This window comes from Lysinibacillus sp. GW823-FHT06C08 (genome assembly GCF_058795135.1).
The window spans coordinates 167,359-398,044 of the sequence record NZ_JBXAHN010000002.1; the positions used below are offsets into that span (position 1 = coordinate 167,359).

Sequence of the window (230,686 nt, forward strand, 5' to 3'; positions counted from 1 at the left end):
TATACTATAGAATGTGCCGTAAATAATCAATGGGGGCGATGAAACGGTGTCTTAACTGGGATACAACGTTTTATCTCCAAGATTCTATATGTGCGTAAGGTGGCAGTTACATAATTACGCCAGAAGCCAGACAAGTCACCATCATTTAAAAGAATTCAAGCCCACCTATAAAAAATATATCTTTCACGAAATTGAAATGGGACATAATGAATTTTCGGTACGATCAGGTATGGCGAAAAATTTTTATAGCATGCTTAAATCGGATGTCGGACGTTTGTTATGAACAACTCAATGTCTGATTTTTCCACTCATACGTGGAATCTGTATCCAAATTTATAGTGAGAAATACATCTAGCTGACGTAGATTGAGCCGTGCTTAGTTTAAACTTTATTTATCTCTTAAAAAATGAAGATGTTTGATAGGAAAGGTACGGAAACCACCTTTGTCATTATGGTGGAAAAGAGTGGATAGCTGAAATCGAAGGGGCTGTGAAACGAAAATAACTAGAAGTGGGTCATGGATTTATTCATGTTTTATTATATCTGATTGACATAAGGAGGATTTAAATGAAAAGTTTAGCAGGGACACTATCATTATGTTTTTCATTTACGTTATTCATCTATTTGTTTGGCATAAAAATGGAGCATTCCGTCAAATATGATGCAGGACTCTTTTTCCTCCCCATTATTTTACTAGGGCTTTCACTCTTTTTCTTTATTTCAGATTACAAAATAAATAGTAAAAGTTAAGGGAGGAGGGTCAATGTATTTGCTTAGGGGATGACACTATACTATTCAGTAAAGCGTTAATTGGATGAAGACTTCGAAGCTAAAAGCTGAATAAACTTTTTTAGTAAGCATCCTCTTATGATAATTTGGATGCTTGTTAATATGTATCTAACTGGAGGGCTAAACAATAGTAAAGGGTAAAGTATGAGCCCTCTGTTAGCACAGTAAATAACTAATTCTATTTCTTCAAATCAGAGGCTAACATGCCGTACACAATGCTATCGGTCCATTCATTTTTATTCCAAAAATCTTGTGTGAAATGGGCTTCTTTTCTCATGCCTATTCGTTCACATAATTTTTGTGAAGCAATATTCCGTGCATCCAGTTTAGCTTGTAGACGATGTACGTTAAAAACATCAAATAATTGAACTACTAAACTACTTACTGCTTCGGTTGCCAAACCTTTCCCAGCCACTTCATTAGAAAAGCTATATCCAATTTCAACAGTGTCTTTCATATCTGTATACCATACAGACAAATCACCAATGACTTTATTCTTATAGACAACTGCCAGACTTAACATTGACTCTTGAGAGAGTAAATCATTCGCTAGTTTCTTATTGAATTTTTCCTCCATATTTTCATGAGTCCATTGATTATGTAATAGGAACTTACAAGTATCTTCATTATTATAAATAGCAAATACATCCTGTAAATCGGTATTCTTAAAAGGTCTAATCATTAATCTTTCTGTTGTGAATTCCAAGTTAGTTCGCCTCCCTTTCATTCATTCTACAAAATTAACTAAAAACATACAATGTTCAGGTGCTTAATAGAAAACCTTACATACTAGTGAAAAAATTGACCCTGTGCCTTGCGATGTTTACTGAAAGTTTGAGGGTGGACTCATATAATTAAATATGCTCCTCTCGTTACACCAAAATCGAAAAAGCATGTCTTTGTACATTCACACAAAACCTTGCTATAATAAGGTTTGCGAATACATATGAAAGAGGGTAAAAGCATGAACGCTTATGATGAATATATGAAGCAGGTTGTGAAACCGATGCGTGAGGAGCTAGTGGGAGCTGGGTTTACGGAGCTGACGACGGCTGATGCGGTAAATGAATTTATGGCAGAGACGAAGGGGACTTCGTTAGTAGTCATTAACTCGGTGTGTGGCTGTGCGGCAGGGCTTGCTCGTCCAGCAGCGCGTGAGGCGATTGCGGCAGTGAAGCCGGATCATCTTGTGACAGTGTTTGCGGGGCAGGACCCAGAGGCGACTGCAGCGATGCGCGGTTATTTTGATGAAGTACCACCAAGCTCACCTTCCATGGCGATTTTAAAGGATGGAGAATTGGCTTACTTTATTCCACGTGAACAAATTGAAGGCTTCCCTGTGGAGCAAATTGTTTCCCATTTAACTGGCGTGTTAGAACAAACATGCGAGCAATAAATACGATTGTAACAACAGCGGGCAGACCAGACGATGAATCGATGGCGCTCGCTGCTTTTGCGTGTCAAACATTAGGGGCTGCATTTGAGCCGAGGAAAAAGCGCTCTGTTCGGAAGATGTCACAGGCGTTTCAGGCAAATATTATAGTGGCGGGGAAAAATCGCTATGATTATTATGCTTTTGGGGCAGAGGAGCCGTTTTTCTTCCATCCTAATTCTGCAGCATTTCGCTTAAAACGGATTGCTCGAGGTGAGGCAGAGCCATTTTTAGAAGCCGCACAGCTACAGCTAGGAGATACAGTGCTGGATTGTACGCTTGGACTAGCGGCCGATGCGATGTTAGCCGCTTATACTGTTGGGGAAAAGGGGCGCATTGTAGGCCTAGAAGCAAATCCAAATGTCGCCTTTATTGTCGGGCAGGGAATGCAAAATTATGATACAACAGAGCTACCGTTAACGGCTTGTATGCGACAAATTAAGGTCGTTCAGTCCGAGGCAGTTCGTTATTTAAAAACATTGCCAGCGAATGCGTTTGATGTCGTTTATATGGATCCAATGTTCGAGGAAACTATTGAAGAGTCCAATAATTTCGAGGCATTGCGCTTAGCGGGTGAGCATGTTACTTTAACCGATGAATGGGTGCAAGAAGCGAAGAGGGTCGCGAAAAAGCGTGTAGTGCTGAAGGCTCATTTTAGATCAGAATGGTTTACGAAGTATCATTTTCAGCAATATGAGCGAGTGACAGCTAAGTTTCATTATGGTGTTCTCGAAGTATAGGGGCTTGTTTTAAGACAGGCCTCTATTTAATTATAGGGAAATAATAAGGAGGCTCCAAATCCATATGACGAATAGCGAAATTAGAACCCCTTTTGAACTAGATTTATTAGCCAAAGCACAATCATTGAAAGCTACAAAACCTCCGAGTCCGTGGGAGCATGAAACGATAATTTCTGCCAATGGTGTACTAGCCTGTGGATGGGATCAAGATGAAAATATCATTCTCATAAGTGGGTCGGGCTATAGTATCACTGAACCGATAACGGGTCTTTGTCTTCATCGTGAACGAGATGCGGAATGGACGGAGGACTGTGTCAGTGAGGACCGCTTAACCTTTCACTATCCGTTATCAAAGAAACCTACCTCCATTTTTGGCTTGGAAGCGGGGGATGGGATACATGTGACATTAGATGGCTGGCAGGTTGAAGTCATTTACCCATGGTGGCCACGGGCAACAGTAGTCCTCGATTATCTATTTACACCCCGTTATAGCTATTTAAGTAATGCTACAGCTATTGATATACAGCGTTTGGATGGTGCTATAAAATGTGGATTTTCTCCTTCTGGTAAACATTTAATGATGATGGGATCAGGTGGTGCCTTAATCTATTCGAGAAAAGAATGACATTCCATTTGGTAACTCTATTTATTTTTGAACGATAATTTGGTTGGTGTTTGAGAGATTTTATAATTAGTGCTTTACATTTTTAATGTAGAGTGCTATAATTAAAGATGTGCTATTTTAGGTGGCATATTTCAGTAATCTGGCATTCTGCTTTTTGTTTTTGTAGATACTTATTCACACTGGCGCATGCTTTGGGGCTGCAAGGACGCAAAAGATGGTAGGGTTTGCGTTGCTTAAGTTAGAGAGCACACAGTGGAATTTTACCGCGGTGATGAAACAACTATTGTTTCAAGATAATATTCCCCAGATGATTGGGTTGAGACTTTTACAATTTACGAAAATGTTACCTATAAATACTAAAGGGGTAGTTTCGCATGAGCGAGGCTGCCCCTTGTCTAATTGTTGGACGCTGTCGCATGAGTTGCTGGCAGTTTTTTTGTTGCCAAAATTATGCTGGTATACATTACCGTTTACTATGCTAGTAAAATAAGTAATAATAAAAGCAAGAATTTTAGTAAAAGTCTAAATTCTATAGTTAAAAATCTGAAAAATCAAAAAGGTGAGGGAAGTTTATGGAGAAAATCAATACAATAACAGCAGATGTAATTACGCAATTAACAAAAATAGCAGAAATGAAGAAAGTAAGCATTGAGCAACTAGTAGCATTTTATTGTCAGGAAAGACTTCTCTACCGTTTATCAATATCATCCCATTATGATCAATTTTACATAGAAGGGGATCTTTTCTTCTTTACATTAGCTGAAGGAGTAGGGATGCCACCGAATGAACTAACACTCACAGCACGAAAAAGCGCGTATCAACACGACATAGTCCAACAGGCATTTACAGAAATTTGTTCGTTCGAAATACAGGAGGACGGCGTTCAATTTTTAGAAAATGACATCGAAAGTATAATAACGGATACGAGTATTCAATTAAAAATACCAGCAACATTGGACACAATCACTACATACATAGAAGTTAAAATAACCTTTATAGAAAATCGAATAGCACCAACGACCTATACTTTCCCGTCGATGCTAGACTTGAAGCCAGCGGAGCTCTCTACCTCTTCAGTCGAATTTGTAGTTGCCCAAGCCTTGCTTGACATTTTCCAATATCCCTCTATGACTTCAAAAATAGTAGAAGATATTGAGAGGGTATTACAAACACAAAACATAGAGGGTCGTAAATTACAGGCTTATCTTGAGGAATTGTCTGACCAACGTCACCTGACATGGGAGTCAACGCCTATACTAGAAAAAGGAATTGTTAAACAATTTTTCAACCCAATATATGAAGTCCTATTGGCAGATGAAGAGTTTTTTAAACAGTGGAATGGTACGGAGCAAGCTTGGCAATAACGATAGAAACCCTGCGAACAATAAAAAGTTCGCGGGGTTTTTCATAAAATGATTTCGTATAACTGGAAAAGGGAGATGATCAAAACGCATTTTGCTGGGGAGCAGTCGTTGCGCTATCTTATCGCTAGTTGTACAAAAGACGTGCATAGAGCACTTTCAATAAATTATGTGTAAAAATCATTAAAAAGAGCTTTTTGCCATGAGAAAATATATGAATCTGTACTAAGTCCCGCTTGAAAAACTACTATAGAAATATGATAATTTGTCGGTAGCATCAGGAAAAATTTCAGGTGCTACCTTTTTTATAGGTTCGCGGATGACTATTCTCGTAGGTTTCTTGTTTTGAGAGTAGTTGAAGTGGTCGTGTGAATGAAGCATTTTAGGGTTTTAAGTTACGGATTATTACTGACAGTCCGCTTTACATTAGATGCTATACAAAAATCTATTAATTTTGAATGTTAATTTGCTAATCATTAACATTATTCAGTATTACTCTTTTTTTTTCTATAGTATAGTGAAAATGTATGTATTTCTATAATGATACATAGAGAAAAGCGGCAAATCACGTAAAGGAGGGCGTTTATATTTGAAAAAAATAAGTAACATCTTCATGATTTTATTATTATTTAGTTTATCTTGGGTGGATATATCTGCCAATGCAAATGATACAAACGATGATGATTTTGTTGTGACACCTATTGATTCGGATGTCATGATAACTGACTATACAGGACAAGCGGAAGATATAGTCATTCCAGAAACAATTAATGGTCTTCGATCTGCATCGGCTGCTGATACGCTTGACCAAACATCCGGAGCGGGGGACCCGGGTGGAATCTTTCGAGCGCACGGAAAAGGTCAAAGCTTTACGGCAGGCTTGTCCGGTTATTTGAATAAAATTGATCTGTATATGGTAGATTACGGAAGCTCAGGTATTGTTTTTACACTTAGTATTTATGATGGTGAAAGTGTTTCCGGAGCTGCTTTGGCAACTGCGACATTTAGGAGCATTGATATCCCTTACAATCCAGGGGGCTGGGTGAGCGTATTTTTCGATCAGCCTACGCAGGTACAAGCGGGACAGCAATATACGATGCTGTTAACTTCCTCAATCGGCGATACGCCGCAAACGGCTTGGAAGGTTTATACTTCCAACGTATATGGAGGGGGACAAGCCTATACGGAAAACAATTGGACAAATTATGACTTCGGCTTTAACACCTATGTCGGACAATCACCAAGGGATTATACAACTACGCTCGCAGTGTCTCCTTTGAATGGTACATACGGCCAAACGGTAGTTATTTCGGCAATGCTGACAACACCTGATGGGCCTATCGTAGGAAAGAGAATTAATGTCTCCATTAATGGAAGTTCCATAGGTTTTATTACAACCAATTCAGCAGGTATTGGTTCCGGCTCCTATTCACTTAGACAAGCTGCGGGAAGCTATGAATTGAAAGTATCGACAGAAGCTTCGTATCCTTACCCTGCGGCAGAACAGACAACAACACTTACGGTCAACAAAGCCCCGCTTACTGTAACGCCTAACAATGTGACTAGACAATATGGAACAACTAATAACAATTTCACACTGAACTATAACGGCCTGATGGCATGGGACACAGCTGCTTCGATCGGGCAACCAGTGTATTCGACAGCAGCTGTTACTTCAAGCCCAATCGGCATTTATAATATAACAGCCAGTGGTTTGGCATCAACGAAGTACACAATCACTTATTCGCCAGGAACTTTAACTGTAATACCAGCGTCTTTAACCGTCATGGTTGCCAATCAATCCCGGGCATATGGACAAAGCAATCCGTCTTTGAGTGGTTCAATTACTGGAATTGTGAATGGAGATGAAATTCTAGCGTCCTATTCGACAGCAGCAACCGAATCAAGCCCAGTGGGATCGTATACAATCATTCCGTCCTTAGCTGATCCCGAAGGCAAGCTGAATAATTACCAAGTTGTTATTGAGGAGGGAGTGCTAACAGTTAAGAAAGCTGAGCTTCATGTTGCATCGGATTCGATATCACGCTGGGCAGGTAAAGCAAATCCTCCATTCACTGGCAATCTTACAGGCGCAGTTGCCGATGACTCCATTACGGCAAAGTATGATTCACTAGCGAGGGAAGATAGCGCTGAAGGTGTTTATGATATTACTGCACAGCTTCTTGATCCATTGAACCGTTTATCCAATTACGAGGTTATAAAAGACTTAGGCCAGCTAACCGTTTATGCTGCTCCAAAGCCAGTGTTCGCCATAGGAGAAACGTCCAATGCAGTGAAGTCAAATGTTGGGTTACCAAGTGCAGATGATGCAGGGCGTCCGATTCGCTGGACGTCTTCGGACAACAGCTTACTTAATGCAACAACAGGAGCCGTGCAGCGGCCGGCTTACCCAGCTGGCGACTCAGCCATAACGCTAGAGGCAGAGGTTGATGCGAATCAGACAACTTATAAAATCCGATATAACCTAACGATTTTAGCTACCGATATGATGGATAAAGAGGCAGTGGCTCGAGACATAAAGCTACTTGCGATTGGTTACACAGCTGGTGATGACGAAAAGCACGTACGAAATCGGTTGAGTCTTCCAGCTACAGGGAAGAATGGTTCTTCCATTACATGGACTTCTAGTCGGGCAGAACTGATTAATCCTGCTGACGGTTCAGTTTCTCAGCCATCATCTGGAAACCAAACAGTTACCCTCACAGCTACGGTAACAAAAGGGCTGGAATCAGAGAGTCGACAGTTTCATTTGATTGTTTTAAGGAATAATACAAATGTTGAGGAGCCGAAAGAACCTATTAAAGAACCAATTAAGGAACCTACTAAGGAATCTGAACAGCTACAATCGGAATTTTACATTGATTTCATTGACCAAAATAATCAAAAGGAAAGAATCAATCTTACCCAGTCTCAAGTGAAATCTGGCTTTATTGAGCTCGATAAGAAGACAGCAAAGGGATATTTCGAGGTGAGCGGAGAAACGGCACACAAATTACTCAAGTTGAATCCTTCGTTTGCGATTCAAATAACAGCGGCTGGTGGGATAATGAAACTGCCTGTCTCTGAATTGATTGCTTCTGCAAAGAACCAATTTGTAGGGAAAAATAGCGATAAAATCAACTTTTCAATTTTCGTTGGAGAGACGGAAGCTCCAGTTAATTTATTAAATGATCTAAAATCTCGAGGTGCAAAATTATTGTCTGGCCCTATTCAATTTGAAATTATTATGAGTATTGGAGACGAAGCCGGTATTGCTATCAAACAATTAGGTAGTAAGGTTGAAAGACGCATTGTCGTTTCCGAGAACCCTACAGATACGATTGTAACGGTATGGAACGAGCAGCTTAAGCAACTGAAATATGTTCCGGTCCGTTATGAAAACATCGGAGGTCAAGTCTATGCGTTGCTTCCCGTCAGCAGTGATGGCTTGTACTTAAATATTGGTAACCAACAAACTTTTGCTGATATGAAAAGACATTGGGCCAAAAAAGAAGCGGAAAAGTTGGCTTCAATGCTTATCTTTGAAGGAAAAGGACAGGGAATCTTTGACCCGAATGCCCACTTAACGCGTGCGGAGACAGCAGCACTATTGGTCAGGGCAATAGGCATCCCAGAGCCGGCGCATCCTGCAGCATTATCTGATATTTCTGGTCAATGGTATGTAGAGGAGGTTTCCTCTGCAATAGAAGCCGGATTTGTGAATGGGTATGAGGACGGTAGTTTCCGACCGAATGAATATGTTTCAAGGGAAGAACTTGCGGTCATCCTTTCGAGAGTACTTGAATATGGTAGCAGCACTCCTTCAAATGCTTCTGTAAACTATTCGATATCTCTCAATGATTCAAAAGAAGTATCCAATTGGGCTACTGAGGCAGTGCAAAAAATCATTTCCAACGGTATTATGATAGGTGATAATGAAGGTGATTTTAAACCACATCAAACTGCAACCCGTGCTGAAATGGCAATAATAATGAACCGTCTTCTTAACAAGCTAGGATATATGTAAACACGCCGTTGGAGCGTCATTTAACAGTTGTCAATTATACTTAGTAAGACATTTGAACATAAGTAGATTTGGTTTAAAAGAGCATCATTCCTGAAAAAGAATGATGCTCTTTAATTTTGAATGAGAATATTTGAGTCTTATAGGCAACTCTTTTTTCTTTATCGAATTATCAGTGCAGGGTGATTGATTTGGTGTTAAATTACATTTCTTGAAACTCATTTCATCCAGATTCGTTCTATAAAATGGATCATAAAAAAGGATAAACCATATATTTTTGGGAATTTCATTGAAATACCTACTCTAATATATTGTTCCTGCTAAATAATACATGAGGTGAGTGATTAGTGGCATTTGTTAAGGGGAAAACGACGTTTATTTATATGGTGAGGCACGGTGAATCTCCGTATGAGGGAATTGACCGAACAAGAGGGTTAACTGTGAACGGCCAATTAAGTGCTCAAAGTATAGCTGATGTGTTAAGGGGTGAGGGAATTGATACTATAATATCCAGTCCATATACTCGGTCCATTTTAACTGTTGAGCCATTAGCTAAACAACTGAGTCAAGAAGTTATCGTTTGTGAAGAATTAAAAGAGCGAATTTTTTCATCAGAAGAAAAGCGATTACCTGATAATGAGTTATTTCCGCTATTAGAGAAATCCTTCTTGGACCCCAATTTAGCATTAGAGGGTGGAGAATCGAATAACGAGTGTCAAAAAAGAGCTGTTAAAGTTTTAAAAGAGCTATTAAATACCTATGAGGGGCAAAAAGTAGTAATAGGAACTCACGCATTAGTCATGACCTTGATGATGGGATACTATCATGAAGCGTACAATTTAGATTTTTTGCTACAAACAACCAAGCCCGATATATACAAAATGGAATTTAACCGACAGGAATTAGTAGGGGTGAAGAGGCTCTAAGAATGTAGTAAGGACGGTTAATACATGTTTCCTTAGGTAATGGACCAAATTAGATGAAGCAAAAAAAAGTCGGTATCCTGAGCGCACAGGAAACTGACTTTTTTATGTGCTGGAATAATCTACTGTTGCCAAATGAAAACAAATCGAAAACTTTATAAAAAATGTTTAAGGTGTTTTTCTAGTTCTTCTATTGAATGAATAGAGAATTTTTTATTTTTATAATGTATAAGGCCCTCATTGATGCACTGACTGATTGAACGATTTAAGCTTCTAATGGGGGCACAGACCTCTCTTGATAAAATTTGCTTTGTAAGATGACCTAAATCACCGATTTTATAATGATTATGTATGCTTAATAAAATACGGTCTTTAACAGTTAGTAATGATAATTTTGCTGTAGTATCTGAGCTTAATGTTAACTTGGAGGCAAGTTGTTTCACGATATAAACATTAAAATTAAAATCGATTTTCATCCATTCATACACCTTTGTTTTATGGATAGCTATCGTTTCACAATTTTGTTTCGCGATTACACCGAGTGTTTTCATCTTTTCATTAAAAATTTCTATTTCCCCAAAACAACTATATGCATCATAAATATAAAGCGACAGCATCGCTCCCTCATAGCTTTGTCTATACACTTCTGCCGTTCCTGTAGTTAGGATATAAAGATAATTATTTTGTTCATGTGGGTGAATGATAGGGCTGCCTTTTGTATGTTTTCTATAAATAAATTCTTTCTTAATAGGCGCTGGTGCATCATTCACAATAGCTTGAAAATCCATATATTCACCATCTTTTTAGTTTTGGTCATTTGACCTTTTTTCATTATAGATGGAATTATATAATCAGAGCAAATATGAATGGGAGGTCTTGTTATGAGGAAATTAATTATTGATACAGATACTGGAAGTGATGATGCAGTAGCCTTAATGATGGCATTAAAATCAACTAATCTAAAAGTAGAGGCGATCACCACTGTTTGTGGCAATGTCCCGATTGAATTAGCGACAAAAAATGCACTAATGACCATTGAGGTCGCGAATGGTCAAAAGCCACCGCTTTATGTTGGAGCAGCCAAGCCACTTATGCGGGATTTAGTTACAGCTGTGAATGTTCATGGTGAAGATGGAATGGGCGATTGTCATTTAATACATCCCACACTTTTGCCAGAAAGCAAGCATGCCGTCGATGCGATCCTTGAATTGATTGAAAATAACCCTGGTGAAATCGAAATTGTAACGATTGGTCCCGTTACAAATATTGCCCTTGCTATATTGAAAGCACCAGAGACAATGAAAAAGGTCAAGCATATTTACACAATGGGTACTTCTGGCTTTGGCCCTGGAAATACTACACCTGTTGCTGAATTTAATGTGTATGTAGATGCAGAGGCCTATAGTATTATGCTCAATTCTGGTATACCTACTACCATCATTGGATTTGATGTATGTTTAGGCGAAGCAGCATGGAATAAGGAAGATATGGATGTATTACTGGCAAGCGGTAAAGAAGAGGCTGTGTTCTCTGTTCAATGTAACCGTTCCTTGCTTGCGTATAATTTAGAAAGAAGTAATGAACATATTGTTGATTTACCAGATGCCGTTGCAATGGGTGTTGTATTATGGAATGAAATCGTTGTGGAGGACAAATTATGCTATTGCTATGTGTGTACGACAGAAGCTGCTGCCTATGGTCAAGTAATCTTAAATGACGGTAGTAAACTTGCCATTTCGGATGGATTTGCCGGGCACACGCCTAATGCCACAGTTTGTAAGACTATTGACAATGCATTATTCAAGAAACGTCTAATAGAATTATTGATAAGTTAATTGAATGGGGTGGGTAGATGAAATTTTTGAATTTCGGATCATTAAATATTGATAAGGTTTATACATTACCTCACTTTGTGAAAGAAGGTGAAACATTATCTTCGGACAGCTTTGAACAATATCCCGGTGGAAAAGGATTAAACCAATCCATAGCTCTTTCAAAATCGGGCGCTCAAGTGTTTCATGCAGGTAAAATTGGAAAAGATGGTCTATTTCTCAAACAAAAATTAACCGCAGAAGGAATTAATGTTGAGGGAATAGTTGAGGATGGTTTAATTACAGGGCATGCCATTATCCAAGTGACGCCGACAGGTGAGAATTGTATCTTCCTTTATGGTGGAGCGAATAAAGAAATAACGGTCGAACAAATTGATCAAGTGCTAGAGGACTTCAATGCGGATGATTTCCTCGTTCTTCAAAACGAAATAAACAGTCTAGATTATCTAATCAATGCGGCATATAGGAAGGGTTTAACCATTGCGTTAAATCCTTCTCCAATAAGTGATACGATGAAGGATTTAGACCTTTCGAAAATTGATTTTTTACTACTAAATGAGATCGAGGGACAAGCCATTAGTGGAGAAACATCACCTAACAAAATACTCGATCATTTACTATCAAACAATAGTAATTTAAAAATTGTGTTGACCTTAGGTACAAATGGCGTCGTGTATAGAGACAAAATTCAAGAACACAAGCAAGAAATCTATAAAGTCAAAGTGAAGGATACGACGGCAGCAGGGGATACTTTTTTAGGCTATTTCCTTAGTATGATTTCTCAAAAAGCAGACATTACATCCGCACTAAATATAGCCTCAAAGGCTGCTTCCCTTGCAGTATCTAGAAAAGGTTCCTCTTCCTCTATCCCGCTTTTGGCAGAGGTACTTGGTAAAGATGCCTAATAGATAGGAAAATTGCCGATATTTCATCATGGCTATGACTCCGTTCTTTTTGGGTTCTTTTTACAAACTTTTACGTTGTTTAGCTGATTCACAAAACAGGGCGCAATGCATGGACAGACTGCTAATAAATCTATCTCATAAAACATAGTAAAGGGTGTGTAGTGAACAACATTACACACCCTCATCATTTCAAGACCTCAAATAGCTACTTTCCGTATTTTCTATCCTACATTTAAAAATATAGTATAGTTATGTAAAAAGCCTAACTGATCGAAGGGACTGGAATGAATGAACTTACTAGAAGTTGGAGTAAAAATAAAGCAGATGCGAAAGAAAAATAAAATGTCTCAGGATGATTTAGCTTCGCAGATCAATTTAACGAAAAGTCATATTTCAAAAATAGAAAATGGCAAAGCGACACCAAGCCTGGTGACATTGTCCAAAATTGCGGAAATATTTGATGTGCCTATGGCTTGGTTTGTTATCCAGGATCAATTTGATGGCATTTCTATTGTTTCGAAAAAAGAGCGCAATGAGACGGTTGAAACGAATCAGCTCGGTTATCAATACGAGCTGTTAGCGAATAAGAGCTATATGAGCAATATCAATCCTTCAATTGTCACTGTACATAATGGGGCAGAAAATTTAGCCCTTTATACACATGAAAATGATGAATTCATTTACATCATTTCAGGTAGTATCATCTTGAAATACGATAATAAGTTTTACCATTTAGAAGAAGGTGACTCGGCGTATTTTTCAGGAAAAAAAGAACATATCTTTATTAACAACTCTTCGGAAAACTCAAAAGTATTAACAATTTATGTGGAGGATTAAATCTATCTTTTAAACGTAAATATGATCGAAAATACAATTTTCTTGTTTACAATACTATTCAGACAATTTACAATTGGTGTAATGCTATTCAACTTAGTTGAATTGTATTACACTTTTTATATTTTTGGGGGTATGGGGATGACTTCACGAATTAAAGGATTTTATTTACTTTCAGTGGAAGAGCGAGTTAAGTTAATCGCTGAAAAATCAAAGTTAACAAACGAGGAAGTTGAAGCTTTAAACAGTGGAATTTCATTAGAGCTTGCAGATGCAATGGTTGAAAATGTTATTGGACACATTTCAATTCCTTTAGGGGTAGCAGCCAATTTTAAAGTAAATGGTAAAGAGGTATTTATTCCAATGGCTACGGAAGAACCGTCTGTGATTGCTGCAGCTAGTAATGCTGCACGTGCAGCATATGAGTTAGGCGGAATTTTTACTTCCAGCTCAGGAACAGTTATGCGCGGACAGATTCAAGTATTAAATATTGATGACCCTCATGCAGCAAGGGCGAAAATTTTTGAACATAAAGATGAAATCATCGAACACTGTAATGCAAAAGATCCGACGTTAGTAAAGCTGGGCGGCGGAGTAAAGGATGTAGAGGTGCACTTAATCGACACAGCAAAAGAAACAATGGTTGTTGTGCATTTAATCGTAGATACGAAGGATGCGATGGGGGCAAATGCTGTAAATACGATGGCAGAATCTGTGTCACCATTAATCGAACGGATTACAAATGGACGAGTTGTGCTCAGAATAATTTCAAATTTAGCAGATAAGCGTATTGTTCGTGCTCGTGGTGAATTCTCGACAGAAATGCTCGGGGGGATAGCGATCGCGAAAAATATTGTAAGTGCTTACGAATTTGCAGATTCTGATCCGTACCGTGCTGCTACACATAATAAAGGAGTTATGAATGGTATTACTGCTGCAGTATTAGCATCGGGTAACGATACACGTGCTGTTGAGGCAGGCGCTCATGCCTATGCTGCCCGTTCTGGCAGATATCGTTCTTTAACGACTTGGGAGCTGAATAAAGCAGGCAATCTTGTTGGTACATTGGAATTACCGTTAGCTGTTGGTATTGTGGGAGGGGCTACAAAGACTCATCCTGTTGCAAAAGCCGCGCTAAAAATTATGGATGTGCAATCTGCAGAGGAACTAGCCAGCTATATTGCCGCGGTAGGATTAGTAGAAAACCTAGCGAGCTTACGAGCACTTTCCGCAGAAGGTATTCAATCAGGTCATATGCGTCTGCATGCCAAAAACTTGGCTGTAATGGCTGGAGCAACAGGCGATATTATTGACCGTGTTGTGCAGCAGGCAGTTGAAGAGAAAGATTTCCGTTATGATCGTGTTTTAGAGATTACAAATTCTCTGCGAGGTGAGTAACTTGGCGAATACTCCATTTAATGAGCAAAAAAATGTAGATGAAAAAAAGTTTATCGAAATTCTAGGTGACACGGTTTCTGGTAATCAGTTAATCATTTCAATTATTTTAAGCGTTGCAGCCAGCTTTTTGGGCTATCAATTAGGCCAGTGGGTATTTCCGAAGTTTGCAGACCCTCAAATGATTAACTCCTACTCACTATTAACAGGAATTGCAGGTATTCTAATAGTTGTCGTTATCAATACCATTCTATTTAAACCAAAGCGTATTTTAGTAGAGGATGAAACATCTAGTCATTCTTTAAAGGAAGCGTTTGAAGATTTACAAATTGATATCGATGAGGAAATACGCTTAATTGAGGAAGACCCTGTGACAAAAAAAGAGCTCGAGGAATTTGGTATTCTTTCTAGCTTACAAGGCTTGAAGGGAGCGGATAAAAAATGAGTATATATTTAATTGCTCTGCTATTTGCTCTTCTAGGTGCAGCTATCTTCACTGTCATTGGTCTTATCTCAGGTACAGATGAAACTGCAATTATGGTACCCATTACATTGCTAGTTATTTTACTGGGAGCGCCTCCTGAAGGTGTGTTCGCATTCTTCATGGCGGGGGTGTTAGCTAAGCATTTAACACATGCTGTACCAACTGCGTTATTAGGTATTCCTGGTGACACAACGGCTGTACCGTTAATCGACCATGCAAATACATTACGCCGTTTAGGCATGCCGCATGTTGCACTACGTAAAATGATTTCAGGCGGTGTCATCGGTGCATTTATCGCCTTACCAACTGCCGTCCTATTAGGTCAGTTTTTAGGTCAATTTGCCGACTTCTTTAAATCTTCGTCAGGCATTATTTTTACACTTGCCGCTATTTTAATCGCGTTCTTTTCAAAAGGGAAATGGGCAAGTCTTTTAATCATTATTCCATTTGCGTTTTTCATTAAGGCTCTAGATAGCGTTAGCTTTGCAATGCTTGATAAACATTTAAGTATTACATTCTTTTTAGGGATCGCCATTGGGCCAATGTTTAGTAATATTCTAATGGCAGCATCTCCTGTTGCTAAAAATGATTTAACGCGCAGTAAGCAAAATCAATATAATCTTGCACCTGAAACGAAATCATGGAAAGGATATTTTCCGAATCCATTTAAAATTTTATCGAAAAGACAGACGATTTTCACGAGCATTACAACGTTTCTTTCTTCCTTAACATTTGTCTTTAGTCCTGTAGGGATGACGTCTTTAATGGGAGAAATTGTAGGCTCTCGCACAAAAGGTGCCTATAAAAAATCAACAACGAGTCTTACTGTCATGAATGGAGTAACGGAATCGACATATATCGCTGAAGCTATTATTCCATTAATTGCATTCGGTATTCCGTTAAGCCCAGTAGCACTTGGACCAGCATCACCTTTATTTAATGCACCACCGATTTTTACTGTGGATCCGGTAAACAACCTACACACATTAATGTCTTCATGGGACTTTTTCATTTTCGGGTTAATTGGTATTAGTGTGGCGGCTTTAATTGCTTATCCGTTTGCGATGAATTATGCACGTAAAGCGTCTGTATTAGTATTAAAATATATTAGCCAGGAAGCAATCGTAGCCATGTTCATAGGATTAGCATTCTTGCTTGCCTATAACGAGGCACAATTGTTAGGGGTAGTTCTAACATTTACAGTCGCAACGGTTGGTGGTTTATTAAATCGTATTTTAGGTGTAGGTGCCGGCGTGCAATTCATGGTATTCTACGCATCAAGCTGGATTATGCTGCAGCTATTCGGCATTTAGTTAAAGGAGGTGTATCTTTATGACTTTACCAAAAAAAGTGGAAATAAGAGAGGTCGGCCCGCGTGACGGCTTACAAAATGAGAATTTATTTATTCCTACTGATTTGAAAGTACAATGGATTAACTTAATCAGTGAAACAGGTGTCCGCCATATCGAAGTATCCTCGTTCGTTAGTCCAAAATGGATACCAGCCTTGGCCGATCATCATGAAGTGTTCGAGAAAATCACACGTAATGAAAAAATAACGTATGCAGCGCTTGTCCCTAACTTAAAAGGGATAGAAGGGGCCATTCAACAAAAAGTTGATGAAATTGCATTATTTATTTCTGCCTCTGAGGAGCATAATCAAAGTAATTTGAATGCTTCCATAGACCAATCTTTGCATAACCTAAAGGCTGTAGCTGAAGCAGCAAATCGTGAAGGTATAGCGTTAAGAGGCTATATTTCAACTGTATTTGGCAGTCCGTTTGGGGACGAGGTAAAAATTCAAACCGTCAAGAGAATAATTGATGCCTATATAGAAATGGGCGTTTCTGAGATTTCGCTGGGCGATACAATCGGTGTAGCAGACCCTGTACAGGTGAAGGCTATTTTAACAGAGCTGCTCACGCAATACGACAGTAATCTGTTTGCCCTTCATTTTCATGATACGTATGGCCGCGCTTTAGCCAATATATTTACTGCTCTTGAACTCGGAATCACTAAATACGACAGTGCTATTGGTGGCTTGGGTGGGTGCCCTTATGCCCCAGGTGCAAGCGGCAATGTCTCAACGAATGATTTAGTGAATTTCCTACATCGCTTAGGCATTCAAACAACTATTGATGAAGACAAATTATTTACCGCAACTCAATTTTTACAACAGGCAATGAACAGACAGCCTGATAGTAAAGTTTATAAAGTGCAAAGTAAATAGGAAAGAGAATATGGGAATCAATCAGCGCCCCCAATTGTTAGTTATATGCTAATAGTTGGGGGCGCTGTTTTTTAGGAAGAATCTAAAATACGAACATAACGACAAAGAAGCTATTTTGAACCATATTTACAGACAACCATTTTAAACTAAGCGTTCTAAATTTTGATAATCGTTTACGTAGTGAAAAAGTAAAGATTTTAGATTGACAACATAAAAAAATGTATTTACAATTATCTAGACCGTTCGTTATAATTTTGAAGGAGGCAAGATATATGTCTAGTAAAGAAACATCCCGAGAGAAAATCTTAGAAGCAGCAACCTTGCTTTTTCATTTGAAAGGTTATCACGCTACGGGGTTAAGTGAAATACTTAAAGAGAGCGGAGCGCCTAAAGGTTCGTTATATTATCATTTCCCTAATGGTAAGGAGCAATTAGCAATTGAAGCGATTAATTTATCTGCAAAGACGATTTCAACAGCTATCAAAGAAAATTTAGCCGTTTACGATGACCCAGTCGAAGCATTTCAATATCATATCGGAAATATTGCTGAACATTTTAGAGACATAGAACGCAAAACACAATTTAAAAACGTCCCACTCGGATTGCTCGCGATGGAAACCGTATTTGTCAATGAGAATCTACGACAGGCTTGTGAAGAAACCTTTACAATGTGGGAAAATCTTTATTACGATAAATTAAGAATAAGTGGCTATAACGAAGATCGCGCGTATTTAATTAGTGAAACAATTAGTGCCTTAATTGAAGGGGGCGTTACGTTATGTTTTACAAAAAAATCGTGTGAGCCATTACATCATGTTAACAAGATGATCCCTTTACTACTGTCCCAGTAAAAAGGGACTTATTCATCGTAAATTTATATAGACCGGTCTAATTATTGCTAGGGAAGAAAGGAAGTAATTTATGTCTTCATCCAATCAAGTTGTACCAGTACGTAGCCCTAAAGGTATGGCTTTTGTACTAATGTTTGCTGCATTTATCGGGCTATTTAGTGAGACGGCCTTGAATATGGCACTGACTAACATTATGTCAGATTTTAGTGTGTCAGCAGCGACTGCCCAGTGGCTTACGACGGGCTATCTATTAACAATTGGTATTCTCGTACCTGTTTCATCACTACTCATTCAATGGTTTACAACAAAACAACTAGTAGTCGGTTCGTTAATCTTCTCTATTGTAGGAACCATTTTAGCTGCAGCAGCACCTAGTTTTGCAGTTTTACTAGTTGGTCGTATCGTTCAAGCTCTTGGAACGGGAATTATTTTACCATTAATGATGAATGTAATTTTACTAATTTTTCCGATCTATAAACGTGGAGCTGTGATGGGATTAATGGGACTTGTCATTACAACAGCACCTGCAGTTGGTCCTGTTTTAGCTGGTCTTATTGTTGATTCGTTGAATTGGGCTTATATTTTCTGGATTAGTCTTATCTTTTATGTAGCTTTAGTAATTATCGGGCTTAAACAGATTGATAACGTATCAACTATTACAAAACCTGCGATTGATTTGTTTTCTGTCCTGTTATCCACGCTTGGATTTGGCGGTTTAATGTATAGTTTAAGTAATATTGCGGAGAAATCATTTAACTCTGTTTCGGTATATATGCCTTTTATTGTAGGTGCGGTATCCATTATATTATTTAGTATTCGTCAAATGAAAATGAAACAACCAATGATTAACTTGAGAGTGTTTAAATTTCCTATGTTTACATTAGGAACGCTGTTATTATTCAGCGGCATGCTCCTCATATTATCATCAGCCATTCTATTACCAATGTATCTTAAAGCATCTTTACTATTTAGTGCCACAGTAGCTGGGATGATTCTTTTACCTGGTAGTGCAATGAATGCTTTTTGTTCTCCTTTTGTAGGAAAGTTATTTGATAAATATGGCGCAAAGAAATTTTTGCCACTTGGGTATCTTTTAGCGGTTATTTCAAGCTTACTTTTTGTCTTTACGATTTCTGTAGATACACCAATTTGGCAAGTAATTTTGGCACATACCATCTTTTTCATCGGTGTTTCAATGATTATTATGCCTGCGCAAACAAATGGATTAAACCAATTACCACGCAAATTATATGGTGATGGAGCCGCAGTCATGAGTACATTACAACAAATTGCTGGTGGTATCGGAACAGCGTTGGCAATTACATTATTGGTAAATGGCCAAACATTGCATATGGAGAAATTTCCAAACGCTACACCAGGTGAATTAATGGCGGAAGGAACAAAGCATGCGTACATCTTTATCGTTGGCCTTTCAATCATCGGACTTATTTTATCATTCTTTGTGAAGCGAGTGCATGTGGAAAAAGATTAAGTAGTTTTTACAAAGCAAATTTAAAATTGTTTCCTAAATCAAAGCTTGGGCCGACACTAAAAAGTCACGGACGCTGGTATATCAACGTTTCGTGATTTTTCTAATGGACATTGTTTAAACAGTTTTTTATACAAAGGTATATAAACATAGCTACAATAATACTTTTCAAGATTTTGCTGAAAAAACTATATGCTATCTGAATAAAACGTGTATCAATAGTCAATCTATTTACGTAAATTTGCATTTTTAATCGTTCCTAAACTTTCAGGGGCATTAGGATCTACAATAATGGGGCGGATTGTGGAGCAACACAGGTAGAAAATAATCAAACTTTTTTATAAAAGCCTAACTTAAAACTGCTAAAGAAAAATCTCTTTTGATCAAACTTTTTTCAAAAGGGATTCTTCTTTTTTATTATTAAATAAGGGATTGTGCAAGTTGTTTTTGTTAACTTTATTTCAAAGCAATACCTCTTTATATTCTTAAAATGATATTTATGCTGATGAAACAGAAGTCTTCTCTTTAGGCTTTATATTAACAAGCACAATACTAAGTACGACTATGATCATTCCTACGAAAAGATTAATTGTAACTGCTTCATGTAGAAAGAAAGAACTCACTAAAATAGAGATAACAGGGATTAAAAAAGTATATGTTGATACTTTGCTTGCCTCCCCGGAACTAACTAATGTAAAGAAAGCAAGCCAACCAAATGCAATTACAAATATAGAAATAAATAATAAGGATAGAGTAAACTGTATGTTCCATGATATAGAAGACCAACTTTCCGTTCCCGTTCCTAACGCAAGTAGGAACAGTCCCCCAATTATAATATGAAGTGTAGTTAGCCAAGTTCCATCAACTTTTTGAGCTGTTCTTTTCATAAACACTGTACCGAACGCCCAACTAACAGCAGTACATAAAGCAAGAAGAACGCCGATAATCGAAATATGTCCTGCTAATCCTCCTAAACAAATGACACCCACACCTGCAAAACCTAAAATTAACCCAGCAAATTTAAGAAAATGCATGGATTCCCCAAGCCAAATCCATGAGAATATACCCATTAAAACTGGTTGGAGATAAACAATTGATGTAAAAAGTCCTGCAGGTAAGTAATTTAAACCAACTGTTTGTAGACCGTAAAATAAAATAATATTGAAGAATGCTGATACAAAGTAAATAGGCCATGTTTCTTTAAAACGAAGCATTTTATATCTTGGAATAGCAATTATAAGTAAGATAAGTCCCCCTATAAATAATCGCAGTCCAGAAAATAATAGGGGAGATGAATAATTTAAGGAAAATTTAGCCAGTGGCCAATGTATCCCCCATATGATGACTAGAAAAGTAAGAAGAAAAAAGTTTTTCACTTTTATATGGTTGTTCATTTAACATAACGCCTCCTTGGTATGATTACATCATTTATGATACTATACTTATATAGTATAAATAAAATCAATTATTTTAATAGGAGGTATAAGTATTTACTTATGATGACGATATCACAATTACAGGTGTTAGCTACAGCAATAGACACGGGGAGTTTTACAAAAGCAGCGCATACTTTACATATGACTCAGCCAGCTGTTAGTCATGCCATATTGAGTTTAGAAGCAGAATTAGGAGTTACCATACTGTTGAGGGATCGAAAAAAGGGATTAATTCTAACAGATGTAGGAGAACGTATATTATTCCATATTAAGGAAGTGTTGAATCATGTAGACAAAATTGAGCAGGAAGTAGCTGCGGAAAAGGGATTTGAGGTTGGAACTATACGAATTGGAAGCTTTTCGAGTGCTTCTAAGTTTTTGACTAAAATCATAAAGATTTTTCAACAAAAATATCCTTCTTTAAAGATTGTCATTTACGAAGGCACTTTAGATGAAATCGAAACATGGCTATCTACTAGAGTCATCGATGTAGGATTCATCACCCTTCCCAGAAAAGAGATGGATGTTATACCAATTGCCACGGACAAGATGGTTGTCGTTTTATCAAAGACTCACCCGTTGTCCGATAAAGAATTTATTCATATTAATGATTTGGATAATAAACCAATCATATTATGCGGAGGAGGATTTGAACTACCAATTATCAGTATATTTAAAAAGAGTAAAGTCAAGTTAAAGGCGGAATTTACTGTTTCCCATATAAATACAATGTTGGAGATGATCCAAGAAGGACTAGGAATAGCAATCGTTCATAAGCTTACCATAGTGCATTTACCAGATGACCTTTGCATAAAAAATTTAGAACCTAAATATAGCAGAGAAATTGCTCTAGCAGTACCCTCAATTAAAAAGGCTTCTATTTCAGTAAAGTTGTTAATTGATGAGATGCAAAATTTAGTTGAAACTTTTGATGAGTAAAGTCAATTATAAGGTTAGGGTACCGCCACATTGCTATCAAGCTATCAAAACAAAATACTCCCTAAAATGAAATAATACGCTATTCTTTCTGTAGAATCATTGGAAAGGATGAACCGACCTCCAATTGTTAGACAATAACTAACATTTAGGGGGCAGATTTTATATCGTTAAATTTACACTAGAAGATAAAAATTAATGTTATCGAATTTTATTTATTAGGAACGGAAACTTATGAAAGAATTGACGATCATAGCCGTCAATTCTTGCATCTCAACTAATGGAATAACGAGATTCTTTTTTCTTCTTTTAACTTTTTAAATTCTTCGTTCATAGCTTTAAAACAGTCGCAGAAGAAGCAGGGATAACAACAGCTATCCTTTACAACAAGTTACTATAAAACCTAAAGAGGGGACTTCCGTTTCAAAGGCTTTATTTTTAAATTAAAATATCATTTTATATGACGTGTATTGCAAGATAGCAGTTAGAAATTACCGAAAAATGCCTAAGGGGAAGGAGATTTTGGAAATGATTTGTGTCATTACAGGATTAGGAAGAAAGTTGTTTGCAGAACGGGCAAAGGAAGGATAATAAGCAAGTGAAAAAATACAATCATATTGTATGAGAAAAACCAAAAACTATGTTGCAATATCAATACTTAGTACGAGATTCCAACATTGATTGTTTTTTTGGTTCATTTGATATCATTTAGTTCTCTCTGGCATGAATCAAATGAACCTTTTTTAACATTTATAATTAATTTCATTTTCAATTTTTAATTCAAAACAAGATTGATTGTTCTAATCTGTTTATTTGATTGTCCTCGTTTTGTTCCTACTACCATGTAAGAAATGTTTCTTCAAATTTTGTGGAAGTTCAACTATAAAGAATAGCCAATCATTTCACAATACTGAGTGTGAATAAGTCTCCCATACATATTTCTTACCTTAATTGTACAAAAAATAGGTTATGCAAAAAGTTTGATGAGTATACGATGATCATTGAAAATGTATATTCGGTATTAATAATTCATTAACCCTTTAAATTCTTCTACAGTTAAAGGTTTAGTATTTTTAATACATTTAACTAAAAATCAATAATAAATACTTGTTCTTCTGTTTGAAGAATTTGAGAAATTTTTCTACCTTGTAAAAGTAAGCTTTGATTATCAAGGCTCCAATAGAGTTCATAGGGTGTTAACCCTTGATAAATGGTTTCTACATTGAGTATATTTTTACCTTGAAATCTTCCTATATAAACATTATCTTCATCACTCAGAGAATAGGCGATTTTCTTTTGATCATTTGAAAATTCATATATACTTACTTTTTCTAATAAGATGGCAAGATCACCATTACGGCTATCATATTCGTATAATGTTTCATCTTTACCAAGGAATACAAATTGATAATTATTTAACCAAGTAGTTTTACTTCCATTTGTTTGATGTGTGTACTTAGTTTCTATTTTATTACTGTTTATCGTCACGAAAATAAGACTACTATCATTAGAAGGTTTAGATGGCGGAATTATAGTAAATAACAAATTTTTTCCATCATCTGAGATATTTACCCCTACGAAAGTTCCCTTATCTTTGAGTTCAACTAATTCGTATGTTTGAAGGCTGTTTAAAACTATATCAAATACACCAATAGTTGTTGGTTCATCAATCATTGAGCTAGAGCTAAGAAAACATAGAAATCTGCTGTTGTTAGACCAAGCTATATCTTGGAGGTAGATATTCTGGTTAGACTTAAGTGGTATCTCAATTTTTTCTTTTCCATCTTTTACAGAGATAAGCTTTAATGAAGGACCATATGATGACAATCTAGTTTGAGCAATCATTTTACCATCTGGTGACATATATAAGTTAAAAATGTTGTTATTCATTTTCTGCAAAACTTCAGGTTTTTCATATGGGGAAGATAATCGTTGTAGATGAGATAATCCCTCTTCTTTAAAGATTCCAATGACTGATTTATTATCAGACCAACCCAGTAATTTACTAGCCGGTGGAAGACGATAAATGGATTTAACTTTAAAAGATTTATTCATCTGATCCATGGGAGGCTGCTCCGAATTGTCTGAAATTATAATGGTTTCTGTACGCTTTCCTATATTACAACCTGTCATAATTAAGGTAAGGGAAAATAGTACGGCTGACCAATGTAACCAATGTTTTTTCTTCATAATAAATTTTCATCCTTCATGTATATCATTTCTACATATACTATGGTATTTTGATTTTCATTAAAGATACGTATAATCCCTTTATGATCCTCTACAATAGATTTTGCAATACTTAGACCTAATCCTACACTTCCTTCCTCTGCTTTTTCTTGATTTATTGAAAAAAAGGGTTGAAATAGGTTGGTGAATTGTTCCTGTTCAATGTGATTACTAGGATTCATGAATTTTAAAATTATTTTTTCTTTTACAAGTTCTGCACTAATATTTATTTGTGAAAAAGGTGAACTGTATTTTATAGCATTATCTAATAGGTTAATAAAAAGTTGGCGAATTCGATTGTCATCACCATAAACATACAAATCCTCTTGAATGTCGCTATTTATACTTTTTTTGTAACGTTCAGCTCGAAACGACATAGAATCACAAACATCTTTTAAAATTTCACTAGTATCTACTTTTTCGAATGGATATTCTCTCGTTGTGCCTTTAGATATTTCAAGAAGTTTAACTACCATATTGTGGAGTCTCCGACTTTCCTCAATAATGTGTTTCATACCTTTTTTAAAAAAACTTCTATCAGATTCTCCTTTTTGCTCTATAATTTCTGCATATCCGAGAATGGAAGTAAGAGGAGTTTTAAGCTCATGAGTAATATTGTCAAAAAATAGCTTTTCCTTCTTGTTTAACTCTTTTAAACGATCACGGTCACTTTCTATTGTAGATATTTGACTATTAATTCGTTTGATCATATCATTGAAATTCATTGCCAATTCACCTATTTCATCTTTTCTTTTAAAATGAATATTAACATTAAGATTTCCTTTTTTAACCTGATTAGATGCATGTGTTAATTCAACGAGGGGAATAGTGATATGTCTTGAAAGAATATATGAAAAAAGAAATGCTACAGTAAAAATAACCACGGCTATATAAAAAATAATATCTAAAATCCTTTTACTTTGATTATAAAGAAGGCTAAAATCTTTCGAAAAACGTAAAATTCCAACCTCTGATCCATCAATTACAACAGGGTAAGAGAAAAGAACCTTGGCTTTATTTTGATAGTAGGAGATATGATAAGCAGTTTTTCCCTTAATAGCTTGTTGAAGATCAGTATCTATTTTTTCTAAAAAGGATTTTTTATCAGAAGAATATAATAACGAACCATCTAAACTATAAACACTTACATTACTACCTGTAGAAAAGTTTAAGTCGTGTACCATTTCTTCTGCCATTTCACCAAAATAAAGCTTGTTATTTTTATAATGATTAATTAAAAAAGATTGGCGAACATACACATTACTGTTTTTTTTTAACTCAACTAAATCAGAAGTTATAATCTTCTCGTTATTAGTCCAAGTTACTTCTTTTACAGTGTAATTAAGTACTAGAAAAGATAAAAAAAAGATGGCGAAAAAACCAAAAATAAATTTTGCTTTAATAGTTCTTAGCATCCTTTACTTCACCTGCTTTTCAAATTTATAGCCAATTCCAAATACTGTGGTAATAATGTCTCCTGCATCAAGTTTTTTTCTAAGACGCTGAATATGAGTATCAACAGTACGTGTATCACCAACAAAATCATACCCCCATACCAAATCGAGCAACTCTGATCGAGTAAAGATTTTACCCTTTTGTCCTATTAGAGTCATTAATAAATCATATTCCTTGGGAGTAAGCTCTATATTTATATCATCTTTTATTACCAGCCTTTCTTCTGGTAGAATTAAAATATTTTTAAATCTAATATCTTGGCTTTTTTCTTGCTTTTCCAAGCTATTCGTTTGATCTAATCTTCTAAAAATTGTTCTAATCCTAGCAACTACCTCACGCAAATCAAACGGCTTTGTGATATAGTCATCTGCTCCATATTCTAGCCCAATTACTTTATCGGTAATATCAGATTTAGCAGTTATCATCAAAATGGGAATATTGTAAGTGGTTGTTACTTGTTTACAAATATCCAACCCGCTACAATCGGGAAGCATCCAGTCAAGTAAAAGTAGATTAGGCTTGTATATTGCTATTGCACTTAATCCAGAAGATCCTGTTGTTTCAATGCGTGTATGAAAACCTTCCATCATTAAACCATATGACAGCAAATCAGCAATTGGTTCGTCATCTTCTATTATGAGAATTTTAGTTTTGTCCATGTAAATGTCCACCTTTTTTTATATCTATTTAAGTATAGTCCCATATCAAATTTAGTATTATCCAGTGTCTAGATGATACAAGAAGCTTTCAAAGAAAGCCAATACAAAGTTGTTTTGTGACATTTTGTTTACATATTGATTAATCTTTAGAGACAATTGAGAGTTATATTTGGCTATGGTTATAGCCCCAATATGGAAAAGGAGGAATGTTTATTGTTAATCGAAAATGAAACTCCTGATGGTTCTAAAAGGAGCTCAGGTGGTCTCGGTCGTTTGGTCGCTCTTGATGTTGCGCGTGGATTGGCAGTCTTAGGAATGTATGTGCAACACTTTGCTTTGAATGAAAAGAATGCAGCAATCGTTTCAGGAAATACAACTTTACTATTTGTACTTTGTGGTGGTATTTCTTATTCTCTCATGGCACAGGGAATGAGGGATAAAGGTATAGAAAAAACTGCTTTTAGGTCACGCATGCTAGCACGGGCGGTTTTTATCGATCTTATTGGGTATACTCTCATTATGTTAAATACACCGTTTGGGGTGATATTACCCGCTTATGCAGCGCTTTTTGTACTTGCTTTACCCCTGGTGTATCGTTCGACTCGTGTGCTTGTTACAACAGCAATTTGTTTAATCTTGTTAGGACCACCAGTAATGGTACTTGGAGGAAGTTTGTTTTCTGAAGCTTTTCTTCTGTATGATATTGCCGGGGGTCCAATGTCAGCTTTAGCACTTTCCTCTGTTTTTGTGGCAGGAATGGCTATTGGTCGTCTTGATCTTACTAGTACACATACTGCTCTTTCATTGGCAGGTAGTGGTTCAATTATGCTTATAATTAGTATTATGTTGTCTAAATTTGTACTTCCTGATTTAAGTCAAACCTTTGAAAATTGGCTTATAAGTGTTCAAGGGGTAAACAGTATTGAACTAGACCCGTACGCAATCTGGCCATATAATGTGGAACCACCAATGTGGCACAGTCTACTTTTAACAAGTTCACATAGTGCATCCTCTTTCCAGACGTTGATGGGTCTTGGGGCAGCATTTTTTGCTCTTGGAATAGTTTGTATCATATCCAAAAAAATTTCTAAATTAGTGATTCCTTTCGCCTTAGTTGGACGTATGGCGTTGACGATGTATGCAATTCAGTTTGTTGTGGTATGGGGTATTCAACTAGCTGGCGGTAATTTTAGTCTAGGTGAAATACCATTTGGAGACATGTTAATCGTTATAATAGCATTGGTGGTAGGGTGGTTATTATCTTGCCTTCCTAAAGGTCCACTAGAGGCATCCTTGCGACATTTTGATAGTTTTTTTACCCTACGCAATCAAACCGAAAGGTGCATTAGCAATCACTTGAAAGAAAAAATATAGTATTTATTGCCACAAATAAAGGTTTATTAAAAGGTATAGCAATATACATGAAATAGAAATTAAAAATACACCTCAAAAAAAATCATACATTTAAAATAAAGCGATGGGACAGTCTTTTTAAACAAGACTGTCCCATCGCTTTTAATATAAAAACTCGATAAATAAAAAACAAACTAAATCTATGTAATACATTTCATCACAAAATTCTTTGTACGACAAATTTTAGTGTGTTCGTATGATACCACAAAATTTTAAACTTCCATTTTAGTTTCACATATATCAAATTTAGCTTTTTTATTGTTGTGACAATTTGTTTACAAGTATGTTAAACTTCTGCGATATTCAAACCTTATATTAAAGATGTGGCGTTTGAATGAGAGCAAAAAGGATTTTGATGCCACTGTTCAACCTTCAATAAATAGAGTAAGGACTGAAGTAACAACATGAATAAAATCCAAAATCAAAAAAATAAACACTATATGCCAGGTCTTGATGGTCTTAGAGCTATATCAGTTCTTGCAGTCATAGCATATCATTTAAACCTTAAGTGGGCACAAGGAGGTCTCCTTGGGGTAGGGATTTTTTTTGTTATCTCTGGTTATCTCATTACTGATCAAATTATCAACGAGTGGAAAGGGAAACAAAGATTTAATCTGCTAAATTTCTGGATACGAAGATTTAGGAGGCTCCTTCCAGCTATGCTATGGATGCTATTCTGTGTAGGAACATGGCTTTTAATATTTGATTTAGATAGATTACTTTCATTAAAGGGTCATTTTGTATCAGCTTTATTTTATGTGAATAATTGGTGGTTAATTTTTAACAAAGTTTCTTATTTTGAAAGTTTCGGTCCTCCTTCACCTATTGGACATTTGTGGTCTCTCTCCATAGAAGAACAATTTTACTTTATTTGGCCACTTTTTCTAGTTATCGGATTAACAATAGTTAAACGCAGAAGCGATCTTATCAAATGGATTTTAATAGCTGCAGCTTTATCAGCTATATCAATGGGATGGATTTATGAACCTGGCACTGATCCAAGTAGAGTTTACTATGGTACTGATACTAGAGCATTTGGCTTACTTATTGGTGCAACTCTGGCTTTTATTTGGCCAAGTAAACAATTAAAACAAAGAGATCAAGTTCCATATCAAGCACGACTAATTTTAGACGTAATAGGAGTAGTAAGTTTATTAATAACTCTCATATTAATGGTTTGTACCAACAAATTTAATGAATCACTTTATCCATGGGGATTTGTATTTTTAAGTTTTATTACTGCAATTTTAGTTGCGGTCCTTGCACATCCTGCAAGCATTATTGGAACAATGTTGGGATGTAAACCTTTACGCTGGATAGGGGTTAGGTCATATAGCTTATACTTATGGCATTTTCCAATCATTATTTTATCAAATACAACCAACAAAGAATTTAGTATTACACACATCACAATTCAACTAGTTTTTAGCTTTATTTTGGCATCTTTATCTTACAAGTATATAGAGGAACCCTTTAGGCGAAGAAATTCTAAAGAAAATCCACGTAGCAAATGGCGCTTAAGAAGATATTATATGCGTGCGATATACTTGGCAAGCATTCTTTATAGCTTATTTTTTCTTATTATATTTAGAGTGTATATCACCCAAATTGAATCTAAAGCCACGGCTAATGAAGAGGAAATACTTTATGTAGAGGAAAAAATTGACACTAAGGAAGAAAAGAATGTTTCAAAAAATTTTGTTTATCAGGATGGGGCTGGGATTACAGTCATAGGGGATTCGGTTATTGTTGGTGTTGCTCCTTATCTGGAAGAGTTACTTCCGGGAATCTTGATTGATGGAAAAGTTAGTCGTCAAATGAGTCAAGTGGAAGAAATTATCAAACAGCTACAAACAGAAGGGAGATTAGGCGAAAAGATTATTATTGAGCTGGGAACAAATGGTCCCTTTAATTCAAATCAATTACGTAATTTACTTTCATCACTTCATGATAAGCAAGTTTTTATTGTAAATACACGTGTCCCTAAAGATTGGCAGGATAATGTGAACAAAGTGATTTCAGAGGTTGCTATTGAGTTCCAAAACACGACTATTATCGATTGGTATGCAGCTAGTGAAGGAAAAGAAAATTATTTTTATGAGGATGGAGTGCATTTGAAACCAAAAGGTGCTGAATACTATGCTTCTATAATACTAGAAGCAGTTAAGGAAAATATTTAGGAGAGTTTTTAAATTATATTCACATTAAGAGAGGAAAGTATTATGTATAAATTAAAAGAGAAGAAACAAACAAAAGGTAAAAAGAAACTAATCCTTGTACTAGCACTATTGCTCATTTCCATTGGCATTGTTAGTTATGGTATGAATAAAACCGTTCCGACAAATAAATCCATAGAAGAAGTAAAAGCAACTCACATTGAGGAGATTCATGACAAGGTGGAAGTGGAGGGGAAGACGGAAGTTTCAAAAAATGTTAATACTCAAGATGTGACAGGGGTTACTGTTATTGGGGATTCGGTCATTGTTGGTGTCGCTCCTTATTTAGAAGAGTTACTTCCAGGAATCTTAGTTGATGGAAAAGTTGGTCGTCAAATGATACAGGGGGAAGAAACTATTAAACAGCTACAAACAGAAGGGAAATTAGGTGGGAAAATTGTTATAGAGCTTGGGACAAATGGCCCCTTTACTTCAAACCAATTACGTAATTTACTTTCCTTACTTAGCGATAAGCAAATTTACCTTATAAATACACGTGTCCCTAAAGAATGGGAGGAAACTGTAAACAATACGATTTCAGAGGTTGCTCCTGAGTTTAAAAACGCAACTATTATTGATTGGTATGCAGCTAGTGAAGGAAAAGAAAATTACTTTTATCAGGATGGAGTACATTTGAAACCAGAAGGTGCTGAATTCTATGCTTCTTTGATTCTAGAAACAATAAATGAAAATAATTAATGATGTATGTTTTCAAAGATTACTTACACTAAGTAAATAGTAAGGACAGTGAAGTATATGTATAAATTAAAAGAGAAGAAAAAATTGAATATCAGAAAGATAATAATACTTGTGCTAACTCTATTTATTATTTTTGCTGGTTTAGTTAGTTATGGGATCTATAGAACTGTAGCACAATCAGTTGACCATATTTATAAACCTTTGAATAAAGACAAGGATAATGATAAACAACAGCAAAATAAAACTAATATAGAAAATTTAAAACCCCTCTCATTTTTACTACTAGGGGTGGATGAGCGACCAAATGATGTTGGTCGTTCTGATTCTATGATAGTAGTTACTGTTAATCCTAAATCAGAAATATCAACAATGGTAAGCATTCCACGTGATACGAGAGTTTATAATCCTATGAAAAATTCTTATAGTAAAATAAATGCGGCTTATGCTTATGGTGGAGTGGAAGGGACAGTCCAGGCTGTTGAACAATTTTTAAATATTCCTATTGACTATTACATTAAGGTTAATATGGAAGGTTTTAGGGATATTGTTGATGCGGTTGGTGGAGTGACAGTAAATAATAAATTTGCTTTCACTCTTGAAGATGTGTTTATACCTGAGGGAAAACAACAAATAAATGGTCATGTTGCTCTTAAATATGTTCGAATGCGGAAAGAAGATCCTCTTGGAGATTTCGGTAGGCAAACAAGGCAAAGAGAAGTGATAAGTAAAATTATTGAAAAGGGTACTGAATTTTCTTCATTGGTAAAATATCCGAAAATATTAAAAATATTAGAAAAAAATGTACAAACAAACTTAAAACTAGAACAACTAATTGATATTCAAAAAGCATATAAATCTGCTGCTCAAATAATAAAGCAAATAGAGATCAAGGGTGAGGGAAAGACAATAGATGGTATTTGGTACTACATTGTAAATGATGATACAAGGTTAGAGATTTCAGATGAGTTAATGTAAAATATTTGAAGTGGCATATAAAAACAACGTGTAAATATCTCAACAACTACTTTAGAAGTGAGACAAAATGTGTAAAAAAAGAATCTTCTACCGAAAACGGATTTGGAGAAAAAAGCTCTAGAATCTGGAGAAATCCCCAAAAAAGATTGGTGCCGAACTTGCTAATGTTATTTAAAAATCTTTAGAAGATGCGTAAAAGATAGGTTGGTATAAGTTATGACTGAAGAGAAGAAAGAGGCTAAAAAACATCAAATTGATTATAACGTTATATATGTGCACGTCTACTCAACAGGTGAACAGTTAATATGTAGTTTTGATAAGCCCCATCCAACAATGGAACGACCAACGTTCAAGCAAGCTATGCGTGTAACACCTAATTACGTTGCATTTGCTGAAGAAGGCGATACACTTATATTTTCAGATATGACTATTATAATCAAAGAAAATTTGAAAAACGAAGGATTGGATGAAGACTTTCTTGATACATTAACAACAGCTGGGGATGCCTTTAAAGAATGGCGTAGACTGTTAAATAGGTTGGAGAGTAAAGAACGTTTACAATTCCTAAAAATGGTTTACAATGAAGGCTTTAAGAATTGTAAATAAAACAATGAAAAGATAAAGGTAAAAGAAAGAGAAGCGCAAACAACGGGAGTGTACTCACACTCCCAAAAAACTTTGTTTTTGATTTGGTAGGTGATTTCTACGAACTTTACAAATATTTAGCCTAGAAAAATATGCAGCTATATTAGTTGTCGCTTTGCTCTCCAAATTATTAATATTCTAAAAAAATATTTGAAGATGATGCTTTTGTAGAAAGAGTACATTCAGATATCGAGCCAATGTATTTTGCGTTAATATACATTGTAAAGAAAAATGAAAAACCCCAACAAAAGACTGCGTATAACAGGCTTTTGAGGGCTTTGTAGGGTACATATTACAAAATAAAAAAAATTAGTCCGTGAAACATTAAATAAATGGCAAAAATATTGATTTATCAACGTTTACACGGACTTTTACATTAATTAGCCCCACTGCTAGCCCCAGTTCCGCATTCCAAACTTCTACTGAAAACTTCCACTGCTTGTTCTTCTAACTCTTTCATTACATGGAAACCAGCTTTTAAAATCGTATCTCTAAATATTTTATGAATGGCCATGCAATAGGTTATTGAATTTATTTATAAATACAAATAACTGAATGTCAAGTTTGCCATGTTTCAATAAAATTTGTTTACACCATACTTGGTATTTTTTTAATAGATCAATTACAAGATCATCCACCTAAATTCTTCGATAACTATTTTTAGTTTTCGGGGTACGCGTACCAATATCATCACGTGTACGTTCTATTGTAATTATATTATTTAACCTCGTATAATTGAGTGTCGTCTATACTCTCATACGATAATTTTCCGCTAAAAAGTACTGTAGTTTGGTTTGAAAAATGAATTTAATAATATTCTTCTTGAACTAACAGTTAAAGGGATACAGAGTCCTCTTTCTGATTTTTAAATAAAAAGTATTTGACAAATAAAATATATTTATGATATTATTAAAAAATTTGATAATAAACAATTTATATGTTAAGGTTAAGAAGATTACCATATTGGAGGTGGATTATTTGTTCGAAATTGGCGATAACATTGTTTATCCAATGCACGGAGTAGGTATAATTAAAGCTATAGAAGAAAAGGAAATCTCAGGGGAAAAGCAACAGTATTATGTCATAAAAATGTTAATCGGTAATATGCAAATCATGATTCCTACAGGTAAAATATTGAGTTCTAGTATACGCCCTGTTACTGACATAATTGCATTAAAACACATCATAAACATTTTTCAACATGGAGAATCAGATAGATTACTGCCTTGGAAACAAAGGTATAAAGTGAACACGGACAAAATAAATACGGGTAAAATACAAGAATGTACTGAAGTTGTACGTGATTTAATTCGTATGAAGAAAGAACAAGGACTTAATTCAAGCGAAAAAAAAATGTTAGATAACGCATATGAATTTTTGATTAGTGAACTAGTATTAATTAAAGGGATTACTGTAAATCAAATAAAAAGTTTCTGTTAAGGTTAATTTAAGATAATGTATTACGTTTTGCGTAAATATTCTGAATTTTTAGGGAATATGTTTATTATTAAAAGTAAATCATTTTAAAGACATTCAACTTCTCCCACTCACCTTTAGAGCATTAACCTCTTTTGTTCTACAATTTCATCAATTTTTATTATTTAAATTTCTTTTACGAAGGTTTGAAGTTTTAAAAAATAACTTTATAAAATAGTCACCTGATTTTTGCAATCCTGATTCACACTGGCACGGACAAGGAGCCATAAGGATGAAAGAGAGGTAGGGGTTTCATTGTTTTAGGTATACAATATATTATTTAAGTCATTTTTTCTAGAAGAAAAAACAATCAATCTCACCTCTATACTTTAAGAATTTTTTACATCTACATAGACGGTCAGTGGATTTTTCTATGTATTTACATTTTATTTAAAAAATATTCTTCTTAAAAAGAATTATTTTTGTTCGATGTAAAGGATTTGTAACTTTTCATCTTGATGATCACTGAGAGCATGGATAGTATTACATTGTGTGTGTTTACATACTAGGAGGCAAAACAAATGGAAAAAGGTAATGTAAAATGGTTTAATGGCGAAAAAGGCTTCGGATTCATCGAACGTGAAGGTGGAGACGACGTATTCGTTCATTTCTCAGCGATTCAAGCGAAGGTTACAAAACCTTAAAAGAAGGTCAAGCAGTGACTTTTGATGTGGAGGAAGGTCAACGTGGACCTCAAGCTTCAAACGTACGTACAGCTGCTTAATTTTACAAAACAGGGAAGGCAGGCTCTTTTATGAGAGTCTGCTTCTTTCTAGAAACACTATTTACTCAATTAAAAGGCAATTAGAATTGGATGTAGATTTGAAAAAAAGTCATGACGTTAATAAATAGTTTTAAGTAAAATCCTGTGTTGGTATGCAGGATTTTTTATTGTTCCACAAACTGGCCATTTAATTTAACAATACCTTTAAAGGAAAATGGATATTTATGTTAAAATGTAGATAAGAATATGAAGCTATTAAATTTAGAGATGGGGCGGCATATGAATAGCCAATTTTATTTTATCAATGCTTTTACAAAAGAAAAATTTAAGGGAAATCCTGCAGCAATAGTTTTCTTAAGAGAGAAAAGATCAGAAGAGTGGATGAAATACTTAGCAAAAGAACTCAATCAACCTATTACAGCTTTTATTTCAAAGGAAAATGGAAATAACTATCAACTTAGATGGTTCACACCGACTAAAGAGATTGATTTATGTGGGCATGGTACATTAGGAGCTGCTCATATTTTATGGAGTGAGGGTTTTTCTTCATCAGAGTCAACAATTAACTTTTATACTCAATCAGGACTTCTTCAAACTGAGCTATTTGAACAACAAATAATTCTAAAGTTTAATTTAAAAGAATCAACTCAAACAGAAGTGACTGAGAAATTAAAACGTGTTATTGATTTCCACATAAAAGATGCTGCTTGGGCAGAAGATCGGTACATTTTAGAACTGGAAAACCATGATATGGTTCATAACGTAATGCCTAATTTGGATGCAATTCGAGAACTAGAGGGTCCAGGTATAATTATTACTAGTCGTGGATTAGATAAGTATGACTTTGTATCAAGGTATTTTGCTCCAAAGATAGGAATTAACGAAGATTACGTTACAGGCTCTGCACACTGCGCATTAGCTTCATATTGGAGTGGTCTCTTAAATAAGAAAGAATTTACAGCATATCAGGATTCAGAGCGCGGGGGTGAAATAAAACTAAAGATAAAAGGAGAAAAAGTTGAGTTAATTGGGGACTGTGTAACTTTACTGAAAGGACATTTATATAATTAGCTATTCTTCCGTAATAGGGCGCGTTTATTTAAGAACGCGTCTTTTTCTTTTAAAGGACCCTATTGTTGCAGATATAAAAAGAGGCTGACATTACATCAACCTCTTTTTAATGATTTTTAGGATGCAGCGATTACTTCGCAAGATATATCAAAAAGCGAATGAAGAACTTTGATATCCTATATTTAAAGGAGGTGCCTTCGTTGTATAACCATGAAATTATAATTAAGAAAATTATTTTGTATGTGGAAGAAAACCTACATGAACCACTTACCTTGGAAAATATTGCAGCACAATCAAATTTTTCAAAGTATCACTTTCATCGAATATTCCAATCCACGATTGGCATGACAGTAACTGAATATATTCGGTTAAGGGAGATATTACAATAGCATATAAAGAAACACCCAAATCATTAGAGCTTACAGCGAACAGTGAATCATCCGACATAAGTGTAAATTTAGAAGGTTATCAGAAAGAAAAACATACAGATAAATTAAAAAAAGGAAAGATTGGAGAAGCCTCAAACAAATTAGAATTAATTAGCAAAGAAGGTGTAATAACTATAAAATAAAAACTTACAATCTGTGTGGTTAATAAATAATGTTAAGACGAGAACTTGAACAACAGGGACCACATTTATCTACTGGGATTGATATTAGTGAGAGCCATTCTATCTGTCGTTATATAAAAAAACAATTGCAATTGCTGAATTAAGAAGTTGGAAAAAAAACAATAAAAGGAAGTTCAGGCATTTGAATTCAAATAATATAAAGTAAGGGCCAGATTGTTGAGGAACGTTTTCAATAAAATTGGATTTTATTGTTGATTTATAGAGTAAGATTATGAAGTTTCTCATTTAAACTAACGGCGCAGAATAGTTGAAGAAGAACGACTTTTTGTTATTGATATATACTTAAGTATCTAGGTAGCAGCAGTAAATGTTGCTACCTTTTTTATTCTTTGGAGATTCATAAATAATAATCTGTAACGTAGTAAAAGAAGAATATTTGAATGGTTATATTTTAATTTGTGGTAGAAAAACTTTTTAAGTTAGTAGTACGTCAAAATCAATAGAGTGCGCTTATAATGAATTTTTTACCTTAAGGAGAGGTTGTAAAAGATGAATAAAACAGATTTAGGAACAAACATCGCAGATTTTGTGATGCAGAATAAAGAGAAGTACTACAGACTGGCTTACCAGTATGTGCAAAATAGGGACGATGCACTTGTCGGGCGCGTTTCTGTAACAAGAATTAGCGCTCGTTTTAATTAAAGGGCCAGATTGTGGAGGAGGTAATCTCGCATTAATAGTGGTGAACCGTACCATAAGTAAGTGCGTTTTTTGAAAAATAGAGACAGCACACTTGGTGGAGCAGTATTTTACTGCTGCGGTAAAATAAATATAAAGGGCGTAGAAGTTTTTTTGAAACCATAATAAATTACATCCAACACTTTAATGTACTGTTCTTGACATATCTTGAAACGAAAATCAAAATGATTATCATAACTGATTAAATTGTAATAGCATAGGAAGGAGCAATCTAATGGACTGGGTAGATAGTATTCGTTACATGGTTTTATTATGAATATAGGTGAACAAATTCAATTGTGGAATCAAGTTGTCATTCGTGTACTGGACGTTCGAATTAAACGAATAGGGCGAGGCGATGTGATTTATGATTATGTAACACCAGCAAGCATGTTTATGTTTGTTGCAAATGGACATGCTGAACTGTGGGTAAATGATGAAGTGTGGCTATCCGAAAGGTTTCATTTACTACATATTGGTAAGGGGCAGCGGCTAACGGTTCAAACTACTGATTTTCTTGATCTCTATATGATTTTATATAATGCTTCTTTACCTGCTTCCGCATTGCGAGAGTTTCATATGATGATGCAAACAGACAATCCATTTATGAAAAGCTGGGCAGTGTCCCCCTCCGAACCACTTTTTATGTTGGAGATGCTAGAATCTATGTTTGCAGACTGGCAACAAATTAACAATAAACAGGTAGACAAAGAGAATAATCTAAAGAATGACCACGAATTGATGAGACTGAAGGCCAAAGGGGATTTCATCCGTTTCGTACATGCAGCGTTACAGGAGCGGATGGAGCATGTACATGCCCCATCGCTAACCGAACAAGTTGTCCGCTATATCGCAAAAAATTATTGTGGCATGATTTCCATGGAGCAGCTGGCCCAGCAAATGAATTACACTCCGCAATACATTTCGAGGAAATTCAAAGAACAGATGGGATGCAGTCCACTTGATTATACGATACGCTTACGTATAGACTTAGCGCGAAGGTTACTGTGTGATACCGAAGCGACACTACAGGAAGTAGCTGCTTATGTTGGTTATCCTGACACGATCTATTTTAACCGTATGTTTAAGAAGCAAACAGGTATAACACCAGGGGAATACCGCAAGCAATATCAGGATATAGGTTCAAAAGATACAATGAATTGGACAAAATTGTCCATTGTTGCTCCACATCCAGCAATGTATCATTTAATTGATAGTGATATTCATTATCAATTAAAGCTAGATGGAGGAAATGATATGGCAATTAGAAAGAAAAATCTGTTAGCAATGGCGCTATTGTGTCTAACTATGGTCACATCGGGATGTGGGACATCATCAGAAGGGGCAAACAAAAATAGTGACTCAACTGAATCGAATCAAAGTAAGTCTGAAGTACCTGCCAACATCCAAATGCGAACAATGACAACGGCACTCGGAGATGTGAAAGTGCCTGCCCAACCACAACGTGTAGCGGCACCTGCCTATTTAGGAACCGTGTTGGCACTTGACGTCCAACCAGTTGCATCTGTTTCTTTTTTAATGGATAGTCCATACATAGAAGGGATGCTTGACGGTGTGACAGATGTGGGAGATTCGCTAGAAGCACTGGTTCAATTGAAACCAGATTTAATCATTACCCAACTGAATCAAGAAGAAGCAGTAGAAAAATATTCGCTGATTGCGCCAACTGTGGCTATGCCTTACAATAGCTTTGAAACGATTCAGGAGGAAATACGTTATTTTGGTGATTTATTAGATAAAAAGGATGTCGCTGAAAAATGGATTACCAATTTTGAAAGTCACACAAATAAATTACGTGAAGAAGTTCAACATGTACTTAATGAGGGAGAAACAGTGTCTGTCATGCAGGAATACGATGGAAAAGTATTCTTATTTGGACCGAAATCTGGGCGTGGCGGTCGAATTATGTATGAAATATTAGGTGCAACTCCACCTTCATCTGTGCCAGAACACATGCTAGCAGAATCATTTTATGAGTTTTCGTTAGAAATGCTTCCTGAGTATACAGGTGATTATTTGGTTTTAACAACTAAATCGACGTTAGAGGAACTGCAGGCTGATCCGATTTGGGGTAACTTACCTGCAATTCGAGATGGAAAAGTATACTTGTGGAACGAAAGTCAGTCATGGTTTCGAGACCCGATTGCTGTAGAAGGGCAAATAGACAACTTAGCTAAATGGATTATTGAAGCTACCAAAACAAAATAAAAGTGTAGCTAAAGAACGTCTGTGATATATAAATATCAAACATTTAGAAAAGAGACATTTTCGATTTTGGAAATGTCTCTTTTATCATGTCTTTTCAAAATATAATGTAGATACCCCTATAGTCCAAATGACAAATCATATCTATTTAATAAGTGAAGGATTGTATAAGAGTTCAATGAAACAGTATTTAGAATCAACACCTTTAAAACGATTTATCCAATGTTTTAAACGTGAATGTAGTCCGTTCACAATAAAAATTGGTTTAAAAAAGCAAAAAAAATTTATTAAACGAGAAAATTGTTAGTATTTATACTACCTAAAATTGATATAGAAATACATGAGAAAACGCTATTAATAATAAAAAATAGTTATTCAACAATCGGGCGCGTTTGTTGAACAACATAGCTGAAAAATGATTATTCCAAATTTACACCGAGTACTATTACCAGGCGTAGAAATTGTATTTACATCAGACTTTGACAAATTTGCAATATATGCTTTATCATATCGCCCTAATATGGTGCGATATTTGTCTTTCTAATGTCTATAACATCTCAAATTTGATAGAATTACGAGAGTTTTGTACTGTATGATGGTGAAGAGGTGAGTACACATGTGGAAGAAGCTAACGAGTTGGATCTGTATAGTACTATCAATTTCGATTGATTACTTCAGTTAAAAAGAGCAAAGTTTTTCCTCATTCTTTTTCATCTAATTCTCTGTTTCTTCCCAAAGAAAAAGTATTTTTTTATATTGATGCTATAATTTTTCTCCATATCTTGTTAATTTTACTCCCTTTGAATTTCTGATAAACAGTTCTTGGTGATAATGTGATTCAATCTTTTTTATTTTTGCAGTCATATTGGATTGAAGGTGATTTAGTTCAATTGAAGCTCCTGAAATGCTTCTTAACTCCGCCACCATAACAAATGCTTTCATGTTTTCTATAACCACTTTGAGTTAATACGTATTACTAAATTAAAAAATTTTGCTTACACGCCGCTAAGAATTATTAATAATATTAGCCCCAACTTTGTACATTATTTTGCGTTAATATGCATTGTAAAGAAAAATGAAAAACCCCAAAAGACTGCATATAACAGGCTTCTGAGGGCTTAATAAAGTGCTTATTACAAAATAAAAAAATTAGTCCGTGAAACATAAAGATGATAAGTAACCTAACATTAATAAAAGTCCAATACCCATTACGATGCTCATGCTTTGTACCTCCTTTAAAAAACCGACACATTATTCATAAATATTGTACAATGAATTATAGAAATATGAAACCTTTTAATGGCGAGAACGTATATAATAATAGGAGAATTACCAATTTGTACATAAAGAGTAGGTGATACTGAATGAAAACGTGGGTTAAAAAAAGTATTGTCATAATGGTTGCGTTTTTAACATTTGGTTTAATTACGCCAACGCATGAAATATGGGAAGCATTCGATCAAAATCCTTCGAATCGTGCATCTATCGGTCCTGCATCGGGGACAAGCACAGCTCTAGCTGCTGAACCTGATTATAGTAGTGACGAGCAGGTTCATATCCAAGAGGAAGAAATTGATTATAATGCCTTGCTTATGGATGCAGCGAGAGAGCAATCATACATAAAGTTTGGTACTAAAATTGGTCCTAAAATTAGCCATGAATTTGACAACATCATCTTCCCAAAAATGGAGGAGGCGATTGCCATGACTGTCGCTAGTTTGGACGAGCAATCCTTAGCATCTTTAACCATCTCTGAAAAGCCAAGTGGTAATTATGGTGAGAAAATTTTCAATGTAATCAATAACGATACAGGATCAGATGTCATCCGCTTCCATGTACGTACTGAAAAAAGACCTCAGGAAGGCTATTATTACAACTTCCACTATCACAGCGTCGAGGACGACTTCATGGCACACTATAATCTAGGCGATATTTACTGGGAAAAAAACACACCACCGAAGTGGTTGTCATAAAAAACGTAAAACACTCGTTTATATAGCGAGTGTTTTTTTGTAGGGAAACGTTGATATATCAATGTTTGTTGTGGTTCGTTAAGTAATAAGTAATAAGTAATATGAAAGGGTGAGAGGGGTGTTAGGGAATAGTACGTACCCCAAATTGTACCCTAAAATCATCTGTTCGATGGTCGAATTGAGATGAATAATAATCAAGCCGAAAATGCGATTCGTCGCAAGAACTGGCTTTTTTCTGTTAGTGAAGCCGGTGCTAAAGCAAATGCCATCTGTTTGAGTTAAGCAGAAACAGCCAAAACAAACGGCATTGATTTCTATCGGTACCTTGTGAAGCTATTAACGGAGCTACCAAATTTATCGATTCAACAACAGCCAGAGACCTTACAAGATTACATGCCTTGGTCGAAAAATATCTAACCCACATGTTTAAAATAGCCCAGCTATCTGAAAAAAACTCAGATAGCTGGCTATACGTCGTGCGTAGAAGGTGCGCTAATTTTTGTATTTCAGGCTTACGCTTTATCAGCAACTAGCATTAAGCGTATTAAGGATAACATTGTAAAACAGATGATGGAGTGATGCAGGGGCTTCGTGCCTTATATGAATTTATTGCCACAATCTTTGGATTGTGGCAATAAGCAATAAATAAGGATTTCTAAACCTAGCAAATTAATAATCAATTCTAATCAGGGTTTTTACTGTTCGTCCTCAAATACCTGTTTTATATTTATAATTATTTTTTTCTTTTTCAAAAATAGAAGTATTATGTTCATATTTTTTGGGATTAGATAACTTTTCAAGCTCTTGTATCAACATATCCTCTAAATCTATGGACTCTTTCATGTTTTCTGAGGTTTGTTTAACCTCCTTAACAAGTAATCTAACTAATTTTTGTCCATTCGATTTCACAAGATATGTCCGTATATAACCATCTTCATATCTGGTTTCAAATTTAGGTTTGATATTTTTCTCGTTTTCGTCTTTGTCTTTATGTATATTTTTAATTCCAAATAAATCTAAGAGACTTTCATTTTTTATATTTTTATTTACCTCTGTTTTCAAATAATTTAATGTATTACTGGCTTGAATTTGCATTAATAATTCTCCTTAATTACAAAATATTTTAAGTCAAACACTTTAGTTAAATTTGAAATAGGTTTAATTTAGCATTTTTTATACTTTATTATAACCTTTATAGTTAATAAATGGGGGTTTTTGAAAATTCATTCAGTATTTTTAATATCAGTTTGCTGATGCACAAACATTATAGCATTAATAACTACAATATAATTCTTACAAAAGTAATAGATGTTACATTCGTTATAGATTAGGTACTCAAAAATTTATCTTGTAAAATGGGAGGCAAGATGGTGCGATAAGGTTTTCCTCTCTTGGTATTTATAAAAACCTAAATATTAGGAAAAGACAGACCGACATTGATGATAATATTAATAAATAAGGCTAACAATAGAGCCACATCAAATCACTTTGAAAGTTTTTAATCAAGGTGGTTTAGGGTAAATGTTACTGATGGAGGCGTAAGAGGGTAGAACTGGTTCTTCTGCAGCTAACGAAGCAGTATACTTCCATGAGGAGAAATGTATATGGGAACTTATATTAGTTCCCAACGTTTTAAAATTAAAGAGAAAGTGTAGGTACTTGAGATTTAAGTGTGATATTTAGAATGTGGTGAAAAAGTAGGAAGATAGTACCGCCTAATCTTTAACGGGTGTTAGTTAAAGATCAATGTGTAGACTGAATATTGTTAAAAGCGGTATTGAGTAATTAGATAGCGTAGTTTTCTTCAATGCAAATGATGGGAGAAATGATATGGAAAACGACTGGGACAAAGCTATAGGTTCTCTTTCTAAAATAAAAGTTTTTTCAAATCCAAATAACGAGCCGGTAACCATATGTGGTGAAGCTAATGATTTGAAATGTATAGGTGTTGGTACAGATGCAGCTGTTTTTCAGTCTCTTTCTGTGCCGGCTTATGCATTTAAAATATATGCCAAAGACAAAGTACACAAAGTAAAAGTTGAAGCAACGGTTTATCAAGTATTAGAAGAATCACCTTACTTTTCAACATGTTTTGCTGCATACAACGAATACCTGGTTTTAAGCTACGAAGAAGGAAAAACGCTCTTTGACTGCATTCTTCAGGGTATTCACATTCCAAAACAGGTTATAAATGAAGTGGAGGAAGCAAGAGAATATGTTCGGAAGAAGGGACTTAACCCTCGTGATATTCATTTGAAAAATATTTTACTACAAAATGGAAGGGCAAAAATAATTGATGTCTCTGAATACACACTACAAGGTAATGATCATCGATGGGAGCATTTAAAAAAAGGATATGAGCAATACTATCATTTAATAGATGGAAATTCTGTGCCGTTTTGGTTAGTAGAAACGATTCGAAAGTGGTATAACCAGCGTGGAAAGAATACTTCATTTGAAGAGTTTGCAAAAAATATTTTAAAACTTATGTTAAAAAATAAATGAAATTATGAGTAATTTAATAACAAGAAGGGGCTAACCTCTTAAGAGATTATTTCATATTGGTCAGTAACGCTACTCACACACCGAGTAGCGTATTTTTAATAGTAAAAGGGTGAGAGTATGTCAATTTACTACTGCTATGTTTGTGTCTCTTCAAAGAGCAAATGCCCTCTTTTTTCAAGAAATCTATCTTGTAAAATACAAACCTATAGTATAAAAAACTGCTAAAGGAACTACTAGCAATGTCATTACTTAATTTAAGATTGCAAAATTGTCTATTTTTTACAAAAGGTTCTTTTGATGTAACTTAGTATGATTCCCTCAAAGCTTCTTTAACTTCTTTGATAGTATTTCCTTATTAAGATTATTACGATATACTGCACTTTCCAATCCTTCTTTAGCTTAGAGAAAAGTTGATGAGGCATCTGATATATACCAACCAAAGAATCCAGTACTCAAATAAATTTGAGACTGGGTTTTTTTAAAATATTTGACCAAGGCTTGATGCCCTTTTCTCTAGTATTTCTAAATTTCTACTTATAGGCTCAATGAAGATATTAAAAATAGCTGCAAACTCAGATGTTTTTGCGGCTTTTTGCTTTTTTATAAGACTTTAGTTCGGTAATGTTTTATATCTTGCAAAAAGATGCATACTTCGTTTTCTATACTCTATGCTACCAAATTATAAATTTTTACATATAAATATAGGTATTTTGTGGAATATTAATGTTTTGTAAATTTAATAAATTGGTGTAAAGATATTTCAGAATGGATTGAAAAACAGCAAAAAGACGATTAATATTGCAATTGTAAGCAAATGGTGTGCAAAGAGTTAAAAAAGTTAAATGCAAAAAAGTAGTAGATTAATAGGGAAGAAGAGTGATTTAATGGGAACTTTTTTTAATCCAGTGAAAATAAATATTGGGGAATTAAAGGTTTTAAAGCGAGTAATTGAAGAAATGCCCCAAAAGGTAACAAAAGTGCTTTTACTTACTCGTGGGGGGAATTTTAATAACTCGCCAGAAAGAGCTGAACTGAGAAACTGTCTACAGCATTATGAAATGCAGCAAGTAGATATTGAAATTTCCAATCCTACTGTAGATGATCTATTCTCGTTGTTCAATCAGACAAAAGAATTAGATTTTGATTGTATCGTAGGCATTGGAGGGGGAAGTGTATTAGATTTATCCAAATCATTAGTTGCGATTAAAGGAATGCAAATTGAAAACCATCAACAGCTGTTGACAATTATTGAGAAAAAATACTACAAGAATAACGAACAGACCATACCTTGGATTGGAATTCCTACTACTTCTGGAACTGGCTCTGAGCTAACATGCTGGGCAACAATTTGGTATGAAAAGCTAGGAATTAAACTATCAATTGATAACCCATCATTATATGCCTATGCAGCAATTTTTGATCATACACTAACAACTTCATTACCAGTTAGTATTACTGTTTCGACAACTTTGGACGCTTTATGTCATGCAACAGAGGCCTATTGGTCAAATAAATCGAATGATATTTCTAGAGTTTATGCAAAAGAGGCCATTAAGCGAATTATGCAATACTTAGAACTCCTAATTCAAGTACCAAGTAATTTAGAATATCGACGTGAAATTGCTTTAGCAAGTATGTTTGCAGGCTTGGCCTTTAGTAATACACGTACAACAGCTTGCCATTCCATTTCTTACCCATTAACGATGGAGCTTGGGATTTCACATGGTGTGGCAGCAAGCTTAACATTAGCAAAAGTGTTAGCTATTAATTATGAGAGTATCCCTGAAAAACAACAACTACTAGAAGCATTTGGTCATCGTTCTTTTAATGAAATACAGCAATGGATAGAAAACGTGCAAGAAAGAGCGGGTTTTGCTACAAGACTTGTGCAATACAAAGGAACACATGAAAGTATCAATCGCATTGTAGAAAATGCGTTTACAAAAGGTCGTATGGATAATAATCCGGTCCCATTAACAGAAGCGGATGTAAAAAATATTTTAATCTCAATTTATGAATAGGAAGGTAGAGAACAATGAAGAAAACACTATTAATGTCATCAGTTTTAGCACTATCAATCGCTTTAGCAGCATGCTCTGGACAAACATCAGAAGGTAAGGTAGATGACAAAATCGACATTGTTTGGTATCCAAATGAATCAGGCTCTGATTTAAAAGCATCACGTGATGAAATAGGCGAATTAATTGAGAAAGCAACAGGTAAGGAAGTGAAACATCACTTAACGACAGACTATGCTATTGCGATTGAAACAATTGCAAATGGCAATGCAGATATGGGTTTTATGGGTTCAAACAGCTATATTGAAGCAAAGAAAAAAAATGATGCTGTTATTCCGTTAGCAGTACAATCTGGCGCATCTGGAACATTAGATGATGCAATTTATTATAGCTGGTTAGCTGTAGATGTAAATGAGCAGGATGCATTCAAAAAGGATGATGAATTTTCATTAGATACAGTTGAAGGGAAATCGATTTCATTTGTATCTAATAGCTCAACATCAGGGTTTAAAGTACCTTCCTCAACAATCATTAAGCATTTCTCAGAAACGGGTAAATACGCAGACTTATCTGAGGAAAGCATCATGACAGGTGCTGGTGGATTATTTGAGCAAGTATTATTTGGTAACTCTCACCAGGGATCAGCGGTGAACTTGTTAAAAGATGATGTAGATATAGCTGCATTTTGTGATACATGCGTAGAAGAATATGTGGACCTTAAAGACGGAGAAGCAAACACACTGGGTGCTGTTTACACAGTAAAAGAAAATGCAGCAGAGCCATTTAACACAGTTGCAGGTAAAGATTTTGCTTTAATGAATGTAACTCCTGTATTAAACGAACCATTCGTTGCGAATTTAGAAACTATGGGTCAGGAAGATTTTGATACAATTCAAGCCTTGTTTACTTCGGATGAATTTTCAAATAACAAGAAGATTTTTGGTTCAGAGGATAGTGAGACTGCAACATTATTCACAAAAGAAGATAATGAGGGTTTCCTTAAAGTTGAGGATGCATGGTTTAACCCGATTCGTGAATTAACAAAATAATTAGCGACATTAAAAAGCGAGGATATTCGAGATGATACCATTATTGCAGGTTAATAAAGTAGAGAAGTTTTATAACGAAGAAACAAAAGTGTTAAAGGATATTAGCTTTGAAGTTTATCCAGGTGAGTTTATTTCCATTATTGGTCCTTCGGGTGCAGGAAAATCAACGTTACTACGCTGTATTAATCGAATGGTGAATTTTAATCAAGGAACAATCCTATTTGATGAACAAAATATCGGTCAACTAAATAAAAAGGAGCTACGAAAAGTACGCACTAAAATCGGCATGATTTTTCAGCATTATAATTTAGTTCCACGTCTTACTGTATTAGAAAATGTACTGCATGGTCGTTTTGGTTATAAAACAACTTTGCAGGGAATTTTTAATCGCTATACGCAGAAGGAAAAGGAGCGTGCCTTCTTTCTCTTAGAAAAGCTTGGCATTGAGGAGCATGCTTATAAACGTTGTGACCAATTAAGTGGGGGACAGCAGCAACGAGTCGGAATTTGTCGAGCGCTTATACAGGAGCCTTCACTAATATTATGTGATGAACCAATTGCCTCGTTAGATCCGAACTCTTCAAAAATCATTATGGATTACTTGAAGATGATTTCCTCTGAGCTAGGAATTGCTGTAGTCGTTAATCTACATCAGGTGGAGGTAGCGCAGCATTATTCGGACCGTATCATTGGCTTAAACAAAGGCAATATTGTCTTCAATAATCGCAGTGCTGCACTGACGAACTTGGAAATCCAAAATATTTATAGTTCGAACATGCAAGATTTAATCATGATATAAGGAGATCTAACATGATTGACAACAAACTGAAACGTAGTAACTGGCATATATGGTTTTTTCTAATCACTATTGTGTTATTTACCTATGGCTCTGCTGCCATCACTCAATTCAATGTTGTAGAAGGCATGATTACCTTGCCAGATGCTCTGTTGTGGATGTTATCGAATTTATTTGTAACAGGTGAGTCATTAGAAAAATTACCGACTATACTTGCATCATTATTTGAAACGATATTTATGTCTATTGCTGCTACTGTATTTGGGGCAATCATAGCACTATTTTTTGGGTTATTTGGCTCTTCTAAAACGATGATTAATAAACCGTTAATGCTATTTTCTCGGTTTGTAGCATCGCTTTCGCGAAATATTCCAGTTGTTGTCTGGGCGCTTGTATTATTATTATCGTTTGGACAAAATTCGGTGACAGGTTTTTTAGCTTTATTTGTCGGCTCAACAGGCTTCCTAACACGTGCATTTATCGAGTCTATCGATGAAGCAGGTGATAAGTCTATTGAAGGCTTACAAGCAACTGGAGCAACATATTTCCAAATAGTCTTTAAGGGCGTATTGCCACAGTGTTTACCACAGGTTATTAGCTGGATCTTATTTATGATTGAAACAAACATTCGTAATGCAACACTGATAGGCATTTTAACTGGTACTGGCATCGGCTATGTGTTTGATATTTATTATAAAATGCTGAACTACAATGTAATATCACTCATTACACTTTGTATCGTAGTAGCCGTTATTGTTATTGATGTGTGTTCCAATCATGTGCGAAAGGTGATTTTATAAATGGTACAGGCTATGGAAAATAATCCGCCTCGCAAAAGGCATATTCCGTTAAGGAAATATTCACGAGCAGATATTTATATCCGTGTGATGCTACTAGTATTTACGCTATCAACAATTTTTGCGTTCTTCATATTTAACTATAAAGGGCTAGAGCTAAAAACAGCGATTGTTGATACGTTAAGCAATATTAAAGTAATGATTTTAGAACCTGGGCTTTCGCATTTTAGTTGGGGAGAAGCATTTTACCAGATTGGCATCACAGTTGGTCTTGCTTTTTTATCAACAATTATAGGAGCAGTGATTGCATTAGGATTAGCTTTAATGGCAGCTACGAATTTATCAAATGAATGGTTGTCAAAAATTGTACGAATGGTCATGGCATTTATTCGTGCGGTACCCACCGTTCTATGGGTATTGATTTTTGCAATTTCTGCTGGATTAGGGAGTGAAGCCGCGGTATTAGGTATGCTACTGCATTCTGTAGCTTATTTAGTAAAGGCATTTTCTGAGGCTTTTGAGGAAATGGATTCAGGAATAATTGAGGCTTTACGTGCTAGTGGGGCAAAATGGTGGCACATCATTATTCATGCAGTCATTCCTACGACATTTACCTATTTACTATCATGGGTATTTTTACGCTTTGAGATTAATTTTGGCGTAGCAGTTGCAATGGGTGCAGCGGCTGGTGCAGGTGGCATTGGGTTTGAATTATTTATGGCATCAAGCTTCTATTTTGATTTGCGTGAGGCAGGGATGATTACATACTTTATTTTAATCATCGCGATTCTATTAGAAATTACGTCAACACAATTAAAAAAACGTTTCTTCCCAGTGAAGGCTTAATAGGGAAGACTGTTTGGAGGACATAATATGAAAGCGATTGAAGGAATTATTTTGGATTGGGCAGGAACAACTGTGGACTTTGGCTGTATGGCACCGGTCAATGTTTTTGTAGAAATTTTCGAGGATGCAGGTATTAAAGTCACGATTGATGAAGCAAGAAAACCGATGGGAATGCTTAAAATCGATCATATCCGTACGATGCTTCAAATGCCAAGAATTGAACAGCTTTGGCAGGAGGTACACGGAAGACCCTTTACTGAACAGGATGTAAAGAAGCTTTATGTAAAATTTGAAGAGAGCTTAATGAAAACGTTGGCTACCTTTACAGATCCGATTGATCACGTAATAGATGCTGTTACGCAATTGCGTAGTAGAGGGCTAAAAATTGGTTCGACAACAGGTTATACACAAATGATGATGGATGTCGTTGTAACAAATGCTAAGGCAAAAGGCTATAGTCCAGATTTTTATATTACACCTGATGCAACTAACTCTTTAGGAAGACCATATCCATACATGATCTATCGTAATATGGAGCAGCTCCAATTACAGACTGTACAACAAGTTATTAAAATTGGTGACACAATTTCAGATATAAGTGAAGCATTAAATGCAGGGGTTTGGGCTGTTGGTGTAGTGATTGGAAGTTCTGAAATGGGCTTAAGCCAGGAAGAGTATGAAGCATTGACTCCTGAGCAAAAGGAACAAATCATAGAAACGACCGCCCAAAAATTTAAAGACCTAGGGGCGCATTATACAATTCGTACAATGAATGAGCTACCTGAGTTAATCGATAAAATTAATGAGCGCTTAAATAGTTAAAAAAATAACACAAAGATAGCTGGGCATACGTATATTTTTTCTTCATTCAGTTTCCTATCATGTTCAAATGTTAGAATGTGTCTAACATTTGGAGTGAGTTAACAATTGTGCATGGAGCTTTTCAATAACACATTAAACGTTTCATGTTTATTTATGTATGGATTTGAAAGGACCAAGGCTTGATCGACAATCCGCAACTATATGAAGTAAGATAATCTAGTAACGTGCAAGTTAATAAGCGCAGGGATGAGTATTACATCCTTTGCGCTTTACTTTTTTCTGCTTCCTTTAGAGTTTTAATTTGGAGAAATAATTCTTATATTATGACTACTATAGACTTCTATTGTTTTAGATGAAATGGAACTATCGGAAACAATGAGATCAATTTCATTTAAAGGACAGATGTTTATATAAGAAGAAGTCTCAAATTTTGTTGAATCAGCCACAACAATTTTATGATTTGATCGAGAAAGGATAGCTTTAATGACATCTACTTCGTGGATTCTAAAATCTGTTAAGCCGTTTTTTAAGGATAACCCATTAACTGTAATAAACGCAGTATCAATATTAAAATTTGAGAGAATTTCTTCGCATTGTTTCCCGTATAAAGTATATTCATCTGGGTTATAGAAACCACCAGAAAGAATGACCTTGAAATTTTTATTCGCTCCTAAAATACTTAGAATACGAATATCGTTTGTAATTATGGTTAAACGATGGAATTTTTCTACTAGAACCTTGGCGATTTCAATGGTAGTTGTTCCACCATTTAATGCTATTGCCTGTCCCTCTTCAATTAGTTCAGCTGCTACAGATGCTACCTCTTGTTTCTTTTCTAAATTTTCTACTTCCCTTTCAACAAATAATTTATTAAGTACATTGTTATTATTTTGTTTCAAAATGGCTCCACCATGTACTCGTTTAATGGTGCCTTTTTTTTCAAGAGTTTCTAAATCCCGTCGAACTGTGTCTATAGATACATTTAATAATGTCGCAAGTTCAGTAGCTTTTACAGCTTTCTGTTGTTTTAAATATATTTCTATTTTTTGATGTCTATGTTCTTGTAACAATTTTATACCCTCCCTTATTCTTGCAATAAATAACTGCTCTTATCTCTAATTTAAATATTATCATTTATTTCAAAAATGCAAAATACAGCAAAAGAGAAAATTTGTACAAAGTAATTATTCCGTGTTTTCTATGTGAATAAAGTTAATGTTATGTAAAGAAAGTGCTAGTTAGATTGTAAAACAGCAAAAAACAGATTATTCTTGCACTATAAAGCAAAAATAACAACAAAGGAGGTGAGGAATTAGGGTGTAATCAAAATTTGATTAGTAAGATTTATACTTTTCTGCAAACCAATGATGGAAATAATTTATGGGCTACACAAACTTTTTTAAAAGAAAGGAAGTTTTTCGTGAATAAGTCAAAAGCGGTATTATCTTCTACTTTAGCATTATTAATGTTAGGTCAAAGCTCAGTATTAGCAGAATCTCAAATCGCTGAGAGGGAACCACTTACTCAGCTACTTGTTGAAACAAGTAAATTAGAAGGGCTATTCTTTGACACTGCAAAGAAAAACTCAGTGCAGTTAAATAAAGTATTGGAAAATGTTCCATCAACTTATGAGATGACTGTGAAATTTGTGCCAAATCTAAATCAGCGTCAAATATTGTTTGGAAATTTTAAATCAGGAAACAAAACTGCATATAATATTGAAATAACAGCGGATAATCAACTTAGATATTATGAAATAAATCAATTTGGAACTATTGATAAAAAAACAGTAGAAGCAAATATTACAACAGGTGAATGGACACATCTTGCTATAATTAGAGACGTTTCGAATAAAAAAATAGTCTTTATTCAAGATGGAAAAGAAATAGCTTCGTTTGATAACGTAGATTTAGTGGAAGATCTTGCTTTTGAAAATTATCATAGTATCGGTAAAGATACTAGGGATCAGTATCACCCGAATGCTGAAATAAAAGAAGTTCGTTTATGGGACGATGTTCGTACGTTGGAAGAGATTAAAGATAACGTTGATGTAGACATTAAAGGTAATGAAGAAGGGTTAACGCATACTTGGATGTTAGATGATTCCGCATATGATAGTCCTAATGTCTATGATAAAGCTGGAAAAATTGATGGAGTGGCATTTGGGTTCCAAAAAGAGTCTGTAATAGAAATACCAGAAGAGAGTGCTTATAAAGGAACAGGTATTGATTTTTCAAAGGGTGACTTGGAGATTGCAGCAGACGAACCTATTACAGAAGCTCCTCGTACAGTTGAAGCATGGGTGAAAATTCCAGCAGATACGCCAAAAGAAAAACGTGTAGGGAATATCATAGGAAACTATTACCACGAATACTATAAAGACAAATCCAGATTCAATTTTGAAATTACTAGCAACGGTAATCCAAGAATTTATTGGCAAGCTCATACCGCTCATACACTTGATTATTCAACAAATGTGAATGTCAATTTAGGTGATTGGGTACATGTTGCCATGGTATTGGATGACAAGCAGAGTATTGGAACGACATATATAAACGGGAAAAAAATTAACGAACAATCTATTAATGTACCTATTCCAAGTATTCCTCCTAGAGAAGAACTAAAAATCGGCTCGGATTATAGAGGTTACACAGCTGATGGTAAGCCTGAATATAATTTTAATGGTGAAATAGCTGATGTTCGGTTATGGTCAACTGCTAGAACTTCCGAAGAAATTAAAGCAAATTATAATAAAGCTTTAGAAGGAAACGAAGAAGGATTAATCAGTAATTGGAAGTTGGATGATGGAAAAGAGGGAGTGTATCCAGATCGTTCAAAGAAGAAGAACCATGCTCATGAGTATGATAATGAGGTTAGCAACTGGATTGATCCTGATTTTGCAAAGGGGGACTACTCAATTGCTGTAATTCCTGACACACAGTATTTTGTTGAACATTTCCCAAGTGAATTTAAAGAATATATGAATTGGTTTAAAGACAATAAAGACAATTTAAATTTAGAACTTGTGATGCAAGTAGGGGATTTAGTTAATAACCCTGGTAGTATAAAAGAGTGGCAAACGGTTCAGGAAGGCATGTCATATTTAGATGATGTTGTGCCTTATGTTTTTGTACCAGGAAATCATGATTACAACGATCAGTATAAACGTTCTACAACTAATTTCAACCAGTACTTCTCCTTTGATAAATATTCAAAAGCTCCTACATTTGGTGGTGCTTTTGAAAAAGGAAAGATGGAAAATACATATTCTTTCTTCGATATATATGGAGTAGAGTATATGGTGATTAATTTAGAATATGGCCCACGAGATGAAGTGCTAGAATGGGCTAACCAATTAGCAAAAAATAATGGAGAAAAAAAAATTATTGTAAACACTCACTCTTACTTATATCACAATGGAGAACATCATTCGCTTGATCATATGGATAACCCAGGAAGATACATTTCTGATGCCAATAATGGAGATCAAGTATGGGATAAGTTTGTAAGGATGCATAAAAATATTTTTCTAGTAACGGCTGGACATATTGGTAGCGAGGATTTAGTTGTGAGAGAAGATATTGGTGATCATGGTAACTCCATTAAACAAATATTAGTTGATGCACAGTTTATGAAGCCTTATGATCTAGGGATGATAATGCTTATGACCTTCAAAGAGGGAAGCAACGATGTAGAAGTAAACTGGTATTCAGTTAAGAAGGATAAGCTATTCCGTGCCGACAACCAATTTACTATAGATTTAAACGTTTATGATGATGAAATGCCAAACCAATTTATTGGCGATGTAAATGGTGACAATGTCATAGATATTAAAGATGCTTTTTTCTTGAGAAATCATATCAATAAGCCTGGTAAGGGCCCAGAAAAAGCAGATATTAATAAAGATGGAGCCATAGATGTTAAAGATATGAAAATAATTGTAGAAAATTACTTAAGGGTAAATAAAAAAATAGAAAATGCACCAATTCCAAAAGAGAAGCATGGAGGACAAACGCTTGAAGATATTCTTGAGGATTTGGATATGAAGGATTTATTAAACTAAAATATATTTATTAGGCCGGGACATATCTGGTCAAAACGTCACAAAGCGCGAGAGAAATCAATTTTAGAAACGTTGATTTCTCGCGCTTATCTGATGTGAAATTTTTTAGTTTTTCTTTGATAATATACTTATGTCCGAGCCTTATTATTGGATAGTTTTATGTAGCAGGCGGGGTACGGTTAATGATTAAGTACTATAGCCCTACTCAAAAATGTTCCGGTGCTAATTCGTTATTGCGTCAGAGAAGACATTCTCTACTAAAAAATTTTGTATGTACTGCCATAATTCATAAGCACCTGAAAAAGACTTCATTGTATAAAGATAAGATATTATAAACAATATATTAACATATTAGTAAAGTCATATTTACAAAAAATAGTATAATAATTTTGTGTTAAATACAATAAAAAAGTTGATTTGAGAAAAGTAAATGAATAGAGGTTGCTTTATGTCCGTTTTAAGTGAAATAAGAAAAAGAATTATTTTACAATTGTTAGATCGACATGGAAAAGTGAAATCTGCTGAATTGTCTGACACACTAAACGTTTCTACAGAAACGATACGCCGATATATATTAGAACTTGATAAACAAAATAAATTAAAAAAAGTTTATGGTGGTGCTATCAAAGTATCTCACTCATCTTTACAGGAACCAACAATGTTTGAAAGAAATATTATAAATATTGAAGAGAAGAAAAGAATTGCTTATCAAGCTGCAAGATTTGTTCAAACAGGTGATGTCATACTAATTGATGAAGGAAGCACAACCCTTCATTTAGTAAATTTTTTAAGGCATGTTGAAAATTTAACGATTATTACTAACTCTTTTTCCATAGTGGAAAAATTAATTATCGCAAGAAATAATAAACTGTTTAATGGTGAAGTTATTTTTATTGGTGGGATAGTGAACGCGCAACATTTTAGAACAAGCGGCTTAATATCAGAAGAAATTTTAAAAAATTTATCTGTCAATAAAGCATTTGTTTCTGTGGATGCTATAAACTCCAAGTCGGTATTAACTTGCTTTGACAAAGAAAAAGCGCAATTAACAAAACTCATGATAATGCAAGCCAATGAAACGTATGTATTGATAGATGAATCTAAAATAGGCAGAACGTGTACATTTAAAGTAACTAGTTTGGAGCGAGTAGAGTATGTTGTTTCCAACAGCACATACCCAGACGACTGGCATCCATTTGTCATAAAACAAATGGTTCAATGGATAACTTGTTAATTATGGGAACCACTAATCTGATTCTATATTAGGATGAGTGGTTATTTTAATAATTAAGTTGTTTATTTTTAGTTTGATACAAATGTGAATAGATTCTTTTTCTTTGTTAATATTTTTAAATACATAAAATGCTTTGGAAACACCAATAATTATAAGTGATAAAGTTACAAACGGAAACAAAGAAATCGTTGTTATGAACTCTGGAGGAGGAGCAAAAGGCAATTATGTTGTGCTTTCTACAAAAGGTGATAAGTATACAAGCGTAAACGAAGGAACTGTTATTCAGGGACTAGAAGGAGTTACTGGAGAGGCAATAATAAGCAATGATTTATTGAAAGATATGGAGGACGGAAAAGCATTGTACCTTCATAAAGAGTAGGTATTTATATTTATAGATATTGACCATCCACTGATTTTCCTATAAGAAAAGACAGTGGATGGGACATTATTATGATTCATTTTAAGTATGATATATTAATTACTATAAATAAAATCATTATTAAAAGCCTCCAATTGTATAGAGGTTTTTTTTATGCATTTTACCTTATCGTCTATATCATGTTATTAAACGTTTTTAATATCGCTATCTACGTCTTTGTTTTTTAATCTTCTGAACTTAGCTACGAATAGCAGTAATAATGGTAATAAAATAGCAAAAACGGCTATAGCTAGTGGCCAAGTCTGCTGGTTGTATTGATCAGAATGAATGATATTCGCATGAACAATTTGAGAAAGAGCTATGGAAATCATTCCAAGTGGAAGGATTAACGGTCTATGCTCCTTTAGTTTAAGTATGTGACTTAATCCAATTAAAGAAGCATAAAAATACATAAAAGCTCTTACAAATATTGTAACCATCCATATAAAAGCCATAATAATTTCAACGCGTTGTAAAAAGTTTCCTACAGAAACTCTTTGCGCTAATGTATAACTCGGAAATGTTCTTAAAGTAGTATTAGTTACACCTAATACTAATATAGATAAAGCTATAAAAGCTGTTATAATAAATCCTCCAACTATTATTCCAATGTAAAAGCCCTTTTTCCCAGATTCAAGATTATTAATAGCAGAAGGAAAAATCATTAATAGAACAATTAATGGAAATGAAAACAAGCCCATGAAATGTAACACACTATATATTAATGGCGGAATGGATACTTCAAAAACTGGTTGTACATTTTTAATATCTATTTGGGGAGAAACAAAGAACAGGAAAATAATAAAAACAAACAAGAAAATCGGAAACAGTATTTCTAAAGTACGCGCAAAAACTTCTATACCTTGATATGCTGCAAATAGAATAATAAAACTAAAAAGTATAGAAAATACAACCGGCGGCGTTTCCGGCATCACTTCTGTTTGTAAAAAATTACCAATAAAGTATAGTAGCTCACCTGATGACAGAAGTGTTAACAGCACGAATGCTAAAGATATAATTTTTCCTATAAAGCTCCCCAAAAATTTTTCAGTTACTTCTGTAAGAGAAAGATTCATCATTTTATTGGATAAAGTGATATAAAGCTTTATTAAAAGTAAGCTTAATATTGTACCTATGGTGGCTACAATCCAAGCATCCTGCTTTACTTCCAGCGCTAGGCTTGCGGGAATAATTAATATTCCTGTCCCAACTGTGAAGAAAATAACAAGTATTGTGAATTGACGTGAACTTATCAACTGTTTTTCCATATAAATGCCTCTTATAAGTTATTTTTATTTAACAATGTTTCTTTTAGCAAGTTACTGATTGGTTGGAAAATATACATGATAGGCTCCAATGGGCTGATAATTAGAGCATTAAAAACTACAGCAATATTTAAGAATGTCCCCATGAATAACAAAATAGAGAATGTCCAAATTAATTTAGTGCCACCTTTTTTTAATTTTGGAAGTTCAATAACAACAATAACAATTGAAATTATTAATATGCCTAAGGTGATAAACATAGTCAATTTTACTCCTTTAATTTTGAGTTTTGCAAAGTTCCTAACCCCCGTGTATAGACATTAACCTTAACATTTACTTCTACCTCAGGATAAATGGTTTGCCAGTCGTCTTTAATTTTTCTCCATTCTGTAGGATTAGCACGATGAATCGCTTCTCCAAAGCCAAGTACATCTGCCTGATAATTTTCTTGAAATATATTCAGCACTTGATTAGTATTTTTTTTAATGTGTTTTTCAGTTTGATTATTAATCCAATCGATCGTTTTTATGTCTGTTAAATCAATATCACATTTCACCTCAGCAACATTTTGAACAATATCAATGTTAATGTTTATAGTCGGTTTGCCGTCCTTAAAAATTCCTTTTGTTTTCGTTTTAGATTGAGTAATTTCGGTTGTTAGCTCTCCATCTGAAGGACAGGAGATAATTTCAATTGTTGATTTAATATTATCGTTTAAATAACTAAAACTTTTACTGTTATATTCATCGATGTAGCCTAATAATTTATCCTCTTTAAAAATGGCGAGGCCCGTAAACTTTAGTTTTACTGGCGTTTCAATTCTTTCAACATTTGTTTGGTCAATTCCTAAAGTTTTATCCCCTAGAACTTCAATTGCTGATAAAACAAAATACTGATCATTTACTCCTAAATCTGTCACTAAATCTTCAACATCGACTTCTAAAGTAGAGCCCCATGCATCTTGCGTGATTTTAAGAGAATTTAACATCCTACTTGCAGGTATTTTTTCTATGGGAGTTAATACATTTAAGACATCCTTTGCAGTTGCTTGCTGAGAGACAATTATAGTAAAGTCATTTCGAATCTCCTGATCTCTTGCTAGAAAATCAACAGAATCTCGTATACCTTTGTCTGCTAATTCTTCTCCAACAACAACTAGCTGTAAATGGGCAAAATATAGTTTTCTTGGAGATAAAGCTAATATTTTTCTAACTGCTTCAAATACAGTTTTTCCTTCGGCATGATAAGTAACTACTGGTGCTTGTCCATTAGCCGATTTTAAAGAGACTTGACTAGGATCAATTACTTGTACCGAAATGGCATATTCACCATCAATAAAGTCTATACCTAGCGCAGCGACAAGAGCTAAATCATTTAATTCACGTTTACTCCAACAACCACTAAGAATTAAAATTAGAAAAATCAATGAAAGAACGATTAAGTTTTTCTTCATAATGTAACCTCATTTAACAGTTAATTATTACTAATTTTTACGCCCTCTAACATTATTAATTTGACTGATCAATCGTGGACGTGTGAGTAAGGAACGTCGTGGAAAAATAATGAGCGCATCTTTTTGATCTTTTGGTATTAAAGGTGCAAATGGGCTCATGTATGGAACACCAAAAGAACGCAAACTACATAGATGGATAATCAAAAGCATAATTCCTACAAAAACTCCAAACAGTCCAAACATAGCTGCTAACACCATTAATGGGAAACGTAAAATACGGATAGAATTGGATAGACCATAGGCTGGGAAAAGAAAACTACAAATGGCTGTCAAAGCAACAATAATAACCATTGCTGCTGATACAATACCTGCCTCAACGGCTGCTTGGCCAATGATTAGTGTTCCGACTATAGAGATTGCGGATCCAATCATTCTAGGCATCCTTAATCCTGCTTCCCTTAACACTTCAAATGCAATTTCCATAATTAAAGCCTCTACAAATGCAGGGAAAGGAACACCTTCTCGCTGTGCATATATACTGATAAGTAGGCGTGTTGGAATCATTTCTTGATGAAAAGTCGTTAGAGAAATATAGAGAGAAGGGGCAACCAAGGCAAGGCTGATACCTAAAAACCGAATAAGTCGAATAAATGAACTGACAAAAGCGCTTTGATAATAATCTTCTGCAGATTGTAAAAAAGAAGTGAATAAAGCAGGTACGATTAAAACAAAAGGTGTACCATCTACTAAAATAGCAATTTTACCTTCAAGCAATTCTCCAGCTATAACATCTGGACGCTCGGAATTATAAACAGTAGGAAATATAGTAAACTTTGAATCTTGAATTAATTGTTCAATATAACCACTCTCCAGAATGCCATCTATGTCAATTCTATCTAATCTTTTGAGCACTTCCTTCACTATTTTTTCATTTGCAATACCATTTATATACATAATGGCTATTTCCGTTTGGGTAACTTCACCAATAACTCTTGTTTTTATCCAAAGATTAGGACTTTTTATTTTGCGTCTAATTAAAGCTGTATTGGTTCGTAATGTCTCGGTAAATGATTCTCTGGGCCCTCTAATAACAGCTTCTGTTACCGGTTCTGTGATAGATCTATCTTTAGAGCTTTTTGTACTTGTAGAGATGCCTATAGCAAGTCCCTCTAATAATAAAACGGTTTCTCCACTTAAAATAGCGTTAAACAATGAAGGGAAATCTGAAACATTTTTTATACTCCCTACAGTTAAGCAATATGTTTTTAATCGATCTACAATTTCTTGTGAAGTAGTATCTGATGTTACCTCAAAATCAGAGATAATAGATTCTAATATAAAGTCAGTAATCGAGGTATTATCAGCAAGACCATCTGTATAAATAATAGCTATTGGTACTTCTATAGGTTTACCAATCAAAAATTCACGGATAATAATATCATTGCTGTTACCGATTGAGTTTTTAATAGTTTTGATATTTTTCGGGAGAGATGTAGAAAGTGACGTAATGGTTTTATTTTTTAAGAGATTATCGATTTCTGAATTGCTCACTACAATGTCCTCCTTTAGTTTTCTATTTAATAGAATATGCAATAGATAGTGAGTTTATACTAGATTTAATGAAGAGAGGAAGAGTTTAATAGAATTATGTATTTATTTTTTGATAGAAATAAAAAAGCAGTCAACAAAACTCGTTGACTGTTTAAAAACTTTAGCTGCTTAAAATAGTAGGTTTATCAAATGAAACAATATCAATTATATGGTCTAAACACACAATCTGATAATGGAATAGCTCCTTGTAGGAATATATATCGAGAGCTATAGTCCCTTTACTTATGAAATCTAAATAAGTTGATTTTGTAAAAAGACGTACTGAGTTACCCAAGAAATTATCTTCTTGATTTACAAAATGAAAAGATTCGTCAAAAACAGAGTAGGCTACATATGTATCGAATTCTAAATGTATGACCGGCAATGTCTTATCAATTTCAATAGGATGGACATCATTAAATGTATTTTCATCAAAACTTACATCCTCGCCTTTTGAACTAATGGAAGCTCTATTAATAGAAATTCTTAAAGAGTTTGTCCCTGGCTCTACTATATTATCTAAAAACAAATAACCTTTCCATTGCATTAAATCTTCATAGTACAAAAAAATCACCCTTCCAAATTAACAATGAGGTTATGGTCATTTTATAGGTAGAATATTAAAATGTCAATTTAAAATAAGTTGAATAGAAATAAAAATTTATTGTTTATCAATAAAAAAAGATTGATTTAGAATATATTTCGGGTTTATAATTGTTACAGCAAGTTGTAGGAAGAAGCAGTGGAAGAATCAAAACTTTTTACATTAAAATATTTAGAATGGAGGAAAAAAGTTATGAAAAAATATATTTTTGCATCAACACCAATTATATTAGGAGTACTTAGTTTTTTAATCTTTATGATGAAAGGGAGTAATGTAGCACCTGATGGTACATTAGAAGAACCATTCTTTCTTATTCCAATAGGATTTTTATTGTTATTTATTGGATTTATATGTGTAGTAGGGGTAGCATTAATTTCGGTTATTAAAAAAACACAATACGTTAAATAATAATATATAAAACAACCAGGTCTGATGTGACCTGGTTGTTTTATATATTTACATATTTATTTTACTCAAAGAAAATATTATTTTTTCAAATTATACTGCTCTCCCCAATCTCTCATAAGTTTTATTATTGGTTCAAGTGTACGACCGAATTCAGTTAGCGAATATTCTACTTTGGGTGGTACTTCTTTAAAGATTTCTCTATGGATTATACCATCCTTCTCTAATTCACGGAGTTGTAACGTTAACATTCTTTGAGTAATATCGGGCATCAAACGTCTAAATTCATTGAAACGCTTCGTTCCTGACATAAGGTGATATAAAATAACACCTTTCCATTTACCACCAATTACCGCAAGTGTTGCTTCAACAGGACATCCATAGGCATCAGGACAAGCTGAATAAGGGTTGATTTGATTACTATCTGTCATTAAAATACCTCCAGATTAATTAGTATAAAAATTGATACTATACAACAAAAATGTGCGTACTTACATTAAATATATCATCGTATTATTATAGCTGACATAAGGAAATAAAAAATGAAGGAAAAAGGAGCAATTTTAATTATGGAAAAAATGAAAGCTGTAGGTTTACATCAATACTTACCTGTTGATCAACCAGAGAGTTTATTAGATTTACAAATTGCAAAGCCAAGTGTTAAAGATAGAGATTTATTAATTAAAGTAAAGGCAGTTTCAGTGAATCCAGTAGATTATAAAGTAAGAACTCCGAAAGAAAAGTTTGAGGACACTCCTAAAATTTTAGGGTGGGATGTGGCAGGCATTGTTGTAGAGTCTGGTCCATTATGTACATTGTTTAAACCAGGTGATGAGGTATATTATGCAGGCGATATAACACGTCAAGGTTGTAATAGTGAATTTCATCTTGTCGATGAGAGGATTGTAGGTCATAAGCCAAAGTCATTAAATTTTGCAGAATCTGCCGCATTACCATTGACTTCAATTACTGCGTATGAGGCCATATTTGATAGAATGAAAGTTAGTAGTTTATCAAATGAAAATAAAAATAAAACAATTTTAATTATTGGTGCAGCTGGTGGGGTAGGTTCTATTGCAATCCAACTAGCTAAATGGGCTGGGCTAACGGTTATAGGTACAGCTTCTAGACAAGAGTCACGTGTTTGGGCTACTGACCTAGGTGCAGACTATATCATAAATCACTATGAGGAATTTATTCCGCAGCTTAAAATAATAGGTTTTGAAGCAGTTGATTATATTCTATGTTTGAATTCGACACAAGAATATTGGGCCAATATGGCCGAGGCTATCGCTCCACAAGGAACAATTTGTTCTATTGTAGAAACAGATGAGCCAATTAATTTGACATTACTTAAAAATAAAAGCGTAACATTTGTGTGGGAGTTTATGTTTACACGATCTATGTATCAGACTGAAGATATGAATGAACAACATAAATTATTAAATAGAATAGCTATTTTAGTTGATAGTAATATTTTAAAAACCACAATATCTGAAATTCTATATCCAATTAATGCAGATAATTTAAGAAAAGCTCACGCTATTCTTGAGAATGGAAAAACTATTGGGAAAATTGTGCTTGAGGGTTTTAAATAAGACATTGTGACTGCCTTTGTTTTTCACCTCCATTGGCAGTATTTTATTCGTGTGATAAATAGAGTGAAGGGCAGAGTAGGCTAACAATCGACTAAATTTGATCGTCATTATTGATGTTTTATTTAAAAGGATTGGTTGCAAGGTTAAAATTAATTTATAAAAGGGCTAAGATTTTTCGCATTTTAAACATTAGATAATGTTCATGTTTGGAATCTAAAACATGCCTTTGATTCAAAGTAATGTTCGGAGATGAGAAAAAGCTGCAACGTCCTCGCACGTTACAGCTTAGATATAGATGTTAATTATTCATATCTTTAAGGCCTATGCTGTGTTCATTTGGCATCTCTGGCATAACTGGTACTGGGAATCCTTCAGGTGGAGGAGTCACATTTAGATCTCCACCATTTCTACTTGGAGTTTGTCCTTGGAATATTTCACCGATACGAGTTGGATCTAATGCGTTTCTTTGCCTCTAAAATTAGAGCTTTGGAAAAAGTATTGCATCATGGTTCTCATTTCCCCATAATGACCACCTAGTATTTCTTGCATGACACGTGCTGCTTGTGGATCTGGTATGTCAGGTTTAATAATGTTAATTAATTCTTCTTTGTAATCATACATTTTAATTCCTCGATTCGGGGAAATTGGCTTTATTTTTCAGGGTAATCTACATGCAATGGTGGTGGTACAAGCCAACCTTTATTTTTGTTGAGACGCAGTAGTTTAGCACCGATAAGAGCTTTTGCAGTATGGAATTGGCCATACATTAAAGCAATATCCTCTCGAGTGGAAGTGCCCATTGCCTGACTACATGCAACTAATCCAGCAGCTAGGTCTACTGACAGTGCAGCACTAATTTCTGGATCATTAAATTTAGCACCAGGAGGGATATCTTCCATTCTTGCTACAGGTCGTTCAGGTGAAGCAGGTGGTAAAGCAACACCATTCGTTTTTAGAATTTTTTCTAATTGTTTTACTTCATTCCTACATGTTTCGATGATATCTTCAATAATTTTTTTAAGATCTTCATCCCCAGCGTGATTATAAAACGTTTGATAGCCCGAAATCATACCATAGTCTGCAATTAAACTTAACCAGACACTAAATACTTCACCATAATGCAATGGTTCATCTTTTGGATTTCCACCAAGAATACCCATAATAACACTTCCTTTTCTTGTTTTTCGCCATTAAAAGCAAGGTTAGTATGGATGAAATAATAATTACCATTCAATTTTTAATAAAATATTTAAGGGTTTGAGGTAATAAAATGAACTAAAAAGGACCAACTTCTATACAGAAAGTGATCAAGTAATTAAGTAAATGTTAGGAGCAACAATACCTAGATTTATATTATGTATCCAAAGCTGACTATGATAGGCGGTTACTTTATCAAAAAAGTCACAGCAAGTGAAATCTCTGCAGTTCCTTTAACGGATTTAAGTATGACTTCCTCAGCCGTTATCTTGATAGAAATAGACATAACTCTTATGCGTTGGTAATGTAGAGAAAGATATAAGTAGTGATATGGTTTACTTACTTGAAACTAATTGTGCAGTGAATCAAAATGAAGAGACTAATATAAAGCTTTGCAATAGCGGTAACAAGTAGGCAGGTGATAAATTGGTATTCGTAGTATTAGATAAGGAGTAAAACTATGAATGAATTTAATGAAATATTAACATATGTAAATGAATTACTTTATGAACCTAATCAATTAATTATAAAAAACATCCGAGAGGAAACTCAAAATTCTGAGTACGGGGCTGGGATATTTCAGTTGAATTCTAAATCTGTTAGATTTAGAGTCGCAAAAATAACACCTACCAAGGTAGGCCAATTTGTTTCCTTTTGGGAAAAGGATGAAGCTAATAAAAACCAAGCATTCTCATATGATAATGCCACTGATTTACTAGTAATAAACACTTTTAATAATAGTGGTGATTTTGGCCAATTTGTTTTTCCAAAAGAAGTTCTTTTAAAACAAAAGATCCTTAAAAACGTTAATTCAAAGGGAAAAATGGCTATTAGAGTTTATCCTAGTTGGGATACTCCTACTAGCAAACAAGCAATAGCAACTAAAAAATGGCAATCACCATATTTTGTTAAAATAGACGCTAGTACTAGTTTTCCAAACCATGAGCTATTAAAATTATACTCCTTCTAAAATTAGATATCTTTAACTGTGTCATTCAAATATTTACTATACATTTCGAGTTCATATATAGCTTATTCAACAATCGGGTGCGTTTATTTAGGAACGCGTTTTTTTAGTGCCAAATTGTGGAGGAACGCAGTCTAAAGTCATTAAATGCAGCATTAAACTATTCGTATAGATTACTTCTATTACCTATAAGAACGAGCTTTTTTAAAAACTCACTTTACAAAGTATATTAAAAGTGTAAAATTACACTTAATACAACTTATGTATATTTACAATAAAACATAAGATAAATGGAGTGGGATGATGAAGAAGACGATTGTTTTAGGTATATTTGTTGTTAGTTTATCGGTAAATTTTTATATGTTCGGGAAATGGCTTTTTTTGGATCTATGGTACGAGCCAACTGAGGAAGAACAAATTTTTTTAAATCAAATGGCTCAGTTAACAGTTGAGAGCGAGGATTACCAACATATAGCGAAATATTCGAACGTCATTGCCCTTGCACCTTATATAAACAAAAGTACAGGTGGACATTTTCCATTCAATATGGAGATTGAGGTTAAAACCACTAAAAAAACATTTATTTTTACATGTGAGGATGCTACTTGTTCGAAGATGCACATGGGAGGGGAATACCTCACTACTTATACAGATGAAGATTTACTACTGCCCTTTAAAATATCAAATTAAAGTAAAGTCTAAAGTCTCGAATGCTTTTAAAGTATTCGAGGCTACTTGTGTTTATCATTTTCCGACAGAAGAATCCTCCTTCCCAGTCTTCAACAAACGGGCGAGGTTGTTGAACAACATTGATAGAAAATGAACCAAACTCTCTAATTAAATTCTTAATAAACATCAATCTTTGAATTCGAAGTTATGATATCATCCACGAGTGTTTCTAATGGCGATAAAGATGCTAAAGCCTGTTATTAATTGGTAATGGGCTTTTTAAATGTACAGTCCAATAAGCGTAAAATCACATTTTATTGCTATTAAATTTTTTAATGACAGTTGCTAAAATGGCGAGCATCAAAACGATGACACTATTGATCAATAAAAAGTACCCTATTTGCATGCCATAAAACAACGCAAAAGGATCGCGAATAACCATTATCGCTAAAGTCCCACCAATTGCACCAAAGAAGACTGCTAGTAGTAATAGTATGAACGCGGAAACATAAAGATTATTCTTTTTTCTGTACGCTATAAACGCAATCATATTCGCAATAATGATAAACAAGACCATAAGTATTATGAAAAACCTATCCATATGACGCCCTCCTTCATAAACAAACACACCATTAATACGATTGTTGAACTATTCTGCACCGATGGTTGAAAGATAAGCCTTCTTTTAACTTCGGAAGCAGGATTTTCCATTTTACATCTATTTACTTAAATACGCTTACAATGAGTATAAGTTCCATTATAAAACAATTCACCTATCTAAAAAGGATGGACATGGCTAATGACGACGCAGTGTTACAAAGGCGTATCAAGATTTTTATCTACAGCAGAAAATGACGTGGTACTACGCTATGTTAATATTGCTCTTCAAGCACAAGTAGAAAATTATTAAAGCCCAGGCACTGCATTAATTTTGAGCCTGGGCTATTTGTGTATTTTCTTAAAAAGTTGACCATTCTATTATGGATAGGAGTGAAACAATGAACGATATAGGCTACTTACAAATAGCTATTGAAACAATTATAACTTTTTTTGTCCTTCTGGCTCTTACACGTCTTTTAGGAAAAAAACAATTAAGTCATTTAACTTTTTTTAATTATGTAACAGGAATAACAATAGGGTCCATGGCTGCAAATATGGTTATTCTTAGTACAAAAGATTACACAAAGGATTTACTTAGCCTAGTAATTTGGTGTTTACTTACTATAATTATTAGTTATATAAGTCTTAAGTCAGGGAAAATTAGAGTAATCCTTGATGGTCAACCTACAATTATTATAAAACATGGAAAGATAGACAGAAAAGCATTAAAAAGAACAGGTGTGAATATCGATGACCTAACGATGCTGATTAGGCAAAATCAAATCTTTTCAATAACAGAAATTGATTTCGCCATACTAGAACCCGATGGTAGACTTAGTATTCTCAAAAAGCCTGAATATCAAGGGACACAAAAAAGTGACTTAAACATATATCCTTCGCCACCCACTTATTTACCGATTGAAATAATTACGGATGGAAAATTATTACCTAAAAATTTATTAGAAGTTGGTAAAAGTAGAGATTGGTTAAAAAATGAATTAAGCAGGGCCCATATAAAAGAGATAGAAGAAGTATTTTATGCTGAGATTCAATCTGATGGAAGCTTATTTATACAAAAATTCTAAACAAAAGTAACCAGTCACTCAATGGAGTACCTGGTTATTTTTTTGAAGCTCACGCAGCAGCCAGTAAAAAAACAATCGAAGGCTAGCTACGAAAGTAATAAAATATAGCTATTTTTATTGACCTTCCCCTTACAGGAAACATTATATTTAAAGTAATTGATTAAAGGAGGTGATGATTATGCTTTCAATTGGTGAGTTCTCGAAAATATCACATCTTACGTTGAAGACACTTCGATACTATGATGAAATTGAGCTTTTAAAGCCTGCTTCCATAGACAGTCAAAATAACTATCGCTACTATCATCTTTCCCAATTAAAAACGGCTCTATTGATTACGCGATTAAAAAACTATTTATTTTCGCTTGAAGAAATCAAAGATATTTTAGCAAATTTGGAAGATACGGACTTTTTAAACGCTAAAATGCAAACCAAGCAAGAAAAATTAACAAAACATATAACTGATTATTGTTCGCTATTAAAGAAATTAGAGCTTGATATTCAACGCTTAAATAAAGCGGAACATATCATGGGTTACTTAGATAAAATAGAGATTAAACTTATGAATCACTTGACCTTTCATATATTATCTCAACGAAAACAAATGAATACCGCTGATTTTCTATTACACTTTAATGAATTATTGAGTAGAGCTTTGTTTGCAAATTTAGCACCTATTGCGAAACCACTTGCCATTTTTCATAGCGCAGAATATGTACCAGAAAAATATGATGTAGAAATAGCAATTCCCTTGGCAGAGGCCACACATGAAACAAAAGTGTTTAACCCCGGTCTTTGCGCAATGGCAACGCTTACTGGCTCTTATGATGAATTACCGTCTATTCATACAAAGCTACATATGTGGATTAAAGATAATCACTATAATCTGAATGGTGCGCCGTTTGAAGTTTATCAAACGAATCCATATAGTACATCGGAGGAAAATAATATTGTAGAAGTATATTTTCCTATCCAATAAGAAGTTGAAGGAGTGTAATACAATGTATGGCATTAACCAGCCAACGATAAAAGAAAAAATCTTGATTGTAGTTGCTGAAATAATCTATCTGGTCATTGCATATTATTTACTTTTCATTACTTATGACAAATCAGGCATTGCACTAGGGCTTTTTATTGCTTTGATTATTACAGCTTTACGATTAACGGCTATGATGTTTATTTGGTTGACTAGAGGCATAGCATGGCAAGAAGCTATTATGAACAGTATGGCTTTTGGGATCTATTATTTAGGCTTCCCAATCTTAATGATTACTAGTAATCAAGATCCAAATGTAGTTGTCCTTATTTTAGGTTGGGTATTATTTGTAGGAGGAAGTATGCTAAACACCGTTTCAGAGTTGTTAAGAAAGCCTTTTAAAGACAATCCTGATAATCAAGGAATGCTATATACTGGAGGATTATTTAAATATGCAATTCATATTAATTATCTAGGGGATTGCCTCTGGGTATTAGGTTTAGCGCTCATCTCTAACAATATTTATAGTTTACTTATACCACTTGGTCTAATTTTAGTATTTGTATTTGGATATATTCCTAAATCCGACGATTATTTACAGAGCAAGTATGGAGAACAATTTACAGTATATAAATTGAAAACAAAAAAGTTAATTCCGTTTATCTGGTAAATCCAAAACAAGCGTTTCAAACAGAGCAAGATCACCCTTTAACTTGGGACATTTGCCTATTTTTATTCTATAAAAAATAATTACTAATACGTACCATTAACGGGTTTTGCTTGTTGCTTCGCATATTTGGATTAGCTAGTTCTTCGTCTTACAAAGATAAAAAAGCTGCGGCTTTTAATAAACGCCACAGCTAATAAAAAGTGCGTGCGAGGCACCAATATCAATGTATGCAATGGAATGTTACTTATTACTTTTAATCATTTTAGCTAGGATGAGATGTTTTAAAAGAAAGGAATTAAGAAGAAATGAACTTGTCATAATAAAAAACAAAAGCCACTTTAAATCTCTTCAGCTTCTTTAGTAGAGAAAAACAATATGGAGTTCATTTTATACTTCAAAAAGCTTACTGAACAATAACTTTGAGGGAGAACTTTATAAAAAAGAATATAAATACAACCGGCAAAGGCTGCCGGTTGTGGATGATGAGTAAATTTACTTTGTATTGTTTTCGTTTGAAAATCGACCTGACGCAAATTTTTTGTTAGTTTCAGCTTGTTGAATTTGCTGTCTGATTTCATTAACATCCGTCTCATTTCCGAATTCTTGGCTCATCGAATTCGTTGAACCAGAAGCTTGCATTTTCTTAGCTTCAGCTTGTTGGATTTGTTGTTTAATTTGATTTACATCAGTTTCATTTCCAAATTCCTGGCTCATGGCATTTGGAGTTTTTGAGTTAAAGTTTTGATTGTTGTTCGCCATTATAAATCACCTCCTGTAATTAGTGTGTACAGAAGGTGTATTTATATCCGTTTTTTTCTAAAGCTTATACGTTTAAAGGTTTCGACTTAATCAGCAGCTTGGCTTGAAGAGGCAGAAACAAATTAATAATTTAAATAGCAGCAGTAACAAATATTGTAGCTAGCCTAATAGAAATGACCAGCAAAGCCAATTTAGTCATGCTGGTCATTTTAAGTTACGTCGTTAATTATAGGTCTTAAGCCTGAAAGGGGATAAGTCTATCATTGTATTTACGAACATAGTATACTACGATATTCTATTTATAGAAAATATTTCTTTTTTCTAAGAAATATTTTCTTAAAATCTATTACTTCACTAAGGAGGAAATTTTTTTCATGAAAAATAAATTATCCGGGGTGTTAGCTGCTACTTTAGCGTTAACGATAAGCCTACCAACAGGGGCTATGGCAGTTTCTGACAATCAGACTACGGTTGTAGTGAGCCAAGAAGTTGCTAACCATAAACTGAAAAAAATTGCAGCAGAGAAGGCAAATCTACTCACGCAGTCCTATGAGACGACTAGTGTGCAGTATGCGCTAATTGATAATGGTAAAGTTATTTTGTCGGGTCAAGCAGGCAAGAACGATATGGAAGGAAAACAGCCGCTGACTAAAAATACCCTTTACGGGATTGGTTCAGTTAGTAAAATCTATACAACGGCGGCTGTGATGAAATTGGTCGACGAAGGAAAAGTTGATTTAGATGTTCCAGTCGTTCATTATGTTCCTGATTTTCAGATGAAAGACGAGCGTTACAAACGCATTACGCCACGTATGCTGCTGAACCACTCCTCCGGCTTGCAAGGTACTGGGTACGGTAATAGCTTTTTATTTGATGATAATGATACGTATGCCCATGATAATTTGTTGCGACAATTGTCCAACCAGAGCTTAAAAGCGGACCCTGGTGCATTCTCGGTATACTGCAACGACGGCTTTACGTTGGCTGAGATTATGGTGGAAAAAGTAAGTGGAATGAGCTTTACCGAATTTATACATCAGCAGTTTACGGAACCCTTAAAGCTCAATCATACGAAAACACCGCAGAACACAGGGAAAAATGACAAGTTTGCTGGACTTTATTTTCCAACATACGAAGGGCAGCTTCCTGCTGAATCGGTGAATGTGATTGGAACGGGAGGAATCTCATCCACAGCAGAAGATATGGTGCGTTTTTCACAAATATTTATGGGACATGAAAAAGGAATTCTCTCTGATAAGGCAGTCAAGGCAATGGAGCAAGAGGAATATAAAAAAGGAATGTGGCCAGGAGATGGAGATAATATTATCAACTATGGTCTTGGCTGGGATAGTGTGAAACTATATCCATTCAGTGAATACGGGATAAAGGGCTTGGCTAAAGGTGGAGATACAGGACTACAACATGCTTCATTGGTCGTACTTCCTGAGCAGAAGATGGCAGTGGCTGTGTTGTCATCTGGCGGTAGTAGCTCTACAAATCAACTGATGGCGACAGAAATACTGCTCGCTGCGCTTAAAGAAAAAGGCGTAATAAAGGATATCAAGCCGAACAAATCCTTTGGCAAGCCGGTCAAGGCCAAGATGCCTGAAGATATAGCAAAGAAAGCGGGTTTTTACGGCAATAGTTTCAGTCATTTCAACATAGAAATTACGAAGAATGGAGAACTACTCTTACCCGGTAATTCAGAAGAAAAATATGTCTATACTGCAGATGGAAGCTTCATTCATGAGACAGGCACTTCCAAGCTCTACTTCATTAAAGAAAAGAATGACCGAACATATTTAGTGGAGAGCTCATTTATTTCGTTACCGGGTTTAGGGCAAGTAGCGGTTACTCAATATTTAGCCGAGAAACTAGAAGACAATATGCTATCGAAGGAAACGACTGTCGCATGGGCACAAAGGGAAGGGGTTAAGTATTATCTCGTAAACGAAAAATATAGTTCTGCGCTATATCTCTTACCAATGATGCTGACAACACAAATTAATCGTAATGAAGATCTAGATGGCTATTGGAATGGCAGAAAAATTACAGGTCCAAACACGGCTGCGCATCAGCTTCAGATCCCTGTATCGGCAGGTCGTGATACGTCGGAAGCTCGTTTCTATACAGAAGGTGGTAATGAATATATGGAGATGGGCGGATTGTTATACGTAAGTGGGTCCAACGTAAAATCACTTGATGCAGATCAAACATCCAAAGTGAAGTTACAAGCAAGTGGGCATGCAAAATGGTTTACGATCCCGCAAGCGGCAGCAGGGAAAACGATGACAGTGTCATTACCAGCAAAAAGTTCGTTCGCAGTGTATGATGAGGAAGGACTATACGTCAATTTTACTGTTGTGAGCGGCAATAACAAAGTAAAGCTGCCGAAGAACGGAACGGTTGTATTTGCGGGTGCACCGAACTCGGAGTTTACAATCACGTTGAACTAGTTCTAATACAATCTGATGGGTATTCTGAATATACATGTAAACCACTGCCCACATGATAACATTCTTATTTTATGCCATGAAATAGATAGAAGATAAGAATTAATACACACAAAATCACTCATTTGAAAAATAATGAGTGATTTTCATTTTATTCTTATATTAATAGTGAAAAGATACAACTACTGAACTTCATTTTCTAATATTCCATAGAAGCATCCTACACATTGCAAGATATGGTCAATTGATTTTGGGAGGGAAGTAAATTAAAAAATTGAGCCATTTCCATAATAGGAAATGGCATAATGGGCAATTAGAATAAGGGTACAAAATGGGATACGCGAAGCTAAACCATATGGCTTAACACTATTATTTATATGATTTTTTTTCTGTGTTTTTTAGTTAATTGTCTTTAAATAAAAATTATATGGTCTCCATTGTATTGTAAATTTACAGGACCACCTTCTAATTTAGGAAGTGGTCAAGATGAAAGAAAAAATTAGGAGAGCCTAGTATCTGGGAATAGGATGTTCTAAGTGTTATTTATGTATCAAAAGTTTTGTGATAGAAGCGTTCAACTCAGATAGACGTTCTAGAAATAAGAGCTGTAGCGGTACACACGCTACAGCTCGTTGGTTGTATTAACAGTCTTTTTCTCTTTTTAAGAAAGTTGCGCCGACAATGATCAAAAGAATAAATAGAACAACAATTAGGGCAAATGTTGAGCCATTATTAGATCCGCCGCCATAATAGCCACCATTTTCTATGCCGCCTACATTTCCACAGTATCCCATAATATATCCCTCCTTTCTACAATACATAGTATGTTAGCGGTAGACAAGGATTGGGGTGTTAACCTATCAATTATAGGGCTACATAAAGTATATTTTTGTTAGACGAGACAATAAAAAAAGCCATTTGGAATAGGAGCGATCATTAGATTTAATTAGGGTATGTGTGATCAGGTTAGCTTTACCTTACTATTAATAAATGTGATAACTAATCATGATAATAGTTAAAGCATTTCAGAAACTACTGGAGCAAATTTGAAGAGGATATATACTGGATAAAGCCCCTTCAGATAGTTTGAAGGGACTCTCCTATACGATTTGTGTATGACGATAGTACTAAAATAGTTATTTGTATTTTTTAGCTAGAGATTCGCTAACAATTGCTCCAATGATCGTCATAAAAAATGGTGCAATTTGAAAGAATAGAGAATCCTTTAGGAACACAATATTTAAATCAAATAACTTATTTCCTATGACAATGAATATCTTAGCTAGTATGAATAAGAATCCAATGATTAAAAGAATATCAAAAAATAACTTCCATCTTGGATAGACTAATTTTTGGCTATCTTTGATGAGTTTCTCTTTCTAAGAATGATCCTCCTTTACTAATTCATCAAGCGTAATATCAAAAATGTCACTTAACTTAATTAACAATTCAATACTAGGATAACTTTCTCCACGTTCCCATTTGGAGATAGAATGTCTACTAATATTAAGTTTTTCTCCAAAGAAATGGGGTGAGTATGATGACGAAAATTTCCTATAGTGGTTTGAAATATGGAAAAAGTGATGTGGAAATAAAAATATTGGTGGATATACAAAATGATTGGTTAGAGATATCGCATACCAAGGAAGTCTCTCAAGTGATGAACAAAACAACAGGTGAATATATCATAGTCGATCGAAATACCTTGAAACTTGAGATAGTTTAAGCTTTCAATGAAGCTTGCAAAGAGGTAAAGGTCTTAATTAATATTAAAGGGTTTATAAGTGGTAATTATATCCATATCATCTTTTGTATTGTATAATAAAAGTACACTATTTAAAAGGTGATGGTCATTTTGCTAACAATCTTACAAATTGTTTTTTCAATCCTAGTAGTCTCATTTTCAACTTACGGAATTATCACAGGTGATTATCGGTTAAAGTTCTTAATGATATTGTTCTTAGGTGTTTTGCTTTTAATTTTAGGATTGAAAGAATTTCAAAAAGAGAGAAAAATTAATGGCTGGCTCTATATTGGGGTATTTTTATTTTTAGTATTTGTGTCCATTACTAGTATCTTTTAATAAACAGGAGGTATAAAGTTACCTCCATTTTTTAAGCTTTCACCTTTGGGTGGAGGCATTTTCTTTTGCTTTGATAACGACATCAAACAGCCAACATGCAACAGATTGAGAGTGGAGAGTTTGGTGTGGTTATGAGTGGGCTTGGTAGAATAATATTCCAATTCGGTAATTCTTGCATTATGATAATGTATGGGGGCTGTAGGTTTCCTCGCCATCATGGATAACAATGGAGGGTTTAAATGACACCAGAGCATATTGTTAAGAAATTTTTTGAAGAAGTACGTTCAGGAAAAAATCCAGATTATGCAACTGAATTAATGGCAGACCAAGTATTGGCACACCAAGTTATTTCAGAAGAAGAAATAACGGTTGTAAGAACGCCAAAGGATTATGCTGAACATGTAAAAGAAATGATAGACGCATATGGCGATTTTTCATTAGAAATACAAGAATTCATAATACAAGATCAGAAAGTATATGTACGTTGGAAACAAGCTGGTACACATGTTGGAGAGGTTGATGGATATCAGCCAACTAATCTTCCGGTTATTGAAATAGCTAGCGCGATTTATAGAATAGAAAATGAAAAAATAGTAGAATACTGGATACAAATTGATCGAGCTGGTATTGAAAACCAACTCAAACGCAATACGAATAATTAACATCCTTGAAGTGACCCCTAAAAGTTAGACACGCTTCATTGTTTAATAGGGGGGTAATTTCAATCATACGTTTCACTGGCTCCTTCCAAAATTACATATTTGGCTCTTTTAATAGGTGCAATCAACCTTTTATAATCAAATTACATGGTGAAAGGGAAACTGTAAACAAATTAAGACGATCGTTATTTTTTATTTCACAATGATTGTAAAGAGGAGGGGTTTATATGTTTATTCCAAAGTATTATAAAATAACAGATATGAAAGAAATACAAGAATTTATTAAAATGAATTCATTTGCGACAATTGTGGCGATAAGTAAGGGGAGGCCCATAGCGTCCCATATTCCATTACTGCTTAATCAAGATCAGGATGACTATTACCTAACAGGTCACTTAGCTTACGGCAATCCGTTATGGAAAACTTTTGAGGAGACGGATCAACTATTAACTATATTTAATGGTCCACATGCTTATATTTCTTCGTCTTGGTATGAACAAGAAAATGTACCCACTTGGAATTATCAAGCCGTTCATATTTATGGGAAAGCAAGTATTATGGAAGGTACGGAATTAGAACAGGATTTATCAAAATTACTAGAAAAATATGAGAAATTCCGAGAAAACCCTGTCCTGTGGGAAAAGCTATCTCCTGAAATGTTACAAAAAGAAATAAAAGGAATAAAAGGATTTAAAATAAAAGTAGAAGAGGTTCAGGCTGCCTATAAATTAAGTCAAAATCGGAATAGTACGGATTACGCCAATATTATTAAAGAGCTTTATCAAGAAGACGATCCATATGCTTCTGCAGTAGCTGAGGCAATGAAGAAAAACAGAAATGACTAAAACAAAAGGCAGAAACGAGGTGTTAGGAACGTTTCTGCCTTTTGATGAAATTGAAGAAAGAGAAGATTAAAAATGAAAAATGAGTTGTCCTATAATAGAACAGCTAGTAACTAGTAAAATTATTTAGCAGATTTAAAAAGTGCTTTCCTTTTTTGTATACAAATCTTTCCCACTTAGCTAACAGCCCATTTCCATTCTCGCCATTTTCTAAAGCTAACGCGTGATTTTTATGGAAATCTTTTACTCGATGATGATGTTCTTTTTGCCATTGGTGTAAAGGACGATGATTCATTTTCTAACCTCCTTTTAGTGATTTAAGTATATGGCGAAAAGAGATTAATGAAAAGTAATCTGTACCTTTTAGGAAAAGCAAAAATAATTTGTTAACTTATTTCAATCGAGAAAAGAATTTAGCGGTCCATGATATTTCTCCTTATTCATTTCGTAGATTTAAAAGTTACAATACCATTAGTTCTTTTAGGCAATAATTTTATGGATAAAGAAATTGGGTTATTAAAATTAATTCATTCAGTAAGTTTTTTCTAGATCAGAGAGGTAGAAAAATAGGTATAGTAACTTTTGGTACTTTGATAGCTTTTGCACTTGTTTCACTTGGGATGGTTTGCTCGCCAGGACCGAATATGATGTATCTCATTTCTCGTTCTATTACACAAGGACGGATGGCAGGATTCATATCATTATTAGGTATAATGCTAGGTTTCATCATTTACATTATTGCCACAATGTTTGGACTTACAGTGCTGTTCATTACGGTTCCATTTTTATATGAATTGGTGAAATGGTCAGGAGCCGTGTATTTATTATGGCTCGCTTGGAATTCGATAAAACCTGGCGCAACATCTATACTTGAACCTCGGACAGTTTCTATAGAACCATCAAGGAAACTATTTTTAATGGGACTTATGACGAATTTGCTAAATCCCAAGATTGCCATTTTGTATGTATCACTATTACCTCAATTTGAAGATCCAGCAAAGGGTTCTTTACTGATTCAGGGAGGAATATTGGGCCTAACACAAATCACCGTGAGTTTTATAGTCAATCTCATTATTGTTTTGGTAGCTAGTAGAGTTGCTAAATTATTGGGCACACGTCCTACATGGTTAAAAGTTCAACGATGGTTCATGGCAAGTGTTTTGACATGTCTTGCTGCTAATCTTGTATTTGATCGTAGATAAAGTTTGATTAGTATATAACTAGCTCTTTATGAAATGAAAGATTCTGGTGTAGTGGGCGTTGTATATACAAATGGGCTAAAATTTGCATTCCTACAACGGCATTTTGTTCGACTATTCGAAAAGGCATATAGAGGGAGATTAATGTTAGTCGGAAAAGGTCGTATACAAGAAGCGTATTCTTAGAATTAATAAGAATCATTGTTATTTTTATAGTTTTTGGATGTCTTATGTGGGGAGCGGTACAACTCATTTATTCCACTTTACAAACAAATATGGATCATGATATTGGCTGGTTCCCAGGGATAGCAATATACATAATTTTATTCATTCTGTATCGTAATAAGTTACAATTCTCAGGCTTTTATGAAGGCCCCAATCAAAAAACATTACCCAAAAAAGTAACTCTTGTATTAATGGCTTGCTCTCTATTACTATTCATACTACCAACCATCATACAATAAACTTGAGAACTTAGTGGCAACAGGATCAGGGCTCGTTTTTAGAGTCCTGGTCTTTTTTTATTCTCTAATTTTGCCGTACTTCATTTCCATAAACCTAGCGTGAAGTATGAAATCCTATTGTTGTTGGACTGAGGAAAAAGAGAAATGAAAATTAAAAAAAGGGTCAATTTTCGGGGCGACCCTTTTATGGTAAACATAAAAAAGGCTGTTATGATTATTTTACCTCGAAGAAGGAAGGCTATTTGGAGACTATTAATTATTGCCCGACATTTATGTTGAACAAAGCTAGCGCCTAGTGCCGACAATAATTAAAAGTATGAATAGGACAACGATTAGTGCGAATGATAAATTATCGTGTTTGTCATAGTTTGTACCCATTATAAATCCCTCCTTTCTATCATCTAGAATATGTAAAGTTATAGATAGGAGAGATGCTATTCATCTAATCAAACCTTTCTTTTGAAAAATTTAATATGAATTTTTCAAAAGAAAGGTCCTATTTATTTCATGCAAATAGAAGATTGCTGAAATCAGTCGCTTAGTGCTGTAATATGAATCGATAATGTCAGTTCCTGCGCTTACCCGGGAAATTTTTTTCTTATTTCCTAGGCGAGTAACCCAATTGATTAGGGAAATATAAATCATGGCAGCATATGAAATAACAGCGGATGAACGGATTACCGAGGAAATAAGGCTGTACAGGGAGCGTCATTTGGTAGTGAAATGATTGCTAGCATATAGAGAACATTTAAAAAAGCGGAAATAAACGTGATCTATTATATAATGGCTGCTTTTACAAATGCGAAGTTTGATGGAGGCCAGTCGGCTTAATAAATAAACATAATCCAAGAGTGGTAGTAGGTGGACATGTAATTATACGGTAAAAGGTCAGCTCACGGCTCTAAAGATATGAATTATGTTTTAAAAACAGGATACAATTTGTGTTAAAATGATAAAAAATTAAGGGGTGATTCATTTGATCAACTATCCATTTTTAAAAGATGACATGACCATTGGAGTTACAGCACCTTCCTCTGGTGTACCCGTTGAACTTCATGATTTATTGAAAACAGCATGTATTCGTATGGAAAATAAGGGGTTTAGAGTCATTTGTGGAGAAACTGCTTGGACTCAGGATAAGGCAAAATCTGCCTCTGCTATTAAGCGTGCCGAAGAATTTCATCACATGATGGCTAATGATGATATCGATATTATTATTCCTCCATGGGGTGGAGAGCTCCTTATTGAAATACTTGAATATATTGATTTCTCCAATATTCAGCCAAAATGGGTATTAGGGTACTCAGATGTTAGTCTATTATTGTTGGCAATTACATTAACAACGGGTATCGCTACTGCACATGGAACGAACTTAGTAGATTTAAGAGGAGAGTATTTTGATGATACAACCGCCATGTGGCAATCAGTTTTATCCTTAAAAAAGGGCGAGTCCATCGTACAGCATTCGTCAGACCACTATCAAAAAGAATGGCAGTTCGATAGCCCCTCGCCTTATGTTTTTAATTTTACGGAAAAAACGAAATGGCAATCTACATCAGTGGAGAGGGTGAAAATTCAAGGGCGTTTACTTGGTGGATGTATAGATACTATCAGACATTTGATTGGAACGAAATTCGGTGATGTTCAAAGCTTTCAAGAAACGCATATTCAAGGAGAATCTATTATATGGTACTTGGAAAACTGCGAATTATCCACGACTGATCTACGCAGATCCCTTGTACAAATGAAATTAGCTGGATGGTTTAATAATTGTTCAGGTATTCTATTTGGTAGAAGTGCTGCGAATACATCCGTTGGAAACTATACAATTGAAGATGTATATCAAGAACTTTCTGAGGAGCTACAAATTCCTATTATCTATGACATTGATTGTGGGCATGTGCCACCACAAATCACTTTTATAAACGGAGCATATGCAGAATTAGAATCATATAACAGTAAAGGGACTATTGTGCAACACTTTATATAAGTATTTCCCAATGTAAAAACACCCTCTAAAAGATTTAGAGGGTGGGTATTTGTATGGTTATGCGATTAGATGGAATTTCGATAAGCTTTTTGTGTGGTGAAGTACTTAGATTTTGATAAAATATTTTGGAGATTATGTTGCGCTAATGGTCCTAATTTATTACTATTAGAGCCCAACAAACCATCCTTAGCCGCATTTTTAAGTGTGTCAATTTGTTTAGTTGTGAGTTTAGAGGTTTTGCTGCTTTCAATAATTTTATTCACATTATCGATTCTCTGTTGTTTCTCTTTAGAAGTACGGTTAATGTCGTTACTGTTTTGGTTGTTTTGTTTTTGTTGTGTGAGACCTTGTTTATAAGATCGACGAGTCATTAAATATTGCATAGTTGATGAGTTTCTCGATGTTATCATAAAAAGTTTCCACCTTCCTAATTTTTTTAGTTTTTACCATACATATCCTATTATCGTCCAAAACTCTCTTTACATTAGCTTCAAAATTAAATTATGGAGAAGATGAACATGAAAATTAACTTAGCACAGATGAATTTAAAAACTTTACCTGATTTTAATGTATCCCAAATAAAGGGAATAAAGGATTTGAATCTATTTGATAACGATTTGAGGGAAATACCTACAGAAATCTTTCAAATGACGAGTATAGAAATACTGAATATTTCAGTCAATAAAATTAACAATTTGCCAGCAGAAATCACGAACTTAAAGAATCTGAGAATGTTAGATGCAGGGCATAATCATATTGACCTCATTCCTCCTGAAATTGGTCATTTAGTGAATATGGAGGACTATTTGTATTTTCATCATAATCAATTGCAATCGATTCCTCCCGAAATCGGCCAGCTTACAAAAGTAAGATATTTAAACTTAAGTGATAATTTGTTGAGTGGACTACCAGAGGAAATAGGGAATTTAAATAAACTGGTAGAACTGCGAATAATGAATAATCGATTAACGGAGTTACCAGAAAGTTTGTGTAGATTAACGAATTTAAGAGAATTACATTTGAAAAAAAATAGCATGACTAGTCTGCCTGAAAAAATCGGAGAACTAGCATTATTACGGGTTTTAGAGTTAGAAGACAATCAATTACAGGAAGTACCTGATTCATTACATACATGTATAAAATTAAGGCGGTTAAATCTCAGACAAAATAAATTGAAAACATTGCCAGCATCGATGGGTCATTTGAAAAATCTACTAGAATTAGATCTACGAAGTAATGATTTAAAGGAATTACCGGAATCATTATTGGCAATGGAAAGCTTAGATCGACTAGATTTAAGGTGGAATCATGAATTAAAAATCCCGAGCTGGTTAGATGAATTAGAGGCAAGAGGCTGTATCGTATATTTGTAGAATTAGAACAGTTGAGTATGCTTTGACCATATAAGTAAAGTTCGAAAAGCACGTGAATAGTACTAGCTAATCGTTTTTATCGTAAATAAAAAGGTCTTCCACAATCAAAGGTGGAGGGCTAATTTTATGCAATTGTCTAAGGATATCCAGTATGGTTAAAAGTTCTTTACCTTGATCAAATGTTCTTGATAAATTGTAGTTTCAAAATTACGATGAGACAGTAGTAATAAGTGTTAAGAATGATTTTTGAGATATATTCAAGGACGTCCTTTAGGCAATAAAAAAGGTTAGGAGATTTGATATGAGCAAAATAATAGATATCTCGCACCATCAAGGTGATATTGACTGGTCTCAAGCGTGTAATGATGTTGATTTGGCTATCATTCGCATTCAATATGGGACTAGCACGATTGATCGAAAATACCTTCTAAATATTGAAGGTAGTACCAAGTACAAAATACCCTTTGGCGTTTATATATATGTAACCTATAAAAATGCAGCAGAAGCTTATGCGCTAGTATTGAAAACATTGTGCAAGGTACACAGGCGTTTATTGATTATATAAAAAATAAGGGTGTAAAAGTTGGATTATATACGGGACACCATTTTTACAAGCCTTATCGGATGGATACGATTAAAAATTATGATTTTCTATGGATACCACGATACAGTGGCGCAAGTGGTCCAGGGAAAAAGCCCAATTTTGCATGTGATGTATGGCAATACACGGATAAAGGGGTAGTACAAGGCATTAAAGGGAGTGTGGATCTCAATTTCCTAAATGGTCATAAACCATTATCATGGTTTACTGCTGCTAATGACCATAAAAAGGAACTAAAATTTACACAATATGAAGAATTAAAAAATGAAAATAATCAATTAAAACAGGAACTGGCCGACATCAAAAGATTATTAGCTGGAAAAGCAGAATTGATTTCAACTATGGCTGTAGCCACAATCCATAAGGAAGATTGGGCATGGGTCATTGAAGAGGGGATTATTAAAGGAGATGGCAAAAACCTGAATCCTAAAGGCACCTTAACGCGTGAGCAAATGGCGACCATGCTAAAACGTTACCATGATCAGAATAACAAAGACCAGAACCGTTAGATGTTATAATATACCACGTTTTATTTATACAAAGAAAAAGGATAGAAGAGCATGAAGAAATTCGCCTTAACTATCCTCTTTTTTGTGCAAAAGTATCTTTCTTTCAGACAATAAGGATTTATGTAACGGATAATATAGTATTGTAGTTTTATAAAAATGTTTGTTCATTTAAAACAAAAATTGATCATTTACAATAAAGTATGATTAAACATCCTGTGTTGATATGCAGGATTTTTTTGTTCAACAAATGGGCCACTTAATTGAATAACGCTTCTAAATTAAAAATACGATTTTATGTTAATCTTGATTTGAGTTTGTGAAACAGTGTACTTAAGCTAACGGGGCAGGATAGTTGAATAAGGATGATGATATAATTAAGGGGGAATTTACTTTATTTTATAATTTATGAGGTGGAAAATGGACTCTTTAGAATTAAACAAATCTAAATATATTGTCTCTAATATCAAAAACATTTTGCATAAAAAGCTTATACTTGATAAACCGTTAACTAAAGATGAGGTAAAAAAAATAAACCTAGTTAATCCCACTGTATACCAAAATGAGAAGTATCTCATTCAAGAACGGTGGTTTTATAGTATTAATATCGGAGAATGGGAAGATGTGGAGATTTTTATTCAAGGGAATAATGAAAATCCCGATGTGGAAATTATCGAAATGGCAGAAAAAATATTCGATGAACTCCATCTACATATAAGCCGAGCATTAAAATATTTACAGAAATTCTTCCCTAATCAAGAAATGAAGAACTACTATCTATCCACAATATATTTTGGAAAGATGGTTAATTTTGACGATTATATATTTTCAGGGTTTAGTTTAGCTTTTATTTTTGATGGTCACTTTGAGTTTCAGTATAAAGTAAAATTTAAAGAGGATGGATGGCCTATTGGTTTTGAAGGTGGGCCACTTTAATAATTATAGATATTTTTTTCTTATTGAACTAACGGGGGCTTTAGTTCAATAACGATCTTCAACAATCGGGCGCTTTTCTTTAATGACGAGCGTCTTTCTTCATGAATAGGTCCATTTAATAGAATAACATCAGAATAAATTGGATATTTATGTTAAAATTTTAAAAGGGTTACCTGAGAGATTATCATGCAGCTTTCATGCTTTTAACCCTCAGCAATCGGATTACAAATTATTCAAAAGACAATGGACAAAAAAATAGCCATCTTTCATGCTATTCTTGAGCTCTTATCAACGATTGTCTTTATTGTGATAATAAGTAATCCGAATGTAATGAACCAAGAATTTATAACTCACATGAGTAAATTATTTACCACAACAACGAAGCAATTTGAAATATGGGTAGTTAGCGGGGGAATCATCATATTTATTTTATCTGTAGCCATCAATATATTTGATGGATTCCGTAAGGCTCGAATCCGTTAATTCTTTTAGTATCTTCCATCACTCCATCTAACTTAAATCATTTTAGCTAGTCCAAAAAAGAACACATTGACGAATACGAACATTGAATAAGATAGCTTCCATCTATTTTTTTGTATGCTAGCTCATGTTATAATGAGGAGCTTAAGTTAATTAAGACCTTGAACGGATGCCAAGAAAAGCCTCCGCAGAACGAGAAAGTATGGAGGTGTAAGAAAATGAATAAACGTTGGACGATTGGTAAAATTAAAGAATTTGTTGAGAACAATTCGGAAAGTAAGTTGCTATCAACGGAATATCACGGGTTTTCTCAAAAGTTACTATTTAAATGTGCATGTGGTAGTAACTTTGAAAAAACATTTACTAAATTTAAAAATAAACATCAACGAAAATGTGATGTATGCCAGCCACCAAAAGAGTCACGTTAAACGTAGTGTCGATATTTCATAAAGCTTTATGTGACCTAAAGTATTAATAATTTTATATGAGTTTGATTTGAAATCACCTTCCTCCTATAGTTCCTTTATAGAGGAGGTGATTTTTTGTGTCTGAAATTATTTCTGAAGTTTTTCCAAACAGTGGGAGGGGAATAGTGTCATCAAAAAGGTAATCAAATATACAGTAACGATTATTACTCATGAAAGAAATCTTCAGCAATACCATTTATCTGTTTTGGGTGTTGAACATCTGGGATGGAGAGAAGGGGATAGTGTCATTTTTCACTCAAGCTATGCCACTACAAAAGTCAAATTGCGCTAGCCATTAAAAAGGCAGAAATGTTGCCTACACAACATTTCTGCCCTTATTTCATTTATTTTTGGGTTATTCGTTGGAAAAAGTCGCGCGTTCTATTCATATCTGATACATGCTCATTACATGTTTGGCTATCTGCACAAATATAATTACTATGGTTAGTAAATGTACCAACGACTTGCCCTTTAATGGAAGTCGTAAATAAGCCAACATCTGAATGACGATTGCAGATGGCGCAAATACCGCGAACAGTATTGTTGGAAAATACCCCTTTAATCCCCTGGAGTTTGTCGTCTTGTTCGAGGACAACGTATTTTCGATGTGTCCCAACATCATCCCATGCTAGGTAACAAATTTGTTGAAAATCAAGTTCATCTAAATTAGGTAGCTTCAGCTTTTTCTCCTTTTTAAACAATGATTTGAGGGTGCTAGCTGTTACTGGCTTAAACGGTATGACATAAGGCTTTAACTGCTCTAACAAGGCATCGCCCTGCGCACGGTCTGTGACGGTGAATAGCTGTTCAACAAGCTGTGTTTCCTCAGTGGATAACTCTAATTTGGTAGTAATTTCCGTTTCGACAAGCCCACGTACTGCAAGAATGACACTTTTGTCCTGCGTTGTGGTAAGGGCATGTAAAATTTTACTTAATTGCTGTTCCAGTAAGTGATAGTTTGCGACCGTTAAGAACGGCTGAATAGTTTGTTTTTCCATTTGAAATCTCTCCTGTTTTATAGGCTAATTTTAAAAGCATTTGGCCTAAGAGATCATTCAATTTCTGTTATGGATATAACTTAATTTAGACCTCTTTGACCTCAGAAGCCGTTCTAGAGCATGCATTACAAGTGAATGCGGACATTTCGATCCCTCCCTTAAGGATTGTTGATTTATATAAGTTTTTTATTTTTAGTCTAAAAAGTGAATTATCTTGATTTTTTAATTTTATCAAATGTTACGCTTGTTTTTCAATAGTCAAATGACCGGTGAAGTGGTGATAAGTATTTAAACATGCATATGACTCAATTGCCTTTGAAACATACTTCATTAACGATGGCATATGGAGCGAAGTTATATCTAAGACCATGTAAATTTATATAGTTGAGATCGAATATACCTTAAATAATTCAGGCACGAAGATAATGCGCGATTTTTTATTTTTTGGAAGACTGAATGAGAATGTTTTAGTTTTCACATCAAAGTACAATTGTTTATTAATGTAAATTTTATTATACTCATAAATCTATATAACAGCCCATTGGTATTGAAATTCAGAGCTTCTTAAGAGAAAAATTAGGATTGTTTGCTTATTTTTAATAAACCAATTATTTTTCTAACATAAAAAAGAAGAAAGTAAATAAGTGTAACATCTATAAAAAAATAAAGTATATTAAATTGAATTGATGTAATACCATTTTTGATAAATAAAGAAAATGTAGATGATAACTCATTCTCACCGATGTAACTTATAAATTGAAAAGGGGCTCCAAATTTGTTGGTTCCATAAGATACAAAGAAAACGGACAATAAAGTCATGATAATGCTAATCCATAATAACCCCTTTTTATTTGTAACTTGCATTAGCCACCTCCTTTTTAACTACCCAATATAATTATTGTATCATAAAAAAGAAAAAAAATGTAATATTTTGTAAATTATTAATGGTTTACATTACGAGAAAACCACTATTAGTAGCAGTAGCTTCATTTTCAGTATGAAGTTTTGCATTCGGACAGAGTGTTAATGTGCATGAGCTAGTAGCACAGGAAGAAGTATCTACAGCTGAACAAGAGCTTAGAGAAATTCAACAAAAGTATAATATTTGCTTATTGCCCTATGTATTTTCTGAATTGTTCGATAGATAAAAGATTGCTATAATTGAATGAATTGGTTCATAAAGGAGGAATTGTGATGACACAGAAAGTGAATAGTCAACGAAACAATGCTTGGAGAATTTATTCAATTTAGGAGGCACTATGCTATTAAATCAACAAGGTTTTGATCTCTGGGCGGATGGCTATGACCAAACCGTTCAACTTAGTGAAGAAAATAAGCAATACCCATTTGCGGGCTATAAAGACATTTTAAATAAAATTTTTAATGAGGTCATGCAAGTTCCGGCATCGACTGTATTAGATATTGGCTTTGGGACAGGTGTTTTAACAGCTAAACTTTATGAGCATGGGCACAAGATCGATGGTTTTGATTTTTCTTCGAAGATGATGGCTATTGCACAGGCAAAAATGCCACAGGCTAACTTACTCGAATGGGATTTATCGAATGGTCTACCTACAACACTGATGAACAATCAATATAATGCGATTGTTAGTACGTATGCCCTACATCATTTTACTGATGAGCAGAAGGTTACGTATATCAAGCAATTATTACAGCAACTAACACCCGATGGTAAAATTTTAATAGGCGATGTTGCCTTTCAAACAAGAGGGCAGCTAGAACAATGCCGTCAGGCTAGCAAAGGCTATTGGGATGATGATGAGTTTTATTTTGTCCATGAGGAGCTAAAAATTAGCCTGCAGGATCGTTGTCAGCTACAATTTTACCCAATCTCGCATTGTGGTGGTGTTTTTGTAATATCGAATTGTACTGAGGTAGATAGATAAATGCTCAATCAAGACGTTTTATATGGAGAATTCAAAATAGATGGTGTGCTAGAGGAACTTATTCAGTCATCGCCTGTTCAACGATTAAACGGAATTCATCAAGCAGGAGCTGGCTGTTTGGTATATCGTCAATGTAAAAGAAATAAATACCCATGCGATTTAAAAAAATAAGAAGGGTATTTATGTGAGAATCATCAAAAGTTAGTCTATGACAGATAGGGCTAATGTAAATAATGCGAAGGAGCTGTCAAAAGATAGCTCCTTTTGCTTGTTAGGCGAACATCGATAAAATATATTTGCCAGAAAGCATAAACAGCTAGCGCACTCATTACCGAAGTACCAGGCTTAAACCAGTTCGTTAAGAGGAAGACCAGTACAGTAAATAACAGCATGCCGATCGCTCCGAGCACGGTGTTTTGTAGGACTGTATGAAAGGTAGATGCTTTCATATTTTTCATTTGCATGCCCATGTTAATCAATGTCAAAATCGGCAGGGCAGTAATGACACCTGAGAGAAATAATTAGTTGGATGGGCTTAGTAACGCTAACACCATGATGGTGCCGCCTACTAAAAAATACAGAAAGTATAACATAGATTGCCCTCAATTAAATTCAGAATAGAGTAATAATACTGTAGAACATCCATGTCTACAAGTAGCAATCGATGATATTTAGCAAGATGCGCAAAAAATTAAATTTTTATGAAAATGAAATAGCATATTTTTGTTAACGTGAATCATCAAACTTTCTAAGTTGGTTCTTCTCATAGCCTCCAATTGCCATTTTTGCTTTAGTAAACTATCTGAAAATATAAACTTTATGGGGAGTACTTTGAATGTATCGTAATTTACGATATAATCGTATTCAACGATATATAAAAGGGGTACCAACATGATTACAAATATAAATGAGTATTTTACTACGATATTTTATCATCTACATACAACACATGAAGATGTGATTTCTCACCAAAGTGTGCGGATTTTACAGATGATTCAAAAGGAAGAAGAGGTAACAGTACGCGATATTGCAGGGTTATTAAATATTTCTCCTAATACAGCGTCAGAGCATGTGAAAAAACTAGAGCGACATGCCTGGGTGACAAAAGAACGTGCGAGTGACGATCAACGTAAGGTTATTCTTCATTTGACAATAGAGGGCTTACAAATACTGAAGAAAAACTCAGAATTAGATGAAGAGAAGCTCAAGCATGCACTTAATAAGCTAACAGAACAGGAACAACAGACCATCCTACAGGCATTCCGACGTCTAAGTGAGGTGGCGAAATAATGTATACATTGTTTAAAATTCTTAGCTCGGCAGCAATTATTGGTGTCGTCACAGAAGTGGCACGAAGATTTCCTTCCTATGGAGGAATTATTGCGGCATTACCTTTAGTGAGTATTTTAAGTATCATTTGGCTGACGGTGCAAAGTGAATCGAGCGAGCATATTCAACGCTTTACAGTTGGTGTCATTGTAGGTTTACCGGCAACCATGTGCATGCTGTTTGTTATTTACATGGCGATGAAATCCTCTATTCATATTGTCTTTGCTATTGGTCTAGGTATTCTTTCCTGGGCAGTTTTCTTAGGCATTCAAAAGACCATTGCTGGTGTTTTTCATCTATCCATGTAACGAGGAGTTCAGACATGACAATCATTGAAATTCAACAATTACCACAACAAAATGTGCTTCATTTTTTTAAGGAGCATTGGGGAACTACAGAAATGGTCATTTCAAGTGGCGTTTATGACTGTAGTCAATTAGAGGGCTTCGCTTTTGTCAATGACCGTCAAGAGATGATAGGACTTGTTACTTACATTATTCGTAAGCAAGACTGTGAAATCATTTCTCTCGATAGTCTTCAAGAAGGCAAAGGTATCGGTTCAGCGCTTGTACAAGCAGTAGAACAAATAGCTTTTGATAACGGTTGTACAAGCATTACTCTTATTACAACGAATGATAATTTACATGCCCTAAAGTTTTATCAAAAAAGGGGATATTACTTCATCGAAATCTTGCCTAATGCGGTGGAAAAGGCAAGAGCCTATAAGCCTTCCATCCCATTTATCGGCAATGATGGCATTGCGATACGAGATGAATTACGACTACAAAAACAGCTTGACTTCTAAAAAGTCAGGTTGTTTTTTGTTATACTGAGAAAGTGGAAAGAGAGGGAACATATGAAAAAAATAGTATTTGCCTTATTACTAAGTGTGCTTGTGGTGGGCGCCGCATTTATGATTTATCTTAAGAGTAATCCACCGCTTGTCATTCAAAGTTACACAAGTAAGCAGGGCAATGAAGCGGTCAAGATCATTGCGATTGAAAACAAAGGATTACGTGAAATTAAGCTTACGCAACTACTTGTTAATGAAAAACTTCCTGATAGTGCTGAGCTGGTCATTAGTAAGTCTGAACCATTTGAGGTCGAAACAAAACTAGAGGGAAATACCAATATGTCATTTCATAAATTAACGCAAGTTAAAGTTTTACCTCGTTCATACATAGATCAACAAGCAATTGGCAAGCAGCCACAGCATTACGCGGTTCAAGTCAAAGCAGCCGACATCAAAAAGGTGAAGATTCAATATGAATATTTACGCATACCTTTTACCCTAACCGCGGAACTTCAACAAGGTCAATAGACAGACGATACGCTAATTTTGTCTTATCATTTATGCCTGTGTCATTTCTTAAGATTGTTTGCTGAAAAGCACTAATTCCTCCTAAATCATGGTAATATTATAGTAATAGCAATCGTGATACTAGGAGGGACCTAATGGCAATTATCATAATGGGTATAGTACTATTTATCTGTGTTATCACTGTGGCTTTAGTGTTAATGAAAAAGTTATCGAAGAATGAAATTATGCTTGAAGTAACAGCCACCTCAGAAGGAAAAAATGAATTAGATCAAGCGATAATGAAAATATATTTTACGTATTCTATCGGCAAACTTGCTAGTAGGAAACGTCAAATCCTTGGCAGTGTTGAATGGTCTGATGGGTGGATGCCTGTTAGCTATAATCTAAAGGAAAATGGTGTGTATCGTGAGGAGCGATTACTTTATGCAACAAAAAATCAGTCCTACTCAACCTTTGAGATTCATGCACCCAATGCAATCGATGATCAAGGGCGAGGTGAAGGGTACGCTGTTCTTGTATTGGAAAATCCCGATATTTCCCATAGATCATCTAGAGCAGGTGTCATCCTTGCCGTCACAGCCAATATGATTACATATCAATTATCAGATTCCACTAGCTGGCATAATGAAGTTGTTATCAATTAACTCGAAAAAAGCTATCCAAATAGGGTAGCTTTTTTTATTAGTGCTAAAAAGTAAAATTAGGCTGATTATGGAACTAAATGAGGGGAATAACGTATAGAAAGAAGAGGGACTTGTAGGATAGAGGAGGATGTAGATGAACGAAATGCCAAGCATACACCAAAAACGATTGGCAATAGATGAGCAAATATGTGCACTCTTATTTCAACGGAAAGAGCTCTCTGCTCATACAAAAGATAGCCCAACAGATGAAATGATGAAGGAATGGGCGCAAAAATATGGTTTCGATGACAAATTTTTAACCATGATTTTCAGTGTGATTAAATCAGAAAAATACTATCAATCACGTGTCGAGCCAGTCGGATTTCGTCAATATATTCCGGTATTACAATCGCAGGGAGTGGGAGATCGAATCTATACGATTTCTTATGTTCGCCAATACGAAAATGCAAGTGTTGTACAGCTTTTGATTGACTGGGATTATGAGGAAGATTCCTATCAAGATATTCATCAAAGATCAAATCGCCATTATTTAGGGTTATTTATAGACCAGAATTATGAATGCCGCCATACAGGTGCATGTGGTTCAGATGGATATGAAAGTAATAGATATGTAGTGACGCCACCATTACCAGATGACATACAAGGACTCAGCTTTATTTTTACAGAATACAAAGATGTGTTTGAAGAAAAACCAACAGGATTGACTGTCACCATGCATTGTTAGGGGGAATAAAATATGAAGAAATGGATAGTGCCAATTGTTTTACTACTTCTGTTAACAGCCTGTCAGAGTCCTGAGCAGGAAGTGCATTATATCGCTAAGAGTGAGCATTGGAAAGCGATCTACCATAGTAATTCTGATCAAGGATTACGCTTATATTATCTTGATGAGAAGGATGATTTAGGGCCCTTACAAATCACCATTGAAGGGGAAAAGGAATCCCAAAATATAATGGATGTGCAGTTAAATAAAGAGGGGTATTATTCATTTACGAAAAAAGAAAGTGAGAAGTTTTTTAAACGGAATGCTAAGCCAATTATTCATATGCAATGGCTATCTGAAAATGAGTCTTTAGAAATAAAGAATCATTAATGGATAATAATAATTCGATACAGAACTTTTGGGCTCATTGTTTCATTTGTTATAGGGATATCGTGTATGACGCGTTATGTATGTAAGTTGAAATAAATGTAAGCGTTACGAATTTTGACCAGAACAACCGTGGTCATTGAAACAGACGATTTTTTTATTTCAAGGTTTGACAAAAAAAACAGAATTCGTTATAGTAATTAACAATTTCATGCAAAAATGAAATGAGCCATGATAAGGACAAGAGATTCGATCAACCATTTTCAGAGAGGGAGGCCTTCGCTGCAAGCTTCCTAATGTTGTGATCCCTTCTTACTACCTTGGAGCTGTGCTTGGAAACTTGCACCGTCTTTTGCAACGTTACGGCAAAATCAATGAGCCACTAGTCTATTTACTAGTGGGAATTTGGGTGGAACCACGGGTAATGAACACATACTCGTCCCTATGTAGGGGCGGATATGTGTTTTTTTATTTTGGTCCCCATTCTAAAAGCTGAATGAGGATCAAGTCTTTGGCAGGTCCATAGTTTTTCAAATTGTAGTCACAATTAGGACTTCTATGACACACCATAGCAAAATTGATAAAAATTAAAGGAGTCGAGAACATGTCAAATCAAGTTATTCACATTCAATTTCCAGATGGTCAACAGCAAGCATTTACAAAAGGCGTGACACTAACCGAAATTGCCCAAGCGATTCGTCCTGAGCTTCGCAAAAAGGCAGTAGCGGGGAGTGTCAATGGAACCATCGTTGATTTGACGCGCCCGATTATGGAAGATGCTCAAATTACATTGTATGATGCTAGCTCTAAGGAAGGAATTGAAGTTATTCGTCATTCAACGGCCCATTTATTAGCACAGGCTGTCAAACGTCTATACCCCCATGCACAGTTTGGGGTAGGACCCGTGATTGAAAACGGCTTTTATTATGATATAGACATTGCGGATACACTGGCACTAAGTGATTTACAACAAATTGAAAAAACGATGAAACAAATTGTGCGGGAAAATGTACAAATCAAGCGACGAGAGGTTTCGAGGAATGAAGCTAAGGAGCTTTTTGCTCATGATGCGTTAAAGCTGGAACTGTTGGAGTCTATTCCCGCTGATGAAACCGTGACGATTTATGAGCAGGGTGAATTTTATGATTTATGTCGAGGTTCCCATGTTCCGTCTACGGGGAAATTACAACACTTCCAATTAATGCATGTATCGGGTGCGTATTGGCGAGGCGATAGCGACAATCAAATGCTACAACGTATTTATGGGGTTGCCTTTGCAACAAAAGAAGAACTTCAACAATACTTCGTGTTTTTAGACGAAGCAGAAAAGCGAAATCACCGTAAACTAGGCAAGGAACTTTCGTTGTTTATGTTTTCAGAGGAAGCGCCGGGAATGCCCTTTTATTTAGCAAATGGTCAAATTTTACGGAATGAGCTGGAATCCTATTTGCGAAATTTACAAGCAAAATATGACTATCGAGAAGTACGGACACCTCTAATGATGAATCAGCGTTTATGGGAACAGTCAGGTCATTGGGATCACTATAAAGACAATATGTACTTTACACAGGTGGATGATCAAAGCTTTGCCTTAAAGCCAATGAACTGTCCAGGACATATGCTCATCTTCAAAAATAGCCTACATTCTTACAGAGATTTACCAATACGAATGGCAGAATTCGGGCAAGTGCATCGCCATGAATTTAGCGGTGCGCTGAATGGATTGTTACGCGTTAGGTCATTTTGTCAGGATGATGCACATATTTTTGCAACACCGCAGCAAATTGAAAATGAAATTGCATTGGCTCTAAAAATAATAGATGAGGTGTACAATGTATTTGGTTTCCAATATTCGGTAGAACTATCGACACGTCCAGATGACTATATGGGAGAATTGTCGTTATGGGATCAGGCAGAAGAGGCGCTTGAAAATGTGCTGACAAATTTAGGCATCGACTATACGATTAATGAGGGGGATGGGGCTTTTTACGGGCCGAAAATCGACATTCATATTAAAGATGCCATCCAACGAAGTCATCAGTGTGCCACAGTACAACTCGATTTCCAGCTACCTGAGAAATTCGATTTAACATACATTAATGAACACAATGAAAAAGTTCGACCTGTTGTCATCCATCGTGCGGTGTTTGGTTCCATTGATCGTTTCCTAGGTATTCTCATTGAGCATTTTGGAGGGGCGTTCCCGATTTGGCTTGCACCGCAACAAGTGCAAGTCATTGCAGTGGCGGATGCACATCAAGACTATGCTAAGCAAGTAGTAAAAGCCCTACAACATGAACAAATTCGGGTGCAACTTGACGATCGTCAGGAAAAGCTCGGTAAAAAGATTCGGGAGGCACAATTGCATAAAATACCGTATATCCTTGTTATCGGGGATCGAGAGACTGCCCATCAAAATGTGTCTGTCCGTAGACATGGACAACAAGCCACTGTTGAATATTCCATATCACAATTAATAGAGGAAATGACAGAAGCCATCAAACTAAAGAGCTTATAAAAGAAAGCTTGCTTTGAATAGATCTACTATTCAAGGCAAGCTTTTTAAAAAAAATTTCTATTTTTTTGAAATGACTACTAGAATCTAGTTGCGATGCATACAATGAATTAAAGGTCCTTGGTCCTCTCTTGGAATTGGGATTGACCAAGTAATACTGTTTGTGTTTCAGCGTCGATGACTAGAAATTTTCGATAGGTCTCATCGGTATTGTGCTGAAAAGATGCTAAAAAATAAACTTGTCGATTGGGATGAACAAAAGTATGTTGAGAGAGGTCTATTATTTCTTGTTTACTATTGGTTTGTAAATAAAAATTTTCTGTCGCCTCTGCTATATCTCTAAAGGCCATTTTTTGCCGAATATTCCATGACGCATGGGGATATTCCTCGTAAATTGTACGATTAAGCTGCTGATAAAATTCGTCCTCATCACGAAACGATTGAAATTGGTTGTTTGGATATTGATATAGTGTATTTATTTCAGTTGGTGTGCAAAGTGTGGGTGCCGTATGGTCTACTGAATGTTGGGGTGGCAATAATATTTTGGAAACAACCATAAAAGTTAAGATGAATACATGCATTATTCAACCTCCAGATGTCTTCTTATCAAAAACATCGCCTACTTTTTTTGGATCTATACATGTAGAGGTTGGCTAGCCGAATGCAAAGATAAAACCAGCCAGAATTCAGGTCTGGCTTTACCCATATCTATACTTTCTTCTATTATATGCCTCGTTATGATTAGGAAGCTTGTGCTTGTTTTAAATATCTATTTAGTAGGACGTCCAATTCTTGACTGTAATCTACTACAGCCGGATGAGTGAAACCAAGATCCTTTGCTTTTTTATACATAATTCTACGTTTGATCTCAATTTCCGCCTTCAAGAATTGTTTAAGCAATAAGTTTACCAAGATATTTTCCTCCTAATTTTTTATCCTTATTCATAAAATTAATTTCTTATGACCTCGATTCAACTTTTTCATTGTATATCACTTATATTAAAAAAAATGTCATATTGTGTATCGTAACTCAAATTCGTAATTTAGTCACAGATAGGGACCTTCATCCTGTTATGCGAAAAACAAACATTTTTCATTGTTTAGTTAAAAGGATTTATTATAATATCCATTTATTTCATAAAAATTAAGTATATTAACCCTAACTGTTGAGCTGTTAGGGTTGTTTTCGTGTTTCAATTTAGAAAAAATTAAGTGAGAAAAAGAGTGGCCTTAAACCATTTATACTATGAAAAAAGTTGTTGTTTGATATTGAATTTTCCAACAATTTATGGCGTTATTCGTATCTTGTCACATTTTATCAAATAAGCTTTAATGTTGTTTAGAAATGGGGACATTTCATTGAGTGTGGAGAATTATTGAGAATTTTTGAAATTAATGGAATAATAGAAGGGGTATGAAAGAGTAACTTTGTTGTCGCTACTTTTCCAAATAAACGAGCAGCATGTGAAGTGGAGGAGCTCTCACATGGGAACCATCCGTTGGAATACCTTTACTAAAATATGAAACTTATCAGCTTTTCTTAAATTAATATTATTACTACGTTGAAAATAATTGAGTAAATGCTGTCTCGCTGGATGCATTATAGGCCATTACATATAGTAATCACGAATACGCAATAAAAGAATTGTTTGAGCAACAACTTGAAGTGAATTGGCTTGTTTGATGTAATGACGAATAGCTTTAATAAAACGCGCAATTCTGATATGCATGTTTATTTGGAAATTACTGTGGATAGCAGGCGATTTTTGCATGGTAATTTCATTTACCTTGATTCGGCGAATGATGAGTGGAGGAGACAAGAATGACAGAATTATATTTTGTGAGACATGCACATGCCGATTATTCCGAGGATGAATATCATCGTCCACTATCATTAAAAGGAATTAGGGATGTAGAACGAGTGACATCTTTATTTAACGATCAACGCATCGATGCAATCTATTCGAGTCCTTATAAAAGAGCCATTCAAACAGTACAGGGTATTGCTAAGTATCATGATGTACCAATTCAAATTGTGGATGCACTAAAGGAACGACAGCTTGCCAATGGAGCGATAGAAAATTTTCAGGAAGCACTACAACGAGTTTGGGAAGAGCCTAGTTTTGCATGGGCTGGTGGAGAGTCCAATCAGCAGGCAATGTCACGGGCTGTACAGAGCCTACAAACTATCATTCTTTCTCACCCCCATGACAGCATTGTTATTGGTACACATGGCAATATAATGGTGCTGATGATGCAATCCTTTGATTCACAGTATGATTATGTATTTTGGCAAACGCTGTCTATGCCTGATATCTACCGATTATCTTTCCGTGAGCTGACTTTATTAGAAGTGGAGCGAGTATGGCAAAAGGGCTGATAGACAGCTAGTGATGGTCTTATGGGAGGGTCCATGTAAAGGACGATGATTGAGGCAGTTGGATAGCTACGTGAATGGATTCGTTAAAACCCAGTCGAGTTGATGTAAAGAAAGAACCCCAAAGAAGACACGATTTATGTATCTCCCCTGGGGACATTTACTATTTGACTTGGTTCCATTCCGAACGTAATAAGCCAAATACTATGAGGTCATGGAAGGTGCCGAAGCGGAATATTTCATTTCGTAAATGCCCTTCCTTCGTGAAGCCGCATTTTTCATAGGAGCGAATAGCTGCAGGATTAAAGCTGAATACTTGCAGTTTGATTTTTTGAATGGCCATGTATTGGAAAATGAATTCAATGAGTGTTTTCATAGCATCCGTGCCATAGCCTTTTCCTTGCCATTGCTGTCCAATTGAAATGCCCACAGAGCAAGTGCTATTTTGCCAGTTAACAGCAAAAACACCACAGGAACCAATCAGTTGGTGAGTCGCTTTTTCATAAATACCAAAGAAGAATTCATCTTTTTTTCCACTGATAGAGTGAAAGAACGCGGAATGGTCCTCCATCGTTTGGGGGAAGGGAATTTCATCATTAGCTAGTAGTAAAGTTTTTGTCTCACTTTCAATGGCTACGAATGATTCTAAGTCAGCGGGGGCCATTTGCTGTAAAGTAATGGATTGACCCGTTAAAAATGTTTTTAAATAATGATCCATCTATGATTCTCCCTTTAATAAGGGCTGCAAGTATCGTTACAACCCCTAGATTGATAGCGAAGCTTTAACGTCTACTGCCATTTTCGCACTCATAGGCACAACTCCTTTAGTTTGAGTGCTTAAATTGTACCATGTCTACCAATTTAGGGGAATATTTTTTAAGAGAGGAAGGAATAGCCGTGCATACAGCCTATTTTAAGAATTTACTACAATATTTACCGCAAGAGGAGCAACAACAATTACAGAAAGCAAATGGTGCCACAGATGCACAAATTGAAAGCTTACTAGAAATATTTCCACAAAGTCCGCAATCCTTCATTGAACTACTACAGGATGTCAACGGTACTTACCATTGTAAGCATGGACAAGAAAACATTAGTGTGCTTGTACTAGGTTCCGATTTGGGGGATTATCCGTATTATTTAAAGGCAGTTGAGCAAATACTAGCAGATGCTCAAAATCAGCGTGAAACGATTTTTGAGCGTTATCAGGACTTTTTAGAGTATGTGGACATAGATAAAAGGATAAATATGCATGTACCGTTAAACGAACGATTATGCTTTGCAGATTGCATGAATAATGGAGGAACATCCAGTTTGTATCTTGATTTTTCGCCAGCTGAAGGCGGAAAAATGGGGCAAGTGGTTCGATATGTCCATGATCCCGATAGCTTTGAGGTCATCGCCTCTTCATTTGATGAATATTTACAACAGCTTGTTGAGGGGGAATATGAGTTTACAGCTCTCTACGAGGAGGAGTTTTGATGGCTCTGACATTGAAGTTTTATGAGGACAAGGCACAATCGTTAGTAGATCAATATACTATTACAGAGGAGCAGCTTCGTTATACAAAGTCGCCAAAGGATAGCATTGAACTTGCTAAGGAGGATGACAGTAGACATGCTGTTTTAGCTTTCGATGGAGACAAGCTAGTAACCTTTTTTGTGTTACATGAAAAAGAAGGGGTGAAGCCTTATTCCTCGAATGAACGGGCGTTACTAATTCGCTCATTTTCGACCGATTATCATGAGCAGGGCAAAGGCTATGCAAAGGCAGCTCTCCGATTGTTACCAGACTTTGTTCGTCAGCATTTTCCATTGATGAATGAGCTAGTACTAGGCGTAAATATCCCAAATGTATCAGCACAGGCACTCTATATAAAATGTGGGTTTGTAGATGAGGGGAAACAGGCGACAGGCTTTGGCGAAGAACTAAAGGTAATGAGTTATTATATAAAGGATGTGGAAATTTGAGCAATATAAAAGTGGCAGGGTTGGAGCATTTGCAGACACTATGTGCAATCGATCAAGAGGTGATTGGAAACGCATCCAGAAGTGATGAAATTCAGCAAGCCATCGAGGAGGAACGTTGTCTGCTTCACCATTTTGCTGATGATATTACAGGATTCTTAATTTCTACTGAGGACTTTTTTGGCTATGACTTTATTTCCTTAGTCATTGTTAAGCCATCAGCGCGAAGAAAGGGGATCGCCTCTGCCTTAATAAATGCATATGTAAAAACAAGCAATTCGTTAAAGGTTTTTTCCTCTACGAATCAATCTAACACAAGTATGCAACATGTATTTCAAGCCTTAGGGTTTGTCAAAAGCGGGGTTATTAATAATCTGGATGACGGCGACCCAGAAATTATTTATGTAAAAATAGCCTCACCACTGTAGTAGGGTGAGGCTTGCCTTTATTTTTTTGCTTTTACAAATAAAAAGGATGGTCGGCGAAGTTCCTTTTCAATAGAAGGAAGCCGTTGAATAGCTTCCTCGCTTGGCTGAGGTTCAACCATTTTGTCGATCGATAAGCCATGGTCGATTAATGTATTGATGATTGTAGCAATAGTGCGATGATATTTGACCACTCCGTCTACCAGCCATGTTTGCTGTCTTATGCCTTCTTCTTGGTAATTATCCATTGCATAGTGTAGCCGTTTACCTTGTTCATCGTAAATCCAATTACCCTCCTTCGTTCGGCGAGCAGTAGCAATCGGATGCTCCACGGAGAAAATAAAAACGCCGTCTGGACGTAGCATTTGGGCAATTTGTCTAATGACTGCCTCAAAATTTTTAACATAATGAAGCGAAAGTGAGCTTGTTATACAATCAAAACGATTGGCGGATGCTTCATAATCCTCAATTGCTTGAAGCTGATAATCAATTTGTGGATGTGCATTTTCTGACTGAGCGATGGACAGCATATTACTTGAAACGTCCAAAGCAGTCACATGCTTGGCGTGGTGTTGGATACAGTATTGGGCGAAGTCACCCATGCCACAGCCAATATCGAGCATTTCTAAATTCGTTAAAGAGGGCAGTAATGATTTCATGGTAGGCTGCTCTAATAAGCGATTATAATTAGATGGTCTTTGCCGTAATGCCTTGTATTGATGGAAAAATTCAGGGTTGTCATAAATATTTTGTTTCATTATAACCTCCAGCTTGTGAAACATAACGTTATGTCATTTGTGCGCACTCTTATTTTCCCATGCGAGACGAAAAAGAAATAGACTTATAATCCGATTTTTTGTAAGATGTAGATAGAGGCATGCCATCATTTAATAACGATTAAATTCCATATATTAACAAATATATGGTTTGTTTTTTGAGGAGGAAACTAATGAAAAATTATGTTCTACTCAGGACGATGTTTTGTATATATAGCCTCACAGTTTTGACCCATTATTTTCTGACTTTCCTAGAGCATGGAAGAGCATTTTTTGTTACCATGATCATCCCACTACTATCAGTGATTATTGTTCAAAAGATTTTCACCAAGCTACCCATCCTATCAACTTTTTCCTTCACAAAGCCTAAATGGTCATGGCTCCTAGCCAGTATTTTCATCCCTTTTTTGTTAGGTCTCCTAGTACATAGTTATTTTTACTTGACGCATCATCCATCTTTTCTCATCATCACCCCATCTCAACTGAGTATGTTATTACTAATAGGGCTCACCATTAGTACAGGCTTGGCTTTACTAGAAGTAGTCGTCTGGCGAGGCAACTTTCATGTATATTTGCGGCAACGCTATAGCTTTTGGTCGACCGCTACCCTTACTGGAGTAGGGTGGTCTTTATGGCATCTACCTATAGTTGTACTATATAAGCCCTATATGATGCCAGCTGTTGGAATACCTGCGTATTTGTTGCTCCTTTTTGTGTTATCCATCGTGCTTTCAATCATTCGAGAAGTAGGTCAATCCATTGTGCCTGTTGCTATTTCATGGAATGATGAATGTCTTTTACTTAGGGGTTAGTCAGAGTATGACCGTTTCTCCAGATAACCAAGAGATCGTCAAATGTCTTACGATTATCTTGTTCCTCTTCCTTTATTGCCATAAAAATGTAACAATTTTTAAAAATTAAAAAATTAAAAGGAAAATATGGCACTTCTTGTCATCTGTAGCGTTCTTATTATTTGGAAGCAAATTCCGTATTAAAAGACGTTGGAGGGATTTAGTTGAATCAAGAAACCTTATTATCCTTTAGTAGCAATTCCTTATTTATTGCCTTCATTCTACTACTGATTGCGATTGTGCCATTAGGGCTTGCCGTCAAATCGAAAGGGAAGATGTTTGGCAAGCTAGGTATACTTCTTACTTATGCAGCCTTTGTCCTGCAACTCGTTTATTTCGTGGTGAGATGGGTAGCTGTAGAGCATGCACCCGTCAGCAATATGTATGAATTTATGACGTTCTTTGGCATCATGCTCACAGGGAGTTATCTCATCATCCATTTTTTATACAAGCAGCTTGTTGTGGGCTTATTTACAATTCCTGTGTCATTAATCATTCTTGGCTATGGAAGCGTTTTTGCGAAAGAAGTGTCACCACTCGTACCTTCCTTGCAGAGTCACTGGTTAACGATACATGTGATGACCGTCGCTTTTTCCAGTGCGATTCTATCGGTATCCTTTGCCACTGGATTAATATTTTTATTAAGCACATTGGATGTTTCCAAAAGATCCATACGTACATATTCGTTAGAATTTGTCTTGTATTGCTTAGTTGTCGTAATTGGATTTATCGGCATTTCGACTTTTTTCAGCCTAACAGCGGATGACCTACAAGTACAATTCGAGAATGTTCAAGGTCAATCAGAAAAAGCAGTCTATTCCATGAAACCCTTAATCGTGAATAAAGGAGCAGTCACAGAAAATGGTGATTCTGCTGGTTTAATCGAAATAACAAATAAAATAGATGCTAAAAAGTTAAATTCGATTGTCTGGGCATTTATGATTGGTACGGTCTTATATGTTGCCATTCGTCTGGCTACAAGAAAATCGGTGAGTGCTACATTAAAGCCATGGACAAGTCGGGTTCAGCCACAATTAATGGATGAAATCTCCTATCGAGCAGTTGTCATTGGCTTCCCACTATTTGCATTAGGTGGGCTGTTATTTGCCATGATTTGGGCACAAATAGCTTGGAGCCGGTATTGGGGATGGGACCCTAAAGAGGTTTGGGCGCTAATTACTTTTTTATTCTATGCAGCCTTTCTCCATTTCCGCTTATCCAAAGGCTGGGAAGGGGAGAAAACAGCCTGGCTTGCCATCATTGGCTTCAGTATCATCGTGTTTAATCAGGTGTTTGTTAATCTAGTGATTGCAGGCTTGCATTCTTATGCGTAGGGACCATTTGCCATTTGATGCCGAAGGAACAACGCATTTAGATAGAAAGGACGCCTTCAACTTATTCAAGCGAAGCCATATAATGAAAGGGAAAAATCGATGACCATGTCCTTTTTTCTAAAATTGAATATTGTTAGTCTGCTGTACGGTTGGATTTTCTTTATATGTATGACATTACAACTCAATTATTATCGATTACTACGACTTACAGGCTGGACAGCTGACAATTTGGATCTTTTCTTGCTTATTGTTCAATTAGTAGGCCTTAGCGTAGCGACGATATTTATATATAAGCTCACCGTTACGTGGCTTGGGCATCGCCGCTGGATTTATGCAACAATGATTCTATGGTTACCGTATACTGTGATTTTCACAATGGTTTTTACCTACCTGTTTCCCATTTCCGATCGAGGAGATATGCCAGTACCTGTGCAAGGGCTTATTCTGTTGGTCATGCTTTGGGGATATCCGTTGTATATTGCCATCATAAGTCTTGCTGCGAGGACATAAAAAAAGAGACATCTTCAAAATGGATGTCTCTTTTTTCATTTGCTCGTCTATGTTTGGTGAATATTATATTTTCACTACATTCGTTGCTTGAGGTCCGCGGTTGCCTTCTTCTACGCCGAATTCAACTTTTTGGCCCTCTTCTAAAGTTTTGAAGCCATCTGTTTGGATAGCTGAGAAATGTACGAATACATCATTGCCACCTTCAACTGCAATGAAGCCAAAACCTTTTTCTGCGTTAAACCATTTTACTGTCCCTTGTGTCATGTAAACACCCTCCCAAAAAAATTCAACAATCAATTTCTTCAATACATATAAAAAGCGGATTCAAAAGCTGTATTACCTTTGAATACAAGTTTTTAATCGTAGCAATGAAGTAATGTAATTATTAGCTTTATTATAGTACAGAATTGTTTGTATATCCAGTAAATTCCGTTTTTAGTAAGAAAAAATTTACAATTGTAATCTATTAGTAATGAAATGTTCTTCTAGCATTAGTTAATCCATGCTTTTTCCTTTGCTACAATTACTGCCTCTGCACGAGATTCAACGTTTAATTTAACGAATAGTTTCGATAAATAATTCTCTACGGTTCTTTGGGTCACACCGATAGCAGACGCAATGGCTTTATTTGTACAGCCTTGAGCTACGAGCTGTAAAATTTCCTGTTCTTTATCGCTGAGTAATACTTCCTGCTGGGTATTCGGCAAATTGGATCGTTGCTGGACAAAATCTAAGAAGTCTGCTGCCAGTAATATTTCGCCACGTAGAGCTGCTTGAATCGTTTGGATGACTTGCTCTTTTGTAGCTAGTTTTGATAATAAACCATCAATCTTTTTCTCAATTAATAGCTCATAATAATCGGCAAGCTCGTAGCCTGTATAGAGAATAATGAGGGCCTCTGGTTGTTTTTTCTTGATCATTTCTGCTAGTTGGATACCGTTGATCGGTTTCATATTAATATCAATGAGAAATAACTGAAAGGCTTCCGTATCCATTCTTAGTAAAACTGCTGCACTATCCTGCTCTGTTTCAATCTGGACATTGACTAAATCCTGTAACAATGTTTTTGTACCATCTAAAACGACAGGATGGTCATCTATAATAAGTATGTTCATCATATGAATCCCCGTCCTCTTGTATTTGAATAAAAATATGCATTCCTTCATTGTGTCTAGATTGGATGGTGATGTCCCCGTTAAAGGCACGGACACGCTCACGAATTCCATTAATGCCCATGGAAGCTGAGGACTGAATTAAATCCTCAATATCACAGCCTACTCCATTATCTTCATATTGTAGAATAAAGCCTTGAGGTATCGCTCGTAGAGTTAGTGAAACTTCTGTAGCATTAGCGTGTTTAATCGCATTATTTAATAGCTCCTGAACTAGGCGATAGACGACTAGATGGAGTGTGGCATCCTGAAATTCCACTCGTTCAATTTGAGAGCTTACTAAAAAGTCAGCCCGTATTTTTACCTTTTGTATTAATTTTTTTAGGGCTATTTGTAAGCCGAAAGTATCGAGTAATGGTGGACTTAAATTCTCACAATACTCTCGTAGATCCTTTGTGGCATTCAGGAGCTGTTCACGAATATCCAAAATGGTGTCCCTTTGAATAATAGGAGTGCCAGCAAGGACATCGAGTTCTCTTGCTAAATGTAGCTGCTCCTGCAAAATCGTATCATGTAGTTCCTGAGCTAAAATACTCTTTTCCTTCTCAATAATATTCCATAATAGTTTATCAAGCCAAGGAAGCGGTGTATCACTGGTGTTTTTCATATGTTGAACTTCGAGTACTAAATCTTCAATTTGCTGTAAATTATTAATAGACATTGAAACATAAAGTGCGAGTAGCTCTAGCCATAATAATTCTTCCTTTTGTAGCGTATGCTTTATTTCTAACATTATTTTTTCGTCACCTGCATCATGCAGCAGCAATTTTGTGTAGTAGCTTCCGAGCATGGGAGCTGGTGTATCCTCTGTGACCGTTCTTATAAGAAAGGCTGTCGTGCCTAATTTTTCAGTAATTTCAAACTTAAAGCGTTCCAGTAATTCTTGTTGATTTTTAGCCTTGCCCATACGTTGCACGGCGGCATATAAATTATGTACATAATTTCCAGTAGAAGAAAAAATAATTTTTCGATACTTAAAATCAATACGTTCCTTAATATAAAAACTAGCCATCATCACCATGAAAACTAGTAAAAAAATACTTGTAACATGGACTACAGATAATTGACCCATAAACAAAAGGGCAATACCTGTTGTCAGTAGAAGGGCACTGAAAAACGCCAGTGTCGAATAATAACGTAATCGTGATAATTGGTATTCAATATCAAATAATCGTTCATTCACTTGGATGAACAGAAATGAAAAAGGAATAAATAATAAAAATAACGCGGCGATATCAGCATGTAATAACGGCTTATTACCTAAAATTTCAGGTGTCACGAAAAAGATCAGGAATGGCAAAAATGGAATGATAAAGGCTATGGCAATCAACCGAATTTTAGCTAATTTTGTGCGCAAATAACTTGTTAATAAAATATAAATAGCGTACAGCACAAGGATTGCGAATATACCTAAGTTTAGGAGAGGAGTAATCTCTCGGAATGAAGGTATAAAACCTTCCAGAAAGTAACAACCTGGGATGACCAATGATGAAAAATAAAGCCATTTGCTGTCAATATAAGCCCATTTGATTTGAAGGTAACGGAAAAAGTGCTGTAAAAAATGAATGAATAGTACCATGCATAAAATAATACATAGGCCAATCACAATCTGGCCAATAAGATTGCCCCTTGCCGATGCCCCTGTACTAATATAGGCCAACGAACAGGTTAACAAAAATAAAGTCAATAAAAATGTCGGAGGGTTATCTTTATTGCGTTGCCATAAATAAATGGCCACACCGAAAGCTAAAAGAAAATAAAAGATCGGGAATAGAATTTGCAAATATAATTCTTCTGGCATATCAATATGCTTCACATCAATTGTTTGAATAGTCCCATCAGTCTTTTGGATAGTTAATTGTTTAGCACTTCTAATCAGTGAGAACAATCGCACAGAGCGATTTTCCAAAGCTGGCTGCCCATCAATAGCTAGTACAATATCACCCCGTTCGATATTTTTTTGATGAGCCCATGAAGTGTAGTAGCTATCCATAATAGCTGCTTGCCCATTTGTTGTATCAAGGGTGAGACTAATAAACGGTGTTTTTATGGCAATCGCTAATACGTAAATGCCGAGCATTAAATAGGTAAGAAAAATACAATATGTCCATTTTTTCATTTTGAAACCTCTGTTTGCTAGATGATAATAAACTCCTATATATTATCGCTAATTATTGATAAATTTGGAATACCGAAATAGAGGCTTTCGGAAAACCACTATTGCGTTTTCGGAATGACGAAATAGTTTTTTCGGACATGGCTATGATAGTGTAAGTTTAATAATTATGACGAAAAGGGGGACGGTGACGTGAAAAAAGGCGTTTTAACACTAATTCTTTTTTTCTTAATCGCTTTGATTATGATCCCATTGACCACGAAGGCTAAAATGGTTCATGAAGATAAAGTCGAGGTTGAAATTTGTCTAATCGGTAGTGATAACCATTTTGTTTATAAAATTCCAAAGAGATTACATAAAGATATACCCTATACGGAGATGAGAAATGGTATACAAGCATCTTTAGCCAGTCATTGGGAAATTGAAGAAGCTCGCTACGATACGAATAAATCGGATGTTTCCTATACTTTTTACATTCAGGATTTATTCCAAGAAAAGCAAGATGGGCAGCTAAAAGTTGCCATTCCCTATAGTATTTTGGTAGGGATGTTTGGAGAGCAAGATCCGATTCAATTGAAAATTTTAGCGAGTAAGTTATCGAATTGGACGGTGAACACGAAGGATTGGACAGCGCTCGGTTTTATGGAGCCTTTTACTTTTTTAAGTGAACGTCAATATGTTTATGAAGGAGCCGTGAATGATTTATTGAACCAAAGAGTAGGTCATTTTGATGGTACGATTCAGAAACGTCCATTTATCCTTTACGCGGTCATCTATTTTAGTTTTATGGTAGTCCAATTGCTAGCTTGTTTTATTTTATCGAGACGATTAAAAAGGAAAGTCATCAACAATCCGGCCAATTTACATCAGTTCCGTAAACTAAATTATATGTACCAATCATTGCCAATCATGATTATTGTTGCGCAAATTGTATTCCTTGTACTTTCGGGCTTGATTACGGCATTCGGTCTTTATTTTAGTCCTGGCATCGATTTATTAGTTATTGTTGGACCTGTTTTATTAAATATCATCTTGCTTCCTACCTTCTTTGTCACAACAGAGAGTGAAATTTCAAGAGAGCTGAAGAACACTTCCTCCCATTCTGGCTTCTAATGAAATAATTTCTTCATACGAAAATACGTGATGAAATGGTATAATGGTCAACAGCAAACTGGAAGGAGCTGTTGAAGAAAAATGACGCATCCAGAAATGGCGTACTTAAATTTACTACAACATATATTAGAAAATGGCACGAAAAAAGAGGATCGAACTGGGACGGGTACATATAGCGTCTTTGGTTATCAAATGCGTTTTGATTTAAGTAAAGGATTTCCTCTTTTAACGACAAAGCGCGTACCTTTTAAGCTTGTCGCGAGCGAATTATTATGGTTCATTAAAGGGGATACGAATATCCGTTATCTATTGCAACATAATAATCATATTTGGGATGAATGGGCATTTAAAAAATGGGTTGAATCAGATGACTATACAGGACCAGATATGACTGATTTTGGTCGACGTTGTTTAGTGGATGACGCATTTAATACATTGTATCAGCAAGAGTTAGCCTTATTTTGTGAGCGTGTCTTAGCAGATGATGACTTTGCTCAAAAATACGGAGAGCTTGGCAATGTCTATGGCAAGCAATGGCGGCATTGGACAACTTCTACTGGGGAAAGTATCGACCAGTTGCAGGATGTCATTCATCAAATCAAGCATAATCCAGATTCACGCCGTATTATCGTCAATGCGTGGAACCCAGAGGATGTTATCAATGCAGGTGCGAAGGGCAGTAAAGCCGCATTGCCACCATGTCATGTCATGTTCCAATTTTATGTATCTAATGGCAAATTAAGCTGTCAGCTCATGCAAAGAAGCTTGGACACTTTATTAGGCTGTCCTTTTAATATAGCTTCGTATGCATTGTTAACACATTTGATTGCACATGAGTGTGGATTAGAGGTAGGCGAATTTATTCATAGCATTGGGGACGCGCATATTTATGCGAACCATGTGGAACAAGTAAAAGAACAGCTTGCTCGGGAGCCAAAGGAACTACCGACGTTACACATCAATCCAAATAAAGCATCGATTTTTGATATCGAGCTTGAGGATTTATCAATCGAGGGGTATGATCCACATCCCGCTATTAAGGCTCCGATTGCCGTCTAACATAAACAGCAGCCATTTTGGTTGCTGTTTTTTTTGGCACTATAACTAGGTCAAATTATATGTTTTGCTAAATAGGCTAGTAGTTGGATGACTGATAGCTAGGAAGTTGATTATAGTAATTGTGGGATTGTTAGCATTATTTGGAATGGGTAGTCGGTCAAATTTATGGTAGAGGTGAAAGTTGTGAAGAAAACAATGGTCCTTCCGGAAGTAGAAGAAAATGAGCAACAGTCCGATCATCTAGAACGAAAAAAGGTTTCCGAGCAACAAGCGCAGGACGCTAATACCTCCAATTTATCCCGGCAACAACTTTTCGACATGATGCAAGTGATTGAAGAAATCCGTATTAAAGGCTATAAAGAAAGACTATAAATGTAAGCGCCTTCTAAGCTATAATGGCTGAGGAGGTGTTTTTTTATGAACGTAATCTTTATAGATTCAGTCACGGGTGATGAATTATTGCACATGGTATCACACGACGTGGCAGGTATACTTGCGGCAGCACAGGGGGAAAGCGTGACTTTTCCAGTAGGTCATTTTAAATATGAATTTCATAATTTAGATTTTTATGAGGACAATGGGCAAATACGGCAGGAACTAGTGATTTATGTCAATAAAATCTAAATGTATGTATAGATAAGTCAAGAAACGGAACTATAAAAACAGGTAGCGAAAAGCAATGTGCTTGCTTTTTTATTTACCTGTAACTATAATAGTTACAACAGGTGGTGATACATATGGTGAACAGTCGATTTTCGGTGGCGATCCATATTCTTTCGCTAATTGCTACAACATCTGATAAAAGCTTACTTACGTCCGATTTTATCGCTGGAAGTGTAAATACAAATCCAGTGGTCATAAGACGTATGATTGGTGTTCTGAAAAAGGCAGGCTTACTTTTATCACATTCAGGGGTTGCGGGGTATGAGCTTTTAGTGGAACCAAAGAATTTAACACTTTTAGCAATTTATCAAGCAATCGATGGGCCAGAACAGCTTTTTGCGATTCATGATGAGCCGAATCCAGCGTGTGCAGTGGGACGAGAAATCCAACATACTTTGGAAGATGTGTACACATCTATTTGGCAGGCAATGGAAGGACAGCTACAGGCACAGACTTTGCAGGATGTGCTAGATCAGCTTCGTACTTAAGCGAAGATGGTCTATCTGTATCTAACATGTAACTAAAATGGTTACAACTATATATTAAGGAGGAACATACAATGAAAATTGCTGTCATTGGTGCAACAGGTAAAGCAGGACAAAAAATAGTAGAGGAAGCGGTGCAACGTGGTCATGAGGTAACAGCTATCGTTCGTTCTGCCGCAAAAGTAACAACAGCTATCCCCGTAATAGAAAAAGACGTGTTTCAATTAACACAGGATGACGTAAAAGACTTCGATGCAGTAGTGAATGCGTTTGGCGCACCAGCTGGTCAGGAAGATTTACATGTGAAAGCGGGTCGTCATTTAATCGAAATTTTCCGAGACATTGATACAAAATTATTGGTTGTGGGAGGGGCAGGTAGTCTTTTTGTAGACCCTGAAAAACAAATCCGTGTAATGGAAACGCCTGATTTCCCAGCTATGTTCCTAGCAACTGCGCAAAATCAAGGACAAAATCTACAAGACCTACAACAATCTGCTATCCATTGGACATTTTTAAGTCCATCTGCATTTTTTGATCCAGAAGGTCCACGTACAGGTCACTATACAACAGGAGTCGATCATTTATTAGTAAATGAAGCTGGTGAAAGCTATGTAAGCTACGCAGATTATGCAGTGGCAGTATTGGATGAGCTTGAAAATCCTCAGCATCAAAATAGCCGTTTTACTGTAACTTCGAATAAATAATAGAAGAATGAACAAACCAATAGAATGGACCTAATCGGTTTATTCTATTGGTTTTTTTGATTCACAATGAAATTTTTAACGCTATCGCATACAGTTGCCTAATTATTTTGTATCGAACCTTTATCCGCTAATAATGCTAGGGAATTATTAAAATGTGCTCGGTTTTTAGCGATTTCTTTGCTTTTTTGAAGGATTTTTTTCGTTTACAGAAAAATGACTGTTTACAATACGACTTTTATTAGCTACTATCAAGTGTGAGTATTACATAAAAGGAGACGACAATGATGTCAACACAACGTATAGAAAAAGATTTTTTAGGTGAGCGCGTATTACCAGCAGAGGCTTATTACGGAATTCAAACACTACGTGCAACGGAAAACTTCCCGATTACAGGCTACACAATTCACTCTTCACTTATTAAGGCTATGGGGATTGTGAAGAAAGCAGCTGCGTTAAGTAATATGGAAGTACACCTATTATCAAAAGAAATTGGTGAGGCAATTGTCGAAGCAGCGCAAGAAGTAATTGATGGCAAATGGGATGCAGAATTCCTTGTAGACCCAATCCAAGGTGGAGCAGGTACATCCATCAATATGAATGCAAACGAAGTCATCGCCAACCGTGCCCTAGAAATTTTAGGGAAAGAAAAAGGTGACTATCATACAGTAAGTCCAAACAGTCATGTCAATATGTCACAATCAACAAACGATGCTTTCCCAACAGCCATTCATATCGCTGTGTTAAATTTAATAGATGAATTATTAGAAACGATGGACTATATGCAATCCGTTTTCCATCAAAAAGCAGAGCAATTTGCACATGTCATTAAAATGGGACGGACGCATTTACAGGACGCAGTGCCAATTCGCTTAGGACAAGAATTCGAAGCTTATTGCCGTGTCATCAACCGTGATATTGTACGTATTCGTCAAACACGTCCAAACTTATATGATGTAAATATGGGCGCAACTGCAGTAGGTACAGGCTTAAATGCTTTCCCAGATTATATTAAATCTGTCGATGAGCATCTTGCAGAAATCTCTGGTTTACCATTAAAGGGTGCGACACATTTAGTTGATGCTACACAAAATACAGATGCTTATACAGAAGTATCTGGTGCGTTAAAAATTTGTATGATCAATATGTCGAAAATTGCAAATGACTTACGCTTAATGGCTTCTGGTCCACGTGCCGGCTTAGGGGAAATCCTTTTACCAGCTCGCCAACCAGGTTCTTCGATCATGCCAGGTAAAGTAAACCCTGTGATGCCAGAAGTACTGAACCAAGTGGCTTTCCAAGTGATTGGTAACGACCATACAATTTCATTAGCTTCTGAAGCTGGTCAATTAGAGTTAAATGTTATGGAGCCGGTATTAGTATTTAACCTAATTCAATCTATCAGCATTATGAATAATGTTTTCCGTGCGTTTACAGAAAACTGCTTAAAAGATATTGAAGCAAATGAAGAACGTATGAAAGAATATGTAGAGAAAAGTGTAGGGGTACTAACTGCTGTGAACCCTCATATTGGCTATGAAGTTGCTGCTCGTCTTGCACGTGAAGCGATTCTAACAGGTCGTTCAATCCGTGAGCTTTGTATTGAAGCGGGTGTTTTAACAAAAGAACAACTGGACCTAATTTTAGATCCTTATGAAATGACACATCCAGGTATCGCTGGCTCAAGTATCATGAATTTAAAATAATTAAATTATAGGGACTGTAGGTATGCCTTTGTGGCTGTCTACAGTCTTTTTTTATGCGCTTTTTAGAACTTTACTCATATAAAAGGGGCTTTTTCTTATGTTTTTTAGGATTATTCAACTATAATAATGGTATGGAAGTAATATTTTAGTTGGGGGAATTTGTTATGAGTTTACGAAATAAGAGTTTACTTGGCTTTTCAGCTTTAAATGTGTTAATGATTATTATTTTATTTTTAGATTTGGCCAATGTAACAACATTAGAATGGCTTGCAACCGTTTTAACCATCTTGGGAATTGCCATTACACTTTCGTACACGGTCTATGTCCATTTTAAAGTGATACAGCCTATTAAACAGTTAACGGAGGCTGCTCAAGGGATTACCTCAGGCAAATTGGATACAGTTGTCATTGAGGTACATGATAATGGGGAAATCTCTCAGCTAGCACAATCTTTTTTAGATATGAAAAATCAATTACGAACAATGACACAAAAAATTGCGAATAGCTCTACGGATTTATCGACAAGTATTGAAGAACTATCAGCAAGTACGAGTGAAATTACGCTGGCTGTGGAAGAAGTAGATCAGCAGATAGAGAAAACATCAGATGGCTTGAAGCAAGCTGCACAATCCGCTAGTGAAAGTGCCCATGCGATGCAAGAAACTGTCGATGGAATTGAACGTATTACCGTTGCTACACAGGATGTTTTTAGTCATGCGAAAGAGGCCAATGAAATTGCCGGAAACGGGGTAGCCATTTTACATGTAGCAAAGGAACAAATGCAATTTATTTCATCATCAACTGACAAAACAAGTAGTCTGATGCAGCAACTATCCACTAAAATGTCAGATATTAAATCGATGACCGATATGATTACAGCCATTACTGATCAAACCAATCTATTAGCTTTAAATGCTGCCATTGAAGCCGCACGGGCTGGAGAACATGGTAAAGGCTTTGCAGTAGTAGCAGAAGAGGTCCGACAATTAGCTGAGCAATCGAAGCATTCTGCTACGCAAATTGTTGACTTAGTAGTAGGCATTGAACATGATACAAAACAAGTCGCTTCATCGGTGGAGGAGGATTTGAAAAATGTTCAGCAAGGTGTTTATGTCATTGATGAGGCGACAAAATCATTCGGGACGATCACACAGCATGTAAGTCGCATGAATAACCAGCTTGAAGACATTTCCGCAACAGCCGAACAGCTTTCCAGTAGCGCAAATGAAGTGGCATCAACGGTCATAACTATTGCGGATGGAATGGGCCGATTATCGAATTACACAGAGTCTGTTTTGCAGTCAATGGATGAGCAAACTGCCTCCATGCAAGCTGTCAATCACGTCACACAGGATTTAAGTGTGCAGGCTGATAGTTTACAAAAATTAACCAATCAATTCGGTGCTTAAGAGGCCCGTGGGAAATTTCAAGGGTTTATAGCCCTGAAATAATGATTCGAAACAAATAAATTTACAAGTTTTTTAGTATAATTTTATTGTTCCTTTACTCCATAGGATAAGAGGCTTTTTTACAGTTGACCAATTTTCTGTAAAATAAGCCTCTTTTTTTATGAATTATTTATAAAACTTGTAAATTCACAGATAAATAAAAATGTTGAATTTTTTAATTTAGTTTCTTATAATGGACTAGCTGTTACCTCTATTACTCACTTCAACTATTGCAACCCGCGTTCGCCGGGTCAACAAGTCATTTCTATTTCTCTTCGCATATCCCTTGCGAAATCATAATTTGTAAGACAACAATTAAATGCTAAAAAAACTAAATGGTATTAAAAAGCTCATCCAATTGAAAGGAAGTATGCTTCGAAAAATATTATTGAAAGATAATTCTGAATATAGGAAAGAGAGAGATTGATTTGAAGCTATCACCAGTAGAACAAGAAAAAATACTCCTCCATGTGGCAGGAGAACTTGCGCTGAAAAGAAAAGCTCGCGGTTTAAAGCTAAATTATCCAGAAGCTGTTGCCCTTATTAGTAGTTTCATCATGGAGGGTGCTAGAGATGGAAAAACTGTAGCACAGCTAATGAGTGAAGCTAAGCATGTTCTGACAGCAGAGGACGTAATGGAAGGTGTCGGTGACATGATTTCAGATGTACAGGTAGAATGTACCTTCCCAGATGGGACAAAACTTGTCACAGTTCACCGTCCAATTCAGTAAAGGAGTGTTGGCAGATGATTCCTGGAGAAATTCGACCAAAAAATGGTGTGATTGAAATCAATGTGGGCAGGGCAACAAAAAAGGTTTTAGTAGCCAATACAGGTGACCGTCCAATTCAAGTAGGTTCACATTTTCATTTTATCGAAGTGAATCGATTTCTAGAATTTAATCGTGAAGATGCAATCGGTATGCATTTAAATATTCCATCAGGGACGGCAGTTCGCTTTGAACCTGGGGAAGAAAAAGAAGTAGAGCTTGTCGAATTTGGTGGGAAACAACATGTCTTTGGCTTAAATAAGCTAACAGAAGGGTCAACTCACCATAAAGATGAAATTTTAGACAAGGCAATTGAAGGTGGCTTTAAAGGAGCGGAAGAAAAATGAAGGTAACACATGAAGCTTACGCGAAAATGTTCGGTCCTACAGTTGGCGACAAAGTGCGTTTAGCCGATACGGATTTGTGGATCGAAATTGAGAAGGACTATACATCCTATGGAGATGAAGGTGTCTTTGGTGGTGGTAAATCACTGCGTGTTTCAATGGGGCAAAATGGTAAAAATACACGCAATGAAGGTGTGCTAGATACAGTCATTACTAACGTCATCATTATCGATTATACGGGTATTGTGAAAGCTGATATCGGTATTAAAGATGGCCGAATAATTGGTATCGGCAAAGCAGGCAATCCGAATAGTATGGATGGCGTCGATCAGGATATGATTATCGGCGTAGGGACAGAGGTTTATGCAGGGGAAGGGCTTATAGCAACAGCTGGTGCCATTGATACACATATCCACTTCATTAGTCCCGATCAAGTTGAAACAGCCCTATTAGCAGGCACAACAACTTTTATTGGTGGCGGAACAGGACCAGCAGCAGGTTCAAAGGCGACAAGCTTAACTGCTGGTGAATGGCATCTACATCGCATGTTACAGGCTGTGGAAGGCTTTCCAATGAATGTTGGATTACTTGCAAAAGGTAGTGCCTCGGACCCAGCACCAATTATCGAGCAAGTTCGTGCGGGTGCCATCGGATTGAAGATTCATGAGGACTGGGGGGCAACACCTTCCGCACTGGACCAAAGCTTAACCGTTGCAGACGAGTACGATATTCAAGTAGCCTTGCACTCCGATACATTAAATGAAGCAGGATTTGTGGAAGATACAATCAATGCCATCGATGGCCGTGTTATTCATATTTTCCATACAGAAGGTGCTGGTGGTGGACACGCGCCTGATCAGCTAGTAATGGCATCTTTACCAAATATTTTGCCAGCCTCGACGAACCCTACGAAACCATTTACGACGAACACGATTGATGAGCATTTAGATATGCTGATGGTATGTCATCACTTAAAGCATGATGTGCCAGAAGATGTCGCATTCGCAGATTCACGTATCAGACCTGAAACGATTGCTGCAGAAGATATTATGCAGGACTTAGGAATATTGAGCATCATGTCTTCGGATTCACAGGCGATGGGTCGTGTGGGAGAGGTGACGATACGGACGTTCCAAACAGCAGACAAAATGAAAAAGCAACGTGGACCTTTGCCACAGGATGAGGGCAAGGAACACGATAATTATCGCGTCAAGCGCTATATGGCGAAGCTAAATATTAACCCAGCAATCGCACATGGTATTAGCCATGAAGTTGGTTCACTGGAAGAAGGGAAATTAGCCGATATTGTTTTATGGGAACCAGCGTTCTTTGGCGTAAAGGCAGAAGTGGTCATCAAAGCTGGTATTGCCGTTTATGGTATTACAGGTGATCCAAATGCATCCATTCCAACACCGCAGCCAATGAAAGGGCGGCAGACTTATGGCTTCTATGGACAAGGTCCTCAAAATTGTGGTATGACATTTTTACCGAAAATTGCGGTAGAAGAAGGATTGCCAGAAAAATTAGGCTTAAAACGAATGATTGGGACGGTTTCGAATTGCCGAAATATTCGTAAATCTGATATGAAGCTTAATAACGAGACGCCAGAAATTGATGTGAACCCAGAAACATATGAAGTAAAAATTGATGGTGAATTAGCAACATGTGAGCCGGTAGATGTACTACCAATGGCTCAACGATATTTCTTATTCTAAGCAATTAAAGTGAGAGTAACAGCCAATAAAAAGACAATGAGGTGCTAAACATATGTTAATCGAAAAAATTATTGGGAATATTGCCCACGAAGAAGAACATCAACAAAAGACAACAGAATGGATTGAGCTAGAATGGGAGGAATTAAGCAAACGAATTCTTCGCACAGAAACAGATCAAGGTACAGACATTGCTTTACGACTAGAAGGTGATGAACCATTAAAATATGGTGATTTATTATTTGAGGATGATCACCTTCGTATAGCAATTCGTACAAAATTAGAGACTGTCATTGTTATTACGCCCAAAGACATGCATGAAATGGGAAAATCAGCTTTCGAATTAGGAAATCGTCATACGCCTTGCCTCATTGAAAACAATGAAATCATCGTACGAGCAGATCATACGATAAATCCATTATTAGATGAAATAGGGGTGCACTATGAAACAACAGAAAGACGTTTCAAGCAGCCATTCAAATACCGTGGACACTCTCACTAATTTATCGATACTGCAACTTTTACAAATTCATGATTCGGCATTTCCAATAGGTTCATATACACATTCCTACGGTATGGAAACGTATATTCAAGAAGATTTCATTCGTACAAAGGAACAATTAATCGAATTTTGTCAGGGCTATTTATTTCATAATTTAGTGCACGGAGATGCGATTCTTATTCAAGAAGCATTCCATGCAGCAAAAGACAGAGATATTGCTCGTCTTACAGAGCTCGATGAACTTTGTGGGGCTATGAAGCTTGCTAAGGAATCTAAAGAGGCGAGTGTCAATGTAGGGAAGCAATTTGTGCGAACTGTGACACCGCTTATGGAATACCCTTTTTTATCGCAGTGGAAGGAGAGAATCGAGCGTGAAGAAGTGAAGGGACATTACGCCGTGATTTATGGAATCTATTGCGAGGCGCTAGGTGTCAATGTTTTTCACGCAGTGATGACCTTTATGTATGCATCAATTAGCGGCCTAGTACAAAATGCTGTACGTGCAGTACCGTTTGGTCAGAATACAGGTGTCCAAGCATTGAATGAGCTATTGATTTCGGTAGAAGAAGCAGCGCAAACAGTGATGTCATTAACGATGGATGATTTAACGAATAATGCGTTAGGGATTGAATTGGCATCCATGAAACATGAGTTTTTATATTCCAGATTATTTATTTCATAGAAAGAGAGAGGATAACAATGAAACCAATACGTATTGGTATCGGCGGCCCAGTTGGGTCAGGAAAAACATCTTTAGTAGATCAATTAACACGTGTGATGCATGAGCATTATCATGTAGCGGTTATCACAAATGATATTTATACAAGAGAAGACGCTCAATATTTAATAACGAATGGTGTTTTAGAGGAAGAGCGTATTATTGGGGTGGAAACAGGTGGTTGTCCTCATACAGCTATTCGTGAGGATGCATCGATGAATTTTGCAGCGATTGATGATTTAAATAAACGTTTCCAAAATTTGGATATTATTTTCATTGAAAGTGGTGGCGATAATTTATCTGCAACATTTAGTCCTGAGCTAGTGCATGGCTATATTTACGTAATTGATGTGGCAGAAGGACAGGATATCCCACGTAAAGGCGGTCCAGCGCTAACGCGTTCAGACTTACTACTAATCAATAAAACATCATTGGCGCCTCATGTTGGGGTTGATCTAGAAATAATGGATCAGGATGTGAAAAAAATGCGTGGTGGCCGTCCATATATTTTTGCAGATGTTCGTTCACAAACGAATGTAGATAAGGTGGTTGAATGGATTCAGCACCATATGCTACTTGAAGGTGCCGAAGCTGTTGACAACCATGCTTAATCAACAAAAGATCAATCATTTCGGCAAATTAGAAATGGCCTTTGAGCCTAGGAGGGGCTATACACGACTAGTTCATGTGTACCAGCAGCCTCCCTTAAAGGCTAGCCGTGAATTATATGAAGGTAGTGATCCAACTGCCACAGTATTTTTGATGGAATCCTCTGGTGGGATGGTAGCGGGAGACCGCAATGAAATCGATGTCAAACTGGCACCAGAAAGCCGAGTAAGACTTAAGCAACAATCAGCATTGAAAATCTATCCTTCGCATACAGGTGATCATTGTACCCAGGCTATTACGGTTGAAATTGCTGATGAGGCACGGTTAGAATGGCTTCCTGAAGTGACCATTCCATTTGAACGAGCCAAGTTTCAAGCGTATACAAATATTCACATGAAGGAGAGCTCGACATTAATTTGGGGTGAAATTATCGCACCAGGCCGAGAAATGCGGGGAGAAGTCTTTGATTATCAAGACTACCAATCTAAATATAAGGTTTATGTAGAGAATAAACTTATAGCGTTTGATTCCATCCATTTTAAACCACAGGAAATGAATTTTGCAGCGCTTGGCTTGCTCGAAAAGGCACTCTATATCGGTTCCTTATGGATTGTGTCACCACTTGTGAAAAATATGAACATGAGAGATTTACAGGCTTTGATTCAACAGGAGCAATCTCTTCAGGCAAGCGTAACAAAGCTAACAGATCAGGCGATTCATTGTAGATGGCTCGCCAAAGAGCAACGAACACTTCACAAGGAAATAAATCGTATGTTTGAACATATGACAGCATTACTGTAATTTCTGCTGTGATAAAGGAGATAGTGAATTGAAAAAGTTTTCAGTATGGATACTTCTAATGATACTTTGTCTTGCAGGCTGTTCGAAAGAGTCCAGTCAAGGCGAGGAGAAACAGTCAACTGCTTCGTCAGCTTCTCAGGCGAATGAGCTTGTTTTTGCCTCAGAGTCAGAGTTTGCAGGTTTAAATCCTCTTTTAGAGGAAACGAATGTGGATGCCTTTTTATTTAGAGGTTTGATGCGTTTTGATGAACAAAATGTACCTGTATTTGATATTGCTAAAAGTATTAATATATCAGATGACCAGATGACTTATACAATTGTGTTGAATGATCATGTGACATTTCATGATGGGCAGGCTTTAACAGTCGACGATATTATTTTCACCATTGAAAGTATTCTTGACGATGCAAACGGCTCCTATTTAAAATCTGATTTTACCCATGTGACGGGCATGAAAAAAATCGACGACACGACAATGACCCTCCAATTAGATGAACCATTTACGCCGATGCTAGACAAACTAACTGTGCCTATTTTGCCAAAGCATGCCTTCGAAGGACAGGAAATGAGAACCGCACCATTTAATCAACAACCAATCGGTGCCGGTCCTTATATGTTTGAACAATGGGATAAAGGGACAAGCTTGACACTCAAAGCATTTCCTACTTTTTATGGTACAAAAGCTTCAATTGAACAAGTCATTTTTAAATTTATCCCTGATAGCAATGTGCGTGCCTTACAGCTAAAATCTGGTGAGGTTGATATTGCATTACTTGATCCAAATCAGGTTGAGGAACTATCAAAATTAGAACATTTAAAAATGTACGAGGTTGAATCCGCCGATTATCGCGGCGTTCTATTCAATATGCAGTATCCGATTTGGAAGGATGTTTCACTAAGAAAGGCGATTAGCTATGCAACGGATCGTGCTGGCATCGTAAAAGGTATTTTACATGGCTACGGCACAGAAGCTTATTCGCCACTACAAAAACATAATTTTGTGAATGAAAAAATCGAACATTATACTTACGATGTAAAAAAAGCAAATGAGCTGCTCGAGCAAGCAGGCTGGCAATTAGCTGATGACGGTTTCCGCTATAAAGATGGCCAAAAATTAACATTTACCATTACCGCGCCCATTACTGATACTGTGCGTGTGAATATGGCCAATTATGTGGCGGAGGGCTATAAAGCTGTTGGGGCAGATGTGAAAGTGGCTGCACTGGATTGGAGCAATATTGTTATTGAAGAAACAGAAGCCTTTATGGTTGGATGGGGAAGTCCATATGATGCGGACCATCATACGTACAGCCTTTTCCATTCTGGAGAATCCAGTCTCACGAGTGCTGGCTATAATTACGGCAGCTATGCCAATGCAAAAGTAGACGCATTGCTAGAGGAAGGCCGTACTACGGTCGATCCTGAGCAACGTAAGAGAGTCTATATGGCATTGCAGGAGGAGCTAGCTCAAGACCCACCGTTTGCCTACTTTGCTTATGTGGATGCTGTATATGGTATCGATAAACAAATTAGCGGTGTTAAAGAGCGAATTTTAGGTCACCATGGAGCAGGCTTCTTATGGAATGTCGAGGAGTGGAAATGGAATGATCGCTAAATGGCTTGGGAAGCGAGTGATAATGGGGACAATTGTCCTCATTATCGTGAGCTTCCTCTCTTTTTTCATGATGCATACCGCTCCTGGCAATCCCGCAGCAGCGTATTATGGAGGCAATGCCCAAACATTAACGACGGCTGAGAAAGAACGTATTGAACAAGCCTTTGGTCTCGATCAACCCGTATTCTTACAGTATGGGACTTGGTTGGGGGAAGCATTACAAGGTAATTTAGGGTACTCAGCTAAAGAAGGAAGACCTGTCTTGACGATTTTACTTGAGCGCTTACCGAATACGCTACAGCTCGTTATTTTAACGTTAGTCCTTGTAACCATTGCCTCTATTTGGCTTGGCTTACAGGCTGGCATGAGGGAGGGCTCATTACTCGACCGTGGACTTTCTATCTTTAGTATTGCTAGCTCCGCGATACCCCCATTTTGGCTAGGCATATTATTCATTATGGTCTTTTCCATAACATTAGGTTGGTTTCCGTCTTCGGGAATGAATGATGTGCGGGGCGATGGAGGGTTCGTGGATCGTTTATATCATATGGCACTCCCGCTAACAGTCCTCGTTATTTCCCATGTTGGCATCTTTGCCCGTTTTTTGCAGGATAGTGTAAAAGTAGAGAATCATAGCTACTATGTACAAGTGGCACGTGCGAATGGAGTATCTGAACGTGAAATTCGAACTATGATTTTACGAAATGCTGTCATTCCTTATATTAACTATGTCGGTGTGACCATCCCATCATTTTTCGGAGGCTCCATTGTAGTCGAAACATTATTTGGTTGGTCAGGATTAGGACAGCTTTTGGTAAAATCCGTCATGCTCAAGGATTTTCCCGTTTTAATGGGGGCTATATTGATCATCGGCGTTGTTGTGGTCATCTGTTTATTTGTCATTGATATTCTGATGATTGGCTTGAACCCTCGATTAAGAAGAGGGGGATTTGTATGAGAAAACAGCGGAAGTACCCGATCTTTTGGCTTGTGCTTTTAGCTCTCATTTGTACAACGACTATTTTTTCTTCATTATTAGCTCCTTTTGAGCCGAATATGATGGATATGAATCAAATTTATCAAGCACCGAATGCCATTCATTTATTAGGAACTGACCAGCTAGGGAGAGATGTTCTTTCGCGCTTATTAGTCGGAGGAAAGGTGACGCTCCTCATTGCCACTGTGTCTGTCGTGCTATCTAGCATAATTGGCATCATTTATGGGGGCATAAGCGGTTATTTCGGCGGTGTCATTGATGCTGTAATGATGCGTATTCTCGAGGCCTGTTTAACCATTCCCTCATTAGTGATCGTCTTAGCTCTACAGGCAATTATGCAGGGCAGTGTGTGGCGAATGGCGATGATTATGGGGATCACTGGATGGTTTGTTACTGCTCGTATCGTCCGCTCTGAGTTTATCCGGTTAAAGGAACAAGAATTTGTGCAGATGGCGAAAATTTTCCACACGCCGCTGTGGAAAATTCTCTTTGGGCATTTATTGCGTAATTGTATCCCTGCGTTATTTGTGGTGACCATCTTTAATTTTGCTGGGGCTATTTTTAGCGAAGTTTCCTTAAGTTTTTTAGGAATTGGTGTCCCCCCAGCTACTCCATCATGGGGAACAATGCTGTACACAGCTCAAAATGATTTACTTGTAGGTGCTTGGTGGATGGGACTTTTCCCTGGGCTGTTAATTTTTATAACGATTTTATGTGTGCAAGTTATTGGAGGTACTTTCAAACAAGGAGGGAGCCGATCGCATGTTTAAGGTTGATAATTTAGCTGTTCGCTTATCCGGCAAATCCCTTATTCAAGGTTTGACTTTTACTGTGCCTAAAGGGCATATTACCGCTATCATTGGTGAGAGTGGTAGTGGCAAAAGTACGACCCTTTCAGCTCTGCTTGGGATGCTGCCAGCACGAGCAAGTATGGAAGGCTCGATTTTATTTAATGAAAAAAACCTCATGGCCATGTCTGAACAGGAGCGTGTGGAGCTACGGAAAAAGCATTTCTTTACCATCTTTCAGGATGCCACGAATAGTTTTTCACCAACTCAAAAAATGAAGCCGCAACTCTATCGGTTGACGGCTTCGAGGGTGGGACATAAGGAAGAGGAATTTTTAAGTAAAATCATGGCTATTTTAAAGGAATTAAACTTACCGGAGGATGTGCTACAACGCTATCCATTTGAGCTTTCTGGCGGTATGCTACAACGCTGCATGCTTGCCTGCGCCTTCTATAATGAACCCGATGTTTTAATGGCAGACGAACCGACCTCTGCTCTAGATATGCTCCACCAACAAGAATTTATCAAATTGCTAAAAAATCTCCATGCCCGCCTTGGGACGACCATTCTCTTCATTACCCATGATTTAGGGGTTGCTAAGATTGCTGATTCCATGCTGGTGATGAAAAATGGTGAAATTGTAGAAAGTGGGCAAGTATCGGAAATTTTTAAGGAGCCCAAGCATCCATATACGAAGCGGCTTGTCGCTCATCATTTTTAGGAGGCGTTGATATTGTTGCTTCATGTTGATCAGGTGAATAAAAGCTATCGAGCAGGACAGCGAATATTGAAGAATATAAACCTAACAGTTGGAAAAGGTGAAATCGTAGGGCTTGTGGGAGAAAGCGGTAGTGGAAAAAGTACTTTGGCCAAACTAATTATGCAGCTAGAAAAGCCTGAAAAAGGGGCTCTGTTTTTTGAAGAGCAATTAATGACGAAGCAAAATCGCTCGTATTTTTATGAAAATTGCCAAATCATTTTTCAAAATGCTACGGCTGCCTTAAACCCCGTGTGGACCGTCAGGGAATTGTTACGCGAGCCCATACAGGTGGCACACAAGTCCTTCACGGACCGCGAACTACAGACAATGCTTGAAATGGTAAAGCTCCCATCAGATATTTTAGAAGCCCTGCCTTCTGAGCTAAGTGGAGGGGAGCGACAACGGGTTAATATACTAAGATCGATTTTAGTCGAACCTCAACTATTAGTATGTGATGAAATCGTTTCGAGCTTAGACCGCTTGATTCAACGAGAGATAATCGATTTATTAGTGACTTTAAATAAAGAAAAAAACATGGCGATTTTATTTATCTCGCATGATTTAAAGGCAGTTTCTTATTTGTGCGATCGCATTTACGTGATGAAATCGGGTGAAATTGTTGATGAGAGCCGTAAATGCGAAGGTGGCTTTGCTTTTACAGACAAGTATGCGCAAATGCTCTTCCAAGCCGTAGAAAACGGATGAAATATCCATGTTACCAATAGAAAATAAACCGAAAAACACTTTCCTTATTTGAATGGAAAGTGTTTTTTATTCTTCTTTCAATGATCTGAGTGGGGCGGTCAAATCCTCAGAGGGGCTATAGATTGTATGGGTATCCCTTACGTTCATCCATGTACCAAAGATGAAAGCTATATTGGTTTCCAACCGTATCCACTACTTGTACGTCAAATTGTGGGGCAGCCATATTGACAATTCCCTCATTTATCACTGCTGTCGTCATTCCTTTATGGAATAGGTTGAGAGAATCCTCATCCTCATAACCTTTCATAAAATCAGTATGCACAGAGCCAAATATAACGCTGTTAGAAATGCTAATCTTAGCCAATTTCTCAACTGCAAGCTCTTCATTCGTACAGCCTAAAACAACAGTGGCTAATAGGGACATGACAATGAATAGGTGTGTTCGCAATGAGCCTCCTCCTTATAGAATAAATATTACAAAAACGGGGGTCGTAGCCCAGTTCTCATCATAATATAGTAAACAAACAAAAGCTGAAAGGGGATAAAGCATGGGTTTATTTGATGGATTAATCGGCAATGCAAGCGAGGTGAATTTTGAAAAATTACAGGAGGAGGTCAATGATTTACTAATTCCAAACGAAACCATTAAAAATGCCTATAAAATTATTAGAGACATATTTATTTTTACGAATAAACGATTAATCCTCATTGATAAGCAAGGAGTGACTGGCAAGAAAACGGAATACCATTCCATTCCCTATAAAAATATTGTCCATTTTTCAGTAGAAACGGCTGGTACATTTGATTTAGATGCTGAGCTAAAAATATGGGTATCAGGCAGTTCATTACCCATCCAAAAAAACTTCAATAAGGCGACCAATATTTATAAAGTGCAAAGTGTTTTAGCGCAGTATGTTTTAGGCTCGAATTAATGGTACCTATAGAAACAAAAGCAAAACACATCCAAAGCCCGCATATATGCGAGGCTTTTTTTGTTGTGATTAGAGGACAAATCATAGTGTTAGGTGTAGTTAAAAGTATATGGTAACTTTCGTATTACTTATATTTGGCATTAAACTATTCATTAGTAGAAAGGGGATGAATGTCATACAAGGTGCGAGATTTCTCGATATATTTTACAGTACAGTCGTAGGTTCCTTGTCTAACATCACTAAATTTATCAAAATCTCCAGTGAAATCAAGTTCGCCGTTAATGTCTACAAGTAGTTCGTGGATTGCGGTTCTTCCGTTTGATTCAAACTCTCTTACGGTACATTTACCAGTAACTATTTGAAAATTTTTAGTTTGAATAGCAATAAAATCTTCGATTGACCATACAACAAGAAACAAACATAGGACGCTGAAAAAAGACGCAGTAATTATAACCCCATAAAAATCCTTGTGACTACGTTTATTCTTTATAAAAAAGATTAGGAGAGATGTGCAAATGAGTAGCCCAATTAGTGGGAAGATGATGTCTAACAAAATATATTTCTCCTTTTGAATAACATATAGGCTATTATTCTACAATTATTTTTAATTACTTACTAGTAGAAATAATTTTTTGAAACAGTTTATTTAAGAAGAAAATCAATCACACAATGTAGTTATTAGAAAGCAAAGCTACAAAGAAATCGAAGCGCTAATTGAAATCTCTCTCGCAACTTTAGCGAGCGAAAGAAGTGAGCAAATAATCTTGATCGATTTTTTGCGTTGAAAGTTCGTGACCCAAAAGTTCTCTATGCTGATCGGTGCTTTCTGCTGCTCTGACGCACAACTTTTTTTCTTTTTGAAGAACAATAGTTATAATATACACATTAATATTTGTAAAGATGGTGAAACAATGGAACAGATGCTAAAGGAAATAATGTCTCCAAGTAATCAATATAAAGTTCAAATTATAAAACGGAGAGATGGTCTTTTTACAACAGAAGTATATATGTGGCAAGAAGACTGCGGATATGAATTTTGGAGTCCTATTAAAATAGGATTGAGTTTGATTGAAACTGAGGAAGTAGCCGTAACATTAGCCATTGAACAATTAAGACAATACTCTGGTGAAATTATTACTCTGTAGTTACATCACTCAACACTGTCATACGTAGGGAGAATCAGTCAATCGGGTAGATAATTGTTTAGAGTCTTCTAAGTGAAGTTAGTTATTAGTTTGAATATTCTGAAATATCGTAAGATAATAATAAAGAAACTGGAATATTTTATGTTATTTGACATCGGAAATAGACTACCTTACAATTGATTTTAATAGTCTGTAAGGAATGTATAGAACACAGCATTCCTCCACAACTGAATAGCGTGTAGTAATAGGTGTAAATTGCGTGCAATTTGCTTAAAAGGGAAGTCGGTGTGAATCCGACACTGTCCCGCAACTGTAAATGTGAGCGACTTTTCAGCAACCACTGTCAAATGATGGGAAGGGGAAAAGTGGCGATGACCATGAGTCAGGATACCTGCCTAGTTACGAGTACACACCATAAACCTACGAGGAATAGCTTTTTACTATGGGATGGTGATACGCTAGAAACATTGTCATATCAATATTTTCGAGTCTACATAATGAAATTTAGGATAGTGGGGTTATGCAGCCACTTTTCTAATTAACGAAGACACTTTCTTTAGATTAATGAATCTAAACGGGGGTGTCTTTTTTTGTGTTATTAAAATTTGCTATACAGGATTTTTTAGATGAAAAGGAACTGCAAAATCTAAGTAAACATACTTTGCATAGTTACAAGGCTTTCTTTAGGGAGTTTAAAAGATGGCTATATGAAAAAGAGATAGTTGATGTAGATGATATTACACCTAAAATTATCAAAAGTTATCTCCTTTATTGTAAAAACGAACGTGGAAACTCAGCACCTACTATAAATACGAAACTGAAACATTTAAAAGCATTTTTCAATCATTTACAAGACAATGAGTTTTTGTTAAAGAATCCAATGATCAAAATAAGTAAGATGAAAGAAGATACACAAATTGAAGTATTTACGGATACCCATATAAGAAAAATGTTGGCATATTACAGGAGAACAAAAGGGAAGGATAAGCAATTTATAGCTTTTAGGAATAGTTGCATTATTACCACATTACTTGGCACAGGAATACGTATTGGAGAGCTGTTAAATTTGCAATGGTCGGATATTGATACAGAAAACTACTTAATGACTATTTACGGCAAAAATCGTAGACAAGAAACTGTACCGCTAACATCAAAGGTACTACAAGAATTGTTGGAATATAAGCTGTTCTGTGAACGGCACTTTGGTAGATTATCAAATTTTGTATTTGTAAAGTACAACAATACACAATTGACCTACGATTCGATTAAAAACATGTTTATGAAGTTACAAGAAGTCATGAACTTTACTGATGTTCGACTTTCAGCACATACGTTTAGACATACTTTTAGTCACCGATTTTTGATGTCGGGCGGAGACGTTTTCACACTTCAAAAAATTTTAAGACACAAAAATCTCAGTATGACAGAAAAGTACCTCGCACTATGGGGAACGGCTCTACACGAACAGAATGAGAAATACAATCCATTGAATGATTTTGACTTATAAACAAAAGAAAAAAGCCGTTAGTGCTGCGAACACTAACGACTCTTAAAACGATTACACTATTTGCCTGGCAGCGATAGTGTTCACTCATAACTGAATATGAGCGATTATATGCCTTATTTTACCTCGAAAATTCGTAAAATGCAAAGGCTTACTTTCCTATTGTCTTTTTTAGGAACGTTCACTGACGAGAAGCCGTTAAGCGTCATTAAAAAACACGTCAGGTTACGCCGAGCCAACGCAGTAAATTCGGCTATATCGCAACTCAAGCTGTTTCCTGTTACGGCTGCGACGAATTGGCGAGCGCGGCCATTAACGGCGTGGTTAGGTTTACTGGGGCATTACGGTGCCGGTAAGCATATTCTGCAATCGACGTGGACAGTAAAACGTCGGGAATATGTGGATAGAGATATCCCGATTAAACAGGAGCATACGAGAAACCTCGGACGTCACCATGACGCTAGCATATGCGGTCGTTACTTATTGTCGCTTGATTCGTTTTCCTACGTTTCTTGCGATAGTAGGTAACGACTTTTGCGCCGATTTCCTGGAGCAAGCAGCCATTTCTGCTAGCAAATGAGTGTGGAAGTCAAGTATAATATAGAAATTGGAAAACATTACTTTAAAAGTTTTTGTTTGCTAGAAAGAAAGTTTAATACATTTAACAATTCGTAGAGTATTATTTTTGGAGGAGAGAATAAATATATGGAAGTAATTAGTAAGTGTATTTATTGTGATACAACTAAGGATTTATCCAAATCGGATATTATACCTGACGCTTTAACAAATTCAAAAATATATAATAAGAATGTGTGTAGAATAGAACACAATAATAAGTTTAGTGATATGTTTGAAAGTGAAGTAATACATGAACTAGCATTTATAACAAATGAACTAGATATAAAATCGAAAAAAGGAAAGGATTATCCTCAGTATAATGCAACATTAAAAATTGATAATATATCATACAATGCCAAAAAAATAAAATCAGATAATCAATTATTTAAAGGTGGCTCTGTCCTTGAAAGTATAGATAAAAAATATAAATTTGGCCCTATAGATACTTTGAAAAATATTGTGAAAGATGAGTCTGAAATTACAATAATTGATTTAAATTCTATTGAAATTGAGAAATCTGTGAGTATTAATCCTTCAATATTTTTTAGTGAATCAATGTATAGGTTAGTATCTAAAATTGCATATGAATGGTATTGTGCAAAAAATAATATTATTGGTAAAAATATTATTTTTGATAATATAATTTCATATATTACTGCAGGGGAAGGTGTTAATCCAGTTTCAATTATTACTGAACCCTCCCTGTACCAAGATTTTAATCAAATATGTACACATGGTAGTCATAGTATATTAGCTTATTTATCTAACAATTCTATTTTTGTAACTGTTAATTTATTTGGGATTGTTTTATATAATGTTAAGATATTAGATAAATTAGAGATTGAAAACTATAAGACTTGTTTGTATCAAGAATTACTTACTGATGGTAGTAAAATTGAAATTTATGAGGATTCAGTACAATCTTTAGTAAATAATATTGGGGCCATTTTGGACAGTTGTGTTAGGACTGATCATGATGATTTTTTCTTTATGGTTGCTCCTCCTCAATTTTCCGATAAGAATATGGATATAAAACTTCAATTAGTTAGTATCTACAAAAAACTTGAAGATTCAAATACAATTCAAGAACCAAATAATGAGGTAATTGAACTTGTTATTAAAAATACTGAAAGTGTACTCCAAGCATCTTCTGTTCATAAGAAATCGTTGAAGAGGTTTGTAAATGAAAACTTTAAAACTGATGATGTATCTTTTGAAGTTAGTCCAAATAATAATGATAAAAAAACCTCTTTTTTATTTTATGTAATTTATTTGATTGGCAAAAGTGGAAATGAGATTCTTAATCAAAATATTGTTAACTCTTTAATAAAGTCAGGGTTAAATATATTTGATAGTGAATTTGTTCTTACAGATGAAACAAGTGAAAGGTTAAGAAGTGTAGTTTTAGTTGATCCTAATTATCAAGAAGTTTTAATTAAAGGGGTTAAGTTAATTAAGTCGTGGGAATAAATATTAAATTAATGTTCTCTTTAAAATAGATAGAGATAAGACCATGGTGCTTTGAGCAATCATGGTCTTTTTGTTGTTCAACAATATTTTTGGCTAAATACACGTTTAAACTATTTTCATTTGAAATCAATTATTAATTCTAATTCAAGTACTTCTGCAATCTTTTCAAGATCAGATACAGTATAGGTTCCGTTTTTCATCTTCTTAGACAAGTTAGATTGAGTAGTTCCTATTTTCTCAGCTAATTGTGTCGCTGTCATATCTCTTTCTACTAATAACAATTTAATCTTCTTTGTAATATTCATCTTGAACCTTCCTTTATGTAGTGTTAATCACAATATATCATAAATTATGAATTTAATTCATAATTAATATTGACTAAGTAATAATATTCATTTATTATGAATTTAAGGAATAATAAATGAATGTTGGAGGTTGTTTATGATTACTCAAATGCAAATCATAGAGGTTGAGCCGGGCTATAGTTACGTTGTTGAACGAACACAATTACTTGATGGAGTACGTTTAGAGGTTTTCAAACAACCAGGATATGAAGATGATGCGATTTTGTACATCGGTGATAATGAGATTTTATTCAAGTGGGATGATGAAGCACGCTCTATCTTCTCCGAATTGGATACAGCAGAACCTATCGAATTGCTAGCGATCCTTGCGCAAGCACCGAAAGTATTAGCTTAAACTGAATCATACTCGCGCCAACGAGTTGAGTCGTCCGTTTTGCGCCAACATTACGGACAGTAAATATGCTAGAGTCAGCGCCAACTGGCTTTAGCAATTAATACGAAGGATCATTGCGCCAACAATGGTCGTTGAAAGCTGGGTGCGCCAACGCCTAGCTTTTCTTATTATTCTTCAACTGATTCTTTGCTTCATCCATAATGGCTGTAATTACTTCTTCCTTCGTTAAATTAAAATCATTACCGCCATATTGAAATTCATCTACCATGTCACTTATGATGAACCATTCTTTAAGGTCTTCTGGGTAATCAATATCTCGAATCACTAAATTTATATCATAGACTATTTCAAAAACGTTCTTCTTATCTTGTAGTATTTTTTCAGATAAATGCAGAATGTAATATCTAGCACACTCTTCATATGATGGTTCTTGCAGTTCCATCTCACTTAGTGCTCTTCTAAAGTAATCTTCTACCTCAAAAATATTAAGTGGTTCTCTTAGAGAGGCTAAGATATTTAAAGAAAACGATGAACAATTATCTTCCAACATGGTGAAAGCCCAATTAATATAATCCACAGACTTAATATCCTTATGATTTTGATATTTTTTATAAAATAATTGTAGAGTATTCATAGTACAACACCTCTAACATTTTTTACTTATTATACCAAACATAAACAGTTAAATAATAACAATTTTTGAATCGGTCTTACTGAAGGAGTGGGGACCTAGCGCCTTCATTTCGCCTTTATAAACGTGGCTAATAACGGCTTTAAATCGCAAGTCGATGTATTTATCATACGAAGGCTAGAACGTCTAAAACGAAAGGAGACTAAAAGGGAATGGGAGACGAAATCGCGGTATTCAAGTATGAAACGTTAGATGTACAGATAGCAGCATTTCTCCGGCAAAAGGAGCGTAATATTCGTACGTCCTATGAGAGGATGGTCGATGAAGTGGGCACAGAGCTACTCGACGCGCAGACAAGATTAAGTGGAAATAATCAATATGATGGAGTGTTTGAGCGTTGGTACACATCACTAGGGTTTAGTAAACGAACAGTCTATAACTACATTGGCTATGTATCGGTAGTGCAACAGGTGCACGAGCAAAAATTTCCAATAGATGTGGAGACACTGCCTAAAAAGCTAGTGTATGAAATCGGCGCAAAATCGTCAGAATCAACGCCAGCAAAAGCACAAGCGAAATCAGAAGTCCTAAACGGTGACATTGATACATTAAAAGCCTACCGTGAACGCATCGCCGAATTAGAATCGCAAGCTAAACAGGCTACGGAAAAAGCAGAGAAAGCTGAGTCTGCCCGACAAATAGCCGAAGAAATAAATTTTTGCGAAAAGTTGTCCCTAAACGGAAAATTCAAGTGTGCATGTATAGTAGGAAGAAAATTATCAGATACATGTCCGGAACTGCGTTTTTGTTCGGGTATATGTAATAGAAGAAAAAAGTTTAAAAAAATGAAAAAAAGCACTTTACATTCCTCAAGTGCTGACGATATAATAAAAGTTGGTATGTCTGTTTTTTTGCAGACTTAACCTATATTATCAAATATCAATTTATAATGTCATTATACAGGAGGATGAACAGCAATGCAAGCGAAAATCGAAAAATTTATCGTAATCCATTCTCGCCAAGTAGCACAGGAAATCATCGATGCAGGACAGGCCTTAATCAAAATGGAGCCGAGTCGACATAGGCCGGGCAAACTTGTCTTTATATTCGAACGATCACATCTTATCGATGAAATTCTCGCCAAAAGTTCTAGACGGCCTCAACAGCAACACTTATCTGAAATAAAAAGTGCTTATTGGCCGTTAGAAACCGCGTCATATCAACGTTTGTGAGGTGTCGTCCTTAAAGAGAGGTATATAAAAAGTGCTTATCATCGATGACAGTTTACTGGCAGCGATAGGCGAATGAAATGAGCCGTAGAGTTCTTTACGAAGCATTCGCTAACGCTCATACTTCTATTTTTGCTAATCGCAAAAATGATATCTGTTGATAAACACTTATATCGATATAAAAGTGCTTAAGCGCTGAGGCGGTGAGGTCGTCGTCTACAACAATAATTCTACAAATCGGGAGGTTTTCAAATGGAAATGAAAAACGTAACGGTAATTGATTCGGTGATGGGAGCAGGAAAGACGACTTATGCTATTGACTACATAAACGGCGCAAGTCCGTTGGATCGTTTCATTTATGTTACGCCGTTCTTAGCTGAGGTCGATCGTGTGATTAGTTCGGTAACGGGTCGTGAGTTTGTACAACCAACGAATAACGTAGAAGGCGGTAGTAAATTAACGAGCCTAAAGCGATTGATTGAGGACGGTAGAGACATCGTAGCAACGCATAGCCTTTTTGAAATGGCAGACGATGAACTGCGCTACTTGTTGCGTGAGAATAACTACACCTTAATATTGGACGAGGTTATAAGTGTGATAGATAAGGCAGGCGTTTCACCGTCTGATATGCGACTTCTACTTGATAAAGGCTTAGTAAAAATGGAGAACAACAAAGTCGTTTGGACTGCGAGCGAAGTTGAATATGAGTACGGAGTATTCGACCGTATCAAGCTACTAGCGCAAGCGGGGACGCTTTTTTATCACCGTGACAAATACTTAATTTATGCGTTTCCACCTTCAATCTTCGAAACTTTTACTAGTGTATATGTTTTGACATATCTATTTGAAGCGCAGCTAATGAAATATTATTTCGAGTTATATTCGATTCCTTACGATTTAAAAGCAGTCAAAGACGGCCAATTAATCGAGTATGACAAGCGCCAGGAAGGACGAGAGCATCTTCGTTCATTAATTAATCTCTATGACGGACCGCACAACGATCATGGCAATGTTCCGACCGCGTTTTCTAAAGGTTGGTTGAGTCGTAGAAGTGATGGAGAAATGACGGCAATCCGTTCTAGCATGCAGTCGTATATCCGAAATATCATCAAAGCAAAGACTGACGAAGTTTTATGGACAACGATTAAAAGCTATCAAACGGATTTAAAAGGAAAGGGCTATACAAAGGGATTTCTAGCGTGTAATGCCCGTGCGTCTAACGAATATGCAGACCGTTCAACGTTAATGTACTGCTACAACCGTTACATGCATCCTATCGAGAAATCGTTCTTTCAAGATCACGATATAACTGTTAGTGAGGATAAGCTAGCGGTATCAGACTTACTTCAATGGGTTTGGCGCTCACGCATCCGTAACGGTGAATCTATCAATCTATATATGCCTGCTAGACGTATGCGAGAATTGCTAGATAAATGGACAAGATACGAAATCTAATGGTAAAACTCTTCAAAAAACTATTCTGCAAAGGGGAAATGAGATTATGACAACTGTAAATACGAGTATCACATTGAAAAAAGGCGATGTACTAAAACACACATTCTTAAAGGTTCTACCGGGAGCAGGAGCAATTGAGCTAGCACGTAAATACTTTCCGCCAAACGTCGAGTACCATGACGCTTTAGAGATTGCATCAGCATTAATCGACGGCCATTTTGAAGGCGTTGACGACCCAAAAGTACGTCGTTGCGCTCACTGCGGATATTACTACCGTGATATAACTAAAAACAATAGCTCGATAACTTGCTGTAAACAGTGTGCCGGTGGAAAAGATATTGTGTTAAAAGCATGGAGACGAGAAGTGCGTAAGGTCGGTAAGGTGCGCCGCCTGACGTGGTTAGATTTACATTACGCATCATCGTATAAGGGAGAGCCATTAGAGTACCCGTTTTGGAGCTCTGATTGGCACATGTTTGAATACGACCGCAAACGAAAAGTATATTCCTTCGGAGACGACTTCGAGCAATATGTAGCGCAACAAAAACGTAAGGCGGAAATCGGAGGTAAGCGTAAAACGCCGGAGCGTATTGATTATGATGGATATAATGCACCTCGTAATATTCACGTCAAGTTAGGCGGACATGTAGGGTATGGAAAAGTAACTATATTAAAACAAAGTCGTGAGGAAATCGAGGCGGAATTGTTAGCACGTTATGGTGCCAAAAAGCTACAACAAGAACGTATACGCGCACAAATGGCAGCGTTAGGTGAGTATAAAATTTAGGTACGACCAACTCGGCTATATATGAGGAAGCCGATACGGAAAAGTCGGCTATTTTATTTACCTATTAGTTATAAAAACGTATAAAAAATGAAAGGATTGATAATCATGGACTTTTCAGAGTACCTACGATTTACTAGGCTTTTTCACGGGCTGACACAAAAGGAAATTGCAGCTCGGCTTGGCTATACACAAGCATTAATTTCGGAAGTAGAAAATAAAAGAAAACATCCGTCGACACGGCTAAAAGTAGCGCTCACTCGCGAGTTCCCACGAACAATCGAGTTTGAGCGTTTTTTAATTGAATTGAAAATGGAGATGGTGTGAAATGACACGCAAATGTCGCACTTGCAAAGAAATTAAGAATCTAACCGAATTCACTCGACGTCCAAAAGCGCCACAAGGACGAGAGTACCAATGCAAGGCATGTCGCAGTAAAGCACGTTTCGAAAGCTCTTCATATATCAGGGAACGATTCCGTAAGCATGTATACCGCCATAACACGGTCAATCTCTATACGGAAGCAACAATTGAAGAAGTATTGAGCGCTACAAATTGCGCTTATTGTGACGTAGAAATGACAAGAGGTAAACGGGAGATAACAGAGGCTACAGTCGATCATGTTTATCTAGGTCACAATATAGACGAAAATATCGTCGTTTGTTGCCGCAGTTGTAACTCAAAAAAGCATAGACAGCATGTTTATGATTTCTATCTATCTAGCGAAAAATTCACAGACAAGCTTTGGCATGAGTTTGTTAAACAATTCGCAAGTCGTTTCTTAAAACACGAAGCGAACGAACAAGAAATCGAAGCCTGGAAACAAGGCTTTAAAGAAGAAAGCGAGGAAATGAAACGATATGGAGCATAAAAAGTATTCATCTAATTATCACGGCGAAGGTAAGCGAGCAAAGCCGAAACGCCGTAAAAAGCAGTACAACAAAAACGGTATAGAAATCATCGGACAGTGATATCTAAGACCAAAAATTATAAACGGGACGGTGTTTAACTAATGCAGATTTATTACAGTAACGACAACGGAGAGCATTGCGTTTACATTGACGAAGAGGAACGTCAGCATCGGATATTCTTGCCGAAAGAAGTGGCCACGCTGGATGCGCGATATTTTGCGCAATCAGAGGCAGCTAATTACGTAATTCAACAGTTATTAAAAGATGAAGTAGGCGCCGTTTAAAAGAAGAACTTTTAGTGCAGTAACAAATTATAAAAATACGGGGGAATATAAAATGACAAAAACAAAAATCGAGTTAATTAATGAATACTTAGAAAAAATCGGTACTTTAAAAGAAAAAGCAAGACAACTACAACTTAAGACAGTTACAGAAGCACGCGAAGATTACAACAAAATCAAATTAAATAGATTACTTAGTGGAGAGGGAAAATCGATTGAACGTGAGCAAGTACGTCAGTTTTACGCAGAAACTTTTTTGAAAGGTATGCAAGATATTAACACAGAATATGCGCGTTATATCAAGTTTGTAAAACAAATGTCGCAGGAAGTAGTGGCTACACCTAATGCGTATTCTGGTACAGACGCACAAAAAGCCTCGTTTGAATTATCTATGCGCGATTTACAGACGCGCGTAATGCTACATCACAATCTAGACGAAGCTGTAAAATTAATAGAGGATTTTGTGCGTAAGCAGGACGATGCATACTATGCGCAACAAATAGCACAACAATTTCCGAATTTAGTCTCGACTTTAGCAAGTACGACCGATCCAGCGTTAAAACAGCGACTAACACATGCCTATAAAACCGCTCAGAAAAATTCAGTAACAGAGGAAAAATTGGCGGCTCAAAAAGCACTAGAGTTGAGCGATCAACCTGACTTTGTACTAACAGTAGCAGATGCGCCTTCATTTGTTAATTTAAGGAGCGTATTAGGTCGTCAAGCTGCGCAATCTGCTAATGAGCCTGCCGTACACTTAGAACGAATGGCATTAGGTAAGGAATCGAAAGAGCATTACGAGTACGGCGAGTTCGAACAGCCGACTTTTAACGAAGGTCAATAAAAGTAAATTAAATAGCACAATTTCAAGACATGACGTTTTAAATCGACATTGTGTCTTTTATATGTAAAAAATGTTTTGATTAGTTTATATTTAACACAAAGGAGGATGATAAAGATGATTAACGGACAAAACGTAACTAGTATTATTGAAAAAATGAAAAAGTTGCATATAAATGATCCTTCCATCAAGATTTATTGGGCTCAATTGATTTTAGAATTTAATGACGTGAACGATACTATATGTTTTTTAGACGGTTGCACAGAAGAAGAAATTGGTTGGTTATCATCGGTTTTTGACGATTTGGCCTTTAAATTTCAGAGTAAGGAATATGCAGAATGTCTTAAAAGACTAGATGAAAAATATCCGGATAATGTGTTATCCAATTTGGTTGAATTAGCAGAATCGTGTATCGATTAATACCGCGCTCTTAAAAAGAGTTGCGGTTTTTATTATTACGCGGGTTTTACGCTCGCCCCGGGACGCTCTATTTTAGGGCGTCTTTTTTCTATTCAAAAACGCAAAGGAGATGCGAGAAATGAAAATAAATCACCGCAGACAGGAAATAACACAATTACTAGACGATAACGAAGTAATACTTGCTGCAGCTAAGTTTGTAGCAGAAGTGGAACGCCTTCACGGTAAAGTTCCGCAAGTTAAGGTTAAACTGGCAACCGAATTAAAAGTACCATTACTAGCTATAGCAATGAGTGGCCGTATACAAGCCGACCATGCTCGTAAACGATTAGAGGCGTTGAATGGAGCCGTCGAATATGCCAACGGAGATAGAAGCGCACGCAAACGATACATTACAGCAAGCCAACAAGCTGATCGATTGGCTGACGTAGTAGCAAAGATAGTTGAGCGAATCTAATGGCTATTAATCTAACGGCGGTTTTCAGAATGAGGGACCAGGGCTCGTCCCGTATGCGAAGATTAACGCAGTTGATGGACCAGATGAACCGCACAAGTAGAGCGACAGGGGAATCAGTAAGTCACACACAAACAGCGGTAAATAGGTTTGGGGGTGCTATATCTTCAACGTCCAATCGTATGAGCAGCTTTTCTACTCGTATGACAGGCTTACGTGCGGGAACTAATGGGCTTAGTGCAAGTTTTAGTGGTATGCAAAGTTCTTTAATTGGTCTAATGGGGGCATACGCTGGTGTGAATGGGGCGGCCAAGTTGTTTAACGCAACAATAGGCGCTGCAGCAAACTACGAACAAAATGCGATGGCTATTAGCGGAATGTTTGGGGATGATAAACAAGCTAAAAAGTATCTTCAAATGATTGAAAAGGCAGCTATTGATAGTCCAGTATTGAACAGTACAGATATGATGACAAACTCAAAGGCATTCATAGGAATTAGTAAGAACCTCGATGAATTAAAACAAGTTTGGGGTTTAGTTGAACGTATACAAGCGCTTTCTGGCGTAGACACTCAACAGGCAGCTTTCTCAACAAAAGAGCTTATGCAAGGTGACTATGTTTCAATGTACGAAGCAGTTGGACTAGATAAAAAGGAATTGCAAAAAATCACTAAAATGGACGGTATGTCTGCTAAGATGGCTGGTTTAGATAAATTATTAACCAAAATGGGTGTAACTGATGAAATGGTTAATAAGATGGGGAATACGACAAAAGGATTGTGGTCGCAACTTGAAGAGAAGTCACAGACGTTCTTTAGAAACATGGGAATGGAGAGCAATACAAAACTAGGAGAATTCTTACGACGACTAAATAAAATGTTTGATGGTCTTGATACTACCACTCTCAGCAATAAATTGGGAGGTATGCTTGCTAAAGCCACAGATAAAGCGATTGCTTTATACGATATATTCGTGAAATGGCGAACACAAATAGCATACGTAGCAGGAGCGATTGTCACTTTTGTAGCTGCGTTAGCTGTAGTAGGAACAATTTCTGCGTTGGCAAATCCGATAGCTCTAATCGCCGCAGGAATAGCCGCAGCAGTAGTCGGATTCAAAGCGCTATACGACAATAGCGAAATGTTCCGAGGAGCAATCGATGGCATAGTTGGCAAGGTTAAATCGTTATGGTCCGCATTTAAGACGGGCGGCACGGGCGGTTTAATCAGCGCACTATTTCCGCCAGATATTGCGAATCAGATTAACTCGTTAGTTGGCGGAATTAAGGCGAAAATCTCCGGATTGATGACTGCATTTAAGACAGGCGGATTTAAAGGCGTACTGGAGATGCTAATTTCTCCCGAAGCTATCAGCGCAATAATGGCGCGATTTGCAACGGTGAAGGAACAGGTTACTAGCGTGTTTTCTAGTATTGTATCAGCCGTGTTGCCAGTACTTCAAACGTTGTGGGCAGTAGCTCAGCCGATTCTTAGCGCACTATGGGACGCATTGAAAATCGTAGCTGACGTCGTAATGCTCGCTTGGAATAACATTATCGCTCCTACGATTACATTCGTTATGAAAACTTTTAAGCTTATGTGGACGGTGATTGGTCCGATATTAGAGCTTTTAGGTGCAGCGATTGGCGCAGCCTTTAAGATATTGCGCTTAGTATGGGATACGATTGTAGGTCCGTTTGTAGCGTTCCTAGCCGGTGGATTTACGCAGGCATTCGGAGCAGCTACGGAAATTGTTAAAGCGTTGACTCCCGCATTCAAAACTGTGGGCAGTTGGATTAGTACAGCGGCAGGATACTTAAAGGACTTCGCAGCAATTCTAGGAAACATTAAAATGCCAGACTGGATAGGTAAAATCGGTTCTGGTGCCGTAAGTTGGGCGAAGAAGTTGATACCAGGCAAAGACGGTGGAGCTGCTAAATCGCACTATAGCGGATTAGATTCCGTACCATATGACGGATATGCAGCGCGTCTCCATAAAGGTGAACGCGTTTTAACTGCGCGTGAAAATCATGATTATTCGGAAGGCGGCGGAGGAAACGGCACTGGCGGAGGAGTCGTTATCTCGGGCAATAACTTTACAGTACGTGAAGATGCGGACATTCATCGCATAGCGTTTGAGCTAGCGAAATTAATCGAACAGGAGATGGTGCAAGTTGGCTAAGCCTAAGATACCTACAGAAGGCAGTGGCTCCTCTCGCTTAATTGGATCAATCCGAGCAGTTGGATATAATCCTGGCGGTACTTTAAGAATAGCAACCGTTACAGGCGAGCATCCAAACTTTAGTATTCGCCTCGATGGTGACACAATCGATATACCAGAACCATTTACCGTATGTAATCCGCACTTGTTGCCTTACACCGAAACGGTGATGATTAACGATCGAGTTGCGAGTATTGAATACGAGAATAAGTTGAAAGTAGGCGTTCGCGTGTTAGTTTTCGAGCCAGAACATCAACAACAATTATACGTATTATCATTATCAGATGAATAACAAACGGGCGGGCATCGGCTTTTACAGCGGTGCTTGCCTTTTCTAATAAAACTAAATGAGGAGTGACGAAATGACGACTTTTGATATTGAGCGGATTAAAGAAGATACGAAGCGATTACGTGAAGCTAAAGAACGAGAAGATAAGGAGCGTGGCTATTGTATATTACCGAGAAACACTTACGCACCAAAGGTTAGCGATCAATTTGCGCTAGAAGTATACCGCCGCTATTGGGACGAAATCAAAAAATCTATGACAGATTATGCAACGCTACTTTTAGCAGCTAAAGGAATCAGAGCATTAGGAGAAGATGCGAAGCTTACCGAGTGGCTAGACATTCTTTCTGTTGCTAAGTTTTGTAGAGATAAACATCTACGCCTACATTTTAGCATTATTGCTCAAGTGTTTATACCTACAGTCGTTAGCGGGCAACATCATCCGGAAACGAACTACGCAAATCTAGCGCAATTAATAGCTAATGTATTTAGTAGATACCCGCCTAGTATTCAGTACGATAGCAACGATAACTACAACGGAGATTTTGAAGGATACTATGCGACAAAACGCGAGGAGGTATTGGAATGGAAACAGACGTATTGCATCGAGAATTAGACGTTCTCCTAGCCGATTGCGAGCAGAGAGAGCCGTTTCCGCCAGTTAGCGATAAGTGGGCTTATGAGTGCTACGACAAGCATTTTCCCGAGATTAAACGCTTCTTGGTAGATTACGCAACTTTACTTTTAACGGCTAAAGAGGTCGTAGCAATTGATGAGTCCCAGGAGATACAGCGGTGGATTGAAGAACTAACGATTGCGGGAGAGTGCTACGAGGACACCTTACGTTACACATGCTTTTATTTAATCGAGTTTTTACTTAAGCCGTGTATTGACGGCAATTCAACGCAAACATATGCAGAACTGGCGGACAGTATTGCCCATGAACTTTCTCAATACGAATATAGGCCTACCGATTTATTCCTCGATGAATACGACGGAAACTACACTGAATACTACGAACGAAAACGAATGGAGATGGCGGAATGGCAAGAAAATTAGACGATATTTTAAAGGAATTGACGATGGATCAAGCGAAGGCTGCTGAATTGATGTATGAAAACGACTTACTGCCGATTGGCAAACGTAAATCATTCACAGATATCGCAAAAGAGGTAGGGGTGTCTGACCGTTCACTACGTAAATGGCGCCAATTACCGGCGATGCTTGAGTATAAATCAGCTGTCACAGCTACGTATTTAACTGACAGTCGTACTCGTATTATGCAAGCGCTAGTACGCGAGTGTGAGGCGGGTAATGCCTCAATGATGAAGCTATATATGCAAACGGAGGGTATGCTTATTGACCGTGCGGAACTAGACGTTAAAACGCATGCGGTAGATGAAGCTGCGGTTGCTGCACAGTTGGCTCGCATTAAACAAGGGCTAAATCGTTGATATATCAGCGTTTTAGAGCGGTAAAGTATTAAATTGGCGGTGGTTGGCTTCGGCTGACTGCCGTCTTTTTTTTGCGTTAAAGGAGCGTTAGGGCTTCCGACTGATTCCGAAATACGGGGAAAACATCGGGCGGAAGGCGCTGGCGCATATGGGTACTCGCAAACAAATCGTTATCTGACAATTTATCCGATATTTTATACAGCTTTTTATGCAGTATTGTAACGTATGTACAAACAGGGATAGTCGCAAGAATTGCAGTATATCAACGGTGTATAAGATTGTGTATATCTTGTTTTTACATAAAAGTTATGAAAGTCAGTAGAATCAGCATTTTGTAGGTGTTTTTAGTTTACATAATCAAGCTTATGGGAAGTTGAAAATGAATATTTATTCATTTGATATTTATTGCGTCAATTAAACGTTGGATAACTCGAAAATCCCCCCAAGCCACCGACTTCCTACAGGCGCTTTCTGCTGTCCGATAATTACAGATACCATTTTCAAAACAAGCCAGTTTTTTTCGCTGTCAGACGTATCGAGAATCGTTGAATCGGATAGTTGTGCTGGTGGAATCGTCTGAATGTCGCAAAAGATATTAGTTATATATTACTTTAATTGAAAATTATAGGACTTTATTACAGTGATTTAACTTGCGTTAGTTTTGCGTCAATGCTATTTCTCTGTATTTTAACTATACCGCTAAGTGCAACCAAATAGTATCAGTCGACTTTCCTTTGTTTTTTGGCGTAACTAATTCGGATAATTTAGCGGATATTTACAAAAATATATTTGCGCTAGAATATCGAAGAGAAAGTGAGGTAATTAAAAATGTGGCATAGGGAAAATATTTTAACAGCAGACGTTAGAGCAGCGTTTAATTTAACCGAAGGTCAAGTGAGATCAATCGTAATGGCTATGAGAAAAAAAGTTGGAATTTTTACGACTAAAGTTGGCGGTGATTTACGCTATAATGCCCGTGAGGTAAGTGTTATAGAGTTCGTTCGCACTCGAATGAACGAGAATTATTTACTAGATGATGCGTGTGATTTAGCAGTATTAACGCATTATGGGAAGGATGAAAACGATGTAATAAAACAGTATCTACTATCTGAGTTACAACGAATAGAAGGCAAAGAATGAGAAGCTGGAAAATATTATGATATTTGACTTTAGAAAAACACTACTTTACAATTGATTTTAGTAATCTAATAGGAATGTGGAGTACACTCGATTCCTATGACAACTGAATAGCGTGTAGTAATAGGTGTAAATTGCGTGCAATTTGCTTAAAAGGGAAGTCGGTGTGAATCCGACACTGTCCCGCAACTGTAAATGTGAGCGACTTTTCAGCAACCACTGTCAAATGATGGGAAGGGGAAAAGTGGCGATGACCATGAGTCAGGATACCTGCCTAGTTACGAGTACACACCATAAACCTACGAGGAATAGGAGGTGGCATGTTGACAAAACAGAATGCTCTGTTCGTCACAGTACGTCATACGCCCAAAGTTCATGAAAGGGTTCATTTTAGAACTCCTTCACATTTACTTAGGGTTTGTTTGGCATTGTGTGATGAAGCACATTAAAGCGAAGGATTTCCTCAAACATAGTAGGAAGTCCTTTTTGTTTTGAAAATATGTACGCAAAGGGGATGCACATAGGATGAATATTCATGCAACGACAACACAGGAAACGCCTTTTGTAGATATGACGATTTGTAAGCAGCCACGGACAGAAATTGCTAAGAAAGCGAAAACAAGAATGGTGGTCGAATCACTAATTGATCAATTATTAGCAACGAGACTGATTCGCAACAATCGTTTTTTTGAGCAAATCTTATATAATAAAGACATTATTTGGATACAAAATGGGGAGGTAGAAGGCCATCTTTTTGCTCAGGCGAATTTAACGGATCAACTGAAAACGAAGACGAATAGCTTTATGATGTATATGCCAACCAACCCTATTGTTTATGAGGTGAATGGGGAGCAGTACCACTTAATTACACGCATTGATTCAACACGAGCAAAGCCTAATCTTGACCGTCTTTCACAGGAGCCCAATCCAGTGTTAAGCGCTGCACGTGTCAATGATTTACTATGCTCGATTGTCATACGTTTTTATGAAACGTATATGAACGATTTAGAGCAAATTCCTCATCAGGATAAACTAATTGCATTTGCACAGCAGGAATACACGCAGTTTCTTCAAGCCGTTCAGGAATTAAATGATTATCACTTTAATTGGCATCCACGTGGGAACGGCCACGAGCTATTATTAACATTAATTGATCAACTACAAATATTAAAAAGTCAGCCTGGAAAAGTAGTTATCGACTTCACGAATACGCAAGGTTATGTGGTGGTTGAACCTGCCTATCCGGTGCACAAGCCTTCAAAGAAAGCTGTTGGTGCCATATAAAAGCAAGCCCTCCATGAAGCGGAGGGCTTGCTTTATTTTTTGTAGGGATATTCTACCTTCATCTGAAGTACTAGTTCAACAGATTTGCCATGCTAGTACATGAACTTAGCTCTGACAATGCATGGCTGCTTGCGCCTCTTGCCAAGGGACAGAATAGCCTTTACCTTTTGAACAAAAAATGCTGGAAGAACTGTATTCAGGGTCGGCATTTTTATCATAGCCTATTTGAGATATTACTTCTTCTGCATGATGACACACATCATAGCCATCAAATTGGAGGGTAAGCGCACCTTTCCCATTTGTATAGGCGGCAAAAATCGTGCTATAGCTCATGAAGGTCGCTACTGGTGCACGTCCTGTTAATACAACGTCTGTTTCAGTGAGTACAGGGTCGTCGAAGGTGCCAGCAGCCTGTTGAATGTCGGTCATCATACGGCCAATAAAGTCATTGGAAGCCTTCATTTTAAAGCGATAATACGGCTCAAGCAGGACGTTCTGTGCTTGTTCCAGTCCTTGGCGCAGTGCTCGGAAAGTGGCTTCTCGGAAATCACCGCCAGACGTATGTTCATTATGTCCACGTCCCGTTAAAAGCGTAAAATGAATATCTGTTACTGCGTAGCCTGTGAGTAAGCCATGATGATCACGTTCAAACAAATGCTTCTCTACGAGGCGCTGGTTGCCCACTGATAAATCATCTGCATGGCAGGCATTGCTAAAGGTAATGCCAGTCCCACGTTCATTTGGCTGCATTAATAAATGAATTTCTGCATAATGCTTAAGTGGTTCAAAATGTCCGTAGCCTGTAACGGTTGTCGCAATTGTTTCCAAATATAATATTTGCGGCTCTCCAAAAGAGATGTTTAATGTAAAGCGCTTCAATAATACTTCTATCAGTACCTCTAACTGAATGACACCCATTATATGCACATGGATTTCCTGAAACTTTTCCTGCCATACGACACGCAATGATGGCTCCTCGGCCTCTAGTAGACGGAAAATCTTTAATACTTCTTTAATATGTTGCTCACCCTCATATTGAACTTTTGCCTGTAATGTAGGGACAAGCTCATAGGGCTGTGATAGCGTGTTACTGCCAATGCGATCGCCAATGTGTGCCTGGCTGAGCCCTTTAACAGCGAAGATTTCACCAGCCTCAACATGCTGAACAGTTTCAAAACGGCTGCCGTTATAAAGACGAATTTCTGTTACTTTCTCTGTAAGGTCTCCAAACGTAAATTCATCTCGAACATGTAATTTGCCTGTTAAAGCCTTGATGAATGTTAAACGCTGATGGCCATCATGTCGTATTTTAAAGACCTCTCCTTGAAACGGTGCTTCCGGCTCGAAGTGAGTACCCGTTATGAGTGGAAGTTGAGCAATCAATTCTTGAATGCCTTCATCTTTTAATGCCGAACCAGTAAAGCAGGGGAAGGCAGATTCATTTTTAATCATCGATTGTAGGTGCTTCATACACAGGCCATGCTCCAATGCTTCATTCAAAAAGGCATCCAGGAGCTTTTCATCACGCTCCGCCAGCCATTCCATGATTGTGCTGGAAACATAATTCTCCTGAAGTGGTTCATCGACGAATAATACATGTTCCGAGAAATCTTTATGGAGCTGGGTCATCACAGCCCTTACATCTGCTCCGTCACGATCTATTTTATTAATAAAAAAGAATGTAGGGACATGATAGTTTCGTAAAAGCTGCCATACCGTTTCAGTATGACCTTGAATACCCTCTACCGCACTTATAATAATGATGGCATAATCCATGACACGGATGGCACGCTCCATCTCTGGGGAGAAATCGACATGTCCTGGTGTATCAATCAACGTATATGTATCGTCGCCAATAGTCATGCGTCCTTGCTCGGCAAATATCGTAATGCCCCGTTTGCGCTCAAGCTCATGATTATCTAAATAGGCATCCTGATGATCGACACGTCCCCGCGCTTGAATACTATTTGTATGAAAAAGCACTTGCTCAGAAAAGGTTGTTTTTCCTGCATCAACATGAGCAAGAACCCCAATCGTCTTGTACATAATAAATCCTCGTTTCTATAAGTAGCTATCTTCTCATTGTATCAGAATACTAGCACAATTATTTCTTGTAAAATGATTCGTCTTTTTGTCGAAATAGTGCTAATATAATGATGATTATATTTTTTGCATTCTATTACTGATTGCGAATTAACGCATGAACTGCTAGTCTATCAATAGCATAATTAGAACATATTGGTGCAAATGGCATTTGTCATTTGCTTAAAAGGGAAATCGGTGCAATTCCGATGCTGTCCCGCAACTGTAAATGGGGAGTCTATACAGCATGCCACTGTAGTTTAACTATGGGAAGGCGTATAGATGATGAACCTAAGCCAGGATACCTGCCAGTATATGTATGTTAACTAAGAACCACGAGGATGGGGATAGTGATAAAGGTACTAATACCGTTTTTTCACTATGCAACTCTCTTGGCGACAAGAGGGTTTTTTTATGCCCTTCCAATTATCCTAGTAGCAAAGAAGTCTCTGATTTCTTTCTATATTTATGACAACAAAGGAGAAAAGGACATGAAAAAATGGAGAAGTATATGGCTAGTCATGGTCATCGCCTTAATCGCTGTATTAGGAGCGTGTGGCGCAAAGGACAAGCCTGAATCAGCAAAGCAAACTGAAAAAGTTGAACCGTCTGAGGCGACAACAACTGAGGTCATCATTGAAAATAATGAAACTACCCAAACCTATAAGGAAGCACCTAAAAAGGCCATTAGCTTAAATCAGCATGTAACAGAAATTATGCTTGCATTAGGCTTAGAGGATTCCATGGTAGGGACAGCTTATTTAGATGATAAAATCTACGAGCCGCTTCAAGCAGCCTACGATAAAGTTCCAGTTCTTTCAGATCAATACCCAACAAAGGAGCAAGTCATTGATGCCGAGGCAGATTTCTTGTATGCAGGCTGGAAAAGTGGCTTTGGTGAGAAAGGTGTTGGAACACCAGAGGAGCTTGAGGAATTAGGAATTCATACGTATTTACATACGGCTTCCAATATGACAAAGCCAACATTAGAAGATATTTTCACGGATATTCGTCATATCGCGGAAATATTCCGCGTGGAAGATCGCGGTGAAGCATTAATTGAACAAATGACAAAAGATGTCGAAGAAGTTCAAGCAAAATTACCAAAAGACAGTGAAAATTTACGTGTGCTAGTCTTTGACAGTGGTGATAAAGACGTATTCACGGCTGGTCAAAACTTTATGAATGAGCTAGTAACAATCGCTGGCGGTCAAAATATCTTTGGAGATGTGGAGTCAGGATGGACAACGGTATCGAAGGAAGATGCAGTAGATCGCAATCCAGAGGTGGTGGTTGTCATTGATTATGGCGAAACAACTGCTGAACAAAAGATAAAATTCTTAAAAAATGATCCAGCGTTGAAGGAAATGGAAGCAGTCAAAAATGATCGCTTTGTCATTCTTCCACTTTCAGCGGCATCTGAAGGGGTACGTGCTGCAGCGGCCATTCAAATTTTAGCCAAGGGCTTCTACCCAGCCAACTTTTAAAAACATTCGAGCTAGCGCTTTGCTAGCTCCTTTTTCTTAAGGAGCGATAACAATGAATGCATTTCGTCAAAACATACCAGATAAAACGTTCGAAACTCTAAATCAGCAAGGTGGTTATGCACGATTAGCGGTAAGCCCTGGCATTATTAATAAGCATTATACGCCAGCCCAATTTCAAAAAATAGCTGAAATAGTAGGGGAGAAGGGGGCCATTAAATATTCGGCCTCCTATAGCATATTATTATCGATCCCCTCTAGTGAACTGACAGAAGCGACCCATGCCTTACAGGAGGCTGGACTGTTTGTTGCTTCCTCAGGACCTCATATTGCCATGAAGGCATGTGATTTTTGTGATGGAGAAAAAATGGAGGCAGTTCCTCAAACAGAACAACTCTATCAGGCATTGGACGGTATAACTGTGCCTGCAAGAGTACGAGTCAATGTGAATGGCTGTGCATCGGCTTGCTATAATCCTACATATGATGATATTGGTTTAGTCTATCAGCATGAGAGCTTTGATGTTTATGTAGGAGCCATCCCTATGGGGGCGAAGGCACAGGCGGGTACTCTCTTCGCGAAAAGGGTAGGGATTGATCATATTGAGGATTTTTTGCTACAAATCATTCGTCTCTATCAAAACCAAGCTCGTTCCAATGAACCTTTTTATAAATTTTATCGCAGAACAAAAATGAATGCTGATTGGGAACTAGTAAAAAAATCAATAGAGTAGCAGGAAAAATACTTAGGGTGTCGAAATATTGTAGTAGAGCATAGAAAATGACAATACAAAGGAGCAAGAACATGACAACTAAACAAGGGATTCAACCAGAAGATCTTTATCACTTGAAATCAGTGGCAGATCCACAGCTCTCACCTGATGGGACTGAGGTAGTTTATGTAGAGACACGTATTGATGAGAAGAAAAAAGACTATGTATCTAACTTGTTTTATTTAAATTTAAAAGACAAACGTCCTCAGCAATGGACATATGGTAACGATCGGACAAGCTCTCCTGTCTGGTCGCCAGATGGCAGTCAAATTGCTTTTTCTTCGACAAGATCAGGCAAGCCGCAAATTTTTGTACTGTCGAAAACAGGGGGAGAGGCGAAGCAAGTGACGTATTGCAAAAACGGTGCGTCAACGCCTGTCTGGTCTCCTTGTGGAGAGAAAATTGCCTTTTCAGTTTTGCTAGGTAAAGATGAAACTATCTTAGACAAAGCTGAAGATGACAAGAAAGAAGAAAAAGAACTCAAGCCACTCGAAATCGATAAGATGAAACATAAGTCGGATGCGGGTGGATTTATGGATATGGACCAGCATACTCACATTGCCATTGTCGATTTAAAATCTGGTGACTTAAAGCAAGTGACAGAAGGGAACGAGGATTTCCATCTGAGTACATGGTCGCCAAATGGCAGTTATCTTACGTACTTAGCAGATCAAGCAGAGGACTTAGATTTTTCGTTTAATGCGGATATTTATTTATTCGATTTAGAAACAAAACAGAGTCGCAAGGTAACAGAGGGGATTGGCTCCTATTACCAAACGTCCTGGTCGCCTAATAGCCGCTTCCTTTCCTTTGTTGGAGGAAAACGTGAGTTTGAAAATGCCACACAAGCGAAGCTATGGATTTATGATATGGAACAAAATCTGCTAAACTGTGCAACAAGTGAATTTGATGCCCCTGTCGGTGACTATGTCATCGGTGATTTCCTGCAAGGGGTAGCAGCACCAAGTGTACAATGGATGAATGATAATCATAGTTTCTATTTCCAAGTAACGGATCACGGCAATGCGGCAATTTACTTTGGGAATGTAGATGGTGAAATTTATCCAGCTATTCACGATGATCAATACGTTTATGGTTTTTCATTAGATGCTCAAAATGATCAAGCCGTTGTCGCCATAAGTACGACAACGAATCCGGGCGATTTATATTACGTCAACTTAAAAACGGGTGAAAAAGAACGATTGACGACAGTCAATGAAGACGTTTTAAAGACGAAAGAGTTAGCTGTGCCAGAGAGCATTGAGTTTGAAGGAGCTGAGGGCTGGAAGGTCAATGGCTGGATCATGAAGCCAGTGGGCTATGAAAAAGGGAAGAAATATCCTCTTATTCTTGAAATCCATGGTGGTCCACATGCGATGTACGGCAACACTTATTTTAATGAATTCCAAATCCTAGCTGCTCAAGGCTTTGCGGTGCTGTATACAAATCCGCGCGGAAGTCATGGCTACGGACAAACGTTTGTGGATGCAGTACGTGGTGATTATGGTGGCAATGACTATCAAGACCTAATGGCTGCAGTGGACTATGCTTTAGAGCAATATGAGTTCATTGATCCAACTCGACTAGGTGTAACAGGTGGGAGCTATGGTGGCTTTATGACCAACTGGATTGTTGGGCATACCAACCGCTTTAAGGCAGCAGTTACACAACGCTCTATTTCAAACTGGATTAGCTTTGCAGGAGTGAGTGATATTGGCTATTACTTTACAGACTGGCAAATTCAAGCGGGGCTCGAAAATATAGAGAAGCTATGGCATCATTCACCATTGAAATATGTAGACAATGTTGAAACACCATTGCTTATTTTACATGGTGAAAAAGACTATCGTTGTCCGATTGAACAGGCGGAGCAATTATTTATCGCCTTGAAGTATCGGAAAAAAGAAACGAAATTCGTCCGGTTCCCTGAAGCTAATCATGAACTGTCAAGAAGCGGAAAGCCAACATTAAGAATTCATCGTCTCGAATATATACGAGATTGGTTTGTGGAAAAGCTTTAAAAAAGAGGTGGCTTAGGAAGTGAACATACTTCTTAAGCCATTTTTTATAGAAAAAAAGAACCACAGCAAAGTGTGATTCCAGATGAGTTAGTCCATTTTTTGAATAAAAACGACCTTCAAATAATTAAATTCAGGATATTCACGAGGCACACGGAAATCCTTTGGTAAACCGTATTCCTCTACAATTTTATAGCGTGTACGAGTCTCTTTAAATGCTTGGTCGATAAACCCTTTAAACTTTTTCATACCGAAGCTTGCGTTGTTTGTGGAAGCCACAATAATGCCATTTTTGGCTGTAATCGCAATCGTATCCTTCAGTAATTTTGGATAGTCCTTCGCCGTTGAGAACGTCATTTGCTTTGTGCGGGCAAAGCTTGGTGGATCTAATACAACAAGGTCAAATTTTAATTCGTGACGCTGTGCATATTTAAAATAATGAAAAACGTCCATTACTTTTATATCCTGCGCTTCATAATCAATTTGATTGACGCTAAACTGCTCAATCGTTTTGGCTAAACTGCGCTTTGCAACATCGACACTTGTTGTTTTAGTAGCTCCTCCAAGCGAGGCTGCTACAGAAAATGCCCCTGTGTAGGAGAAGGTATTTAGCATATTTGTTGTGCTCGCATAGCGCTCACGAATAGCTAATCGTACTTCCCGTTGATCAAGGAAAATTCCAGTCATCGCACCATCATTTAAATGGACTGCATAGGTCATCCCATTTTCCTTAACCATGATTGGAAATTCGCCAGGAGTCCCCATGACAAAATCATCCTGTTCCATATATTGCCCTTTACTATCGAATCGTTTTTTCTCATAAATGGCCTGGTAGTTGATGGTTTCAGCAAGCGCCTCATAAACGACTTCTTTCAATGAGTAAATACCCTCGCTATACCAACTCACCATATAGTAGCCATTAAAGAAATCGATCGTTAGGCCACCGATACCATCACCCTCGCCATTGAAAACACGGAAGGCTGTTGTATGTTCATTCTGGAAGAATGCTTCTCGTAGCTGTATAGCTTTTTTGAATTTTTTAATGAAAAAAGCTTTATCAATGGTTTCATTTATATCTGTCGTCAGGACCCAGCCAATCCCTTTATTTTGAATACCGTAGTAACCTGTACCAATAAAACGATTATGGTGATCCATCAGCTTAAGTAGAGTCCCTTGCTCGTAAGGTAGTTGTCGTGCATCCACTGCATCTTTTGAAATTAATGGGTAGCCTTTTTTTAATTGATCAGCAAAAGGCTGTTTTATTTGTAGTGCAATTATTTGTGTCATGTTGTCATCCTTTAAAAACGTTTTGCTTTATTATCGCACTGTTTGGATGGGATAGCCAAACTTATTTCAGGAATTCAGCAATTTTTGCCACCGTTTCGATTGTTGCCTCTTCAAAATAATTCATTTTGCTAAAATAGCTATGAATTAAACCAGACATGGTTATATGCTCCACAGGTACTCCAGAGTCAGACAATTTTTGGGCATAACTTAAACCTTCATCAAAGAGGACATCTGCCTCTGCTGCAATGAGGAGTGTTTTAGGCATACGTCTTACATCCTCGAGCAGTAGGGGAGACACCAATGGATTTGTAAAGTTCAATTCATCTGTATAGTGTTGAGAAAACCATTGCATGCCCTGTTTATCTAGGCCGAACTTTTCTCCATAAGCCTGATAGGAAACGGTCGTAAAATCCACATTCGTAACAGGATAAATGAGTGCTTGTGCTTGCAATGATGGTCCACCTGAAGTTACAGCTAAGTAGGCCACGACCGTTGCTAAATTTCCGCCAGCACTGTCCCCAGCCACGGTCAACCGAGCAGCATCGCCACCATATGCTTCGATATGGTCATGCACCCATACTAAGCTATCGTAGGCATCCTGCAATGGAGTTGGAAAAGGAAATTCAGGAGCCAAACGATAATCCACTGAAACGACAATTGCTTGCGCTTGGTCTGCTAAAAGCTGACAGCCAGCATCAACAGACTCTAAATTACCATATACCCAGCCACCGCCATGATAATAAACAATAACAGGTAATGGTTGATCATGAGTAGGTATATAAAGTCGTAGCGTAATTTGAGCCCCATCACGCATGGTAATTAGTTGATCTTGCATCGCCGCTAATATTGGCTTATGGGGTGATTGCCATGGCGTAACCGTACGCATCGCGCGAGCTTCCTGTGGTGTAACTTGATAGTAGGGTGTAGCAACTTGTTGATCTTGAATATAATGAACAGCTTCTTTTCTTAAAGTAGTCATCCTCATCAGTCCTTTATCGTGACGTTTATTACTTACATTATAAACTATTCATATAATTTTACTAGGATTTAATTTTAGAAAAAGAAAATTCTTTCATAATAGAGGTGAAATCAACGAATTGTGTTTATAATAAAAGGGAAGAAAGTATTTGGAGGGACAGTATGATTTCTTTAATTGTGGCACATGATGACAACCATGTAATTGGTTATAATAACGGAATGCCTTGGCATTTACCGGGAGATTTGCAGTATTTCAAAAACAAAACAATGGGCAAGCCAATGATTATGGGACGAAAAACGTTTGAATCCATTGGTCGTCCACTACCTGGACGTCGCAATATTGTTATTACACGAGATGAAAATTATCACGCAGAAGGCACTGAAACTGTGACGAGCCTAGAAGAAGCAATAGCGATAGCAGGGGATGTAGAGGAAATCATGATTATTGGCGGTGAGCAAATTTTCCGTTTATCAATGGAAATGGCAGATCGCTTATATATTACAAAAATCAATCATTCATTTCAGGGCGATACCTTTTTTCCGAGCTATGAGGAGAAGTTTGTAGAGGTTTCTGCTGAACAGCCCGAAACAGCTTCAGAAGGCTATACTTTCCAATATCAAATTTTTGAGCGTAAATAACATGGGAAAAGCACGGTTTTGATAGACCGTGCTATTTCTATATTTAGGGGAGATATTGATGCGCAACATACGATTATCGAGTGGAGAAATTGCTCAAGTTGATTGCTTGAGCTGTGCCATCATAAGTGGACAGGTCAAGCCCAATGGTGGTGTTATCATTGAAACGGATTATTTTCACGCCCACCAGGATGTAGCTTATCCAATCAAGGGATTAGTTATTTTAGCTTCAAAGCGTCACATCCATTGCTTCGATGAATTAAATAATGACGAAAAACTGGATTACATCAATCTCTTAACAAAAATTAGACAAGCTCAAAGGGAAGTATTGGGCATTGAATACGTTTATTATTTTTACAACGAAGATACGACTCATCATTTCCATACTTGGATGGTGCCCCGCTATGAATGGATGAATGCATTCGGGCGATCCGTTGAATCCTTGAGGCCAGTATTACTTCATGCCAGAAATAATTTGAGTAATGAGGAGCATGAAAAAGAAGTAAGGGAAGCTATTGAGCTTTTAAGAGAATCCATAAAAAATCGCTCCTTATGAAGAAGGGCACTGAAAAAGTCCATATCTTTTTTTTCATTTGGCACTGTGACTCTACTGTTGTTTTCCGAAGCATTCCGCTCGCTTTCCGCGGGCGAGCGCCGAGTCTCCTCCTACGCTTCGCTTCGTGCGGGGTCTCGTCTGTCTCGCTTTCCCGCAGGAGTCGAGCGATGCTTCTCCAAACAACGCAATGTATCATTCTATTATTTTAGTCACACTTTCCTTTATAATAAAAAAATGAATATGTAGGTGGTGCCCCAATGATTTCAAATCAGGAAACCCTTAATTTAAGTCCATACATGGCAATCTACGATATTGTTGTGCCAAAAGATAATATGCTTCGCCAGATCAATGAACTTGTTGATTTTTCATTCATTTTAGATGAGCTAAAAACAAAATATTGTTTAGACAATGGACGTAATGCCATTCCTCCAATTCGCATGTTTAAGTACTTATTATTAAAAGCGATTAATGATGTATCAGACGTCGACCTAGTAGAGCGCTGTCATTCAACTATTTCTTGGATATGGCAACAGAAGATCCAATGAGACAGAAATAAGGCACTTCCTGTTCAAAATTGAACAAGAAGTGCCTTATTTTTATCTGAAAAAGGTTCGCATTTATGAAAACATAAGTTTTTCAGTGCCCTTTTATGAAGGGAGCGACTTTTTTATAAATAGAAGTACACACAAGCGTACATGGAAGCACAGCCAGCTAGCACAAAAAGATGCCAGATTGCATGGTTATAAGGTAGAGAGCGCCAAGCATAAAAGATGGCTCCAATTGTATAGAACAGTCCACCTGCAAGTAGTAAAGCAAAGCCATAAAATCCTAAGTATAAATAAACAGGCTTAATAGCAAAAATGATGAGCCAGCCCATGCCAATATAAAAAATTAAGGATAGCACTTCAAAGCGGTTAATGAAGAAACATTTAAAAAGAACACCTAATATTGCGAGTGACCAAATAATACATAATAAAGTAATGGCTAGGGTGCCACCCACCGCAATTAATAAAAACGGCGTATACGTACCGGCAATTAAAATATAAATGGACGAATGGTCCAAAATAGCGAAAAAGTGTTTATATTTTTCTGGCATACTGTGTAGCAATGTGGACATTAAAAACAGGATGATGACAGAGACGCCAAAAATACTAAAAGTAGTAATATGTAGAGCATTACCTGTTTGCACAGCTGTAAGCAGTAAAACAACTAGAGCCGGAATACTTGCAATAAAACCAATACCGTGTGTAATGGCATTCCACAGTTCTTCCTTCCAAGATTTATAGTCAAATGAATCAATCATTTACAACACTCCTTTCGTTCATGTATTTACTATACCCCAATAATTTATACATGAACATTTACATTTGTCATATATTTCATATCAAAAATGTCATAAGGCTGTCATATTCTTTTAGGGGCTTTGATAGACAAGAGATAAAGGAAACGCTATAGTATCAAAGGTAGCGTTTACATTTTCAAAAAATCAAGGCTTTGCCTAATGACAAATGTCATGTTTACATAATGATTCATTAGTCTATATAATAAATTTTAATGAAGTAAAAGGATGTGTCGAAGTGGGACGAATTCATATAGTAACGGACTCAACTTGTGATTTAACAAAAGAAGAAGTAGCACAGCATGGCATACATATCGTGCCATTAACAATTCAAATTGATGGTGAAACATATATAGATGGTGTGGATTTAGAGCCACAACCCTTTTTAGGCTTGATGAAAAATGCTAAAAATTTGCCGAAAAGTTCACAGCCTGCACCAGGTAAATTTAAGGAATTATATGATGAGCTAGGCAAGGATGGCGATCAAATTCTCTCCATCCATATGACAGGTGGTATGAGTGGCACGGTAGAGTCAGCACGACAAGCGGCTCAAATGACAGACGCTGATGTGACGGTGATTGATTCACGCTTTATTGCAATCGGTTTAGCTATTCAGCTACGTGAGGCTATTAAAATGCGCGATGCTGGAGCAACAGTTGAGGAAATCGTAGCTCGTCTGGATAAAGTACGTGCAAACACACATTTATATGTAATTGTGGATACGCTTGAAAATCTAATTAAGGGCGGTAGAATTGGTAAAGGTACAGGCTTTATCGGTTCATTGCTGAACATCAAAGTTATTGCTAATTTAGAGGGTGGCGTTTACAATCCCGTTTCCAAGGTGCGTAGCCATAAACAGGTAGTGAATTACTTATTTAAACAATTCCAAGCTGATACGGCTGGGAAAACAGTCAAAGCTGTCGGTATTTCTCATGCAGATGGCCTCATCACAATGGGGAATCCATTAAAAGAGTTAATCGAAGGTACTGGCTTTAATGACGTTGAGATTGCCTTTACATCTCCAATTATTTCGACACATACTGGACCGGGTGCCATCGGATTTATTTATTTTGCAGAATAATAGTGAGGAGCTACTACATAAGTAAATGTAGTGGCTTTTTTCGTTTTGGCCCTTTTAGCTGGATACTTGTTCGGCTATTTGGAAAAGAGGAATTTTGGCAACAACACAAAATTATGGAGAACAGAGAGTAAGTCACTTTTCATTAGGGTATGAACTATTCTATAATAGAAGGTACAGAAAGGGATGGAAGGTGGTCAAATGGACATTCGGCGATTTATGTTGTCATGTTTGGCCGTCTTAGTACTTAGTGGTTGTGCAATATCAATCGATGAGCCGAATCCGCAAGCAGAGCCTGACGGTGAGCAAGCAGAAACGGAGCAAGATATGACGCAGGATGAGCAACAAACAGTAGAAGAGGAAAAAACCTCCAAGAATATGTTGACGCAAATTTTTGAACATTTTTTTGAGCCATCAGCAGAGGATTTATCGCAAATTGATGAAGAAAATGCAAAGCAACTGCATTATCTGGCACTAGGAGATTCATTAACAGATGGTGTCGGTGATGAGTATAGTCAAGACGGTTATGTAGGAAGATTAGCAGATTCATTGCTTACGTGGCCCTCGATTTCCGAGGTAGATGTTGATAATCGTGGCAAACGTGGTAGACGTAGTGATCAGCTACTAAAATTAGTGAAAAAAGGGCATTATGATGAAGAGTTGCAACAAGCGCAGCTCATTTCTTTAACAATGGGTGGCAATGATGTCATGAAAGTTGTTAAACAGGATTTGTTTAACTTAAAGCGTGACGCATTCGATAAAGAATTGCGGACGTATAAGCAGCGCTATAGCAAAATCGTTGAAGGCATTCGTGCAAAAAATCCGACAGTGCCCATCCTACTCATTGGTTTCTATAATCCGTTTTCGATTGTGACCAATGAGGCGAATGAATTCGATACAATTATCACAGAATGGAATAATGTGATTGAGGAAGTAGCGAGTGAAGATTCCAATGCTTGCTATGTATCGGTGGAGGATTTATTTGATTCAAATGAAGAGCTCGTCTATCATACAGATTTTTTCCACCCCAATGCAAAGGGATATGAAAAAATGACAGAACGTATACTAGCGGCAATGGAGCAGTGTGGTATGGAAGAAAAGATTAACAAGGCAATAGGCTTCGAGGAGTGACAAAATGAATAAATGGAAAGTCGCGTTTTTCGCCTTAGCAGGCACAGTGCTTTTTGCAATCCTCCTCGTCGTTTTTTTAGCAACTAGACCAGTAGATGGAGTCGATGTTGCCAAGCGTTCAGCAGGTGAAAGTGAAAGCAAAGGAAATGTACTCGTGGTGCAAACCACAACAAAGGAATTAGAATCGATTTCCAAAAAATATTTAAAGGATGCAGCAAAAGGCTCGCCTTTACCACTTGATTTTACAATCGGCGATGATATTCAATTACGAAGCACGCTCACGGTGTTTTACACGGAAATTCCGATTTCCATGAATTTTGAACCCATTGTAGATGACAAGGGCAATATTATTTTAAAGCAAACGGGGATGAATGTCGGGCTATTAAATATTCCGCCGGAGACGACGATGAAAATTATGCGGGATTCGGTGGAATTCCCTTCATGGATTACCGTGAACCCAAATAAAGCAGAAATCTATATTGATTTATCTCGCATTAACATAGCATCCGGATCACGCGTCCGTGCTAAAGAATTGGACTTACCAAATGACAAAATTTTATTAGAAATTATTGTTCCTGGTGAATAAGGAGTGAACTGAATGGCAAAGCAATATGCAACATTTGCAGGAGGCTGTTTTTGGTGTATGGTCAAGCCATTTGACGAAACACCTGGCATTGAATCGGTGCTATCTGGCTATACAGGTGGACATGTTGTCAATCCAACCTATGAGCAAGTGTGCTCAGAAACTACTGGACATGCCGAAGCCGTGCAAATCGTATACGATGATGATCTTTATAGCTATGAGCAACTACTGTCTATCTATTGGACCTTAATAGACCCGACAGATGCAGGTGGACAGTTTTATGATCGCGGCGAATCCTACACAACAGCCATTTACTATCATAATGAAGAACAACGTCAACTAGCAGAGCGTTCCAAGGCTGATCTAGAAGCTTCTGGAAAGTTTGATAAACCGATCATGGTGAAAATCTTACCTGCTAGCACATTTTACCCGGCTGAGGACTATCACCAATATTATTATAAGAAAAATCCAATGCACTACGAACGCTATTCGGTTGGAAGCGGTCGCCGAGCGTATCAAGAGCATCACTGGGGGAATAAACATGAATAAAGAACAACGTTTAAAAGAACTTACAGACATGCAATATTACGTGACACAGGAAAATGGCACAGAACCACCGTTTCGCAATGAGTTCGATGAGCATTTTGAAGAGGGCATCTATGTAGATATCGTCTCTGGAAAACCACTATTCAGCTCATTGGACAAATACAACTCAGGCTGTGGCTGGCCAGCATTTACGAAGCCCATCCAAAAAGAAGAAGTAACCGAGCACTTCGACACAACCCACGGTATGCGCCGAGTAGAAGTACGCAGTAAAGAAGCAGACTCCCATTTAGGACATGTCTTCCCAGACGGCCCAAGCGAACTAGGAGGCCTACGCTACTGCATTAACTCAGCATCCCTTCGCTTCATAGCAAAAGAAGATCTAGAAAAAGAAGGCTACGGCCAATTCCTATCATTATTCAAATAAAAAATCCTAGCAAGAGCGATCTTGCTAGGATTTTTTTGTTTTGATGGGTGTAGAGGGAGGGAGAGTTCAGATGAATGGCAAGCAATAGCAAAGTGACGGATAGAAAGTGAAAAGAGACGGATAGCACTCTCAAAGTGGTGGATAGCCATCGAAAAGTGAAGGATAGCCCGCTAAGAGCGATGGATAGGACTCTAAAGTTGAAGGAAAGCCGCATTAAGTGAGGGAATTCCCCAATATAAAGGTGCAAAATAGCAAAGTGACGGATAAAGCTCTCAAAGTGACGGATAGAAAGTGAAAATTGGTGGATAGCCCGCTCAGAGCGATGGATAGAATGCTAAAATCGAAGGGAAGTCGCATCAAGTGAGAGGATTCTCCAATATAAAGGTGCAAAATAGCAAAGTGACGGATAAAACTCTCAAAGTGACGGATAGAAAGTGAAAAGTGGTGGATAGCCCACTCAGAGGAATGGATAAAACACTAAATAGCAGGAGACAATTCAAAGAGACGGATAGCCGACCTGACTATGGCTAATCCATATCTCCCCAATTGAACCCCCTCCAGCCAAAAAAAGAGGGATCCTCCAACGAAAGGATCCTCCTCAGAAATTCGCAATAAAACTTAAACTTTAAATGCGCCTACTAGATTACGGAGGCTGTCTGCTTGTTGGGCAAGCTCTGTGGCAGCCGCATTGATTTCCTGCATGGAAGCGGAGCCCTGGGTGGCAGCGGCGGCGGATGTTACAGTGTTAGCTGCGGACTGCTCGGCATAGGCATTGACGTGAATGAAGTCGCTTGCTACTGCGTTGCTAAAGTCCAGTGTCGATGCAATTTTATCCACCATGGCTGCTATAATCGTTGTAGTTTCTTCTGTATGCGATAAAATGTTGGCCAAGGATTGATTAGTTTCATTGGTCACTTCAACGCCACGAATGACAGTAGTGACCCCTTCATGGTTTTGGGCAATGATCGATGTGACTTCATTCTGAATAGATGTCACTATCGCAGTTACTTCCTTGGCGGCACTTTGGGATTGTTCTGCTAGTTTACGAACTTCATCCGCTACCACGGCAAAGCCCCGACCATGCTCGCCAGCTCGAGCTGCTTCAATTGCTGCATTTAAAGCTAATAGATTTGTTTGCTCGGAAATAGCTGTAATGGTACCAATGATCGATGTAATGTCGGCAGATTTTCGACCTAACGCCTCGACCGTTGATGTTGTGGAAGCCATTGTTTCTTCGATTGATTGCATAACCAGCGAAGATTGCTCCACAGAAAGGCTTCCTTCATCGGCTGCTTGCTGCATGGCTATAGAGGCACGATGTACGGCACTCGCTTGTTCGTTTAATTGATGCATAGAGTGCTCTAGGTCGCTCATTTTTTGTTGCGCACTATTCATACTAGAAATGGTATTATCACTATCGCTTGCAATATCGGCTGTTGCATCCGCAATATCTTGAATGGTACGAGCATTTTCATCTGCTAACGACATGAGCTCCTGACTACTACTTGATACATGATCAGCCAGTTCGCTTACACGTCGAATTAAATTGGAAATCGACTCAATCAATGTATTTGTAGAAGCGGCAATAGTGGAAAATTCATCGCGATTTCGCACTTTCACACGTCTTGTTAAATCGCCGCCTGCCTGAGCAATATCAAGGATGGAATCATTAATCGCTTGTGTATTACGCTTCAAAGATTTAAAGAGCATGAAACCAAAAATGACGATCGCTAAAAAGCCGATAATGGATACAATAAAAAATGTAGTGATTGAAAGATTGACTTGCTGATTAAGCTTGTCTAACTTTGCTTTATTCGACTCATCCATCACCATATTTATGGATTCAATATTATTATCAATATGCGTTTTCATTGTTTCTCCAGTAGCCCCCATCATGAGCTTACGAGCCTGTTCGAGACCAAGTTCATCACGCATAGTCATTACTTTTTTTGAATAATCCAGGTAATTTTTATAATATTGGTCGATGGCCTGCATATGACCAAGCTCAACTTGCCGATCCTGAAATTGTTCATTTAATGCTGCTAATTTTTTATTAATGGTATCAATTTTTAAATGATAGGAGGTAGAATAAATGCCATTCCCTGTTATTAAGTAACTTTGTTCCAAATTCGTCAACCTTGCTATCTCATAGGCAAGTTGGTTAACTGTTAATTGCTCTAGGACATTTTTCTTAGTGAAATCTTCCATCTCCTGCTGAAGCTTCTGTATATTGACATAAGACAATATACCCATAACACCGTTAATTACAATAAGAAGTGCGAACATAATAAGCACTTTGCCCCGAATTAAATGGTAAAAACGTTGTCGTTTTTCTTTCATAGGAGGGGGATTGATCCCGGTTTCCTCTTGTATAGAAGCTTTCTTTCCTTTAAAAAAGCTAAAAGTGAAGAGAGTCGGGCGTTTTTTTGCTGCATCATGAGTTTTTTTAGTCTTTTTCATCGCATCACCTTCCTATTTTTTAGTAATCGATTTCAATTTTATCTTATTTTACTAGATTTTTCTATTATTTTTTCTAAAAATTAAAATTTTTCTGATAGATATAACTGTGACAAAAGTCAGGATGACCAAGAAAATAGTTCTAAAATCGAGAATAGGAAATATATCTTAGTAGTGGGAATTATGACGAATACCTTTTTTTCTGCTACACTATCGAAAAGTAAATGCAAAAAAGGGGAAATTGTGTGATGAAAAAAAGTTTTTATTTATATGTCCTTACATTTCGAGGCGGCGACTGGTCAGATGCCAAGGTACGGTTTGCGGAGGAAATGTTTCATGAGCATAATTTTCCAAAGCAAAGTGCAGACTTTAATGAGTTATCCAACTACATTGAATCCTATGCTACAGAAAATTTAACGATTGAAGCTTTTGATCATTTGTGGGAGTTATATGAGGGACAGGCATAAATTGTACGAAAACTATAAATAATTTTTAAGTTGCTAGACGTCTAGCATTGCGTAAATGACAGAAACACAGTATTATTTATAGTGATAACTGACAGAAAAGAGGGATTGCAGTATGAGTGTTCATATTAATGCAAAAAAAGGTGAAATCGCTGACACAATTTTACTTCCAGGAGATCCACTTCGTGCAAAATACATCGCGGAAACATTTTTAGAAGATGTAACTTGCTACAATGAGGTACGTAATATGTTTGGTTATACAGGTACGTATAAAGGCAAACGTATTTCAGTACAAGGAACTGGTATGGGTGTGCCATCTATTTCAATCTATGCGACAGAATTAATGCAAGAATATGATGTTCAAAAATTAATCCGTGTAGGTACTTGTGGTGCAATTCAAAAAGATGTGAAAGTGCGTGACGTGATTTTAGCGCAAGCAGCAACATCTGATACACGTATGAACCAAATCATTTGGGGCGGTGCTATCGACTTCGCACCAATCGCAGACTTTGACCTATTATTAAAAGCGTATAACGCAGGAAAAGATGCTGGACTTAACTTACAAGTGGGGAATATCTTCACAGCAGATTTATTCTACTCAGATGAGCATCAAAATGAAAAATTAGCACAATACGGTGTACTAGCTGTAGAAATGGAATCAGCAGCTCTGTACACATTAGCAGCTAAATTCGGGCGTAAAGCACTTTCTGTTCTAACAGTAAGTGACCACATTTTAACTGGCGAAGTAACAACATCAGAAGAACGTCAAACGACTTTCAACGACATGATGGTTGTAGCGTTAGAGGCAGCTATTCAAGACTAATTGATATAACAGCGTTTTCAACGTGTGTTAAATACCATTAATAAAAGCAATCGACCAAAACCGACCATTTTTTGTAAAATGGAGTTGAGTAGTCGGTTGCTTTTTCTTTATCTTTCATAGTTAAATGGCTATAAATATTAATCGATTCTTGAGTGTTAACATGCCCACGTTGTTCTTGATATCTGGATGTAAGGGAAAGACGTTTGTTTTTGTGAATAGTAGATTTTTCGAGTTGTCCTCATTATCCTTCATCGGTTTCCAAGCTTCACCAGATGTAAGTTGTAACTTCTGATTCCGGCTCCTGAAAATATTTTTAAAAAGGGTGAAAAATATCGATATTGGGTATCAAATTTAATTAATAATAGTTCAGGCACAATTATTAAAGGACGAACAAATGATAATAGTCTTTACTATTATGAAATTCCACAATAGAAATGACGATTTAAAATATAACGGAAAATAAAAATTATTACAACAAAGACCGCTCCGTGAAGGGTGGTCTATAAGGTTTTATTACAACAATAAGGCGACTTTTGGCGACCAAAAAGCGACCAACATCTTATATTTAGTTAACACAATAAAAAAGTAAACAATTTTAGATGCATTTTGAATAGTATAGAATGTTATTAAATCAACATTAATGAAGGTATCTTGTCCTTTAAAAAAAGTACAAGTAATTCAACGACATGATGGTTGTAGCGTTAGAGGCAGCTATTCAAGACTAATTGCTAAATACTAGTCGGTTGCTTTTCTTTTTCCTTCTAAAAAACCAAGGGCCACAGCTGAGTGTGACCCTTGGATTATTGACAGAAAGAGTTATAGTTATTTGTTTTACAACTAACTAATTAACAATCTTCTTTTTGCATGAATGTTGCGCCAACGATAATGAGTAGAATGAATAGAATAACGATTAAGACAAATGTTGAACTATTACCTTTGCCGTGGTCCATGCAGTAGCCCATGCTATATTCATTCCCATAACCGCTGTAACAACAACCGTAATTACCTACATTACCATAATATCCTGCGTTTCCTACGTTTCCGTAATATCCCATGAAAACCTCTCCTTTCTTCAATTTATAGTATGTAATTTGTCATTGAAGGGAGTGGGGTATTCGTCTAATGTAAGCTAAAAAAGAGTCCTCGATATAATAATGGTCTACTTCTAATCCATAATTAAACGCCATTGAAATCCGATTTGAGGTACTATGAAATTAACAAAAGAAAAGGAGAAATAAAAAATGTTTACCTTTCTTAAAAATGATATGAAATTTGTGGAAACCGAAAAGGACATTATGAATTCGAATCAGGAATATAATTTAATTGCCTATGATAAAAAAGTTCTTGGGAATGAGGATATTTTAGATATACATGAAGAAACAGAAGAATTACAGATTGAAAGATATTTGGTGAAAAAAGGGGATGACTTTATAGCTATTTTGGATTATGGAATGTCAAGCCCTCGTCATCAAAAACCTTGGATAAGTTTGTTGGCGGTACACAAAAAATATCAAGGTTTAGGATATGCCAAAAAAATTTACATGTTGTATGAGGAACGGATGAGAAGCCAACAAGTAAAATGTATTCATATTGCTGTTCATTCTACCAATAAAAATGCAGTAAACTTCTGGTCGTCGCTTAGTTTTATACAATTTGATGAGAGAGTTTACGAAGATAAAGTTATCTTAAGTTTTGAGAAGGTTTTAGATTAAACAAAAATACGAACTTCTAACTTTATGAATAAGAGGTATTCCATGAGTAGCAACTATCAGATAAGAGACAGCTATTTTATACTTGTTGATCCACTTTCAATGATTTTTATTGGAATGACTATTTTAATTCCAATGATGTTCGTTTTAGTATTGTGGAAAAAAGTTTTGAAGAAATAAAATCCAGTCAGTAATTTAACAATGAAACCAAGGCCTATCTGTATAACCATAATCGAAAGGAAGAGTTCTATGGAAATTATTCAATCTATTCCTATTCAGCCTACAGTGAAAGTTTTATTATCCTATGCCACATCAAAAACAAAAGTGGATCAGGAATATGATTTGTATATACATGCCCCAGCAAGAAAATTATATGGCTATTACATGGATCAAGAACTTGTTGGCTGTCTAGGTATTGAATTAGTTGATGCACATCAGTGTGTCATTAAACATATTGCTGTATCACCAGCGCATCGTGGGAAAGGCATTGGGGGTGAGATGGTACAATTTATTAACCATCATCATTCATTTTCTTCCATTTATGCTGAAACGGATAGAGATGCTGTGATTTTTTATAAAAATATAGGATTTCACATTACGAGTTTAGGAGAAAAATACCTAGGTGTGGAGCGATTTGCATGCCTTTTAACCGGCCCTCCATTGCAGCGTACCGCTTTCAACTAGTACATAATAATAAATAATCTATATTAGGGAAGAAAGGAGCTGCATCTATTAAGAAGAAATTGTGGTTGATCATGAGTGTCTTGGCATTTTTAATAGCGGGCTATTCTATCGTTCAATATATTGTGTTGGATGCACAGCAAGCAGGTTTTGTTCAATTAAAGCTTATGCTAAATGCTACTTTACACTCATTGTGGTTCATCGTGCTGTATATTCATATTATTTTCGGAGTGTTAGCGTTAATAATTGGTCCTTTTACCTTGTCCTCAAAATTAAGAGAGAACAATGTAAAACGTCATCGAATATTGGGGAAACTATATTATGCCAGTATTTTGTTCGGCGGTAGTGCAGGTCTTTATTTAGCATTCAACGCCACAGGGGGATGGGTCTCGCAATTGGGCTTTGGTTTATTATCGATAGGTTGGTTATTGACAATGTTGCAAGCGCTCATAAAAATCAAACATCGAAACATTCAAGCTCATCAAAAATGGATGCTAAGAAATTATGCTTTAACGTTTGCGGCAGTGACCTTACGTATCTGGTTACCTCTGTTTACCATCCTATACGGGGATGAAAATTTTCAGTATTATTATGCTGTTATTGCTTGGTTATGTTGGGTACCGAATTTAATCGTAATCGAATGGTATATCCGGCGTAAACTCGGACCATTTCTTGCGAACATACATTGAAATATAATCAGACATTGAGTTCTCAATAGAGCCCAATGTTTTTTTAGGTTATGGCCAAATTCAAAAGCATTTGTATATTAATTAACTAATTAGTCAATAAACTAGGTGCATTAATTATCCCTATAGTAAATTTTCGAATATGATGCAAAAGAATGGGAGGTGAAATGTTTGAGGTTTAGTTACAGCCGTAATTTTGATAATTTCAAATGTGATTCCAAATGTAACTATCCCATGAAGTATAAGTGTAATGAATTTGGTTGTAATGGCTATCCATATGATTTTTCTGGCATCCAAGATCCGATAGGTGTAACAGGAGCAACAGGTGTCACGGGTGCGACAGGTACAACAGGTCCGCAAGGTGCACAGGGTTCGCCAGGGGCAATGGGACCCCAGGGCATAACGGGGGCAACTGGAGTGACAGGTGCCCAAGGACTAGCAGGAGCAACTGGAGATACAGGACCACAAGGAGTGGCAGGAATAACCGGAGCAATGGGACCTCAAGGGCTGGTAGGAGCAACTGGTGAGAGAGGACTGCAAGGACTAGCAGGATTAATCGGTGCGACGGGATCTCAGGGAGCAACAGGAAGAACTGGAACTACAGGAACTACAGGAACTACAGGAACTACAGGAACTACAGGAGCTCAAGGACTAGCAGGAGTAACAGGAGCGACAGGACCTCAAGGAGAAAAAGGAATAACAGGAGCGACAGGACCTCAAGGAGAAAAAGGAATAACAGGAGTAATAGGGCCCCAAGGAGAAAAAGGAATAACAGGAGCAATGGGACCCCAAGGAGAAATAGGAATAACAGGAGCGACAGGACCTCAAGGAGAAAAAGGAATAACAGGAGCGACAGGACCCCAAGGAGAAATAGGAATAACAGGAGTAACAGGACCCCAAGGAGAAATAGGAATAACAGGAGCAATGGGACCACAAGGGATAACGGGATCAACTGGAGCGACAGGATCTCAAGGGATAACAGGTCAAACTGGAGCCATAGGCATTCAGGGAGTGACAGGACCTCAAGGGCTAGTAGGAAATACTGGGGCCACAGGGCAACAAGGTACAACTGGATTCACAGGAGTGACAGGGAATACTGGAGTAACAGGAAACACCGGAGCGACGGGTCTCCAAGGGATAGTAGGAAATACCGGAGCCACAGGGCAACAAGGTACAACTGGATTCACAGGAGTGACAGGGAATACTGGGGTAACAGGAATCACGGGAGCCACGGGTCTCCAAGGACTAGTAGGAAATACCGGAGCCACGGGTCTACAAGGTACAACAGGAACCACGGGAGCGACAGGTCTGCAAGGAGCCACAGGAATTGCTGGAATCACAGGCGTTACGGGGGCAACTGGAGCAAGGGGGACTACGGGTGTTATTGGTATAACGGGCACTACTGGCTCTACGGGTCCAAGTGGTCCGGGTCTCATGGAAGTATACTTATCTACAGATCAATCAGTTGGTAATAATGATTTTCTAGGAACAGGCAATTCATCAGCTTCTTTTGTGAGAAGTTCAATCGTAATTCCGGAAAATGCTATTATTCAAAGCTTAACGTTGAATATACGGGATCATTCACTTAGTGCAGGACAAACCGCTTCAGCACAAGTATTTACAAGCACGAATGGTGGTTTCACTGCCCCAACTGCAACGGGGATTATTGCGACAGTGACAGGACCAAGTTCAATAACTACTCCAAATAGTTGTGCCAAGGCAAATGCGAACTATTCAATTAATAGTTGTACACTTCTTTCTGTACAAGTGACTACAACTGGTGGAGCTTTTTCTAATGGCGTTTCTGCAACTATCATTTTGACCACTATTTAGTGTCGTTTAATGAGACTCATTTAATATAGGAAAATCTGCAAATTGTCATGTTGATCGATGGTTGCTACGAGTATATTTTTTATATTTACTTTATGAGTTGTCGTTAGTTGTTCATGTAACCAGTCTTTCGTATGTTTAGGTTTTGTAGCCCATGATAATCAATCTTTCCTTCTTTAATAAGAATAATTGGTAGAAAAAAGGGCTGAGATTTTAGGTTCAAATCTGTACGCGTAGTTGTTTGGAGTTGTGTATGCAAAAAACTAGAGATTGATTCGTCTGGTTCCCATAAAGCAAGCGCAACATTTTGAACCTCTTCTATTTTTCCCTTCATTCGGTTAATAAAAAAGCCAGCCGAAATATCAAGCTTTACGTAAGTTTTCAGATAGGATTTCCTCTTTTAAATAAGGGGGATAGGCAATAATATTACCAAGAGATGACTAAGGCAAAGTTCAATAGTCTTAGTTGTAAAATAATCAAAGAGTAAAAAGAAAAAGGCTACAATTGCTCGAAGTACCCATTGAATGGCAGTACTTTCGATTTTGGAAAAAATTCACATGACACATTCAATCTATATTGTTAAAATAGAAAGAGTAATTATTTAGAAAATTTAATAAAATCAGGGGAGTCTGTATGGATACAAAATTACATAACATCATAATGGACATTCAACAGAAGGTTGATTTTTCAGGGACCGTGCTTGTGGAGAATCGAGAGAAGGGTGTCTTAGTCAATCAAAGCTTTGGGTATGCTAATCGTTCTGAGCAAATCAAAAACCAGGCAAAAACTCGATTTGGAATTGCTTCTGGTTGTAAAATTTTTACGGCAATAGCTATTTGTCAGCTAATAGAACAAGGGAAACTTTCGTTTGATACGAGATTACATGAATATCTTAACCATCATTTTGACCATTTTGATCAGGATATAACGATTCATCATTTATTGACGCATACTTCTGGAATACCAGATTATTTTGATGAGGAAGAAATGGAAGATTTTGAAGAGTTATGGGTGGAAAATCCAATGTATCATCTTCGAACATTGAGTGATTTTTTACCGTTATTTCAAAATCGCCCTATGAAATATAAAGTAGGCGATAGATTTCATTACAACAATGCTGGCTATATTTTATTAGGATTAATTGTCGAGCAAACATCTGGATTGGTTTTTTCAGATTACATTCAACAATATATTTTTGATCGAGTGAAAATGACGGAATCAGGCTATTTCTCGTTGGATGCTCTGCCGTCAAACACAGCCTTAGGTTACATCGACAATCCAGATGGTACATGGAAAACAAATATTTACTCATTACCCGTAAAGGGGGGTTCTGATGGGGGAGCATTTGTCACAGTAGGTGATATGGCGAAGTTTTGGCGTGCCCTGATGAATTTTGAACTTTTAAATGAAGATTTAACGCAGCAACTTCTAACAGTACATGTAGAAACGAGTGGAAATAATGGCTATGGACATGGTGTATGGATTAAGAAAAATAGCAAACCATCTATTCTGAAATATCATGTTATGGGGTACGATCCTGGGGTCTGCTTCCACTCAGCATATTATCCAGAATCCTCTTTCAAGGTTGTGATTTGTTCCAATAAATCAAATGGAGCCATTGATATTATGAAAGGAATAGAAGAGGCGTTAATTTCAATTTAAGAGACTTGAACTGTGCGTATTTTATACAAAAATTAAGAGGAAAATCGATTTTGTTTTTTTAATTTTTTTTGCTTATAAGTAATATAAGAGGTTTTCAACGCAGCATAACTACCAATGGCCGCATAGCCATAAAACCAGCCCATAAATAGACCCGCTAACAAATTGTGGCGATGGCTGATGAAGATGGAAATGAGTAAGCCGATAACTAAAGCGATGGAGGGTACCCAAAAAGATTTAATATGGCAAAGCCTCTTCATCAACTGTGTTAGAATCATCACCACTGGAACGGCAATGACGGCATCCCAAAAGTTCGTATGTATGAGTGGGAAATGTTCCATACTTTTCACCTCGATTAGAATGATTTACAACTATTGTTAGCTGTAAACATGATTTTATACTCAAAATGACGGAGCATTTCCTAGGAGGTAACGAATGAAATTTGTTCTTATATTTGGTCCTCAAGCTGTTGGAAAAATGACAGTCGGGCAGGAATTAGCTAAAATAACAGGCTTAAAGCTATTTCATAATCATATGACGATTGATTTAGTTAGTCATTTTTTTGACTATGGTACGAAAGAGGGGAAAAGGCTAGTCAATTTGTTTCGACAGGAGATATTCGAAGAAGTTTCAGCTAGTCATTTATATGGATTGATTTTCACCTATGTTTGGGCGTTTGATTGTCAAGAGGATTGGGACTATGTGAAGCAAGTTACTGAGCTTTTTGAATCCAAAGGTGGCACGGTGTACTATGTAGAACTTGAGGCTGTTTTAGAGGAGAGACTTCAGCGCAATAAAGGATCTAATAGACTTGAGCATAAACCTTCAAAAAGGGATCTTGCTTGGTCTGAACAGGATTTATTAACCTCTGTAGAAAATTACAGATTGAATTCAGTCGATGGCGAAATCCAATTTCCCAATTATATAAAGATAGAGAGCACAAATTTAAGTGCGGAAGATGTTGCAAAAATGGTCCAAGAAAAATTCCGGTTATAAGAAAAAACGCTTGGCTCCCAAGCGTTTTTTTATTCAGAAGAACCAGATTTTTTAATTTTAATGATTTCAGAAAACGTTTTGCGCCCTGGGTTTATTTGCGAAACATCAATAGAAATTTTACGAATAGTATTCTCTTGTAAAGGGATTTTTCCATCTTTCTCCAACTTTTTCCATATTTTGACTTTGTTGCGATAAAGTACCTCTGATAATCGAAAAATATCTACATCTAATTTTAATCCCTCATTATAGGTCTCGCGGATTTCCTTTTTCACTTCCTTAATAATCTGCCTCTTCAGTTCTTTTTCGCTAACTTTTCCTTTAAAGCCATTGACGGTTGCACGAAGTTTTAATTCGACATCAAAATAAACTTCCTCTTTGTTCACTACAGGTATTTTTTTGACTTGTAATTTGTCAATACTGACGGTTAACTCTTCTTTACCATCTGTTCTCAATTTAAAGGTGATTTCTCCTCGGTTTGTGTAATTATGCATCCATTGATTACCTCGGGCAGCATTATCCTTCACAAATCCTTTTAAGCCGTCTTTCGATAAAATGCCGACACCTGAAAAATAGGTTTCCTCTACATTTTCCTCGTCCGTTTGCCAATCTTTCCTAATGGATACATAAGGTACTGTCACTTCGTGGTTAGGCTCATTTAATCCAATAACGATTTCTCGTAAATTTTTTGGTTCAACAAACGTTTCCTGTTCTGTTGGGTTAATCGGGTTACTTAGCTTTGAGGAAGACAGTGAATTTTTTAATATTGGTGAGACAAGGAGGACATCGTGCACTGGATCCTTTGTACAATACATCCAAATTTGATACCTTGTATCTCGAAAACGAATAAACGTATCAATAACGGGGATAAATCGCTCATTTTCCATGGCACTCTCCGAGAAAATGATATATCTCATATGCCCCCAAAAAATTTGCTGGTCAGATGATCGATACAATTTGTAGATAGCCTCTTCTACGGTTCTTCCTTTAGCACGGCCGATTTCAGCAGGTTCAGCATTTGAACTAGGTTGAACTGATTTTGCGACATCAGCAAAATTGATAATTTGTAAATAGACCTCATATTCATCATCAACGTAATCAACACCGACTGCATTGATATAGTACATTCTTTGTGGCTCTGTAATATCCCAGCAACCTGCGAGCAGGGTTGTTAGAAAAATCATTACTATAAATTTGAAGGTTGTTTTCATCGTTTCTCCACTCTCAAGTAGCTATTTTATAATAGTAGCTTGGACAAAAGCTGGTGTTTTTATAAAAAAATGTAGGGTATTTTAATACGTTTTGATTGTTTATAAGCCAAAGGGAAAATGAATTGAAGAAAATGAAAAAATTTATTATTTTATATGTAACTTTTTTTAGCGGAATACGACTAATCCATTAGTAGAATACAAAAAAACTGAAGCAAAGTAGTAAAATTCACTTTTCACAAAATGACCAGGGCTCACGATCGAGCACCTGGTCATTTTGTGTTTATCGAAAAAAGGACATGCGTTATTTGCATATCCTCAGTTCTTTAATCGTTAAGCATAGCTTTTAATGTTCGTTTTTGCCAGCCTAGCTTGAAGTAAGCATACTGCATAATGAAATGTACACAGAAGGTAATTGGGTAGGCTAACCATACACCATTTAAGTCTAGTGAAGTGTGGTGGGATAGTAGGAACGCTAATGGTACCTCAACTACCCAAATCGTAATGACTAAGAAAATTGTCGGCCATAAAACGACACCTGTTGCACGCATCGTAGCTGAAACCGTTTGTGTATGCCCAAAAATTAAATAACTCCAAAAGGCGATATATAAATAATTTTTGGCAATGAGCACAGTATCATGTGAATCGATAAAGAAGGCCAAAATTGGCTCAGCAAATAGATACATGATCAGTATAATGGCGCCTCCTAAAAGATAATTGATACGGACACCCATTTGGCGAATTTTTTTAATCATTTCTGTAGAATTTGCACCTAATGCCTGTGCGACAAATACAGATGTAGCAATGGCAATACTCATCGCAGGTACCTGTGCATAGCTAGCGACCTGATTAACAACGCCGTAAGCCGCCGTCGCATTGGAGCCATAGACGTTGACAAAGCCAATGACAGCAATTTCTGCGACAGAGATAGCGACCATACTAATACTAGAAGGAATCGCTAGCTTTAACAATGAAGCTAAAATATCTTTCTTCAATTTAAAATGCTGTAAAATAGATTTGTCTAAACGCAGTAAATGCTTTGTTTTATGCAAATATGCCAGTAACAAGATCATTGTTACTAGGTTTGATAAAACGGATGCATAAGCGGCACCATTTAAGCCAAATGCAGGCAAGCCAAACCAACCGAACAGTAATGGGGGAAGGAAGGCGATATTTAACACAACACTAATAACTAAAAATAGAAATGGTGTTTTGGAATCGCCAACTCCACGCATAAAGGTTGTATACACCATATACCAGAACATAATTGGTAACGTGAAGAATAAAATTTGCGCATAGCTAATACTCATGTCTAATATATTAGCTGGTGTTTGCATAAAACGTAAAATCCACTCAATAAAAAAGCCGCCAAAGATTGCCACAACAATGGATAAAATCGTTGTGAAGGCGAGCGTTACTCCAACAACTTCCTTCATCTTAGCATGATTACCAGCCCCGAAAGTTTGCCCGACTAAAATGGAGCTACCTGATCCAATGCCAATGGCAAATGCCATTAAAAAGAAGAAAAATGGGAAAAAGGCTGAAATCGCTGCTAGTGCATCGACACCTAAATTACGCCCCACTAAAAACATGGCAAAAACCTGGCCAACGGATTGCAGGACATTCGCCAACATAACAGGAATTAAAAAATTAAAAAAGGCTTTCTTAAGTTGTTGATCATCTTGTAACATTTGTGCATTCATCAATAGGTTCCTCTTGAGTTTTAATAACCCATTTCTTTTAAGATTCGTGACAATGTGCGCAGTCGTTCACCGATTAGCTCACCATCATTATTTAACGCTTGCTGAAAAAGTTGAATATCTTCATTGATTTGCTCATTTTCTGTGCAAACTTCCACAGTCATGGCATCTCCCTGTAAGCCTACACGCTTAATCACAGGGTTTTCTTCATCATATAAATGTTCGAAGCGATAGGCATCTTTAAAATGAAGTTGTGCCTCACATACTAAAATAGCAAGGTCCAGCACACGATGCAGGGGAAGTTCTTCTGATTGACGAGACCATTTACCACCAGTATGGCGCCAAACTTTCGCTGAAATATCCACCTTTCCTCTGTCATTCCACTGTGCTAAACCGAGAGAAAGCCCTTGAGCATCAGTTTGATAAGCTGTACGCCCATCAATATTGGCATAGTTTTCGGCAACAATTACGGGTTTATGTTTTAAATGTGTTGGGATGTTCATGTAAAAAAACTCCTTATCATTTGAATTTAGTAATTTACTAAATTACTGCTTTAGTAAATTTAGCATTAGGGACTTCATAAGTCAATCCAAAAATTAGTGGCGTTTACCTGTATGACATTGGCCAAACAATATAACGCAAGACAAATGGAGGGTTTTAGCGCCTGTTTTTGTGAACCTAGGTTTACCCTGTTTTTCTGGATAAATCGTATCGGTGTATGGAGCGGTATTATACATATTGCATAGGCAATTCAAAGGATTATGAAATATACATGTATGGGGAGGAGTATGTACAAGCAGCATGTAGGAATCTACTTATTCTAAAAGTATGCTGGATGCTTTTGACTATGTCTTGTGATTTATTCTTATCGCTTGCCTTGAAGGAATCGTTTAGGTGGTTATCCAAAAGGTATAAAAAATTTTTAACATTAGCTGTAACTTTTCTAGCGTGAACACGACTACTGTAATAGTAGGATACAAAAACTAAAGCAAACTAGTAAGTTTCACTTTTCACAAAAAGACCAGGACTCCCAGTAAGGTGAGCATCCTGGTCTTTTTGTGTTTAGAGAAGAGATTGCCTGTAATTTCATCGATTTTCATGATAGTATGGAATAAACATTTAGAAATTTCTTACAAAAATATACGTAGGAATTAGATAGTTCGTATGATTTGTTTCATTAAACAAAGAGGTGAATAAGGATGGAAGTAGTATATTTTGCAGGTGGTTGCTTATGGGGAGTACAAGCTTTTATAAAAAACTTACCTGGCGTTAAGTTTACAGAGGCAGGAAGAGCCAATGGAACAAGTTATACCCTTGAGGGGGATTATGATGGGTATGCCGAATGCGTAAAAACAGGATTTGATCCTTCCGTTGTAACCATCCAGGAGTTAATGGGGTATTTTTTTGAAATTATTGATCCTTACAGTTTGAATAAACAAGGACAGGATGTTGGCGAGAAATACAGAACGGGAGTTTATAGTGAAAATCCGGAACACTTACTAGAGGCGAAGGCGTTTCTTGGGGAAAGAAATGATTACGATTTGATCGTTGTTGAAGTATTACCTCTTACGAATTATGTGAGAAGTGCAGAAGAACATCAAGATAGGTTAGCAAAATGTCCAAATGATTATTGTCATATTCCAGAAGAACTATTAAATAAATATAAGTAAGAGAGATGATTATTTTCGGAGGAAAAATTGACTACTACATATGTAAATTGGGGAGAATCAAACGTTAAATTAACTTGGGAAAAAAATAACTTACTGCCCCCTGATCATTTAATAACAAGTGTACATGTCTTTTGTTTTCAAGAGGATCCATTATTATTGGTAGATGTCAATCATAGAGGATGGGATTTTCCAGGAGGACATATTGAACCTGGAGAAAGCCCAGAAGATTGCTTTAAACGGGAAGCGCAGGAGGAGGGGTATGTGGAAGGCAAATATGAATCTGCTCAACGGATGTTTGTTAATCCCAATGATATGGCCTCTTATTATCACAATTGGAACATTCTTTATAAGGAAATAGTAGATTGTGCAATACAATAACATTTTCGAATATATACATTGAGCCTATCAGAGCTCGAACATAAATGTATATATCTTTTATTCCTTAGTCTTTTAAAGTATATACTCTTTTCATTGTCTTTAATGTTATAATTTGTTAAATAATGAAATGTGTATATTGCTTATGGGGGGAACAAATGAATAAAAATTTATTGTCTGTTTCTATTATTTTTTTAGGATTCTGTTTGCTTTTAGGTGCATGGTTTATATCGCAGTCTTTCACATCCGAACAAGTCGATAAAACGAAGAAAGAACAATTCAGGTATGAGTTAATCTCGCCAAACGATAGTAATATCATTATATTTGATAAGCAAAGCGGGGAGTATTGGCGGAAGTATATAGAACCTAATGAGGGACCCACTGATTGGGAAAAGCAAAGTTCGCCAATTACTAAATAATGTAATTTCTAATGAGGGTACATAATAATCAACCACTTGTTGATGTAACGCATCTTTAGGCATGTCCTCTTCATGCACGTTTGGCAAGCCACTTGATGAGGAAGGCATTTTATATGGATGCTCATAATACTCATCGCCCTAATCTTGCTTATCATCTTTGAATGTAAATGGAAGTTCCACGTTAGAGATGGAAGTATACAGTATTTTTATAAAAATAAAACTTTTACCAAATGGATGCGTACATAAAGAAAGAAGGGGGTTTTTAGAATGAACCGAAAACATTATATAATGATGGTTATTGCATTTATTGTAGAATTTTCCCTAACTTATTGGATTGCCTCCGTATTTTCTGTCAGGTTTATAGAAGTCATGTTTTTCACAGGGGCTGCCTTTACATTAGGAACGCTCTACTTTACAAGTAGTGGTGGTGCTATGTCAAGATTTTTTGCAGCTCAATCTGGAGCCGTAACAGGCATTATCCAGGAGCGAGACCGATTTCAGTTTAAAGCAGGTCCTGTTTTTATAGCATCACTTATATTCGTACTAATAGGTTTGGTATTCTTTATCTTACTTGTTACAGGCATCATTCCACCGCAGAAATGATAATAGGTAAGGGAAATCAAGATAGTCACTAGACTGTCTTGTTTTTTTGGGGGAAAAATAGATTGTTCAGATTCTGTATAAGTAGACTTGGTAGAATAGGAGGTTATGGGATTACTTTTAGATTGAGGAGGTGTTATGATCATTCACTATGAAACATAGAAAAATTGCTGTCATCATTATATTCTTTATAGTCTTTTTAACAGGTTCTCGTATTTTATGGCTTCAATCATTTACGCAGCCCGATCAACCATATGCAATGAAAGGGCAGATGGATGTCCGTAATTTTGATTTTCAACAAAGTGCATTAACTCTTGATGGCGAATGGTCCTTCTATCCATCGCAATGGTTGATGGATAATCATTCTTCCAACCAGACATACATACAAGTCCCGGATGGCTGGGACAAAGTTTTTCAGGAAGGGGAGCAAAGCCCATTTGGATATGGCTCTTATCAACTAAAAATACTGGTTAATCCAGATGAGACAAAAACCTTTAGTATAAGAGTGCCAAGTATTCGTAGTGCCGCAGAAATATATGTGAACGATCGCTTCATTGCGAAATCAGGGGAGCTAGGTGAAAATCGAGCGCAAACGGTGGCTAAAAATGTACCGTTTACAGCCTCATTCGAGACAAATGGTGAAAGTGAAATCGAACTGATTATTCAAGTAGCCAACTTTCAAGATCCTCGTAATGGGGGAATTGTCCGTTCTATCAAATTTGGACAAGAAGATGTAATCAATCGGGAGACACAATTGTCCGTCACAATGCAGCTATTAGTGGCAGTTGTTTTAGTCTTGCATGCCATCTACTCTGTTATTCTCTATTTAGTTGGAAATAAAGATAAACGCTTACTATTCTTTTCGATCTTAACCGTAAGTATTATGTTTTATTATTTATTAGGAAGTGATGATAAACTTCTTTCATTTTGGTTTCCCATAAATTATGATTGGGGTTTTATTTTAGTCCATCTTTCTATGGTGGGCATTGGCTATTCATTACTGCAATGTATAGAACACTGGCTACCGCCACATTTACAGCTCTATAAACATGTATACACTTTTTTCAGCATGGTAGCGATCCTATTAGCCTTCACATTACCTATACGTTATCTTGTTTCCATGCAAGCATTTTATATGGTTATTTTAGGAGCTCCGATCGTTATTACTTTAATCTTAATGATTGGAAAATCAATAAAGGATATTCGCAGGAATGTTTTTATTTTATTAGGATTAGTGGCCTTTGTGAATAGTATCATTTGGGATGTCATACTGCTGATTACAGGCATAAAAATCATTTCTTATCCTTTTGATTTGATTGTGACAATTGCCTGTTTAGCGACATTGTGGTTTAAAGATTATGCAAAGGTACATGCCGATACGAAGGAGCTTGCTCATAAACTGCAAGAGATTGATAAAATCAAGGATGAATTTTTGGCAAGTACCTCTCATGAATTACGTAATCCACTTCATAGCATTATCAATATGTCTAAAGCAGTACTTGATCGTGAAGCTAAGACGTTAACTACAAAAAGTGTGAATGATTTAGAAACTGTTCTGTCCGTAGGGAATCGAATGTCTTTGTTGTTAAATGATTTGCTGGATGTCATGCGCTTGAAAGACGATACACAACAATTACAACTAAGTATGGTATCCATCCATTCTATTGCTGTAGGTGTATTTGATATGCTGCGCTTTATGATTGAGGGAAAGCCTGTTCAGTTCGTCCTGAAAATACCAGAAGATTTTCAAAGAGTGCAAGCTGATGAAAATCGTGTGATCCAAATAGTCTTTAATTTAGTGCATAATGCTGTGAAATTTACGAATGAAGGGTCGATTACGATTTCGAGTTATACGCGTAATGGGATGGCGAATATCGTCATTACAGATACAGGTATCGGTGTGGACGATGAAACCATGCGTCGAATATTTGAACCATATGAGCAAGGAACGATCAGTAAAACTATGGTAGAGGGAGGGTTTGGGCTAGGGCTTAACATCTGTAAGCGGCTCATTGAATTCCATGGAGGAACATTGGAAGTGCAATCCGTTGTAGGACAAGGCTCCACCTTTACCTTTACATTGCCCCTAGCAGATGAATCGAATGTCCAAGTGCCACTTGAAAAGGTACGACAGAGCGTTAGCAAGAGTTCAGAGCGCACAGCAAGTTTACAAGCAGCCTTGGAGGATGATCAAAGTGCGGAGTGGAATCATCCACGTATTTTAGTAGTGGATGATGAGCCTATTAATTTGCGAGTAGTTGAGACAATTTTAGCAAATGAACAATATGACATTGTTACGGTGACAAGTGGCTTAGATGCGCTAGTAAGTATTCAATCACACGAATGGGATTTAGTTATTTCAGATGTGATGATGCCGAAAATGTCAGGGTATGAATTAGTGCGCCTCATTCGGAAGCAATTCTCCATCACCGATTTACCTATATTATTGCTGACAGCGCGTAGTCAACCCCAGAATCTTGAAAAAGGCTTTTTAGCAGGTGCGAATGATTATGTGACCAAGCCTGTCGATGCACTAGAGCTACGTTCACGAGTAGCGGCATTAATAAAGGTGAAGCGATCCATTCAAGAACGTCATCGTATGGAAGCTGCCTGGCTGCAGGCACAAATTGAGCCTCATTTTCTTTTTAACACGTTAAATGCCATTTTAACGTTGAGTGAAATGGATAGTGAACGAACAAGTAGATTAGTAGAGGCACTCAGCGATTTTTTAAGAGAATCCTATAATTTTCAAAATGTTGAAGCACTTGTGCCGTTAGAAAATGAACTTACATTAATTCAAGCTTATCTTTATATTCAGCAGGAGCGCTTCGGCGATCGTATTCACGTTAAATGGGATTTAGAGGCATCTACCGATGTGCTCATCCCCTCATTAACTATCCAGCCCTTAGTTGAAAATGCTCTACAGCATGGTATTTTAAAACGGACAGAAGGGGGTACGATCCATATTCGGATTTTTGAAAGTGAATCACAACTTGAAATTACAGTTTCGGACAATGGTGTTGGCATGGATGAACTACGTTTGTCCCAGTTACTTCAAACAACGCAACAGCCGTCCAAAAGCATTGGTTTAATGAATACCCATCTTCGCCTTCAACAGCATTATGGGCAAGGATTGACTATTACGAGTAAGCTACATGAAGGAACATCCGTTTCTTTTGTAGTTCTTGTGAAGAAGCCCGTAAAACATGATGCATGACACGTCTGTGTGCCATGCATCTTTTCTTTATAGTATAGCCTGCGGAGCTTTTGTTTTAAAATGGGTGAATAGATAGCATCCCATAATGACGATAAGCCCACCAATTCCCTGGAGCCAGGACATATTTTCTCCAATAAATAAATAGGCGAGAAGGGCAGTGAAAATGGGATTGAAGTTTAAAAAAATTCCCGATGTGGTCGCGCCTAACTTCTGTACACCTATATTCCAAAATACCATACAAACAACGGTGGAAATAATGCCGGTATATAGCATGGAAAGAATGAAAGATGTATTGACATTCGTAAAGGTAAAGTCTGCACTCGTAAATGGTAGGAGCAGTAGCACACCGAATACCCCGGCATACAAAGTAGCCATTAAGGGGGAGGCTGTTTGCATAGCCCATTTACTACATACGGAATATAGACCCCAAACGCACACAGCTGCCAGCATCCATAAATCACCTGTATTCAATTGAAAATCCAGCAATAGCTGCCAATCTCCTTTTGAAAGAACGAGAACTACCCCAAACAATGATAAAACCATTGCCGATAACTGCCATTTCGTTATTTTTTCTTTCAGCAAGACAAACGAAAAAAGGGCAATGGATATTGTATTCATGGTAGAAATAAGCCCTGCATTAGTAGAAGTCGTACGCTCTAATGCTAGAAACTGAAAAATATTAAAGAGAGCAACCCCTGTAACACCCATTAAAAGTAACGGGACAATCGCTTGTTTGGGGGGAACTAATTTTTTTTCTTTCCACCAAACCAATGGGACAAGGACAATGACGGCAATGAACCATCTGACTGTTGTCAATGTCATAGGAGAAGCATGGGCAACAAGCGTCTTGGCAACTACAAAATTCCCTCCCCACAGTAAACTTGTGACAAGCATTAGACCCATATACAATTTAACCAAAGCTCGTAACACCCCTCTTAACTTTATGTATATTAAGAATCATAGCATTAACAGTGATTTCGCTGTATAATATTTTGTGAAATTGATTAAATTTGAAATAAAATTAAGTATATGGAGTTTTTTCGGAATATTGTTCGGAAAAGAAGCTCTGTGGATACATCATGGGAAATAATCAAAAGGGGAGACATCAATGGAGGATAGCAAGAATAAAGAACTAGACAGAACGGATCTTCAAATTTTAGATATTTTACAGCGAGAGGTTCATATTAGTAATGCCGAATTGGCGAGACGTGTCAGCTTATCGCCACCAGCGACTCATACAAGAGTCAAACGAATGGAAAACGAAGGCTATATCGATCAGCAAGTCGCTATTTTAAATCAGGAAAAACTAGGATTTGATTTACTGTGCTATGTTTTTATGAGTACGGATATCCATCAAGCAAAGGAAATAGAGGAATTGGAAACAAGCCTACAAACGATGACAGAAATATTGGAATGTCACTGTTTAACAGGTGCCTATGATTATTTATTAAAAATCGTTATCCGAGATCGTCAAGAATTGAATCAATTTATTCGGAAATTAAATAGGTTAGGTATCTCTAGAATTCAAACAAATTTATCCTTACGAGAAATCAAATATTCCACGGTGTTACCCTTATAAAAACACAGCAAGTGTGAGTGTCCTACTCAAGCTTGCTGTGTTTTTTATTATTATATATTTACAGAAATATATATATTTAAAATTGCTTTGTTTTTACTTATAGGCAACTACTAGGTTGCTTATACTTGACATGCAACCAAAAAGTTGCCTATAATCAATTTATGAAATGGGATAAAGACGCTATATTTAAAGCACTTGCAGACTCGACTCGGAGGCTTATAATAGACGAGCTATGTGAACAAAATGAGATGACCTTATATGAGTTAACGGTTCGTCTACTTATGAAGTACGAGCTTTCCATAACGAGACAAGCAATTGCTAAACATCTTGCTGTTTTGGAAGGGGCAGGGCTTGTCACATCTAAGCGGAAGGGGAAATATCGAGTTGTTATGTTTAACAATGAACCACTTAAAGATTTATTGAAGGGGTGGGTAGAGTAATTTTTTGAACATCATACAATAGGGCGTGAAGCATTTTGTACAACTAACAGAGGGGGCTATTCAAATGAACATTATCGTGAACAGTATATTTGTAACAGACCAAGCAAAGGCATTGTCATTTTATACAGAAAAGCTAGGATTTGTTAAAAAGGAAGATGAACCATTAGGAAAGCATAGATGGCTGACGCTTGTATCGCCAGATGAGCAAGGTGGAACTGAGCTTTTACTAGAGCCGGATGAGCACCCTGCCGCAAAGGATTATCAAAAGAGAATATTCGCTGAAGGTATTCCAGCAACAATGTTTGGTGTTGCAGATATTCATGAGGAGTACAAGCAATTATTAGAAAAGGGCGTAGAATTTACGATGACGCCAACAAAAATGGGGGCCGTCACAATAGCTGTCTTGGATGATACTTGTGGCAACCTTATACAGATTATCCAAAAATAATTCATGATGAATGCGTGTTTTGAGTCTATTCAAAACACGCTTTTTCTATTTATTCATTCATTCATGTATGGCTAAACCTCGGTCATTCTCTAATAAATCAAGGGTTTCTTTTGGTTGTGCATTTACGGTTTGTTCTTTAGCTTCAGCTTCTTCGCTTGGCGGCGCTTCTTCCGATGAACAGGCTGCTAAAGCCAATAGTAATAATAATACCAAACTACATGACAGTAACTTCTGCATGAGGCAAACCTCCATCCATAAATCGTTGATATGAATATTTTGCACATTTTCATACAGAATATGTTTAGTTTACTGTTATTTTTTAAAGAACGGTATTGCTAATAATTTTATTAAATCCGTTGTTAGTTGCGGCATTCATAAGCTGTTGAATAGACTGCATTTTATTATCTGAGAATATATACCAGCTATCATTATGAACATCATGGAGAAGAAGCGTAGGATAACCTTTTAATAGTTCATCAGGGAATGCTTGGTTTAAGGAATACGTATCCAACTGCTGAACACTTTTATTGTCAGCGTTTAAGAAATCATATTGTCCAAGCTTATAATAGGAACCAGGTATGTCCAGATTTAATTGCCAAGAATAGTCTTTAGGCGCTTCTACTTTATCTCCTTTTTGCTGAAAAATTTTGTACATAGCGTTGTGATAGCTATGTCCCTTAACTTCTTGAATAACTCCACCCATCGTCATGTGATATTCATAGTGAAGAGCCTTTATTTTTTGATTGTTAATGAATAGTGGCTTTGTCGCAATATTAACAGTACTTTGTTTGTAATCGACTTGACTGCCGAATGTTTCAGCAATAAAACGGATTGGAACGAAGGTACGATTATTTTTAAGATATGGTGTTGTATCCAATTGTTCCGCTTGACCGTTTTTAATAACGGTCTGACTGTTTAAAGTTAAAATAACGGTTGATTGGTTCGTTGAAAGGATAATTTGTGAATCCTTCCATTGTACTTGCGCACCTAAATTTTCACTAATTACACGCAAAGGTACCATTGTTCGATTGTTTTTGACCTCAGGTGGTGTATCAGTTTTCACGACAACCTCGTCAATCTTTAGTTGTAGTGTTGCTGCGTCAGCAGGGGAAGCTGTCCATAATACAGCTGTTAATAATAGGCCTGTGAAGATTTTTTTCATGGTAGTTGCCCTCCTTTATTTTCACGACCTTATTTTACCATAAAATTCTAATGTGATTATAATAGTTTACTATTTATTAATTTTTTACAGTGTATAAACCGATTTTGAAATCGAATACTAAGAGTGAAAGGAGGTTTTTTTGTGAAATATTTAACATGGGGCATAGTTGGTGCAGCATTGTTTGCTGCGATGAAAGGCTACGGGAAATCAAACCAAGGACAGAAGGATAGCTACCAACAAACGACAACACCTGTTCAATTAGTAGCTAATGCAAATCCTTTAACAGCGAATACACCGAAACAGTAAAAGACATCACAGCTTATAGATTATTTTGATCTATAAGCTTGTTATATTTTACATAAAAATCCTATGGTTTCTTTATGAAAGATGGGTAGAAGATTGGCTTTATTCATGATCAATTTGAAGAGCTTCTGACTAAGACTCGTTAAGAATCCGATGAATCGTTAAGATTGCCTGCACATGCATGCCCTCATGGAAAATAGTTCGCAGTAGTACTTGTTCTATAGTTTGCATGCCCATCTCAATGGGAGGGAATACTTCCATTAATCGATGACCATATTGTTCCTTTAGCTGTTCGGGCTGCTGGGCCAATAACATTTTTAATGCTTCAAAAGATGGGGTTTTTTCATCAAAATGATCAGGTGAGGTACCGAATCCAAACCAGTTGGTGAAATGGTCTAGTTCCTTATGTTTGTCTTTTGTTAGAGCCTCTATCCATAAATATTGATCGAGATATAAATGGCCCATATTCCAGCGGATATTATTATGGAAGTCAGTCGGAATGATATTGGCCGTTTCGTCTGTTAGTTGATCTAGTATTTGTAGTAACTCGCTTCGATAATGCTGTAGTTGTTGAAATAAATTTTCTTGTCGCTGATTCATTGTAAAACCTCCTTTTAGTATGTATTAGCTATTGCCACCAATTTTCCTCCAAAAAAAAGAAGAACTCCGATTTGGGTTCTTCTCGTCATTTATTTGCTTTGTGTTTGTAGGGCTAATCTGACACCTAGACCGATATAGACAAAGCCAACCGTTTTCTCAAGCCAACGGGAGCTTCCACTTGTTTTCGTAAACATTTTTTCTCCGATAAAGCTTGTTACAACAGCTAGTAAAATAGTATACAACGCACTCATGACAACAAATGTAATGCCAAGTGTCAGCAGTTGAACTGTAACAGATGTCTCATTATGCTGGATAAATTGAGGTAAAAAGGCAAGGAAAAATAATGCCGTCTTTGGATTTAATATTTCGGCTAAAAAGCCTTGGCGGAATGAAGTACTTGCTGGGCTTTGTTCCACAGTAGGCTGTTCAATTTTCTTCGGCTTTGTTACGAGCATTTGTATTCCTAAATATACAAGATAAGCTACACCTATATATTTCACTACTTCAAAGGCTGTGGCAGATTTCATTAAAATAGCAGATAGACCTAAAACAGCTGCCAGAGTATGGACTAAGTCGCCGAGACCGATACCTAAAGCTGTATAAATGCCATTCTTTTTACCACTTTTTAACGTTTGTGTAATGGTGATAATGACTGCAGGTCCTGGAATTAAAAATAATAAAAGAACTATTGCGATAAAAGATAACATGCTTACCATCCTATTCTAATAAACTAATCATTCTAGGGTGAATGCATGACATATTATATTCTAGCTACTATAGAGCTGTCGATAAAGAAATATTGAAAAAGGAATGAAAAAATATTCAGAAAATAATAAGCGGATAGTATATGCGACTTGAATGGATGATTCGCTTTATAGTTCAGGGTATTTTTTAGTACCAACTAATAGTATTTAATGATAGAATGAGATCATTAAAAAAATGGAGGTATCCGCATGTTAACTAGTCAACAAATACAAGAAATTTTACCACATCGTTATCCATTCCTTTTGGTGGATCGTATTGAAGAATTGGAGGAAGGAAAACGTGCAGTAGGTCTTAAAAATGTGACGATCAATGAGGAGTTTTTTAACGGTCATTTTCCCCAATATCCTGTGATGCCAGGTGTTCTGATAGTGGAAGCATTAGCGCAAGTTAGCGCGGTCATCATGCTAACGAAGGAAGGCAATGAGGGAAGACTGGGATTGCTAGCAGGCATAGATCAATGTCGTTTTAAAAAACAAGTGAAGCCTGGAGATCAATTACGTCTTGAAGTAGAAATTACACGTGTAAAAGGCTCAATCGGTAAAGGGAAGGGAATCGCGACGGTTGATGGAGAAATGGTTTGTGAAATGGAGCTTGTGTTCGCATTTGGCAATTAAGAAATTTGCTCAATAGACGGTGTTATAGCCTTTTTAGCGTAAAAATAGATAAAGACTTGCTTCAAGGCGTACTACACCCCTAATTTTCTTTCATATAATAGTAATCATTATGACCGAATGAGGGGGATTGAGGGTCGCTATAGTAGAATGTAATGAAAAGCGGTTACGGCCAGAGGAAGCATTAGATAATGATTTTTGTGATCGATTTGTACAAAAAATGCATAAACAAATTCTCCATAAGAAGCTTCACCAAGATATTTATCAGTCCTATTTTGTTATTTTTCAGCAACAATATACAACACAGGAGCTATGCTTTATCATTCGTATGTTAAGGCAGCAGGCGGAGGAAATTATGCGTTTAAAGCCCATTTTCATCACTTTAAGTGGGGTCATTTTGTCCGTGTTTACGTTGATTGCTGCTGCCGTGAATAGCCAATTGATGATGGGACATTCGCTTGTCCAAATTGTGGCCTTGGCGATATTGAGTTTGAATGTCACGATTCTCTTTATTTCCTATAAAATTGAAAAAGAACATAAACGAGTGCAGGCTGTGATAGCGTTAGTAGATTATTACGTGACCATTTATCAAACAGGAGATGATCATTATGCAGAACATCATTGAATCATTACGTTATTGGTTGCTGAAAATCCCCGAAATGTTTCACATTATGACTGAAACAGAAATGACAGAACGCACTGCTCCGAATAGATGGTCTAAAAAAGAATACTTAGGTCATTTATGCGATTCTGCTCTCATCAACCTTGAACGATTTATAAAGATTCAATACGACGTTTCACCATATGTAGTGTCTACATACGACCAAGTTCAATGGGTCGAGCTACAGGGTTATCAAAAATTACCTATAGAAGAAATCTTATTATTATGGACGAGCTTAAATAAAAAAATATTGGTGGTATTGGAAAACCTCTCAGAACAGGCATTATCTCGACCTTGTGATATGGGTCAACAGCAAAAGGTGACACTCAAATGGCTCGTTCAGGATTATCTCGATCACCTAGAGCATCATGTGAAAAAGCATTTATAATATTTATCGAAATGTAAGCATTTTTTTGCGAAATCCTCAAATAATAAAGTACGAAAAAATTTTGGGGACGTGAAGATTTGAAAAAATTATTACTGTTTTTACTGCCACTTTGTCTGATTACGGTGTCATTTTTCTATGTCAAAGCAAGTTCTTATGACAATAAAGGCAGAAAGTATTATGAAGAAGCTGGACAAATACTTTGGGAAATCCAAACAGAGGAGAAAATCATCGCACTCACATTTGATGATGGCCCACATCGCACATACACATCGGATGTTCTAGATGTTTTGGATAAATATCAAGCAAAAGCCACATTCTTCATTGTTGGACAAAATGCAGAAAAAAATCCTGAGCTTATTTCGAGAATGTACGATGAAGGGCATGAATTGGCCAACCATACGTATACCCATCCTTTAAAAACAAATGTAACGAATTTGATGAAGGAAATTGATCAAACGAATGAGACTCTTTATAGTATTACCGGTTTTAAACCCACTTTATTCCGTCCGGTGGAAGGGCAGTTCTCAGATGCGATGATAGATGCAATCGCAAAAGAGGGCTATAAAGTGGTGATGTGGTCATGGCATTTGGATACACTTGACTGGAAGAGCCCAGGCGTTAATCGAATTGTGAATACCGTCATAAAAGGAGTAAAGGCAGGTAATATTGTGTTGTTTCACGATGGTGGAGGGAATCGGGCACAGACAGTGAAAGCGCTAGAGCAAATTTTACCAGAGCTTGAAAAACAGGGCTATCGCTTTGTGACCGTTTCAGAATTGCTTGAAGTACAGATGGCTCACAAAAAAATGGAAAAAAAACAGTAGTGTTGAGAGCCTTCTTTCAACACTACTTTTTATTGCGATTTCTCTTTATGTAAAGGTTATTTCAGCATTTTTTTGATGTGCTTCAGCTCACCAATTAAATAATCAATTTGCTTCTGCATATTATCAATTTGAACGTTTGATTGGCTGTCACCATTATTATTTTGAGAAGAATCCTTATTCGCATTAACGAGTGCCTCTAGGGCAAGACCTGCTGCAATGGTCTGTAGGCCATCTCCTAGTGTTGAAATGGCTGTGCCAATATAAGATAACTTAGCTGCATATATTTCCAAGGAATCATTGTTTTGATCGGGCTTATTATTTCTCCCCATTATCCTTCCTCCTTTTGTTTGTCATTACTTGCATCATATGCGTGAGGAAGATAAAAGGAGAACGATTTAAATGATTCACAAGAAATGGTAAAATTAGCTGAACGACTAAATATTGGAGGAGCTGCCATTGACACATATAGAGATAGTTGAAATGGATGGACAATTGTTGGAGGGGATAGGGAGTTATTGTTTAAGAAGCAAGAAAATAGGTGAAGGCTATAAAAGCAAAAATAAATGGCTAAATCAACAATTTGAAAAGGGCTTACGTTATATACAGTTATTAGAAGAACAAAAACAAGTGGGCTTTATAGAGTATACTGACGCAGAATATTCCTCTAGGGTTGTGCATGCGGAAGGCTATATAATGATTCATTGTTTATGGGTAAGCGCTGTTGGAAAGGGGTACGGTACACAATTATTGCAAAAGTGCATAGATGATGCTAAACAACGGGGCAAAAAAGGAGTAGCGGTTCTTACTAATGACCATACTTCGTGGACCCCAAGCAAGGCTTTATTTTTACAGCACCAATTCCAACTAGTCGCCACTGCACCTTTTGATTTCGAATTATTGGTTTACCCATTTAGTGGAGATGTAGAGTTACCGTATTTTCCTGAAAATTGGCATGAACGTTTAGCAGGCTATCACAACTTGACGATTCTTCGATCTTTTCAATGTCCATATGTAGAAGTCGCAACGGAGAACATTTTAGCCGCTGCCAGTAAGCTAGATATTTCAGTAGACTTAGTCGAAATCCAAAGCCGTGAAGAGTTGATGGAAAAATCGCCGACACCCTATGGGATTTTCTCTGTCATCTATAAAGGACAGCTTATTTCCTTTCACCGATTAACGGTTCATTCTATTTATAAAAAGCTTCAAACCCTATTAGAAGAACCTGTGTAAAAAAAATTACCATGATTTGAAACTTTTTCAGTCACTGGCACGTTATATTTTTATAGTATTTCTATGATTCAATTGAATTTTTAGTTGACTGCTACTAGGAAATGAGTAAAATTAGAAGGCAGTACCATTATATACCTTAAGCTTCTATAGGGAATGATGGGTCCATAAGCATTTGGATGCGAGATGCTTGGAAGCAGGATCAGACAAGGTCTGTCATAAAATTTCGACAGTCTTTTTCTTTTCGTCTTCTGTATAACCTGTTAAGATGGTAGTAGTGTGACAACAAGTTAGTGTATATGAGAGTGGTGACAATCAAGATGGATGAACAGAAAAATGAAAGTACGGAACAGCAGCAAGAGTCAACACCTGCTGAAATTAAGCCAGCAGGACAATTTATACAATTAAAACCGTTTAAATTCATCATGCTAATGTTCTTTACAATTCTTATTACTGCCGGTTTAACGATTTTTGCGTTAACATTTGGTGATAAGAAAGTAGTAGAAGTGAAAGTTCCTGTAGAACGTGAGGAATTTACGAAATTATATGAAGCATTTGATTTACTGAAAAATAACTATTACAAAGATATTGAAGATGAAAAGGTTGTCGATGGTGCTATTAATGGCATGTTCGACGCATTAGGAGACCCGTACTCTGATTTTATGGTGAAGGAAGAAGCAGACCAATTTAACTCTGGTTTATCTTCAAGCTTCCAAGGAATTGGTGCAGAAATTCAAGAACGTAATGGTTATATTACAGTTGTGTCACCGATTAAAAATTCCCCTGCTGAGAAGGCAGGCTTATTACCAAAAGATATCATCTTAACAGTTGATGGGAAAAGCATTCAAGGTTTCAGTGCTACAGAAGCAGTAGCGTTAATTCGCGGCGAAAAGGGAACGCCTGTGAAATTATCAGTGAAACGTGGCGACAATACGGAGCCTATTCAAATGACAATTGTTCGTGATGAAATCCCAGTAGAAACTGTATATGGTGAAATGCTTGATGGCAATATTGCTCATATTCAAATTACATCGTTTAGTGAACAAACTGCCCAAGAGCTTGAAAAAATCCTCGTGGAGTACGAAGGCAAAGGCATGAAGGGGATTGTTTTAGATTTACGTCAAAATCCTGGTGGCTACTTAAAGGCTGCAGTGGATATTTCTAATCTGTTCGTTCCAGAAGGCAAGGCCATTGTACAGGTACAAGAAAAGGATACAGAACCAGAAGTCACAAATGCGATTGCTGGTAAAAAATATAACCTACCAATTACAGTTCTAGTTGATGGTGGTAGTGCTTCTGCCTCCGAGATTTTAGCTGGTGCTTTAAAAGAATCTGTTGGTGCAAAGGTTGTCGGTGAAACATCCTTCGGTAAAGGCACAGTTCAAAATGTGACTCCGTTAAAAGACGGCTCTAATCTGAAATTTACTACAGGTAAATGGTTAACGCCGAAAGGTAACTGGATTAATGAAAAAGGGATTACTCCTGATGTCAAGGTCGCTTACCCAACATATGCCTCATTACCATACTTGAATGCTTCTATAGAAATGAAGGCAGGTATGCAATCAGACTCTGTGAAGGCGGCAGAGGAGATGCTCCAAGTATTAGGGTACGAGCCTGGTGAAATAGATGGTCTTTTCGATGACAATACAGCGCATGCAGTAGAACAATTACAAGCTGCGAATAATCTTGAAGAGACAGGTGTTTTAACAGGAAACACAACGTATGCATTAATGGATGCTTTACGTGCAAAAATGAAAGCTGATGATCCTCAGTTGTTAAAAGCGAAAGAGCTTCTTTTAGGTACAGCTGATAAGACAGAGGAAACTACAAACTAACATTACAACTGTCGCAACAGTCGTCTTCACGGCATCTGCGACAGCTTTTTTTATAGGAGGAAGAAGAGAATGAAGGATGTATATCTATTTAGTGGCTTTTTAGGAAGTGGCAAAACATCGATGCTGACAGATGTGATTCGCCAACTAAAGGAGAAAAATTTAAAGCCCGCGGTTATTATGAATGAACTGGGCAAGCTACCATTTGACTCACAGGCCGTGGAAAAGGATATTCCGCTCAAAGAGATGCTAGAAGGCTGTATTTGCTGTTCTGGTGCTGAAAAAACAGAGGCACAAATTCAATCTCTTCTATTAGATAGTGATTTTGATGTATTAATTATTGAAACAACGGGTGCTGCCCATCCGGTCGAGGCTTTAGATGCGGTATATTCACCATTGTTTGCTGATAAGCTTAATGTCAAAGGCATTGTAACAGTGGCTGATTCAAAGCTATGGCTTCACCGTGATACGCTGACACCACAAGTACGTTCTCTATTTATGGAACAAATTCGCCATGCACACTTATTATTAGCAAATAAAACGGATCTTTTAACAGAGGCAGAGCAAGCGCAAGTAGTCTATGAGCTACAAAGCTTAAATCCCCATGCCTTTATTTTGCAAACGACGAATGGACGAGTACCACTGTCATTATTAGAGAATTTAAAGGCAACGACACAAATGGATAAAGCTGATATTGTGAAAGCGCCGATAGCCTCTATGCAACTTGGCTCGCGCTTAGTAGAATTTACGGATATGGAGTTTACCCAGGAGCAATTTGAAGAATGGGTACGTGCATTACCTGAAACAATTTATCGAATGAAAGGGTATGTGCCGATAGAAGGCATTAAAAATCCAATGCTGTTCCAATATGCATATGGCATGGTTCAATGGCTACCGGAATATATAAAAATGCCAGCGAAACTTGTTATTATTGGTGAAAACGTAGGAACTCTTCCTGTTATTGGCATTTAATAAAGAAAATGTAAACCTGTGGATTATTGCACAATTTAGACAATGTGTGGATTACGCAGGTTTTTTTATTTTTATGTAAAGAGAATGTAACGCGTCTGTAATATATTTGTAATATAAATAGTGAGAAGAGCCACTAGAACTAGTGATATCACAATTCTGGCGGCTTTCAATCAGGATCATTAGAGTAACTGAATCATTGAATAACGCATACATTTTGGATTCACTTTTATGGTGAATTTACGATAATATTTGCTAGATTTATAGGGGTGTCAACCCACTTTCAAACGTAAGTATTTCATAGATTGGTTAATCCTACTAAGAAATATAGCAAAAAAACCCCGATTTTTCGCGTATTTATTTCCGTATTGGCGTAGTTAGCAGATGCTGGTAAGAATTTAATGAAAATTATCCTTTACGATTAATGGCATAGAAGGAGGAATTGCAAACATGAAAAAAACACTAACTGCAATTTGTGCAACATTTCTTTTAGCAGCTCCAATTCAAATAGCTTCTGCTGCTACAAATACAACAGAGGGGAATTCAGTAAAGCAAACAACAAACTGTAAAGTTTATTATAAATGGTCTAACAATCATAAATGGAATATTCAATTCCCGCAGGCATCTACACCATCTAAAGAGACGCCTACAACAAATAATAACAATACGGCAACTACGCCAAACAATAATCAATCATCACAAAACGAAAAGCCAGCAACACCACCAACTAGCTCTACACCTTCAACAACAACTTCAGATGTGAATGCATTTGAACAAGAGGTAGTAAAATTAACAAACGCTGAACGTACAAAAGCTGGTTTATCTCCATTACAAACAGATGATAAATTAATGGCGGCAGCTCGTGAAAAATCACAAGATATGCAAAGTAATAACTATTTCTCACATACAAGTCCAACATTCGGTTCACCATTTGATCGTATGAAAGCTTTAGGAATCGCCTATAAAAGTGCAGGAGAAAACATTGCACAAGGTCAACGTTCTCCACAAGAAGTAGTACAAGCGTGGATGGACTCACCTGGTCACCGTGCTAACATTTTAAATGGTAAATTTACACATATTGGTGTAGGTTACGTGAAATCAGGTAATTACTGGACACAACAATTTATTACAAAATAAGATTCTTGTTTACGAAAATGTCTTATAAGTCTACTAGGCTTATAGGGCATTTTTTTATTGAATGAATGTAGAAGTGGGAAGTACAGGTAGAGCCAAAAATAAATATTAAAAAGATGCCTAGTTAAAATCCGTCTGGGCATCTTTTTATGGAGATGAATCCGTTATAAATTTGTTTGAAATAAGAGAAAAATGCTTATACTCTCCAGTAGAGGAGGCGTTTTATGGATAGAGTGGAATATATGATGAAAAGCCTGCAAAAAGCATTCTACCATTCCTCTGATTTGACAGTCAGACAGGTAGATTGGCATGAAGGCAATACAGCTATTTTATGCTTTTACGCTTCTCTTGTAGATGCTAAGGAAGTTCAAAAAGTTTTAGATACAATTTATGCACGTTTAGATACAGCAAAGCCTTTTTGGAGTGAAACATTAATTACGACATTAGAAAATTTTTCATTACCCCTTGCGATAGAGCGAGTTTGTCAGGGAGAAACCATCGTTATATTGCCTGATACAGGAAAAATGCTGGCGCTTACTATAGTGAATGAAGTTCGACGTAACCTCGAAGAACCGAGTAGCGAAAGTATTTTACGTGGCTCTCATGAAGGTCTAATTGAGCGTGTGGATACCAATTTAGCGTTAATACGTAGACGTATTAATAATCCTGCATTGGTCGTGAAATCATTTTCGATTGGCCAACAAACGAAATCAAAGGCGTATTATCTTTATATGGATGGGGTTATAAAGCCAGAGACATTACAAGAGATAGAGAAGCGGATTGCTGCTCTTCAAATTGATTATTTTTATAGCTCTGGTCAATTAAGTGATGCGCTAGAGGATTCTGTGTTATCTCCATTTCCGCAATTGTTAAATACCGAGCATCCAGATCGTGTAGTAGCCAATTTAGTGGAGGGTAAGGTTGTGGTCATGACGGATATTTCACCGACCGCATTTATTGCTCCTGTCACTTTTTTTTCATTCTATCAGACGCCAGATGATTATAATGGTCGAGTTGTAGTCGGTTCTTTTTATAAAATTGTTCGACTTCTGTCGTTTTTAACTGCCGTTTTTTTACCAGCCTTTTATATTGCCATTATAAGCTTTCATTTTGAAGTGCTACCATTGGAATTAAGTAATCAAGTGAAAAATGACGTAAATGATATTCCTTATCGACCGCTAATTGAAGCATTGATTCTAGAGATTATTATGGAATTGATTCGAGAGTCTAGCATTCGATTACCACAATCTGTAGGGCAGACAATTGGAATCGTAGGGGGATTAGTCATAGGGGATGCCATCGTCAGTGCGGGATTAGTTTCTAATTTAATGGTCATTGTTGTTGCATTAACGGCTATTTCCAGCTATGTTGTCCCGTCAGTCGAGTTAAATAGTACTATTCGCATGATCCGTTTTCCGTTTATGGTACTAGCCTCTTTGTTTGGTTTTTTAGGGATTGTCGTAGGAGTTGTCATTTTACTCATTCATTTAATTAATTTAACGTCTTTAAAACAGCCTTATTTTTCACCTATCATTCCTTTTCAACCGAAGGCAGTGCTTAAAATTTTTCTACGCTGGCCGTTTATTAAACCGACCGTGCAAGTTACATCGTTTCAACCACCAAAAGATGAGCAAACGAAAAACGAGGATACACCATGAATGTTTCCCTGACAAAGGCGCAGTTCTTTTTACTATTATTTATTTTTCAAACGGGTGTTGTCTACATCGCCTTTCAAACTCCTTTAATTATTTCCAGTAGAAATAGCTCATGGTTCATTTTTATTATAGCAAGTGTCATACATTATGGCCTACTCCTATTTTTTGAACGGTATTACTCGTATTTCTATTTAAATGGTTTCTTTCGTTGGGTGTATCAAATCTATTGGCTACTAGTGACCGTTGTCTTTATTGCCTATATGAGCTATGTTTTGGCATCGTGGGTGCTACCACAAACGCCCGAGTGGATTGTTGTTGTCATTATAGTAGCCCTTTCGTTATATGCCAACCTAAGTAGACCAGAAACGGTCATCAATATTGGTGTATTACTCATTCCCCTTATTTTTCTATTTGTGATTTTTCTAATGCTAACCATACCTGATTTAACGTGGAGTAATCTTTTTCCGATTGAATGGAATCATACAAAACAAATAGTAGCTGGCCTGATTCATAGTATCTATGCTTATTTTGGCATTGAAATGTACCTTATTTATCGCCCATTTTTACAAAAAGATTTACAAGTAAAGGGAAGACCCTTATTGACCTATCAACTAGTCATATTCGTCTTTTACTTTATCTCGGTACTTTTTACGCAAATGTTTTTCTCTTTAGATGAAATTAATCTCATACCAGAACCCATTATGTATATTTTAAAATCACAGGAAGTCACATTTGTGAAGCGACTTGATATTTTTTTCGTCTATATTTGGCTTTCCTGGTCGATTGTTACTATTATGGTTTATGGGCTATCTTTCAGAGTGCTTCATTTTATGAAACAAAAGAAGCATCCGAGAAGAAATATTATTGTGTATCATCTTTTCCTAGCCATTCTACCGCTTTTTGTCTTACATTTTCGAAGCATTGAGTTTATCAAAAATTCTTTACACTACGTATTCATCTTCTTTATTATTTTATTGCCTATAGTCATAATTGGTTGGAATAAATGGAGGGGAAAAAGTGTTTCGTAAAGGAATTGTGATGGTCCTGTCGATGTTACTGCTAGCTGGCTGCTGGGATGAAAGACTTTATAAAAACTCTTCCGTTGTGACGCTTGTTGGGATAGAAGGTTATGTTGGAACGTATAAAGGGTATTATGCTTATCCAACTTCAATGACTCAAGTAACGGAAATTATCGAGGCTGAAGGGTTATCACCTCGTGAAGTGCGGACAAATGCCAATTTAAAAGTGGAGCAAACACTTGATTTATCGGAGCTATCAACAATTCTGATTTCCGATCGTACGGCGAGGGAGTCCATCTTTGAACTATTGGATATATATTTTCGGGACCCTCAAAATCCTATATCTATCAAAATCGCGCTTACTGATGGTGATGTTAAACCGTTTGTAGATTTGACAAAAGATCTTGCCGGTAGCGCGGGGAGCTATTATCAGCGATTTATCGAAAGTTCAGAGGATAATACCTATTTTCCAAAGATCGATTTGCAAGTAGTGGGTTCTATGCTTTTGGATCAGACCATTGATATTGCTCTGCCTTATTTTCAACTTAGTGAAGATAAAAAGCATGCGGTGGCAGGGGGCTTAGCTATATTTTCGGGACGAAGCTTTACCGGCACTGTCTTAACACCATCCCAATCCTTAACGATGCTGCTATTAATGAATAAAAAAAGTAAAGCAGCACGAATGAGCTATCTGTGGCAAAATGATGGGAAGGTCAATCCAATTACAGTTGATGTGTTAAAGGTGAAGCGTAAATGGACTGTCAATGAGGAATTACGAACAATAGATATGAGTTATACCATTGATGTGGAGGTTGAAGAATTTCCGCACGATCATTTATATAAGGATGAAATTTTTCAAGACGTACAACAAATGATAGAGGAAAACATGCAAGCTGAGTTTGAGGAAGTCTTGCGGATTCTTCAAAATCAAAAGTCTGATACATTAGGGATTGGTCGTCATATTCGGGCGTATCATCCAAACATGTTTAAGGAAGATTGGCATACCGAATTCTCCTCTTTATTACTCAAACCGAAAGTGGAAGTAAAAATCATTAGAACAGGAGTTTTACGTTAAAAAAATCGCCTTTCCTAGAACAATGGAAAAGGCGATTTTTATTATGCAACAGTCACTCTTTTTTGAACAAGTAGCAAGCGAATCAATAGCGTAGCAGCGCCAGTAGTCAATCCTGCGACGAGTCCGATCCAATAGCCAAAAGGCCCTAAATCTGTATGGGTCGCAAGCAAATAACCAACTGGTAAACCAATTACCCAGTAAGAAATAATAGCCATAATAAATGTTATCATCACATCTTTATAGCCTCTTAAAGCTCCTTGCACAGGGGCTTGGATAGAATCAGATAGCTGAAAAATAGCGGCAAATACTAAAAATTGCACAGCATATTCAATTACGTTGCTATCTGTCGTATACATATGCGCAACAGGTTCACGCAAAATAAAGAGTATACAAGCAGAAATAAAGCTAAAGACAATGGCAGTACCAACACAAAGATAACTATACGTACGTGCATCCCTCATGCGACCGGCACCAATCTCAAAGCCTACTAATATCGTGACACCCATTGAAATACTTAGGGGTACCATATAAAGGAGGGAAGTGAAATTAATCGCAATCTGATGGGCTGCGATGATGGTTGTGCTAAAATTACTCATCATCATGGTGACGGCCGAAAAGATACTTGTTTCTGCGAAGAGTGAAATGCCTATCGGTACACCAATTAGCAAAATTTCCTTCCATTGTAGCCATGAAGGCTTGCGCCAATTGTGAAACATCCGGAAGCGTTCGAAAGGCACTCGTTTTGCGATAATCCAAGCTGTAATGAAGAAAATCAGCCAGTAAGTAATGGCTGTGGCTACGCCTGCTCCAATCCCACCAAGCTCAGGTGATCCGAATTTTCCGAAAATAAAGATGTAATTTAATACGATATTTATCGGTGTTGTCATTAAGGTAATGATCATTGTGACACGTGTTTGTCCTAGTGCATCAATGAAACAACGCATAACAAAAAATAAAAATAGTGGCAAAAGACCAGCGCACATCGCATAGATGTAGCCCTTTGCTATATTATGTACAGATGTTTCTAAGCTCATCTTGCTAAGTATCCAATCGATGCCAAAGAAAAGTCCAATGAAAATAATGACGGACAGTGTAATGGCTACATAAATGCCTTGCTGAACAGCCTTTTTAGCATCCATTTCCTTTTTTGCCCCTACAAGCTGGGAGACAATCGGTGTAATGGCTAGGAGAATGCCAGAAAGTCCAGTATAAATCGGCATCCAGATGGAGGAACCAATCGATACGCCTGCTAAATCCGCCGTCCCATAGCGACTTGACATTAACACATCAAAAAAAGAAACGAGGTAGATAGCTACTTGGGTTACTAAAATAGGGATGATCATTTTTAAAAGTAGTGCGTATTTTTCTTTCAAAGTGGATGTTTGATACATGTATGATACTTCCTTCATTAACATAATGAACAAGTATAGCATATGTAAAGAGAGAAAAGCTGAAAATTTATTGCTTCATCTATATCTTTTCGTCGGCATATAGTAAAATAGAACACTGTACACAAAAAGTAGTCTACCTACAATGTTTTTTAAGGAATAGGAGAATTCATGTGAAACAACAAACAATCATTTTAACCGGTGGTGGGACAGCTGGCCATGTATCGTTAAACCAAGCGATACTCCCGTCTTTACTTGAACTAGGTTATGATGTCCACTATATTGGCTCAGAACAAGGTATTGAAAAAGAATTAATTGGTGAGACGTTCCCTAATGTGCCGTTTTATGGCATTGCAAGTGGTAAATTGCGTCGTTACTTTTCGATGAAAAATTTTACAGATCCATTTAAGGTGCTTGCTGGAATGATGCAGGCTTTTCGTATTATCAAAAAAGTAAAGCCGCAAGTCGTATTTTCAAAAGGGGGCTTTGTTTCTGTCCCTGTTGTCATGGCAGCCAAGCTGGCGGGTGTTCCAGTCGTAATCCATGAATCAGATGTGACACCTGGGCTTGCCAATAAAATAGCTTTACCTTTTGCCTCTCATGTGTTTACCATTTTTGAAGAAACACTGAAGCATTTACCAAGTGACAAAGCAACTTGTACAGGTTCCATCATTCGTCCTGAGTTGTTGAAAGGGGAAAGAGCAAAAGGATTAGCATACTGTGGCTTTACAACATTAAAGCCTGTTTTACTTGTCATGGGTGGTAGCTTAGGCTCAGTTGTTCTGAATGATGCCCTTCGAAAAAATTTACCAGAGCTGTTAAAACAGTTTTACGTGATTCATTTATGTGGAAAAGGAAACTATGATGAGTCGTTAGAATCATTGTCCGGCTACAAACAATTTGAATATGTGACGACGGAGCTGCCTGATTTAATGCATGCAGCAGACTTCATTGTGTCTCGAGCGGGATCAAACTCTATTTTTGAGTTTTTAGCACTTCATAAACCAATGCTTTTGGTGCCTTTATCTGCCCAAAAAAGCCGTGGTGATCAAATATTAAATGCCAATTTATTTAAAAAGCAGGGCTATGCAGAAGTGTTACAGGAAGAAGCTTTAACAATGGAATCCTTTATGAAGTCTGTTTATACACTAACAGGGCGTAAAGAGGAAATGGTTGAAACGATGTCCAAAACTCAAAAACCAAAAACGCCTGACGAGATGGCGTCATTAATTTTGAACTATCAAAAATAAAAGTCATTAAAAAAGCTATGAGGGATATCGATGATGACAGCACCTCATAGCTTCTCTTATTTTAATAGGCTTACATTGCTTGTTCTTCGCCTTCTTGCATTTCATAAGCAGTTGTTAAGTAGAATAAATCTTTTGGAATTTTAAATAGATCAAATTGTGCCATACCACTATTTACTTGAGCTAACAAAGTTGGATGACTTTCATTAGCGCTCACTATATAGGGTAATTTTAACGCAGCACGCTGTGATTTTATATTTTCAACACGAATACGGAGGAATACCGTATGGAAATTATAATCAAAAAATAACTCATTCAAAAAAAGCATTTTTGCCTTTTGATTGTAGCCTTTTCCTTGGTAAGGGAGTCCAATCCACGTTCCTAAAAAACCTGCACCGTCCTCAACATCGTGTATACTAATGGTGCCGATTGGTTGACCCCAGTCATCAGTGATGGTCCTCGAGATAGCGAGTCCTCTCGCTTCCTCTTCGATCAGTTGCTTTGTCATAAACCAGTATTCATCAGCGGATGTGGCTTTCTGACGGACAAAAGGGAATACAGAAGGGTGTGATAATAGTTCATAAAGCTCTGTACATTCATGCAGGTCTCGATGTTTAAGCATACGAAACGCCTCCTTTACTAGGGTAGTTAAAACAATTCCGTTGAAGCATAAAGAAGAAAACTAAAATTCGTACTGGAATTAAAACCCAAAGAACTAGACGTTATAACTATGATATTCCATAATCTCCCGCTGTCTTACTGATTTCGACCATACCGAAAAAAGACTAGTTTTTTAAATATAATATAACATGCTAGCTGTTTCATGCAATCATTTTGCTCGTAAAAAACAAAATTTTTAGTTTAATAGTCAGTAAATTCTGATAAATGAATAGAAATATTCAATTTATTTTACATATTTAAAATTAAGTAAATCATATCACTTTTATCTATTATTAATCAATTGTATGAAACTTTAGTAGTATATTTTTATGTTTAAATAGCTAAATTATCAAAAATATCCTTAAAAGGATATAATTTATCTAATTCTAGAAAGGTAATTTTTTATTTTTATGTTATAATAATAGAATTAGTTTTTACGTATAATTAAGCATATACATAGTTTTTTATTATGATGGCAATGGCCTTTTCTGGAGGTGACAGTATGGAGTATCTTTTAAGCGAAGATTTTTTTAATGAATTATTTATTGGCAATGATTTTGTTTTTCTTATGAAAAAAGTAGAGGAAGATTTTCAATATATTCGCTTAAACTATGCAGCTCGAGAACTGTTATCGATCGATGTAATTGGAAAAATGCTTTCCGCAGTTACCTCAAATCGAAATTTTTCGATCATTCAGAAAAACTATCATCATGCAATTGCAGAACATATACAGGTTGACTATGTAGATTATGCATATGTGCAGTCGGAGGTTCGTAAATATGAAACAACTGTACGCCCATTGCACTATAACCAAGAAGACTATGTTTTAGCAATTACCAAGGAAATTCACTATGATCGTAGTATTGAAGATAAATTTTTGTTTATGCGGTCCATGTTCGACCATGCCTTTTTTTCGACCGTTGTATTATCAGCTGAAGGTATGATTTATGAAGTGAATTCAAGCTTTATGAAAGATTTTCAATTAGATAATGAAGCCGTCAAACAAAAAATGTTTATTGATTTACCGATTGTTCCAAAAGAAGAAGTGCAGCAAATTAAATTGTATTTACAACAAGCGGCTAGTGGAGAAAACGTGAATGAAAAGTTTGTGAAATTGCTTACGTTGGACCAGCAAGAACGCATGTATTTACTGTCACTATCGCCTGTCATGCAGGAGGACAATTCCTTTGCAATCTTTCTTATTATGCAGGATTTCACACAGTTCACCTTGCAAAAGGCCGAACTACGGTCGAAATCTCATGGCTTTGAAGTGTTTAAATCGGCATTAAATTCAGCTACGGCCATAGCTATTTTAGATAGTGCAGGCCATATTTCAGAAGTGAGTGAGATGTTTTTACAAGCTTCAGGTTACACGGAAGAGGAATTAATTGGGCAGTCTTATGCACTACTTAAGCCTCGGTACCAAACACAAAATTTTTTACAATTAATCAATGACAAACTTGCTAGTGGAGAGATCTGGCGGGGAGAGCTGTGCTATCGCACAAAATATCATGCTGATTATTGGGTGGAGGCAACCATTGTTCCATTAAAAAATGAATTTGGTCAGATTGAACAAATTTTAACCATTAACTATGATATTACAGACAAGAAAAGAATGTTCACAGAATTAAAAAATATTGAACGTACTTTCCGTCTCATTACGGAAAATACGAATGATTTAATTGTTATTACGAATGAGGATGGAATCATTATTTATACGTCACCATCCTATGAAATATATTTAGGCTATGAAAATGGGGAGCTACAAGGTCAGTTTTACAGTGCCATTATTGATACAGAAAGCCAGCATGAATGGCAAACATTTTTAAATAACTTTACTGGTCAAACAGATACCCAGTTCGAACTTTTGCTGAAGGCAAAGGACGGCACACCTATTTGGACAGAAGGGAATGTCACGGTGGTCCATGATCCTGATCGAGAAAAAGTTTCTCAAATTATGATGGTGTCCCGTGAAATTACCCATCGTAAAGAGAGGGAAAATGATTTGCTTTATCTTGCCTATCATGATTCTTTAACACAACTGCCCAATCGCCGTTATTTACAAAATGAGTTTCCGACAATATTGGCAGAGGCCGACGAAAACAATGCAAGTGTAGCGATGCTTTATTTGGATGGTGATGATTTTAAAGCTGTCAATGATCGCTTTGGCCATGATACAGGAGATGCGTTTATTCAGAGCTTTGGTCACGCTTTGAGCAAAACCGTTCGAAGTCATGATATCGTTATTCGAATTGGAGGCGACGAGTTTCTCGTCATCCTAACAGGTTTAACAAGGGAAATTGATAAAAGGCATAGTCAAATTATGCATATTATTCGTCGCATTCGTGATGAATTAGCAGCGGGCTGGATGATTGAGGATCATCAGTTCACACCAACTGCTTCAATAGGAATTTCCTACTATCCAGATCATGCCCAAACATTGGATGAATTAATGGATTTGGCTGATCAAGCTTTATATAAATCAAAAGAAGCTGGGAAAAATAATCTCTTTATTTCGGAAGCTCATTAAAAAAGTCTGTCCACAAGTTATTCCTTGTGAGACAGACTTTTTATTTGATGTTATGCTATAACAGTATAGGGATAAAAATCCTGCATCGTTATTTCGGAATAGAAGGTGATTATGTGCCTAAGAAAATATTAGTAGTGGAAGATGAAAAGCATATTGCACGTTTTGTTGAGCTAGAGCTACAGCATGAAGGCTATGACGTGACGGTTGCCTTTGAAGGGCGTGAGGGGCTATCTTTAGCAACAATTGAAGCATTTGATGTGCTATTACTTGACGTGATGCTACCGGGCATCAATGGTATTGAAATTTGTCGGCGAGTTAGGACGCAATCTCAAGTACCTATTATTTTAATAACGGCAAGAGACGCTGTTATGGATCGTGTAGCTGGCCTAGATGCTGGAGCAGATGACTACATCGTCAAGCCATTTGCGATCGAAGAACTATTAGCAAGAATTCGAACGATTTTACGTCGTGCAACAACACAAGAGCCAGCAAATAGTGAATTTTTGAGTTTACGTGATATTGAGATAGATATCGCAGCCTATGAAGTTTTCGTGCAAGGGAATAAACTTGACCTCACAAAGACAGAATATGATTTACTGAAACTATTAATCGAACACAAAAATAGAGTTTGTACACGCGAGCATATTCTAACATCTGTATGGGGCTACGATACAGATATAGAGACCAATGTGGTAGATGTGTATATACGTCATTTACGGACGAAGCTCCCAGGTGATACGAATGCCTATATTGAAACGGTTCGAGGGGTTGGGTATGTGATGCGGGAATGAACAAGTTACTGATGTATCTCCGTCGTCAATCTTTACAGAAAAAATGGATGCTCACATCGAGTAGTGTGATTTTTTTAAGCTATACGATTATTTGCGTGGTTGTTTATATTTCTCTCCATACATGGCTTTTAAATGATGAGGAAAGCAAGGTTGAACGGACTAGCAGGGATATTATTTCATTTTTACAATCACAGGGACCGGATATTACGATTCAACAAATTCAACAAAATACTGGTTTGCTCAAATCGATTGTCGATCGAGATGAAACTGTTAGAATGTTTAATGCGGACGGCGTGGATATTTTGCGTATCAATAATACTTCAGCTGCTGCACCTCTTAACTCCATGCAGGAGATTTTTGAGACGACCATTGATAAGCAGGATGTACTGGTCATGAATGAACCAATACGACTAGGCTTTTTTCAAGGGTATGTCCAAGTTGTCCATCCGCTCAACGGTTTTCAATCGCTTATGCATTATTTATTAACAGCTATGCTCATCGCAGGTCTTGGGGCATTGGTGTTATCAGGCTCTATTGGGTATTATCTAGCCAATTATTTAATGAAGCCATTGCGTGAATTACGTGCTTCCATGAAAATGGTGATGGATCAAGGCTTTAATGAGCCTATACAGCTAACCTACACATCACACGATGAGATTGGTGATTTGTTGAAAATGTACAATACCATGATGAATGAGCTGCAAATTTCTTTTACACAGCAGCAACAATTTGTGGCTGATGCTTCTCATGAGCTTCGTACGCCAATCCAAGCTATCGAAGGTCATCTTTCTCTGCTAAAAAGATGGGGCAAAAATGATCCAGCTATTTTAGAGGAGTCAATCGATACTTCCTTAACAGAAATCGCTCGCATGCGTAAAATGATTGAGGAGTTATTAGAGCTTGCAAGACGTGAGGAAAAAGATGAGATGAGTGAGGCAAATGCACAATCTGTGATTGAGGCTGTTATCGATGAAATGAGGCTTGTACACCCAAAAGCGCGAATTTTGCTGTCGAAAAATGATGAAATGGGTCCTTTATTTATAACTGAAAATGCACTAAGTCAAATCATTCGTAATATAATAGAAAATGCAATTCGTTATTGTGAAAAAATTCCTAAGATACAAATTTCTATTTCAGTTGCTGGAAATTATGCATGTTTAGAAATTGCTGATAATGGTATAGGAATAGCAAAAGACAATATTCCTTTTATCTTTGATCGTTTTTATCGAGTGGATGAGGCAAGAAACCGTCAAATTGGTGGAACTGGCTTAGGATTAAGTATTTCGAAGATGTTGCTTGAAAAATATAATGCGACGGTAGAAGTCAAGAGTGAGGTTAATATTGGAACCGTTTTCTCATTAAAGATCCCGCTAAAATATTAAGAAAAATGCACGCTTTATTTCATTATTCTATCCTTTGCGAAAAAAATTGCTTAATTTGCTAAAAAGAGTTGTATTTTTTGTGAAGAGTAGTAAGATTGAGATGGAAAAAACGTTCTTTAAAATATGGAAAAGTAGTGTAAAACATTCTTTTAAAGAACGGCTAAATATTATATAATTAATTGCAATTTAATTAATGGAACTGCCGAAAGGCAAAATTTGGAGGTCATTTTTCATGTCGAACAACGTTACAACTGTAAGTTCTCCATGGTCAGCTTTCTCTGGTCCTAACTTAGGATATGTGATGGAGCAATACGACTTATTCTTACAGTCTCCTGAAGAAGTAGAACCGGAGTTAGTTTCTTTATTCCAACAATTTGGTGCACCAGTAGTAGTAGAAGGTGAAGTAGCTGTAGCTAGTCATACAGCAGCGGCTCCTGCTGGCGATTACAAAAAAGTGTTAGCCGCTGTGAAATTAGCCGATGCAATCCGTTCACGCGGTCATTTAGCAGCAGATATTTATCCTCTGAAAAACCGTGAACTACAAACAGCTCAAATTGAAGAAAGCGCGTTCAACTTAAGCGCTGCAGATTTAGCTGAAATTCCTGCAGCAATCTTCTTCAAAGATGTGCCAGCAAACGTGAAAAATGGTAAGGATGCAATTGACTATTTAAAAGCTATTTATACAAATAAAGTAGCGTTTGAATATGAACATGTAGTAGCTACAGAAGAACGTAATTGGATTCAAGCACAAATTGAATCTGGCTCTTTCCAACAAGCACTTTCTTCTGATGAAAAGAAAGCCTTATTAGATCGTTTAACGCGTGTTGAAAATTTCGAGAAATTTATCCATAAAACATTTGTAGGACAAAAGCGTTTCTCTGGTGAGGGCTTAGATACGCAAATTGTACTATTTGATGAAATCATTAAAACTGCAGAAGCGCTAAGTGTTGAAAAAGTACGTATTGGTATGGCACACCGTGGTCGCTTAAATGTTTTAACACATATTTTAAATAAACCTTATGACATGATGTTCTCTGACTTTGCACATGTATCAAATGATTTATTTATGCCAGAAAATGGTCGCCTTGAAATTACAAAAGGGTGGACAGGTGATGTGAAATACCATATGGGTGCTTCTTATAACCGTGATTCAGGTATGAATGTAAAGCTTGCATACAACCCATCACACTTAGAAGTAGGCAATCCAGTAGTTCTAGGTGCTACACGTGCAACGCAAGATGACACTTCAAAACCAGGTCAAGCGATTCATGATCGCACAAAAGGCTTAGGAATTCTTGTGCATGGTGATGCAGCATTCCCAGGTCAAGGTATCGTAACTGAAGTATTAAACTTCGCTAAAACTGAAGGATTTACAACAGGTGGTACTATTCACATTATCGCGAACAATATGATCGGTTTCACGACTGAACAATATGATTCTCGTTCTTCTGTTTACTCTTCTGACCCAGCAAAAGGGTATGAAGTACCAGTAGTACATGTGAATGCAGATAGCCCAGAAGCAGTGGCACAAGTTGGTCGCTTTGCAGCTAACTACCGCCAAAAATTCGGTAAAGATATTGTCGTTGATTTAGTTGGTTACCGCCGTCATGGTCATAACGAAACTGATGATCCAACGGTTACAAACCCAGAAACTTATAAATTAGTATCTAAACACGAAACTGTACGTTCATTATATGGTGCAGCACTTGTAACAGAAGGTCTTGTATCAACTGAAGATGTAGCTGCATTAGATACAGCTATTTATGCAGAAATGCAAGCGGCTTATGATCATGTAAAAGAAATGGCTTCAAAAGATGAGCATCATCAATTAGAAATGCCAGAAGAATTAAAAATTGAATTCCCACAAATTGATACAGCAGTTGGAGCAGAACGTTTAGGTAAAATTAACGAAGAGCTTCTAGTGTTTGAAGAAAACTTCGAGCCACAGAAAAAGCTTGGCAAAATTTTAGAAAAACGTCGTGATGCATTTGCATCTGCGAAAATCGACTGGGGTCATGCGGAAACTTTAGCTTATGCAACTATTATCCAAGATGGCACACCAGTACGTTTCACAGGTCAAGACGCACAACGTGGTACTTTCTCACAACGTCACTTAGTGCTTCACGATAAAAACAATGGTAATGTCTTTACACCACTTCATCATATTTCTGGTGCAAGTGCATCCTTTTCAGTGCACAACTCACCACTGACTGAAGCAGGGGTAGTTGGCTTTGAATATGGTTATAACTTAGAAAACGGCCATGTATTAACAGTTTGGGAAGCACAATTTGGTGACTTCGCGAATATGGCACAGGTAATGTTTGATAACTTCATTTCAGGGGCACGCTCTAAATGGGGTCAAAAATCTGGCATGGTGATTCTATTACCACATGGTTATGAAGGCCAAGGTCCAGAGCACTCTTCAAGCCGTATGGAACGTTATTTACAAATGTCAGCAGAAAATAACTGGTTTGTAGCAAACTGTTCAAATGCAGGTAACTACTACCACTTATTGCGCCGTCAAGCAGCGTTATTAGGTACTGAAGGTGTACGTCCACTTGTGGTTGTATCACCAAAATCATTATTGCGTCACCCATTAGCAGCAGCTAATGCTGAGCAATTAGCAGATGGTTCATTCCAAGAAGTGATTGAACAACCTGGCTTAGGTACAAAAACAGAAGCTGTAGAGCGTATCGTATTAGGTACTGGTAAAGTGATGATCGATTTAGCAGATCGCGTGAAAGATGGAGAAGGTTTCGATCACGTACACATTGTTCGTGTAGAACAACTTTACCCATTCCCAAAAGAGCAAGTTGCTGGTATTATTGCTAAGTATCCTAATGCAAAAGAAATCGTATGGGTACAAGAAGAACCTAAAAACCAAGGCTCATGGAATTATGCACTAGAAACATTATATGAACTTGCAGAAGGTAAAAAGCTTCGCTATGTAGGTCGTCCTGCAATGAGCTCAACTTCTGAAGGGGATGCAGATTCTCATAAAGCAGCTCAATCATCACTTATTGAAGAAGCAGTTGCTGAGCCAGTAAAGGTTAAATAATAACATATAAATATTGATAGCTGGGCTACTTGCCCATAAGCAGTAGCCCTTTTATGTGCGTCATGCACGTTAATCAAAGGAGGAAATGAAAGTGGCTGAAATTAAAGTCCCTGAATTAGCAGAATCGATTACAGAAGGTAGTATCGCACAGTGGGTAAAAAAAGTGGGCGATCGCGTTGAAAAAGGTGAATTCATCGTTGAACTTGAAACAGATAAAGTAAACGCTGAAATCATTTCTGAAGAAGCAGGTGTATTAACACAAATTTTAGCTGAAGAAGGCGATACTGTACTAGTTGGTCAAGTTATTGCTATCGTAGAAGCAGGCGAAGGCGCAGCAGCTGCACCAGCAACGGCGGCTCCAGCTGAAGCAGCTCCAGCTCCAGCAGCGCCACAAGCGGCTCCTACAGCACCAGTTGCAGCAGCTCCTGTAGTAGAAGAAACTTCTGGTGAGCGTGTTATCGCATCTCCAGCGGCACGTCGACTTGCACGTGAAAAAGGCATCGACCTTGCAGCGGTATCTCCAGTAGATCCACAAGGCCGTGTTCGTGTACAAGATGTGTCAGCACATGGTACAGCACCAGCACCAGCACCAGCACCAGTAGCAACTACAGGTGGCCCAGTTGTATTCACACCAGCTGCTAATTCTGACCGTGTAACAATTGAAAAAATGAGCCGTCGTCGTCAAACAATTGCAAAACGTTTATTAGAAGTTAAACAATCAACAGCAATGTTAACAACATTCAACGAAATTGACATGACAAACATCATGGCACTTCGTAAACGTAAACAAGAAGAGTTTGTTAAAGCAAACGACATCAAACTTGGTTTCATGTCATTCTTCACAAAAGCTGTTGTTGCAGCACTGAAAAAATACCCATACGTAAACGCTCAAATCGTTGGCGATGAATTACATTTAAATAACTTCTTTGATATCGGTATTGCAGTATCAACTGAAGAAGGTTTAGTAGTACCAGTTGTACGCGATGCAAACAGCAAAAACTTCGCAGAAATCGAAAAAGATATCGCTAGCTTAGCGACTAAAGCTCGTGAGAAAAAACTAGGCTTAAATGACATGGCTGGTGGATCATTCACAATCACAAACGGTGGTGTATTCGGTTCATTAATGTCAACACCAATTATGAACGGTACTCAAGCTGGTATTTTAGGTATGCACTCAATTGTTAACCGTCCAGTTGCAGTAAATGGTGAAGTTCAAATCCGTCCAATGATGTACGTAGCACTTTCTTATGATCACCGTATCATCGATGGAAAAGATTCTGTAGGATTCTTAAAAACAGTTAAAGAATTAATCGAAAATCCTGAAGATTTATTATTAAATTCATAAATCCTTTAAACCCTGTAAACTTTGTTTTACAGGGTTTTTTTCTTGGTTTTCTGTATCACTAAAGTCTTTAGTGATTTTGAAAATACGAAACTATTTTCTTAGTATAAAAACCATTGATAGTAAAAATTTGTGGTTTTCCGGCGGATATATTGACAAAAATACATAGATTAACAATGGATAGGTCAAGCATAATACCCTAATATTGTCATTAGTCAGAAAAATGCTAAAACTCTCTTGACGTACATACTAGTTTTATAGTAGTATCTAAATATCAATTAAATAAACAAACCTCACTAACCTATAACAGTGAGGTAGAGGCGCGGTATTTATTAGTTCATTGTTGAGTACAAGCAAACAAAGACGCAATGAAGAAGGAAATATCGCCGAAGTATAAAAGGAGCTCGTACTTTTATGCTGGGTCTGCAGTGAATAAGTGCAGGACTGTCCTAGTGAATTCAATTCCAGGTTTACTAGGTTGTGCTATCTCGGAAACATGGAATTATAGTGAGGATTTGGGCAACTGTCATAAAAGGTAAGACCTAAGTTCACAAAACTTAGGTCTTTTTTCGTACAGTTGTCTTATTTTTTTACAGAAAAGGGGAGTTTTTCATGAAAAGAAAATGGCTGTTAGTAATGATCTCTATCATGACGGCAATTGTGCTAGCTGCATGTGGCACTAGCGACAAAAAAGAAGGCAGTTCAGGAGAAGCTGGCGCAGATAAGGAAGACGGCGGCGGTGAATTCCGAATTGGAATGGAGGCTGGCTACCCACCATTCAACTGGACACAGCAAAATGATGCAAATGGTGCGGTGAAAATTGCAGATAATGCAGAATATGCAGGCGGCTATGATGTACAAATGGCGAAAAAAATCGCTGAAGGCTTAGGCAAAGAATTAGTAATCGTCAAATTGGAATGGGACGGCTTAGTACCAGCGCTACAATCAAATAAAATTGATGCAATTATCGCAGGCATGTCGCCAACAGAAGAACGTAAGAAAACAATTGATTTTACAGAAAACTACTATACTTCTGATTTTGTTATGGTTATTAAAAAAGGCAGCAAATATGAAGGGGTCAAATCCATTCAAGATTTCTCTGGAGCAAAAATTACATCACAACTTAATACATCCAACTACAATGTGATAGACCAAATCAAAGATGTTAATAAACAAACAGCAATGGAAAGCTTCCCAGCTATGCGTGTAGCTTTAGAGGCAGGCAAAATTGATGGCTATGTTGCAGAACGTCCAGAAGGTATTTCCGCAGCTGCTGCCAACGATAAATTCACATACGTAGCATTTGAAGAGGGCTTCGATACAGATCTTTCAAATACGTCAATTGCTGTAGGCTTACGTAAAGAAGATGCGAATCTTGATAAAATCAATGAAATTCTAAAAGGAATTTCTGAAGATGATCGCCAAGCGATTATGGAAGAAGCTATTTCTCAGCAACCAGCAGCACAATAAAAAAATGGCACGGACTATTGACTAGTCCGTGCACTATCATTTCATCATTATTAAAATGAGAACCTCTCTACATAATGATAATGTCCTAGCGAAATAAAACATAGACTAGTAGAAAGAGCTGGGGCACGAAAAAGATAGCAAGCAACATGACATTGTTAGGAGGAACATCATGAGTCTTGAATGGATACTTTCAATTATTGAAAACAACTGGCAAATGTTTTTACGAGGTGCGTATTATACGTTACTAATTTCGACTATAAGTACAATTATTGGTGCATTTATCGGATTTTTCATCGGAATTATGCATACGATTCCAGTTCGTAAAAAAGGTGTGAAATTTTATGGCTTAAAGCTTATTAATTTTATACTCACATGCTATGTTGAATTTTTCCGTGGTACACCAATGATTGTACAGGCTATGGTTGTCTACTATGGATTAGATATTGCATTTGGCATAGACATGCACTTTATTACAGCAGGGATTTTAGTCGTTTCTCTTAATACAGGTGCCTATATGGCAGAAATTGTTCGCGGTGGTATTGTATCAATTGATAATGGTCAATATGAGGCAGCATCGGCTATCGGTATGAATCACTTCCAGATCATGCTTCACGTAGTTTTACCACAAGTAGCGCGTAACGTACTACCTGCGACAGGCAACCAATTAATTATGAATATTAAAGATACAGCCGTATTAAACGTTATTGGAGTAACAGAATTATTCTTCCAAACAAAATCAATCTCTGGTAACAACTTCCGTTATTTTGAATCATTCTTTGTAGCTTGTATTCTTTACTTCATCATGACATTTACTGCATCACGTATTCTGCTATATGTTGAAAAACGATTAGATGGACCAGATGCTTATCAAAAAGAACAAAAAGAAGCAATTTAGGGGGACGCACAAATGGCAGTCATTAAAATTGAGCATTTAAGTAAATCATTTGGACGTAACCAAGTGTTAAAGGATGTTAATTTTCAAGTGGAAAAAGGGGAAGTCGTTTGTTTAATTGGTTCCTCTGGTTCTGGTAAATCCACTTTACTTCGTTGTATTAATTTATTAGAAACACCAAGTGGTGGGCAAATTATTTATCAAGGGGAGGACATCCTAGACGAAAAACACAATATCCAAGAATATCGAACACATCTAGGCATGGTATTCCAGCAATTCAATTTATTTAACAACCACAATGTTTTAAATAATTGTACAGTGGGTCAAATAAAAGTTTTAAAACGTTCGAAAAAGGAAGCGGAGGAAACAGCGCTTAAATATTTAAAAATCGTCGGGATGGATCAATATGTGAACGCAAAGCCTCGACAGCTTTCAGGAGGGCAAAAACAACGCGTAGCCATTGCCCGAGCATTATCCATGAATCCAGAAGTGATGCTTTTTGATGAACCTACATCAGCACTAGACCCTGAGATGGTAGGGGAGGTACTCAAAGTCATGCGACAATTGGCGGATGCAGGCAATACGATGCTTATTGTGACGCATGAGATGGAATTTGCCAAAGAGGTAGCAGATCGCGTAGTCTTTATGGATAAAGGTGTTATTGTCGAAGAGGGCCCACCATCACAAGTATTAATAAACCCTCAACATGATCGAACGAAAGAGTTTTTAAAACGAACATTAAAGTAGTAGCAACAAATGAAAAAGTGAGTCCTAATAGAGGGACTCACTTACTTTCTAGAATTCCACTCTGCATAAAGGACAAAGCAGATTACAAATGCTATTGCAATAATAAAAAACCATTGCGGTACACCGCCAAAGCTCATCATAACACCTCAAATGTAAAATTATTTTGGATAGATTAGGTATTGTATTTCTTTTTTCTCCACAAAAGCCTAAAAATATTATAAAATAAGCATTAGACATTAGCTTTATGCTAGTAAAGAGAGGTAGAGAGAATATGTTACATTTAAAATGGAAAGATGCGCCAACATTACGAACAGTGACTTGCAAACATACCAATGCATCAAAATACTTAGTATCAAACGTATTAACAGTTGGAAAAGAATATGAAGTGAAAAATGAAACAGAAGAGTTCATTTTTATCATCGATAACACTGGCAACGTCGGTGGCTACTATAAAGATTATTTTGCCTAAAAAAAGACAGGGTGGTTCAGATCATTTACTGAGCCACCCTTTTTTTCATTAGTCTCTCTGATAGCCTCTTATATCTGTCGCATCTTGCAACTGTTGTTTTTCTTGTTCAGTCGCCGTATGTAGGGCGAAGACATCTTTTATAGCTGTTTGTAGCTCATGCTGTGTTTCCTTGAATTTCGATACTTGCTGTTCAAATGATGGCCTTGCAAAACGATCCTGTGTCTGTGTTAATCGTTCCTCAAGCTGTGCATAGTGATGATCCATATGCATGGAAAGCATCATCGCCAATTGATTTTTCCATAAAGGAATTAGTGTGACAATGGAAAATTCAATTTTTTCAGCTAATGTTTGGTTCGCTTGCTGTATCATACGAATTTGTGGTGCCGTTTGAAGGGCTACTTGTTGAGAAACCTGTAAATCATAAATGCGTTGATCCAACCTCTCAATTTGCGCAGCGAAATCATTTAGCTGTTGTATAGCAAGTGGCTGTTTATTTGCTTGGACACTTGTTATTTTTGTAGGAAGCTCAACTTCAATGGCTTGCTGTTTTTTCATTTGACCAGCTGCAATGGCAGTAGCTAGTTCCTCGAAAAATCCTCGATTATGTGTATAAAGCGCTTCTAAATTTTCTACATCTCGAATTAGTTGGAGCTGAGCACGTTCCAATTGGACCCCAATACGTTCCACCTGAATACTAATACGCTCAAATTCTGTTAGCGTTTGTTTCACAGTAGGCTCTGTTTTACTACCAAATATCTTATTGAAAAAGGTTTGCTTTTTCGGCTCTAAAGCTGTCGGGTCTACACGATCTAAAGTATGCATTAAGGAATCGAGCATTTGGCCGATTTTTGTCACGTCTTTTTGCTTTACCTGCGCTAACATCCGATCTGCAAACTGGGATAGGGAACGCTGTGAATCTTGCCCTAAGGACAGCAAAGATTCAAAATCAGTTAAATCAAGTTGGCTAGCATATAGTAAGGCTCGACTTTGCGCAAGAGGCGATAGCGTTTCGTACGTCGCCATCGCCTCAGTTTGTGGAGTTGTTTCTAAATAAGATTGTACTAATGGAGAAAGACCGGGAATGGTATTTAATTGGAAAGCATGTTCATTTGCCGTCATTTATCATCGCCTCGCCAGTCCAATTGTTCTCTACGTCTAAGATTAGAACGATTTGCGAATTCAATCTCCATTTGTAGGTGGTCAATATCATTAGCTAGCGCATCCTTTAAATCAATTTGAATCGTATCATTTAAATCGGTAAGTGTTTCACGCGTTTTTGATAACGTCAATTGAATTTCTTTATCCTTCACGGGCTGCCTAGAAAGCATTGTATACTTATCCGTTAATTCCACTGCTGAAGGTAAATGCGCATAGAAAAAGGGTTCAACATTATAAAACTTACGTGGATCCGTCTTTACAACTTTGACGATATTTTTTGAAATGCGCGTCATCTCAAGTAGTTGTTTAAAAGCCGATACAGAACGTACACGTAAATAGTTTTGACTTAATGTTTGAATTTGCTTATTAGCGGTTGATAATTGTGTTTCAATGTGTTTGAATTCTTCTTTTGTGATACCTGCTATTTGCATGACTTTCTTTTTTTGTCTATGTTTCAGCAACGCTGTACTCGTCGCATATGAACCAGCAAACAGTAAACCACCAAGGAAGAATCCAGGATTTGCTGCAATTGCTGCGATAGAAACAGTTGTTAACGAAATAACGAAGCTAGCAGTATGTCTAGAAAAAAACTGTCCAACACTAAGCATTGTTTCTTCCTCCTTGCATTTCAATATGTCTATCTTCTTATACGAAATAATCGACATAAAGTTTCAATGAAAAATGAAACCTTACATAAATTTTACTGCGAAACGCAAATTTTCTCAATGATATTACCTAGAATACCTAGCAATAAGTCGTTCATTATTTATGTCCACTTATTTTTAAGAGATTTGTGAACATTATAGCGTATAGATTCAAATTACTCATGCTTAGGTTTATGTGCTGTTTGATTTGAAAATAAACGTGGATGGCTTGTTTTTTGAAAAAACTTTATGTACGGATGTACGGATATTTTTTTTTCTGTGCTGATTGCGGAAAAATGTTTAATAATACAAAATAAGATAATTACTGTATAATAAAGTCAGCTTATTAGAAATTAGTAACTTGTAAAAAAGAAAGTGGTGGAATGATGAAGAATAATAAAGGAATAATTATTGCTAGCATCATACTTTTATACTGTGTGCTTGACGTTATCTATACATGTGTATTATATGGAAAAATCAATTGGTCTATATTATTTTTAGCAACATGTATGATTGGTTTAATAGAAGTCGCAATAGCCAATAATAAATTACTTAAACAGAACATAAATCATTAACCAGTAAGGCATCTTGTAGTGTCTTACTATGGCCTTACTACTTTGTAAAAAGAAGAGCCAGACTAAACAATGTCTGACTCCATTCGTACATATCCTTTTAAATCATCATACAGCTCTAAAGAAAATGAGTTGGAATCGGCTTGGGGACTTACACCTTTTTGGACAAAAAGAAGGAATTCATTCAGCGCTTTTTCAGCTCCTTCGACTTCAACCTCAATTTGCTCAGCAGCATTCAATCTGCAATACCCTTTTAGCCCTAATTCAATGGCCTTTTGTTTAATAAAGAATCGGTAGCCTGTCCCGTAGACGTCACCAAAAAATTTAATACTTGCTCGTTTGTTCAAGGAAATACCTCCTACCATTAGAGAGAGGGGACGAGCCGCTCTCTTTATTGCATAACTCTTTCTTTTTCTAAATAGGCGATTAAGTTATTAATATTATAAAGAACTTGAGTAGACGCTTCATCTACTTCTTTTAGATGGCTATCTGCTTGTGCGATATTGCCAGCTTTAAAGGCAGCCGCCGCGCGCTTCGCGGATTCGTGAACAAGTAAATGATAATTGTCTAAATCATGATAATCCTGTAAATGGCCGAAGCGTTCCACCGTGCGAGAAGCTGTGTACCATTTGCCAAGTCGACATTCTCTATGGGAAGAGACATCGTTTGGCTCAACATGTTCTAGGCCAAGGAACATATTATAAATGCGCCACTTCCATAAAATATGATCAGCTTTAGATAGCTGTAATAGGGCAATGGATGAAAGCTGGACATTATTATTGGCAATAATATCATTTCGGAAACGATTGATTTCTTTCCCTAAAAGGTGAATATCACTTGATGTATTATGACTATAGTCTCGAATATCTTCCTGCAAGTTGGAAATTTCAATCATTCTAGAGGAGACTTCATCGATAGCCGCTGCCTGTTGCTGGGAAATCGCTGCCGTATTGGTCACATCCAAGTTAATACCTTCAATCGCATGAACAATAGCATTCAATAATGGTAACGATTCTTTCGCCTCAACGGTTGCTTCTTTTATGATGGCTGTTGTTTCTGTTATCGAGTCGGAAACGTCATTGGAATAGCTCTTTAAATGGTGAACATTTGTAGAGACTTCGCTTAAAGCTGAGACCGTGCTTTCCGCAAGTTTTCGTACTTCCTGTGCTACGACCGCAAAGCCTTTACCATGTTCACCCGCGCGTGCAGCTTCAATGGAGGCATTTAGTGCTAGTAAATTAGTTTGGTCCGCAATTTGGTTGATCAATGTCACAACTTGTTCAATATCATTTACCCGTTTTTGCAGTTCTGTAAAAGATTCTACAATCGAAGTAAACGTTTCTTCCGTTTTGAAAATTTCAGATAATGCATGCTCAATTGCATTTTTACCCTGTGTCGCATGGTCAACAGATTCAGTTGTTTTTTCTGATATATGAGAGGACATACGGGCTACTTCATTTATAGAAGCGGCTATTTCTTCAGTCGCAGCTGTAGAGGACTGGATTTCCTCATTTTGCTTGTCTAAACTAAATACTAAATCTTTCATATACATGATTTTGGCATTGACATCCATCAAGGATGATACTTCACCAACAACATTCTCAATGATGCGCTCCGTCAAAACTTCTACCAATAGCTCCTGATCGACATTGACAGCAGATTGGAATGATTTCATAAATTGGAAGGCTTTATTAGGCTTCATCCCAAAGTTATGTAAAATATAAGTAGTAATATAGAAGGCAAATTGATTGAAAACGACAATTAATTTACCAGGCTCATATTGATGCTTGCGAAATAAATTGAAAAATTTGACGGTTTCATCCACATACTCGTCATCACGTGTTGCTAGGAAAAATTGAGTTAAATATTGATTAATATTTTCTTCACTAATGGTTAATTGAGAGGTAGGGGATATCTCACTTAAATAATGGTGAAAAATGGCATTCATAGAAGGGGTAATATCTTTTAGCTTTTCATAGAGCGTCTTTAAATGCTCTTCATCTTGCGAATTGAAATGGTTAAATGCCAATGTTTGATGGAATCGGCCTGTTGCACGTAAATCAGTCCCACGCTTTAGTAGTTCTTCTAGCTCAGCTTTAGGTCGAATGCTTGAAAACATATAAAAACCTCCAAAAATTATGTATAATAAGGTAATAATAGCATAATTCAGGTTGTTTTAATAGACATTTCAGGTGTGTTTGCTAAAATGAAAATATCTTATGACAGCAAGGAATGGGCAAATATGTATACAATTATTTACATGAAAGCGGACTATGAGCCTTGGTGGAAATTTGAGGGCTGGGAAGCTTTTATTCAAACACACGATACATTTGAAGCAAAGGAGCAGTTTGAGCTGGCTTTACAGCATAAACTAGCACTCTTTCGCTCAACATATGATAATGAAGCAGTAAAAGAAGGGCAATATTGGGCCTTTTGGTCAGAGGATGAAAGTTTCTTCTGTGAGGCATGTGATGATGACGCACAAGTATATCATGGAATTATTGCATGTAAAATGGAAGAAAAGTAAAATATTTTTGAAATAAAGTAAAAAAACAATTTTCTTTATTTGACAAAATTATGAATGCTGGTTATACTTAGGTTAACAATTTAATTGCTTCACCGGAAACATGAATTCACATATTACAAAAAGTGATCGCGTTAGTACGGTACTCTTTGTAATATGTGAATTTTTTTCAATCGCTGAAGAAATTACATATTGTTCACTTTTATTTTTTGGAGGTTTTCTTAAATGAAACAAGGTACAGTAAAATGGTTTAACTCAGAAAAAGGTTTTGGATTCATCGAAGTTGAAGGTGAAAACGACGTATTCGTACACTTCTCAGCTATCCAAGGCGAAGGTTTCAAAACACTTGACGAAGGTCAAAAAGTGGAATTCGAAGTTGTAGATGGCAACCGCGGACCACAAGCTGCTAACGTAACTAAACTTTAATTCTCAGAAATTAAAATTACTTTCGTTAAACCCAGGCATCCTATGCAAATAGGATGTCTTTTTTTATATCATCGCAATGTTCAATGATTATAAATCTTAAAATTGGATAAATATAAAGTAGTGCTGTTGGCAAAGTTAATAGCGCGGTGGAAGTGCTGGATAGAAGCGCAAGAGCGATGGATAACTAGCAAAGAGACAGATAGTGCGGCGAGAGTGACGGATAGCTCGCAAAAGTGGTAGATATCGAGCAAAGAGACGGATAGCGCAGTGAAAGAGACGGATAGAAGCGCAAGAGTGACGGATATCGAGCAAAGTGGCGTATAGCGCGGTGAAAGAAACGGATAGAACTAGCAAAGTGATGGATAGCGCGGCGAGAGAGACGGATAGAACCAGCAAAGAGACGGATAGACCCGAAAAAGAGCCGGATAGCCCGCAAAGTGCTGAATAGCGCACTAAGATTCGTATAGGATTTGAAGAGTGGCGAATAGACCGCAAAATGTGCTAAAAAGCACCTCAAAAGGTAACTAATTAGCGCCACAAAATAGCACACAAAGGTACTTACTATTGGAGGTTGATTTATTGATGGAAGATTTAATGAAATTACCGAATGATCAGGAACAGCAGGATTTTTATCAGAAGTTACGTACAAAATTAGTTGGTTTTCTTGGGTCGAAGAAGGGCAAGAATAGTAAATTTACACCGTATTTAATGTTTGTGCCTGATTTATTTCATCTATTGGTTAAAACCTTAACAGATGCAGGGGTGGATAAGAAAAGTCGGGCGTTGATCGGTGCGTCGATTGCGTATTTTGTGTTTCCGTTGGATCTGATGCCTGAGGGAATATTAGGGTTTGGGGGTTATTTGGATGATATCGTGTTGGCGACGTTTGTGGTGAATACGATTATTAATAAATTAGGGCCGGAAGTATTGGAAAAGCATTGGACAGGGGATGATAATCTTTTGCATGCTCTCCAAAAAGTTGCTGAGGTTAGTGATGAGGTCGTTAGTAAAATACCTGTGAAATCGGCCATTGCTCAGTTTGTGAAACAGGAAAGTAAAGATAAATAATATTATTATGTAAACCCAGAATAACTTCAACACCAACAAAAATGAACCTGCACTTTACAGGTTCATTTTTTGTTGGATTGTTCTAAAATATGGTGGAGTTGTTGGACTGGGACAAATAGGCCAACTCGTCCTATAGGTTCATATTTCATCGTGGCAAAGATAATCCCGATGACTTCACCCTGTTGATCAATGACGGGACTGCCACTATTGCCACGGTAAACCGGGGCTTTCAGCATTATTACTGGTACTTGCCAATCGTCTAATTGAATGGATTCCAGCAAAGTTCCCTCATTAGCTATTCCAGTAAAGGAAAGGGGGTTACCGATAAAATAGATATGCTCATTTTCAGGGAAGGTTGGATCAGCTGCTAGTGGAAGATAGGGAAGCTGATCTGCTTGAACTTGCAATAAGGCTAAATCAATATCCGGATAGCTCTCAATTAGTGTTGCTTCCATTACTCCCTCATCAGGAAATACAACGGATAATGTCGGTGCTTGCTCTACTACATGGGCATTGGTGACAATGAGACCGTCTGGTGAGATGGCGAAACCCGTGCCTTTGCTGGAACCTGTCGAAATTTCCACGATAGCTTTTTTATAAGTTTGTATATCCTCTTGTGCTGATAGCTTGGTTGATACTTTGATAAATTCGATAGCCGGAATAGAATAAATTTGAAAAATAAGCGCGAATGTATTGAAAAACAGTACGAATGCCATACTCCATACAATCCAGCGTACGAATGGCTTGGGCTTTTTTGTTTTTTTGCCATAAAGACGTTCTTCTTGCTCTTGAGCTAATGCTTTTTGTTGCTCTGTTAACACAAGCTCGATAAATTCTTCTTCTGTTAATTCTTCCTGCTCGTTAGCAGACTTATGTAGGTCACTCATAGGATGATGCCTCCTTTTGCTACATAATAGGCGCCCAAGCAGGACGCCTATCATCATCATACTATTCTATTTTTTGTAAGGTGGAAGTCACGACAAATGGCTGCTCTTGATCAGACTCCATCGTATCTTCGATTTTGATGAGGCCAACCCCTTGTGCAAAATACTTGGTCGTTATGAATTGATCTTCAGTGCGTGTAAGTTGGATGACATTTGTATAGACTTTTGTTCCTGTATCGACTTGAGCAGTTGTTGATTGAATGGTCCAGCCTTGAAAGCTTGTTCCTACTTGTATCGGTTGCTGTAGTATCGTTTCTAGCACAGGGTAAGCTGCAACCTCAGTTGTACTAGGCAATCTTGGGTTACTGTCTACAGGTTCACGATAGACTAGCTCAATCTTTGAATCTGTCATGCGATAAATTTTTAATAGAGTCACACCACCATTATCTTCCACTTGAGCAATATGTTGCGTATCGATATAGGTAGTTTGTAGAGTAAAGCTGGCAAATTCATTCCCCTCTCCTTGAAAATATGCGACAGAGCCATCAGGTGGGAAATAGGTGAGTAGTGACACTTGATCTTGAACAGCTGGGTGCACAGGTTCTTTTTTCATTTCTTCATGGCACCCTGCCAATAACAATGCAAGAGCAAGTACGAAAATAGAATGTTTCATTGGCACACTCCTTCGCTACTTTATATTAATTATACGTGAATGTAGCGCATTATACGAATCATAGCTAGTATACCAGTAATAATATTATGTAAACTAAAAGCTAGAAACTTGTAACTATGAAAAAAATTAACTAAGATAGAATTGTAGTTAAAAAATGGGGGGCATGGTTATGTATAGACAAGCGGATGATTTTTTACAGGAATGGACGATGGCTGCAGAGGGAACACTGAAAGTATTACAGGCAGTAACTGACGATAAGTTGGATCAAAGTATCGTAGAGGGACATAGTACACTTGGCTGGCTTGGTTGGCATTTAGTTGGAGCGGCTGGATATTTTAGTTATTTAGCAGGCTTAAAGGTTCCGATGATTCGTCAAGAAGACCCTGTACCAACGACAGCTGTAGAAATTGTACAAGCATATGAGAAAGTTGTAAATGGTATAAAAGAGGAAGCAGCAAAGCTTTCAAATGAAGATTTACTAGAAGTGGTAAATGGCTTTACAGGGCCAATACCAAAGGGCGCTTTATTACGTGCATTAATTGATCATCAAACGCATCATCGCGGTCAAATGACAGTTCTACTTCGTCAAGCTGGTTTACCAGTACCGGGTGTTATGGGACCAACACAAGAAATGAAATAGACTATAATTTCAGCAGATAAATAACTATCTGCTGTATTTTTATTTGACACTTACCTACTAGTAAGTTAGTATATAGCCATGACAAATAGAAAATCACAAATCATTGAATTAACATTGAAGAATATTCAAGAAAAAGGTTTCACATCATTTAGTTATGACCATTTAGCGAAAGAGCTTGGTGTAACAAAAGCGAGCATTCATTATCATTTTGAAAAGAAGGAAGACTTAGGGGTCGCAGTTTGCGAAAGAATTCAAAAAGGATTAGGGGAGGCTTATACAGTAATTAAGGAATCTACAGTAGCAGCTGAGGAAAAACCTTTCGCCTTTATTTTGCGACGGATTAAATTTCTAGAACAAGATGGTGTTTGCCCGATCACTGCGTTACAGGCGGATTATCAAGAATTGTCACCTTCGATGCAAGAAAAAGTTCAACAGCTTAGCCAAATGGAAGTCGATGTTTTAGTGGATTTACTACAAGATGCTAAGAACTATGGTTCACTTCAGTCGACAATGGATTTAGAGGCATTAGCCATCCTTCTTATTTCGAGTACGAAGGGTGCTTTGCAATACAAACGGGTTTTAGGGGAAGATTTCTTTCACAAAATGCTGGAGCAATTAAAGAATCTGTTAAAGTAAACGAAAAAGGAGAGGAATATATGGTACGTAGAGTAGTTGTCACAGGATATGGTGTTATCTCACCACTAGGTCAAACAGTATCAGCCTTGTGGGAGAACATTAAAGAAGGTAAATCAGGTATTACAAAGTTAGAAGCGGAGGAATTCAGCGGCATTCATACACAAATTGCTGGTTCTATTGCTGACTTTGATGCTACTCAATATATGGATAAAAAGGAATTAAGTAAATATGATCTTTTTGTTCAATATGCACTGGCTGCATCTCAGCAGGCTTTGGAGCAAGCAAACATAAATATGGAGCAAGTTGATAAGGAACGACTAGGTGTTTATATTGGCTCAGGTATTGGGGGAATTGAGACGATTTTAGCGAATCATCAAGCCATGCTCGATAATGGACCAAGGAAGGTGTCACCGTTTATGGTGCCGATGATGATTAGCAATATGGCCGCAGGGATTATCGCGATTAAAACAGGCTTTAAAGGGCCAAGCTTCTCACCAGTTTCCGCTTGTGCAACGGGTAACCAAGCAATTGGTGAAGCGTTTTTAAATATACGCCATGGCTATGCAGATGGAATTTTAGCTGGTGGGGCTGAGGCACCGATAAATCCGCTGAGCTTTGCTGGATTTTCCCGTATGAAGGCGATGTCTACTAGGAACGATGTGCCAGAACAAGCTAGCCGACCATTCGATAGCCATCGTGACGGCTTCGTAATGTCAGAGGGAGCAGGGGTTGTGTTCCTAGAGGAATATGAACATGCTAAGCAAAGGGGCGCTACGATTCTTGGAGAAATCGTAGGCTATGGGGTGACGACTGATGCTTTCCATATTACAGCGCCTGATTTTACTGGGGCAGCTAATGCGATGAAACTAGCCTTAAACATGGGGGACATTGATGTGACGGCTGTCGATTATATCAATGCGCATGGTACTAGTACACCAGAGGGAGACAAATCCGAAACAAAGGCTATTAAAAGTGTATTTGGTGAGCATGCCTATCAATTAAAAGTGAGCTCCACGAAGTCGATGACAGGCCATCTTTTTGGTGCAGCTGGCGGAATCGAGGCCATCATTACTTTAAAAAGTATTATGGAAGGTATCATTCCACCAACGATCAATTACGAAACGCCAGATCCAGAGTGTGATTTGAATTATGTTCCAAACGAGGCGCTTCATCAAACCGTCAACATTGCTTTGTCTAACGGTTTTGGCTTTGGCGGTCATAATGCTGTGTTGGCTTTTAAAAAGTTTGAGGAATAATAGTACACAATGGTATGAAATGAATGTTTCATACCATTTTTTATTGTCTTTATTAAATGACCTATACATCTATGATAAGTTCTACTTATGAGATTACGCTGATAATCAATATTTTCGCTTATGTACTTTCTATGATATGTTAAAAAGAAGGGAGGATGGATAATGAGGATTTTTGATGCACATTTTCATATTATTGATTTTGATTTTCCGGTTATAGAAAATCAAGGATACACACCACCGAGCTATATAGTAGAGGACTATCAAAAGGAAACAGCTCTTTTCAATATAGAGGGGGGCGCCATTGTTTCCGGTTCCTTTCAAGGATTTGATCAAAATTATTTACTGAAGGCTTTGAAACAACTAGGTCCCTCTTTTTGTGGGGTGACGCAATTACCGTATACAGTGACAGATGATGAAATCCTTCATTTACATAAAAATGGAGTAAGGGCCTTGCGCTTCAATATTCAACGAGGTGGTTCAGAGGATTTGTCTAAACTCGATAGCTTTGCAAGAAGAGTGTATGAGCTGGCGGGGTGGCATAGTGAACTTTATTTAGATGCCAAATATTTACCAGAGATTGCTTCCACGATGGAAGCATTACCAGCCATTTCAATTGACCATCTAGGCTTATCGGAGGAAGGATTACCACATTTGCTAAAGCTTGTAGAAAAGGGTGTACGTGTGAAAGCGACTGGTTTTGGTCGGGTAGAATTGAATGTGAAAAATGCTTTGCAAACCATCTATAGCATTCATCCAGATGCATTAATGTTTGGAACAGATTTGCCATCGACACGAGCAAATCGACCTTTTGAATTTGAGGATGTTGAATTGATTCAAGAGCTTTTTGATGAACAGGCTGCGGATAAAATTCTCTATCAAAATGCTAGGAAATGGTATGACAAGTAAATGCAAAAAATCCTCTACGCAAACATTCGGTAGAGGATTTTTATTGAAATTAGTTTAAACCTTCGCGATCTTTCCACTCTAAGAATTCATCATATGTTAATTGCTTATCTAAAATTGAACCGTCTTCACGGATTTCAATCACACGGTTAGCAATTGTTTGAATGAACTGATGGTCATGAGATGTGAAAATCATAGCCCCTTTGAAACGAATTAAGCCTTCGTTCAATGCTTGAATAGATTCAAGGTCAAGGTGGTTTGTTGGTTCATCTAGTAAAATTACGTTCGCTGTTGCAAGCATCATTTTTGATAACATACAACGAACTTTTTCGCCTCCTGATAAAACAGAAGGTGATTTTTTCACTTCTTCACCAGAGAACAGCATGCGTCCTAGGAAACCACGTAGGAAGCTTTCTGTTTCATCATCAGGAGAATATTGACGTAACCATTCTACTAATGACTTTTCTGTTCCTTCGAAGTACTTGTCATGATCGTTTTCGAAGTAGCTTTGAGAAGTAGTTACACCCCATTTAAATGTACCAGCATCTGCTTCTTTATCTTCCATTAAGATATCAAGAAGCGCCGTTTTAGCAAGTGGGCTACCAAGTAAAACGATTTTATCATCTTTGTTCATCGAGAAACGAATATCTTTGAATAGTGATTCGCCTTCATGATTTGCAGTTAGACCTTCAACTGTTAATACATCATTCCCGATATCACGACCAATTTGGAAGTTGATGAATGGATATTTACGGCTTGATGGTTTAATGTCATCTAACTCGATTTTATCCAGCATTTTTTTACGAGATGTCGCTTGCTTCGATTTAGAAGCATTCGCAGAGAATCGTGCGATAAACGCTTGTAATTCTTTGATTTTTTCTTCTTTTTTAGAATTTTGGTCTTGAGCCATTTTTTGAGCTAATTGAGAAGATTCATACCAGAAATCATAGTTACCCACATATAATTGGATTTTAGAGAAGTCCAAATCAGCAATATGTGTACATACTTTGTTTAAGAAGTGACGGTCATGGGATACAACAATGACTGTGTTTTCAAAGTTAATTAAGAACTCTTCTAACCATTGGATAGCTTTTAAGTCAAGGTGGTTGGTAGGCTCATCGAGTAACAGTACATCAGGCTGACCAAATAGGGCCTGCGAAAGTAATACTTTTACTTTATCTGAACCTTCAAGATCACCCATTAGCATGTAGTGAAGGTCATCTGAGATACCTAAACCGTTTAATAATGTCGCTGCTTCTGACTCAGCTTCCCAACCGTTTAGCTCTGCAAATTCACCTTCTAGCTCAGCGGCACGCATACCATCCTCATCTGAGAAATCTTCCTTTGCATAGATAGCATCTTTTTCTGTTTTTACGTCATAGAGGCGTTTATTCCCCATAATTACAGTGTCAAGCACTGTATAATCATCGTATTCAAAATGGTTTTGTTTAAGGACGGATAAACGTTCGTCCTTGCCCATTGATACGTTACCTTCTTGTGCTTCAATTTCACCAGAAAGAATTTTTAAGAATGTTGATTTACCAGCACCGTTTGCGCCAATTAAACCATAGCAGTTACCTGGTGTGAATTTTATATTTACGTCTTCAAATAGTTTACGATCGCCATAGCGAAGACCTACATTACTAACTTGAATCATGCAAGTTCCTCCTTTTTTCACAATGGCACTAGTATATCATGAAATATGTTCCATAGTCTATAAACATTATGACAGCAAGGTTTATTGGCAATTGTTTTATTGAATAGCCCCAGTTCTTGCCCCAACTACCTGTAAACTGTTACTGAATAAAGCTACGGATTCCGTTTCCATTTCTTTTAAAACATGTCCGTATACTTTATAAATCATATCAGGTGTATTCCACAGTCTTTCAGAAATTACTTTTACACTCATTCCTTGATTTAATAAGATGGTGCAATGTGTGTGACGTAATGCATGCAAAGTAATTTTTGGAATAAGAGTTCTTTTTGTGATTATATCAACCATTTTTTTGTTCGTTCAGCAGATAACGGATCAAACGAGTTAGCGGATAGAAAGATAAATGAACTTTCAGATAATTTTTGCCACAGGGAAACATTTATTAACACGAAATGTGTAGTAATGAATATTCACCAAGAAACAGGTCTTTCTAGGAACACTGTTTACTCAATTAAAAGGCAATTAGATGTAGATTCGAAATAAAGTCACGACGTTAATAATAAGTAAAAATCCTGTGCTGATAAGCAGGATTTTTTTGTACCACAAACGGGTCAGGTCATGGAATAAGCATCAAATATGGATTTGATATCTTTCTATTGCGTATGGATATTTGCCACAATATTTAACAAGAAATGTTAAGAACTGTTGATAGATATATCCTTAAATCCTCTATATTATAAAAATAAAAGGAGATGAAAAACATGATTGGTATGAATATTCGTGTTTTGCGTAAAAGGCATAAACTAAGTCAAGAACAATTGGCTGAAAAGGTAAACGTATCACGGCAGACCATAGCGAAGTGGGAAAACGGGGAGGCTATACCAGATATTCACAAATTCAAAATGCTCGGTGATATTTTTCAAGTAACCATAGATCAATTATCCCAAAATATGAATGAAGAAGAAGCAAACCGGATCAGTCCTAAAGGGAAGCAGTTCTTTGGTGTTGTGAAGGTAGGAGAACGCGGACAGATTGTAATTCCAAAACATGCACGTGAAATGTATCAGATTCATGCAGGTGATAAACTGGTTGTTTTGGGAGAGGATGCGACAAAAGGAATCGCTGTCTTAAAAAGTGACGGCTTCCTAGAATTTGCAGAGATGATTCGAAATGCGGAATCGAAGGATGAGATTGAATGAGTAAAATCATCTTTTTTTCGTTACCCGCACATGGTCACACCAACCCCACTATTCCGGTAGTAACCGAATTAATAAAGAAAGGTCATCAAGTTTGGTATTATTCCTTTTTAGAATTTCAGGACAAAATAGAAGACACGGGTGCTTTTTTTATGGCTTGTGATGAATTCTTACCTAAAGTTACACATATAGAATTGGACCGTAAGGTTGGCAAAGATTTTGCAGCATTAATTGAAATGGCAGCGGATATAACGATTGCTTTGGATAAAAAGGTGTGTAAAGAATTAAGGGATATTCAGCCAGACTGCATTGTATCTGACTCTTTATGTATTTGGGGAAAATTATTTGCTGAGAAACTAGGAATTCCATATATTTGTTCGACTACTTCGTTTGCCTTTAATCAGTATACAGCAAAACTAATGAAGCGGAGTTTCATGGAAGTCTGGAGAATGATTCTAGGCATGCGAAGGATTAACAGAAAAATTAAACTATTAAATGATCATGGTTATCAAGTAGAGAATTTTGTATCGTTAGTTCAAAATGATAATGAAACGGACACCATTGTTTACACTTCGAAAGAATTTCAGCCAATGGCGGATACCTTTTCTGAGCGCTATGCCTTTGTTGGACCATCCATAAAGCAGTCTATACCGATACAGAATGATAAAAGAGTTAGAAAAGTAATCTACATCTCTCTTGGGACTATACTAAATCAGAATCAGGATTTTTACCAAAACTGTCTCAAAGCATTTGGGAAGACAGACTATGATGTTGTGATGTCAGTCGGAGAAAAAACTGAGATTTCGTCTCTTGATAGCGTACCAGAAAATTTCATAGTGAAAAACGCTGTAGATCAGATCTCGGTATTACAGAAAGCAGATGTATTTATTACCCACTGCGGGATGAATAGTACGAATGAAAGCCTATATTTTGGAGTTCCAATGGTTTTATTTCCGCAACATAGCGAACAAAGAATGGTAGCTGACCGAGTTGCCCAGCTCGGTGCAGGATTAAAACTTAATAGAAAAACTCCAAAGTATTTAGCAACAGCGGTAGCTGAAGTGCTTACAAATCGAGTATACCAGGAAGAAGCGCAGAAACTGTCAGAAAGCTTTAGGAAAGCTGGTGGTGCAGTAGAAGCAGCTAATGTGATCCTGCGTAAAATTGGAGAGAAATCCTAACGGCTTTGTATTCTGCAAAAGTTTATATGGTGAACAAAACTTCAAGAAGCAGGCGCATTTCTTTATTAATGAATGCGTCTTTCTTCATCTAAAGGGCCAGATTATAGAATAACGTACTTTAACGAAAGGTTCCAAAACGATGCTGTGGGAATTTACTATTCTGTAATCTCCAAACAAAAATTGGATGACAAAGTAACTGGGCTAACCAATGATATTCGAGATAATATCATAGAAGTAAAAGACTCTGCTAAATCAACGGTGAAACAGACCATCAATTTACTCAATATGATGGTGCGAGTTTTCAGTCTGTAGGTAAGCACCGCATTGAACACACGCTGAACAAACACCTGAGAAAACGCTTGCCTTCGTAAAGAAGCATAGTAGGAAATAGCTCAATACGCACATCAGGTTTGGTTTAATGAATTGGCTTCTGTCCGTTACTAGTGAGCTAAAAAACATCACATCGCATTAATATCACCTTTGTAGGAATACCTTGTAACTTCATTTCAACTGCTTTTAATTTTACTTCTTGCGGATAACTCACTCTCGTTCCCATAAAAATAAGCACCTCCAATTGATATTAGGATACATTACCCTAAATTCAATTGAAGATGCTTTTTTGTTTTGTCTAACCCAAAGAGGTCAGTTCAAGGGGCAGCCCACCCCTCTTTTTGTTACCTAATTGAGTTTTATGAAGTATCTTATCTCTTCTTTATCCGTATAAAAGCCAACCGATTCGTATAGAGATAAAGCTGATTTATTTGTCGTTAGTACCATGAGAGTAGCTTATTGTAGCTTATGAGACTTAAGATATTTCAAAGCCTGTGCAAGCGTAAACTTTGCAATTCCACGCTTTCTCCATGGTTCACGGACAAAAACGTCCTCAATTACACCGTAGTCTTCTTCCTACCATGTCGTTAGTCCGCCAATAATAGTGTCTATTTGACGTATGACCATGGATGTCCATAGCTTGTTATTTTTGTATTCAGACAACCTATTAAGACCAAGTGGAGCATCTGGCCAAATTTCAGCTTCAATATCAAGGTAATCTCTTTCCTCGCTAGATGTCTCCATGCTCCAGTGTGAGAATTGAAACTCCTCCTGAAGTTTTAACTCAAGAACCGGTTCAGTCAAATCTCGATTCATGCTATACAAACTATTCAGAGGGAGATATCCTTTTTGGATAAAAAAAATGATTGTTTGCTGTTTCTTTCGAATCGTTACCAACACAAAGTATTGTTCCATATTCTTGAGGTAAAGTTACCTTTAATTGCTTTGCTCTTGTTAAAAGATATTGATAGACTTTGTCAAGCAGAGTAGTGTCCTGTTCTCTTTCATAAATGGTTTTCAGATTAATATATATAGAGTGATTGTTCTCTTTTGAACGACCAGGAGGAACAACGTTAATGATGCTAACTTGCCCCTTAGCGACCATTTTCCCATCTTCAAATGCGCAATAAACGTTACTCCAATTATCTTCGTCCCCGACCCACCAAAACATCGCGTTGTCTTTTGCTGTTACTGATTGGTACAACTCACCAAGTAAAGGCATATCTCCATGTTCAAAGTTACGAATGAAAAATTCTGTTGGTGATTGGCTCAAAATAATACCCCTCTCAATAGTAGGGGGTTCCGCAGTTTAGAGGGCTAGCTATTCGTTTTCCCTTGAAAAATTTGCCCTTTGCTAACATTTGTTCGCTAACAGTAAAATGCTTAATTTACTATTATTACCATTAAAATAACGCACTTTAATACTTGTATCTACAGATTTTTATCTCTATATTAATTTTTTTCAACAAGTATATAATCCAATTTCGAGAACACCCTAATTCTATTCTTTTAATAAACCTTCAATGACAAATTCAATTAAAATTTATGAATATATCATTGATTTATTATGTATTTAAAAAGATTCCTTTGTTTCGCGTTGGATAGCCCGATATGAGTAATCAAAGAATCTCTTTTTATCATATAATTCCTGGATTCACTAGTGATTTGAGTATTTGGATACAGATTTAAAAAAATATATAGTTCTTAAAGTAAATGAGGTAGCCGTTATAAGGTATATAGTGCATCTAAATAATATATTATTTTTCGAGTGCTTTTTAACTATTTTTTCGGTTATAATGAGAAAAACACGAAATATGATTCTAGTTTTATAACTAATGATTCTTGAATTAGTCATGTAATCTATACAATATCGAAGGGGAACTAAGCATGTTTTTAAAAAAAGAACGGAACATAACAATTGGCGATCTTATTAAGTTGAGTGAGGCTCAATTGCAAATGGCTAAACAGGGTCAATATGATTATGAGTATACTTTAGCTTCAACAAATGATGAGGAATTAAAACAGTTAGTACATAATTTAAATCAAGTAAATAGGCTTCGGAAAGAATCTGAAGATCAATTGCAGAAAAAATTGGGTAATGTATTGGAAAGTAATGAAATTGGTCTTTGGGAATTACAAGTATTGAACGGACGCTTGGATGATCCAAACAATGTTTTTACAGCTTCGACAGAATTAAAAGAGCTCTTAGGATTCAATAGTTATGCTATTAAAGACAGTTTTCAAGATTTTTTGAAGGTAATTACAGTGGCGCATCGTTCTGATTTTAAAGAGATGCTAGAGGAGAGTTTAGAAACACAAACTCGTTTTAATATGGAGCATTTGATATGCTGCCGTGACGGTCAAGAGCGCTGGATACAGACTACAGGAATTGCTTCTCATCTTGAAAATGATCAGTATCAAATAATTGGTTTGATGATGAATATTCATGATAAAAAAATAAACGTTGAAAAATTACAGGGATATGTAACACGTTATGATTTAATCAATAAAGCTCTAGTAGAAGCGCCATGGGATATGATTGTAGATCAAGGTGATCCATTAAATCCACAAAATTCCTTTTGGTGGAGTGAACAATTTCGAAGAACATTAGGCTTCAAGGATGAACTCGATTTTCCAAATATTATGAGCTCTTGGAGTGATCGCTTGCATCCAGAGGACAAGCAGCTTGCATTAGATGCGTTTAGTGCCCATTTATTAGATTTTTCTGGGCGTACGCCATTTCAAGTAGATTATCGCCTTCAATTAAAAACAGGTGAATATCGCTGGTTTCATGCAAATGGTACAACGCTTCGTAATAGTGAGGGAGCTCCTTTGCGAGTGGCAGGAACTATTCGAGATATTACACATGAAAAAATGAAAGAGCAAAATGTGCAAGAAACTATGACACGTATGGAGGAATTATCAGCTTCTATTAATCAAATGGTTGATGGCATTAATTCTATTACTATGCAGGCACAGGAACTGGCGAACACACAGGAAAAAACAACCGAAGCTGCCAATGATGCGAAAGGGGTAGCAGATGAAACACAGATTATATCACATTTTATTCGAGAGATAGCAGATCAGACAAATTTACTAGGGTTAAATGCTGCAATAGAAGCCGCACGTGCAGGAGAACAAGGAAAAGGTTTTGGTGTAGTAGCTGAAGAGGTAAGAAAATTAGCAGTTAATTCGGCTAAGGCAACAGGTAATATTGAATCAAGTTTAATGCAAATAAAGGTCTCTATTGATACAATTATTGACTATATGGATAAAATTAGTGAGCTTGCGCAAATGCAGGCGGCTCTTACAGAACAATTGAATGCCTCGGCAGATGAAATTGGTACAATGTCACAGGATTTGGTGGAATTTTCAAAGCAACAATAAAATTAAAGAGTATTTCGCTAGTTGATTATTTAACGTCAAGTGACATTAAAAAAGCTTTTATATAAAGCAAATAGGGGAATTCTCATTAAAATAACCAGGGGCTCATAAAATTTTTTATGAGTATCTGGTTTTATTTATGAGTTTTAAAAAATGCCCTTTTTGGCGTTCAGTACACCGAGTGCTAGCAGAGATATACTTAGATCAACAGCTAAGAGACTACTTAAAAGTCCCACAGTAACATATCTTATTTCTATTTATAAAAAGATTACTAAACAACAACACTTGACGCTGTATTAGGTCCGAATTTAGTAGAAAATATGGGTAGATTTGCACTGTTAATTGGGATTCCTCCCCTTGCGGGACCGTTTATATTATCGTCTATCGCTTTTTGGCAGGGTTAGTGCTTTTATTTTGTTACGTCCTGATCCATTAAAAATTGCAACAATGATAGAAGCAAACAGACAAGAAAATGAGCTTGGAAATAAGACAGAATCCTTAAATAAAAATGCTCTAAATAAAAGAGGTCTTACAGTCGGTGCAACGGTTATGGTTCTTACTCAGATTGTAATGGTTGCTATAATGAGGATGACACCAGTACATATGAAACCTCATGGTCATGGTTTATCGGAGGTTGGAATTGTTATAGGATTTCATGTAGATGTTATGTATCTTCCGTCGATCGTAACAGTGATTCTTGCCTTGTAGTAGTCACGTTCTTCTTCCATATCTTTGAAGTGAATCCGTTTGCCTTTTAACGGATTTTTTATGCCTTTCGCCCCCGATCCAGCAGATGGAAGACGGTTAAACGCGTCAATCGACTCTACTTCTTTAAACTCTCTCACCCATACCTTCACTTGTGAAACATTACGAATCTCGTATTTTTCCGCAATCTTTTGCATACTTTCTTCTCCCGCCAAATAAGCCTGTACTACTTCTAATTTCAACTCAGTTGGATACGTATTATTCTTTCTCGACATCGAAAAATCCCCTTTAAGTATAATGTTATCTACAGCGTACTGTAGTTTTTTTAACATTGTCTACCTAAAGGGGATAATATCAGTTGTGATTTTTGGCAACATAGTTTTTTTAGTAATCAATTAGTTATCCCCATACT

General features: G+C 36.9%; 240 protein-coding genes, 8 pseudogenes and 4 riboswitches (1 of these 252 cut by a window edge). Of the genes and pseudogenes, 180 read left to right on the plus strand and 68 right to left on the minus strand.

Annotation, left to right across the window (positions count from 1 at the left end; all coding sequences use genetic code 11):
* Positions 1 to 567: 567 nt before the first annotated feature.
* Positions 568 to 750, plus strand: coding sequence for a hypothetical protein (locus tag AC1Q6O_RS08525; protein WP_043989873.1), 183 nt, complete (start codon positions 568 to 570; stop codon positions 748 to 750).
* 217 nt (positions 751 to 967) lie between these two features.
* On the opposite strand, the gene AC1Q6O_RS08530 is transcribed toward AC1Q6O_RS08525, so the two are convergent.
* Positions 968 to 1,495 carry a GNAT family N-acetyltransferase gene (locus tag AC1Q6O_RS08530; RefSeq protein ID WP_090001672.1) on the minus strand — a complete coding sequence of 176 codons (528 nt, stop codon included), beginning with the start codon at positions 1,493 to 1,495 and terminating at the stop codon, positions 968 to 970.
* 258 nt (positions 1,496 to 1,753) lie between these two features.
* Here AC1Q6O_RS08530 and AC1Q6O_RS08535 point away from each other — a divergent pair, with 258 nt between their 5' ends.
* The 6 genes from AC1Q6O_RS08535 to AC1Q6O_RS08560 all read left to right on the plus strand — a co-directional run bounded on the left by AC1Q6O_RS08535 (position 1,754) and on the right by AC1Q6O_RS08560 (position 9,897).
* Positions 1,754 to 2,185, plus strand: a complete 432-nt coding sequence (locus tag AC1Q6O_RS08535; RefSeq protein ID WP_036125483.1) for a BrxA/BrxB family bacilliredoxin — start codon at positions 1,754 to 1,756, stop codon at positions 2,183 to 2,185.
* A complete protein-coding gene (locus AC1Q6O_RS08540; RefSeq protein ID WP_089984670.1) occupies positions 2,173 to 2,961 on the plus strand; it encodes a class I SAM-dependent methyltransferase in 789 nt (262 codons plus the stop codon). The genes AC1Q6O_RS08535 and AC1Q6O_RS08540 overlap by 13 nt, the downstream gene beginning before the upstream one ends.
* Positions 2,962 to 3,025: 64 nt before the next feature.
* A complete protein-coding gene (locus AC1Q6O_RS08545; protein ID WP_089984668.1) occupies positions 3,026 to 3,586 on the plus strand; it encodes a hypothetical protein in 561 nt (186 codons plus the stop codon).
* A gap of 572 nt (positions 3,587 to 4,158) precedes the next feature.
* The gene (locus AC1Q6O_RS08550) at positions 4,159 to 4,950 is read left to right on the plus strand and encodes a nucleotidyl transferase AbiEii/AbiGii toxin family protein (protein ID WP_342532798.1); all 792 of its coding nucleotides are present in this window, start codon (positions 4,159 to 4,161) and stop codon (positions 4,948 to 4,950) included.
* A 586-nt stretch (positions 4,951 to 5,536) separates the two neighbouring features.
* Entirely contained in the window at positions 5,537 to 8,974 is a 3,438-nt protein-coding gene (locus AC1Q6O_RS08555; RefSeq protein ID WP_239355062.1) for an immunoglobulin-like domain-containing protein, read from the plus strand.
* A gap of 380 nt (positions 8,975 to 9,354) precedes the next feature.
* Positions 9,355 to 9,897, plus strand: coding sequence for a histidine phosphatase family protein (locus AC1Q6O_RS08560; RefSeq protein ID WP_090001721.1), 543 nt, complete (start codon positions 9,355 to 9,357; stop codon positions 9,895 to 9,897).
* A gap of 152 nt (positions 9,898 to 10,049) precedes the next feature.
* Here AC1Q6O_RS08560 and AC1Q6O_RS08565 read toward each other — a convergent pair whose 3' ends face one another.
* Positions 10,050 to 10,682, minus strand: coding sequence for a Crp/Fnr family transcriptional regulator (locus AC1Q6O_RS08565; protein ID WP_090001665.1), 633 nt, complete (start codon positions 10,680 to 10,682; stop codon positions 10,050 to 10,052).
* A gap of 93 nt (positions 10,683 to 10,775) precedes the next feature.
* On the opposite strand from AC1Q6O_RS08565, the gene AC1Q6O_RS08570 reads away from it, so the two are divergent.
* From AC1Q6O_RS08570 to AC1Q6O_RS08610, 9 genes are all read left to right on the plus strand, one after another.
* On the plus strand, positions 10,776 to 11,729 hold the full coding sequence (locus AC1Q6O_RS08570; protein ID WP_171364776.1) for a nucleoside hydrolase: 954 nt from the start codon (positions 10,776 to 10,778) through the stop codon (positions 11,727 to 11,729).
* Positions 11,730 to 11,746: 17 nt separating this feature from the next.
* Positions 11,747 to 12,631 (plus strand): ribokinase, encoded by an 885-nt coding sequence (locus AC1Q6O_RS08575; RefSeq protein ID WP_008175073.1) that lies wholly within the window; start codon positions 11,747 to 11,749, stop codon positions 12,629 to 12,631.
* A 288-nt stretch (positions 12,632 to 12,919) separates the two neighbouring features.
* Positions 12,920 to 13,468, plus strand: coding sequence for a helix-turn-helix domain-containing protein (locus AC1Q6O_RS08580; protein ID WP_008175072.1), 549 nt, complete (start codon positions 12,920 to 12,922; stop codon positions 13,466 to 13,468).
* A 138-nt stretch (positions 13,469 to 13,606) separates the two neighbouring features.
* On the plus strand, positions 13,607 to 14,863 hold the full coding sequence (locus tag AC1Q6O_RS08585; protein WP_090001719.1) for a hydroxymethylglutaryl-CoA reductase, degradative: 1,257 nt from the start codon (positions 13,607 to 13,609) through the stop codon (positions 14,861 to 14,863).
* On the plus strand, positions 14,856 to 15,305 hold the full coding sequence (locus AC1Q6O_RS08590; protein WP_239355063.1) for a hypothetical protein: 450 nt from the start codon (positions 14,856 to 14,858) through the stop codon (positions 15,303 to 15,305). Before AC1Q6O_RS08585 ends, AC1Q6O_RS08590 begins: the two co-directional genes overlap by 8 nt.
* On the plus strand, positions 15,302 to 16,657 hold the full coding sequence (locus tag AC1Q6O_RS08595; protein WP_008175065.1) for a tripartite tricarboxylate transporter permease: 1,356 nt from the start codon (positions 15,302 to 15,304) through the stop codon (positions 16,655 to 16,657). Before AC1Q6O_RS08590 ends, AC1Q6O_RS08595 begins: the two co-directional genes overlap by 4 nt.
* Positions 16,658 to 16,676: 19 nt before the next feature.
* Positions 16,677 to 17,573 carry a hydroxymethylglutaryl-CoA lyase gene (locus AC1Q6O_RS08600; protein WP_089984658.1) on the plus strand — a complete coding sequence of 299 codons (897 nt, stop codon included), beginning with the start codon at positions 16,677 to 16,679 and terminating at the stop codon, positions 17,571 to 17,573.
* 272 nt (positions 17,574 to 17,845) lie between these two features.
* Positions 17,846 to 18,424 (plus strand): TetR/AcrR family transcriptional regulator, encoded by a 579-nt coding sequence (locus tag AC1Q6O_RS08605; protein ID WP_008175062.1) that lies wholly within the window; start codon positions 17,846 to 17,848, stop codon positions 18,422 to 18,424.
* A gap of 70 nt (positions 18,425 to 18,494) precedes the next feature.
* On the plus strand, positions 18,495 to 19,916 hold the full coding sequence (locus AC1Q6O_RS08610) for an MDR family MFS transporter (RefSeq protein WP_090001661.1): 1,422 nt from the start codon (positions 18,495 to 18,497) through the stop codon (positions 19,914 to 19,916).
* Between the two features lie 494 nt (positions 19,917 to 20,410).
* Here AC1Q6O_RS08610 and AC1Q6O_RS08615 read toward each other — a convergent pair whose 3' ends face one another.
* The gene (locus AC1Q6O_RS08615; protein WP_089984654.1) at positions 20,411 to 21,307 is read right to left on the minus strand and encodes a DMT family transporter; all 897 of its coding nucleotides are present in this window, start codon (positions 21,305 to 21,307) and stop codon (positions 20,411 to 20,413) included.
* A gap of 105 nt (positions 21,308 to 21,412) precedes the next feature.
* Here AC1Q6O_RS08615 and AC1Q6O_RS08620 point away from each other — a divergent pair, with 105 nt between their 5' ends.
* Complete coding sequence (locus tag AC1Q6O_RS08620; protein ID WP_139150584.1) at positions 21,413 to 22,288, plus strand: LysR family transcriptional regulator; 876 nt, start codon at positions 21,413 to 21,415, stop codon at positions 22,286 to 22,288.
* A gap of 1,083 nt (positions 22,289 to 23,371) precedes the next feature.
* On the opposite strand, the gene AC1Q6O_RS08625 is transcribed toward AC1Q6O_RS08620, so the two are convergent.
* Genes AC1Q6O_RS08625 through AC1Q6O_RS08635 form a run of 3 tightly spaced genes read right to left on the minus strand, consistent with a single transcriptional unit; the run spans position 23,372 to position 26,628 of the window.
* On the minus strand, positions 23,372 to 24,475 hold the full coding sequence (locus AC1Q6O_RS08625) for a hypothetical protein (RefSeq protein WP_089984649.1): 1,104 nt from the start codon (positions 24,473 to 24,475) through the stop codon (positions 23,372 to 23,374).
* On the minus strand, positions 24,472 to 25,929 hold the full coding sequence (locus tag AC1Q6O_RS08630) for a HAMP domain-containing sensor histidine kinase (RefSeq protein WP_008175053.1): 1,458 nt from the start codon (positions 25,927 to 25,929) through the stop codon (positions 24,472 to 24,474). Before AC1Q6O_RS08630 ends, AC1Q6O_RS08625 begins: the two co-directional genes overlap by 4 nt.
* 3 nt (positions 25,930 to 25,932) lie before the next feature.
* Entirely contained in the window at positions 25,933 to 26,628 is a 696-nt protein-coding gene (locus tag AC1Q6O_RS08635) for a winged helix-turn-helix domain-containing protein (RefSeq protein ID WP_008175050.1), read from the minus strand.
* 192 nt (positions 26,629 to 26,820) lie between these two features.
* On the opposite strand from AC1Q6O_RS08635, the gene AC1Q6O_RS08640 reads away from it, so the two are divergent.
* The 5 genes from AC1Q6O_RS08640 to AC1Q6O_RS08660 all read left to right on the plus strand — a co-directional run bounded on the left by AC1Q6O_RS08640 (position 26,821) and on the right by AC1Q6O_RS08660 (position 32,537).
* The gene (locus AC1Q6O_RS08640; RefSeq protein WP_090001659.1) at positions 26,821 to 28,002 is read left to right on the plus strand and encodes a DUF418 domain-containing protein; all 1,182 of its coding nucleotides are present in this window, start codon (positions 26,821 to 26,823) and stop codon (positions 28,000 to 28,002) included.
* 443 nt (positions 28,003 to 28,445) lie between these two features.
* Positions 28,446 to 30,221, plus strand: coding sequence for an acyltransferase family protein (locus AC1Q6O_RS08645; protein ID WP_008175042.1), 1,776 nt, complete (start codon positions 28,446 to 28,448; stop codon positions 30,219 to 30,221).
* 42 nt (positions 30,222 to 30,263) lie between these two features.
* A complete protein-coding gene (locus tag AC1Q6O_RS08650) occupies positions 30,264 to 30,956 on the plus strand; it encodes an SGNH/GDSL hydrolase family protein (RefSeq protein ID WP_174804736.1) in 693 nt (230 codons plus the stop codon).
* A gap of 57 nt (positions 30,957 to 31,013) precedes the next feature.
* Complete coding sequence (locus tag AC1Q6O_RS08655) at positions 31,014 to 31,931, plus strand: LCP family glycopolymer transferase (protein WP_008175040.1); 918 nt, start codon at positions 31,014 to 31,016, stop codon at positions 31,929 to 31,931.
* Positions 31,932 to 32,147: 216 nt separating this feature from the next.
* Complete coding sequence (locus tag AC1Q6O_RS08660; RefSeq protein WP_089984643.1) at positions 32,148 to 32,537, plus strand: hypothetical protein; 390 nt, start codon at positions 32,148 to 32,150, stop codon at positions 32,535 to 32,537.
* A 415-nt stretch (positions 32,538 to 32,952) separates the two neighbouring features.
* Here AC1Q6O_RS08660 and AC1Q6O_RS08665 read toward each other — a convergent pair whose 3' ends face one another.
* A complete protein-coding gene (locus AC1Q6O_RS08665; RefSeq protein WP_175487824.1) occupies positions 32,953 to 33,090 on the minus strand; it encodes a hypothetical protein in 138 nt (45 codons plus the stop codon).
* Between the two features lie 449 nt (positions 33,091 to 33,539).
* Between AC1Q6O_RS08665 and AC1Q6O_RS08670 the strand changes: the two genes are divergently transcribed.
* The 7 genes and pseudogenes from AC1Q6O_RS08670 to AC1Q6O_RS08700 all read left to right on the plus strand — a co-directional run bounded on the left by AC1Q6O_RS08670 (position 33,540) and on the right by AC1Q6O_RS08700 (position 39,385).
* Positions 33,540 to 34,016 (plus strand): CarD family transcriptional regulator, encoded by a 477-nt coding sequence (locus AC1Q6O_RS08670; RefSeq protein WP_239355065.1) that lies wholly within the window; start codon positions 33,540 to 33,542, stop codon positions 34,014 to 34,016.
* 557 nt (positions 34,017 to 34,573) lie between these two features.
* Positions 34,574 to 34,776, plus strand: a pseudogene (locus AC1Q6O_RS08675) (cold-shock protein).
* Positions 34,777 to 35,022: 246 nt separating this feature from the next.
* Positions 35,023 to 35,847, plus strand: a complete 825-nt coding sequence (locus tag AC1Q6O_RS08680) for a PhzF family phenazine biosynthesis protein (RefSeq protein ID WP_008175033.1) — start codon at positions 35,023 to 35,025, stop codon at positions 35,845 to 35,847.
* Positions 35,848 to 36,047: 200 nt separating this feature from the next.
* Positions 36,048 to 36,236, plus strand: a complete 189-nt coding sequence (locus tag AC1Q6O_RS08685; RefSeq protein WP_239355066.1) for an AraC family transcriptional regulator — start codon at positions 36,048 to 36,050, stop codon at positions 36,234 to 36,236.
* Positions 36,233 to 36,418 (plus strand): DUF4097 family beta strand repeat-containing protein, encoded by a 186-nt coding sequence (locus AC1Q6O_RS08690; RefSeq protein WP_258954671.1) that lies wholly within the window; start codon positions 36,233 to 36,235, stop codon positions 36,416 to 36,418. Before AC1Q6O_RS08685 ends, AC1Q6O_RS08690 begins: the two co-directional genes overlap by 4 nt.
* Positions 36,419 to 36,967: 549 nt before the next feature.
* Positions 36,968 to 37,120, plus strand: coding sequence for a hypothetical protein (locus AC1Q6O_RS08695; protein ID WP_239355067.1), 153 nt, complete (start codon positions 36,968 to 36,970; stop codon positions 37,118 to 37,120).
* Positions 37,121 to 37,429: 309 nt separating this feature from the next.
* The gene (locus AC1Q6O_RS08700) at positions 37,430 to 39,385 is read left to right on the plus strand and encodes an AraC family transcriptional regulator (RefSeq protein ID WP_492401050.1); all 1,956 of its coding nucleotides are present in this window, start codon (positions 37,430 to 37,432) and stop codon (positions 39,383 to 39,385) included.
* A 762-nt stretch (positions 39,386 to 40,147) separates the two neighbouring features.
* Here the strand turns inward: AC1Q6O_RS08700 and AC1Q6O_RS08705 are convergent.
* Positions 40,148 to 40,324, minus strand: a pseudogene (locus AC1Q6O_RS08705) (helix-turn-helix domain-containing protein); the annotation flags it as partial.
* A 422-nt stretch (positions 40,325 to 40,746) separates the two neighbouring features.
* On the opposite strand from AC1Q6O_RS08705, the gene AC1Q6O_RS08710 reads away from it, so the two are divergent.
* Positions 40,747 to 41,355, plus strand: a complete 609-nt coding sequence (locus AC1Q6O_RS08710; protein WP_008175017.1) for a YpjP family protein — start codon at positions 40,747 to 40,749, stop codon at positions 41,353 to 41,355.
* A gap of 162 nt (positions 41,356 to 41,517) precedes the next feature.
* Positions 41,518 to 41,772, plus strand: a pseudogene (locus AC1Q6O_RS08715) (transposase domain-containing protein); the annotation flags it as partial.
* A 291-nt stretch (positions 41,773 to 42,063) separates the two neighbouring features.
* Here AC1Q6O_RS08715 and AC1Q6O_RS08720 read toward each other — a convergent pair.
* Complete coding sequence (locus tag AC1Q6O_RS08720) at positions 42,064 to 42,450, minus strand: hypothetical protein (RefSeq protein ID WP_492401051.1); 387 nt, start codon at positions 42,448 to 42,450, stop codon at positions 42,064 to 42,066.
* A 735-nt stretch (positions 42,451 to 43,185) separates the two neighbouring features.
* Here AC1Q6O_RS08720 and AC1Q6O_RS08725 point away from each other — a divergent pair.
* The 7 genes from AC1Q6O_RS08725 to phnX all read left to right on the plus strand — a co-directional run bounded on the left by AC1Q6O_RS08725 (position 43,186) and on the right by phnX (position 50,188).
* The gene (locus tag AC1Q6O_RS08725) at positions 43,186 to 43,860 is read left to right on the plus strand and encodes a serine/threonine protein kinase (protein ID WP_008175015.1); all 675 of its coding nucleotides are present in this window, start codon (positions 43,186 to 43,188) and stop codon (positions 43,858 to 43,860) included.
* Between the two features lie 842 nt (positions 43,861 to 44,702).
* Positions 44,703 to 45,881, plus strand: a complete 1,179-nt coding sequence (locus AC1Q6O_RS08730) for a phosphonoacetaldehyde reductase (RefSeq protein ID WP_171364783.1) — start codon at positions 44,703 to 44,705, stop codon at positions 45,879 to 45,881.
* Between the two features lie 14 nt (positions 45,882 to 45,895).
* On the plus strand, positions 45,896 to 46,927 hold the full coding sequence (locus tag AC1Q6O_RS08735; RefSeq protein WP_492401052.1) for a PhnD/SsuA/transferrin family substrate-binding protein: 1,032 nt from the start codon (positions 45,896 to 45,898) through the stop codon (positions 46,925 to 46,927).
* Between the two features lie 34 nt (positions 46,928 to 46,961).
* A complete protein-coding gene (phnC, locus tag AC1Q6O_RS08740; protein ID WP_043989894.1) occupies positions 46,962 to 47,726 on the plus strand; it encodes a phosphonate ABC transporter ATP-binding protein in 765 nt (254 codons plus the stop codon).
* An 11-nt stretch (positions 47,727 to 47,737) separates the two neighbouring features.
* Complete coding sequence (phnE, locus tag AC1Q6O_RS08745; RefSeq protein ID WP_043989855.1) at positions 47,738 to 48,523, plus strand: phosphonate ABC transporter, permease protein PhnE; 786 nt, start codon at positions 47,738 to 47,740, stop codon at positions 48,521 to 48,523.
* The gene (locus AC1Q6O_RS08750) at positions 48,524 to 49,366 is read left to right on the plus strand and encodes a PhnE/PtxC family ABC transporter permease (protein WP_008174996.1); all 843 of its coding nucleotides are present in this window, start codon (positions 48,524 to 48,526) and stop codon (positions 49,364 to 49,366) included.
* A 27-nt stretch (positions 49,367 to 49,393) separates the two neighbouring features.
* Complete coding sequence (phnX, locus tag AC1Q6O_RS08755; protein WP_008174994.1) at positions 49,394 to 50,188, plus strand: phosphonoacetaldehyde hydrolase; 795 nt, start codon at positions 49,394 to 49,396, stop codon at positions 50,186 to 50,188.
* 296 nt (positions 50,189 to 50,484) lie between these two features.
* Here phnX and AC1Q6O_RS08760 read toward each other — a convergent pair whose 3' ends face one another.
* Positions 50,485 to 51,258, minus strand: coding sequence for a DeoR/GlpR family DNA-binding transcription regulator (locus AC1Q6O_RS08760; protein WP_008174992.1), 774 nt, complete (start codon positions 51,256 to 51,258; stop codon positions 50,485 to 50,487).
* A gap of 260 nt (positions 51,259 to 51,518) precedes the next feature.
* On the opposite strand from AC1Q6O_RS08760, the gene AC1Q6O_RS08765 reads away from it, so the two are divergent.
* From AC1Q6O_RS08765 to AC1Q6O_RS08775, 3 genes are all read left to right on the plus strand, one after another.
* Positions 51,519 to 54,251 carry a LamG-like jellyroll fold domain-containing protein gene (locus AC1Q6O_RS08765; protein WP_492401053.1) on the plus strand — a complete coding sequence of 911 codons (2,733 nt, stop codon included), beginning with the start codon at positions 51,519 to 51,521 and terminating at the stop codon, positions 54,249 to 54,251.
* Positions 54,252 to 54,699: 448 nt separating this feature from the next.
* Positions 54,700 to 55,485, plus strand: coding sequence for a DeoR/GlpR family DNA-binding transcription regulator (locus tag AC1Q6O_RS08770; protein ID WP_492401054.1), 786 nt, complete (start codon positions 54,700 to 54,702; stop codon positions 55,483 to 55,485).
* A gap of 133 nt (positions 55,486 to 55,618) precedes the next feature.
* Entirely contained in the window at positions 55,619 to 55,864 is a 246-nt protein-coding gene (locus AC1Q6O_RS08775) for a hypothetical protein (protein WP_008174979.1), read from the plus strand.
* A 185-nt stretch (positions 55,865 to 56,049) separates the two neighbouring features.
* Here AC1Q6O_RS08775 and AC1Q6O_RS08780 read toward each other — a convergent pair whose 3' ends face one another.
* The 5 genes from AC1Q6O_RS08780 to AC1Q6O_RS08800 all read right to left on the minus strand — a co-directional run bounded on the left by AC1Q6O_RS08780 (position 56,050) and on the right by AC1Q6O_RS08800 (position 60,758).
* A complete protein-coding gene (locus AC1Q6O_RS08780) occupies positions 56,050 to 57,171 on the minus strand; it encodes a GerAB/ArcD/ProY family transporter (protein ID WP_089984632.1) in 1,122 nt (373 codons plus the stop codon).
* 11 nt (positions 57,172 to 57,182) lie between these two features.
* A complete protein-coding gene (locus AC1Q6O_RS08785; protein WP_089984630.1) occupies positions 57,183 to 57,428 on the minus strand; it encodes a hypothetical protein in 246 nt (81 codons plus the stop codon).
* Positions 57,429 to 57,436: 8 nt separating this feature from the next.
* Entirely contained in the window at positions 57,437 to 58,621 is a 1,185-nt protein-coding gene (locus tag AC1Q6O_RS08790) for a Ger(x)C family spore germination protein (protein ID WP_492401055.1), read from the minus strand.
* Positions 58,622 to 58,651: 30 nt separating this feature from the next.
* Positions 58,652 to 60,172, minus strand: coding sequence for a spore germination protein (locus tag AC1Q6O_RS08795; RefSeq protein WP_090001647.1), 1,521 nt, complete (start codon positions 60,170 to 60,172; stop codon positions 58,652 to 58,654).
* Between the two features lie 160 nt (positions 60,173 to 60,332).
* Entirely contained in the window at positions 60,333 to 60,758 is a 426-nt protein-coding gene (locus AC1Q6O_RS08800) for a hypothetical protein (RefSeq protein ID WP_258955253.1), read from the minus strand.
* A gap of 249 nt (positions 60,759 to 61,007) precedes the next feature.
* On the opposite strand from AC1Q6O_RS08800, the gene AC1Q6O_RS08805 reads away from it, so the two are divergent.
* On the plus strand, positions 61,008 to 61,223 hold the full coding sequence (locus tag AC1Q6O_RS08805) for a DUF3955 domain-containing protein (RefSeq protein WP_008174967.1): 216 nt from the start codon (positions 61,008 to 61,010) through the stop codon (positions 61,221 to 61,223).
* Positions 61,224 to 61,300: 77 nt separating this feature from the next.
* Here AC1Q6O_RS08805 and AC1Q6O_RS08810 read toward each other — a convergent pair whose 3' ends face one another.
* Positions 61,301 to 61,651 (minus strand): winged helix-turn-helix transcriptional regulator, encoded by a 351-nt coding sequence (locus tag AC1Q6O_RS08810; RefSeq protein WP_008174966.1) that lies wholly within the window; start codon positions 61,649 to 61,651, stop codon positions 61,301 to 61,303.
* A gap of 111 nt (positions 61,652 to 61,762) precedes the next feature.
* On the opposite strand from AC1Q6O_RS08810, the gene AC1Q6O_RS08815 reads away from it, so the two are divergent.
* Positions 61,763 to 62,818, plus strand: a complete 1,056-nt coding sequence (locus AC1Q6O_RS08815; RefSeq protein ID WP_089984621.1) for a zinc-binding alcohol dehydrogenase family protein — start codon at positions 61,763 to 61,765, stop codon at positions 62,816 to 62,818.
* Positions 62,819 to 63,116: 298 nt separating this feature from the next.
* Here AC1Q6O_RS08815 and AC1Q6O_RS08820 read toward each other — a convergent pair.
* Both AC1Q6O_RS08820 and AC1Q6O_RS08825 read right to left on the minus strand, forming a co-directional pair.
* A pseudogene (locus AC1Q6O_RS08820) lies at positions 63,117 to 63,439 on the minus strand (manganese catalase family protein).
* A 29-nt stretch (positions 63,440 to 63,468) separates the two neighbouring features.
* Entirely contained in the window at positions 63,469 to 63,978 is a 510-nt protein-coding gene (locus AC1Q6O_RS08825) for a DUF3231 family protein (protein WP_492401056.1), read from the minus strand.
* Between the two features lie 497 nt (positions 63,979 to 64,475).
* Here AC1Q6O_RS08825 and AC1Q6O_RS08830 point away from each other — a divergent pair, with 497 nt between their 5' ends.
* Positions 64,476 to 64,985, plus strand: coding sequence for a MepB family protein (locus AC1Q6O_RS08830; RefSeq protein WP_008174957.1), 510 nt, complete (start codon positions 64,476 to 64,478; stop codon positions 64,983 to 64,985).
* A gap of 297 nt (positions 64,986 to 65,282) precedes the next feature.
* Positions 65,283 to 65,672, plus strand: a complete 390-nt coding sequence (locus tag AC1Q6O_RS08835) for a hypothetical protein (protein ID WP_008174955.1) — start codon at positions 65,283 to 65,285, stop codon at positions 65,670 to 65,672.
* 286 nt (positions 65,673 to 65,958) lie between these two features.
* On the opposite strand, the gene AC1Q6O_RS08840 is transcribed toward AC1Q6O_RS08835, so the two are convergent.
* Positions 65,959 to 66,252 (minus strand): hypothetical protein, encoded by a 294-nt coding sequence (locus tag AC1Q6O_RS08840; protein WP_043989851.1) that lies wholly within the window; start codon positions 66,250 to 66,252, stop codon positions 65,959 to 65,961.
* A 397-nt stretch (positions 66,253 to 66,649) separates the two neighbouring features.
* Here AC1Q6O_RS08840 and AC1Q6O_RS08845 point away from each other — a divergent pair, with 397 nt between their 5' ends.
* The 3 genes from AC1Q6O_RS08845 (at position 66,650) to AC1Q6O_RS08855 (ending at position 68,979) form a co-directional block, all read left to right on the plus strand.
* Positions 66,650 to 67,336, plus strand: coding sequence for a DUF421 domain-containing protein (locus AC1Q6O_RS08845; protein ID WP_089984616.1), 687 nt, complete (start codon positions 66,650 to 66,652; stop codon positions 67,334 to 67,336).
* Positions 67,337 to 67,514: 178 nt separating this feature from the next.
* Positions 67,515 to 68,312, plus strand: a complete 798-nt coding sequence (locus AC1Q6O_RS08850; protein WP_342551010.1) for a MerR family transcriptional regulator — start codon at positions 67,515 to 67,517, stop codon at positions 68,310 to 68,312.
* Positions 68,313 to 68,334: 22 nt separating this feature from the next.
* Positions 68,335 to 68,979 carry a DUF1295 domain-containing protein gene (locus AC1Q6O_RS08855; RefSeq protein ID WP_171364792.1) on the plus strand — a complete coding sequence of 215 codons (645 nt, stop codon included), beginning with the start codon at positions 68,335 to 68,337 and terminating at the stop codon, positions 68,977 to 68,979.
* Between the two features lie 492 nt (positions 68,980 to 69,471).
* Here AC1Q6O_RS08855 and AC1Q6O_RS08860 read toward each other — a convergent pair whose 3' ends face one another.
* Positions 69,472 to 69,738 (minus strand): gamma-type small acid-soluble spore protein, encoded by a 267-nt coding sequence (locus AC1Q6O_RS08860; protein WP_008174944.1) that lies wholly within the window; start codon positions 69,736 to 69,738, stop codon positions 69,472 to 69,474.
* Between the two features lie 374 nt (positions 69,739 to 70,112).
* Here AC1Q6O_RS08860 and AC1Q6O_RS08865 point away from each other — a divergent pair, with 374 nt between their 5' ends.
* Positions 70,113 to 72,194 carry a serine hydrolase domain-containing protein gene (locus tag AC1Q6O_RS08865; protein WP_090001638.1) on the plus strand — a complete coding sequence of 694 codons (2,082 nt, stop codon included), beginning with the start codon at positions 70,113 to 70,115 and terminating at the stop codon, positions 72,192 to 72,194.
* Between the two features lie 638 nt (positions 72,195 to 72,832).
* On the opposite strand, the gene AC1Q6O_RS08870 is transcribed toward AC1Q6O_RS08865, so the two are convergent.
* Positions 72,833 to 72,985 carry a YjcZ family sporulation protein gene (locus AC1Q6O_RS08870; protein WP_008174939.1) on the minus strand — a complete coding sequence of 51 codons (153 nt, stop codon included), beginning with the start codon at positions 72,983 to 72,985 and terminating at the stop codon, positions 72,833 to 72,835.
* Positions 72,986 to 73,570: 585 nt separating this feature from the next.
* Entirely contained in the window at positions 73,571 to 73,792 is a 222-nt protein-coding gene (locus tag AC1Q6O_RS08875; protein ID WP_492401098.1) for a helix-turn-helix transcriptional regulator, read from the minus strand.
* Between AC1Q6O_RS08875 and AC1Q6O_RS08880 the strand changes: the two genes are divergently transcribed.
* From AC1Q6O_RS08880 to AC1Q6O_RS08895, 4 genes are all read left to right on the plus strand, one after another.
* Positions 73,732 to 73,917 carry a hypothetical protein gene (locus tag AC1Q6O_RS08880; protein ID WP_043989849.1) on the plus strand — a complete coding sequence of 62 codons (186 nt, stop codon included), beginning with the start codon at positions 73,732 to 73,734 and terminating at the stop codon, positions 73,915 to 73,917. The genes AC1Q6O_RS08875 and AC1Q6O_RS08880 overlap by 61 nt on opposite strands.
* Before the next feature lie 120 nt (positions 73,918 to 74,037).
* A complete protein-coding gene (locus AC1Q6O_RS08885; protein WP_089984604.1) occupies positions 74,038 to 74,274 on the plus strand; it encodes a DUF3953 domain-containing protein in 237 nt (78 codons plus the stop codon).
* Between the two features lie 239 nt (positions 74,275 to 74,513).
* Positions 74,514 to 74,936, plus strand: coding sequence for an ester cyclase (locus AC1Q6O_RS08890; RefSeq protein WP_239355073.1), 423 nt, complete (start codon positions 74,514 to 74,516; stop codon positions 74,934 to 74,936).
* Between the two features lie 224 nt (positions 74,937 to 75,160).
* Positions 75,161 to 75,778: an FMN-binding negative transcriptional regulator gene (locus AC1Q6O_RS08895; RefSeq protein ID WP_008174932.1), complete on the plus strand. Its 618-nt coding sequence runs from the start codon at positions 75,161 to 75,163 to the stop codon at positions 75,776 to 75,778.
* A gap of 103 nt (positions 75,779 to 75,881) precedes the next feature.
* On the opposite strand, the gene AC1Q6O_RS08900 is transcribed toward AC1Q6O_RS08895, so the two are convergent.
* Positions 75,882 to 76,070: a hypothetical protein gene (locus tag AC1Q6O_RS08900; RefSeq protein WP_008174930.1), complete on the minus strand. Its 189-nt coding sequence runs from the start codon at positions 76,068 to 76,070 to the stop codon at positions 75,882 to 75,884.
* 277 nt (positions 76,071 to 76,347) lie between these two features.
* On the opposite strand from AC1Q6O_RS08900, the gene AC1Q6O_RS08905 reads away from it, so the two are divergent.
* A complete protein-coding gene (locus AC1Q6O_RS08905) occupies positions 76,348 to 76,977 on the plus strand; it encodes a LysE family translocator (protein ID WP_492401099.1) in 630 nt (209 codons plus the stop codon).
* A 746-nt stretch (positions 76,978 to 77,723) separates the two neighbouring features.
* Here AC1Q6O_RS08905 and AC1Q6O_RS08910 read toward each other — a convergent pair.
* The gene (locus tag AC1Q6O_RS08910; RefSeq protein ID WP_080709335.1) at positions 77,724 to 77,816 is read right to left on the minus strand and encodes a YjcZ family sporulation protein; all 93 of its coding nucleotides are present in this window, start codon (positions 77,814 to 77,816) and stop codon (positions 77,724 to 77,726) included.
* 598 nt (positions 77,817 to 78,414) lie between these two features.
* On the opposite strand from AC1Q6O_RS08910, the gene AC1Q6O_RS08915 reads away from it, so the two are divergent.
* Positions 78,415 to 79,428, plus strand: a complete 1,014-nt coding sequence (locus AC1Q6O_RS08915; protein WP_089984599.1) for a S66 family peptidase — start codon at positions 78,415 to 78,417, stop codon at positions 79,426 to 79,428.
* A gap of 65 nt (positions 79,429 to 79,493) precedes the next feature.
* Here AC1Q6O_RS08915 and AC1Q6O_RS08920 read toward each other — a convergent pair whose 3' ends face one another.
* Positions 79,494 to 79,838, minus strand: a complete 345-nt coding sequence (locus tag AC1Q6O_RS08920) for a hypothetical protein (RefSeq protein WP_089984596.1) — start codon at positions 79,836 to 79,838, stop codon at positions 79,494 to 79,496.
* A gap of 108 nt (positions 79,839 to 79,946) precedes the next feature.
* On the opposite strand from AC1Q6O_RS08920, the gene AC1Q6O_RS08925 reads away from it, so the two are divergent.
* The 6 genes from AC1Q6O_RS08925 to AC1Q6O_RS08950 all read left to right on the plus strand — a co-directional run bounded on the left by AC1Q6O_RS08925 (position 79,947) and on the right by AC1Q6O_RS08950 (position 83,752).
* Entirely contained in the window at positions 79,947 to 80,801 is an 855-nt protein-coding gene (locus AC1Q6O_RS08925) for a leucine-rich repeat domain-containing protein (RefSeq protein WP_237068817.1), read from the plus strand.
* A gap of 301 nt (positions 80,802 to 81,102) precedes the next feature.
* Entirely contained in the window at positions 81,103 to 81,366 is a 264-nt protein-coding gene (locus AC1Q6O_RS08930) for a GH25 family lysozyme (protein ID WP_342532839.1), read from the plus strand.
* Positions 81,333 to 81,911, plus strand: coding sequence for a GH25 family lysozyme (locus AC1Q6O_RS08935; protein WP_342532841.1), 579 nt, complete (start codon positions 81,333 to 81,335; stop codon positions 81,909 to 81,911). The genes AC1Q6O_RS08930 and AC1Q6O_RS08935 overlap by 34 nt, the downstream gene beginning before the upstream one ends.
* Positions 81,912 to 82,328: 417 nt before the next feature.
* The gene (locus AC1Q6O_RS08940) at positions 82,329 to 82,844 is read left to right on the plus strand and encodes a hypothetical protein (protein WP_342532842.1); all 516 of its coding nucleotides are present in this window, start codon (positions 82,329 to 82,331) and stop codon (positions 82,842 to 82,844) included.
* A 243-nt stretch (positions 82,845 to 83,087) separates the two neighbouring features.
* On the plus strand, positions 83,088 to 83,327 hold the full coding sequence (locus AC1Q6O_RS08945; protein WP_342532843.1) for a hypothetical protein: 240 nt from the start codon (positions 83,088 to 83,090) through the stop codon (positions 83,325 to 83,327).
* Positions 83,328 to 83,542: 215 nt separating this feature from the next.
* Entirely contained in the window at positions 83,543 to 83,752 is a 210-nt protein-coding gene (locus AC1Q6O_RS08950) for a hypothetical protein (protein WP_025117169.1), read from the plus strand.
* Positions 83,753 to 84,135: 383 nt separating this feature from the next.
* Here AC1Q6O_RS08950 and AC1Q6O_RS08955 read toward each other — a convergent pair whose 3' ends face one another.
* Together AC1Q6O_RS08955 and AC1Q6O_RS08960 are read right to left on the minus strand one after the other, a co-directional pair.
* Positions 84,136 to 84,789 (minus strand): FusB/FusC family EF-G-binding protein, encoded by a 654-nt coding sequence (locus tag AC1Q6O_RS08955; protein WP_089984587.1) that lies wholly within the window; start codon positions 84,787 to 84,789, stop codon positions 84,136 to 84,138.
* Positions 84,790 to 85,365: 576 nt separating this feature from the next.
* A complete protein-coding gene (locus AC1Q6O_RS08960) occupies positions 85,366 to 85,653 on the minus strand; it encodes a hypothetical protein (protein ID WP_239355079.1) in 288 nt (95 codons plus the stop codon).
* Positions 85,654 to 86,048: 395 nt separating this feature from the next.
* On the opposite strand from AC1Q6O_RS08960, the gene AC1Q6O_RS08965 reads away from it, so the two are divergent.
* On the plus strand, positions 86,049 to 86,696 hold the full coding sequence (locus AC1Q6O_RS08965) for a class I SAM-dependent methyltransferase (protein ID WP_239355080.1): 648 nt from the start codon (positions 86,049 to 86,051) through the stop codon (positions 86,694 to 86,696).
* Positions 86,697 to 86,819 (plus strand): annotated as a pseudogene (locus AC1Q6O_RS08970) (HD domain-containing protein); the annotation flags it as partial.
* A gap of 98 nt (positions 86,820 to 86,917) precedes the next feature.
* Here the strand turns inward: AC1Q6O_RS08970 and AC1Q6O_RS08975 are convergent.
* Entirely contained in the window at positions 86,918 to 87,154 is a 237-nt protein-coding gene (locus tag AC1Q6O_RS08975) for a hypothetical protein (protein ID WP_175487096.1), read from the minus strand.
* Between the two features lie 433 nt (positions 87,155 to 87,587).
* Between AC1Q6O_RS08975 and AC1Q6O_RS08980 the strand changes: the two genes are divergently transcribed.
* From AC1Q6O_RS08980 to thrS, 8 genes are all read left to right on the plus strand, one after another.
* Positions 87,588 to 87,986: a MarR family winged helix-turn-helix transcriptional regulator gene (locus AC1Q6O_RS08980; protein WP_239355082.1), complete on the plus strand. Its 399-nt coding sequence runs from the start codon at positions 87,588 to 87,590 to the stop codon at positions 87,984 to 87,986.
* Complete coding sequence (locus AC1Q6O_RS08985) at positions 87,986 to 88,333, plus strand: DUF3147 family protein (RefSeq protein ID WP_239355083.1); 348 nt, start codon at positions 87,986 to 87,988, stop codon at positions 88,331 to 88,333. The genes AC1Q6O_RS08980 and AC1Q6O_RS08985 overlap by 1 nt, the downstream gene beginning before the upstream one ends.
* A 14-nt stretch (positions 88,334 to 88,347) precedes the next feature.
* Entirely contained in the window at positions 88,348 to 88,830 is a 483-nt protein-coding gene (locus AC1Q6O_RS08990) for a GNAT family N-acetyltransferase (RefSeq protein ID WP_008174901.1), read from the plus strand.
* Positions 88,831 to 88,938: 108 nt separating this feature from the next.
* Positions 88,939 to 89,346 (plus strand): hypothetical protein, encoded by a 408-nt coding sequence (locus tag AC1Q6O_RS08995; protein ID WP_239355084.1) that lies wholly within the window; start codon positions 88,939 to 88,941, stop codon positions 89,344 to 89,346.
* A 134-nt stretch (positions 89,347 to 89,480) separates the two neighbouring features.
* Positions 89,481 to 89,990, plus strand: a complete 510-nt coding sequence (locus AC1Q6O_RS09000) for a hypothetical protein (RefSeq protein ID WP_008174898.1) — start codon at positions 89,481 to 89,483, stop codon at positions 89,988 to 89,990.
* Positions 89,991 to 90,123: 133 nt separating this feature from the next.
* Positions 90,124 to 90,714, plus strand: a complete 591-nt coding sequence (locus AC1Q6O_RS09005; protein WP_239355085.1) for a hypothetical protein — start codon at positions 90,124 to 90,126, stop codon at positions 90,712 to 90,714.
* A 12-nt stretch (positions 90,715 to 90,726) separates the two neighbouring features.
* The gene (locus AC1Q6O_RS09010) at positions 90,727 to 91,083 is read left to right on the plus strand and encodes a lipoprotein (RefSeq protein WP_008174895.1); all 357 of its coding nucleotides are present in this window, start codon (positions 90,727 to 90,729) and stop codon (positions 91,081 to 91,083) included.
* Positions 91,084 to 91,684: 601 nt separating this feature from the next.
* On the plus strand, positions 91,685 to 93,598 hold the full coding sequence (gene thrS / locus AC1Q6O_RS09015) for a threonine--tRNA ligase (RefSeq protein ID WP_008174893.1): 1,914 nt from the start codon (positions 91,685 to 91,687) through the stop codon (positions 93,596 to 93,598).
* A gap of 107 nt (positions 93,599 to 93,705) precedes the next feature.
* Here the strand turns inward: thrS and AC1Q6O_RS09020 are convergent, their stop codons facing one another.
* The gene (locus AC1Q6O_RS09020) at positions 93,706 to 94,176 is read right to left on the minus strand and encodes a hypothetical protein (RefSeq protein WP_043989840.1); all 471 of its coding nucleotides are present in this window, start codon (positions 94,174 to 94,176) and stop codon (positions 93,706 to 93,708) included.
* Between the two features lie 160 nt (positions 94,177 to 94,336).
* Complete coding sequence (locus AC1Q6O_RS09025; RefSeq protein ID WP_025117185.1) at positions 94,337 to 94,507, minus strand: aspartyl-phosphate phosphatase Spo0E family protein; 171 nt, start codon at positions 94,505 to 94,507, stop codon at positions 94,337 to 94,339.
* 910 nt (positions 94,508 to 95,417) lie between these two features.
* On the opposite strand from AC1Q6O_RS09025, the gene AC1Q6O_RS09030 reads away from it, so the two are divergent.
* Positions 95,418 to 95,975, plus strand: coding sequence for a histidine phosphatase family protein (locus AC1Q6O_RS09030; protein WP_492401057.1), 558 nt, complete (start codon positions 95,418 to 95,420; stop codon positions 95,973 to 95,975).
* A 160-nt stretch (positions 95,976 to 96,135) separates the two neighbouring features.
* Here AC1Q6O_RS09030 and AC1Q6O_RS09035 read toward each other — a convergent pair whose 3' ends face one another.
* The gene (locus tag AC1Q6O_RS09035) at positions 96,136 to 96,690 is read right to left on the minus strand and encodes a GNAT family N-acetyltransferase (RefSeq protein WP_008174882.1); all 555 of its coding nucleotides are present in this window, start codon (positions 96,688 to 96,690) and stop codon (positions 96,136 to 96,138) included.
* Positions 96,691 to 96,821: 131 nt separating this feature from the next.
* Here AC1Q6O_RS09035 and AC1Q6O_RS09040 point away from each other — a divergent pair, with 131 nt between their 5' ends.
* The 3 genes from AC1Q6O_RS09040 to AC1Q6O_RS09050 are packed head-to-tail and all read left to right on the plus strand — an operon-like array spanning position 96,822 to position 98,367.
* Positions 96,822 to 97,454, plus strand: a complete 633-nt coding sequence (locus tag AC1Q6O_RS09040) for an SMI1/KNR4 family protein (protein ID WP_107922199.1) — start codon at positions 96,822 to 96,824, stop codon at positions 97,452 to 97,454.
* Positions 97,454 to 97,942 carry a GNAT family N-acetyltransferase gene (locus AC1Q6O_RS09045; RefSeq protein ID WP_107922200.1) on the plus strand — a complete coding sequence of 163 codons (489 nt, stop codon included), beginning with the start codon at positions 97,454 to 97,456 and terminating at the stop codon, positions 97,940 to 97,942. Before AC1Q6O_RS09040 ends, AC1Q6O_RS09045 begins: the two co-directional genes overlap by 1 nt.
* Entirely contained in the window at positions 97,939 to 98,367 is a 429-nt protein-coding gene (locus AC1Q6O_RS09050; RefSeq protein WP_008174876.1) for a GNAT family N-acetyltransferase, read from the plus strand. Before AC1Q6O_RS09045 ends, AC1Q6O_RS09050 begins: the two co-directional genes overlap by 4 nt.
* Before the next feature lie 17 nt (positions 98,368 to 98,384).
* Here AC1Q6O_RS09050 and AC1Q6O_RS09055 read toward each other — a convergent pair whose 3' ends face one another.
* Positions 98,385 to 99,122: a class I SAM-dependent methyltransferase gene (locus tag AC1Q6O_RS09055; protein ID WP_107922202.1), complete on the minus strand. Its 738-nt coding sequence runs from the start codon at positions 99,120 to 99,122 to the stop codon at positions 98,385 to 98,387.
* A gap of 191 nt (positions 99,123 to 99,313) precedes the next feature.
* Here AC1Q6O_RS09055 and AC1Q6O_RS09060 point away from each other — a divergent pair, with 191 nt between their 5' ends.
* The 3 genes from AC1Q6O_RS09060 to AC1Q6O_RS09070 all read left to right on the plus strand — a co-directional run bounded on the left by AC1Q6O_RS09060 (position 99,314) and on the right by AC1Q6O_RS09070 (position 101,835).
* Positions 99,314 to 99,952 carry a CPBP family glutamic-type intramembrane protease gene (locus AC1Q6O_RS09060; protein ID WP_008174873.1) on the plus strand — a complete coding sequence of 213 codons (639 nt, stop codon included), beginning with the start codon at positions 99,314 to 99,316 and terminating at the stop codon, positions 99,950 to 99,952.
* A 203-nt stretch (positions 99,953 to 100,155) separates the two neighbouring features.
* Positions 100,156 to 101,325 (plus strand): c-type cytochrome biogenesis protein CcsB, encoded by a 1,170-nt coding sequence (gene ccsB / locus AC1Q6O_RS09065; RefSeq protein ID WP_008174871.1) that lies wholly within the window; start codon positions 100,156 to 100,158, stop codon positions 101,323 to 101,325.
* A gap of 168 nt (positions 101,326 to 101,493) precedes the next feature.
* Complete coding sequence (locus tag AC1Q6O_RS09070; RefSeq protein WP_141395383.1) at positions 101,494 to 101,835, plus strand: hypothetical protein; 342 nt, start codon at positions 101,494 to 101,496, stop codon at positions 101,833 to 101,835.
* 63 nt (positions 101,836 to 101,898) lie between these two features.
* Here the strand turns inward: AC1Q6O_RS09070 and AC1Q6O_RS09075 are convergent, their stop codons facing one another.
* The 3 genes from AC1Q6O_RS09075 to AC1Q6O_RS09085 all read right to left on the minus strand — a co-directional run bounded on the left by AC1Q6O_RS09075 (position 101,899) and on the right by AC1Q6O_RS09085 (position 105,126).
* Complete coding sequence (locus AC1Q6O_RS09075) at positions 101,899 to 102,099, minus strand: cold-shock protein (RefSeq protein ID WP_008174868.1); 201 nt, start codon at positions 102,097 to 102,099, stop codon at positions 101,899 to 101,901.
* 227 nt (positions 102,100 to 102,326) lie between these two features.
* Complete coding sequence (locus AC1Q6O_RS09080; RefSeq protein WP_008174867.1) at positions 102,327 to 102,953, minus strand: response regulator transcription factor; 627 nt, start codon at positions 102,951 to 102,953, stop codon at positions 102,327 to 102,329.
* The gene (locus AC1Q6O_RS09085) at positions 102,928 to 105,126 is read right to left on the minus strand and encodes an ATP-binding protein (protein ID WP_089984557.1); all 2,199 of its coding nucleotides are present in this window, start codon (positions 105,124 to 105,126) and stop codon (positions 102,928 to 102,930) included. Before AC1Q6O_RS09085 ends, AC1Q6O_RS09080 begins: the two co-directional genes overlap by 26 nt.
* 189 nt (positions 105,127 to 105,315) lie before the next feature.
* Here AC1Q6O_RS09085 and AC1Q6O_RS09090 point away from each other — a divergent pair, with 189 nt between their 5' ends.
* The 20 genes from AC1Q6O_RS09090 (at position 105,316) to AC1Q6O_RS09185 (ending at position 122,616) form a co-directional block, all read left to right on the plus strand.
* The gene (locus AC1Q6O_RS09090; protein WP_089984555.1) at positions 105,316 to 106,236 is read left to right on the plus strand and encodes a hypothetical protein; all 921 of its coding nucleotides are present in this window, start codon (positions 105,316 to 105,318) and stop codon (positions 106,234 to 106,236) included.
* Positions 106,237 to 106,317: 81 nt separating this feature from the next.
* Positions 106,318 to 107,295 (plus strand): thymidylate synthase, encoded by a 978-nt coding sequence (locus tag AC1Q6O_RS09095; protein ID WP_492401058.1) that lies wholly within the window; start codon positions 106,318 to 106,320, stop codon positions 107,293 to 107,295.
* A gap of 183 nt (positions 107,296 to 107,478) precedes the next feature.
* Positions 107,479 to 107,667, plus strand: coding sequence for a hypothetical protein (locus tag AC1Q6O_RS09100; protein ID WP_164908709.1), 189 nt, complete (start codon positions 107,479 to 107,481; stop codon positions 107,665 to 107,667).
* A gap of 45 nt (positions 107,668 to 107,712) precedes the next feature.
* Positions 107,713 to 107,919, plus strand: a complete 207-nt coding sequence (locus tag AC1Q6O_RS09105) for a hypothetical protein (protein ID WP_008174859.1) — start codon at positions 107,713 to 107,715, stop codon at positions 107,917 to 107,919.
* 113 nt (positions 107,920 to 108,032) lie between these two features.
* Positions 108,033 to 108,446, plus strand: a complete 414-nt coding sequence (locus tag AC1Q6O_RS09110) for an Rrf2 family transcriptional regulator (protein WP_171364804.1) — start codon at positions 108,033 to 108,035, stop codon at positions 108,444 to 108,446.
* A 71-nt stretch (positions 108,447 to 108,517) separates the two neighbouring features.
* The gene (locus AC1Q6O_RS09115) at positions 108,518 to 109,147 is read left to right on the plus strand and encodes an NAD(P)-dependent oxidoreductase (protein ID WP_008174856.1); all 630 of its coding nucleotides are present in this window, start codon (positions 108,518 to 108,520) and stop codon (positions 109,145 to 109,147) included.
* A gap of 281 nt (positions 109,148 to 109,428) precedes the next feature.
* Complete coding sequence (aspA, locus tag AC1Q6O_RS09120) at positions 109,429 to 110,850, plus strand: aspartate ammonia-lyase (protein WP_008174855.1); 1,422 nt, start codon at positions 109,429 to 109,431, stop codon at positions 110,848 to 110,850.
* Positions 110,851 to 111,014: 164 nt separating this feature from the next.
* Positions 111,015 to 112,259, plus strand: coding sequence for a methyl-accepting chemotaxis protein (locus tag AC1Q6O_RS09125; RefSeq protein ID WP_090001612.1), 1,245 nt, complete (start codon positions 111,015 to 111,017; stop codon positions 112,257 to 112,259).
* Positions 112,260 to 112,726: 467 nt separating this feature from the next.
* Positions 112,727 to 113,029: an urease subunit gamma gene (gene ureA, locus AC1Q6O_RS09130; protein WP_008174850.1), complete on the plus strand. Its 303-nt coding sequence runs from the start codon at positions 112,727 to 112,729 to the stop codon at positions 113,027 to 113,029.
* 14 nt (positions 113,030 to 113,043) lie between these two features.
* Positions 113,044 to 113,412 carry an urease subunit beta gene (locus AC1Q6O_RS09135; protein ID WP_008174848.1) on the plus strand — a complete coding sequence of 123 codons (369 nt, stop codon included), beginning with the start codon at positions 113,044 to 113,046 and terminating at the stop codon, positions 113,410 to 113,412.
* Positions 113,409 to 115,124 carry an urease subunit alpha gene (gene ureC, locus AC1Q6O_RS09140; RefSeq protein ID WP_008174846.1) on the plus strand — a complete coding sequence of 572 codons (1,716 nt, stop codon included), beginning with the start codon at positions 113,409 to 113,411 and terminating at the stop codon, positions 115,122 to 115,124. The genes AC1Q6O_RS09135 and ureC overlap by 4 nt, the downstream gene beginning before the upstream one ends.
* A gap of 52 nt (positions 115,125 to 115,176) precedes the next feature.
* The gene (locus tag AC1Q6O_RS09145) at positions 115,177 to 115,623 is read left to right on the plus strand and encodes an urease accessory protein UreE (RefSeq protein WP_090001608.1); all 447 of its coding nucleotides are present in this window, start codon (positions 115,177 to 115,179) and stop codon (positions 115,621 to 115,623) included.
* Positions 115,565 to 116,305: an urease accessory protein UreF gene (locus tag AC1Q6O_RS09150; RefSeq protein ID WP_237068820.1), complete on the plus strand. Its 741-nt coding sequence runs from the start codon at positions 115,565 to 115,567 to the stop codon at positions 116,303 to 116,305. Before AC1Q6O_RS09145 ends, AC1Q6O_RS09150 begins: the two co-directional genes overlap by 59 nt.
* A 17-nt stretch (positions 116,306 to 116,322) precedes the next feature.
* Positions 116,323 to 116,952, plus strand: coding sequence for an urease accessory protein UreG (ureG, locus tag AC1Q6O_RS09155; protein ID WP_089984540.1), 630 nt, complete (start codon positions 116,323 to 116,325; stop codon positions 116,950 to 116,952).
* A complete protein-coding gene (locus AC1Q6O_RS09160; protein WP_492401100.1) occupies positions 116,945 to 117,751 on the plus strand; it encodes an urease accessory protein UreD in 807 nt (268 codons plus the stop codon). The genes ureG and AC1Q6O_RS09160 overlap by 8 nt, the downstream gene beginning before the upstream one ends.
* 28 nt (positions 117,752 to 117,779) lie before the next feature.
* A complete protein-coding gene (locus AC1Q6O_RS09165) occupies positions 117,780 to 119,366 on the plus strand; it encodes an ABC transporter substrate-binding protein (protein ID WP_492401059.1) in 1,587 nt (528 codons plus the stop codon).
* A complete protein-coding gene (locus tag AC1Q6O_RS09170; protein ID WP_089984537.1) occupies positions 119,356 to 120,324 on the plus strand; it encodes an ABC transporter permease in 969 nt (322 codons plus the stop codon). Before AC1Q6O_RS09165 ends, AC1Q6O_RS09170 begins: the two co-directional genes overlap by 11 nt.
* Positions 120,321 to 121,133: an ABC transporter permease gene (locus AC1Q6O_RS09175; protein ID WP_492401060.1), complete on the plus strand. Its 813-nt coding sequence runs from the start codon at positions 120,321 to 120,323 to the stop codon at positions 121,131 to 121,133. The genes AC1Q6O_RS09170 and AC1Q6O_RS09175 overlap by 4 nt, the downstream gene beginning before the upstream one ends.
* Complete coding sequence (locus AC1Q6O_RS09180; RefSeq protein WP_008174832.1) at positions 121,126 to 121,872, plus strand: ATP-binding cassette domain-containing protein; 747 nt, start codon at positions 121,126 to 121,128, stop codon at positions 121,870 to 121,872. Before AC1Q6O_RS09175 ends, AC1Q6O_RS09180 begins: the two co-directional genes overlap by 8 nt.
* 12 nt (positions 121,873 to 121,884) lie before the next feature.
* Complete coding sequence (locus AC1Q6O_RS09185; RefSeq protein WP_492401061.1) at positions 121,885 to 122,616, plus strand: ABC transporter ATP-binding protein; 732 nt, start codon at positions 121,885 to 121,887, stop codon at positions 122,614 to 122,616.
* 115 nt (positions 122,617 to 122,731) lie between these two features.
* Here the strand turns inward: AC1Q6O_RS09185 and AC1Q6O_RS09190 are convergent, their stop codons facing one another.
* Positions 122,732 to 123,064 (minus strand): YhfM domain-containing protein, encoded by a 333-nt coding sequence (locus AC1Q6O_RS09190; RefSeq protein ID WP_486347145.1) that lies wholly within the window; start codon positions 123,062 to 123,064, stop codon positions 122,732 to 122,734.
* Between the two features lie 100 nt (positions 123,065 to 123,164).
* On the opposite strand from AC1Q6O_RS09190, the gene AC1Q6O_RS09195 reads away from it, so the two are divergent.
* Positions 123,165 to 123,548 carry a PH domain-containing protein gene (locus tag AC1Q6O_RS09195; RefSeq protein WP_008174827.1) on the plus strand — a complete coding sequence of 128 codons (384 nt, stop codon included), beginning with the start codon at positions 123,165 to 123,167 and terminating at the stop codon, positions 123,546 to 123,548.
* Positions 123,549 to 123,693: 145 nt separating this feature from the next.
* Here AC1Q6O_RS09195 and AC1Q6O_RS09200 read toward each other — a convergent pair whose 3' ends face one another.
* Positions 123,694 to 124,101, minus strand: coding sequence for a hypothetical protein (locus AC1Q6O_RS09200; protein ID WP_008174824.1), 408 nt, complete (start codon positions 124,099 to 124,101; stop codon positions 123,694 to 123,696).
* A gap of 358 nt (positions 124,102 to 124,459) precedes the next feature.
* On the opposite strand from AC1Q6O_RS09200, the gene AC1Q6O_RS09205 reads away from it, so the two are divergent.
* The 3 genes from AC1Q6O_RS09205 to AC1Q6O_RS09215 all read left to right on the plus strand — a co-directional run bounded on the left by AC1Q6O_RS09205 (position 124,460) and on the right by AC1Q6O_RS09215 (position 128,285).
* Entirely contained in the window at positions 124,460 to 124,693 is a 234-nt protein-coding gene (locus AC1Q6O_RS09205) for a hypothetical protein (RefSeq protein WP_171364808.1), read from the plus strand.
* Between the two features lie 229 nt (positions 124,694 to 124,922).
* Positions 124,923 to 125,106, plus strand: a riboswitch (cobalamin riboswitch).
* Positions 125,107 to 125,285: 179 nt separating this feature from the next.
* On the plus strand, positions 125,286 to 126,200 hold the full coding sequence (locus AC1Q6O_RS09210) for a tyrosine-type recombinase/integrase (RefSeq protein WP_492401062.1): 915 nt from the start codon (positions 125,286 to 125,288) through the stop codon (positions 126,198 to 126,200).
* Positions 126,201 to 126,902: 702 nt separating this feature from the next.
* Positions 126,903 to 128,285: a hypothetical protein gene (locus tag AC1Q6O_RS09215; RefSeq protein ID WP_492401063.1), complete on the plus strand. Its 1,383-nt coding sequence runs from the start codon at positions 126,903 to 126,905 to the stop codon at positions 128,283 to 128,285.
* 116 nt (positions 128,286 to 128,401) lie between these two features.
* Here AC1Q6O_RS09215 and AC1Q6O_RS09220 read toward each other — a convergent pair whose 3' ends face one another.
* Entirely contained in the window at positions 128,402 to 128,590 is a 189-nt protein-coding gene (locus AC1Q6O_RS09220) for a helix-turn-helix domain-containing protein (protein WP_492401064.1), read from the minus strand.
* Positions 128,591 to 128,726: 136 nt separating this feature from the next.
* Between AC1Q6O_RS09220 and AC1Q6O_RS09225 the strand changes: the two genes are divergently transcribed.
* A complete protein-coding gene (locus tag AC1Q6O_RS09225) occupies positions 128,727 to 128,984 on the plus strand; it encodes a hypothetical protein (RefSeq protein WP_492401065.1) in 258 nt (85 codons plus the stop codon).
* Between the two features lie 154 nt (positions 128,985 to 129,138).
* On the opposite strand, the gene AC1Q6O_RS09230 is transcribed toward AC1Q6O_RS09225, so the two are convergent.
* Entirely contained in the window at positions 129,139 to 129,618 is a 480-nt protein-coding gene (locus AC1Q6O_RS09230; protein ID WP_492401066.1) for a hypothetical protein, read from the minus strand.
* A 209-nt stretch (positions 129,619 to 129,827) separates the two neighbouring features.
* Between AC1Q6O_RS09230 and AC1Q6O_RS09235 the strand changes: the two genes are divergently transcribed.
* The 16 genes from AC1Q6O_RS09235 to AC1Q6O_RS09310 all read left to right on the plus strand — a co-directional run bounded on the left by AC1Q6O_RS09235 (position 129,828) and on the right by AC1Q6O_RS09310 (position 142,367).
* Positions 129,828 to 130,538 carry a hypothetical protein gene (locus AC1Q6O_RS09235; protein ID WP_492401067.1) on the plus strand — a complete coding sequence of 237 codons (711 nt, stop codon included), beginning with the start codon at positions 129,828 to 129,830 and terminating at the stop codon, positions 130,536 to 130,538.
* 54 nt (positions 130,539 to 130,592) lie between these two features.
* Positions 130,593 to 130,847: a hypothetical protein gene (locus AC1Q6O_RS09240; protein ID WP_492401068.1), complete on the plus strand. Its 255-nt coding sequence runs from the start codon at positions 130,593 to 130,595 to the stop codon at positions 130,845 to 130,847.
* Positions 130,848 to 131,186: 339 nt separating this feature from the next.
* The gene (locus AC1Q6O_RS09245) at positions 131,187 to 132,299 is read left to right on the plus strand and encodes a YonV family putative phage-derived protein (protein ID WP_492401069.1); all 1,113 of its coding nucleotides are present in this window, start codon (positions 131,187 to 131,189) and stop codon (positions 132,297 to 132,299) included.
* A gap of 46 nt (positions 132,300 to 132,345) precedes the next feature.
* Entirely contained in the window at positions 132,346 to 133,086 is a 741-nt protein-coding gene (locus AC1Q6O_RS09250) for a hypothetical protein (protein ID WP_492401070.1), read from the plus strand.
* Between the two features lie 105 nt (positions 133,087 to 133,191).
* Positions 133,192 to 133,410, plus strand: coding sequence for a helix-turn-helix domain-containing protein (locus AC1Q6O_RS09255; RefSeq protein WP_216485988.1), 219 nt, complete (start codon positions 133,192 to 133,194; stop codon positions 133,408 to 133,410).
* A gap of 1 nt (position 133,411) precedes the next feature.
* Entirely contained in the window at positions 133,412 to 133,954 is a 543-nt protein-coding gene (locus AC1Q6O_RS09260; RefSeq protein ID WP_492401071.1) for an HNH endonuclease, read from the plus strand.
* A gap of 376 nt (positions 133,955 to 134,330) precedes the next feature.
* Complete coding sequence (locus AC1Q6O_RS09265) at positions 134,331 to 135,119, plus strand: hypothetical protein (RefSeq protein ID WP_492401072.1); 789 nt, start codon at positions 134,331 to 134,333, stop codon at positions 135,117 to 135,119.
* A gap of 114 nt (positions 135,120 to 135,233) precedes the next feature.
* Positions 135,234 to 135,536: a hypothetical protein gene (locus AC1Q6O_RS09270; protein WP_492401073.1), complete on the plus strand. Its 303-nt coding sequence runs from the start codon at positions 135,234 to 135,236 to the stop codon at positions 135,534 to 135,536.
* A gap of 118 nt (positions 135,537 to 135,654) precedes the next feature.
* Entirely contained in the window at positions 135,655 to 135,990 is a 336-nt protein-coding gene (locus AC1Q6O_RS09275; RefSeq protein ID WP_492401074.1) for a hypothetical protein, read from the plus strand.
* Between the two features lie 53 nt (positions 135,991 to 136,043).
* Positions 136,044 to 138,167, plus strand: a complete 2,124-nt coding sequence (locus AC1Q6O_RS09280) for a phage tail protein (protein WP_492401075.1) — start codon at positions 136,044 to 136,046, stop codon at positions 138,165 to 138,167.
* Positions 138,160 to 138,498 carry a DUF2577 family protein gene (locus AC1Q6O_RS09285; protein WP_492401076.1) on the plus strand — a complete coding sequence of 113 codons (339 nt, stop codon included), beginning with the start codon at positions 138,160 to 138,162 and terminating at the stop codon, positions 138,496 to 138,498. The genes AC1Q6O_RS09280 and AC1Q6O_RS09285 overlap by 8 nt, the downstream gene beginning before the upstream one ends.
* Before the next feature lie 70 nt (positions 138,499 to 138,568).
* On the plus strand, positions 138,569 to 139,108 hold the full coding sequence (locus AC1Q6O_RS09290) for a hypothetical protein (RefSeq protein WP_089984482.1): 540 nt from the start codon (positions 138,569 to 138,571) through the stop codon (positions 139,106 to 139,108).
* Complete coding sequence (locus tag AC1Q6O_RS09295; protein ID WP_492401077.1) at positions 139,078 to 139,551, plus strand: hypothetical protein; 474 nt, start codon at positions 139,078 to 139,080, stop codon at positions 139,549 to 139,551. Before AC1Q6O_RS09290 ends, AC1Q6O_RS09295 begins: the two co-directional genes overlap by 31 nt.
* Complete coding sequence (locus AC1Q6O_RS09300; protein ID WP_089984477.1) at positions 139,536 to 139,946, plus strand: phBC6A51 family helix-turn-helix protein; 411 nt, start codon at positions 139,536 to 139,538, stop codon at positions 139,944 to 139,946. Before AC1Q6O_RS09295 ends, AC1Q6O_RS09300 begins: the two co-directional genes overlap by 16 nt.
* Before the next feature lie 828 nt (positions 139,947 to 140,774).
* Entirely contained in the window at positions 140,775 to 141,086 is a 312-nt protein-coding gene (locus tag AC1Q6O_RS09305; protein WP_492401078.1) for a hypothetical protein, read from the plus strand.
* A gap of 105 nt (positions 141,087 to 141,191) precedes the next feature.
* Positions 141,192 to 141,375, plus strand: a riboswitch (cobalamin riboswitch).
* A 233-nt stretch (positions 141,376 to 141,608) separates the two neighbouring features.
* A complete protein-coding gene (locus AC1Q6O_RS09310) occupies positions 141,609 to 142,367 on the plus strand; it encodes a hypothetical protein (RefSeq protein WP_090001600.1) in 759 nt (252 codons plus the stop codon).
* 105 nt (positions 142,368 to 142,472) lie between these two features.
* Here the strand turns inward: AC1Q6O_RS09310 and AC1Q6O_RS09315 are convergent, their stop codons facing one another.
* A complete protein-coding gene (locus AC1Q6O_RS09315) occupies positions 142,473 to 144,413 on the minus strand; it encodes an elongation factor G (RefSeq protein ID WP_089984469.1) in 1,941 nt (646 codons plus the stop codon).
* Between the two features lie 176 nt (positions 144,414 to 144,589).
* A riboswitch (cobalamin riboswitch) is annotated at positions 144,590 to 144,776 on the plus strand.
* A gap of 164 nt (positions 144,777 to 144,940) precedes the next feature.
* Between AC1Q6O_RS09315 and AC1Q6O_RS09320 the strand changes: the two genes are divergently transcribed.
* The 3 genes from AC1Q6O_RS09320 to AC1Q6O_RS09330 all read left to right on the plus strand — a co-directional run bounded on the left by AC1Q6O_RS09320 (position 144,941) and on the right by AC1Q6O_RS09330 (position 148,726).
* Positions 144,941 to 145,936: an ABC transporter substrate-binding protein gene (locus AC1Q6O_RS09320; protein WP_043989837.1), complete on the plus strand. Its 996-nt coding sequence runs from the start codon at positions 144,941 to 144,943 to the stop codon at positions 145,934 to 145,936.
* A 52-nt stretch (positions 145,937 to 145,988) separates the two neighbouring features.
* Positions 145,989 to 146,666 (plus strand): precorrin-3B methylase, encoded by a 678-nt coding sequence (locus AC1Q6O_RS09325; RefSeq protein WP_492401079.1) that lies wholly within the window; start codon positions 145,989 to 145,991, stop codon positions 146,664 to 146,666.
* A 71-nt stretch (positions 146,667 to 146,737) separates the two neighbouring features.
* Positions 146,738 to 148,726, plus strand: a complete 1,989-nt coding sequence (locus AC1Q6O_RS09330; RefSeq protein ID WP_492401080.1) for a S9 family peptidase — start codon at positions 146,738 to 146,740, stop codon at positions 148,724 to 148,726.
* A gap of 87 nt (positions 148,727 to 148,813) precedes the next feature.
* Here AC1Q6O_RS09330 and AC1Q6O_RS09335 read toward each other — a convergent pair whose 3' ends face one another.
* The gene (locus AC1Q6O_RS09335; RefSeq protein ID WP_171364811.1) at positions 148,814 to 150,010 is read right to left on the minus strand and encodes a class I SAM-dependent rRNA methyltransferase; all 1,197 of its coding nucleotides are present in this window, start codon (positions 150,008 to 150,010) and stop codon (positions 148,814 to 148,816) included.
* A gap of 61 nt (positions 150,011 to 150,071) precedes the next feature.
* Positions 150,072 to 150,989 carry an alpha/beta hydrolase gene (locus AC1Q6O_RS09340; RefSeq protein WP_492401081.1) on the minus strand — a complete coding sequence of 306 codons (918 nt, stop codon included), beginning with the start codon at positions 150,987 to 150,989 and terminating at the stop codon, positions 150,072 to 150,074.
* A gap of 161 nt (positions 150,990 to 151,150) precedes the next feature.
* Here AC1Q6O_RS09340 and AC1Q6O_RS09345 point away from each other — a divergent pair, with 161 nt between their 5' ends.
* From AC1Q6O_RS09345 to AC1Q6O_RS09355, 3 genes and pseudogenes are all read left to right on the plus strand, one after another.
* On the plus strand, positions 151,151 to 151,627 hold the full coding sequence (locus AC1Q6O_RS09345) for a dihydrofolate reductase (RefSeq protein ID WP_171364812.1): 477 nt from the start codon (positions 151,151 to 151,153) through the stop codon (positions 151,625 to 151,627).
* A gap of 58 nt (positions 151,628 to 151,685) precedes the next feature.
* Positions 151,686 to 152,180, plus strand: a complete 495-nt coding sequence (locus AC1Q6O_RS09350; RefSeq protein ID WP_089984460.1) for an HIT family protein — start codon at positions 151,686 to 151,688, stop codon at positions 152,178 to 152,180.
* Positions 152,181 to 152,437: 257 nt separating this feature from the next.
* Positions 152,438 to 152,718 (plus strand): annotated as a pseudogene (locus tag AC1Q6O_RS09355) (transposase); the annotation flags it as partial.
* Positions 152,719 to 152,847: 129 nt separating this feature from the next.
* Here the strand turns inward: AC1Q6O_RS09355 and trhA are convergent.
* A complete protein-coding gene (gene trhA / locus AC1Q6O_RS09360; RefSeq protein WP_008174804.1) occupies positions 152,848 to 153,483 on the minus strand; it encodes a PAQR family membrane homeostasis protein TrhA in 636 nt (211 codons plus the stop codon).
* 274 nt (positions 153,484 to 153,757) lie between these two features.
* On the opposite strand from trhA, the gene AC1Q6O_RS09365 reads away from it, so the two are divergent.
* The 5 genes from AC1Q6O_RS09365 (at position 153,758) to msrB (ending at position 157,281) form a co-directional block, all read left to right on the plus strand.
* Complete coding sequence (locus AC1Q6O_RS09365; RefSeq protein WP_043989835.1) at positions 153,758 to 154,600, plus strand: DegV family protein; 843 nt, start codon at positions 153,758 to 153,760, stop codon at positions 154,598 to 154,600.
* 216 nt (positions 154,601 to 154,816) lie between these two features.
* Positions 154,817 to 155,728, plus strand: a complete 912-nt coding sequence (locus AC1Q6O_RS09370; RefSeq protein WP_258954890.1) for a GDSL-type esterase/lipase family protein — start codon at positions 154,817 to 154,819, stop codon at positions 155,726 to 155,728.
* Positions 155,729 to 155,732: 4 nt separating this feature from the next.
* Entirely contained in the window at positions 155,733 to 156,314 is a 582-nt protein-coding gene (locus AC1Q6O_RS09375) for a YpmS family protein (RefSeq protein ID WP_008174801.1), read from the plus strand.
* 12 nt (positions 156,315 to 156,326) lie between these two features.
* The gene (msrA, locus tag AC1Q6O_RS09380; protein WP_008174800.1) at positions 156,327 to 156,860 is read left to right on the plus strand and encodes a peptide-methionine (S)-S-oxide reductase MsrA; all 534 of its coding nucleotides are present in this window, start codon (positions 156,327 to 156,329) and stop codon (positions 156,858 to 156,860) included.
* Positions 156,853 to 157,281, plus strand: coding sequence for a peptide-methionine (R)-S-oxide reductase MsrB (gene msrB, locus AC1Q6O_RS09385; protein WP_008174799.1), 429 nt, complete (start codon positions 156,853 to 156,855; stop codon positions 157,279 to 157,281). Before msrA ends, msrB begins: the two co-directional genes overlap by 8 nt.
* Positions 157,282 to 157,899: 618 nt before the next feature.
* On the opposite strand, the gene AC1Q6O_RS09390 is transcribed toward msrB, so the two are convergent.
* Positions 157,900 to 159,741, minus strand: a complete 1,842-nt coding sequence (locus AC1Q6O_RS09390; protein ID WP_090001594.1) for a methyl-accepting chemotaxis protein — start codon at positions 159,739 to 159,741, stop codon at positions 157,900 to 157,902.
* Positions 159,742 to 159,986: 245 nt separating this feature from the next.
* Between AC1Q6O_RS09390 and AC1Q6O_RS09395 the strand changes: the two genes are divergently transcribed.
* Positions 159,987 to 160,205: a YozE family protein gene (locus AC1Q6O_RS09395; RefSeq protein ID WP_036224643.1), complete on the plus strand. Its 219-nt coding sequence runs from the start codon at positions 159,987 to 159,989 to the stop codon at positions 160,203 to 160,205.
* Between the two features lie 112 nt (positions 160,206 to 160,317).
* Complete coding sequence (gene deoD, locus AC1Q6O_RS09400) at positions 160,318 to 161,025, plus strand: purine-nucleoside phosphorylase (RefSeq protein ID WP_008174795.1); 708 nt, start codon at positions 160,318 to 160,320, stop codon at positions 161,023 to 161,025.
* Between the two features lie 845 nt (positions 161,026 to 161,870).
* Here deoD and AC1Q6O_RS09405 read toward each other — a convergent pair.
* Positions 161,871 to 162,080, minus strand: coding sequence for a YjcZ family sporulation protein (locus AC1Q6O_RS09405; protein ID WP_025117240.1), 210 nt, complete (start codon positions 162,078 to 162,080; stop codon positions 161,871 to 161,873).
* A 186-nt stretch (positions 162,081 to 162,266) separates the two neighbouring features.
* On the opposite strand from AC1Q6O_RS09405, the gene AC1Q6O_RS09410 reads away from it, so the two are divergent.
* The 5 genes from AC1Q6O_RS09410 (at position 162,267) to AC1Q6O_RS09430 (ending at position 167,593) form a co-directional block, all read left to right on the plus strand.
* Positions 162,267 to 162,737: a GNAT family N-acetyltransferase gene (locus AC1Q6O_RS09410; RefSeq protein WP_492401082.1), complete on the plus strand. Its 471-nt coding sequence runs from the start codon at positions 162,267 to 162,269 to the stop codon at positions 162,735 to 162,737.
* Positions 162,738 to 162,983: 246 nt separating this feature from the next.
* Positions 162,984 to 163,418, plus strand: coding sequence for a GNAT family N-acetyltransferase (locus tag AC1Q6O_RS09415; RefSeq protein WP_008174792.1), 435 nt, complete (start codon positions 162,984 to 162,986; stop codon positions 163,416 to 163,418).
* Between the two features lie 47 nt (positions 163,419 to 163,465).
* On the plus strand, positions 163,466 to 164,104 hold the full coding sequence (locus tag AC1Q6O_RS09420) for a DUF2306 domain-containing protein (RefSeq protein WP_492401101.1): 639 nt from the start codon (positions 163,466 to 163,468) through the stop codon (positions 164,102 to 164,104).
* Positions 164,105 to 164,335: 231 nt separating this feature from the next.
* Positions 164,336 to 165,934 (plus strand): collagen-like domain-containing protein, encoded by a 1,599-nt coding sequence (locus AC1Q6O_RS09425; RefSeq protein WP_492401083.1) that lies wholly within the window; start codon positions 164,336 to 164,338, stop codon positions 165,932 to 165,934.
* Between the two features lie 630 nt (positions 165,935 to 166,564).
* Entirely contained in the window at positions 166,565 to 167,593 is a 1,029-nt protein-coding gene (locus AC1Q6O_RS09430; protein ID WP_239354520.1) for a serine hydrolase domain-containing protein, read from the plus strand.
* Positions 167,594 to 167,625: 32 nt separating this feature from the next.
* Here AC1Q6O_RS09430 and AC1Q6O_RS09435 read toward each other — a convergent pair whose 3' ends face one another.
* Positions 167,626 to 167,931, minus strand: a complete 306-nt coding sequence (locus AC1Q6O_RS09435) for a hypothetical protein (RefSeq protein WP_008174784.1) — start codon at positions 167,929 to 167,931, stop codon at positions 167,626 to 167,628.
* A 94-nt stretch (positions 167,932 to 168,025) separates the two neighbouring features.
* On the opposite strand from AC1Q6O_RS09435, the gene AC1Q6O_RS09440 reads away from it, so the two are divergent.
* Complete coding sequence (locus tag AC1Q6O_RS09440; RefSeq protein WP_342551091.1) at positions 168,026 to 168,586, plus strand: AAA family ATPase; 561 nt, start codon at positions 168,026 to 168,028, stop codon at positions 168,584 to 168,586.
* 29 nt (positions 168,587 to 168,615) lie between these two features.
* Here AC1Q6O_RS09440 and AC1Q6O_RS09445 read toward each other — a convergent pair whose 3' ends face one another.
* The 3 genes from AC1Q6O_RS09445 to AC1Q6O_RS09455 all read right to left on the minus strand — a co-directional run bounded on the left by AC1Q6O_RS09445 (position 168,616) and on the right by AC1Q6O_RS09455 (position 171,994).
* The gene (locus AC1Q6O_RS09445) at positions 168,616 to 169,794 is read right to left on the minus strand and encodes a Ger(x)C family spore germination protein (protein ID WP_492401084.1); all 1,179 of its coding nucleotides are present in this window, start codon (positions 169,792 to 169,794) and stop codon (positions 168,616 to 168,618) included.
* 323 nt (positions 169,795 to 170,117) lie between these two features.
* On the minus strand, positions 170,118 to 171,494 hold the full coding sequence (locus AC1Q6O_RS09450; protein WP_008174778.1) for an MATE family efflux transporter: 1,377 nt from the start codon (positions 171,492 to 171,494) through the stop codon (positions 170,118 to 170,120).
* Positions 171,495 to 171,514: 20 nt separating this feature from the next.
* Positions 171,515 to 171,994: a DUF6530 family protein gene (locus tag AC1Q6O_RS09455; protein WP_008174777.1), complete on the minus strand. Its 480-nt coding sequence runs from the start codon at positions 171,992 to 171,994 to the stop codon at positions 171,515 to 171,517.
* A gap of 696 nt (positions 171,995 to 172,690) precedes the next feature.
* On the opposite strand from AC1Q6O_RS09455, the gene AC1Q6O_RS09460 reads away from it, so the two are divergent.
* From AC1Q6O_RS09460 to AC1Q6O_RS09480, 5 genes are all read left to right on the plus strand, one after another.
* Positions 172,691 to 173,161, plus strand: coding sequence for a peptide-methionine (S)-S-oxide reductase (locus tag AC1Q6O_RS09460; RefSeq protein WP_008174776.1), 471 nt, complete (start codon positions 172,691 to 172,693; stop codon positions 173,159 to 173,161).
* Positions 173,162 to 173,188: 27 nt separating this feature from the next.
* Positions 173,189 to 173,539, plus strand: coding sequence for an NUDIX hydrolase (locus AC1Q6O_RS09465; RefSeq protein ID WP_089984427.1), 351 nt, complete (start codon positions 173,189 to 173,191; stop codon positions 173,537 to 173,539).
* 155 nt (positions 173,540 to 173,694) lie between these two features.
* A complete protein-coding gene (locus AC1Q6O_RS09470) occupies positions 173,695 to 173,955 on the plus strand; it encodes a hypothetical protein (protein WP_237068823.1) in 261 nt (86 codons plus the stop codon).
* 267 nt (positions 173,956 to 174,222) lie between these two features.
* On the plus strand, positions 174,223 to 174,558 hold the full coding sequence (locus AC1Q6O_RS09475; protein ID WP_008174773.1) for a hypothetical protein: 336 nt from the start codon (positions 174,223 to 174,225) through the stop codon (positions 174,556 to 174,558).
* Between the two features lie 148 nt (positions 174,559 to 174,706).
* The gene (locus AC1Q6O_RS09480) at positions 174,707 to 177,772 is read left to right on the plus strand and encodes a hybrid sensor histidine kinase/response regulator (protein WP_492401085.1); all 3,066 of its coding nucleotides are present in this window, start codon (positions 174,707 to 174,709) and stop codon (positions 177,770 to 177,772) included.
* Positions 177,773 to 177,799: 27 nt separating this feature from the next.
* On the opposite strand, the gene AC1Q6O_RS09485 is transcribed toward AC1Q6O_RS09480, so the two are convergent.
* A complete protein-coding gene (locus AC1Q6O_RS09485) occupies positions 177,800 to 178,675 on the minus strand; it encodes a DMT family transporter (RefSeq protein ID WP_492401086.1) in 876 nt (291 codons plus the stop codon).
* A 205-nt stretch (positions 178,676 to 178,880) separates the two neighbouring features.
* On the opposite strand from AC1Q6O_RS09485, the gene AC1Q6O_RS09490 reads away from it, so the two are divergent.
* From AC1Q6O_RS09490 to AC1Q6O_RS09500, 3 genes are all read left to right on the plus strand, one after another.
* Positions 178,881 to 179,351, plus strand: a complete 471-nt coding sequence (locus AC1Q6O_RS09490) for an Lrp/AsnC family transcriptional regulator (RefSeq protein WP_008174770.1) — start codon at positions 178,881 to 178,883, stop codon at positions 179,349 to 179,351.
* A 161-nt stretch (positions 179,352 to 179,512) separates the two neighbouring features.
* Entirely contained in the window at positions 179,513 to 179,791 is a 279-nt protein-coding gene (locus tag AC1Q6O_RS09495; protein ID WP_008174769.1) for an ArsR/SmtB family transcription factor, read from the plus strand.
* Between the two features lie 64 nt (positions 179,792 to 179,855).
* A complete protein-coding gene (locus tag AC1Q6O_RS09500) occupies positions 179,856 to 180,239 on the plus strand; it encodes a VOC family protein (protein ID WP_089984417.1) in 384 nt (127 codons plus the stop codon).
* A 57-nt stretch (positions 180,240 to 180,296) separates the two neighbouring features.
* Here the strand turns inward: AC1Q6O_RS09500 and AC1Q6O_RS09505 are convergent, their stop codons facing one another.
* Positions 180,297 to 180,476 (minus strand): hypothetical protein, encoded by a 180-nt coding sequence (locus AC1Q6O_RS09505; protein ID WP_089984415.1) that lies wholly within the window; start codon positions 180,474 to 180,476, stop codon positions 180,297 to 180,299.
* Positions 180,477 to 180,558: 82 nt separating this feature from the next.
* Positions 180,559 to 181,401: a copper amine oxidase N-terminal domain-containing protein gene (locus AC1Q6O_RS09510; protein ID WP_492401087.1), complete on the minus strand. Its 843-nt coding sequence runs from the start codon at positions 181,399 to 181,401 to the stop codon at positions 180,559 to 180,561.
* 141 nt (positions 181,402 to 181,542) lie between these two features.
* Here AC1Q6O_RS09510 and AC1Q6O_RS09515 point away from each other — a divergent pair, with 141 nt between their 5' ends.
* Positions 181,543 to 181,707 (plus strand): hypothetical protein, encoded by a 165-nt coding sequence (locus AC1Q6O_RS09515; protein WP_164908711.1) that lies wholly within the window; start codon positions 181,543 to 181,545, stop codon positions 181,705 to 181,707.
* 129 nt (positions 181,708 to 181,836) lie between these two features.
* Here the strand turns inward: AC1Q6O_RS09515 and AC1Q6O_RS09520 are convergent, their stop codons facing one another.
* A complete protein-coding gene (locus AC1Q6O_RS09520) occupies positions 181,837 to 182,304 on the minus strand; it encodes a DinB family protein (RefSeq protein ID WP_089984412.1) in 468 nt (155 codons plus the stop codon).
* Positions 182,305 to 182,393: 89 nt separating this feature from the next.
* Entirely contained in the window at positions 182,394 to 183,011 is a 618-nt protein-coding gene (locus tag AC1Q6O_RS09525) for a LysE family translocator (RefSeq protein ID WP_025115411.1), read from the minus strand.
* Between the two features lie 246 nt (positions 183,012 to 183,257).
* Between AC1Q6O_RS09525 and fabZ the strand changes: the two genes are divergently transcribed.
* From fabZ to AC1Q6O_RS09545, 4 genes are all read left to right on the plus strand, one after another.
* Positions 183,258 to 183,683, plus strand: a complete 426-nt coding sequence (gene fabZ, locus AC1Q6O_RS09530; RefSeq protein WP_008174760.1) for a 3-hydroxyacyl-ACP dehydratase FabZ — start codon at positions 183,258 to 183,260, stop codon at positions 183,681 to 183,683.
* Between the two features lie 127 nt (positions 183,684 to 183,810).
* Positions 183,811 to 184,305 (plus strand): hydroxymyristoyl-ACP dehydratase, encoded by a 495-nt coding sequence (locus AC1Q6O_RS09535; RefSeq protein ID WP_342532912.1) that lies wholly within the window; start codon positions 183,811 to 183,813, stop codon positions 184,303 to 184,305.
* Positions 184,289 to 184,729, plus strand: coding sequence for a DinB family protein (locus AC1Q6O_RS09540; RefSeq protein WP_253734794.1), 441 nt, complete (start codon positions 184,289 to 184,291; stop codon positions 184,727 to 184,729). The genes AC1Q6O_RS09535 and AC1Q6O_RS09540 overlap by 17 nt, the downstream gene beginning before the upstream one ends.
* Positions 184,730 to 184,806: 77 nt before the next feature.
* Positions 184,807 to 185,553: a polysaccharide deacetylase family protein gene (locus AC1Q6O_RS09545; protein WP_342551095.1), complete on the plus strand. Its 747-nt coding sequence runs from the start codon at positions 184,807 to 184,809 to the stop codon at positions 185,551 to 185,553.
* A 56-nt stretch (positions 185,554 to 185,609) separates the two neighbouring features.
* Here the strand turns inward: AC1Q6O_RS09545 and AC1Q6O_RS09550 are convergent, their stop codons facing one another.
* On the minus strand, positions 185,610 to 185,882 hold the full coding sequence (locus AC1Q6O_RS09550) for a translation initiation factor 2 (RefSeq protein ID WP_089984403.1): 273 nt from the start codon (positions 185,880 to 185,882) through the stop codon (positions 185,610 to 185,612).
* Between the two features lie 127 nt (positions 185,883 to 186,009).
* On the opposite strand from AC1Q6O_RS09550, the gene AC1Q6O_RS09555 reads away from it, so the two are divergent.
* The 7 genes from AC1Q6O_RS09555 to AC1Q6O_RS09585 all read left to right on the plus strand — a co-directional run bounded on the left by AC1Q6O_RS09555 (position 186,010) and on the right by AC1Q6O_RS09585 (position 194,464).
* Positions 186,010 to 186,783, plus strand: coding sequence for a GNAT family N-acetyltransferase (locus AC1Q6O_RS09555; protein ID WP_239354529.1), 774 nt, complete (start codon positions 186,010 to 186,012; stop codon positions 186,781 to 186,783).
* A 317-nt stretch (positions 186,784 to 187,100) separates the two neighbouring features.
* Entirely contained in the window at positions 187,101 to 188,615 is a 1,515-nt protein-coding gene (locus AC1Q6O_RS09560; protein ID WP_008181642.1) for a lmo1851 family serine protease, read from the plus strand.
* A 69-nt stretch (positions 188,616 to 188,684) separates the two neighbouring features.
* The gene (locus AC1Q6O_RS09565) at positions 188,685 to 189,584 is read left to right on the plus strand and encodes a CobW family GTP-binding protein (RefSeq protein WP_089984400.1); all 900 of its coding nucleotides are present in this window, start codon (positions 188,685 to 188,687) and stop codon (positions 189,582 to 189,584) included.
* 447 nt (positions 189,585 to 190,031) lie between these two features.
* Positions 190,032 to 190,718, plus strand: coding sequence for a CAP domain-containing protein (locus AC1Q6O_RS09570; protein WP_008181638.1), 687 nt, complete (start codon positions 190,032 to 190,034; stop codon positions 190,716 to 190,718).
* A 221-nt stretch (positions 190,719 to 190,939) separates the two neighbouring features.
* The gene (locus AC1Q6O_RS09575; RefSeq protein WP_008181636.1) at positions 190,940 to 192,373 is read left to right on the plus strand and encodes a spore germination protein; all 1,434 of its coding nucleotides are present in this window, start codon (positions 190,940 to 190,942) and stop codon (positions 192,371 to 192,373) included.
* Complete coding sequence (locus AC1Q6O_RS09580; protein ID WP_492401088.1) at positions 192,370 to 193,398, plus strand: GerAB/ArcD/ProY family transporter; 1,029 nt, start codon at positions 192,370 to 192,372, stop codon at positions 193,396 to 193,398. The genes AC1Q6O_RS09575 and AC1Q6O_RS09580 overlap by 4 nt, the downstream gene beginning before the upstream one ends.
* Entirely contained in the window at positions 193,388 to 194,464 is a 1,077-nt protein-coding gene (locus AC1Q6O_RS09585) for a Ger(x)C family spore germination protein (RefSeq protein ID WP_089984392.1), read from the plus strand. Before AC1Q6O_RS09580 ends, AC1Q6O_RS09585 begins: the two co-directional genes overlap by 11 nt.
* Before the next feature lie 41 nt (positions 194,465 to 194,505).
* Here AC1Q6O_RS09585 and AC1Q6O_RS09590 read toward each other — a convergent pair whose 3' ends face one another.
* Positions 194,506 to 195,855: an MATE family efflux transporter gene (locus tag AC1Q6O_RS09590; protein ID WP_089984390.1), complete on the minus strand. Its 1,350-nt coding sequence runs from the start codon at positions 195,853 to 195,855 to the stop codon at positions 194,506 to 194,508.
* A 170-nt stretch (positions 195,856 to 196,025) separates the two neighbouring features.
* Here AC1Q6O_RS09590 and murG point away from each other — a divergent pair, with 170 nt between their 5' ends.
* The gene (gene murG, locus AC1Q6O_RS09595) at positions 196,026 to 197,102 is read left to right on the plus strand and encodes an undecaprenyldiphospho-muramoylpentapeptide beta-N-acetylglucosaminyltransferase (protein WP_492401089.1); all 1,077 of its coding nucleotides are present in this window, start codon (positions 196,026 to 196,028) and stop codon (positions 197,100 to 197,102) included.
* Positions 197,103 to 197,172: 70 nt separating this feature from the next.
* Here murG and AC1Q6O_RS09600 read toward each other — a convergent pair whose 3' ends face one another.
* Positions 197,173 to 197,721 carry a GNAT family N-acetyltransferase gene (locus AC1Q6O_RS09600; RefSeq protein ID WP_025115397.1) on the minus strand — a complete coding sequence of 183 codons (549 nt, stop codon included), beginning with the start codon at positions 197,719 to 197,721 and terminating at the stop codon, positions 197,173 to 197,175.
* A 540-nt stretch (positions 197,722 to 198,261) separates the two neighbouring features.
* Between AC1Q6O_RS09600 and AC1Q6O_RS09605 the strand changes: the two genes are divergently transcribed.
* The 9 genes from AC1Q6O_RS09605 (at position 198,262) to AC1Q6O_RS09645 (ending at position 210,440) form a co-directional block, all read left to right on the plus strand.
* Positions 198,262 to 200,289, plus strand: coding sequence for a diguanylate cyclase domain-containing protein (locus AC1Q6O_RS09605; RefSeq protein ID WP_089984383.1), 2,028 nt, complete (start codon positions 198,262 to 198,264; stop codon positions 200,287 to 200,289).
* Positions 200,290 to 200,402: 113 nt separating this feature from the next.
* Entirely contained in the window at positions 200,403 to 201,080 is a 678-nt protein-coding gene (locus AC1Q6O_RS09610; RefSeq protein ID WP_043990791.1) for a response regulator transcription factor, read from the plus strand.
* Positions 201,077 to 202,462 carry a HAMP domain-containing sensor histidine kinase gene (locus tag AC1Q6O_RS09615; RefSeq protein ID WP_089984379.1) on the plus strand — a complete coding sequence of 462 codons (1,386 nt, stop codon included), beginning with the start codon at positions 201,077 to 201,079 and terminating at the stop codon, positions 202,460 to 202,462. Before AC1Q6O_RS09610 ends, AC1Q6O_RS09615 begins: the two co-directional genes overlap by 4 nt.
* Before the next feature lie 232 nt (positions 202,463 to 202,694).
* Positions 202,695 to 205,520, plus strand: coding sequence for a 2-oxoglutarate dehydrogenase E1 component (locus AC1Q6O_RS09620; RefSeq protein WP_036148259.1), 2,826 nt, complete (start codon positions 202,695 to 202,697; stop codon positions 205,518 to 205,520).
* Between the two features lie 91 nt (positions 205,521 to 205,611).
* Positions 205,612 to 206,865: a 2-oxoglutarate dehydrogenase complex dihydrolipoyllysine-residue succinyltransferase gene (gene odhB, locus AC1Q6O_RS09625; protein ID WP_492401090.1), complete on the plus strand. Its 1,254-nt coding sequence runs from the start codon at positions 205,612 to 205,614 to the stop codon at positions 206,863 to 206,865.
* A 304-nt stretch (positions 206,866 to 207,169) separates the two neighbouring features.
* Positions 207,170 to 207,356: riboswitch (Lysine riboswitch) on the plus strand.
* 118 nt (positions 207,357 to 207,474) lie between these two features.
* A complete protein-coding gene (locus AC1Q6O_RS09630) occupies positions 207,475 to 208,332 on the plus strand; it encodes a transporter substrate-binding domain-containing protein (protein WP_089984375.1) in 858 nt (285 codons plus the stop codon).
* A gap of 169 nt (positions 208,333 to 208,501) precedes the next feature.
* A complete protein-coding gene (locus AC1Q6O_RS09635; protein WP_008181226.1) occupies positions 208,502 to 209,227 on the plus strand; it encodes an amino acid ABC transporter permease in 726 nt (241 codons plus the stop codon).
* 12 nt (positions 209,228 to 209,239) lie between these two features.
* Positions 209,240 to 209,971, plus strand: a complete 732-nt coding sequence (locus AC1Q6O_RS09640) for an amino acid ABC transporter ATP-binding protein (protein WP_008181223.1) — start codon at positions 209,240 to 209,242, stop codon at positions 209,969 to 209,971.
* A 271-nt stretch (positions 209,972 to 210,242) separates the two neighbouring features.
* Positions 210,243 to 210,440, plus strand: a complete 198-nt coding sequence (locus AC1Q6O_RS09645) for a DUF6501 family protein (RefSeq protein ID WP_012294410.1) — start codon at positions 210,243 to 210,245, stop codon at positions 210,438 to 210,440.
* A 48-nt stretch (positions 210,441 to 210,488) separates the two neighbouring features.
* On the opposite strand, the gene AC1Q6O_RS09650 is transcribed toward AC1Q6O_RS09645, so the two are convergent.
* The 4 genes from AC1Q6O_RS09650 to AC1Q6O_RS09665 form a co-directional block, all read right to left on the minus strand.
* Positions 210,489 to 211,559 carry a toxic anion resistance protein gene (locus tag AC1Q6O_RS09650; RefSeq protein ID WP_008181219.1) on the minus strand — a complete coding sequence of 357 codons (1,071 nt, stop codon included), beginning with the start codon at positions 211,557 to 211,559 and terminating at the stop codon, positions 210,489 to 210,491.
* On the minus strand, positions 211,556 to 212,206 hold the full coding sequence (locus AC1Q6O_RS09655; RefSeq protein WP_036220465.1) for a 5-bromo-4-chloroindolyl phosphate hydrolysis family protein: 651 nt from the start codon (positions 212,204 to 212,206) through the stop codon (positions 211,556 to 211,558). Before AC1Q6O_RS09655 ends, AC1Q6O_RS09650 begins: the two co-directional genes overlap by 4 nt.
* A 673-nt stretch (positions 212,207 to 212,879) precedes the next feature.
* The gene (locus tag AC1Q6O_RS09660) at positions 212,880 to 213,161 is read right to left on the minus strand and encodes an acylphosphatase (RefSeq protein ID WP_025115385.1); all 282 of its coding nucleotides are present in this window, start codon (positions 213,159 to 213,161) and stop codon (positions 212,880 to 212,882) included.
* A 44-nt stretch (positions 213,162 to 213,205) separates the two neighbouring features.
* On the minus strand, positions 213,206 to 214,933 hold the full coding sequence (locus AC1Q6O_RS09665) for a methyl-accepting chemotaxis protein (RefSeq protein ID WP_008181211.1): 1,728 nt from the start codon (positions 214,931 to 214,933) through the stop codon (positions 213,206 to 213,208).
* Between the two features lie 87 nt (positions 214,934 to 215,020).
* On the opposite strand from AC1Q6O_RS09665, the gene AC1Q6O_RS09670 reads away from it, so the two are divergent.
* From AC1Q6O_RS09670 to AC1Q6O_RS09685, 4 genes are all read left to right on the plus strand, one after another.
* Complete coding sequence (locus AC1Q6O_RS09670) at positions 215,021 to 215,341, plus strand: DUF1033 family protein (protein ID WP_237068825.1); 321 nt, start codon at positions 215,021 to 215,023, stop codon at positions 215,339 to 215,341.
* 222 nt (positions 215,342 to 215,563) lie between these two features.
* Positions 215,564 to 215,764, plus strand: coding sequence for a cold-shock protein (locus AC1Q6O_RS09675; protein ID WP_004230088.1), 201 nt, complete (start codon positions 215,564 to 215,566; stop codon positions 215,762 to 215,764).
* 313 nt (positions 215,765 to 216,077) lie between these two features.
* Positions 216,078 to 216,212: a hypothetical protein gene (locus AC1Q6O_RS09680; protein WP_008182006.1), complete on the plus strand. Its 135-nt coding sequence runs from the start codon at positions 216,078 to 216,080 to the stop codon at positions 216,210 to 216,212.
* Positions 216,213 to 216,358: 146 nt separating this feature from the next.
* Positions 216,359 to 216,832, plus strand: a complete 474-nt coding sequence (locus AC1Q6O_RS09685) for a YkvA family protein (protein ID WP_258955251.1) — start codon at positions 216,359 to 216,361, stop codon at positions 216,830 to 216,832.
* A 62-nt stretch (positions 216,833 to 216,894) separates the two neighbouring features.
* Here the strand turns inward: AC1Q6O_RS09685 and AC1Q6O_RS09690 are convergent, their stop codons facing one another.
* Together AC1Q6O_RS09690 and AC1Q6O_RS09695 are read right to left on the minus strand one after the other, a co-directional pair.
* Positions 216,895 to 217,719, minus strand: a complete 825-nt coding sequence (locus AC1Q6O_RS09690; protein WP_089984368.1) for a S1C family serine protease — start codon at positions 217,717 to 217,719, stop codon at positions 216,895 to 216,897.
* Between the two features lie 61 nt (positions 217,720 to 217,780).
* Positions 217,781 to 218,389, minus strand: coding sequence for a hypothetical protein (locus AC1Q6O_RS09695; protein ID WP_342532923.1), 609 nt, complete (start codon positions 218,387 to 218,389; stop codon positions 217,781 to 217,783).
* 169 nt (positions 218,390 to 218,558) lie between these two features.
* On the opposite strand from AC1Q6O_RS09695, the gene AC1Q6O_RS09700 reads away from it, so the two are divergent.
* The 4 genes from AC1Q6O_RS09700 (at position 218,559) to AC1Q6O_RS09715 (ending at position 221,827) form a co-directional block, all read left to right on the plus strand.
* Positions 218,559 to 219,029: a DinB family protein gene (locus AC1Q6O_RS09700; protein ID WP_089984364.1), complete on the plus strand. Its 471-nt coding sequence runs from the start codon at positions 218,559 to 218,561 to the stop codon at positions 219,027 to 219,029.
* 78 nt (positions 219,030 to 219,107) lie between these two features.
* A complete protein-coding gene (locus AC1Q6O_RS09705; protein WP_492401091.1) occupies positions 219,108 to 219,665 on the plus strand; it encodes a TetR/AcrR family transcriptional regulator in 558 nt (185 codons plus the stop codon).
* 20 nt (positions 219,666 to 219,685) lie between these two features.
* On the plus strand, positions 219,686 to 220,921 hold the full coding sequence (gene fabF / locus AC1Q6O_RS09710) for a beta-ketoacyl-ACP synthase II (RefSeq protein WP_089984358.1): 1,236 nt from the start codon (positions 219,686 to 219,688) through the stop codon (positions 220,919 to 220,921).
* Positions 220,922 to 221,083: 162 nt separating this feature from the next.
* The gene (locus tag AC1Q6O_RS09715; RefSeq protein WP_239354542.1) at positions 221,084 to 221,827 is read left to right on the plus strand and encodes an amidohydrolase family protein; all 744 of its coding nucleotides are present in this window, start codon (positions 221,084 to 221,086) and stop codon (positions 221,825 to 221,827) included.
* A 49-nt stretch (positions 221,828 to 221,876) separates the two neighbouring features.
* Here AC1Q6O_RS09715 and AC1Q6O_RS09720 read toward each other — a convergent pair whose 3' ends face one another.
* Both AC1Q6O_RS09720 and AC1Q6O_RS09725 read right to left on the minus strand, forming a co-directional pair.
* The gene (locus AC1Q6O_RS09720; protein ID WP_008180083.1) at positions 221,877 to 223,481 is read right to left on the minus strand and encodes an ABC-F family ATP-binding cassette domain-containing protein; all 1,605 of its coding nucleotides are present in this window, start codon (positions 223,479 to 223,481) and stop codon (positions 221,877 to 221,879) included.
* A gap of 96 nt (positions 223,482 to 223,577) precedes the next feature.
* The gene (locus AC1Q6O_RS09725) at positions 223,578 to 223,781 is read right to left on the minus strand and encodes a tyrosine-type recombinase/integrase (RefSeq protein ID WP_492401092.1); all 204 of its coding nucleotides are present in this window, start codon (positions 223,779 to 223,781) and stop codon (positions 223,578 to 223,580) included.
* Positions 223,782 to 224,239: 458 nt separating this feature from the next.
* On the opposite strand from AC1Q6O_RS09725, the gene AC1Q6O_RS09730 reads away from it, so the two are divergent.
* Positions 224,240 to 224,677, plus strand: a complete 438-nt coding sequence (locus AC1Q6O_RS09730) for a helix-turn-helix domain-containing protein (RefSeq protein ID WP_069481329.1) — start codon at positions 224,240 to 224,242, stop codon at positions 224,675 to 224,677.
* The gene (locus tag AC1Q6O_RS09735; RefSeq protein ID WP_239354546.1) at positions 224,674 to 225,855 is read left to right on the plus strand and encodes a macrolide family glycosyltransferase; all 1,182 of its coding nucleotides are present in this window, start codon (positions 224,674 to 224,676) and stop codon (positions 225,853 to 225,855) included. Before AC1Q6O_RS09730 ends, AC1Q6O_RS09735 begins: the two co-directional genes overlap by 4 nt.
* Positions 225,856 to 226,533: 678 nt before the next feature.
* Here AC1Q6O_RS09735 and AC1Q6O_RS09740 read toward each other — a convergent pair.
* A pseudogene (locus AC1Q6O_RS09740) lies at positions 226,534 to 227,407 on the minus strand (GNAT family N-acetyltransferase).
* Between the two features lie 665 nt (positions 227,408 to 228,072).
* Here AC1Q6O_RS09740 and AC1Q6O_RS09745 point away from each other — a divergent pair.
* Entirely contained in the window at positions 228,073 to 229,572 is a 1,500-nt protein-coding gene (locus tag AC1Q6O_RS09745) for a methyl-accepting chemotaxis protein (protein ID WP_107922236.1), read from the plus strand.
* A 275-nt stretch (positions 229,573 to 229,847) separates the two neighbouring features.
* A pseudogene (locus AC1Q6O_RS09750) lies at positions 229,848 to 230,268 on the plus strand (MFS transporter); the annotation flags it as partial.
* Here the strand turns inward: AC1Q6O_RS09750 and AC1Q6O_RS09755 are convergent.
* Together AC1Q6O_RS09755 and AC1Q6O_RS09760 are read right to left on the minus strand one after the other, a co-directional pair.
* Positions 230,223 to 230,606 (minus strand): helix-turn-helix domain-containing protein, encoded by a 384-nt coding sequence (locus AC1Q6O_RS09755; RefSeq protein WP_107922238.1) that lies wholly within the window; start codon positions 230,604 to 230,606, stop codon positions 230,223 to 230,225. The pseudogene AC1Q6O_RS09750 and the gene AC1Q6O_RS09755 sit on opposite strands and share 46 nt — an antisense overlap.
* A 67-nt stretch (positions 230,607 to 230,673) precedes the next feature.
* A protein-coding gene (locus AC1Q6O_RS09760) for a DUF2691 family protein (RefSeq protein WP_008180040.1) crosses the window boundary here: on the minus strand, positions 230,674 to 230,686 show its 3' portion. 452 nt of this gene lie beyond the right edge of the window; only the last 13 of its 465 coding nucleotides appear in the window; its start codon lies beyond the right edge, outside the window; the stop codon is at positions 230,674 to 230,676.

Bases quoted from the DNA above. Each gene is read 5' to 3' on its own strand.
- AC1Q6O_RS09320 (WP_043989837.1), top strand. From the start codon at position 144,941: ATGAAAAAATGGAGAAGTATATGGCTAGTCATGGTCATCGCCTTAATC.
- AC1Q6O_RS09495 (WP_008174769.1), top strand. From the start codon at position 179,513: ATGAAATGGGATAAAGACGCTATATTTAAAGCACTTGCAGACTCGACT.
- AC1Q6O_RS09475 (WP_008174773.1), top strand. From the start codon at position 174,223: ATGAACCGAAAACATTATATAATGATGGTTATTGCATTTATTGTAGAA.
- AC1Q6O_RS08865 (WP_090001638.1), top strand. From the start codon at position 70,113: ATGAAAAATAAATTATCCGGGGTGTTAGCTGCTACTTTAGCGTTAACG.
- AC1Q6O_RS09125 (WP_090001612.1), top strand. From the start codon at position 111,015: ATGAGTTTACGAAATAAGAGTTTACTTGGCTTTTCAGCTTTAAATGTG.
- AC1Q6O_RS09105 (WP_008174859.1), top strand. From the start codon at position 107,713: ATGAACGTAATCTTTATAGATTCAGTCACGGGTGATGAATTATTGCAC.
- AC1Q6O_RS08545 (WP_089984668.1), top strand. From the start codon at position 3,026: ATGACGAATAGCGAAATTAGAACCCCTTTTGAACTAGATTTATTAGCC.
- AC1Q6O_RS08945 (WP_342532843.1), top strand. From the start codon at position 83,088: ATGGACAAAAAAATAGCCATCTTTCATGCTATTCTTGAGCTCTTATCA.
- AC1Q6O_RS09445 (WP_492401084.1), bottom strand. From the start codon at position 169,794: ATGAAAACAACCTTCAAATTTATAGTAATGATTTTTCTAACAACCCTG.
- AC1Q6O_RS09295 (WP_492401077.1), top strand. From the start codon at position 139,078: ATGGAAACAGACGTATTGCATCGAGAATTAGACGTTCTCCTAGCCGAT.
- AC1Q6O_RS08640 (WP_090001659.1), top strand. From the start codon at position 26,821: ATGGAAAAGGAGGAATGTTTATTGTTAATCGAAAATGAAACTCCTGAT.
- AC1Q6O_RS09010 (WP_008174895.1), top strand. From the start codon at position 90,727: ATGAAGAAATGGATAGTGCCAATTGTTTTACTACTTCTGTTAACAGCC.
- AC1Q6O_RS09205 (WP_171364808.1), top strand. From the start codon at position 124,460: ATGGAACAGATGCTAAAGGAAATAATGTCTCCAAGTAATCAATATAAA.
- AC1Q6O_RS09350 (WP_089984460.1), top strand. From the start codon at position 151,686: ATGCGCAACATACGATTATCGAGTGGAGAAATTGCTCAAGTTGATTGC.
- AC1Q6O_RS08625 (WP_089984649.1), bottom strand. From the start codon at position 24,475: ATGAAGAAAAAACATTGGTTACATTGGTCAGCCGTACTATTTTCCCTT.
- AC1Q6O_RS08855 (WP_171364792.1), top strand. From the start codon at position 68,335: ATGTATGGCATTAACCAGCCAACGATAAAAGAAAAAATCTTGATTGTA.
- AC1Q6O_RS08630 (WP_008175053.1), bottom strand. From the start codon at position 25,929: ATGCTAAGAACTATTAAAGCAAAATTTATTTTTGGTTTTTTCGCCATC.
- AC1Q6O_RS08835 (WP_008174955.1), top strand. From the start codon at position 65,283: ATGATGAAGAAGACGATTGTTTTAGGTATATTTGTTGTTAGTTTATCG.
- AC1Q6O_RS08735 (WP_492401052.1), top strand. From the start codon at position 45,896: ATGAAGAAAACACTATTAATGTCATCAGTTTTAGCACTATCAATCGCT.
- trhA (WP_008174804.1), bottom strand. From the start codon at position 153,483: ATGATTGATTCATTTGACTATAAATCTTGGAAGGAAGAACTGTGGAAT.
- AC1Q6O_RS08790 (WP_492401055.1), bottom strand. From the start codon at position 58,621: ATGAAGAAAAACTTAATCGTTCTTTCATTGATTTTTCTAATTTTAATT.
- phnE (WP_043989855.1), top strand. From the start codon at position 47,738: ATGATTGACAACAAACTGAAACGTAGTAACTGGCATATATGGTTTTTT.
- msrA (WP_008174800.1), top strand. From the start codon at position 156,327: ATGGCAAAGCAATATGCAACATTTGCAGGAGGCTGTTTTTGGTGTATG.
- AC1Q6O_RS09255 (WP_216485988.1), top strand. From the start codon at position 133,192: ATGGACTTTTCAGAGTACCTACGATTTACTAGGCTTTTTCACGGGCTG.
- AC1Q6O_RS08870 (WP_008174939.1), bottom strand. From the start codon at position 72,985: ATGGGATACTGTGGAAATGTAGGCGGCATAGAAAATGGTGGCTATTAT.
- AC1Q6O_RS09635 (WP_008181226.1), top strand. From the start codon at position 208,502: ATGAGTCTTGAATGGATACTTTCAATTATTGAAAACAACTGGCAAATG.
- AC1Q6O_RS08805 (WP_008174967.1), top strand. From the start codon at position 61,008: ATGAAAAAATATATTTTTGCATCAACACCAATTATATTAGGAGTACTT.
- AC1Q6O_RS08730 (WP_171364783.1), top strand. From the start codon at position 44,703: ATGCAAAAAAGTAGTAGATTAATAGGGAAGAAGAGTGATTTAATGGGA.
- AC1Q6O_RS09605 (WP_089984383.1), top strand. From the start codon at position 198,262: ATGGAGTATCTTTTAAGCGAAGATTTTTTTAATGAATTATTTATTGGC.
- AC1Q6O_RS08810 (WP_008174966.1), bottom strand. From the start codon at position 61,651: ATGACAGATAGTAATCAAATCAACCCTTATTCAGCTTGTCCTGATGCC.
- thrS (WP_008174893.1), top strand. From the start codon at position 91,685: ATGTCAAATCAAGTTATTCACATTCAATTTCCAGATGGTCAACAGCAA.
- AC1Q6O_RS09170 (WP_089984537.1), top strand. From the start codon at position 119,356: ATGATCGCTAAATGGCTTGGGAAGCGAGTGATAATGGGGACAATTGTC.
- AC1Q6O_RS09075 (WP_008174868.1), bottom strand. From the start codon at position 102,099: ATGACACAAGGGACAGTAAAATGGTTTAACGCAGAAAAAGGTTTTGGC.
- AC1Q6O_RS09390 (WP_090001594.1), bottom strand. From the start codon at position 159,741: ATGAAAAAGACTAAAAAAACTCATGATGCAGCAAAAAAACGCCCGACT.
- AC1Q6O_RS08635 (WP_008175050.1), bottom strand. From the start codon at position 26,628: ATGGACAAAACTAAAATTCTCATAATAGAAGATGACGAACCAATTGCT.
- AC1Q6O_RS08560 (WP_090001721.1), top strand. From the start codon at position 9,355: ATGGTGAGGCACGGTGAATCTCCGTATGAGGGAATTGACCGAACAAGA.
- AC1Q6O_RS08885 (WP_089984604.1), top strand. From the start codon at position 74,038: ATGGTCATTTTGCTAACAATCTTACAAATTGTTTTTTCAATCCTAGTA.
- AC1Q6O_RS09280 (WP_492401075.1), top strand. From the start codon at position 136,044: ATGCGAAGATTAACGCAGTTGATGGACCAGATGAACCGCACAAGTAGA.
- AC1Q6O_RS09580 (WP_492401088.1), top strand. From the start codon at position 192,370: ATGAATGTTTCCCTGACAAAGGCGCAGTTCTTTTTACTATTATTTATT.
- AC1Q6O_RS08850 (WP_342551010.1), top strand. From the start codon at position 67,515: ATGCTTTCAATTGGTGAGTTCTCGAAAATATCACATCTTACGTTGAAG.
- AC1Q6O_RS09450 (WP_008174778.1), bottom strand. From the start codon at position 171,494: ATGAATGCACAAATGTTACAAGATGATCAACAACTTAAGAAAGCCTTT.
- AC1Q6O_RS09275 (WP_492401074.1), top strand. From the start codon at position 135,655: ATGAAAATAAATCACCGCAGACAGGAAATAACACAATTACTAGACGAT.
- AC1Q6O_RS09460 (WP_008174776.1), top strand. From the start codon at position 172,691: ATGGAAGTAGTATATTTTGCAGGTGGTTGCTTATGGGGAGTACAAGCT.
- AC1Q6O_RS09240 (WP_492401068.1), top strand. From the start codon at position 130,593: ATGCAAGCGAAAATCGAAAAATTTATCGTAATCCATTCTCGCCAAGTA.
- AC1Q6O_RS09115 (WP_008174856.1), top strand. From the start codon at position 108,518: ATGAAAATTGCTGTCATTGGTGCAACAGGTAAAGCAGGACAAAAAATA.
- AC1Q6O_RS09640 (WP_008181223.1), top strand. From the start codon at position 209,240: ATGGCAGTCATTAAAATTGAGCATTTAAGTAAATCATTTGGACGTAAC.
- deoD (WP_008174795.1), top strand. From the start codon at position 160,318: ATGAGTGTTCATATTAATGCAAAAAAAGGTGAAATCGCTGACACAATT.
- AC1Q6O_RS08830 (WP_008174957.1), top strand. From the start codon at position 64,476: ATGAATGAATTTAATGAAATATTAACATATGTAAATGAATTACTTTAT.
- AC1Q6O_RS08955 (WP_089984587.1), bottom strand. From the start codon at position 84,789: ATGGAAAAACAAACTATTCAGCCGTTCTTAACGGTCGCAAACTATCAC.
- AC1Q6O_RS09455 (WP_008174777.1), bottom strand. From the start codon at position 171,994: ATGAACATCCCAACACATTTAAAACATAAACCCGTAATTGTTGCCGAA.
- AC1Q6O_RS08645 (WP_008175042.1), top strand. From the start codon at position 28,446: ATGAATAAAATCCAAAATCAAAAAAATAAACACTATATGCCAGGTCTT.
- AC1Q6O_RS08825 (WP_492401056.1), bottom strand. From the start codon at position 63,978: ATGGGTATTCTTGGTGGAAATCCAAAAGATGAACCATTGCATTATGGT.
- AC1Q6O_RS08595 (WP_008175065.1), top strand. From the start codon at position 15,302: ATGAGTATATATTTAATTGCTCTGCTATTTGCTCTTCTAGGTGCAGCT.
- AC1Q6O_RS09650 (WP_008181219.1), bottom strand. From the start codon at position 211,559: ATGACGGCAAATGAACATGCTTTCCAATTAAATACCATTCCCGGTCTT.
- AC1Q6O_RS08680 (WP_008175033.1), top strand. From the start codon at position 35,023: ATGAAGCTATTAAATTTAGAGATGGGGCGGCATATGAATAGCCAATTT.
- AC1Q6O_RS08895 (WP_008174932.1), top strand. From the start codon at position 75,161: ATGTTTATTCCAAAGTATTATAAAATAACAGATATGAAAGAAATACAA.
- AC1Q6O_RS09575 (WP_008181636.1), top strand. From the start codon at position 190,940: ATGGATAGAGTGGAATATATGATGAAAAGCCTGCAAAAAGCATTCTAC.
- AC1Q6O_RS08570 (WP_171364776.1), top strand. From the start codon at position 10,776: ATGAGGAAATTAATTATTGATACAGATACTGGAAGTGATGATGCAGTA.
- AC1Q6O_RS09180 (WP_008174832.1), top strand. From the start codon at position 121,126: ATGTTTAAGGTTGATAATTTAGCTGTTCGCTTATCCGGCAAATCCCTT.
- AC1Q6O_RS08525 (WP_043989873.1), top strand. From the start codon at position 568: ATGAAAAGTTTAGCAGGGACACTATCATTATGTTTTTCATTTACGTTA.
- AC1Q6O_RS08580 (WP_008175072.1), top strand. From the start codon at position 12,920: ATGAACTTACTAGAAGTTGGAGTAAAAATAAAGCAGATGCGAAAGAAA.
- AC1Q6O_RS09540 (WP_253734794.1), top strand. From the start codon at position 184,289: ATGCAGAACATCATTGAATCATTACGTTATTGGTTGCTGAAAATCCCC.
- AC1Q6O_RS08750 (WP_008174996.1), top strand. From the start codon at position 48,524: ATGGTACAGGCTATGGAAAATAATCCGCCTCGCAAAAGGCATATTCCG.
- AC1Q6O_RS09260 (WP_492401071.1), top strand. From the start codon at position 133,412: ATGACACGCAAATGTCGCACTTGCAAAGAAATTAAGAATCTAACCGAA.
- AC1Q6O_RS08540 (WP_089984670.1), top strand. From the start codon at position 2,173: ATGCGAGCAATAAATACGATTGTAACAACAGCGGGCAGACCAGACGAT.
- AC1Q6O_RS09345 (WP_171364812.1), top strand. From the start codon at position 151,151: ATGATTTCTTTAATTGTGGCACATGATGACAACCATGTAATTGGTTAT.
- AC1Q6O_RS08600 (WP_089984658.1), top strand. From the start codon at position 16,677: ATGACTTTACCAAAAAAAGTGGAAATAAGAGAGGTCGGCCCGCGTGAC.
- AC1Q6O_RS09590 (WP_089984390.1), bottom strand. From the start codon at position 195,855: ATGTATCAAACATCCACTTTGAAAGAAAAATACGCACTACTTTTAAAA.
- AC1Q6O_RS09720 (WP_008180083.1), bottom strand. From the start codon at position 223,481: ATGATTCAAGTTAGTAATGTAGGTCTTCGCTATGGCGATCGTAAACTA.
- AC1Q6O_RS08845 (WP_089984616.1), top strand. From the start codon at position 66,650: ATGAACGATATAGGCTACTTACAAATAGCTATTGAAACAATTATAACT.
- AC1Q6O_RS09220 (WP_492401064.1), bottom strand. From the start codon at position 128,590: ATGAATATTACAAAGAAGATTAAATTGTTATTAGTAGAAAGAGATATG.
- AC1Q6O_RS09630 (WP_089984375.1), top strand. From the start codon at position 207,475: ATGAAAAGAAAATGGCTGTTAGTAATGATCTCTATCATGACGGCAATT.
- AC1Q6O_RS09230 (WP_492401066.1), bottom strand. From the start codon at position 129,618: ATGAATACTCTACAATTATTTTATAAAAAATATCAAAATCATAAGGAT.
- AC1Q6O_RS08800 (WP_258955253.1), bottom strand. From the start codon at position 60,758: ATGCAATGGAAAGGTTATTTGTTTTTAGATAATATAGTAGAGCCAGGG.
- AC1Q6O_RS09055 (WP_107922202.1), bottom strand. From the start codon at position 99,122: ATGAAACAAAATATTTATGACAACCCTGAATTTTTCCATCAATACAAG.
- AC1Q6O_RS09600 (WP_025115397.1), bottom strand. From the start codon at position 197,721: ATGCTTAAACATCGAGACCTGCATGAATGTACAGAGCTTTATGAACTA.
- AC1Q6O_RS09470 (WP_237068823.1), top strand. From the start codon at position 173,695: ATGAATAAAAATTTATTGTCTGTTTCTATTATTTTTTTAGGATTCTGT.
- AC1Q6O_RS08840 (WP_043989851.1), bottom strand. From the start codon at position 66,252: ATGGATAGGTTTTTCATAATACTTATGGTCTTGTTTATCATTATTGCG.
- AC1Q6O_RS09415 (WP_008174792.1), top strand. From the start codon at position 162,984: ATGGAAATTATTCAATCTATTCCTATTCAGCCTACAGTGAAAGTTTTA.
- msrB (WP_008174799.1), top strand. From the start codon at position 156,853: ATGAATAAAGAACAACGTTTAAAAGAACTTACAGACATGCAATATTAC.
- AC1Q6O_RS09755 (WP_107922238.1), bottom strand. From the start codon at position 230,606: ATGTTAAAAAAACTACAGTACGCTGTAGATAACATTATACTTAAAGGG.
- AC1Q6O_RS09370 (WP_258954890.1), top strand. From the start codon at position 154,817: ATGTTGTCATGTTTGGCCGTCTTAGTACTTAGTGGTTGTGCAATATCA.
- AC1Q6O_RS09145 (WP_090001608.1), top strand. From the start codon at position 115,177: ATGTTAATCGAAAAAATTATTGGGAATATTGCCCACGAAGAAGAACAT.
- ureC (WP_008174846.1), top strand. From the start codon at position 113,409: ATGAAGGTAACACATGAAGCTTACGCGAAAATGTTCGGTCCTACAGTT.
- AC1Q6O_RS09690 (WP_089984368.1), bottom strand. From the start codon at position 217,719: ATGAGTGACCTACATAAGTCTGCTAACGAGCAGGAAGAATTAACAGAA.
- AC1Q6O_RS08950 (WP_025117169.1), top strand. From the start codon at position 83,543: ATGAATAAACGTTGGACGATTGGTAAAATTAAAGAATTTGTTGAGAAC.
- AC1Q6O_RS09570 (WP_008181638.1), top strand. From the start codon at position 190,032: ATGAAAAAAACACTAACTGCAATTTGTGCAACATTTCTTTTAGCAGCT.
- AC1Q6O_RS09620 (WP_036148259.1), top strand. From the start codon at position 202,695: ATGTCGAACAACGTTACAACTGTAAGTTCTCCATGGTCAGCTTTCTCT.
- AC1Q6O_RS08880 (WP_043989849.1), top strand. From the start codon at position 73,732: ATGACGAAAATTTCCTATAGTGGTTTGAAATATGGAAAAAGTGATGTG.
- AC1Q6O_RS09035 (WP_008174882.1), bottom strand. From the start codon at position 96,690: ATGGATCATTATTTAAAAACATTTTTAACGGGTCAATCCATTACTTTA.
- AC1Q6O_RS09490 (WP_008174770.1), top strand. From the start codon at position 178,881: ATGGAGGATAGCAAGAATAAAGAACTAGACAGAACGGATCTTCAAATT.
- phnX (WP_008174994.1), top strand. From the start codon at position 49,394: ATGAAAGCGATTGAAGGAATTATTTTGGATTGGGCAGGAACAACTGTG.
- AC1Q6O_RS08725 (WP_008175015.1), top strand. From the start codon at position 43,186: ATGGAAAACGACTGGGACAAAGCTATAGGTTCTCTTTCTAAAATAAAA.
- AC1Q6O_RS09110 (WP_171364804.1), top strand. From the start codon at position 108,033: ATGGTGAACAGTCGATTTTCGGTGGCGATCCATATTCTTTCGCTAATT.
- AC1Q6O_RS09335 (WP_171364811.1), bottom strand. From the start codon at position 150,010: ATGACACAAATAATTGCACTACAAATAAAACAGCCTTTTGCTGATCAA.
- AC1Q6O_RS08655 (WP_008175040.1), top strand. From the start codon at position 31,014: ATGTATAAATTAAAAGAGAAGAAAAAATTGAATATCAGAAAGATAATA.
- AC1Q6O_RS08660 (WP_089984643.1), top strand. From the start codon at position 32,148: ATGACTGAAGAGAAGAAAGAGGCTAAAAAACATCAAATTGATTATAAC.
- AC1Q6O_RS08975 (WP_175487096.1), bottom strand. From the start codon at position 87,154: ATGAAAAATATGAAAGCATCTACCTTTCATACAGTCCTACAAAACACC.
- AC1Q6O_RS08575 (WP_008175073.1), top strand. From the start codon at position 11,747: ATGAAATTTTTGAATTTCGGATCATTAAATATTGATAAGGTTTATACA.
- AC1Q6O_RS08665 (WP_175487824.1), bottom strand. From the start codon at position 33,090: ATGGCCATTCATAAAATATTTAGAGATACGATTTTAAAAGCTGGTTTC.
- AC1Q6O_RS09300 (WP_089984477.1), top strand. From the start codon at position 139,536: ATGGCAAGAAAATTAGACGATATTTTAAAGGAATTGACGATGGATCAA.
- AC1Q6O_RS09685 (WP_258955251.1), top strand. From the start codon at position 216,359: ATGAAATTACCGAATGATCAGGAACAGCAGGATTTTTATCAGAAGTTA.
- AC1Q6O_RS09225 (WP_492401065.1), top strand. From the start codon at position 128,727: ATGATTACTCAAATGCAAATCATAGAGGTTGAGCCGGGCTATAGTTAC.
- AC1Q6O_RS09655 (WP_036220465.1), bottom strand. From the start codon at position 212,206: ATGCTTAGTGTTGGACAGTTTTTTTCTAGACATACTGCTAGCTTCGTT.
- AC1Q6O_RS08620 (WP_139150584.1), top strand. From the start codon at position 21,413: ATGACGATATCACAATTACAGGTGTTAGCTACAGCAATAGACACGGGG.
- AC1Q6O_RS09270 (WP_492401073.1), top strand. From the start codon at position 135,234: ATGATTAACGGACAAAACGTAACTAGTATTATTGAAAAAATGAAAAAG.
- AC1Q6O_RS09430 (WP_239354520.1), top strand. From the start codon at position 166,565: ATGGATACAAAATTACATAACATCATAATGGACATTCAACAGAAGGTT.
- AC1Q6O_RS08615 (WP_089984654.1), bottom strand. From the start codon at position 21,307: ATGAACAACCATATAAAAGTGAAAAACTTTTTTCTTCTTACTTTTCTA.
- AC1Q6O_RS09070 (WP_141395383.1), top strand. From the start codon at position 101,494: ATGACATTACAACTCAATTATTATCGATTACTACGACTTACAGGCTGG.
- AC1Q6O_RS09085 (WP_089984557.1), bottom strand. From the start codon at position 105,126: ATGAAAAAATGGACATATTGTATTTTTCTTACCTATTTAATGCTCGGC.
- AC1Q6O_RS09695 (WP_342532923.1), bottom strand. From the start codon at position 218,389: ATGAAACATTCTATTTTCGTACTTGCTCTTGCATTGTTATTGGCAGGG.
- AC1Q6O_RS09425 (WP_492401083.1), top strand. From the start codon at position 164,336: ATGAAGTATAAGTGTAATGAATTTGGTTGTAATGGCTATCCATATGAT.
- AC1Q6O_RS08940 (WP_342532842.1), top strand. From the start codon at position 82,329: ATGGACTCTTTAGAATTAAACAAATCTAAATATATTGTCTCTAATATC.
- AC1Q6O_RS08930 (WP_342532839.1), top strand. From the start codon at position 81,103: ATGAGCAAAATAATAGATATCTCGCACCATCAAGGTGATATTGACTGG.
- AC1Q6O_RS08585 (WP_090001719.1), top strand. From the start codon at position 13,607: ATGACTTCACGAATTAAAGGATTTTATTTACTTTCAGTGGAAGAGCGA.
- AC1Q6O_RS08960 (WP_239355079.1), bottom strand. From the start codon at position 85,653: ATGCAAGTTACAAATAAAAAGGGGTTATTATGGATTAGCATTATCATG.
- AC1Q6O_RS08890 (WP_239355073.1), top strand. From the start codon at position 74,514: ATGACACCAGAGCATATTGTTAAGAAATTTTTTGAAGAAGTACGTTCA.
- AC1Q6O_RS08605 (WP_008175062.1), top strand. From the start codon at position 17,846: ATGTCTAGTAAAGAAACATCCCGAGAGAAAATCTTAGAAGCAGCAACC.
- AC1Q6O_RS09735 (WP_239354546.1), top strand. From the start codon at position 224,674: ATGAGTAAAATCATCTTTTTTTCGTTACCCGCACATGGTCACACCAAC.
- AC1Q6O_RS09745 (WP_107922236.1), top strand. From the start codon at position 228,073: ATGTTTTTAAAAAAAGAACGGAACATAACAATTGGCGATCTTATTAAG.
- AC1Q6O_RS09005 (WP_239355085.1), top strand. From the start codon at position 90,124: ATGAACGAAATGCCAAGCATACACCAAAAACGATTGGCAATAGATGAG.
- AC1Q6O_RS09480 (WP_492401085.1), top strand. From the start codon at position 174,707: ATGAAACATAGAAAAATTGCTGTCATCATTATATTCTTTATAGTCTTT.
- AC1Q6O_RS09375 (WP_008174801.1), top strand. From the start codon at position 155,733: ATGAATAAATGGAAAGTCGCGTTTTTCGCCTTAGCAGGCACAGTGCTT.
- AC1Q6O_RS09705 (WP_492401091.1), top strand. From the start codon at position 219,108: ATGACAAATAGAAAATCACAAATCATTGAATTAACATTGAAGAATATT.
- AC1Q6O_RS08980 (WP_239355082.1), top strand. From the start codon at position 87,588: ATGATTACAAATATAAATGAGTATTTTACTACGATATTTTATCATCTA.
- AC1Q6O_RS09510 (WP_492401087.1), bottom strand. From the start codon at position 181,401: ATGAAAAAAATCTTCACAGGCCTATTATTAACAGCTGTATTATGGACA.
- AC1Q6O_RS08780 (WP_089984632.1), bottom strand. From the start codon at position 57,171: ATGGAAAAACAGTTGATAAGTTCACGTCAATTCACAATACTTGTTATT.
- AC1Q6O_RS08700 (WP_492401050.1), top strand. From the start codon at position 37,430: ATGAATATAGGTGAACAAATTCAATTGTGGAATCAAGTTGTCATTCGT.
- aspA (WP_008174855.1), top strand. From the start codon at position 109,429: ATGATGTCAACACAACGTATAGAAAAAGATTTTTTAGGTGAGCGCGTA.
- AC1Q6O_RS09565 (WP_089984400.1), top strand. From the start codon at position 188,685: ATGAAGGATGTATATCTATTTAGTGGCTTTTTAGGAAGTGGCAAAACA.
- AC1Q6O_RS09160 (WP_492401100.1), top strand. From the start codon at position 116,945: ATGCTTAATCAACAAAAGATCAATCATTTCGGCAAATTAGAAATGGCC.
- AC1Q6O_RS09675 (WP_004230088.1), top strand. From the start codon at position 215,564: ATGAAACAAGGTACAGTAAAATGGTTTAACTCAGAAAAAGGTTTTGGA.
- AC1Q6O_RS09150 (WP_237068820.1), top strand. From the start codon at position 115,565: ATGAAACAACAGAAAGACGTTTCAAGCAGCCATTCAAATACCGTGGAC.
- AC1Q6O_RS08650 (WP_174804736.1), top strand. From the start codon at position 30,264: ATGTATAAATTAAAAGAGAAGAAACAAACAAAAGGTAAAAAGAAACTA.
- fabZ (WP_008174760.1), top strand. From the start codon at position 183,258: ATGTTAACTAGTCAACAAATACAAGAAATTTTACCACATCGTTATCCA.
- AC1Q6O_RS09045 (WP_107922200.1), top strand. From the start codon at position 97,454: ATGGCTCTGACATTGAAGTTTTATGAGGACAAGGCACAATCGTTAGTA.
- AC1Q6O_RS08550 (WP_342532798.1), top strand. From the start codon at position 4,159: ATGGAGAAAATCAATACAATAACAGCAGATGTAATTACGCAATTAACA.
- AC1Q6O_RS09265 (WP_492401072.1), top strand. From the start codon at position 134,331: ATGACAAAAACAAAAATCGAGTTAATTAATGAATACTTAGAAAAAATC.
- AC1Q6O_RS09080 (WP_008174867.1), bottom strand. From the start codon at position 102,953: ATGATGAACATACTTATTATAGATGACCATCCTGTCGTTTTAGATGGT.
- AC1Q6O_RS09520 (WP_089984412.1), bottom strand. From the start codon at position 182,304: ATGAATCAGCGACAAGAAAATTTATTTCAACAACTACAGCATTATCGA.
- AC1Q6O_RS08710 (WP_008175017.1), top strand. From the start codon at position 40,747: ATGAAAACGTGGGTTAAAAAAAGTATTGTCATAATGGTTGCGTTTTTA.
- AC1Q6O_RS09405 (WP_025117240.1), bottom strand. From the start codon at position 162,080: ATGGGATATTACGGAAACGTAGGAAACGCAGGATATTATGGTAATGTA.
- AC1Q6O_RS09700 (WP_089984364.1), top strand. From the start codon at position 218,559: ATGTATAGACAAGCGGATGATTTTTTACAGGAATGGACGATGGCTGCA.
- AC1Q6O_RS09615 (WP_089984379.1), top strand. From the start codon at position 201,077: ATGAACAAGTTACTGATGTATCTCCGTCGTCAATCTTTACAGAAAAAA.
- AC1Q6O_RS08785 (WP_089984630.1), bottom strand. From the start codon at position 57,428: ATGTTTATCACCTTAGGCATATTAATAATTTCAATTGTTATTGTTGTT.
- AC1Q6O_RS08610 (WP_090001661.1), top strand. From the start codon at position 18,495: ATGTCTTCATCCAATCAAGTTGTACCAGTACGTAGCCCTAAAGGTATG.
- AC1Q6O_RS08565 (WP_090001665.1), bottom strand. From the start codon at position 10,682: ATGGATTTTCAAGCTATTGTGAATGATGCACCAGCGCCTATTAAGAAA.
- AC1Q6O_RS09715 (WP_239354542.1), top strand. From the start codon at position 221,084: ATGAGGATTTTTGATGCACATTTTCATATTATTGATTTTGATTTTCCG.
- AC1Q6O_RS09485 (WP_492401086.1), bottom strand. From the start codon at position 178,675: ATGGGTCTAATGCTTGTCACAAGTTTACTGTGGGGAGGGAATTTTGTA.
- fabF (WP_089984358.1), top strand. From the start codon at position 219,686: ATGGTACGTAGAGTAGTTGTCACAGGATATGGTGTTATCTCACCACTA.
- AC1Q6O_RS09410 (WP_492401082.1), top strand. From the start codon at position 162,267: ATGTTTACCTTTCTTAAAAATGATATGAAATTTGTGGAAACCGAAAAG.
- AC1Q6O_RS08720 (WP_492401051.1), bottom strand. From the start codon at position 42,450: ATGCAAATTCAAGCCAGTAATACATTAAATTATTTGAAAACAGAGGTA.
- AC1Q6O_RS09325 (WP_492401079.1), top strand. From the start codon at position 145,989: ATGAATGCATTTCGTCAAAACATACCAGATAAAACGTTCGAAACTCTA.
- AC1Q6O_RS08995 (WP_239355084.1), top strand. From the start codon at position 88,939: ATGATTTATCTTAAGAGTAATCCACCGCTTGTCATTCAAAGTTACACA.
- AC1Q6O_RS09235 (WP_492401067.1), top strand. From the start codon at position 129,828: ATGGGAGACGAAATCGCGGTATTCAAGTATGAAACGTTAGATGTACAG.
- AC1Q6O_RS09020 (WP_043989840.1), bottom strand. From the start codon at position 94,176: ATGCATGTATTCATCTTAACTTTTATGGTTGTTTCCAAAATATTATTG.
- AC1Q6O_RS08770 (WP_492401054.1), top strand. From the start codon at position 54,700: ATGTCCGTTTTAAGTGAAATAAGAAAAAGAATTATTTTACAATTGTTA.
- AC1Q6O_RS09135 (WP_008174848.1), top strand. From the start codon at position 113,044: ATGATTCCTGGAGAAATTCGACCAAAAAATGGTGTGATTGAAATCAAT.
- AC1Q6O_RS08920 (WP_089984596.1), bottom strand. From the start codon at position 79,838: ATGATAACATCGAGAAACTCATCAACTATGCAATATTTAATGACTCGT.
- AC1Q6O_RS09440 (WP_342551091.1), top strand. From the start codon at position 168,026: ATGAAATTTGTTCTTATATTTGGTCCTCAAGCTGTTGGAAAAATGACA.
- AC1Q6O_RS09500 (WP_089984417.1), top strand. From the start codon at position 179,856: ATGAACATTATCGTGAACAGTATATTTGTAACAGACCAAGCAAAGGCA.
- AC1Q6O_RS09505 (WP_089984415.1), bottom strand. From the start codon at position 180,476: ATGCAGAAGTTACTGTCATGTAGTTTGGTATTATTATTACTATTGGCT.
- AC1Q6O_RS08990 (WP_008174901.1), top strand. From the start codon at position 88,348: ATGACAATCATTGAAATTCAACAATTACCACAACAAAATGTGCTTCAT.
- AC1Q6O_RS09315 (WP_089984469.1), bottom strand. From the start codon at position 144,413: ATGTACAAGACGATTGGGGTTCTTGCTCATGTTGATGCAGGAAAAACA.
- AC1Q6O_RS08900 (WP_008174930.1), bottom strand. From the start codon at position 76,070: ATGAATCATCGTCCTTTACACCAATGGCAAAAAGAACATCATCATCGA.
- AC1Q6O_RS09670 (WP_237068825.1), top strand. From the start codon at position 215,021: ATGAAAATATCTTATGACAGCAAGGAATGGGCAAATATGTATACAATT.
- AC1Q6O_RS09310 (WP_090001600.1), top strand. From the start codon at position 141,609: ATGAATATTCATGCAACGACAACACAGGAAACGCCTTTTGTAGATATG.
- AC1Q6O_RS09060 (WP_008174873.1), top strand. From the start codon at position 99,314: ATGAAAAATTATGTTCTACTCAGGACGATGTTTTGTATATATAGCCTC.
- AC1Q6O_RS08965 (WP_239355080.1), top strand. From the start codon at position 86,049: ATGCTATTAAATCAACAAGGTTTTGATCTCTGGGCGGATGGCTATGAC.
- AC1Q6O_RS09250 (WP_492401070.1), top strand. From the start codon at position 132,346: ATGACAACTGTAAATACGAGTATCACATTGAAAAAAGGCGATGTACTA.
- AC1Q6O_RS09525 (WP_025115411.1), bottom strand. From the start codon at position 183,011: ATGTTATCTTTTATCGCAATAGTTCTTTTATTATTTTTAATTCCAGGA.
- AC1Q6O_RS09645 (WP_012294410.1), top strand. From the start codon at position 210,243: ATGTTACATTTAAAATGGAAAGATGCGCCAACATTACGAACAGTGACT.
- ureG (WP_089984540.1), top strand. From the start codon at position 116,323: ATGAAACCAATACGTATTGGTATCGGCGGCCCAGTTGGGTCAGGAAAA.
- AC1Q6O_RS09215 (WP_492401063.1), top strand. From the start codon at position 126,903: ATGGAAGTAATTAGTAAGTGTATTTATTGTGATACAACTAAGGATTTA.
- AC1Q6O_RS09730 (WP_069481329.1), top strand. From the start codon at position 224,240: ATGATTGGTATGAATATTCGTGTTTTGCGTAAAAGGCATAAACTAAGT.
- AC1Q6O_RS08910 (WP_080709335.1), bottom strand. From the start codon at position 77,816: ATGGGTACAAACTATGACAAACACGATAATTTATCATTCGCACTAATC.
- AC1Q6O_RS09195 (WP_008174827.1), top strand. From the start codon at position 123,165: ATGGGTTTATTTGATGGATTAATCGGCAATGCAAGCGAGGTGAATTTT.
- AC1Q6O_RS09560 (WP_008181642.1), top strand. From the start codon at position 187,101: ATGGATGAACAGAAAAATGAAAGTACGGAACAGCAGCAAGAGTCAACA.
- AC1Q6O_RS09000 (WP_008174898.1), top strand. From the start codon at position 89,481: ATGGCAATTATCATAATGGGTATAGTACTATTTATCTGTGTTATCACT.
- AC1Q6O_RS08695 (WP_239355067.1), top strand. From the start codon at position 36,968: ATGAATAAAACAGATTTAGGAACAAACATCGCAGATTTTGTGATGCAG.
- AC1Q6O_RS08860 (WP_008174944.1), bottom strand. From the start codon at position 69,738: ATGGCGAACAACAATCAAAACTTTAACTCAAAAACTCCAAATGCCATG.
- AC1Q6O_RS09305 (WP_492401078.1), top strand. From the start codon at position 140,775: ATGTGGCATAGGGAAAATATTTTAACAGCAGACGTTAGAGCAGCGTTT.
- AC1Q6O_RS09550 (WP_089984403.1), bottom strand. From the start codon at position 185,882: ATGGGGAGAAATAATAAGCCCGATCAAAACAATGATTCCTTGGAAATA.
- AC1Q6O_RS09095 (WP_492401058.1), top strand. From the start codon at position 106,318: ATGACGCATCCAGAAATGGCGTACTTAAATTTACTACAACATATATTA.
- AC1Q6O_RS08815 (WP_089984621.1), top strand. From the start codon at position 61,763: ATGAAGGAAAAAGGAGCAATTTTAATTATGGAAAAAATGAAAGCTGTA.
- AC1Q6O_RS09290 (WP_089984482.1), top strand. From the start codon at position 138,569: ATGACGACTTTTGATATTGAGCGGATTAAAGAAGATACGAAGCGATTA.
- AC1Q6O_RS09395 (WP_036224643.1), top strand. From the start codon at position 159,987: ATGAAAAAAAGTTTTTATTTATATGTCCTTACATTTCGAGGCGGCGAC.
- AC1Q6O_RS08985 (WP_239355083.1), top strand. From the start codon at position 87,986: ATGTATACATTGTTTAAAATTCTTAGCTCGGCAGCAATTATTGGTGTC.
- AC1Q6O_RS09665 (WP_008181211.1), bottom strand. From the start codon at position 214,933: ATGTTTTCAAGCATTCGACCTAAAGCTGAGCTAGAAGAACTACTAAAG.
- AC1Q6O_RS08535 (WP_036125483.1), top strand. From the start codon at position 1,754: ATGAACGCTTATGATGAATATATGAAGCAGGTTGTGAAACCGATGCGT.
- AC1Q6O_RS09435 (WP_008174784.1), bottom strand. From the start codon at position 167,931: ATGGAACATTTCCCACTCATACATACGAACTTTTGGGATGCCGTCATT.
- AC1Q6O_RS09340 (WP_492401081.1), bottom strand. From the start codon at position 150,989: ATGACTACTTTAAGAAAAGAAGCTGTTCATTATATTCAAGATCAACAA.
- AC1Q6O_RS09030 (WP_492401057.1), top strand. From the start codon at position 95,418: ATGACAGAATTATATTTTGTGAGACATGCACATGCCGATTATTCCGAG.
- AC1Q6O_RS08925 (WP_237068817.1), top strand. From the start codon at position 79,947: ATGAAAATTAACTTAGCACAGATGAATTTAAAAACTTTACCTGATTTT.
- AC1Q6O_RS09040 (WP_107922199.1), top strand. From the start codon at position 96,822: ATGTCTACCAATTTAGGGGAATATTTTTTAAGAGAGGAAGGAATAGCC.
- AC1Q6O_RS09330 (WP_492401080.1), top strand. From the start codon at position 146,738: ATGACAACTAAACAAGGGATTCAACCAGAAGATCTTTATCACTTGAAA.
- AC1Q6O_RS09175 (WP_492401060.1), top strand. From the start codon at position 120,321: ATGAGAAAACAGCGGAAGTACCCGATCTTTTGGCTTGTGCTTTTAGCT.